The organism is Pseudonocardia sp. Ae150A_Ps1 (assembly GCF_001932315.1).
Taxonomy (GTDB): Bacteria; Actinomycetota; Actinomycetes; order Mycobacteriales; family Pseudonocardiaceae; genus Pseudonocardia.
Genome location: NZ_MCIJ01000001.1, coordinates 2,834,181 through 3,064,866, shown reverse-complemented (window position 1 = coordinate 3,064,866; position 230,686 = coordinate 2,834,181). Strand labels below are relative to the sequence as shown.

Genomic DNA, 230,686 nt, shown 5'->3' with positions numbered 1-230,686 from the left:
GGCGACGGGCCCGCCCGACACGCTGGACGCATGGACACCACAGCGCAGAACGCCACCTCCACCACCCCGCAGGCGGACCCGGCGGGCGAGCCCACGACGACGGTCCCGGCCACGCCCCAGCTCCCGCTCGCCGGCGGCGCACCGCAGGGCACTCCCGCCCCGGGGCTCGCCGACCGCCTCGGCTCGTACCGGATGCGCCGCAGCACCACCGACAAGATGCTCGGCGGCGTCTGCGGCGGCCTGGCCGCCGACCTGGGCATCGACGCAGCCCTGCTCCGCATCCTCGTGCTGGTGCTGACCCTGTTCACCGGCGGCGCGGCCGCACTCGTCTACCTGGCCGTCTGGATCATCGCGCCGGCCGGCTGACCCGCGGCCGCGGGTCCGTGGTCGCAAGGCGGGTGTGGCGCGCGAGGGGGCGCTGCACCCGCTCGGATCAGCGACGCCGGCCCGCCCAGTTGGCGAGCTGCTCGGTCGGCCCGGCGCCGGGTGCCGGGGTGACGACCGGCCCGAACGGGACCGGCCCGCCCCGCGGCTCGGCAGGCAGGAACCGCCGTGCCACCTCGAGCGCCGTCGTCGCGAGTGCGGGATCCGCCTCCACCGGCTGCCCGGTCGCGACGGCGAGGTCCCAGCCGTGGACGAGCGTCTCGTTCACGTACACCCACAGCGCGACCCGGACCGGGACCTCGCCGAAGGGCATCCGGACCGTCCGGTCCAGCAGCTCCACGGCGTCCGCCCCGGACCACGCGCCGTGCAACGCGGCCGCCTCGGCGACGTAGGCCTCCGCGGGTGCGTCCAGCACGTCCTCGCTGACCAGGGGCGCCGCCAGCGGATCGGTCCCGGCGGCAATCGCGGCGGGGCGGCGCACGGTCGTCACGAGGTGCGCGAGCAGCGTGCGCACGTCGAACTCGTCGCACGGGGTCGGGCCGGCCATGCGGTCCTCGGGGACGGCGGCGGCGAGCCCCGACACCCAGTCGAGGGCGGCGAGGTGGGCGGCGCGGGGATCGGTGGCGAGGACATCCGTCGATGTGGTCATGGCAGGCAGCCTGCCCACGAATCACGACATCTCCTGTCGTGATTCTCTGCCATTCTCGAACCCGTGCGCGCGGACCGGTTGCTCTCCCTGGTGCTCCTGCTGCGCCACCGCGGCCGGATGACGGCCGCCGCGATCGCGGTCGAGCTGGAGGTCTCGGAGCGGACGGTGCTGCGGGACGTCGAGGCGCTCTCCGGCGCCGGGATCCCGGTCTACGCCGAGCGCGGACGGCACGGCGGGTTCGCGCTGCTCCCCGGCTTCTCGACCGACCTGACCGGCCTGACGCCGGGCGAGGCGGTGGCCCTGCTGACGTCGGGATCGGCGGTCACCTCCGGGGCACTCGGTCTCGGACCGGATTTCTCGTCGGCGATGCGCAAGATCGTGGCCGCGATGCCCGAGCAGGCCCGCACGCAGGCCACCGGGGCCGCCGGACGGGTGCTCGTCCGCCACGGCGGGCTGCTCCGCGACCCGCAGCACCCCGAGGAGTACCCCGCGCTCGGCGCCGTCCAGCAGGCCGTGTTCGAGGGCACCCGGCTGCTGATCCGCTACCGCGCCGGCGGCGGACCGCGCGGGGCCGCGCCGGTCGAGGCGACCGAGCGGACCGTCGAGCCCGTCGGGCTGGTCCAGGCCTCGGGACGCTGGTACCTGCTCGCGATCCGCGACGGCGAGGACCGCACCTACCGGGTCTCCCGGATCGAGGCGGCCACACCGCTGCCCGAGCCCGCCCGGCGGCCCGACGGCGTCGACCTGGAGGAGCTGTGGCTGCGCCGCAGGGAGGACTTCCGCGCCCGGCACCCGGGCCTGCGGGTCCGGCTGCGGCTCCCGGTGGACCGCCGTCCGGCGCTGTCCGCGATGGCTGTGGAGACGGTCCGGGACGACGGCCGCACCTGTGAGGTGGAGGCGGCGTTCGGCGACCTGTGGCACGCCGAGTCGGTGCTGTGGCCGCTCCTGCCCGGGATCGAGGTGCTGGACCCCCCGGAGCTGCGCGCAGCCCTGCGCACCCGCGCCCACACCACGGCAGCCACCCTGACCTGACCCGCCCACCCCGCCCGCCAACGCAGCCGCTCCCGGGCCCCGGACGCTCACCGGATACGGGTTCGCTCATGCGATCGGGTGAGCGCTGCCGCAACCAGTGAGCGCCGCCCCAAACGGTGAGCGCTGCCGCAACCGTGAGCGCCGCCGCAAACGGTGATCGCCGGCCGCTCGAGTTGGCCCTCGGGGTCGTACTCGGCGTCGAGGGGGGATGGGTGGGTGACCGGGTGCGGCGTCGTTGTGGTGGTCGAGAGGCCCCGGTGTCGGCTCCGCCGAAAGTACGAGACATCCGTTCGCCAATGCCGTCCCGTGGTCCGAGGCGCCGGACGACCACGGACCGGCACAGTCCACGGCAGTCGTCGAGCAACCGGTGAGACGACCAGTGAGTCAAGGATCGAGGAGAACGAGATGACCACGATGAGCCGCCGAATCACCTCGGGTGCCTGCGCCGTCCTCGCGTGCGTCGGCATCGGCCTGGGTGCCGCGACCGCCGCCGTCGCCTCGCTCGCCGAACCCGCCCCCGGGATCGTGGCGCCGGCCGCGGACCCGTCCACGGCGCAGGACCCGACCCCGCTCGTGATCCAGACGCGCGACTATCCGGTGACGATGACGGTGACGGGGGGACCCAAGGCGGGGTACCAGCGCGTGATCGGCCCGCGCGAGCACGAGGTGTTCCCGACGTCGCCGAACGTCGCCAGCAGGATCACCTTCACCTTCGACGAAGCTCCGCACGGCCAGACCTACGAGATCGACCCGAACCGCGCGATGCGCTTCGACATGCAGGGCAATGCGCAGTACCCGGCGGTGACCCTGCGGACCTCCTGACCCGGCCACGACGCGCCGCGGGGGCGGCACCGGCGAACCGGTACCGCCCCCGCGGGACGTGCTGGGTGGGGTGGACTCAGAAGTCCATGCCGCCCATGCCGCCGGTCGGGTCGGCGGGGGCGCCGCCGCCCTTCTCCGGCTTGTCGGCGATGACCGCCTCGGTGGTGAGGAACAGGGCCGCGATCGAGGCCGCGTTCTGCAGCGCCGAGCGGGTCACCTTCGCCGGGTCGATGATGCCCGCGGCGACGAGGTCCTTGTACTCACCGGTGGCGGCGTCGAGGCCCTCACCGGTCGGCAGGTTACGGACCTTCTCCGCCACGACGCCGCCCTCGAGGCCGGCGTTGACGGCGATCTGCTTGAGCGGGGCCTCCAGCGCGACCTTGACGATGTTCGCGCCGGTGGCCTCGTCACCGTCCAGGCCGAGACCCTCGAACAGGCCGGCACCGGCCTGGATCAGGGCGACGCCGCCGCCGGCGACGATGCCCTCCTCGACGGCCGCCTTCGCGTTGCGGACGGCGTCCTCGATGCGGTGCTTGCGCTCCTTGAGCTCGACCTCGGTCGCCGCGCCGGCCTTGATGACGGCGACGCCGCCGGCCAGCTTGGCGAGACGCTCCTGGAGCTTCTCGCGGTCGTAGTCGGAGTCGGTGCGCTCGATCTCGGCGCGGATCTGGTTGACCCGGCCGGCGATCTGCTCGTTGTCACCGGCACCGTCGACGATGGTGGTCTCGTCCTTGGTGACGACGACCTTGCGGGCGGTGCCCAGCAGGGAGACGTCGGCGTTGTCGAGCTTGAGGCCGACCTTCTCCGAGATGACCTCGCCGCCGGTCAGGATCGCGATGTCGGCGAGCATGGCCTCACGACGGTCACCGAAGCCCGGGGCCTTGACGGCGACGGACTTGAAGGTGCCACGGATCTTGTTGACGACCAGGGTGGCCAGGGCCTCGCCCTCGACGTCCTCCGAGATGATCGCCAGCGGCTTGCCCGACTGCATGATCTTCTCGAGCAGCGGCAGCAGGTCCTTGACCGTGGAGATCTTGGACGAGACGAGGAGGATGTACGGGTCCTCGAGCTCGACCTCCATCCGCTCGGCGTCGGTCACGAAGTAGGGCGAGATGTAGCCCTTGTCGAAGCGCATGCCCTCGGTGAGCTCGAGCTCGAGCCCGAAGGTCTGCGACTCCTCGACCGTGATGACGCCTTCCTTGCCGACCTTGTCCATCGCCTCGGCGATGAGCTCGCCGATCTGCTTGTCGGCGGCGGAGATCGACGCGGTGGCCGCGATCTGCTCCTTGGTCTCGACCTCCTTGGCGCTCTTCAGCAGCGCCTGGGAGACGGCCTCGGTGGCCTTCTCGATGCCGCGCTTGAGCGACATCGGGTTCGCGCCGGCGGCCACGTTGCGCAGGCCCTCACGGACCAGCGCCTGGGCCAGCACGGTGGCGGTGGTGGTGCCGTCGCCGGCGATGTCGTCGGTCTTCTTGGCGACCTCCTTCACCAGCTCGGCGCCGATCTTCTCCCAGGAGCCCTCGAGCTCGATCTCCTTGGCGATCGACACACCATCGTTGGTGATGGTGGGCGCGCCCCACTTCTTCTCCAGGACGACGTTGCGGCCGCGCGGGCCGAGCGTCACCTTGACGGCGTCCGCGAGGGTGTTCATCCCTCGCTCGAGGCCGCGGCGGGCCTCCTCGTCGAACGCGATCTGCTTCGCCATGGGGGTGTTGCCCTCCGATAGACAGAGTCGAGTGATCGGATGCGGCGCCCGCGACGGACGCCCGGCTACCCTGCGCCGGACTCGCCGACCCGACCTGGCACTCCACGGACACGAGTGCCAGTGGATGCTGTGCCCGTTTCTAGCACTCGCCCGTGGGGAGTGCAAGCGCGCGGCGGCGGTGTGCGGGCCGCTCGCGGGCGGAGGCAGGATGGGTCCATGAGCACCTGGTCCGAGGCCGGTCCACGCAGCGTCGAGGAGCACGCGGCGGCGGTGGCGGCGCTGCTGCCCCCGACCGGGACGGAGACGGTGCCGCTCGCGGAGGCGAGCGGCCGGGTGCTGGCCGCGGACGTGACCGCGGGCGTGGCGCTGCCGCCGTTCGACAACTCGGCGATGGACGGCTACGCGGTGCGGGCCGCCGAGCTGGCCGGGGCGTCGGACGACGCCCCCCTCGTGTTCCCGGTCGCCGCGGACATCCCCGCCGGTCGCGTCGACGTCCCGCCGCTGGCGCCCGGCACCGTCGCGCGGATCATGACCGGCGCCCCGGTGCCGGAGGGTGCGGACGCGATCGTCCCGGTCGAGCGGACCGACGCGGGCACCGAGCGGGTGCGGGTCTCGGCGGCCCCGGAGGCGGGTGCCTTCGTGCGCCGGGCGGGCGAGGACACCGTCGCCGGTGCCGTGCTGCTGCACGCCGGCACGGTGCTCGGCGCCCCGCAGATCGGCCTGGCCGCCGCGGTCGGGCGCCCCGTGCTCGAGGTACACAGGCGCCCGCACGTGCTGGTGCTCTCGACCGGCTCCGAGCTGGTCGCCCCCGGTGAGCCCCTCGCTCCCGGCCAGATCTACGAGTCCAACGGGACGATGCTCGCCGTCGCGGTGCGGGAGGCCGGTGCGACCGCCGAGCTGCTGTCCTTCGTGCCCGACGACGTCGAGAGGTTCCGTTCCGTCCTCGCGGAGCGGGTGAACGGCGGCGTCGATCTCGTCCTGACCTCGGGCGGGGTCAGCGCAGGCGCCTACGAGGTCGTCAAGGACGCGATGACCGGGCACGGCGTCGAGTTCGGCAAGGTCGCGATGCAGCCCGGCGGCCCGCAGGGCTGCGGCCGGCTCGAGCTGGGCGGGGTGACGGTCGCGGTGGCGACGCTGCCGGGCAACCCGGTCAGCTCGATGGTGTCGTTCGAGGCGTTCGTCCGGCCCGCGCTGCGGGCCGCGGCCGGCCATCCGCAGCCGGCGCGTCCGGTGGTCACCGCCCGCCTGGCGGAGCCGATGTCCTCCATCCCCGGGCGCCGGCAGTTCCGGCGCGGGCTGCTCGACGCGGCGTCCGGCACCGTCTCCGAGGTCGGTGCGTCCGGATCGCACCTCATCGCCGCACTCGCACGGGCCGACTGTCTGATCGATCTCCCCGCGGACGTCGAATCGGTGGGTGGCGGCGAACCGGTCGCGGTGTGGCTGCTCGACGGGTAGCCGGGCGACCCCTCCGCGCGCCGAACGGTCCTGTCCGCGTCCGGTCCGGATGCGCATTGCGACACCGCCACCACCCGCATGTCGCCCTCACTGCGCCATAAGTGTGACCTGTCTCACAGGCAGTCGGGGCAACGATCTCACCCGGCGCAACGTCTTACGGGATGCACGTTCGACCGAACGAGGTAGATCACAGTCGACATCCATCGTGATCTGGACGGCCGGTCGTCGGCGAGGAATACTTTTGCTCACGGAGGGGTAGACCCTTCGTAGCACAGGACCCACCGCCCGTCGCTGGGGAGCGGACGAGCGGTTCCAAGGCCGGGGTCGTCGTCTCGGGGGACGGCGGCCCCGGCCCTTTTACTGTCCGGGGTCGGTGGCGAGGCCCATGGCCTGCTGCCCGCCGTCCCGCGCGCTGCACCGCGCGCGTCGTCGAGCGGTCGATGGTGCCAGGCGCCCGGCCCGCGGAACGGTAGGGGGTCGTCCCGGCGTGTCCGGTCGTCCCGCCGGTCGTGCACGTCCGGTGCCCGCGTAGCGTGGCGATCCCCAACCGGAGCACCAGGAGCCGACGACCCGCCATGGCCGAAGGAACCGGCACCTCGCCGACCCACATCGCCCGACTGGTCCGGGACGCGATCCCGCCGATGCACCCCGGCGGGCGTCCGGTCGTCGCGGGGGTCGCCCTCGCCGCCGCCGGTGTCCGCGCGCTCAGCGGCCGGGGAGCGCTCCCCGGGCTGCTGGCGACCGCGGCCACGGCGCTGTTCTTCCGGGAGCCGGCACGGACCCCGCCGCTGCGCACCGACGCCGTGCTCGCCCCGGCGGACGGCACGGTCGCGACCGTCGCCGAGGTCGTCCCGCCCGCGGAGCTGGACCTGCCGCGCGAGCCGCACACCCGGGTGTCGGTCTTCCTGACCGTGCTCGACGTCCACGTCCAGTGGGTGCCGGTGAACGGGCGCGTCGCCGCCGTCACGTACCTGCCGGGGAAGTTCCTCTCCGCTGACCTGGACAAGGCCAGCGAGGGCAACGAGCGCAACGCGATCACCTTCGTCCGGGCCGACGGCACCGGGGTCGGGGTCGTGCAGATCGCCGGCCTGCTGGCCCGCCGGATCGTCTGCCCGCTGACCGGGGGCGAGGAGGTCGCGGCCGGCGAGCGCTTCGGCCTGATCCGGTTCGGGTCGCGGGTGGACACCTACCTGCCGCCGGGGACCGAGCCGCTCGTCCGGCCCGGCCAGCGCACCGTCGGCGCCGAGACGGTGCTGGGGTACGTGCCGGTGGAGGGCTGAGATGGGGATCGGGCGTCCGGCCAACGGGTATCCCGCCGGGGTCCGGCTCCTGCCCAACGCGGTCACCGTCCTCAACCTGTGCGCGGGCCTCTCGGCCGTCTACTTCGCGCTGGGGAACCGGTTCGACCTGGCCATCGGCGCCGTGCTCGCGGCCGCCCTGTGCGACGCGCTGGACGGCGGGCTGGCCCGGCTGCTCGACGCGTCCAGCCGGATCGGTGCCGAGCTCGACTCGCTGGCCGACCTGGTGTCGTTCGGTGTCGCCCCGGCGCTGGTGATCTACATCTGGGCGTTCGAGGACACCCGGGCCGGGTGGATCGTCGCCCTGGTGTTCGCGGTCTGCATGGCGCTGCGGCTGGCCCGGTTCAACACCCTGATCGACGACGACAGCGCCCCGCCGTTCGCCCGGGAGTTCTTCGTCGGCGTCCCGGCCCCGGCCGCCGCGATGACCGCCGGGATCCCCCTCTACCTCTGGCTCCACTTCGGCGACGGCTGGTGGTCGGCCGAGCCGCTGGTCGCGGGCTGGGCGCTGGTCACCGCCGGGCTCATGGTGAGCCGGATCCCGACCGTCTCGCTGAAGACGGTCAGGGTGCCACCGCGGGCGATCGCCCCGCTGCTGGTCGGGGTGACGGTGATCGTCGCCGTGCTGCTCACGGTGCCGTTCCTGGGCATCACGATCGCCGGCCTCGGCTATCTCCTGCTGCTGCCCTACACGGCCTACCGCTACCGCTGGCTGGCCCGCCACCCCGAGGCGTGGGACGTCCCGGTCCGCCAGCGCCGCGCCGTCGCCCGGGCGGCGCGTTCCGCCCGCCAGCTCGGTCTGCGCCCGCCGCTGCGCCGCCGGGTCGCCGGGCGGGCCGGGGCGGTCGCCCGCGGCGTGCGCCGCCGGCTGGACCCGGAGGGTGCCGCCCGCCGGGAGAACGGCACCGACCGCCGCGCCGCCGCCCGCGGCCCGGGGGTGGCCCCGGCCCCGCGCGGCTCCGGCCGCCGTCTCGGCCTGCGCCGCCGCTGACCCCGCTCCCGCCGGCCGGTGCCCGCCGACGGGATAGCGTGGCGGCGTGGGAGATCCCTCGCTGACCCTGGTCGCCCGCCTGGCCCCCGCGGCCACCGACGCCCGGCGCGGGGTGATCCGGCTGCACCCCGAGGTGCTGGCCGGGCTCGGCCTCCGCTCCTGGGACGCGGTGACGCTCACGGGGTCCCGGGTGACGGCTGCGCTGGCCGTCGCCGGTGACGCCGCATGCCCGCACGGCCAGGCCCGGCTCGACGACGTGACGCTGTCCAACGCCGGACTCACCGACGGGGCCCAGGTCGTCGTCGCCCCGGCCACGGTGACCGCGGCCCGGGAGGTGCGGCTGCTCGGCTCGCGGCTCGCGACCGCCACGGTGAGCCCGGCGACGCTGCGGCTGGCGCTGATGGGGAAGGTCGTGGTCCGTGGCGACGCGGTGTCGTTGCTGCCGCAGGACATCGAGCCGCCGCCCGGGTCCGACGTCGGGTCGGTGCGCCGCGCGCTGGCCGCCGCCGTCGGCGGGGCGTGGACCTCGGAGCTGCTCACCGTGGCCGTCGCCGGCCCGGACGGGGGACCGGTCGTCGTCGTGCCGTCGACCGTCGTCGGCTGGGAGGGCGGCGCCGACACCGGCACCGTGACCGTCTCGCCGGCACCGGGCGCCGCCGTCGGCCGTCCCGCCCTGACGACGGCCGGTGGGCCCACCGCGACCGGGCGGTCCGGCGGGCCGGGCGCGGCCGGGCCCGCCGGCGGGTTCGTGGGCTCCCCCGGCGGACCGGCAGGCGGGACGGGCGACCGTGGCGCCCGCGACGGCGGTGCCGGCGCGGACACAGCGGCCCGGGACGGTGCCGCCCCGGACACAGCGGCCCGGGACGGTGCCGCCCTGGACACCGACCCGACGCCGTCGATCGACGACCTCGCGGCGAACGAGGCGGTCGCGCGGCGGCTGCTGGACTGGCTGGAGCTGATGTTCCGCCGCCCCGAGCTGCTCACCCGGCTCGGCGGGGACGCCCGGCTCGGGGTGCTCGTCTCCGGCCCGGAGGGCTCGGGCAAGGCCACGCTGGTGCGCAGCGCCGCCGCGGCCGCCGGGGCCCGCTGCGTCGAGCTCGTCGGGCCCGCCGTCGCCGCCGTCGAGCCCGCGGCCGCGGCCGAGCGGGTCCGCGCCGCGATCGCCGACGCCCGCAGCACCCCGGACGATCCCGCGGTCCTGCTGGTGCACGACGCACACGCCCTGCTGCCCGCCTCGTCACCACCGCCGCTGGCCACGCTGGTACTCGACGAGCTGCGGGCGGCGACCCGGCCCGGCGGGCCCGCGCTCGTCGTCACCAGCGCGGAGCCGGAGGGGCTCGACCCTCGGCTGCGCGCCCCGGACCTCGTCGACCGCGAGCTCGCCGTCGCGCTCCCGGACACGGCGACGCGGCGGGCGCTGCTGGAACGGCTGCTGTCCGGGGTGCCGCGGGCGGGTGACGTCGACCTGGGCGTGATCGCGGCGCGGACCCCCGGGTTCGTGGTGGCCGACCTGGCGGCCGTCCGGCGGGAGGCCGCCATCGCGGCCGCCCTGCACGGCGGCGCGGACGACGCGGAGGAGGTCCGCCAGCAGGACCTGCTCGACGCCGTCGGCTCGGTCCGGCCGATCTCGCTCTCCGACGGCGGTACGCTGAGCGCGGGGGGTCTGACCCTCGACGACGTCGGCGACATGACCGAGGTGAAGCGGTCCCTGACCGAGGCGGTCCTCTGGCCGCTGCGGCACCCGGACTCGTTCGCCCGGCTCGGTGTCGAGGCCCCGCGCGGTGTGCTCCTCTACGGTCCGCCCGGTGGCGGGAAGACCTTCCTGCTGCGGGCGCTGGCCGGGTCCGGGGATCTCAACGTGTTCGCGGTGAAGGGCGCCGAGCTGCTCGACAAGTACGTCGGCGAGTCCGAGCGGGCGGTCCGGGAGCTGTTCCGGCGGGCCGCGGAGGCTGCTCCGGCGCTGATCTTCCTGGACGAGGTGGACGCGCTCGCGCCGCGCCGTGGCGGGTCCACCGACGCGGGCGTCGCCGACCGGGTGGTGGCGGCGTTGCTCACCGAGCTGGACGGGGCGACGCCGCTGCGGGAGGTCGTCGTCGTGGGGGCGACGAACCGCCCGGAGCTGATCGACCCGGCACTGCTGCGCCCGGGCCGGCTGGAGCGGCTGGTGTTCGTCCCGCCCCCGGACGCCGAGGCGCGGGCCGACATCCTGCGCGCGTCCGGCCGGGACGTCCCGCTGGCCGACGACGTGGACCTGGACGCGCTCGCGTCCGACCTGGACGGCTACTCGGCCGCGGACTGCGCGGCGCTGCTGCGCGAGGCGGCGCTCACCGCGATGCGGGAGTCGCTGGAGGCCGGCGAGGTGACGGCGGCGCACGTCGCGACCGCACGGGAGACCGTCCGGCCGTCGCTGGACCCCGCGCAGGTCGCCGACCTGGAGGCCTACGCCGAGCGCCGCAGCGGCTGACCACACACGACGGTCCCGGACGAGCGACTCGTCCGGGACCGTCCGTGCTGGGGAGCGGAAAGCCGGTGTCAGGCGGCCGAGAAGTCCCGGGTGACGATCACGATCACGCCGGGCGTCGCGTCCTGGATGCCGTCGAAGCGGGGCTCGGTACGCATACCGAACTTCTGCGCGATCTCCTCCGCGGCGGCCTTCTCGCCCGTGCCCTGCCGGTAGTAGACCGTCGTCGTCGGGATGACGCCCTCGGAGTAGTTCTGGACCTGGGCGACGTCCCAGCCGTTGGTCCGGAACTGGCCGGCGGCCTTCTCGGCGAGCCCGCGGATCGTGGAGTTGTTGTAGATCCGCACGGCGGGCCGGGCCGCGGCGGACGATCCCTCGCCGGCCGCGGCGCCACCACCACCGGCGCCGCCGGCGCCACCGGCCGCGGCGGGTGGCGGGGCGACGGCCGGGCCGGGCCCGTCGTAGCCGGGGGAACCCGGCGTGCCGGGAGCGCCCGGGGTGAGCGGCGACGTGCCGCCGGGCGCGCCGGGGGCTCCGGGCCCGCCGGGGGTGCCCGGTGCTCCGGCGCCGGGTGCAGCGCCGTCCTGGCCGGGGGCCGGTGCGCCGCCCTCCTCACCGGGTGCGGGTGCGGCGCCGTCGCCGCCCGGGGCGGGTTCGGCGCTCGCCGACGGCGGCGGGGCGGCCTGAGGGTTCTCCTCGCCACCTCCGCCGAGGCCGAACAGGCCGACCACCCCGGCGACCACACCGACACCGATCAGTGCGATTCCGGCGATCTTCAGCGGCGACTGCCCGCCGGACGCGGGTGCGGTCATGGTGACCTCCGGTCAGTGTCGATCACGGCTGTCGTCTGCGCCGCCGGCTCAGGGCTCGAGGCCGAGACGACGGGCGGCGCGGGTGCGCTGCCGGCTGGAGCGCAGCCGGCGCAGGCGCTTGACCAGCAGCGGGTCGACAGCCAGTGCCTCGGGCTTGTCGACCAGCGCGTTCAGCACCTGGTAGTAGCGGGTGGCGGACATGTCGAAGAGCTCGCGGATCGCCTGCTCCTTGGCTCCCGCGTACTTCCACCACTGGCCCTCGAACGCGAGGATCTCGCGCTCGCGGCGGTCGAGGTCGCGGGAGGGGGCGGCGGGGCGGCGGTGCGCTCCGCGGCTTTCCGGCAGGGACCCAGCGGACTCCATCACGCTCCTCGAGCGGCTGACGAACTCGGTCGGCGACGGCTCTGGAGAGGCGCCACCGGCACGAATGACACGTCTGTCATTCGCGGTCCGGATTGAACCACACGGCACCGACGCCGACCGGTCACGACGCGCCCCGCGGCGCGGAAACCCCCCGGTCGGGTCCACGGCGGGAGCAGGCGCGGAGGGGAGATCGCCGGACCGTACCCTGCGACGGTGACGGTTCTGCGCATCCGCATGGTCGGCGACCCCGTCCTGCACCGGCCCACCCGGCCCGTCGAGCAGGTGGACGACGGGATCCGGACGCTCGTCGACGACATGTTCGAGACGATGGCCGCCGCGAACGGGGTCGGCCTCGCCGCGAACCAGGTCGGGGTGGACCTGCGGCTGTTCGTCTACGACTGCCCGGACGAGGAGACGCGCACGATGCGGCGCGGGCTCGTCGTCAACCCGGTGCTGGAGACCAGCGAGCGCCCGCAGGTCATGCCCGACCCGGACGACGACGAGGAAGGCTGCCTGTCGGTGCCCGGGGAGAGCTACCCGACCGGTCGCGCCGACTGGGCCCGGGTCACCGGCACCGACCTCGACGGCGAGCCGGTCGACGTCGAGGGCCGGGGCTTCTTCGCCCGCTGCCTGCAGCACGAGACGGACCACCTCGACGGCCACCTGTACCTGGACCGGCTGATGGGCCGGAACCAGAAGGCCGCGAAGAAGATGCTCAAGCAGAACGGCTGGGGTTCCCCCGAGGACTCCTGGGATCCCGCGACGACCCCCGCCGAGGACGTGCCGCGCGGCTGAGCGGGGAGCCGGGCCTCCTCCCGTGGTCCGACTCCCGACCTGCGAGAACCGTACCTCCGGCCGATGCCGGGGACGGCGCGACGGGAGCACTGTGGAGCCATGGTGCTGACGATCCTGGCCGTTGCCCCCGTCCTCGCAGTCCTGCTCGTGATGGCGGCCCAGCCGCTGTTCGAACTCCTCGACGCCCGCGCGTCCGAACGCGACCGGGCGGCCGGTCGCACGGCGCGCGAGGCGCCGGCGGCGCTGCCCGAGGACTACCCGCTGCCGCACGCGCCGGTCGCGTTCCCCGAAGCGCTCGGCGACGTCACGCCCGGCGTCCGGATCCCCGCGCAGCGCGGGCTGCTCCCGCGGGTCCACGCCGCCGGGTGAGCGGGGCTCAGCCGACCAGCCGGTTCTCCCAGGCCCACGCGGCGATCTCGACCCGGTTCCGGGCGTCCAGCTTGGACCCGATGTTGGTCAGGTGGGTCTTCACCGTGGACAGCGAGACGAACAGGTCGCCCGCGATCTCGTGGTTGGTCCGGCCGCGGGCGACCGCCCGGACGACGTCGAGCTCCCGCGCCGACAGCGCGACCGCCGGCTCCGCGCGGGGCGGCGGGGGCTCGGTGAGCTGCTCCAGCAGGCGCACCGTGACCGACGGCGACACCAGCGCGTCCCCGGCCGCTGCCGCCCGCACCGCCTCCACGAGCAGGCGCGGCCCGGCGTCCTTCAGCAGGAACCCGCACGCACCGGACCGCAGCGCACCGTAGACGTACTCGTCCAGGTCGAACGTCGTCACCACGACGATGCGCGGCGGTGCCGGGTCCGCGGCGAGCGTCCGGGTGGCCGCGATGCCATCGATGCCGGGCATCCGGATGTCCATCAGGACCACGTCCGGGCGCAGCTCTCGGGCGACCGCGACGGCGTCGTCACCGGTCCCGGCCTCCCCCAGCACCTCGATGTCGCTCTCCGCGGAGAGGATCAGCCGGAACCCGGTGCGCACCATCTCCTGGTCGTCGGCCAGGACGACGCCGATGCTCACCGCGCACCGTCCAGCGGCAGCTCGACCAGCACGGTCCACGCCCCGGGTCCGTCCGGCCCGACCCGCAGCGTCCCGCCCAGCGCCCCGACCCGCTCCGCCATCCCGGCCAGCCCGAAACCGCCGCGTCCGAGCGCCTGCTGCGTGCGGTCGGGGGCGCCGCCGTCGTTGCGGACGGTCACCTCCAGCGACCCGTTCCGTCTCAGCAGCGCGACCCGGACCGACGTCGCGTCCGGCGTGTGCCGGTGCACGTTGGTCAGCGTCTCCTGCACCACCCGGTACGCGGTCGCGCCGACGCCCGGGGGCAGCGCGCCGAGCGCGGCGTCGCGTTCCAGCACGGTGCGCGTGCGGTCCGGGTCGAACCGGTCGACGAGCTCGTCCACGTCGGACGGGCCGTGGGCGACGGTGCGGCCGGCGTCCTCGCCGCCGCGCAGCAGCCCCACCATGCGCCGCATCCCGGCCAGTGCCTCGGCGCCGGCCCGTTCGATCGACTCCAGCGCCGGGCCGGCCTCCTCGGGGCGGGTCCTGGCGACCGTGACGGCGGCCTGCGCGGCCACCACGATGCCGGTGACGTGGTGCGCGACGACGTCGTGCAGCTCGCGGGCCAGTTCCAGCCGTTCCCCGGTGCGGGCCTCGGCCAGCCGGGCCTCGCGCCGTACCCGGACCTCGCGCAGCACGGCGGCGACCGCGACCGTGCTCGCCCAGCCCAGCCCGGTGACCGCCACGCTCATGTTCCAGTCGACACCGTCCGTGGCGAACCGCAGGGCCGGCATGCCGACGATCACCAGGAACGCACCGGCGGCGGTCAGGACGGCCACCCCGCCCGCGGCGACGCGGACCGTCGAGACGGTGACGACCGCCAGCGCGAAGAGCTCGGCCAGCGACACCTCCGGGGGCCCACCGGTGACCACCGCCGCCAGCGAGAGCAGGGCGGAGAGCACCATCGCGACCGCCGCCGCAGCACTCCGCGACCAGCGGTACCGGGAGAGGGCGACGGCGGCCACCAGCGCGCCGGCGACCGGGCCGGAGTACGCGAAGGTCCCGGGGTCCGACAGGCCGGGGGAGGCGAGCACGTCGATCCCGAGCCAGAACAGGTAGGCGAACGCCTCGCACGTGAACAGCAGCGTCCCGGACCGGGCACCGGGCCGGGCCGCGGGCGCCCCGTCCCGCGGGATGACGGCGGTCGGTCCGGACATGGCGCTCACCCTAGGGCGGAGATCGCCGGCCCGCCCTCGGCCGGAAGTACGACGCGCGGACGACCGGAGACCGTCCCGTGGTCCGACGCGCCGGACCCCTCCCGCACGGCACCGTCGTGACCATGCTCGACGTCCTGATGAACACCGCCGCCGTGATCGGCGGCGTCGTCCTGTTCCTGATGCTGCTGACCGTCGCGGCGCTGCCGTTCCTGCAGGAGTGGGGTGAGCAGCGGTGACGGCCCCACGGGCCGCCGCCGCGGCCATCGGCCTGGTCCGCGCCTACGGCGAGGGCCGCGGCGCCGTCCGGGCCCTGGACGGGATCACGATGTGGCTCCCGGCGGGCCGCTTCACCGCGGTGATGGGCCCGTCGGGGTCCGGCAAGTCCACGCTGCTGCACTGCCTCGCCGGCCTCGACCGGCCGAGCGCCGGGCAGGTCCTGCTGGGCGACACCGACCTCGGTGCGCTCGGCGACGCCGCCCTCACCGCCGTGCGGCGGGACCGGATCGGGTTCGTCTTCCAGGACGGCAACCTGCTGCCGCACCTCACCGCCGGGGAGAACATCGATCTCGCGGCGTCGCTGGCCGGTCGTCGCCCGGAGCGCGGGTGGCGGGCGGAGCTGGTGGAGCGGCTCGGGATCGGCGACCGGCTGCGGCACCTGCCCGCGGAGCTGTCCGGCGGGCAGCGGCAGCGCGTCGCGGTCGCGCGGGCCCTGCTCGGACGCCCCGAGCTCGTCGTGGCCGACGAGCCGACCGGCGCGCTGGACGCCACGTCCGGGCGGGAGCTGCTGGGCCTGCTGCGCGGGTGCGTCGACGAGTACGGGCAGACCGTCGTCATGGTCACCCACGATCCGCTCGCCGCGTCGGTGTCGGACCAGGTGCTGCTGCTGCGGGACGGCGACGCGGCCGGACGCATCGACGACCCGACACCGGACGCCGTCCTCACCGCGCTCGGCGGGCTGTCGGCGCCGGCCGGGCCGACCGGGCCGATCCCCCGGACCGGTCCGGCACCGTGGCCGCGCCGCCGGTCCGCGGCGGTGGGGTCGTGACGGCGATCGGGAACCCGGCGACCCGCGCGGCCGTCGCCGGGATCCGCCGCAGTCCACGCCAGGCCCTGCTCACCGGGCTCGCGGTGCTGGTCGCGACGGTGTTCGCGGCCGCGTCGGTGCTGTTCACCGGGACCATGCGGGACGCGCTGCTGGGCGACGCGGTGCAGACCCCGCCCGCGGCGGCGTTCGTCGTCGACCGGCCCGCCGAGCCCGACAAGGGGGCGGCGGCGTTCGTCGACCGGATCGCGGGCGTGCCCGGGGTCACCGGTGTCGTGCCGGTGTACGAGGGGGCGTTGCCGGTGACCACCGGGGCGACGACGGCGCGGTGGCGGGTCGGCACCGACCCTGGCCCCGGCCCGATGTCGGTGCGGCCCGCGCCGGTGCGCGGGCACGTGCCCGGCCCGGGCGAGGTGCTGCTGGGCACCACGACCGCGGACCGGGCGGGGCTCGTCCCCGGTGCCCCGATCACGGTCGGGGACCGGGCGTTCACCGTCGGCGGGATCGCGCCGCTCGGCACGGAGGCGACGGACACCGTCCTGCTCACCCCGGTCGACGCCACCGCGCTCGGTGCCGATCTCGGACTGTCCAGGATCGACGTCGCGGGCACCCCGGACCGGGCCGCGCTGGACGCCGCGGCGGGCGACGCCGCGGTCCTCACCGGCGACGAGGCGCGGGCCGCGGAGAGCGATGCCGCCTCCGCGTCGGTGACCGCCGTACTCGCCGGGCTGTCGGTGTTCGTCGGGATCGCCCTGGTCGCAGCCGTGATCGTGGTCGGTTCGACGTTCCGGATCGTGCTTGGCCGCCGGACCCGGGAGCTGGCGTTGCTGCGCTGCGTCGGGGCCGGGCGCGGGCAGCTGGTCCGCTCGGTGCTGGCCGAGGCCGCGGTGACCGGGCTCGTCGCGGGCCTCGCCGGGACCGCACTCGCCGCCGGGGGCGCCTCCGCGACGCTGGCCGTGCTGCGGGCGTCCGGCACGGAGGTACCGGGGCTCGTGCTGCCGTGGTCACAGCTGGCCGGGTGCGTGCTGCTGGCGGTCGCCGCGACCGTGGTGGCGGCGGTGCCGCCCGCACTCACGGCCGGCCGGGTGCCGCCGGTGGTGGCCCTGGGCGCCGCGGCCAGTACCGAGGCGCACGCGCCGCGCGCCGCGCGCCGGCTGCCCGCGGTGGCGGTGCTCGTCGTGCTCGCCGCGGGTGTCGCGGTGCTTGGCCTGTCCACGGGAGACTCCCTCGGCGCGCTGGCACTGGTCGCGCTGAGCGGGCTGATGCTGTTCGCCGCGCTGGTGGCAGCGGGCCCGTTCCTGGTCGCGGGCGCCGCCGCCGCGGTACGTCCGCTCGCCGGGCGGTCCGGCCCGGCCCGGCTGGCCGTCGCGAACGCCCGCCGCGTGTCACGCCGCACCGCGGCGACGACGACGGTGCTCGCGCTCGGTGTCGGGCTCACGGCCGCGCTGCTGGTCGGTATCGACGGCGCGTCGGCCGACGCTCGTGCCTCGATCGAGCGCAACTTCCCGGCCGAGGTACAGGTGGTGCCCGGCGACGACGGCCGGGACCCCGTGGCGGCCCGGCAGCTCGCCGAGCGGCCGGAGCTGCAGGTTCGCACCGACGGCACCGACGTGCTCGTCGACGGCGCGCCGGGTGCCGCCCCGGAGGCGGTGCGCACCGCGGTCGCCGAGGCCACGGGCGGCACCGGGGCGACGGTGATCTGGGCGGCCGACGTGCGCGCCGAGACCGAGGAGGTGTTCGGGACCGTGCGTGCCGTGGGAGCGGGCCTGGTCGGGGTGACGCTCGTCGTCGCGGTGGTCGGGGTCGGCGTCACGCTCGCGCTGTCGGTCGCCGAGCGGACCCGCGAGATCGCGCTGCAGCGGACGCTGGGCCTGACCCGGTCCGGGGCGCGGCGCACGGTCGCCGCGGAGGCGGCGCTGGCCGGGGCCGTGGGGGCGGTGCTCGGTGTCGCGTTCGGCGCGCTCTACGGGGCGCTCGGCCTGCAGGCCATGGACATGGACATGCCGGTGTCGGCGGTGCCGGCGGGCGAGCTGGCAGGGCTCGCTGCGGGCGTCGTCGCGGTGGCGGTGCTGGCGTCCGCGGCCTCGATGCGCCGCGCCGGACGGGTGGCACCCGCCCACGGCGTCGCCGCGGGCTGACCCCGGGGCCCGGTGGTCCGCCGCCCGGCCCCGCGGGGCCGGCGCGGCTCCGGACCTGTGCGCGCCCGCACGAGGGGGCGGGCGCGCACCGGAGCCGGTGTGCCGGGGATCAGCCCTTCGGCTCGAGCACGAACACCGGGATGACCCGGGAGGTCTTCTCCTGGTACTCGGCGTACGGCGGGTACGCCGCGACGGAGCGGTCCCACCACTCCTGGCGCTCGGTGCCGGACACCTCGCGCGCGACGAACGTCCCGGTCGCGGTGCCGTCCTGCACGGTGACCTCGGGGTTCGCCACCACGTTGTGGTACCAGGCCGGGTGCTCCGGGGTGCCGCCCTTCGAGGCGATCATCGCGTAGGACCCGTCGTGCTCGACGCGCATCACGGGGACGTAGCGCTGCTTCCCGGACTTCGCGCCGGTCGTCGTGACCAGGACGATCGGCCGGTCCATGACCGTCACGCCCTCGGTGGTGCCCTGCTCCAGGATCTTCTGGGTCTGTTCGCGGACCCAGTCGGTCGGGCTCAGCTCGGCATTCTGCGTCATACCGGTGGTGAACCCGGCACCCGTCGTGATCATTCCTCGCGGGCGGGTGAGAAGCGCCCGGGGGCTGGCCTTCCGCGCCGGACGGTGCCTACGGTGCCCGGGCACGATCAACTGAACACGCGGGAGCTCCGTCGCGCGGGGCTGAGAGGGCGACACACCGATCCACGGTCGCCGACCGCAGAACCAGCCGGGTAATGCCGGCGAGGGAGGACTGTCGTTCATGACGGCTGCACCGGAACACGCGCGTCCGCAGGTCACCACCGGCCCGATCACCGGGTCGGCCAAGGCCTGGGTCGAGGGCCCGGACGGGATCTCCGTCCCGGTCCGGCGGATCGCGCTCAGCAACGGCGAGCACCACGACGTCTACGACACCTCCGGCCCCTACACCGATCCGACGGCGGTGATCGACGTCGGCGCGGGACTCCCCGCGCTGCGCGGGCCGTGGATCGGGGGCCGGGAGGACGGCGGGACCCAGCTGTCGTACGCACGGGCGGGGGTGGTCACCGAGGAGATGCGCTGGATCGCGGTCCGCGAGCGGTGTGACGCCGAGCTGGTCCGCTCCGAGGTCGCCCGCGGCCGCGCGGTGATCCCGGCGAACGTGAACCATCCCGAGTCCGAGCCGATGATCATCGGGAAGCGTTTCCTCACGAAGGTCAACGCCAACATCGGCAACTCCGCGGTGTCGTCGTCGATCGCCGACGAGGTGGAGAAGATGGTGTGGGCGACCCGGTGGGGTGCCGACACCGTGATGGACCTGTCCACCGGCCGCGACATCCACACCACCCGCGAGCGGATCCTGCGCAACTCGCCGGTCCCGATCGGCACCGTCCCGATCTACCAGGCGCTGGAGAAGGTCGACTCGGACCCGGCGGAGCTGTCCTGGGAGGTCTACCGGGACACCGTGATCGAGCAGTGCGAGCAGGGCGTCGACTACATGACGGTGCACGCGGGCGTGCTGCTCCGGTACGTGCCGCTGACCGCGAAGCGGGTCACCGGGATCGTCTCCCGCGGGGGTTCGATCATGGCCGCGTGGTGCCTGGCCCACCACCGCGAGTCGTTCCTCTACACGCACTTCTCCGAGCTCTGCGAGATCCTGCGTCGCTACGACGTCACCTTCTCCCTCGGTGACGGCCTGAGCCCCGGCTCGATCGCCGACGCCAACGACACCGCGCAGCTCGCCGAGCTGGAGACCCTGGGCGAGCTGACCCGGATCGCGAAGAGCGACGACGTGCAGGTGATGATCGAGGGCCCCGGACACGTCCCGATGGACAAGATCGTCGAGAACGTGCGGCTGGAGGAGGAGTGGTGCGACGAGGCGCCCTTCTACACGCTCGGCCCGCTGGCCACCGACATCGCGCCCGGCTACGACCACATCACCTCGGCCATCGGCGCCGCCCGGATCGCCGAGGCCGGTACCGCGATGCTCTGCTACGTCACGCCCAAGGAGCACCTGGGCCTGCCGAACCGCGACGACGTCAAGGTCGGGGTGATCAGCTACAAGATCGCCGCGCACGCCGCGGACCTGGCCAAGGGGCACCCGCACGCCCAGGCCCGTGACGACGCCCTGTCCCAGGCCCGGTTCGAGTTCCGCTGGCGCGACCAGTTCGCGCTCTCGCTCGACCCGGACACCGCGCAGGCGTACCACGACGAGACGCTGCCGGCCGAGCCCGCGAAGTCGGCGCACTTCTGCTCGATGTGCGGCCCGAAGTTCTGCTCGATGAAGATCACCCAGGACGTCAGGGACTACGCCGAGGCGCACGGCCTGACCAGCGTCGAGGCGATCGAGGCCGGGATGGAGGAGAAGTCCGGGGAGTTCCGGGACGAGGGCGGCCGGGTGTACCTGCCGATCGCGTCGGCAGGGGACTGAGGAGTGGGTGCCCGGGGGACGGCGACCGTCCCCCGGGCGTCACGACACCCGGCGGGGTGAGCGGCTACCGTCGTCGTCCGAGGAGTACGAGAAGTACGAGCACGACGCGGGAGCTCGCGGTGCGAGCGGGCTGAGAGGGCGGCTGGGTCCGGGACGGGCCGGCGCCGCCGACCGCGGGACCGGCCGGGTAATGCCGGCCAGGGAGGACCACGCCATGCCCGAGCCCACCGTCGGCACCACACCGCCGCGCGCCCTCACGATCGCCGGCACCGACTCCGGCGGCGGTGCCGGGATCGCCGCCGACCTGCGGACCTTCGCCGCGTGCGGGGTGCACGGCTGCCTCGCCGTCTGCGCGGTGACGGTGCAGAACACGGTCGGCGTCACCGGGGTGCACACGATCCCGCTCGACACGATCGCCGGGCAGGTCACCACCGTCGCGTCCGGCATCGGGTTGCAGGCCGCCAAGACCGGGATGCTCGCGAACGCCGAGATCATCGAGGCCGTCGCGGCGGCCTGCGACGGCAACGGCATCGGGGCCGGGCGCGCGACACCGCTGGTCGTCGATCCGGTCGCCGCCTCCATGCACGGCGACCCGCTGCTCGCCGCCGAGGCCCTCGACGCCTACCGGCACACGCTGTTCCCGCGGGCCACGCTGGTCACGCCGAACCTGGACGAGATCCGGCTGCTGGTCGAGCACGACGTGCACGACCGCGACGGCCAGTACGCGGCGGCGAAGGCACTGCACGACCTCGGCCCGCGGGCGGTGCTGGTCAAGGGCGGGCATCTCGCCGGCGATACCGACGGCTGCCTCGACCTGCTCTACGACGGCGAGGTGTTCGTCGAGCTGCCCGGCCCGCGGTTCGACACCGGCGACACGCACGGCGGCGGGGACTCCCTCGCGGCGGCCGTCGCGTCCGGGCTGGCCCGCGGCCACGACGTCGAGGCGGCCGTCCGGTTCGGGAAGCGCTACATCGTCGAGGCGGTCCGGCACTCCTACCCGCTGGGCGCCGGGCACGGCCCGGTCTCGCCACTGTGGACGGTCCGGCCCTGGTGGGACGACCCGGCCTGATCCCCGCGGGGTCGGGCCGCGCCCGGGCGCCGTCCCCGGGACCCGGTCGCAAAAGTCGGGGAGCGACCCGCCGCGGCCGTCGCCGAGTGCCGGACACCGATGATCGGACGCCCGACCGTCGTGGCTCCGCAGATGTGGTGCCGCGCCCGCGCGTCGCTCCGCGAAGGGTACCCTGACCTGCAAAGAATCGGTCTTCGGTGCGTCGCACGCCGGCCCCGTTCCTGTATACGCTCGGCCGCGATGAGCATCTTGGGCACCCGCGTCGTCCGCACCGAGGATCCGGTCTTCCTCACGCGGGGCGCGACCTACACCGACGATCTGATCGACGAGCGGCTGACCGGAGCGTTGCACCTGAGGCTCGTCCGCTCGCCGCTGGCCCACGCGACGATCACGTCGATCGACACCTCGGCGGCGCTCGACTCGCCTGGTGTCGTCGCGGTGATCACCGGCGCGGACCTCGACATCGAGCCGGCGCTGCTGTTCCCGGGCGCGAACAAGGCGATGACCCGCCCGTTCCTCGCGACCGACCGGGTCCGGTTCGTCGGCGAGCCGGTGGCCGCCGTGCTGACCGAGGACTTCTACCAGGGCGAGGACGCCGCCGAGCTGGTCGACGTGGAGTACGAGCCGCTGGACGCGGTGATCGACCCGCTGGCCGCGGTGCAGGACGAGATCCTGCTGTTCCCGGAGGCGGGCACCAACACGGCCGCCGCGTACGGGTACGACTCCGAGCCCGACCCGGACTACTTCGCCGGCTGCGAGGTCGTCGTCACCCGGGACCTGATGAACCAGCGCCTGGCCGCGGCCCCGCTGGAGACCCGGGCCGCCAGCGCGTTCTGGGACGGCGACCGCTGCACGCTCTACATGTCCAACCAGAACGCCCAGGGCGGCCGGGACGAGGTCGCGGGCTGGCTGGGCATGGACAAGGAGAACCTGCGGGTCATCCTGCCCGATGTCGGTGGCGGGTTCGGCGCGGAGATCGGCTCCGACCCCGAGTTCGCGATCGTGGCGTGGCTCGCCCGCCGGCAGGGCCGTCCGGTCCGCTGGAACGAGTCGCGGTCGGAGAACATGACCGGGATGGTGCAGGGCCGCGCCCAGCGCCAGACGATCACGATCGGCGGCACCCGGGCGGGCAAGGTCACCCACTACCGGCTCGACGTCGTGCAGGACCTCGGCGCCTACCCGCGCCTGGGCACCTTCCTGTCGGTGTTCACCCGGATGATGGCGCCGGGCACCTACGACATCGAGAACGTCGACTTGCGCGCCCGCGCCGTCGTCACCAACACCACCTCGATCGCCGCCTACCGCGGCGCAGGCCGCCCCGAGGCGACCGCCGCGATCGAGCGCGCGATGGACCTGTTCGCGGCCGAGATCGGGAAGGACCCGGCGGAGGTCCGCAAGCTCAACGTCGTCGCCCCGGACCGGTTCCCGTTCCAGACCAAGGGCGGGGTCGAGTACGACTCCGGCGAGTACGCCAAGGCGATCGACCTCGCGTTGGAGAAGTCCGGCTACGACCGGCTGCGCGCCGAGCAGAAGGCCCGCCGCGAGCGCGGCGACGCCCGCCAGCTCGGCATCGGCGTCTCGTCCTACGTGGAGATCACCGGTGGTGGTGCGTTCGCCGAGGACGCGTCGGTCGAGGTGCACCCCGACGGCGCCGTGACGGTGCTGACCGGCACGTCGCCGCACGGGCAGGGGCACGCGACGGCCTGGGCGATGCTCGCGTCCGACCAGCTGGGCGTCCCGATCGAGAAGATCACCGTCAAGCACGGCGACACCGACCTCGTCCCGCGCGGTGGCGGCACCATGGGGTCGCGGTCGCTGCAGACCGGTGGCGTCGCGGTGCACCAGGCGTCGGCGGAGCTGATCGACCTCGCCAAGCAGCGGGCCGCGGACCTCCTCGAGGCGAGCGTCGACGACCTGGAGCTCGACCCGGCCAACGCCGCGATCACCGTCCGCGGGGTGCCGTCGGCGAAGAGCGTCACCCTCGCCGAGCTGGCCGCGGCCGAGCAGCTCAAGGTCGACACCACCTGGGACGGCGAGAAGCCGACCTTCCCGTTCGGCGCGCACGTCTGCGTCGTCGAGGTCGACACCGAGTCCGGCAAGGTCACCGTCGAGAAGATCGTCGCGGTGGACGACGCCGGCCCGATCCTCAACCCGCTGCTCTGCGAGGGGCAGCGGCACGGCGGCATCGCGCAGGCGCTGCTGGAGGAGGTCGTCTTCGACGAGGAGGGCCAGCCGCTGACCGGCACCTTCGCCGACTACGGCATCCCCTCGGCCGCCGAGCTGCCGAGCTTCGACCTCGTCGAGATGACCACGCCGACCCCGGTGAACCCGATGGGCTACAAGGGCATCGGCGAGGCCGGGACGATCGGGTCCACCCCCGCGACCCAGAGTGCCGTCATCGACGCGCTGTCCCACCTCGGCGTGACCCACATCGACATGCCCCTGACCCCGCTGCGGGTCTGGGAGGCCGTCCACTCCGCTTCGGAGGGAAGCAAGTGAAGGTAGACATCACCGTCAACGGCGAGTCGACGACCGCCGACGTCGAGCCCCGGCAGCTGCTCGCGCACTACCTGCGCGACACCGTCGGGCTGAAGGCCACCAACATCGGCTGCGACACGACCTCCTGCGGCGCCTGCACGGTGCTGCTCGACGGCGAGGCCGTGAAGTCGTGCACCGTGCTGTCGGTCCAGGCCGACCAGCAGTCCGTCACCACGATGGAGGGCCTCGACGGGGCCTCCGAGGGCCGCCCGGAGCACCCGGTCACCGCCGTTCCGCTCCGAGCACGGCTTGCAGTGCGGGTTCTGCACCCCGGGCATGGTCATGTCCGCGGTGTCGCTGATCAGCCACGACGACGACCTGGACGAGCGCAAGGTGCGGGAGGGGCTGGAGGGCAACCTCTGCCGCTGCACCGGTTACCACAACATCGTCCGTGCGGTGCTCGTCGCGGCCGGCAAGGACCCGGACGCCGAGCAGAAGGCCGAGGCCGAGTCCGACGCGCTGCGCACCGCGCCCGCCTTCTCCCGCGGTGAGGGGGCCGGCGCATGATCCCGCTGCAGTTCGACTACGCCCGCCCCGACACCCTCGACGACGCCATCGCGCTGCTCGCCGAGAAGGGCGAGGACGCCAGCGTCCTCGCCGGCGGCCATTCGCTCATCCCGGTGATGAAGGTCCGGCTCGGCGCCCCCGAGTTCCTGATCGACATCGGCCGGCTGCCCGAGCTGTCCTACATCCGCGTCGAGGGCGACGAGGTCGCGATCGGTGCCGGCACGAAGCACCGCGACGTCGTGGGCTCACCCGAGCTGGCGGCCGAGGTGCCGCTGCTCCCGGCCGTCGCCCGCACCGTCGGGGACCCGCAGATCCGGGCCCGCGGCACCCTCGGCGGCACCCTTGCGCACGGCGACCCGGCGGCCGACCTCCCCGCGGCGGTGCTCGCGCTGGACGGCACGATCGTCCTGCAGGGCCCGCGCGGGCGGCGCACCGTCCCGATCGGCGAGTTCTACACCGGGGTGTTCACCACGGTCCGCGAGCCCGACGAGCTGATCGTCGAGATCCGGATCCCGCGCTGCGGCGACCGGGGCTGGGCGTACGAGAAGTTCACCCGCCGGTCCAACGACTGGGCGATCGTCGCCGTCGCGGTGTCGGGTGACCGGATCGGCCTGGTCAACATGGGCTCGACGTCGCTGCGGGCCACGGCCACGGAGCAGGCGCTGAAGGACGGGAAGCCGATCGCCGAGGCGGCTGCGCTGGCCGCCGAGGGCACCGAGCCCCCGTCGGACACGCACGGCACCCCGGCCTACCGCACCCACCTGGTGCAGGTGCTGGTCCGGCGTGCCCTGGAGACGGCACGCGGGCACTGACCGGGCGCCCCGCGCAGCCGCGGACCGGGCCGGTGCCCACCGGTCCGGTCCGCGACCGGTCATCCGGTCGGGGGCCGGACCCCGACCGTCCGTTCCAGGAACCGCGCGAGCTCGCCACGTCCGAGCTGGGCGTTCACCCCGCCCCAGACGAGGTCGTACGAGTGGTTCGCGAACGGGAGCTCGACCAGCCCGATGTCCGCGCCGCGCGTGCGCCCCGCGCGCTCCAGCTCCCGTGACTGCTCGACCGGGACGATCTGGTCGTGGGTGCCGTGCAGCAGCAGGGTGGGAGGGGCTCCCGCGCGGACGTGGGTGACCGGCGACGCCTCCCGCCACGCCTCCGGCGCGGTGTCGGGTCCGGAGCGCATCAGCTCGTGCAAGGTGTTGTCGGGCACCACCTCCGGGTAGCGCCACCCGTCCGCCCCCGCCAGTGAGGTGAGGTCCGCCGGGGGGTAGAGCGCGACGATCGCGGCCGGTCGCACGGCGTCCCCGCCGCAGGAGGACACGGTGGGCGAGTACCCGGCCAGCAGGCCCAGGTGTCCGCCCGCGGACGAGCCCATCACGACCACCCGCCGGGGATCGAGCCGGTACTCGGCGGCGAGTGTCCGGACCCGGGCGAGCGCGCATCCGACGTCGCCGCTCATCGCCCGCCAGTCCGCATCCGGTGCCAGCCGGTAGTCGACGTCGAGGACGGCCGCCCCGCCCGCGGTCAGCCATTCGTTCCATCGTGGACTCTCCCCCCCGCCCGCCGCTCTCCCACGAGCCGCCGTGCAGGAGGACCACCACCGGGCGCCCGGAGGGCGGCGCCGGTGTCCCGGGGCGCCACAGGTCCCCGCGGAGCTCGGTGCCACCCGCCCGCCCGAGGGTCACGTCGGCGTCCGGGCCGGTGGACGACGCGAGCGACGTCCCGGCCAGATAGGACGTCCACGACACCGGGATGCCGGCCTCCCGGGCCGCGTGCCAGCTGCTCGCCGCCGGGATGCCGCAGGCCAGGAGCAGCGCCGCCGCCACTCCGAGTGCCGGGGTGCGCAGGCCCCCCGGATCGGCACCACGGGTCCGGGCGACGACGACGGCGACCAGCACCACACCGGCCACGACCAGTGTCAGCGACTGCTCGGCGAGTGCGGTCGCTAGCAGCCACAACGCCACTGTCCTGCCCGGCAGGACGGTCTGCAGGGCTAGGGCGAGCAGGCAGGCGAGCGCCACCACCGCGACCACCCGGACGGCGGTGGGGCGGCGCCGGGAGGGCTCCCGGGAATCCGGGGAAGCATCTCCGGCCGAGGTCATCGTGATCCGCATGCGCATCCGGTGAACATCAGCTGTCCTCCGTCGTCGTGGTGTTCCCGGGCCGGCGTGGGGGGTGGTACACAGAGGCGGTCCTGGGGGGATACATGGTCGACAATTTCAGTGCCGGAGTCTGTCGCCGGAGCGACGAGGAACTCGTCCGAGCGCACATCGAGGGGGACCGATCGGCGTTCGCCGAGCTCGCCCGACGGCACCGTCCGGGGATGCGGGTACTCGCGCGACGGCTGACCGGCGATCCCGACGACGCGGGCGACGTCGTGCAGGAGGCATTCCTCCGCGCGATGCGCGGAGCCCGTCGTTTCCGCGGCCGGAGCACGGTCGAGTCGTGGCTGCAGAGGATCGTCGTGAACCTCAGTTTCGATCTGGTACGGCGTACGGCGGACCGGCGCGAGGTGCTGACCGCGAACGTCCCGGACCGCGCGATCGTGCCGGACGCGCATGCCGCCAGCGATCTCTCGGCCGCTGTGGCCGCCGTCCTCGCGAGCCTTCCCGACGACCAGGTGCGGGTCGCGAACCTGGTGCTGCTGCAGGAACGGTCGATCGCGGAGGTCGCCGAGGAGCTGGGGATTCCGGAAGGGACGGTGAAGAGCCGGTGTGCGCGGGTGCGGGAACGGTTGGGCCGGCTCACCGGGATCGTCCCCGCGGGCCGGAGACGGCTGTGCGCACCCCGTGCGGACGGGAGCCCGCCGGTGCCGGGCCCGAGGCGATCTGGGCGACGTGACGGCGGAGGATCTCGCGCACCCGCTCCGGTGGCATCCGCCCCGGCCGGGTGACCGCCATCAGGGAGACGCCGTCGAGCAGCGCGTGCAGGCGGACGGCCTCGAACTCGATCTGCTCGTCGTCCGGCGGGTGGCAGAGGGACGTGACGAGCCGCCGGCACTCGTCGGCCAGCTCGTCGGCGCCGCGGTTCTCGATGGCACGCGCGCGCTCGTCGACGAGGACCCGAGCCAGGAACGCCACCCACAGCTCCGTCGCGACACGCGAGTCGCCGTCCAGGGGGGCGAGCGACTCGAGGATCCCGACCGCGGCGGTGACCGGATCGCCGTCCGCGTGGGCGTCGTCGGCCAGCAGCGGCTCGACCCGCCCGGCGCCGGCGGCGATCGCCGTCTCCATCGCGAACTCCAGCATCTGGTCGCGCGTCGAGAAGTAGTGCTGCACGGTCCCGGGCGACCAGCCTGCCTCCTGGGCGGTGGCCCGGACCGAGACGGCCGCGACGCCCTCCCGCTGCACCACGCGCCACACCGCCCTGGCCAGCTCGGCCCGCCTGGCCTCGTGGTCGACGATCTTCGGCATCGTCGTGCCCCTCTCCTCGCCGGTGCCGCTCGAACGGGGTCCCCGGTGGCCGGATGCCCCTTTTTTTCATACACTCTCATGATAAAGACGTCGAACCGATGGAGGACCGCATGGCGGCACGTTCCGCGGAGCGAGCGGTCCCGGGCCGGACCCGGGTCGGACCGTCCCTCTCCCGGGCCGTCCTGACCGCGGTCGCCGCCGCGTCGGCCATGCAGTGCGCGCTGACGGTCGCCGGGGTCGGGAACACCGTGATGACCGGCCGCGAGGCCGACGACTCGGGGGTCGCCCTGTTCACGGCGACACTGTGCGCCGGGGTGGCGATCCCCGCGGTGCTGTTCCTGCGCCGCCGGGTCGACGGCCGGGACCTGCGGTCGATGGGTCTGGCGCCTGCCGGCCGCGCCCTCCGCGGGATCCTCGGCGGGGTGATCGTGAGGGTGGGTGTCGGTGTCGCGGTGCTCGCGGTGGCGAGCGGCGCGGGGGCGATCACGTGGAACACCCCGGACCCCGTGCAACTGACGTACTTCCTGCTGACCAACGCGGTGATCGCCCTCCTGCTCGAGGCGCTGCCGGAGGAGATCGTCTATCGCGGGTACGTCCTGACGACGCTGTCCGAGACCGGTCGCGTCGTGCTGGCACCGGTCCTCACGACCGTCCTCTTCGCGATCATGCCCGGGTTCGGCACGGTGCTGGACCGCCTGGCACAGATGGCACTGGGCCTGCCCGCCGGCCCGATCGGCTTCGCGCCCCCCGGCCGGCACCCGGTGGACTACCTGATCCTGATGGTGGTGTTCGGCGCCGCCCTCGTGGCCGTGCGTCTGGCCACCGGATCGGTGTGGCCGGGGGTCGGCATCCACATCGGGTTCCTGACGATCAACCGGATCGTCCTGGAAGGCGGATCCCGGGAGGCCGGCCTGGAGGCCCGCTTCACCGATCCCGCCGTCATCCTGCTGATCCCGGCCTACGTGCTGGTGGCGGCGCTCGTCGTCGTCGCGGTGCGGATCGGGCCGCGGTTGCGCGGCCGTACGACGCGTGGGGGTGGCCGGCACGTCCCGGCCCCGCCCGGAGAACGACATGACGAGCGACGACGGAAGGTGTCCGGATGAGTCACGATCTCGAGTTCGCCGGCCGGAACGCGACCTGGGTGTTCGGGTCCGACGGTGTCCGCATCGACTACGCTCAGGGCCGGCTCGACTCGGTGTTGCTCCGTTCCCTCGGCAGCCGGACCGTGCCGCACACGGCCATCGAGGACGTGACGGTCTCCGGTGGCTCGTCCGATCCCGTGCTGACCCTGGTCCCGGCCACCGGGCTGGATCCGCTGACCGAGGTCGCCCGGGGTCAGCTCGAGCCGCACGAGGACCCGTACCGCCTCGTCCTGGACAAGGACCGGGCCGATCTCGCCCGGTACCACCGGGACCGCCTGCTCGACGCCGCGGCCGTGGCTCGGGAGCGGGGACCGGTGCCCGCGGGCTTCCAGCTCGACGCACCCCGGCCACCGCAGCGGATCGACGGCTACGACGGCACGGCGGAGCTCACCGGGACCGACCTGACCGTCACCTGGCGGACCGATGCCGAGCCGACCAAGCTGCGCACCGGTACCCGGACCCACCGGTTGTCCGAGGTCCGGGGCGTGGAGTGGCTCCGGCCGGGGGTGATGTCGGGACGCCTGCGGATCCTGCACGACCGGCCCGCGGCTCCCCGGGGAACCCGCGACGAGGACGACCCGGACGTCCTGCTGTTCGGGATGGGCTACGGCTCGGTGGGGGACACCCTGCCGTTCGCCGCCGCCGTGCTCGCCGCCGCGGAACGGGCGGGCGGAACGTCCGGTGGCCCTGCGTCCGGCGACGCGGACCCCGCCACCGGTGCCGACGACGTGATCCGGCAGATCGAGGCGCTCGGCCGGCTGCGCGACGACGGTGTCCTCGAACCGGCGGAGTTCGAGGCCAAGAAGAAGCAGCTGCTCGACCGGCTGTGACCGCGGACCACGGAGGTACGACATGACCCATGCCGTCTTCTTCCCCGGGCTGGTGCCCACGACCTGGTCGGCGATCGCCGACTACGTCACCGAGGACCCGGCTGCCCGGGACCGGTTCGGCGCGGCCGGTGAGGTCCTCGGGTACGACCTCGCGGCCGCGTACGCGACGGCCGACGTCTACGACTGGGAGGTGTACGAGGCCGGCTTCATGGCGTTGAGCCTGGCCCTCGCCGACTGGTCGGTCCGGGACGGTGGGCTGGCCCCGTCGGTGTGCGGCGGGCAGAGCTTCGGGTCCGTGGTGGGCGCGGTCTTCACCGGTGCGCTGTCCTACGAGGACGGTGTCCGGCTGGTGCGGGACAGCGTCCGGGTCGAACAGGAATGGTTCGAGGCGCAGGAGGAACCGCTGGGGTGCCTGTTCCTGTACCGGCTCTCGGAGCAGGCCGTGGACCGGCTGGTCCAGGAGTCCTGCGCGGCGGGCCGCTGGGCGCAGGTCTCGGTCCACCTGGACAACTCCGTGCACGCGATCTCCGGGTCGATACCCACGCTCGGCCTGATCGAGCAGCGGGTCCGCGAGGAGGGGGGCTACCCCTTCTACACGATGAACCGGGCCGAGCACTGCCCCGCGGTGGAGGGCCTGCGCTTGAGGCTCGCCGACGAGGTCTACGGCCGGCTGACCTGGCACGGAGCGGCGGTCCCCATGCTGTCCGACGTGGACGGCACCCTGCTCACGGGTGGCGCGGAGATCCGCGACGACCTCCTCGCCGGCTGGACGACGCCCGTGCACTGGTCGGTCATCGTCGGCGGCCTGCAGGAGGCGGGCGTCGAACGGGTCCACGTCGTCGGCCCTCGCTCGATGTTCGCCCGGATCACCAACGGTGTCCTCCCGACCGACGTGGTCACGCCGAAGGTGGTGCGGGCGGCGCGCCGCGCGGCGTGACGGCCTCGCGGGACGCGTCCAGCCCGCGCAGCGGGCGGGCCAGCGCCATCCCGGCCACCAGGGCCAGGTAGACCGCACCGAGCGCGACCAGCGTGGTGGACAGGCCGAACCCGGTGACGGCAGCGGCGATCAGCGGTACGGCCAGTGGGGCCGGGGCGGTCACCGTCGCCGTCACGAGCGTGCTGACCCGGCCGAAGGCCTGCGCCGGCACCCGTTCCTGCAGCACGGAGACGTACATGTTGTCCAGTGGCGCCACCACCAGCCCGCAGACGACGAGCAGGCCGAAGGCCACCAGCAGCCCCGGCCCCGCGGCGAGGGCCAGTACCGTCCCGGCCAGCACGAGGTACGCGCCCAGGAAGGTCGCCCTCCGGGGCAGCCGGTGCCCGCGCAGCGCGTAGGCCACCGTGCCGGCGAGTGAGCCGCAGCCGAATCCGCTGATCAACACGCCGAACAGTGCCGGGTCGTCGAGGACGCTCGTCGCATAGTCGGTGAGGACGATCGTCACGAAGCCGATGTCCAGCGCAGCGAAGGCGGCGCTGCCCAGGACGAGCACACGCAGCGTGGCGTCGGCCGCGAGAAGCCGGGCGCCCTCCCGGGCCCGCGCGGCCCACGACGACGGCGGTGCGGGGCCGTCCGGCGTCACCGGTTCGCCCGCGGTGCCGCCCGAGAGGCGGAGGATCACCAGCGCGACCAGCCCGCTCAGCGCGTCGATCGCCAGCACGACCTCGGCGCCCAGCAGCACGATCACACCACCGGCGACCAGCGGGCCGACGAGGTCGCACAGCGCCCGGACGAGCCGGACGGTGCCGTTCGCCCGCTCCAGGGGCACACCGGCCTCGCGGGCCAGCGGTGGGAGCAGCCCGGTCAGCGCCGCCTCTCCCGGCGGGTCCGCCGTCGCACGCAGCAGCGAGATCACCAGCAGCGCGGTGATCGACAGTGCACCGGCGGCGTCGAGGACGACGATGGCGCCGGTGAGCAGCGACCCGGCCAGCAGTGCCAGCTGCGCCGAGCGGCGCAGCCCGAGCCGGTCCACCCACGGACCCACGACGAAGGCCGAGACCAGGGACCCCGCGGTCGCCACCGCGACCAGTACCCCGGTCAGCGTGAGAGAGCCGGTGGTCTGGAGGACGAACAGCGGCAGCGCGATCGTCCCCGCGGCGTCGCCGAGGGTGTTCGCCGCGAAGGCGGTCTGGACCCGCCGCAGGGACCGGGTGGCCCCGCGTCCGCCGGCGGGCCCGCCCGGCGTCACGCCGAGGCGGTCCGCGGCACGAACTGCCGGAAGACCACGTACCCGGTGTCGATCACGAACCCGACCACCCACACCCGGCCCGCCAGGGTCAGCCAGCCCCCGGCGGCCTCGGGGCCGCCGAACAGCTCGACCAGCCAGGAGTAGCCGAACATCGCGAGCAGGGTCTGTCCCACCACGAACAGTGCGACGTGGATCAACCAGGTGCGGCGCAGGTGCCGGGAGTGCTTGCGGTCGGAGGCCATCGTGTCTCTCCTCTTCGGATACCTGTCGGAACGGTCCCGGGCGACGGGCGGTGCCCGGCCCGGATCAGCGCTGGTCGGGGTCGCGGTCGGGGCCCGGGTCGACGGCCGGTCCTGGCAGGAGCGGGAGTGCCCGGACCAGTGCCGGGGCCGCCGCGCCGGAGACGACGAGGACGGCGGCCGCCGCCACACCCGGCAGCAGCGCACCGCCGGCCTCGTACATCAGGCCGGCGCCCGCCGATCCGGCGGTGGCACCGACCAGCTGCGCGGACTCGTAGCGGCTCATCGCCACCCCGAGCCGATCGGGCGACGAGCGCGCCACCAGCGACTGCTCCACCGGCAGCGCGGCGGCGAGCGCCGCGGCGGCGACCGTCCACGCTGCCGAGAGCGGGACGACGCCCGGTCCTGTCGCGAGCACCACGCCGAACGACGCCGCGACGAGCAGCGCGCAGGCCACGACCGGGCCGGGACCGGCACGGCGGCTCAGCCCGGACGCGTACCGGGGGACCACGATGAACGCCAGCAACCCGGGTGCCAGCGCGTAGGCGATCTCGTAGACACCGAGCCGCTCGCCGTTCTGCAGGTGCAACAGCAGGAGCAGCACGACCGCGGTCTCCGCGGCGGCGGTGACGCCGCACAGCACGAGGAAGCGGTTCAGCGGGCCGGACGGCCGTCGGGTGGGCGCGGTCGCGCGCACCTGTGGTCGCGCCGGGGTTTCGCTCCGTGCGGCGACCAGGAGGCCGCCGCCGAGCAGGCACGCGGCTGCTCCGAGGACGTAGATCGGGGGGTAGCCGAGCTGGCCGAGCAGCACGAAGGCCACCACGTAGCCGAGACCGGCCCCCTGGCTCTCGGCGGTCAGCAGGACGCCGTACGCGTCGACGTCGCCCCCGTGCCGGTCGGCCAGCCAGCTGCGGATGCCCACACCCGTGGCGGCCCCGGCGGCGCCACTCAGCGCGGCGACGACGAAGGCCGGACCGATCCCCGCCCCGGTGGCCTCGACGAGGGCGAGCCCGGCCAACGCGACGGCGGCGCCACCCGCTCCGACCGCGGCGAGCACGAGGCGGTCCGCACGGTCGGCGAGGTGCCCCAGCGGATACCGCGCCAGCAGCGCAGCGAGTGCCCCTGTGGCGACCAGGAGCCCGACCTGGGCGGGGCCCGCGCCCAGCACGGAGCCGGCCCACAGCGGCAGCAGGAACTCGAGGACCTCGGCCGGTCCGCCGATCGCGGCCGCGGCATTGAGGACGCGGTTGGTGGGACGGTCGGACTCGACGGATCCGGAGGTCGTCACGGACACGTATTCTCCTTCATGACCGTCGGCCACGCGGTGCGCCGCATGATCCGTGTCGCATCACGGGTCCGCGGCGTGGCGTGGCCGGCGGGTTACGGGGAGGTGCGGCCCCGACGGGTCCGGGGCCGCACCTCGTCATCGTGCGCTGTGGATCAGGCGCACTGTGCGCTGGCGGTGCTGGCGAGCGTCTCGGTCTCGGCGGCCGGGGTGTCGAGCAGCTGCAGGTCGAGAATGGTCATGTCCGTTCACCTCCTCGTCGATGTCGTGAGCGGACGTGCCCCGGGCCGGGACACGGGTCGGTGACCGCCACCTGCGTGGGTGGCGGGGCTCAGGAACGGCAGCACCGCTGGGGCGTCGCCGTCGGCCACGGCGAGAGCCAGCAGGACGCCGGCGTTGCCGGTGGCGAGGTCGGTGGACAGCCGTACCCCGGCCCGTCCGGGCACGGCGAGGCCGTCGTCCAGGCCGACGAGGTGCCAGTCCAGGTGTGACCGGTGCTCCGCGACCGGATCGGTCCCGGGCTCCGGGCGGACGCGGTGGGCCAGCTGGTGTGCGGCGGCGAGCAGTCCGGCCCGGCCGGTGGACAGACCCGCCTCGGCCACGAAGGGACTGCGCACCGCGCGCAGGATGCCGGGGAGCGAGTCACGCACCCGGCCGGCCGGGTCGTGGGTGGACAGATCGTGCCGGAACAGCTGGTCGGCGACGAGCCCGATGCCCGCGGTGCCGACGTCGAGGTAGGGCAGCACGCGCCAGCCGCCGTCGACCTGCAGGCTGCCGTCGCCGCCGGGCACGCAGTGGTCGAGGTCCCGGTGCAGGGCCTCGACGGCCCGGCCGAGCAGCGCGCGCCCGCCGATCTCCTCGTACAGTCGCACCAGGAACAGGGCGACGCCGGTCCAGCCGTACCAGAGGCCTGCCCGCGTTCCCCCGTCCCGCTGCCCGGGCGCCCGGCGTGAGCGGTCGATCCCGTGTGGCGTGCCGTCGTCGAGCGCGTCGCGGAGCCGGTCGGCGATCTCGCGGGTGCCGTCGAGGTGCTCATGGTCGCCGGTGACCTGCCACAGGTCGAGCAGGGCCAGCCCGGCACCGGCGAGGCCCTCCGCGTAGCCGACGGCCGTCAGCCCGGCCGTCGCTCTCCGGCAGCGCCGGGCCAGGTCCGACGCCTCGTCGGGAGCGCCGAGGCCGGCCAGGACGGACATGATCCCGTGGGCACCGTCGAGCAGGCCCGCCTCCGGCGCCGGGGCGGACGCCGCGCCGCGCAGCAGCGTGGTCCAGGCCGGATCGGGGGCCCGCCCGACCTGCTGCAGGGCCCACAGCACCCCGGCCGCCCCGTACCCGAGCCCCGCACCGCCGCGGGTGATCCCGGCGGGGTCGCCCGGGAAGGGGCGCCTCGGGCGCGAGGTGTCGGCGGCGGCGCGGATGCCGCGGATCAGCGGCTCCCGCCGGGCGTCCGGTCCGGCCGTCACCGTGGGACGGGCCGGAGCCGACGTCCGTGACGGACCCGCGGCGATCTCGGCCTCGACCGGGATCGTCCGGCGGACGTGCTCGGCCAGCAGCCCGTCCAGCCCGAACAGGCGGTCCGCCTCGGCCGCGTGGACCAGGAGCATTCCCGGGGCGAGCCCGATCGGCCCGGCGAGCGGCAGATGCATCCACAACCGCAGGACGGCCGCGGCGTGCAGGTCGACGTCGGGCCCGGTCCGGAGGCGCGAGACGAACCCCGCGTACCCGAGGTCGGGTCGGTGACCACGGTCGCCGACCGGGAACGCGAGCTCGAGATCGACCAGCGCGACCTGCGGTACCCCGCCCGGATCCTCCCCGTCGACCAGGATGTTCGCCGGGTGGACGTCGCCGCACACCACTCCCCGCGCGTGCAGCACGCGGAGCAGGTCGAGCACCTGGCGATGGACCTCCTCGACCCGCCGGTGGTGGATCCGCATCGCCTCGGCCGTCCCCCTGCTGTTGACCAGAGGGTGGTTCCGGGCGACCCATGCCTGAAGGGTCTCCCCGCCGAGGTCGTCGACGACGAGGAACCGGTGCTCCCATACCTCGCGCACGTCGTGGACCCGGGAGACGCCCGGGACGTCGTCGAGCTCGCGCAGGGCCCACTCCTCGACCCGCAGGCGGGTCACCGCGTCGCGGAGGCGGCCGTCCAGCCCGGCGTGCGGCCGGGCCTCCTTCACCACCACCCGCCGGCCGTCCTCGGTGATCCCGCGGTACACGCCGCCGCCCGCGGAGAAGTGCAGCGCCGAGGTGATCGTGACGCCCAGGTCCCCGCCGCGGCGGCCACGGTCCTCGATCGTGCCGGCCAGCACCGAGGGAGCCGTGACCCACGGAGGGAGGGCGAAACCGGGTCGCCGGTCGTCGGGGACGAGCTCGCCATCGGGTCGCCGGACGGCCAGCACCCGGTCCCCCGCGTCGTCGGAGCACCACATCCGGTGGAAACCGCCCCACCGCACCGACAGGGGACCGGCGGACCACCGCAGGTCGGTCAGGACATGAGGGCCGGGCCGGCCGCCGACCAGCGCATCGAGCCCGGTCAGGTGTCGTTCGAGATCGTCGGCGGACGGGGGATAGACGGTGAGGACCTTGCCTGCCGCTGCTCGGGAGACGTACTTGCCGTTCATCGCGTGGACGAGGCGGCGCGACCAGAGGAACTTGACGACGAGCCCGTGGGCGGTGCAGTACCGGAGCACGGTGCCGACGGTGTCCTCCGCGGTCTCCGGGGTCGCGGAGACGTGGATCTTCCAGCCCTGCTCGGGGAGGCGCGCCCCCCTCGGGACGCCATTCCTCCCAGATGTCGTCCACCAGGCATGTCCAGCCGGGCGGCGGGCCGTGCCGCGAGTCGGCGAAGCGCGTCCCGGGCTCCCAGCGGGCCGGTGACTCGAAGAACAACGGATCGGCGAGTGTGTGCAGGGCGAGCTCCGCGAGCACGGTCACCTCCTGGCTGGACTGTGTGTCGGTCGGTTCGGTCGTGCGACGGGCCGTCAGACGGCGCGACGGCTCTCGCTGCGGGTGACGAAGGAGTTCCACGAGGTGACGGCCCGGGCGCCTGCCGCGCGATCCAGGTAGTCCGTCATCGCCTTCACCGCCCGGCGCTTGTCGTCGGCCTCGACGGACTCGGTGACCGGATAGAGCGCACGATTGCGCGGATCCGCTGTGTGCGACTCGAACTCGGCACGCAGGATCGACCATATCGTGGCGTCATGGTAATCGCCGTCCAGGAAATGGTGGTCGCGGAGAATTCCCTCGAGCACGAATCCTCCGCGGGTCAGCATTTCGATCATGCCGCGGTTGTACAGGGCCGTCTGGAATTGCACCCGGTGTGCGCACTGTTGGAGGAAGAGATGGTCGACGAGCAGTCCGAATGCCTCGGCGCCGAGTCCTTGTGACCACCGTCCGGGATCGGCGACCGCGCCACCGATGGTGAACGTCCCCGCCCCGCCGACGCGCCGGGAGTTCACTACCCCGACATGACGGCGATCGCCGTCGGTGCCGGTCAGCGGTCGGACCATCCAGAAGTCGATCGACCCGTCGCGGTGGGCGGCGGACAGCCCGTCGGCCGTCACGCGCTCCCGTGAGTCCCCGGTCAGTACGGCGACGGCGGACGTGGGCGCGAGCCACTCCGCGACGGTGATGAAGTCGCACTCGGTAGGTGCCTCGAGCGCGACGAGCCTGCCCAGCATCCGATGGTCTCCCGTCCCCCTGCGGCGGTGCTGATGCGTCCGGCCCGGCCCGGTTCCCCCCGCTCCGGGCCGGAGCGACGGGAGTGACGGTGCCTGTCCTTTCCGGCTCGGAACAGGCTAATATGAAGTAGATCACACTATGGAACCGGAAGCGTTCCGGACCAGTCCATTCTCCTTCCGGTGCCGCGTTGACTGCGCTTGTGTGTGATTTCTACGCTCCTTCCGAGTTGGCTGTGGGGGAGTGTCACGGGCATCTCCGCCGGATGAATTCCGGTTTTCTCGGCAACTGTTCGAGTGCTCATGGGGGGAATTTCCGTGCCGAATCGCTGGAGCACGCTGGCGATGGACGAGGCAGGCGTCCGTGACCTGTCCGGCCTGCCGTCGGAGGCGGTACTGACGCACGCCGACCAGGTGATCGCCGGCAGGCCGGCGCCGCCCGACCTCTACCGGCAGTGGGAGCGGCAGCAGTGGTCCGCCGTCGACGTCGTGCTCGACCAGGACCGTGCGGGCCGGGACCGGCTGCCCGCCCGGATCAGGGAGACCGTCGACGACGCGGTGATCACCTTCATTGTCGGGGAGTACACCGGTCTGGACATGCTCGGACCGATCCTCGCCGGGTCACCGGACGAGACCTACTCCCTGTTCCTCGGGACGCAGATCGCCGACGAGACCCGGCACGCCCACCTCATGTTCCGGCTCGGGGAGGAGCTCCTCGGGCTGGATCCCGATCCGGGCCGGATGCTCGCCCATGCCTGGGAGCGGTCCGCCCCGGCGCACCGGGAGCTCGCCCTGCTCGAGGGCAGGCTCGTCCGCGATCTGCTGACCCGGCCGCTCGACTACGGCAGCTGGCTGCGCTCCTGCGTGCTGTTCCACCTGCTCACCGAGGGTGTCCTGGCCCTGGTCGGGCAGCGTGTCCTGGTGCAGTCGCTGCGCGGGCTCGATGTCCTTCCCGGTGTCCGTGCCGCCTTCACCGCGATGTGCCGGGACGAGTCCCGGCACATCGGTTTCGGGGTGCACGCGCTGCGCACCGGGATACAGGAGGGCTATGGCGACGACATCCGCGACGTCCTGGAACAGGCCGTGCCGCTGACCCTGCAGCTCGACGAGCAGCTCGCCGGGCCGGGCCCGGACTTCCGCAGGATGAGCGTCGACGTCCTGCACAAGCACCTTCGGTCGATCGGGATGGACGAGGGCTTCTCGGGGCACCTGCTCGCGCCCTACCGGGCCGGAGCGGTGGCATGACCGCCCCGACGGTCACCGACCGCCGGGTGCGCGCCGCGGCCGGCGCGCTGCTCTGGCCCGGGGTGCAGGAGAACCCGGGCCGGGCGGCGGCGGTCCTGCACGACCGCGGCCCGGTGCACGTCGTCGGCGACACCGTCCTGGCGACCGGACACACCGCTGCCGCCGCGGCACTCGTCCACCAGGACCTGTGGAGCGAGGATGCCGCCTACCTGGCGGGTGTGTGGCCGACCTGGTCCGAGCATCCGGCCCTGCGCTCGCTGATGCGGGAGATGGTCAACAGCAACGGGGCCGAGCACCGGTCGCGTCGGCGCCGCTTCGCCGGGGCGTTCTCCGTCCGCCGGGTCCGCGCGGCGCGGGGCGCGGTGGCCGTCACCGCCGGGGAGGCGCTGGACCGCACGCGGTCCGCGCTCCTGTCGCAGGACTCCGCCGACCTCGCCGACGCATGCCGGGAACTTCCCGTGCGGGTGATCGGGGACCTGCTCGGCCTGCCCCGCGAGGAAGGGGAATGGTTCCGCGTCCGGGTCGAGACCGTCACCGGTGCGATCGCCGACGACTTCGGCGGCACCACACTGCCGGAGGCGGACCGGGCGACCGAGGAGCTGCACGTCCGGCTCGCCGAGCTCGTCCGGCGACGGCGCGCCGAGCCGGGGGACGACCTCGTGTCGGCGGTCGCCGCGACCGGCGACGTCGGGGACGTCGGGGAGTGCGCCGACCTGCTGGCGAACCTGGTCCTCCTGTGGTCGGCGGGCTACGAGACCACGGCGAACCTGCTGTCCTCGGCCGTGTACGAGCTGCTCGCCGATCCCGGTCTCGCGGCCCGTGCGGCCGCCGTACCCGAGCGGGTGCCGGCGCTGGTCACCGAGCCGCTGCGGCGGGAGACCCCGGTCCAGATGACGACCCGCTGCGCGGCCCGGGACGTCGACCTGGCCGGCCGTCGCATCCCGGCGGGGAGCCGGGTGGTGGTGCACCTGGGCGCCGCGCATCTCGATCCCGGCGTGCATCCGGAGCCCGACGCTCTGGACCTGGACCGCGCCGACACCCGGTTGCTCGCCTTCGGTGCCGGACCGCACCTGTGCCTCGGTGCCGGGCTCGCCCGTATCGAGGCGGAGGAATTCGTCCATCGGTTCCTGGACCTGGCACCCGAGCTCGAACCGGCCGGTGCCGGCGAGCGGACACCCGCCCCGCTGCGCGGCCACCGCTCCGTCCCCGTGCGCCGACGGCGCCACTGACATCGCCCGACACACCGCTCTCGCGGGCCGTGCGCCCGCGCATCCGAGAGGGACACCATGCTCGATCGACCCCGTGCCGCCGCACAGTCCGGTGGCTCAACGCTGGACCGCGCCAGGGTCGCCCGCCGGGCCCGGGCCGCCGCCGCCGATCTTCAGCGGGCGGGAGCCACCACCGGATCCCGTGTCGTGCTCACCGGCGAGAACTCCGAGGAGCTCGTCGTCGGTCTGCTCGGCGCCGCCCATCTCGGCTGTTCGATCGTCCGGGTGGACGGCCGTACCGACCCCGCGACGCTGGCGAGGTCCACCCGGCAGGCCGCCGCCGGGTTCCTGTGGGAGGCGAACGGGGCCCCTCGGGACGGTGGTCCGGAGGTTCGCCTCGGCCCACCCCCGGATCCGGGCCCGGGCGCCCCGGACACCCTCGACCTGTCGGCGTGGGCCGAGCGCGACGACGCCGTGGTCGTCTGGAGCTCGGGCAGTACCGGCGAGCCGAAGGGCGTGGTCCGCTCCGGAGCGTCCGTGCTGGACAACACCCGTCGCTCGGCCGAGCGGATGGGGTACACCGACGCCGACGTCCTCCTGCCGCTGGTGCCGTTCACCCACCAGTACGGGATGTCACTGGTCCTCCTGTGGTGGACGACCGGCGCGGGCATGGTGATCCGCCCGCCACACCGCGGCGACCGGGCCCTCGAGGCGGTGACGGAAGCGAGGGTGACGGTCGTCGACGCCACCCCGCCGACGTTCCACAGTCTCCTGCGACTGATCGACGCCCGGGGCGCCGGCGGTCTGGAGAGGGTCCGTCTGTGGTGCGTGGGCGGTGCTCCGCTCGGGCCGACCCTGGCCGAGCGCTTCGCCCTGCGCATCGGGAGGCCGCTCCTCGACGGCTACGGCGCGAGCGAGACGGGCAACATCGCGCTCGCCGGACCCGACCGTCCAGGCGGCTGCGGCCGCCCGCTGGACGGGGTGCAGGTCCGGATCGTGGACGTGGACGGCGAGCCGGTACCCGTCGGCGAGGAGGGCGAGGTCGTCGTCGACACCCCGGACCTGATGACCGGGCTGCTGGACGCCGACGGCGGGATCCGGCCCGTCCCCCGGGGCCCCTACCGCTCCGGAGACCTGGGCCGGCTGGACCCCGACGGCACCCTGCGCGTCGTGGGGCGTCGCCGAGCGGTCCACCGGCTGGGGCACACCCTCTACCCGGAGTCCCTCGCGGCCAGGGCGGAGCGACAGGGCTGCCCGGTGCGGGTGCTGCCGTTCGACGACGAGCGGACGGGGTGCGACCTGGTCTTCGCGGTCGCCGATCCGTCGGGTCGCGGCCCGCGGTACTGGCGCCGGGTGTTCGCCGAGGTGCTGGCCCCGCACGAGAGCCCCAACCAGATGGTCGTCGTGGACGAGTTCCCGTTGACCTCGAACGGGAAGGTGGACACCTCGACGCTGCGCAGGACGGTGGAGGTCGAGCTCGCCGTCGGTCGCAGGGACACCGGTGCGCCGCCGGCCGCGCCCGAGCCCGGCGAGGCCGCCGCCCTGGCCCGACCCGACCGTCTGGCGCTGGTGCACGCCGCGGCCGCGCTGATCCGGCGACGCCGCCCGGAGATCTCCGAGCTCCTGGAACGGATCTCCCACCACCGCACCGTGCAGGGCGAGATCGACGTGGCGCTGGAGACTCTCGACGGTGCCGCCGGCGAGGTCGGCCGGCACGCCCCGGGCGCGGTCGGGCGCAGCGCCGTGTACATGCCGTCGAACATCCCGCTCTACGCCTACGTGCTGTACCTGCTGGTGCCCTCGCTCTACGTCGGCCATGCGACGTTCCGGCCGTCCCGGCACATCGCGGAGACGACGTCCGCGCTCCATGCGGTGTTCGCCGACGAGCTCGACCTGCCCTTCGAGCTCTGCGACGTCAGCCAGCGCCGGTTCGGTGCCGGCCCGGTCGCCGATGCCGACCTCGTCGTGTTCACCGGCGGGTACGAGAACGCCGAGTCGGTCCGGGGGAGGCTCCGACCAGACCAGCTCTTCGTCTTCTACGGCCAGGGGGCCAACCCGTTCGTCGTCGGACCGGACGCTGATCTGGACGCCGCCGTCGACGCCCTGGTGTCCGTGCGGATGCTCAACTCCGGGCAGGACTGCTTCGGGCCGGACGTGATCGCGGTGGACGATCTCGTCGCGGGGCCCTTCCTCGACCGGCTCGTCGACCGGGCGACCGCGTTGCGGCACGGCGGGTACCGGGACGACGGGTCGGACTACGGGTCCATGTTCTACCGGCAGGCGTTCGCCGACGCGCTCGACTACCTGCAGAGGCACGCCGAGCACATCGTCGCGGGTGGCGAGGTGGACGTCGCCGACCTGCATCTGCGGCCCACCGTCCTGGACCTGCCCCCGCACCCCAAGGGGGTCGCGGAGGAGATGTTCGCGCCGGTGTTCAACGTGGTCCGGTACCGCGACGCCGCGGAGCTGGATCGGCTCCTCTTCTCCCCCTGGTGCGCCGACCGGGCGATGGGGGCGAGCGTCTACGGGGATCTCCCGGACCTCGTCCGCAGGCTCGAACGCCGGCACGAGGTCACGGTCAACTCGACGCTGCTCGACGCCGACGACGGCAACGTGGCGTTCGGTGGGCGCGGCATCGTCGCCGGCTACCTGGCCCGCGGCAAGTGGCGCAGCGCCGAGCCGCTGCTGCTCTCCAAGGCGGTCGCCGAGCACCTCACGGCACCGGCGACGGCGGGAGCGAACAATGGCTGAGGCGGCCGTGACCGGATCGGCAGCCGCCGTCCCGTCCCCGGCGACCACCGTCCACGGTGCCTGGGCGGCGGTCCTGGACGTCCTGCAGGGGGCGGGGGTCCACACCCTGTTCGGCCTCCCGGCCGACGACGTCGCGCTGGTCCGGGCGCTCCGGGGACGACGCACCGGGCCGGTCCTGGTGACCTGCGCCGACCAGCGCTCCGCGGTGTTCATGGCCACCGGGTACGCGACCGCGGCCGGGGGCGTCGGTGTGGCCGTCGTGGGCAAGGGGCCCGCGGTCACCAACACCGCGACCGGCCTGCTGGAGGCGGCTGCGTCGGCCTCGCCGGTGCTGGTGCTCGCCGCCGGTACACCGGCGGCGCGGCGGGACGCCGGCGCGTTCCAGGAGCTGGACCAGCTGGGGGCCGTCCGGGGGCTGGTGTCGTGGGCGGGCCGGGTCGACACCCCGGAACGCCTGGTCCCGCAGCTGGTGCGCGCGATCCGCACGGCGACCGGTCCGGTTCCGGGGCCGGTCTTCCTCGAGATCCCGGACGACCTGCTCGCCGCCGAGGTGCCGGTCCGCACGCTCCTGCCGAGGAGCGGTGATGACGCGGTGGGACCGGCCGACCCGGACGGTGCGGCCTCGCGGACGGTCCGGTCGGCGCGACGTCCGCTGCTCCTGGTGGGCGGCGGGATGCGGAACGCGCCTGCCGGTCGGGCCGAGGCACTGGCGGATGCGCTGGGCGCGCCGATCGTGGTGACCGCGTCGGGCCGGGGCTCGGTCGACGAGGACCATCCGCGGTTCGTCGGGCTGTCCGGTCTGTACGCCCCGCCTGCCACCGCGGAGCTGTGGGCCCGTACCGACTGCGTCGTCGCCCTGGGGTCGCGCCTGGAGGAGACGGCCGTGGAGGGCTGGCCCGCCCGGATCGGCACCGAAGTGCCCGTGGTGCAGGTGAACCGGAGCCCACGGGAGTTCTCGGTGGAGTTCGACGGCCCGGTGGTCGTCGGCGACGCCGCCGCCGTCGCGGAGGGCTGGACGCGGCCGGGGGGTGGGGCCGTGCCGGACTGGCTGGTCCGTGCCGCCGGGGTCCGCGACCGCGCGATCGCGGAGTCCACCGCGGATCGGCGGCCCACGGCGCCGGGGGCGCCCCCGCGGGTGCGTGACGTGCTGGACGCGCTGGCCGCCTGCCTGGACCGCGATGCGGTCCTGGTCCAGGAGAACGGCCTGGCCGACATGTGGACCTACCACTGGCCGGCGTGGTCCTGCGGCTCAGCGGGCGGCTCGGTGGTGCCGTCCGAGCAGACGCCCCTGGGCTGCGGGGCCGCCGCCGCGGCCGGGGTGAAGGCCGCGGTCGGCGACCGGCAGGTCGTGGCGGTCGTCGGTGACGGCGCCCTGGCCATGGTCGACGTCGAGCTCCCGCCGCTGGTGACGGCCGGTCTCGGGGTGCTCTACGTCGTCCTGGACAACGGCGGCTACGGGTGGCTGGAACGCCAGCTCGACGACGTACCCCCGGCGGAACGGGCCGTCTTCGCCCGGCCGGGCGCCGGGGGACCGGTCCACGACCGTGTCGACCACGTGACGGTGTCCGACGTGGCTGGGCTCCGGCCGGCCGTCGAGCGGGCGTTGCGGATCACCGAGGGAGGGCGGCCCGCCGTGGTCCGGGTCCCGGTCGCGCTCGACGACAGCCCGGTCGAGGGCCTCGTGCCGGCCGGTGACGTGCCGGTCCGCCCGGTAGCGGACGTCCACTGCTCCGAGGAGGGGGAACGATCGTGAACGACCGTCGACGAGTGGTGGTGACCGGCTGCGGAGCCGTCACCCCGCTCGGCCACACCGTGGACGAGACCTGGGCGGGCCTGGTGGCCGGCCGCAGCGGGATCGCGACGATCTCCGGATTCGACGCCACGGACCTGCCGACGACGATCGCCGGCGAGGTCCGGGACTTCGATCCCGACCTCCGGATGCGCCGCAGCGTGAGCCGGCGGCTCGACGTCTACGCGCAGTACGCCGTGTACGCGGCCCTGGAGGCGGTCGAGTCGGCGAAGCTGCAGGAGGGCGAGGTCCTGCCGGAACGGCTCGGCGTGCTGGTCGGCAGCGGATACGGTGCCGTGCACTCGATCGAGGCCCAGGCCGTGACGATCCGGGAGCGGGGTCCGGCCCGGATCAGCCCGTACGCGCCGATCACCGGTGCGATCGACAGCGCGGCCGGCGAGATCAGCATGACGGTCGGGGCGCGCGGCCCGAGCCGGGCGATCAGCAGCGCGTGCGCCACCGGGACCGACGCGATCGGCGACGCGACCGCCTGGATCCGCTCCGGCCGGGCGGACGCGGTCATCGCCGGCGGTGCCGAGGACTGCCTGACCCGGATCGACATCGCCGGCAGCGGGAACGCGAAGGCCCTGTCCCGCCGCACCGGGGACCCGACCGCCGCCTCCCGCCCGTTCGACGAGGACCGTGACGGCTTCGTGATGAGCGCGGGCGCCGGGATCGTCGTGCTGGAGGAGCTGGAGCACGCGCTGCGCCGCGGGGCACCGGTGCTCGCCGAGGTGGCGGGCTACGCGGGCACCTCGGACGCCCACCACTGGACCGCCCCGCACCCGGACGGGGTCGGGGTGCGGGCGGCCATGCGGGCCGCGCTGGACGACGCCGGGGTCCGCCCCGACGAGGTGGACCACGTCAACGCGCACGGGACCTCCACCCGGCTCAACGACCGCAACGAGCTGGACTGCCTCCGCGAGGTGCTGGGCGCCCGGCTCGGCGAGATCCCGTTGTGCTCGGTGAAGTCGATGACCGGGCACATGATCGGCGCCGCGGGCGCGGTCGAGGCGATCGCAGCGGTCCGGACGATCGGCACCGGTGTCGTCCCGCCGACGATCAACTGCCACCGGCCGATCGAGGACGACGTGGACTTCGTCGCGCACGAGGCTCGCGAGCACGACGTGGACGTGGTGATGAGCAACTCGTTCGGGTTCGGCGGGCACAACGCCGTCCTGGTTCTCCGGAGGGTGACGGCATGACGGTGACGGTGGGGGAGACGGCGGTCCGCGCGGGGGACCGGACGCTGTGGGTGCGTTCGGCTGCCGCGGACCCGGAGAGCCCGGAGTACACCAACGGCCACGTGCTGGTGCCGTGCGTCGGTGAGCATCCGGTCTACGACGCGCCGATGTACGACGCGATGTCCGGTGACGAGGTCCGCAACCGCGCCTACGCCGAGGCCGTCGCGCGGGTGGCTCCCGGACGGACCGTCGTCGAGATCGGCCCGGGCAAGCACGCACTGTGGTCGATCGCCGCGGTGCGGGCCGGGGCACGGCACGTGTACGCGATCGAGGAGCTGCCCGTCTACGTCGAGCTGGCCCGCGAGGCGATCGCGGCCGCGGGCATGTCCGACCGGATCACCGTGCTCACCGGGCACTCGACCACGGTCGAGTTGCCCGAGCGGGTCGACGTCTGCATCTCGGAGATCATCGGGTGCATCGGCGGCAGCGAGGGGACCGCGTCGGTCCTGGACGACGTGCGCCGGCGGTACCTGAAGCCGGGCGGGACGTCGGTGCCGCTGCGCTGCACGACGACCGTGTCGGCTGCGACCGTCGACGGCCTGCTCCCCGGCGACGCCCCGTGCCTGGCCACGGAGACCGTGCCCTATGTCGAGGCCATGTACGAGGCGCACGGCCGGGCCTTCGACTTCCGGGTGTGTCTCTACGGGGATCTCGGCCCGGTCCTGCTGTCCGGTCCGTCCGAGGTGGAGGACCTGCGCTTCGACACCGGACCGGTGCTCGCGGGCCGCGACCGGGTCACGACGACCGTGAGCCGGCCGGGACTGCTCACCGGGCTGGTCCTGGGGATCCGGCTCCAGACGGCGGACGGTGTCCGGGTGATCGACACCCTCCGGGACGAGACCAGCTGGTTGCCCGTCTACGCGCCGCTCTGGACGGAGGGACGGCAGGTCGCCGCGGGCGACCGGATCGACATCGACTTCGCGTGGGAGCCGTCCGACGACGGTGTGCACCCGGACTACCGGATCACCGCCACGCTGACGACCCCGGATGACGTGCACGTCGGTGAGTGGGTGTCGCCGTACCGCACCGGTGGTCCCGGGGCCTCCGATTTCCATCGTGCCCTCGTGCGGGAGACGGAGACCTGAGGTCGGTGCGGCACCGGGCCCTCCCTCCGAGGCGGTCATGACCTCGCCGACTCCGGTCCGGGGCGGATCGGCGGTGCCGCCGTTCGCCCGCACAGCGGTGGGAGCGGTCGCCGCCGCGGTCGCCGCGGTACATCTGGTGGTCGGTGCCCTGGGGCGCGGCCTCTACTTCGACGAGGCCCTGATGGTGGCCCTCGGCCGGAACCATCTCGCCTGGGGCTCGGCGGACCAGCCGCCGCTCGCGCCGGCGCTCGCCCGGCTCGCGGACCTCGTCGCGCCCGGCGTGAACGGGATGCTGCGGGTGGTGCCGTCGCTCGCGACGGCGGGCGCCGTCGTCGTCGCGGCGCTGATCGCGCGCGAGCTCGGCGGTTCCCGGCGGGCCCAGGTGCTGACCGCCCTCGCACAGGCGACGGGGGTCGTCGCGGCGATGTTCGGCCACTACCTGACCCCGTACTCCCTGGAACCCCTCCAGTGGCTGGTCGTCCTGTGGCTGCCGGCCCGCTGGAACCGGATCCGCGACGACCGGCTGCTGCTGGCCGTCGGCCCGGTCCTCGGGCTGGCGGCGCTCACGAGGTTCCAGGTCGTCCTGCTCGGTGTGGTGCTCGTGCTGGCGTGTGCCGCGGTCGGGCCGCGGGACCTGCTGCGACGCCCGGCCTTCTGGTGCGCGGCGGCGACCGGAGCGGTGATCGCGTCGCCGACCATGGTCTGGCAGGCGGTGCACGGATGGCCACAGCTGGGGATGGGCGCGGTCGTCGCGGAGGAGGCGTTCCTGTTCGGCGGTGCCGGGCCGAGCGCAGCCATGCTGGTGCTGGTGTCGGGTCCTCTCGCGACAGTGTTGATCGTCGTGGGGCTGGTGGCCGCGTTCACCGGGCCCCACCTGCGTCCGCACCGGTATCTCGCGGTCGCCTTCCTGCTCCTGTGGATCTTCTTCGCCGTGACCGTCGGGCGGCCGTACTACCTGTGCGGTGTCCATGCCGTGTGCGCCGCACTCGGCGCCGTCCGGATCCAGCACCTGCTGGGGACCGGGATCCGGTGGCCGTCCCGGGCCGTCCTGCCGGTGGCGGGGCTGGCGGTGCTGCTGGCCGTCGGTGTGCTGCCGGCGGGGTCCGCCTGGTCCGATCCGGGGTACGCGGACCGGGTCACCGCCGAGGTCGCCCGGGCCTACGCCGCGCTTCCCGAGGACCAGCGGGAGCGAGCTGTGGTCTACAGCGGTTCCTACGTCCACTCCGCCTACCTCGACACGGCGGACCCGGCCCTCGATCTTCCGCCCTCCTACGGCGGGAACCGGAGCTACGGGTACTTCGACCCACCGCCGGACGAGCGGGACGCCGTCCTGTTCGTCGGCCGCGATCCCACGACGCTCGCCCCGGCGGGCGTCCGGCTGCGGCCGGTCGCCGAGATCGGGGACGGTGACCGCATCTGGTTCGGCGACGGCATGGACCGTCCCTGGTCGCAGGTCTGGCCGCAGCTGCGGACGCTGGCCGTGAGCTGAGGGCCCGGCGGCGGGCGCGACGGTCAGAGCAGCCCGGCGTCCTGGGCGGCGATGGCGGCCTGGGTGCGGGACCGCAGCCCGAGCTTGGTCAGCACCCGGGACACGTGCGTCTTCGCCGTCGCCTCCGAGATCGTCAGTTCGGCCGACAGCCCGGCGTTCGACAGGCCGCGTCCCAACCCGGCCAGCACGTCGCGCTCCCGTGTGGTCAGCCGCTCCAGACCGGGGACGTCCGAGGAGCGGCGGGACGGGGAGGCGTAGCGGGCGATGACCCTGCGGGTCACCTCCGGCGCGAGCACACCCTGCCCGCGGGCGACGGCACGCACGCCCTCGACCAGCCGGGTCGCGTCGACGGACTTCAGCAGGAACCCGGCGGCGCCGGCCGCCAGCGAACCGTCGACGAACTCGTCGAGGTCGAACGTCGTCAGCACGAGGACCTGGGCCGAGCCGGCCGCCAGGATCCGGCGCGTCGCCTCGACGCCGTCGATCCCGGGCATCCGGACGTCCATCAGCACGACGTCCGGCCGGTACTCGGCTGCCGCGCGCACCGCGGCCGGCCCGTCCCCGCACTCCGCGACGACGTCGATGTCGGGCGCCGACCCGAGGATCATAACCAGCCCGGTGCGCACCGCCTCGTGGTCGTCGACGACCACCACCCGGACCGTCATGCCGGACGGCCCTCGCCGATCGGCAACGCGGCGCGGACCAGCCAGCCGTCGCCGTCCGGGCCCGCGGTGAATGTTCCTCCCACGGCGGCGACCCGCTCACCCAGCCCGGTCAGGCCCGTCCCCCCGTGCAGCCCCGGCCCGTGGGTGGCGTGGCCGGGTCCGTTCCGGACCTCGATGCGCAACGCCGTCGCGGCTCCGGCGACGTCCAGATGCACCGTCACCCGGGAACCGGCGGCGTGCTTGGCCGCGTTCGTCAGGGACTCCTGGACGACCCGGTAGCCCGTGAGCTCGACCGGGGTCGGCAGGAGGCCCGCACAGCGGCCGTCGGTGATCCGGGCGTCGAGGCCCGCGGCCCGTGCCTCCTCGACCAGCTCGTCGACCTCGGACAGCGTGGGTGGCGCGGACGGCTGATCAGCGGTGTCCGGATCGCGGAGCAGGCCGATCATCGTCCGCATCTCGCCGAGGGCGGCGACCCCGGACTCGCGCACGGTCCTCAGCACCCGGCGGGTGAGCTCGGGATCGACGCCGGGCTGGAGGGCCGCCTCGGACTGCAGGGCGATCGCCGACAACCGGCCGGCGACGACGTCGTGCAGGTCGCGTGCCATACGCGCCCGCTCCGCCCGGACCGCCGCGTCCCGCTCCCGGACGGCGGCCCGCGAGGCTTCGGCCGCCCTCGCGCGTTCGGCCTCCGCGATGTCGCTGTGCCGCCGGACCTCGAGTGCCCAGACGAGCGGCACACCGGCGACGAGGAGCAGGTTGACGATGCTGAAGACGGCCGTGCGCCCTCCTCCGAGGACGAGCGCCGCGACAGCGAGACCCGCCACCGTGGCCGCCGTGGCCGCGACGACCAGACGGGTGACCTCCCGCCGTGGGTACCGGACGGCGCAGTAGAGCACGTCGGTGAAGGCCAGCAGCGTGCCGAGCTCGGTCCGCTCTCCCCACAGGGGGCCTGCGAGCACCGCGAGGGCACCGAGGACCAGCCCGGCGGCAGGGAGGATCCGGCGGAACACCGTACCGGCGGAGGCCACGGCGAGCGCGACGACCGAGGCCGGCGTGGGTCCGGCCCCGGCGGAACCCCGCCACTCGACCCGGATGTCGGGCAGGGCCCACGCCAGCAGGAGGCCGACTGCGAACCAGACCGCCCCCACCCCGGCCCCTCGCCACCACGTGACCGCGCCGGTGCGGGTACCGGCCGCTCGTGCGATCACACCGGCCATCACAGCACGGTCCGGTGCGGACCGCGTCCGTCGAACGGTGTACGCCGGGATCGGTCCTGCGAGTGACGACGGGGGTGGGTCGACGGGGCAGGCTCGGGCCATGACGGGATCACTGCTCGGCGAGCCGCTGCTCTGGCTGATCGGCGCGTCCGAGATCGGCTTCTGGCTGTTCCTGCTGGGCGGACTGGTCGCTCGGTACGTGCTCCGCCGCGGGCGGCTCGGTGCGGCCCTGCTGCTCGGAGTCCCGTTGATGGACGTCGTGCTGGTCACGTCCGCGACCGCCGACCTCGCGACGGGTGGCGAACCCACGCGGGTGCACGGGCTGGCCGCCCTCTACCTGGGGGTCACCGTGGCCTTCGGGCACTCGCTGGTCCGGTGGGCCGATGCGCGGTTCGCGCACCGCTTCGCGGGAGGGCCGTCGCCGGCGAAGCCACCGCGCGGCGGACGGGCCCGCATGCGGTACGAGTGGCGGGAGTACGGAAAGGTCGTCGCCGCCTGGGGGCTCACCGCCGTGATCCTCGGGGGTGCTCACCGCAGCCGGGGGAAGGGCGTCCCCGCGCCGACGACGTGGTCCGCCGATCCGATGTGGTCCTGGCTGGGTACCGCCTCGGTGGTCGCGGTCGTCTGGCTGGTCGCCGGTCCCTTGTGGGCCACCGTCTTCCCGAGCAGCGACGGCGGGCGGGACCGGGCGGGAGCCCGGTGAACGGAGTGCCTGCCGGGCCCCGGACGGGACGCTGTCACACCACGACGTCCCCGCGGGCCATGACGAGCCGGACGGATCGGAGGCACCCGAGGTCGGCCGCCGGGTCGCCGTGTACCGCGACGAGGTCTGCCGAGAGCCCGGGGGCGAGCGCTCCGGTGACGGCGTCGATCCCGAGTGCGCGGGCGGCGTCGCCGGTGGCGATGTCCAGGGTCCGCTCGCCGAAGCCGAGCCAGTCGTAGGTCTCCAGTGCCGAGACGTAGTCACCGAACGGTGAGGTCGTCACACCCGCGTTGCTGCCGATCAGGAGCTGGACGCCGAGCCCGTCGAGCCAGGTGTAGCGGGAGTACCAGCGGTCGTACGCGGCCTGCTCGCCGTGCCGCTCGACCATGTGCCGGCGGTTGGAGGCAGAGGGCAGGCAGGCCACGATGCCACGCTCGGCCATCAGCTCGGCGACGTCCGGGTCGCGGCCGAACCGCCCCTCGGCCTCCATCCACACGAGATGGTCGACGACGTCGACGCCGGCGGCGACGGCATGGCGGGCTCCGTCGGCGGCGTAGGTGTGTGCCGAGACCCGCAGCCCGTCCTCGTGGGCCCGGTCGGCGATCAGCGAGCACTGGTCCGGGGTGAAGTGGGTCGTCCAGCCCCTGCGGTGCCACTCGCCGGGGAAATAGCCGCCGCTGTCGTGGTAGGTGACGAACTCGGCCCCGGAGGCGGCCCGCTCGCCGACCGCTTCGCGGAGGGCCTCGTCGCCGTCGACCTCGCCGCCGAGCAGGGCGCCGTCCCCTCCGGGGATCGTGAGCGGCGCGCCCGAGCACAGGATGCGAGGGCCCGCGAGACCGCCGTGCTCGACCTCGCGCCGGTACCGCAGGACGGCTCCGTCGGCCTCGCCCACGTCCCGGACGGTCGTCACGCCGCTCCGGAGGACCTGCTCCGCGTTTGTGGCGACCCGCTCGTGCAGGGTGCCGGCGTGCCGGTCCCGGGGCAGGTCGTCGTAGGGCGTCGGACCGCCCGACAACGACAGGCGTACCGCCCCGTCGATGAGGCCGGGCATGATCGTGCACCCGGGCAGGTCGGTCCGCCGTGCGTCGGTGGACGCCTGCGCGGCGACCTCCGCGGTCGTCCCGACCGCGACGATGTGACCGTCCCGGACGAGCACCGCGCCGTCGCGGATCTCGGGACGGCCGGCACCGGGGCGTACGACGGCACCGGCGACGACGTGGTCGGGACTCGACATGGCTCGTTCACTCCTCGTCACGGGGTCGGGGTGCGCTCACATACCGCTCGTCGTCCGCCCGCACCGTGTCGGCCAGCCGCCGCAGCAGGTCCTGCTCGCCGGGTGACGAACCGTCGGCGCCGTCGGCCGGGACGCCCGGGGCCGGACCGGGGTCGCGGTGCGGTCCCAGGGCCGCCCAGAGTCGCCGGCCACCGAGATGCTCCCGCTCCACCACGTCGATCGCCGTCCGGAGCCGGTCGACGGCGGCGGCATCGTCCGCCGGCCGCCCGTCGGCGGGGGCGGTGGCGCGAGCCACGGCGTCGAGGCACTCCACACGTCGTCGTTGGAGGCGGTAACCGACGGGGCCGGTGCCGGGGAGCACCAGGTCCGGGTACGCGGTACCGCTGAGTGTCCACAGTGGCTCGATCTGGAGGAGCGCGCGTCGGTCGCGCCACCAGGCGCGCAGCGCCGCCAGCCGGTCGGCCAGGAGGGGGAACGACAGACCGACGAAGATCAGGGGGCTGCCGACGGTCGAGGCGACGTAGAGCATCCACCCGGGAGCCGCGGTGACCGGACCACCGAACAGGATCATGATCGGTGGAACCGCGCGCAGCAACGACACCGTGCCGCTGGTCAGGAGCCCGAGACCGGCGACCCGCACCCCCCAGCGCAGGGCGGACCCGACGTCGTCGCTCCGGGTGCGGCGGACGATCCAGACGACGATCAGCAGACGGACCAGGAACAGGTACGGGCCGGTCGTGGCGAAGTAGAGCAGCCCGGGTGTGTGTGCGAAGGCGGCCGGTCCGTAGAGCATGGTGTCGCCACGCACGGTCGCCAGCGTGAACAGGCCGGTCCAGATCGCGAGCAGGGCCGCGCTGGGGACCACGAAGCGGATCGTGCGCGTGTCGGTGGGGCCGTGACCGTCGACGGCGAGCCGGAAGAGGTAGATCGCGACGGTGCCGGCGACGACGATGACGGCACCGTAGAAGCGCGCGGCCCCCGCGTCGACCTCGCCGAACCAGCCGGCTTCGATCATGCGCTGCAGTGCGGGATTCGCGACGGCCGTGATGATGCTGACCAGCAGGGCGGTCTGACCGAATCCTGTCAGCCGCTGCCGGATCCGGTAGCCCTGCCATAGGACGGCGTAGATCGCCAGCGTGACGACGAGCTCGACGGGCACCCGGCTCACCACGCTCCGGGCGCGGAGAGGAACTCGCCGAGGGCTTCCCGGGGACGGGAGGGAACGTGTCCGGTCTGGCCCGGAGCCCATCCCAGCAGGATGGTCGCCAGGATCTCCGCCTCCCGTTCCTCGACGCCGGCGTACAGGCTCCCGGCCGCGGGTGCGGCGGTCGTGTCGCCGGAGCGGCGGCGCCACCGGCGTCGACGGTGCGATCCGGTGTCCGGCCGCTGCTCTCCGCCCGGATCGTCCCGCAGGCCCAGGACCGCGGCGACCGTGGCCGCGTCGATCTCACGGAAGGCGCCCGGCTCGGTGGCGGTGTGCAGGACGGACGACGGTGGGTGGCGCAGCAGCATGTGGGCGAACTCGTGCAGGATGATCAGTTGCTGCTGGGAGGGGGTGGTCCGTCTCTCGTACAGAACGACGTCGATGCCGGGCCTGCTGCCGGTGACGCCGAAGGCCGACCCCATGGGGAGTTCGTCGGTCGGGACCAGTGCGATGGAGCTCCCACGGTCCTGCTCGAGGGCGGTCCGCAGGGCGTCGGTGTCGAGCGGCGGGCTGAGGCCCAGATCGCGCAGGCGGCGTCTGGCGACGTCGTGCAGCTGCGCGTGATCTCGGCCTGTCTCGGTGGCCGGCATCGGCAGGGTCCCTTCGTCGGATGCGCGCGGCGTGACGGGTGGGCTGGTTCCCGGCCGTGGCCCGGGGGGCCTCACCCGGGTCCCGTACCCGGTGGTCCGGCTCGCCGGTCCAGTTCATCGTGAAGACGGCGGTGGATCAAGGCGACGTCCTCCTCCGCGCGCGGACGGGTACGGCACGGCCCGGCGAACCCCGTCCCGCCGCGGGACGCCCGCCGGTCCGCGGTGAGGCGTGCGTGCCACGACTCCGCGGCCGAGGAGTCGCTGAAGTAGTCCTCCGGCACGCCGAGAGCCGACGCCAGCAGCGACAGCGCGCGGAGGTCTCCCGTGACCGGCCGCGGTGACGTGATCGCGCGTTCCGCCGCTGCCACCCACAGGCCGGCGAGCGCCCGTGCGGCTCCGGCCCCCACCCCGGCGAGACGGTCCGCGACCACCGTGAACGCGTCGGACGCCCCTGCGGGGAGCGCCTCGCGCAGCCGGGGACTCTCCCGAACGAGCGCCTCGATCCGCGCCGGCAACGCCGGTCCCGGAGCGTCGGGAGCCACTCCTCGACCACCCCCTCCCCGCGGCGTCCGCCCCCGCCCCGCTCGCGGGACGAGGCAGCAGGCGACGCGACCGTCTCAGTCCTCCGAGTCCGGTGACGGTGGCCGGCTCCGCGCTGCGAGTTCGCGTTCGACCAGGGCCGCCAGGGTTGCCCGTTCGTCCGGATCGAGTTGCGCGGTGCGCGTGGCGAGCTCGACGAGCGACGTGTTCCCGCTGGCGCTGGTGTTGATCTCTTCGATGGTGTCGAGCTCGGCCGAGACGCGCTCGAAGACCTCGGGGTCGGTGAAGTAGCCGGCCGAGACCCCGAAGGCCGCAGCGAGCTGGCGGGCGTGTGCCAGGCTGGGATTGGTCTTCGCCCCGCTGCGCAGTTCGGCGACGTAGGCCGGTGAGATCGAACCTCCCAGTTCGCGCACCCGCGCAGCGATCGCCCTGTCGCTCAGCGCCGGCCGACCGGGGGGATGCAGGACTGCGATCAGGCGTCGTAGCTGGCCTGCGAAGTCCTGGGGCCGGCGATCCCGCCCTTCGGCCGCGTCCAACAGAAGGCCCCTTCCTGTGAGCTCGTCCCCTCGTCGCACCCGGTGGCGGAACGGATGAATGAAATGTTCGCTCCCGGTGACGTGCGAGCGTCACCCGCTCCGGGTGTCCTGTCGACGGTACAGGAACATCAGCGCAGCCCACGGGGTTGACAACGGATCGCCGGTCTCTAGTCTCAATCACAGGTTGTTCGCTACAGCAGACACGCACCCCGAATCGTGTTCGCTGAAGTGAACTACCGGCGAGTGGTGAGCCGCCGAGGCGGGGGCGACGCGGTGAGTCCGGCTCCCGGGTCGTGCCGGGTCGGCGGCGACCCACTCGCAGCGGGAGGGTCACCTGGTCGACGGTGTCGGGGGGGGGCGCGGCCGACCAGGTGACCTCCCCGTCCTGGCCGGACCCGGGGGACACGCGCCGGACCGCCGCGTCGTGGCGGTTCTCCCACGACTGGCCCGTGTCGCGGGCCCCACGGGTCAGAGGTCGATCACCAGCCAGCCGCCGTGGTGCTCCGACACCGTGGACGTGCGGCCGGTGCGCTCCCCGATCCGCTGCAGGACGTCGGTGTCGAAGACCCGGACGTGTCCCCACGCCGGGTTCGGCGCGTCCTCGAACGGGACGGCGACGACCACCCGGCGGCGCGCGAGCCGCAGCATCTCCGCGACCACCTCGTCGCCCTCGGCCTCGGACAGGTGCTCGATGAGGTGCACCGCGAACACCGTGTCGGCGCAGCCGTCGGGCAGCGCGACCGCACGGGCGTCGGCGACGTGCGTCTCGACGTCCGCGCCCAGCTGCGGTGCGACCCGGGTCAGCAGGTCGACGGTCCCGCCGGTCAGGTCGGTGGCGGTCACCCGGTGGCCGTCGCGGGCCAGCTGCAGGGACAGGAACCCGAAGCAGCAGCCCAGCTCCAGGACGTCGTCGCCGACCACCAGCGACCGGGCCCGCGCGTGCACGGGTGCCATCTCCGCGTTCGTCCCGCCCGGCTCCGGCTCGCCGGCCAGCGCGTCGAGGGTGTTGCGGTAGAAGGCGAGCCAGGCGTCGTCCGGGGCCTCGGGATCCTTGGCGGCGCTCGTCACGCAGGCGACGAACGCGTCCTCGAACCGCTCCGGTGGGAGCAGGCCGGGGCGGACGAGGGTGCGGTCCAGCCAGCCGGCGAGGTCGTTGCTGAGCCGGTCGGTTCCGATCATCGGGGCGCTCCAGTGCGGTTCGGGTACCCCCGACGCTAGGCGGCCCCCGCCCGGTCGCACCACGGCCGGTGGTCGGGATCCTGCCCGTCCGGACGGTGGGGCCCGCGTGCCGCGCGGGCGACGCGGGCCGGCGTTAGCGTCGGGCCATGGCTACCGTTCCCGCCGTCGTCGCACCGCGCCCGCTCCCGATCGACGATCCCGGGGCGCTGGTCGACTCGGAGACCGAGGTGGGTGCGCCCGGCCCGCACGACCTGCTCGTGGACGTCCGCGCGGTCTCGGTGAACCCGGTCGACGGCAAGGTGCGGTCGTCGTTCGACCCGTCCGGCGGGCCGAAGGTACTCGGGTTCGACGCCGCCGGCGTCGTGGTCGAGGCCGGACCGCAGGTGGAGGGCTACGCACCCGGCGACGAGGTCTACTACGCCGGCGCGATCGACCGTCCGGGCAGCAACGCGCACCGCCAGCTCGTCGACTCCCGGATCGTGGGCCGCAAGCCGTCCACCCTGGACTTCGCCGCGGCGGCCGCACTGCCGCTGACCTCGCTGACCGCGTGGGAGTGCCTGCACGACCACCTGCGGGTCGGCGACGGTGCGACGGGCACCCTGCTCGTCGTCTCGGCGGCGGGCGGCGTCGGGTCGATGGTGCTGCAGCTGGGCAGGCGGCTCGGCCTCACCCTGGTCGGCACCGCCTCCCGCCCGGAGTCGGCGGACTGGGCCCGGAGCATGGGCGCGCACGAGATCGCCGACCACCACGATCTCGTCGGATCGGTGCGCCGGGTCGCCCCGGACGGCGTGCAGTACGTGTTCTCCCCGGTCTCGGCGGGCAACGTCGAGGCCTACGCCGAGCTGCTGACCCCGCGCGGCGCCGTCGTCGCGATCGACGAGCCGGAGGGGCTGGACACGCTGCCGCTCAAGGCGAAGAGCCAGTCGTGGCACTGGGAGCTGATGTTCACCCGCCCGCTGTCGGAGCCGGGGTCGACCGTGCAGCGGGAGATCCTCGACGAGGTCGCCCGGCTGGTCGACGCCGGTGAGCTCCGGACGACGGAGACCCGGCGCCTGCAGGGCCTGACCGCGGAGTCCGTGCGCGAGGCGCACCGGCTGGTCGAGTCCGGCCGCACCGTCGGGAAGATCGTGGTCGAGCGCTGAGCGGCCGTCCCACCCCGCACCACGGGTGCGGGGTGGGTGCGGGTCAGCGGCCGATGAGCTCGCCGGACATCTCGTTCGTCGTCGTCTCCAGGCCGGACAGGTCCCGGACGACGCGGACCCGGTCGCAGTACTCGGCGTAGGCGGGCAGGTCGCACCGGCCCAGGCCCCACGAGTACCGCGGTTCCGGGGTCAGCCAGATCGTCTCCCTGGCCCGCCGGGTGATCTCGACGAACGCCTCCATGTTCGGGTCGTTCCCGTTGCCGCGGCCGTCGCCGAGGACCAGCACCGTCGTCCGGCGGGTCACGGCGGAGCCGTGGTCCTCCAGGAACTGCCCGAACGCCAGCCCGTAGTGCGAGTTGGCGTCGACGTCGAGCTGGTCGCCGCCGAAGATCAGCCCGAGGGCGTGCTCGACGGGGTGGTCGGCGAACAGGTCGGTCACCTCGACGAGGTCGGCCACGAACGCGAACGAGCGCACCTGGCCGAACAGGTCCTGCAGGCCGTGCACCAGGTGCAGGGTGAACCGGGCGGTGGCCCGCACCGACAGCGAGACGTCGGCCAGCACCACCAGCCGCGGCTTGTCCTCCTGGCGCTGCACGGTGACGGGGGCGAAGGGGACGCCGTCGTAGCGCATGTTCTTGCGCATCGTGCGGGCCGAGTCGATCCGGCCGCGCGGCGACACCCGGCGCCGGTGGGTGAGCGCGCCGTGCAGCGACTTCGCGAGGCGGCGGAGCGAGTCCTCCAGCTGCATCCGCTCGGTCTCGGTCGCCCGGTCGACCTCGGCGGCCTTCTCGGAGTCGTCGTGCCCCTCGACGATCCGCTGCTCGATCTCGAGGAGCTTCTCCAGGTGCGCCTTGAGCAGCTCCGGCAGGTTGTCGAGCACGCCGGTGAGCCGGCGGCGCAGGGCCGCCGCGTCGTCCTCGGTGCCCTGCTCGGCCTCGCTGAGCGCGTCCTCCTCGGAGTTCAGCCAGCCGAGCAGGGCGTCCTGCTGGACGACGGACAGGTCGGCGTCGACCTGCGTCCCCGCCTGCTGGGAGATGCCGCCCGGGATGCCGCCGCCGGAGAACCGGTCGGTCTCGATCTGGACGCGCTGGCCCTCGGTGATGTCGTTCGCCTGCTCCTTGGACAGCACGATCTCGTCCGTCATGGAGGCCATGTCGATCTTGTTGGCCTCCTGGTGCAGGTTGTACTGCTCGGCCAGGTCCTCCGGGTCGAAGAACTCCTTGATGTCGACCGGGGCGCCGTGGTCGTGACCCTCCTGCGGGGTCTCCGAGGGCTCCTCGGACAGCGTGAAGTCGTCCAGCGGCGTGTCGTCGGTCATGTCGCCGTGGCCGTGCCCGTGGCCCGTCTCGCTCTCACCGACCTTGACCAGCGAGAAGAACAGGTCGAAGACCTGGTCGTAGGTCTCCTCGTCGCGCCGGTCCTTGATCAGGGCGACGCGCAGCGCCTCCTTGAGCACCGACTTGTCGGCGAGCACCCCGGGCTGGGCGGCGCAGGCCATGGCGTCCAGTGCCTCGGAGACGGAGATGCGTACCGCCCGGATCCGCAGCAGCCGGACGAAGCGGTGGATGCTGGCTTCCACTCCCGCCCCCGGCTCAGACCGGACGCCTGCGGGACCCGCCGAACGAGCGGGACCCCTGGCCGGAGCTCACGTTCCGGGGCTTCGTGCTGCCACCACCGGAGGTGATGCCGCCGTAGATCGGGTGCCGGCCCGGCTCGTCCTTCGCCGCGCGCTTCGCCCGGCCGTCGACGTCGCCGTCGTCGGGGTCGTCCGACGCGGCGGGACGTGCGGCCGGGGCCGCCGGCGCGTCGTCGTGGGAGTGGTCGCCGTCGTGGCCGTGCCCGTGCCCGTGCCCATGGCCGTGCCCGTGGCCGTGCTCGGGGACCGTCTGGTTCGGGTCGACCAGGCGCGGGATGGCGTCGAGCGCCTTCTTGACGTCCTTGTCGTACTTCACGACGACCGAGACGGTGTCGGAGAGGATCTGCGAGTTGAGCTCGTCCACCCCCAGGACGGCCAGCGTCCGGGCCCAGTCGATCGTCTCCGAGATCGAGGGCGACTTGCGCAGCTCCAGCTCGCGCAGCCCGCGCACCACGTTGACGAGCTCCTCGGCCAGCTGGTCGCCCAGCCCGGTCTTCTTCGACCGGACGATGTCGAGCTCGCGCTGCGCGGAGGGGTAGTCGAGGAACAGGTGCAGGCAGCGGCGCTTCAGGGCTGCGGCCAGGTCGCGGGTGTTGTTCGAGGTCAGGAGCACGTAGGGGCGGTGGTTCGCGGTGAACGTCCCCACCTCGGGCACCGAGATCTGGTACTCGCCCAGGGTCTCCAGGAGCACGGCCTCGAGCGTCTCGTCGGCGCGGTCGACCTCGTCGATCAGCAGCACGCACGGCTGCTCCGAGCGGATCGCCTCGAGCAGCGGGCGCGGGGCGAGGAACCGCTCGGAGAAGAAGACGCTCTCCTGCGACCCGATGCGCTCGACGGCCGAGGCCAGGTCGGGGGCGTCCTCGACGACCTGCCCGATCTTCTCGCGCAGGATCTGGGTGTACATGAGCTGCTTGCCGTAGTCCCACTCGTACAGGGCCTTGGTCTCGTCCTGGCCCTCGTAGCACTGCAGGCGCAGCAGCCGGCGTCCGGTGGCGAGCGCGAGCATCTTCGCGAGCTCGGTCTTGCCGACGCCGGCGGGTCCCTCCAGCAACAGCGGCTTGTCCAGCCGGGTCAGGAGGAAGACGGTGGTCGCCAGCCGGGTGTCGGCGATGTAGCCCTGCTCGCGCAGGGCCTCGACGACCTGGTCGACGGATTCGAACGGGGCGCCTGCGCCGATCGCGGCAGCAGCCTCGGGCGCAGAGGGGACAACAGCCTCGGTCACGTTGGGTTTCTCCTTCGCAGGCCGCACCGGCGGTGGTGCAGCGGGCCCCGCAGCCAGCGGGCCCACCCGTCACGAGTATCACTCGCGCGGCGTGGGCCCGCTGGTGCGAAATTCTCGACGGACTGACCGGACGATCAGGTCAGGAGGTCGTCCAGGTCGCCGTTGATGGAGTGGTCGACGACCGGGCGGACGGTCTCGAAGGTGCACTCCTTGGGGTTGCCCGGGGTGCAGGCGTCACCCAGGACGTGGTTGGTGATCCGGTCGACGTCCGCCGCGTCACCGACGATGGTCGGCGAGTTCTCGTAGAACTTGGTCGGGCCCTGGCCCAGCCGGTTCTTCGAGTAGGTGTCCTGCTTGACGTCGGCGAACTTCTCCGGGATGCCCACGTCGCGCAGCAGCCGGATCGAGGCGGCCAGCGCGGCGTCGGCGGCCTGCGGCTTGGTCATGCCGCGGGTGTCGATGCCCATGGCCTCCGCGATGTCCGCGAAGCGCTCGTAGGTGACCGGCATGTTGAACGCCCACACGCGGGGGAGCGCGATCGCGTTGTTCAGGCCGTGGTGGGTGTCGTAGAACGCCGACACCGCGTGCGAGATCGAGTGGATGATGCCGAGGCCGCCCGAGTTGAACGCCTGGGCCGCGATGTACTGCGCGTACATCATGCCCTCGCGGCCGGGCAGGTCCTGGCCGTTCCACACCGCCGCGCGCAGGTTCTGCGAGGTCAGCTTGATCGCGTGCAGCGCGTTGCCCAGCGACGGCTGGAAGTTCAGCCGCGACACGTAGGGCTCGGAGGCGTGCGCGAGCACGTCGAAGCCGCACTGCGCGGTGTAGTCGACCGGGCAGTCGTAGTAGAGCACCGGGTCGTCGATCGCGAGGGTGGTGACCGACGCGTCGTCGAACGCCACGTACTTGTGCGGGTTGTCCGGGTCGGTCGTGGTGTCGGTGATCACGTACGCCCACGAGGTCTCCGAGCCGGTGCCGGCCGTGGTGGAGACCGCGATGTGCGGCGGGTTGGCCGGGTTCTCGGACTTGTTGAAGCCCTCGAACTCGTTGACGTTGCGGCCGTCGTGGGCGACCGAGATGCGGGCGCCCTTGCAGGCGTCGTGCGAGGACCCGCCGCCGATGGAGACGAAGGAGTCGCAGTTGTTCTCCTGGTACAACGCGACGGCATCCATCGAGTTGTAGTCCTTGGGGTTCGACTCGACCTTGTCGTACACGACGACCTCGAGGCCGTGGTACTTCATCGACTCGACGATCTTGTGGACGATGTCGGTGCCGCGCAGGCCCGACGTCATGACCAGGGTCTTCTTGAAGCCCAGCTTGAGCGCTTCCGGCCCGATCAGCTCGTGGGAGCCGGGACCCATGAGTGCCCGCGGGAACGGGTGGAACTCCTTGATGGGGAACGGCTTGAGCAGCTCGTCTACCTGCATGTCAGCCCTTTCTGAGGCAGGCGGATGGGTCGATTCCGCACGCTAGGGGGGCTGTGGCCGTGAGCACAGGGGTGATCGCGATTACCCGTCGGGCGTCCGGGCAGGACGCCCCTCCGAACGGAGGAGGCAGGGATAGGTCGCCCTGGGGCTCGGGTGGGAGCGGGCGAACGTGTTGCCACTCTATGGCAACAAGCACCGTCCGGCAATGCCTGGCCTGGCCCCGTCCGGATCCCTGATCTATGGTCGGTCCCGCCGACGGTTCGCCGGCGCGGTCCCGGGAGGGGCCGGGCGGGCGAGGCAAGAGGGAACCCGGTGCGACTCCGGGACTGCCCCGCAGCGGTGAGTGGGAACGACCGCCGTCATGAGCACTGGGAGCGATCCCGGGAAGCGACGGCCAGTAGGACGTGCACCCGTGCACGACGCCCGCGAGTCCGAAGACCTGCCGACGGTGCGTGTGCCGGCCGGTGCACGCGATCCGTGGTCCCGAGGGAGGGCCGAGCGGACGACCGGGCATCGCCGTGCCCGCCGGACAGGGTCCGGTGTGGACGGCCGAGCCGTCCCGGTCGTGACGTCGCCCTCCCGCGAGGCCCGGGTCACCCCCACCGCGCTCGCGAGGAGAGAGGGCCGTGACGACTTCGTCCGAATCGGGCACCGCAAGCACCGTTCTGGGATACCCCCGGATCGGGCCGTACCGGGAGCTCAAGCGCGCGACCGAGGCGTTCTGGGCCGGGAGGTCCGGCGCTTCGGCGCTGCACGACGTGGCAGGCGGACTGCGACGGGACACCTGGACCGGATTGCGCGACGCCGGCCTGGGGCAGGTCCCGGGCAACACGTTCTCGTTCTACGACCACGTGCTCGACACCGCGCTCGCCGTCGGGGCCGTGCCGGAACGGTTCGCCGGCATCGAGGATCCGCTGGAGCGGCTGTTCGCGATGGCCCGCGGCCGCACCGGCGCCCCGGCCTGCGAGATGACCAAGTGGTTCGACACGAACTACCACTACCTCGTCCCCGAGATCGGGCCGTCGACGCGACTGGCCCCGGGGAGCCGCAAGGCGCTCGACGAGTTCCGGGAGGCGCTGCGCTCCGACGTCCTGACCCGCCCGGTGCTGGTCGGGCCGGTGACCTTCCTGCTGCTGTCCAAGCCTGCCGAGGGGTCGCCGGAGGACTTCCGGCCGCTGGACCTGCTCGGCCCGCTCGTCGAGGTCTACCGGGATCTGCTCGCCGAGCTCGCCGACGCCGGTGCCGAGTGGGTCCAGCTCGACGAGCCGGCCTTCGCCGCCGACCGCACCGACCCCGAGGTCGCGGCACTGCGGAAGGCCTACGACCGGCTCGCGTCGGCGCCGCGCCGGCCGAAGATCCTGGTCGCGTCGTACTTCGGTGAGCTCGGCCGGGCGCTGCCGGTGCTCGCGTCGACCGCTGTCGAGGGGCTCGCCCTGGACCTCGTCGCGGGCCGGGCGGATCTCGACGGGATCGACTCGGTCGAGGGGCTGGGCCGCAAGCGGGTGCTGGCCGGCGTCGTCGACGGCCGCAACGTCTGGCGCACCGACCTCGACGCCGCGCTGTCCGACGCGACCCGGCTGACCGGCGTCGCGGGGCGGGTGGAGGTCTCGACCTCGTGCTCGCTGCTGCACGTGCCCTACGACCTGGAGGCGGAGACCGCGCTGCCCGCCGACGTCGTCGACATGCTGGCCTTCGCCCGCCAGAAGGTCGACGAGGTCGTGCTGCTCGGGCGTGCGCTGCACGAGGGCCGGGCCGCGGTGGCCGACGCGTTCGACGCCGCGAAGGCCACCCGGGAGCGGGTGGCCGCGGCGTCCCGGCGCGACGAGGGCGTGCGCAGCCGGTTCGCCGAGCTGGGCGCCGACCACTACCGGCGGCCCGCGGGTGACGTGCGGGCCAAGGCGCAGCGCGAGGCGCTCGGCCTGCCCGACGTGCCGACGACGACCATCGGGTCGTTCCCGCAGACCGCGGAGATCCGCAAGGACCGCGCCGCGCACCGGCGCGGCGACATCACCGACGACGAGTACACCGGGCGGATGCGCCGGGAGATCGAGCGCGTGGTGCGGCTCCAGGAGGACATCGGCCTGGACGTGCTCGTGCACGGTGAGCCCGAGCGCAACGACATGGTCCAGTACTTCGCCGAGAACCTCGACGGGTTCGCCACGACCGAGCTCGGCTGGGTGCAGTCCTACGGCTCGCGCTGCGTGCGGCCGCCGATCCTGCACTCGGACGTCTCCCGCGCGGAGCCGATCACCGTCGGCTGGGCGACCTACGCGCAGTCGCTGTCGGACCGGTACGTGAAGGGCATGCTGACCGGGCCCGTCACCATCCTGGCCTGGTCGTTCGTCCGCGACGACCAGCCGCTCGGCGACACCGCCCGGCAGGTCGGGCTGGCGCTGCGCGACGAGGTCGTCGACCTCGAGGCGGCCGGGATCCGGATCATCCAGGTCGATGAGCCCGCGCTGCGCGAGCTGCTGCCGCTGCACGAGCGCGACCGGCAGTCCTATCTGGACTGGGCGGTGGACTCGTTCCGGATGTCCGTCGGCGGGGTCGCGGACACCACGCAGATCCACACGCACCTCTGCTACTCCGAGTTCGGCGAGGTCGTCGGGGCCATCGACGGCCTGGACGCCGACGTCACCACGGTCGAGGCGGCCCGGTCCCGGATGGAGGTCCTCGGCGACCTCGGGCCCGGGGTGCCGCGCGGGCTCGGCCCGGGCGTCTACGACGTCCACTCGCCCGAGGTCCCGGACACCGACGAGCTCGCCGGGCAGCTCACCGCGGCGCTGCACCACATCGGTGCCGAGCGGCTGTGGGCCAACCCGGACTGCGGGCTCAAGACGCGCGGTGAGCCCGAGACCGTCGCCGCCCTGACCAACCTGGTCGCGGCCGCCCGCCGGGTCCGCTCCGGCGGGGTACCGACCACCGGCTGACGCCGGTGCGCTCCCGTGGCGCCGGCCGGTACCGGCCGTCCCGTCCGGCGCCGCGGGGGCATCTCCATCCCTGACCGGGATGGTGATCACGGATCGGGAAGCTGCGCGGCCGGATCCGGCCGCAAGACTTCCGGATCCGTGATCAGAGCTGTTGCTCACGTCCATCTTGTCTGAACAGTTCGTCAGATGTAGCTGTATGTCGTGATCGCACGACGACGTGGCCGGTACGCCCTGGCCGCACTGGCCACCGCGACCGCCCTGCTCCTCGCCGGCTGCGGCGGCGGTACCGGTGGTAGCCCCGATCCCGCCGGTGAGCTGACGGTGGCGCTCCAGTTCCCGCCCCGCTCGGACTACGCCTTCGACGCGGACGACGGGGCCCGCCTCCAGTCCCTCGGCGTCGCCGAGACGCTGACCACGGTGGACGACCAGGCGCAGCCCGCACCGATGCTGGCCACCGCGTGGGAGCAGGAGGGCGACTCCTGGCGGTTCACCCTGCGTCCGGGCGTCACCTTCCACGACGGCACCCCGCTCACGCCGGACGCCGTCGTCACGGCACTGAGCTACGTCGCCGGGGGCGACGCCCCGCCGCGGGCGATCCGCGACATCGGGTTCACGGTCGCGGCGGACGGCCCCGACGCCGTGCGGATCACCACGGCCGAGCCCGACCCGGTCATGCCGCTGCGCATGTCGAGCGGCAACCTCGGGATCCTCGCCCCCGCCGCGTACGCCGGCGGTGGTGCGCCCGCGTACCTGCGGAACGCGACCGGCCCGTTCGTGCTGGACCAGGTGGACGGTGCCCAGTCGGCACAGCTCGTCCGCAACGAGCAGTACTGGGGCGAGAAGGCGGGCGCGGCCCGCATCACCGTCCGCTACGTGGAGGACCCGCAGGCCCGCGCGCTCGCCGTCCAGGCCGGTGACGTGCAGTTCGCCGAGGGCCTCCCGCAGGCCCAGGTCGAGCAGGTCCGCTCGTCGGGCGCCGAGGTCGTCGAGTACCCGAACGCTCGCACGGTCCCGTTGCAGCTCAACCAGTCCCGCGCGCCGTTCGACGACGTCCGGGTGCGGCAGGCCGTGACCGCGGCGATCGACCGCCCGGTGCTGGCGCAGCAGGTGCTCGGCGGCGGTGCGGCCCCGGCCGCGGACCTCTTCGGTGCGGCGGTGCCGTGGGGCGAGACCGATCCGCCGCCCGCGGCCGACCCCGAGCGTGCGAGGCAGCTGCTCGCCGAGGCGGGGTTCGGGCCGGAGAACCCGCTGACCGTGCAGCTGTGGACGTTCCCGAACCGCCCTGAGCTGCCGACGCTCGCGAACGCGCTCCAGGCGATGCTCGCCGAGGCCGGGGTGCGGGTCGAGATCACCGTCGGGAACTACGAGGCGCAGGAGCCCGAGGTCCTCGCCGGGAACTACGACATGTTCCTCAACTCGCGCAGCTACCTCTCCGACTTCCCGGACGCGGCGAGCACGCTCACCTCGGACTACACGTGCGAGGGCAGCTACGCCATCGACCAGTACTGCAGCCCGGCCTACGACGCGGTCGTCGCCCGGCTGAACACGACCGTCGACCCGGCCCAGCGGCAGCAGCTGTTCGCCGAGGCCGCCGGCCTGCTCACCACCGACGCCGTCGGCGTGATGCTGGTGCACCCGCTGAACACCGCCGTGCTGCGCGGCGCGACCGGGTTCACCCCGGACCCGCTGCAGATCGAGCCGATCCTGCCCCAGCTGACGCCGACGGGGTGATCGGGCTGGTCCTGCGCCGGCTGCTGGTCGTCCCGCCGGTCCTGCTCGCCGCGACGGTGCTGGTGTTCGCGCTGCCGCGGCTGGCGGACGTGGACCCGGCCCGGGCGGTACTGCGGGCCCGCTCCGCCGAGGCGGTGCCGGACCCGGCGACCGAGGCGCGGGTGCGGGCGTCGCTCGGGCTGGACGCCTCACCGGTCGAGCAGTACCTGCGCTGGCTCGGCGCGCTGCTGCGCGGTGACCTTGGGTACGGGTACGTCTTGCGGACCCCGGTCCTGGAACAGGTCGGTGGGGCGGCCGCGGTGTCCGGCCTGCTGGCGGTGCTGGCACTCGCGCTCGCCGCGGCCGTCGGGATCCCGGCCGGGGCCTACGCGGCGCGCCGGCCGGGCGGCCGGCTGGACCGGTTCCTCGGGGCGGGGACGATCGCCGGGGTCGCCGTGCCCGAGTTCGTCCTGGCGCCCTGGCTGGTGCTGGTCTTCGCGGTCGGGCTCGGTGCCCTGCCCGCCGTGGGCTGGGGCGGGCCGCAGCACCTGGTGCTGCCGGTGCTGACCCTGGCCGCGTACCCGGGCGCACTCGCCGCCCAGCTCGTCCGCGCGGAGACCGCGATGGTGCTCACCCGGCCGCACGTGCTCGTCGCCCGGGCGAAGGGCCTGGGCGAGCACTCGGTGCTGTGGCGGCACGGCGCCCGGCTCGCGACGACGTCGGTGACGGCGCTCGCCGGACTGTTCGTCGCCGGGCTGCTCGGCGGGTCCGTCGTGGTGGAGGTCGTGTTCGGCATCCCCGGCCTCGGGCGGCTGCTGCACCAGGCCGTGCCCGCCCAGGACCTCCCGGTGATCCAGGCCGGGACGCTGCTCGTGGTGACGGTCGCGGTCGTCGCCGGCGTGCTCGTCGAGATCGTCGCGACGCTGCTCGACCCGGTCCTGCGCTCGGCGGGGGACGCGTGACGGGCGTGCGGGAACGGGCCGGTGCCCGCCCCGGGCCCGTCCGTGCCGGCGCCCCGGTGCGGTGGCGCGCTCCGCGACGCCGGTGGCCGGTCGTGGCCGCCGGGTGTCTCGCCGTCGCGTTCCTCGCGTGCGTCCCGCTGCTGCTGCCCGACCCCGAGCGCGCCGACTTCGCGGGCCTGCTCGCCGGACCGTCGGCGGCGCACCCGCTGGGGACCGACCAGCTGGGCCGGGACCTGCTCTCCCGCACCCTCCACGGCGGACGCCTGACCCTCGGGCTGAGCCTGTTCGCCGTCGCCGTGACCGGGGCGTTCGGGACGGCGGTCGGTGCGGCCGCCGCCGTCACCGGTGCGTTCGGACGGCTGGTGATGCGGCTCGTCGACGTCCTCGCCGCGATCCCGGTCGTCCTCTTCGGACTCGTCGCGGCGGTGACGCTCGGACCGGGGACCACCTCGCTCCTGGTGGCCGTGACGGCGATCGCGTGGACGCCGTTCGCCCGGCAGGCGCACCTGCTGGTGCTCGCCGAGCGGGAGCGCGAGTACGTGACGGCCGCGGTCGCGCTGGGTGCGGGCCCGGTCCGGGTGCTGGTGCGGCACGTGGGCCGGAACCTGGTGCCGCCGCTGGGCGCGCACGCCTGCGTGCGGTTCGCGAGCACCCTGCTGACGATCTCGGGACTGTCGTTCCTCGGGCTGGGCGTGCAGCCGCCGACCGCCGAGTGGGGCGCGATGGTGGCGGAGGGCCGCGAGTACCTGTTCACCGCGCCGCAGGTGGTGCTCGTGCCCTCGGCCGCCGTCGTGCTGACCGCCGGGGTGGCCCTGTGGTGGGGACGGCGGTTCGACCGGGTGGGAGCCCGGTGACCGGCCGCGGCGGGATCCGGCTCGCTGCGCCGCCGGGCACCCGGCCGGTCGCCTACCGCACCCCGGTCGAGCCGGAGGACCACTGGAACCACGCCGTCGCGCTGTGCCTGCCCGCCGCGGACGCCCGGTGCGCGGCCCGGACCACCGTCACCGTGCTCGGGCCGGACCGCGACGCGCTGCGCGACACCGACCGGGCGGACGTCCTCGTCGACCTCGGTCTCGGCACCCCCACGGTCGACGCCTGCGTGCGGACCGGGGACCCGGAGCTGCTCGCCGCGCTGCGGGCGGCCGAGGGGCGCCCGCTCGACGGCGACCTCGTCGCCACCCTGGTCGCGGCCGGACCGCACCGGGTGTTCGTGACGGCCGTCGGACGGGTCGAGGTGTTCGCCGCGATCCCGCCGCCGGACGGCCGCTCGCCCGACGGCCCGCACACCCACCTCCTCCCGCAGCTCCTGCGGGCGGGGCGCACGCACGCCGCGACCGTCCCGGTGCCGGACGGGTACCTGCCGTGCGCCCACCTGTACCCGGCGCACCCGCTGACGGACCTGACGGGACGTCCGCGGCCGTTCGACGCGGACCGCCTGGCCGCGTTCGACCGGCTCCTGGAGAGGTTCGGCGACTCGGCGCAGCGGGACGTCACCGCCGAGGTGCTCCGTGCCGTCGCCGCGGGGGAGCCGCCGGGCGACCGTCCCGCGGCCCCGCCGGGCCGGGCCGCGCAGGCGGTCGCACTGCGGGTGCTCGCCCGGACCGGCACCGCCGATCCCGCCGTGCTCGACGCCTGGCGCGGCCGGGTGGCCCCGGAACCGGACCTGCTCGACCCCGACGGCGACCGCAACAGCGGCTGAGCCGGCGCTCACCGGATCCCGGCGTACCCCTCGCGTCCGGCGGCGCGGCGCAGCTCGACGCCGTCGAGGAGCAGCGCGACCTTGTCCAGCACGTGGTCCCGCGGGCCGGTCATGATGCCCCGGACCTGCTCGCGGACCGCGCCGTCGAGCGAGTCGAGGTAGGCCCGCGCCGGGTCGGACAGGTCGCCGGGGCCGCCACCCGGACCCCGTACCCAGCGGGTCTGGTGCGCGCCGTCGGCGACGACGTCGAGCACCGCGTCGGCGACCCGTACGGCGGCGGTCGGGCCGAACCCGGCGTCGTGCAGCGCGCCGACGATCCTCCGCAGCCGGTCGCCCGCCACCGCGCTGAGGTCGGCGCCGAGGTCCTGGATCAGGCCGGAGTACCGCAGCAGCAGGTCGAACGCGAGCTCCGCCTCCTCCTCCAGGAAGGGGCGCCAGCCGTGCGCCGGGTCGGGGAGCGGGGTGCGCGCGAACACCAGCGCGACCGCCGCCGCGGCGATCTCCTCCAGCCCGTCGACGTAGCGGTAGAGGGTGCCGGGTGCGACGCCCAGACGCTCGGCGACCGCACCGACCGACAGTCGTTCGACGCCCACCTCGACGGCGGCCTCGACGATCTCCTCCCGGGTCAGGCGCGGTTTCGGTCCCGGCCGGTTCCCCGCCCGCACTCCCGGTGTGATCGGCACCGCCGAACCGTACGGCACCCGGGATTGCAAATGCTATTCAGAGATAGCTAAGGTTTGCCTAATCAAGGCGCTGCGCCGCCCGCCCCTGCGATCTCTGTCGGGAGACCCCGTGACCGCTCTCACCGAGGAGGCGACCGCGCCGCCGGTCGCGCCACCGGACCCACGGGCCCGTGCCCGGGCCGAGTCCGCGGCGCTCACCGGGCTGCTGCGCCCGGTCGCCGTCCGGATCCGGGTCGCGCAGGTCCTCGCGGCCGTCGGTGCCGCGGCGGGCCTGGTCCCGTTCGTCGCGCTCGCGCAGCTGGCGGACACACTGCTCGCCCCCGGCCCGGTCGATCCCGGCGCGGTGACGGACACCGTGTGGCTGGTCGTCGCCGGGCTCGGGGCCCGCGGTGGCATCACCGGCCTCGCGCTCGCGATCACCCACTTCGCCGACGTCCGGCTGCAGGCGGTGCTGCGCCGCCGGATGGCCGCCCACCTGGGACGGGTGCCGCTCGGCTGGTTCTCCGAGCGTTCGTCCGGGCTGGTCCGCAAGGCCGCCCAGGACGATGTGCACGAGCTCCACCAGGTCGTCGCGCACCACCCGGTGGAGTGGGTCGCGGCCTGGGTGCTGCCGCTCGCCGGACTCGGCTACCTGACCTGGCTGGACTGGCGGCTCGCCCTCCTCGCGGTGGCCACCGTGCCGTTCTACGCCGCGGCCTACGCGTACATGATGAGCGGCTACACCGAGAAGGTCGACGAGATGCACGCCGGCCACGCCCGGATCAGCGCCGCCGTCGTCGAGTTCGTGTCGGGCATCGCCGTCGTCAAGACGTTCGGCCAGGCGCGGCGCGCGCACCGCGGCTACGCCGAGGCCGCCCGCGACTTCGGCCGGTTCTACGCCGCGTGGGTCCGCCCCATGCTGCGGATCGAGGCCGTCAGCACGATGGCGATCTCGGCGCCGGTGGTGCTCCTCGTGTCGTATGCGGGGGTCGTCTGGTTCACCGGTGCCGGCTGGGTGACCCCGGTCGAGGGGATGACGGGGATCCTCATCGCCCTCGTCGTCCCGACGACGATCACCGCGCTCGGGTTCGGCGCGCAGAACCGGCGCACCGCCGCCGCGGCCGCGTTGCGGATCCACGAGCTGCTGGATACCCCTGTCCTGCCGGTGCCGGACGTGCCGCGGGTGCCCGAGGGGCACCGGGTGGAGCTGTCCGGGGTCCGCTTCGCCTACCCGGGCGGCGCCGAGGTGCTGCGCGGGATCGACCTGGACTGTCCGGAAGGGACGGTCACGGCGCTGGTCGGGCCGTCCGGCGCGGGCAAGAGCACCCTGGCGACCCTGGTGGCCCGGTTCCACGACGTCACCGGCGGCACGGTCCGGATCGGCGGGACCGACGTCCGGGAGGTCGACCCCGAGGTGCTCTACCGGCACGTCGGCTTCGTGCTGCAGGACGTGCAGCTGCTGCACGGGACGGTCGCCGGCAACGTGCGGCTCGGCCGCCCCGGCGCGTCCGACGAGGACCTGCACGCCGCCTGCCGGGCCGCCCGCATCGACGACCGGGTCCGGGCGCTGCCACGTGGCTACGACTCGGTCGTCGGGGAGGACGCGCTGCTCTCCGGCGGTGAGGCGCAGCGGGTGTCGATCGCCCGCGCGCTGCTTGCCGACACCCCGGTCCTGGTGCTCGACGAGGCGACCGCCTTCGCCGATCCTGAGTCGGAGGCCGAGATCCAGGACGCGCTGTCCGAGCTCGCCCGCGGGCGCACCGTGATCGTCGTGGCGCACCGGCTGTCGACGATCACCGGTGCCGACCGGATCGCCGTGGTCGACACCGGCCGGATCGTCGAGTCCGGCACGCACGACGAGCTGGTCGCCCGCGGCGGGCGCTACGCCGCGATGTGGGCCGCCCACCGGGCGGGGGAGGACGTCCGATGATCGCCGACCTGCTGCTGATCCTGGGCCCGGAGCACCGCCGCCGGCTGTTCGCCTACCTGGCCTGGGTCACCGGGTTCGGGGTGCTCCAGGGCGTCGCGACGGTCCTGCTGGTGCCCTTCCTGGAGGCCCTGCTCGCCGGGGACACCGCCGGCGCGCTCGCCTGGACCGGCGTGCTGCTCGTCGCGGCCGCCGGCGCGTGCGTCGTGTACTACGTGCAGGCCATGGCGGGGTTCGGCGTCGCGCTCGTCGTCCTCACGACGATGCACGAGCGGCTCGGTGACCACGTGTCGTCGCTGCCGCTGGGGTGGTTCTCCTCCGAGCGGGTCGGGCGGCTGTCCCGGATCGCCACCGGCGGCACGACGATGGTGGCCGGCCTGTTCGCGCACCTGCTCACCCCGCTGGTCGTGGCGATCGTGACCCCGGCGACGATCGTGCTCGCGATGCTGCTGTTCGACTGGCGGCTCGCGCTGGCGGCCCTGGTCTGCGTCCCGCTGCTGTGGCTCGCGTTCCGGCTCGCCGCGACCTGGGTCGGCCGCGGCGACGCGCTCGACGACGCGGCGGCCGTCGACGCCGGGAACCGGGTCGTCGAGTTCGCGCGGGCCCAGCGTGTGCTCCGGGCGTTCGGCCGCGGCGCGGCCGGGTACCGGCCGCTGGAGGACGCGATCGAGGCCCAGCGGCGCGCCGGGCACCGGTCGGTCTGGCTGGCGACCGGCGGCATCGTCGCCGGCGGGTTCGCCGTCCAGGTCGCGTTCAGCGCGCTGATCCTCACCGGCGCCTACCTGGTGCTCGGTGGCTCGCTCGACGCCGTCCGGATGGTCGCGCTGGTGGCGCTGGCCGCCCGGTTCACCGGGCCGCTCGCCGAGGTCGGGGACTACGCGGGCGTCGTCCGGATCGCCCGCAACGACCTCGCCCGGCTGGTCGCGGTGCTGACCGAGGAACCGCTGCCCGAACCGGAGGTCCCGGCGGGCCGCCCCGAGCGCGGCGCGGTCGAGCTGGACCGGGTGAGCTTCGGCTACGACCCCGCGCACCCGGTCCTGCGGGAGGTGTCGCTGCGGATCCCGCCCCGCTCGACCGTCGCGCTGGTCGGTGCCTCCGGCTCCGGGAAGACGACGGTGACCCGGCTGATCGCTCGGTTCTGGGACACCGGCTCGGGCACCGTCCGGGTCGGCGGGGCCGACGTGCGCGACCAGACCACCGAGGACCTGATGGCCCAGCTGGCGCTGGTCTTCCAGGACGTCTACCTGTTCGACGGGACGCTGGAGGACAACGTCCGGCTCGGACGGCCCGGCGCGAGCGCGGCGGACCTCGCCGAGGCGGCCCGCCTCGCCGGGGTCACCGAGATCGTCGAGCGGCTGCCCGACGGCTGGGCGACCCGGGTCGGGGAGGGCGGCACCTCGCTGTCCGGCGGCGAGCGCCAGCGCGTGTCGATCGCGCGGGCGCTGCTGAAGGACGCCGACGTCGTCCTGCTCGACGAGGCCACGGCCGCGCTGGACCCGGAGAACGAGCGGTTCTTCACCGGGTCGATGCGGGTCCTGGCGGAGCGCAGCACGGTGCTGGTGATCGCCCACCGGCTCCCGACCGTCGTCGCCGCGGACCGGATCGTCGTGCTCCACGACGGCGGCGTCGCCGAGTCGGGGACGCACGCCGAACTGCTCGCCCGCGGTGGCCGCTACGCCGCGTTCTGGGAGTCCCGCCGCCGCGCCCGTGGCTGGCGGCTCGTCTCGACGGAGGAGAACCCGTGACCCAGCCCCTCCCGCCCTACGTGCTCGGCCGCGTGACCGGCGTCGAGCCCCTGACCCCGCGGATGCGGCGCATCACGCTGTCCGCCGACGACTGGCTGGGCGCCCGCGAGGTCGCGCCGGACCAGCAGGTGAAGCTCGGCGGCGTCCCCGAGATCCCCGGAGCCCCGGAGGACGGCAGCGGCGTGGCGGGCTGGTACGCGCGCTACCTCGCCGTCCCCGAGGAGCGGCGGCCCTGGATGCGGTCCTACACGGTGCGCACGCTGGACCCGGAGCACGGCCGATGGTGATCGACTTCGTGCTGCACGACGACGGCACGCACGGTCCGCACGGCACGGACGACGCCGGGCCGGCGAGCCGGTGGGCGGCCCGCGCCGCGATCGGCGACGTCGTCGGGGTGCTCGGACCGGCCGTCGCCGGCTACCGGACGCCGTCGGAGCAGCCGGTCCGGCTGTTCGCCGGGGACGAGACCGCGCTGCCGGCGATCGCGGCCTCGCTGGAGGCGCTGCCCGCGGGTGTGCGCGCGGTCGCCGTCGTCGAGGTCGCCGGCCCGGCCGAGGAACAGCGGCTGGACTCGCCCGCCGAGCTGGCCGTGCACTGGGTGCACCGGCCGTCGTCGCTGCTCGACGCGGTGCGCGCGGCCGAGCTGCCCGACGGCGAGGTCTTCGCCTGGGTGGCGGGGGAGGCGTCGTCGGTGCGGGCGGTGCGCAGGCACCTCGTCGGTGATCGCGGGCTGGACAAGCGGGCGGTCGCCTTCACCGGCTACTGGCGTCGCGACCTCACCCAGGACGACGCCCCGACGGCGCAGGACGTCGCCGACGCGAACGAGCAGATGGGGGAATCGAGTCACCCCGCGTAATGATCGCCAGGTGAGATCCGTCATCAATTCAGATGACGCTATCTCTTGTTAAGGCCAGGCTAACTTCATAAGTTCGTCGCATCAGCGAAGAATGCGAAGGAGGCCCGAAGATGCCGGGTTCATCGACTGCGCGCGCGCTCGCGGCAGCGTCGCTCGCCGTCCTGCTGGGACTGGTGGCGGGATGCGGGTCCGGTGGCGGGGGCGGCGACGCCGAGGCATCCGGGCCCCGGACCATCACGACCGACCGGGGGCCGCTGGAGGTCCCGTCGGCGCCGCAGCGCGTCGTCAACCTCAACGGCGGCCTCGCGAGCTACCTGTACGCGCTCGACGTCCCGCCGGTCGCGACCGACACCCGGGTCCTCGGTGTCACGAACTTCGACGGCGGGTTCCCGCCGGCCTGGGCCGACCGGGCCCGTGAGGCGGGCACCGAGCAGCTGCCCGCCGGGGACTCGCTCAGCATCGAGGCCGTCGCGGCCGCCCAGCCGGACCTGATCATCGGTGGTGGCCAGGGCATCACCGCGGTCCAGGCCATGCAGGCCTACGACCAGCTCGCGGCGATCGCGCCGACCGTGCTGGTGCCGCGCACCCTGACCGGCTGGCAGGACCAGCTGGACGCCGTCGCCGACGCGGTGAACAAGGCGGACGCCGTCCCGGCCCTGCTGGACCAGTACCAGGCCAAGCTGGACGAGGTGAAGGGCCAGGTCACGCCCCCGGCCGGCGAGACCGTCTACATCGGGTCGTTCGCCTCGGAGAAGCTCTACCTGATCCCGTCGACCGCGGCGCTGCCCGCACTCGGCCAGGACCTCGGCGTGACCCCGTCCGACGTCGTCGCGAAGGTGCCGGACGCCCGGCTCGCCAGCACCGGCGACTCGATGGAGGTCAGCCCCGAGCTCCTGAGCGAGGTCGCGAACGCGCCGAACGCCATCGTGGTCGACAGCGGCGGGAGGTCCCTCGACGAGCTGAAACAGGACCCGAACTTCGCCCAGCTGCCCGCATTCCGGTCCGGCAACGTCTGGGAGCTCCCGGCGACCAGCTACCGCCCCGACTTCGACGGCGTGCTGTCCACCCTGGACGAGTTCGGGCAGATCTTCCCGCGGCAGGGCGGCTGACCGTGGCCGCGTCCGCAGCACTCGTGACCGGCGGGGCCCGGGGCATCGGTGCGGCCGTGGCGGCCGCGCTGGCCGCCGACGGACGTCCGGTGGCCCTGCTCGACCGTGATCCCGCGGTGCGGGACACCGCGGCCGGGCTCACCGGCCCGGCCGCGCTCGGCCTGGTCGCCGACGCCGACGCCGGCGCCGTCGACCGCGCCGTCGGCGAGGCGGAGCGCGAGCTCGGCCCGCTCGGCGTGCTGGTCAACGCCGCCGGTGTGCTGCGGACCGGGACGGTGCTCGACGCGGACGCCGACGACCTCGCGACCTGCCTGGCGGTCAACACCACCGGGGTGTGGAACACCGGGCGGGCCGCGGGCCGGCGGATGTACGGCCGCGGGTCCGGGTCGATCGTCACGGTCGCCTCGGACGCGTCCCGTACCCCGCGGACCGGGATGGCCGCCTACGCGGCGTCCAAGGCCGCGTCGGTGTCCCTGACCCGCACCCTGGGTCTCGAGCTGGCGCCGCACGTCCGCTGCAACGTCGTGTGTCCCGGTGCCACGGACACGGCCATGCAGCGGGCCCTCTGGCCGGACCCGTCCGACGACGGCGGGGCCACCGCCGTCGTCGCGGGTGCACCGGAGCGCTACCGCCTCGGCATCCCGCTCGGCCGCATCGCCGACCCCGGCGACGTCGCGGCCGCCGTGCTGTTCCTCGCGGGCGACGGCGCCCGGCACGTCACCATGCAGTCCCTGACCGTCGACGGCGGCGCGAGCCTCGGTCTCTGAGCCACGAGACGGGCCGGTACCCGGCCCCGACGAGACGCCACCCTCCGCCGCCCGGCGACGACCGGAAGGAAACGTCAGTTGTCCAGCCCCGCCCCCGCGCGTCCGCTCCCGGAGCACGACAGCGGTGACCTGCTCGCCGCGTACCTGCCCGGGTCGTTCTTCCACCGGTCACCACGCGGGACCCTGCTCGCCGACGGCGTGCACACCGTCGTCCCGGAGTCCCCGGGCTCCCCCGGGGACGCGGTCGCCGGGACGCTCGCCGCCGTCGCCGACGCCGGTCACCCCGACCCGGTGGTGGTCGGTGCGATCGGGTTCGCCCCCGGCGCGCCGCGCAGCCTCCACGTCCCCGCCCTGGTGCGCCGCGCCGCCCCGTCCCCGGCGGCGTCCGGCCCGGTCCGGGTCCCGGAACCGCCGGGCTCGCGCTGGTCGGTGCGTCACGAACCGGCCCCCGAGACCTACGCCGACGGGGTGCGCCGGGCACTCGGCCTGATCGGGGAGGGCCGGCTGGAGAAGGTCGTCCTGGCGCGGGCGCTGGAGCTGACCTCGCAGACCCCGGTCCCGGTGCGGGACCTGCTCACCCGGCTCGCGCTGGCCGACCCGGCCGCGTTCGCGTTCGCCGCGGACGTCACCGCCCCCGGCGACCCCGCGCTGCGCACGCTCGTCGGGGCGAGCCCGGAGCTGCTGGTGTCCCGCGAGGGCGGCACCGTGGTGACCAACCCGCTCGCCGGGTCGATCCCGCGGTCCGACGACCCGGCCGAGAACGAGGCCCGGATCGCGGCGCTGAAGGTGTCGGAGAAGGACCTCGCCGAGCACGCGCTCGTCGCCGACCGGGTCGTCGCCGTGCTGCGCGGGTTCTGCACCGAGGTCGACGCGCCCACCGAGCCCGAGGTCATCGGCACCGCCACCATGTGGCACCTGTCCAGCCGGATCTCCGGTCGGCTCGCCGACCCGTCGGTGAGCGCGCTGCACCTGGCGCACGCGCTGCACCCGACCCCCGCCGTGTGCGGGGTGCCGGTGCCCGCCGCCCGGGAGGCGATCGGCGAGCTCGAACCGTCGGACCGCGGCTACTACAGCGGGATGACCGGCTGGGTCGACGCCGACGGTGACGGCGAGTGGGTGCTGGCCATCCGCAGTGCCGAGGTGTGCGACCGGACCGTGCGGCTGTACGCCGGGGCGGGCATCGTCGCCGGGTCGGACCCGGACTCCGAGGTCGCCGAGACCCGCGCGAAGTTCCGCATGATGCTGCGGGCCATCGGGGTCGAGGCCGTCGCATGACCGGGCCCGACCACGTCCCCTGGCCGCCGGAGGTCGCCGCGCGCTACCGCGCGGCCGGGTACTGGCACGGCCGCTCGTTCGGGACCTGGCTGTCGCTGCTGGCCGCGGCGCACCCGGAGCGCACCGCCGTCGTCGGGCGGACCGGTGGCACCGAGCACCGCTGGACCTTCGCCGACCTCGACCGCCGCGCGCACCGGCTGGCCGCGGGCCTGCACGGGCTCGGGATCCGGCCCGGCGAGAACGTCGTGCTCCAGCTGCCGAACGTCCCCGAGTTCCTGCCGGTCGTGTTCGCGCTGTTCCGGGTGGGTGCCCGGCCGGTGTTCGCGCTGCCGGCGCACCGGGAGACCGAGCTGCGCCACGTCGCGGAGTGGTCGGAGGCCGCGGCGGTGCTCACCGTCGACGCGCACGCCCGGTACGACCACGGCGCGCTCGCCCGCGCCACTGCCGGCGCCGTCGGCTCCGTCCGCGAGACGATCGTGCTGGACACCGGCGCCGGCGGCACCACGGACGGGACGGTCCCGCTGGCCGGCCTGGACGCCGACCCGGTCGCGCTGCCCGACCCGGCCCCGGAGGGCGTGGCGTTCCTGCAGCTCTCCGGCGGGTCCACCGGGCTGCCGAAACTGATCCCGCGGACCCACGACGACTACCTCCACAGCGTCCGGGAGAGCGCCCGGATCTGCGGTCTGCGGCCGGACAGCGTCTACCTCGCCGCGCTGCCCGCGGCGCACAACTTCCCGCTCAGCTCGCCCGGTGTCCTCGGCGCGCTGCACGCGGGCGCGGCCTCGGTGTTCGCCCCGGCCCCCGATCCGTCGACGGCGTTCGCGCTGGTCGAGCGGGAACGGGTGACGATCACCGGGCTGGTTCCGCCGCTCGCGGCGGCCTGGGCCGACGCGGCCGCCCGCACCGCGCACGACCTGTCCAGCCTGGAGGTCGTCCTCGTCGGCGGGGCGAAGTGCGGGCCGGAGCTGGCAGGACGGATCGGCCCGGCGCTGGGCTGCCGGTTGCAGCAGGTCTTCGGGATGGCCGAGGGCCTGGTCAACTACACCCGCCTCGACGACCCCGACGAGCTCGTCCTGACCACCCAGGGCCGGCCGATCTCGGCCGACGACGAGATCCGGGTCGTCGACCCGGACGACCCGGCGGCGCCGTCGACGGCCGAGGTGGAGCCGGGCCGGGTCGGCGCGCTGCTCACCCGCGGGCCGTACACGATCCGCGGCTACTTCCGCGCCGCCGAGCACAACGCGACCGCCTTCACCGACGACGGTTTCTACCGGACCGGTGACCTGGTCCGCCGCACCCCGACCGGGCACCTGGAGGTCGTGGGCCGGGTGAAGGAGCAGGTCAACCGGGGCGGGGAGAAGGTCGCGCCGACCGAGGTGGAGGACCACCTCATGGCGCACCCCGACGTGCTGGACGCCGCCGTCATCGGCGTCCCGGACGGCTACCTCGGCGAACGGACCTGCGCCTACGTCGTGCCCCGGCCGGGCACCGACGCCCCGGCCGGGTCGGTGCTGCGCCGGTTCGTCCGCGAGCGCGGGGTGGCCGCGTTCAAGGTGCCGGACCTGATCGAGATCGTTCCCGGCTTCCCGGTGACGGGGGTCGGCAAGACCAGCAAGCGCGAGCTGCGCGAGGCGCTGCGCGCACGCGCCGCGGCACCCGCCGCGGCCGACACCGGCGGGGCGGTCCCCTCGTCGGCCGACGAGGAGAGGTGAGCGAGATGTCCCTGCCCCGGATCGAGCCCTACCCGCTGCCGGCCCCGGCCGAGCGCCCGGCCGGACGGGTCGCGTGGCAGCCGGACGCGTCCCGGGCCGCGCTGCTGGTCCACGACATGCAGTGCTACTTCCTGGCGCTCTACGCCGGCTCCCCGGTCCCGGAGGTCGTCGCGAACATCGCGGCCCTGCTGGCCGCCTGCCGGGAGCGCGGCGTGCCGGTGTTCTACACCGCCCAGCCGGGCCGGCAGGACCCCGCCGACCGCGGGCTGCTCACCGACTTCTGGGGTGACGGGATCGGCGCGGTGATCGACGACGACCCGGCCGCCGCCGACGTGGTCGACGAGCTCGCGCCGCAGCCCGGCGACGAGGTCCTCACCAAGTGGCGCTACAGCGCGTTCCAGCGCAGCACGTTCGCCGAGCGCCTCGCCGAGGGCGGCCGGGACCAGCTGCTCGTCACCGGGATCTACGCGCACATCGGCTGCCAGGCGACCGCCGTCGAGGCGTTCATGCGCGACGTCGCCCCGTTCCTGGTGGCCGACGCCGTCGCCGACTTCTCCCGCCGCCACCACGACGCCGCGTGCGAGTACGTCGCCCAGCGCTGTGGCGTGGTGACCGGCACCGCCGACGTCCTCGGGGCGTTCGCCGCCACCCCGGCCGGGGTGGGCGGATGAGCGCGCCGACCGCGGAGCGGATCCGGTCCGACGTCGCCGAGCTGCTGGGCGTCGCGCCGGAGGGGATCGACCCCGAGGAGGACCTCCTCGACCGGGGCCTCGACTCGATGCGGATCATGACGCTCGTCGAGCGCTGGCGCGACGGCGGCGCCCCGGCACTGGAGTTCCCGGACCTGGCCGAGGAGCCCGTACTGAGCCGCTGGATCGAGATCGTCCGGGGTGCGGCGTGAAGCGGGCGGACCGCGGCGACGTCGCCGGGAACCTCGCGACAGCCTACGGCCGGGAGACCGGGGCGACGAAGGTGCCGTACCCGATCCTGCTGCGCGAGCTGGAGGTCCTGCGGACCGCGCCGGTCGGCCCGTCGATGGTGCGGCTCACCCTCGGCGGTCCCGGGCTCGCGGGGTTCCACAGCCACTGCGACGAGGAGCACGTGCGGCTGGTGTTCCCCGGCGAGGACGGCGTGCTGCGCCTGCCCGAGCAGGACGGCGACATGCTGAACTGGCCGCGCCCGCGGCCGGTGTCGCGCGAGTACACCGTGCGCCGGCACGACCCGGACGCCGGTGAGCTGGACATCGACCTGGTGGTGCACGACGGCGGCCTCGCCTCGGACTGGGTGCGCACCGTGGCGCCGGGCGAGCGGATCCCGGTGGCCGGCCCGCCCGGCGGGCTCGCGATCCCGCACGGCTACGACCACTACCTGCTCGCCGGCGACCTGACCGCGCAGCCCGCGATCGCCCGGATCCTCGAACGGCTCCCCGCCGACGCTCGCGGACGGGCGTTCGTCGAGGTCACCGACGCCGCCGATGAGCTCCCGATGTCGGCGCCGGACGGCGTCGAGGTGCGCTGGGTGCACCGCGGCGACGTGCCCGCCGGGACGTCGGACGCCCTGGAGAAGGCGGTGACGGCGGTGCGCCCGCCCGCGGACGCGCGCGTCTTCGCCTGGGTGGCGGGGGAGACGACGGCGATCAAGCCGCTGCGCCGCTTCCTGCGCGACGAGCTGGGCCTCGACGCGGCGGACCGCGACGTCACCGGCTACTGGAAGCGCGGCGTCACCGACTTCGACGACCACGGCGACGACGAGGACGAGCACGGCCACGGCCACTGAGGACCGGCCGCCCGCGCCGCGGGCGCCGGGACACCGCGAGCGAGGGAGATCTGTTGAGCACGGCGACCGTCCGGACCGACGTGGACACGGGGAGCACCGCCGGGGACGGCCTGCTGGAACTCACCGGCGCCCAGCTGGGGATCTGGAACGCCCAGCGCCTGGAGCCGGACTCGCCGTACTACGTGGTCGGCGACGTCCTACAGATCTCCGGTGACACCCCGGTCGACGTCCCGGCACTGGTCGAGGCGGTCCGGGCGACCGTGGAGGAGGCGGAGACGCTGCGCCTGCGGCTGGTGACCACACCGGACGGCCCGCGGCAGTACGTCGACCCGGACCCGGTCCCGCCGCCACCCGTCGTCGACCTGCGGGACGACCCCGACCCGCACGCCGCGGCCCGCGACCTCGTCGCCGCCGAGCGGGCCCGGCTCGCCGCCGGCTGCCGGGACATGACCGGCCGGTCGCTGTTCCGGCCGTCGGTCGCGGTGCTCGGCGACACCGAGGTCCACTACCTGCAACTCGGCCACCACCTGGTGTTCGACGGCTACTCCGCCACCCAGCTCTGCCGCCGGATCGGGGCCCGCTACACCGCCGCCGTCCGCGGGGAGGAGCCGCCGCGGTGCCCGTTCCGGCCGTTCGCGGACCTCGTCGCCGCCGACCTGGAGTACCGGGCGGGCGAGCAGGCCGGGCAGGACCGGGCGTTCTGGCGGGACCTGCTGACCCCGCTGCCCGAGGCCCCGGGCGGCCCGCCGCCCCCGGACGGCCCGGCCGCGGCGACCGTGACCGCGCACCGCGAGCTCGGCCCGGACACGATCGCCCGCCTGAAGGAGGTCGCCGACGGCGCCGGCGTCACCTGGGGTGAGCTGGTCATCGCCGGGTACGCCGCGTTCCTGCACCGGCTGGAGAGCCGCACCGACGTGGTGTTCGCGCTCCCGCTGATGTGCCGTACCGGGTCCGCGGCGCTGCGCACCCCGGCGATGATGGTCAACGTGCTGCCGCTCCGGCTCGCGGTGCGCCCCGGGGACCGGCTCGACGAGCTGGGCCGCCGCACCGCCGCGGCGCTGCGCGACGTCCGCGCGCACCAGCGGTTCCGTGGCGAGGACCTGCCCCGGGAGCTGCCCGGGTCGGGCGAGCTGCTGCACGGGCGCGGGATCAACCTGAAGGCGTCGTTCGACTTCGGTGTCCGGCTGGGCGGGTCGACCGGCGTGCTCGTGAACGTGGCGGGCGGCCCGCCGGAGGACCTCGGCCTGACCGCCACCCCCACCGCGGCCGGCGGCCTGCTCCTCGGCTTCGAGGCCGACGCCCGCACCAACGACGAGCCGGTGCTGCGCCGCCGTCTCGACGCGCTGGCCGACCTGCTCACCGCGCTCGCCGGGCCCGGTCTGCCCCCGGTCGGCACGGTGCGGCTGCTCGCGCCCGACGAGCGGGACCAGGCCCTCGCCGCGCTCGACCGCCCGGCCCCGGCCGGCACGCCGAAGGACCTGCCGGAGCTGCTCGACGACCTCGCCGCGGACCCGGACCGGCCCGCGCTCGTGCACGCGGGCGTCCGCCTCACCGCGGGCGAGCTGGTCGGGCGGGTCCGGGAGCTGTCCGCCGCGCTGCGCGGGCGGGGGCTCGGACCGGGCGACGTGGTCGCGGTGTCGCTGCCCCCGCGAACCCGCGCTCGTCGTGGCACTGCTCGCCGTGCTCGACGCCGGGGCCGCGTTCCTGGTGCTCGATCCGGCACACCCGCCGCAGCGGCGCCGTGACCTGCTCGACGACGCCCGCCCGGACCTGCTGCTGGCCACCCCGGAGACCGTCGCCGACCTGCCGGCGCCCGCCTGCGCCGTCCTCGACCCGACCGGACCGCTCCCGGCCGGGCCCGCGGCGACCGGGCCGCTCGACCCGGACCGCCCGGCCTACGTGCTCTACACGTCCGGCTCCACCGGCCGCCCCAAGGGCGTCCTCGCCCGCGCCGGCGGCCTCGCCGGGCTGGTGCACCACCACCGCGGCACCCTCGTCGCGGAGGCGGAACGCGCGGTAGGGCGTGGCCTGCGCGCCGCGCACACCTACTCGTTCGCCTTCGACGCGGCGCTGGACCAGCTGACCTGGCTGCTGACCGGGCACGAGCTGCACCTCTACGACACCGACCTGGTCCGCGACGGCGAGGCACTCGCAGCGGCGCTGCGTGCCGACCGGATCGACGTCGTCGACACCACGCCGTCGCTGGCGGGGCCGCTGCTCGACGCCGGGCTGCTGGACGGCGAGCACCGCCCCGTGCTGCTGGTCCTCGGCGGCGCGGCCACCCCGGCGCCGCTGTGGCGCCGGGTCGCAGCGTCCGGCATCACCGCCTACAACCTCTACGGCCCGACCGAGGCCACCGTGGACGCGACCCTCGCGCCCGTCACCGGCGAGCACCCGACGATCGGCCTCCCGCTGGCGGGCACCCGTGCCCACCTGCTCGACGCCGCGCTGGAGCCGGTCGCGGTGGGCGAGCCCGGCGAGCTCTACCTGGCCGGTCCGCACCTCGCGCTCGGCTACCTGGACCGGCCCGGCACGACCGCGGAACGGTTCGTCGCGAACCCGTTCGGGCCGGGGCGGATGTACCGCACCGGTGACCGGGCCCGGCTCACCGGCGCGGGCCTGGAGTTCCTCGGCCGCGACGACGGCCAGGTCAAGATCCGCGGCTACCGGGTCGAGCTCGGCGAGGTCGAGGCCGAGCTGGTCGCGGTGCCCGGGGTCGGCGCCGCCGCCGTGACGGTCCGCGCCGACGCCGGCCGTGACCGGCTCGTCGGCTACGTGACCGGCGACCTCACCCCGGACGCCGTGCGCGACGCGCTCGCCGCGCGCCTGCCCGAGCACCTCGTGCCGTCCGCGGTGCTGGTCCTCGACGCCCTCCCGACCACGGTCAACGGCAAGCTCGACCGGGCGGCGCTGCCGGCACCGGCGCCGTCGGCCGCCTCCCGGGCCCCCGCGACCGACGCCGAGCGGTCGCTGCACGACGTCGTCGCCGGGGTGCTGGGCACCGAGCGGGTCGACGTGGACGACGACTTCCTCGCCCTTGGCGGCGACTCGATCTCCGCGATCGCCGTCGGCTCCCGGCTGCGCGAGGCAGGGCTGGAGCTGCGCCCGCGGGACCTGCTGGCCCGGCGCAGCCTGGCGGCACTCGCCGCCATGAGCGGTACCGCCACCCCGGCCGCCACCGGCCCGGACGTGGTCCCGGACGAGCCGACCGGCCCGGTCCCGGCGCCCCCCATCGTCCGCGGGCTGCTCGCCCCGAACCGCGACCCGGCGTCGATCGCCGGGTACGCCCAGTGGACCGCGCTGCGGATCGACGTCCCGGCCCGCACCCCGGACCTGGCCGCCGCCGTCGGCGCGGTGCTGGACCGGCACGACGCGCTGCGCCTGCGCTGCGTGGACGGGGTGCCGGCCGTGCTCCCGGCCGGTGCCGTCGACGCCGCCCGGGCGTTCCGGGAGGCCGCGACCGGGCCGCTCACCGACGACCGGGTCGCCGACCTCGCCGGGCTGCTGGCCGGGGAGCTCGATCCCGCCGCGGCGGACCTGATCCGGGTGCTGCTGGCCCGGACCGGCGAGGGCACCCCGGACCGGCTGCTCGTCGTCGTCCACCATCTCGCCGCCGACGGCGTCTCCTGGCGGGTGCTGCTGCCCGACCTGCACCGCGCGTGGACCGCCGCGGCCCGGGGGGACGATCCCGCGCTGCCCCGCACCGGCGCGTCCTGGCGGCGGCACGCGGGCGTGCTCGCCGAGCAGGGCGAGAGCGGGGCCCGCCGCGACGAGCTGCCGTACTGGCGGTCCGCCGCCGCCGCGACCGTCCGGATCGGGGACCGTCCACTGGACCCGCGGCGCGACACCGTCGCCACCGCACGCCACGACCGGACCGTGCTCGACGCCGGGCAGACCGCCGCGCTGGTCGAGCGGCTGCCGGCCGCCTACCGGGCCGGTGTCGACGAGGTGCTGCTGGCCGCGCTCGCCCTCGCCCTGCGCACCGTCACGGGAACGACCGACGCCGTCACGGTCGGCACCGAGGGCCACGGCCGCGAGTCCGCCGGTCTGGACCTGGCCGGGACGGTCGGCTGGTTCACCGTCGAGCACCCGGTCCGGCTCCCGCTCGGGGAGGTCGCCGGCCCGGACGCGCTGCGCGAGGCGCTCGCCGGCGGGCCCGCCGCCGGCCGCCTGCTGCGCGCGGCGAAGGAGGCCGCCCGCGCCGTCCCCGGTGACGGCTCGGGACACGGCGTGCTCCGGTGGCTCGACCCGCGCACCCGCGCGGAGCTCGGCGCCGACGCCCCGCCGGACGTGCTGGTCAACTACCTGGGACGGTTCGCCGCGTCGCCGCGTCGCCGCGTCGCCGCGTCGCCGCGTCGCCGGGGGCGGGCTGGCGGATGCCGGAGGGCTCGGCGTTCGCGGTGACGGAGCCGCCCGGCAAGGCCCTCGAGCAGCTGCTCGCGCTGAACTGCTTCCTGACCGGCGGAGCCAGCGGTGAGTGCCTCTCCGTCGAGTGGACCGCCGCCGGTGCCGCACTCGGCCCGGACCGGGTCGCGGAGGTGCAGCGCGCCTTCGCCGCCGCCGTCGCCGGGCTGGCCGCGCACGCCGCCGGGCTCGGCACCGGCGACGGCGGGCTCACCCCGTCCGATCTGCCGCTGGTCGAGCTCGACCAGGCCACGATCGACGAGCTCCAGCAGGAGCGCCCGGTCGCCGACGTGCTCCCGGCGACCGCGCTGCAGGCCGGGCTGTCGTTCCACAGCATGGCTCTCGCCGACGGCGACACCGACGTCTACGTGGTGCAGGCCGTCGTCACCCTGGCTGGGGACCTCGACCCGGACCGGATGCGCGCGGCGGCGGCGGAGCTGCTGCGCCGGCACCCGTCGCTGCGGATCCACCTGGCCGCGCTCGACGACGGCCGGGTCGTCCAGGTCGTCCCGGCCGGTGTCGACCTCGACTGGCGGTTCGCCGACCTGACCGGGGACGACGACCCGGCCGCCGCGTTCGCCCGGGTGGCCGCGGCCGAGCAGGCCCGGCCCTTCGACCCGGCCCGCCCGCCGCTGATCCGGTTCCTGCTGGCCCGGTTCGGGCCCGGCGACCACCGGCTGGCGATCACGAACCACCATGCGCTGCTCGACGGCTGGTCGATGCCGCTGGTCGGGAAGGCCCTGATCTCGATCCACGACGAGCTGGGCGGCGGCCCGGCCGTCCCGCCCCCGCCGCCGGTCGCCGACCACTTCGCCTGGCTCGCCGCCCGTGACCACGACGCCGGCCGCCGGGCCTGGCGCGAGCTGCTCGACGGCGTCGACGAGGGCACCCGGATCGCGCCGGGCGCGACCGGCACGACGGTCGCCCGGCCCGAGCGGCACCCCGTCGCGCTCGGCGCGGGGTTCAGCGCGTCGCTGCGCCGGTTCGCCCGGGAGCGCGGCGTCACCCTGACCGCGGTGCTGCACACCGCATGGGGGATCGTCCTCGGCCGGGCGACCGGCCGCCGCGACGTCCTGTTCGGACAGCCGGTCTCCGGTCGCCCGGCCGAGGTCCCCGGCGTCGAGCGGATGGTCGGGCAGCTCGGCAACACCGTCCCGGTGCGGGTCCGCTGGGCACCGGGGGACACGGCGGCCGCGGTGCTCGGGGCGGTGCACGACCGGTCCGTCGCGATGTCCGAGCACCATCACGTGGGGCTGCCGGACGTGCAGCGCGACGCCGGTGCCGGCGACCTGTTCGACACGATGCTGGTGATGGAGAACTTCCCGGCCGCCGAGCGCCGTCCGGCCGCCGGCCCCGGCCCGGGCCCCGTCCTGGCCGGGGTCGAGATCGCCGACGCGACGCACTACCCGCTGACCGTCGTCGTGATCCCGGACGACGAGATCGTGATCGGCCTCGGGTACCAGCCCGCGGCCCTGAGCGGTGGCGCGGTCCGCGCGCTGGGCCACGCCCTGCACACCGTGCTCCACGAGCTGGTCGCCGACCCCGAGCGTCCGGCGACGGCGCTGCCGCTGCTCGATCCCGCGGCCCGCGCCGAGGCCCTCCGCGTCGCCGACGGCGGCCCGGGTGCGACCTTCACCCTCGCCGAACGGTTCGCCGGCTGGGTCGCCTCCCGGCCGGACCACCCGGCGGTGCAGTGCCGGGACCGGGTGCTCACCTACGCCGAGCTGGACGCCCGGGCCGACGCGCTGGCCCGCGAGCTGGTGCGCCGCGGGGTGCGGCCCGAGCAGCCGGTCGCGGTGCTGCTCGACCGGGACGTCGAGATGCCGCTGGCGATCATCGGCATCCTCCGCGCCGGTGCGGTCTACCTGCCGCTCGATCCGGCCTACCCGCAGGCCCGGCTGGAGACGATGGTGTCCGACGCGGCCCCGGTCGCGGCGCTCACCGTCGGTGCCACGACCGGCGGCGACGCGGAACGCCTGCTCGCCGAGCGTGGCGTGCCGCGGATCCGGCTGGACGAGGTGCTCGCGGGCGGCGACGGCCCGCCACTGCCGCCCTACGACCCGGACCGGCTCGCGTACGTCATCTTCACCTCGGGCACGACCGGTCGTCCGAAGCCGGTCGGCGTGCCGCACCGCGGCCTGGCCGCCCTGGTCCTGCTGTCCGAGGGCACCTTCGGGGCCACGCCCGACGACCGCGTGCTGCAGTTCGCCTCCACCAGCTTCGACGTGGCCTTCTTCCAGACGGTGATCGCGCTCGCCTCGGGCGGGACCTCGGTCGTCGCACCGGCCGAGGTCCGTGACTCGGCGGATGCGCTGCTCGACCACATCGCCGCCCAGCGGGTCACGCTGGCGAACCTGCTGCCGTCGTTCCTCGCCGCGATGCCCGACGACCGCACGCTGCCACCGGACATCACCCTGCTCGTCGGGGCGGAGCGGCTCGACCCGGCGCTCGCGCGACGCTGGGGCGCCCGCCGTGGGCTGGTCAACTGCTACGGCCCCACCGAGGTCTCGATCAACGCGGTGGCCTGGGCGTACGACCCGGACGACCCGGGGCCGCTGCCCATCGGCGTGCCCGACCCGGGCATCCGCGCCTACGTGCTCGACGGCGGCCTGCAGCCGGTCGGCCCGGACCGCACCGGCGAGCTGTACCTGGCCGGCGCCGGGCTGGCCCGCGGCTACCTGGGGCGGCCGGGGGAGACCGCGTCGTCGTTCGTCGCGAACCCGTTCGGTGCGCCCGGCGAGCGGATGTACCGCACCGGTGACCTGGTGCACCTGCGGGCGGACGGGCAGATCGCGTTCCTCGGCCGGGCCGACCACCAGGTGAAGATCCGCGGGTTCCGGATCGAGCTCGGCGAGATCGAGACCGTGCTCGGGTCCCAGGACGGTGTCCGCGCCGCCACCGTGGTCGTGCGTGACGACCGGCTGGTCGGCTACGTCGTGCCGGCCGGCGGCGCCGCCCCCGCCGTGGAGGCGCTGCGGGCCGCGCTCGCCGCGGAGCTGCCCGCGCACATGGTGCCCACCCACCTCGTGCTGCTCGACCGGCTGCCGCTGACACCGGCCGGGAAGCTGGACCGCGACGCCCTGCCCGCGCCGGACCGCGTCACGGCCGGGCCGTCCCGGGAGCCCGCGACCGAGGCCGAGCGGATCCTGCTCGGCGTGCTGCGCGACGTCCTCGACGACGACACGATCGGCCCCGACGACGACTTCCTCGCCGCCGGCGGCGACAGCATCGTCTCGCTGCAGGTGATCTCCCGGGCCCGCCGGGCCGGCCGGCTGCTGACCGCCCGCGACGTGTTCGACGGCGGCACGGCGGCCGGGATGGCGATCCGATCGGTCCCCGCCGCCGACACCCCCGCCGACGCCGGACCGCTCACCGGCGACGCGCCGCTCACCCCGGTGATGCGCGACCTGCTCCGCCGGGGCGGCAGCGGCCGGCCCGGTGACCCGTCCGCCGGGTACTGCCAGTGGACGGAGACCGTCGTGCCCGCGGGCGGCGACGTGACGCTCTGGCACGCCGTCCTGGACGCGCTGCTGGTGCGGCACGACGCCCTCCGGGCGCACCTCGCCGTGCCGGACACCGGTGGTGAACCGGTGCTGCGGGTCCCCGGTCCGGGCGCCGTCACCGGCGCCGACGTGCTCGTCCGGACCGCGCTCGCGCCCGGCGACGACGCCAGGGCGGTCGCGGACCGGCGGATCGCCGCCGCACGGGACGGGCTCGACCCGTACCGCGGCCCGCTGCTGCGTGCCGAGTGGCTGGACGTCGGACCGGACCGGCCGGGCCGGCTGGTGCTCCTGGCACACCACCTCGTCGTCGACCCGGTGTCGTGGCGGGTGCTGCTCGACGACCTCGCGCAGGCCCACCGGGCCGTCGCGGCCGGCGCGACGCCCGCGCTGCCACCGGTCGGGCGGACCTGGGTCGGCTGGGCCCGGGCGCTGCACGCGGCCACCGACGCCCGCCGCGCGGAGCTCCCGCACTGGCGGGCGGTGACGGCCGCCGCCGACCCCGGCTGGGGTGAGGTCGCCCTCGACCCCGGTCGCGACACCGCCGCCACCGCGCGGCACCACGAGATCCGGCTCGACCCGGCGACGACGGCGGCCGTGCTGACGACGCTGCCGGTCGCGCACGGCACCGGACCCGACGCGGTGCTGCTCACCGCGCTGGCCCGGGCCGCGCACCGCTGGCGCGGCCGGACCGGCGAGCCGGAGCTGCTCGTGGACCTGCAGGGCCACGGCCGTCCGGCGACGGACCCGGACGGCACCGGCGTGCTCGACCTGTCCCGGACCGTCGGCTGGTTCACCACGGTCACCCCGGCGCTGGTCCGCCCCGGTACCGGGGGGGCCGGCGGCGGTCGGTGCCCAGCTGCGGGCCGCCGGGGACGGCCTCGGCCACGGCCTGCTGTGGGACGCGCCGGACCGGCCGCTCGGCGACGCCGTCCGGCCCCGGGTGACGGTCAACTACCTGGGCCGGTTCACCGCGCCCACCGGTGCGGACGAGCCGTGGCGGGCCCCGGCCGACGCCGGCGCGCTCGGCTCCGGCGACCCGGCCGCGATGCCGTTCCCGCACGAGCTGGCGGTGAACGCGCTCGCGACCGCCGACGGCGGGGACGGCGCGCTCACCCTCGCCGTCCGGTTCACCTGGCCGGAGGCGCTGTTCGGTGCGGACCGGATCGCCGTGTTCGCCGGGCTCCTGCGCGACGAGCTGGTGGCCCTGGCCGGGGAGGGGACCGCCGGATGAGCGGCGCGGCCCCGGAGACCTCGGACCGGATCGACGCGCCGCTGGTGCGGGCCGCGTTCGTGCTGGTCCTGGGCGCGTTCATGGCCACCCTGGACGCGACGATCGTCGCGGTCGGGGTGAGCACCCTGTCCGCCGAGTTCGACGCGACCCTGGTCGAGATCCAGTGGGTGAGCACCGCGTACCTGCTCGCCGTGGTCGCGGCCGTCCCCACGTCGGGCTGGCTGGTCGACCGGTTCGGCGGTCGCCGGACCTGGATCGTGGCCGTGCTCTGCTTCGTCGTGGCGTCGGCGCTGTGCGCGCTGGCCTGGTCGCTGACGTCGCTGGTCGCGTTCCGGATCCTGCAGGGTCTGGCCGGTGGGCTGCTCCCACCGACCGGGCAGGCGGTGCTGGCCCGCCTCGCCGGGCCCCGGCGGATCGGCTGGATGATCGCGATCGTCGGTGTCGTCCCGCTGCTCTCGCCGGTGCTCGGCCCGCTCGCCGGCGGGGCGATCCTCGGCGTCGCGAGCTGGCCGTGGCTGTTCTACGTGAACCTGCCGATCGGCCTGGCCGCGGCGGTGGCGGCCGTGCTGCTGGTGCCGCGCGACTCCGCGGCGGCCCGCGGGACGGCGTTCGACGTCCGCGGTGCGCTGCTGCTCTCACCCGGCCTCGCGGTGTTCGTCCTCGGCCTGACGGAGGTCGAGCGCACCGGCGGCGCGCTGCCCGGGGTGCCGGTGTGTCTCGCCGGGCTGGCCATGCTGGGGCTGTTCGTGCTGCACGGCCTCCGGTTCCGCGGCACCCCGCTGATCGACCCGCGGCTCTTCGCGCGCAGCCCGTTCGGCCCGGCCGCGCTCGCACTGGTGATCCTCGGGCTGTCGGTGTTCGGCGCGACCTTCCTGCTCCCGCTCTACCTGCAGTCCGGCCGCGGGCTCGACGCCTGGGAGACCGGCCTGCTTCTCGCGCCCCAGGGCATCGGGGCGCTCGCCGGGTCGCTGCTGGTCAATCGGCTCGTGGACCGGATCGCGCCGCGGAACCTGGTGCTCGCCGGGATCGCGATGGTCGCGCTGGGGACGGTGGTGTTCACGCAGCTCGACCGTGGCCCGGCCGACGCGCTGGTCGCCGCGTCGCTGCTGGTCCGGGGCGCCGGAGGAGCGCTGATCGGGGCACCGGTGATGGCGCTGGTCTACCGGACCATGGCGAAGGAGATGATCCCGCGCGCGGCGAGCGCGCTGAACCTGCTGAACACGCTCGGCGGGTCGGTCGGCACCGCGCTGGTGGCGGTGATCCTGCAGTCCCGGCTGGCGGCGCTCGGCCCGGGTGCGAGCGCCGCCGCGTTCGGGCAGACGTTCTGGTGGGTGCTCGGGTTCTGCCTGCTCGCCCTGGCGGGCGCGACCCGGCTGCCGGGGGTCAGGCCGTCCCGGTGAGGATCCGGTCGAGCTCGTCGAGGACGGCGAGCCCCTGACCGTAGTGCGAGACGTAGTAGTTCGGCAGGGGGTGCAGGTTCCCGGCCCGCACCGCGCGCAGCGCCCGGAACGTCGGCGCCTGCAGCATCCGCGTGGTGTTGCCGTCGACGCCGCCGCGGGTGTCGGCGAGGTGCAGCAGCACGTCGCAGTCGTCGAGGACACCGATCTCCTCGTAGGACATCCGCTCCGACGCACCCGGCCTGCCCTCGGCGACCGCGGGCAGCCGCGCCCCGATCGCGCCCAGCACCACGCCGCTCCACGACTGCGGCAGGTCGACCAGCGCGGTGCCGGGCGGACCGCCGCGGACCAGGCCGATCCGGATCCTGCCCAGCAGGTCGCGGTGCCGCTCACCGATCTCGCGGGCGCGCTGCTCGTAGCGGCCGCGCAGCGCCTCCGCCTCGGCGCCGCGCCCGACGGCGTCGGCGGCGCGGACGGCCCGCTCCTGCCAGGTCCCGGGGGCGCCGCCGGCGGCGAACAGCAGGGTCGGGGCGACCGCGCCGAGGCGCTCGGGCAGGTCCTCGGCCAGACCCGGCACCATCGTCCCGAGGATCAGGTCCGGGCGCTGCGCCACGATCGCCTCGTACGACAGCTCCTGCGGCTTGCCGACCTTGGGAAGGGCGTCGTAGGCGGACTGCAGGCCCGGCAGCACGCCGCCGACGGTGGCCTCCGCGGTCGCGACGACGGTGAACCCGACGTCGAGCAGGGCGTAGGTCGTGTAGAAGTCCGTCGCCGCCACCCGCTGCGGGGAGACCGGGATCTCGACCGGGCCGGACGCGCCGTCGACCGTGCGGGTCGCCCCGGCGGGCGCCTGCCCGCCGGATCCGCAGGCGGACAGGGTGAGCAGGGCGGCCGAGCCGGCGGCGAGCCCCAGGAGGTCCCGGCGGCTGATCGGCCCGGCGGTGGCGTCGGGTGCGACGAGGAGCGGCATGTCCCGAGTAAAGCGAGCCTAGCCTTGTCGGGCAAGGGTCCGCCTTCGGCGTGATCTTCCGGACTCTGCCCCCGCAGCTCTGGCGCGACCGGACAGTTGTCACATATGAACAACTTGTCATCTTTTATGCGGTTCGCTCGCAGTGGAGGTCCCGTGCGCACCCGACCCGTTCCGCGCCGTCTGGTCCCGGCCGCCCTGCTCTCCGCGGCGGCCCTCGTACTGTCAGGCTGCGGCGGCCCGCCCGCCCCGGAGGCGGCCGACCCGGCGGCGGCCGGGGCCGTCACCGAGACGAACTGCGGCCTTCCCGTCACCGTTCCCGGCCCGCCGGAGCGGATCTACGCCCTCTACCAGCCGGCGATCGAGACCGTCCACGCGCTGGGCCTGTCCGACAGGCTCGTCGGCACCGCCTACCTCGACGCGCAGGTGCTCGAGCCCTACGCCGAGGCCCAGGCCGGGGTGCCCTACGTGCCGGACCTCCCGACCCGCGAGGCCCTGCTGGCGGCGACCCCGGACTTCGTCATGTCCGGCTACAACAACGCGTTCGCGACCTCCGGGACCGAGGGCATCAGCACCCGGGCCGACCTCGCCGGGCTCGGTGTGCAGAGCTGGATCTCGGCGCCGCTGTGTCCCTCCGCGGACGGACTGTCCGACGAGGCGATCGACCCCGACCAGGTGTCGATGGAGACCGTCCACGAGGACCTCCGCGGTCTCGGCCGGGTGTTCGGCGTCGAGGAGCGGGCCGAGGAGCTCGTCGCCGACCTGCAGGCCCGGGCGACGGCCGTCGAGGAGCGGGTGGCGGGCAGGCCGCGCCCGTCGGTCGCGATCCTGCTCAACGACGACGACGGCAGCTACCGGGTCGCCTCCGGGATCGACTTCGGCACCAGGGTGCTGGAGATGGCCGGCGCCGAGAACGCCTTCGCCGACCTCCGCGAGCGGCGCCACGTCGCGGTGTCCAAGGAGGAGCTGATCGCCAGGGACCCGGACGTCATCCTCACCTCGACCTGCTGCGACGCCACGACGACCGTCGCCGACGGCGAGGCCGACGTGCAGAAGGTCCGCGACGACCCCGCGCTGTCCGGCAGCACCGCGGTGCGTGAGGGGAAGGTCTTCCCGTTCCTCTTCGCCGACCGTGCTGCCGGTATCCGCGGTCCGCACGCCGCCGAGCGGGTCGCGGACCTGGTCCACCCCGAGTGACGGCGACCGCCCCCGCTCCGGTGCTCCGGCCCCGGCCGGCCGCTCCGTGGGCGGTGCCGGGCGGGCTGCTCGTGGTCGCCGCCGCCACCGTGCTGTCGATGAAGGTCGGTGCCCGGCCGCTGTCCTGGGCGGAGCTGGCCGACGGGCTCCTGCGGTTCGGCGGCTCGCCGGCCGACATCGTCGTCCGGCACGTGCGGCTGCCGCGGACGCTCGCCGGCCTGATCACCGGCGCCTGCCTCGGGCTGGCGGGTGCCGTGGCACAGGGGATCACCCGCAACCCGCTCGCCGGGCCGGGCACGCTCGGGGTGAACGCCGGTGCGGCCGGGGCGATGATCCTCGTGATGGCGTCGGCGGGCATCGGCTCGCTGGCCGGCCACGTCTGGTTCGGCTTCCTGGGCGGTGCGCTGGCGGCGCTCGCCGTCTACGCGATCGGCGGGTCCGGGCGCGACGGCGCGACCCCGGTGAAACTGGCGCTGGCCGGAGCCGCGGTCAGTGCGCTGATCACGGCGGCGACGTCGGCGGTCGTGCTGCTCGACCGGGAGCTGTTCGCCCGGTTCCGGTACTGGATCGTCGGCTCGCTGGCCCGCGCCGATCTCCTCACGGTCGGGCAGGCCGTGCCGTTCGCCGTCGCCGGGGTGCTGCTCGCGGTCGCGCTGGTCCGGCGCCTCGACGCCGTCGCGCTCGGCGAGGACACCTCCCGCAGCCTCGGTGCCCGGCCCGGCCTCACCCGACTCACCGGGCTGGTGGCGGTCGTCGTCCTGGCCGGGACGGCGACGGCGGTCGCGGGGCCCGTGGCGTTCGTCGGGCTGGTCGCACCGCACGCCGCGCGGGCGCTGGTGGGCACCGCACACCGGTGGGTGCTGCCGGTGCCCGCGCTGCTCGCGGCGGGCCTCGTGCTGCTCGCCGACGTCGCGGGCCGGGTGGTGATCGCACCCGAGGAGGTGCAGATCGGGGTGACCGCGGCCGTGCTCGGCGGCCCGGTGTTCCTGCACCTCGTGCGGACGCGGAAGGTGGCCGCCCTGTGAGCGCGCCGGGGACGCTCGTGTTCCGCCGTGGCCCGGTCTCCGCGCGGGTGGGTGTCCGCGGGCTGCTGCTCGGGGCAGCGGTCTGGCCGGCTGCGGTCGCCGTCGCGCTGTGGGCGACGACGGTCGGCGAGTACCCGATGCCGCTCGCGACCGTGCTCGACACGCTCGCCGGGAACGGCACGCTGCTCACCTACGACGTCGTCGTGAACCACCGGCTGCCCCGCGCGATCACCGGGGTGCTGGTCGGCGCGGCGTTCGGGGTCGCAGGCGCCCTGTTCCAGCGGATCGCGCGCAACCCGCTGGTCAGCCCGGACGTCATCGGGATCAACGCGGGGGCCTCGGCCGGTGCGATCGTGATGATCATCGGGTTCGGGGCCTCCGCCGCCTGGGTGACCGGCGGGGCGCTCGCCGGGGCCGGGGTCGCCGCCGTCGCGGTGTACACGATCGCCTACCGGAACGGGTTCTCCGGCTACCGGCTCGTGCTGGTCGGGATCGGCGTCGCCGCGATCCTCAGCGCGGCGGCGACGTTCCTGCTCGGCCGGGCCGACGTCAATGCCGCCCACCAGGCGGCGATCTGGCTGGTGGGGAGCCTGTCCGGCCGGTCGTGGCCGGACGTCGTGCCGGTCGCGCTGGGCCTGTGCCTGCTGCTGCCACCGGTGCTGGGCCTGACCCGGCGGTTGCAGGTGCTGGAGCTGGGCGACGACCTCGCCCGGTCGCTCTCGCCCCGGATCGGCCGGGCCCGTGCCGTGCTGCTGGCCTGCGCCGTCGGACTGTCGGCGGTCGCGACCGCCTCGGCGGGGCCGGTCGGCTTCGTCGCGCTCGTCGCACCGCAGATCGTGCGACGGGTGCTGGCCGAGCGCAGTCCCGGCCTGCTGGCGTCGGCCGGGACGGGAGCTCTCGTCGTGGTGGCGGCCGACCTGGTGGCCCGCACCGCGTTCCTGCCCCGCGAGCTCCCGGTCGGGGTGCTGACCGCGCTCGTGGGTGCGCCCGTACTCATCGCACTGCTGGTGCGCAGCAACCGGATCGGAGCGAGCGGATGACGCTGACCGGCCAGGACCTCCGCCTCGGCTACACGGCCGCGACGATGGTCGTCGACGGCGAGTCCGTCACGATCCCCGACGGGCGGATCACCGTGATCGTCGGGCCGAACGCGTGCGGCAAGTCGACGCTGCTGCGCGGGCTCGCCGGGCTGATGCGCCCGCACGGCGGCCGGGTACTGCTCGACGGCGCCGAGCTCGCCGGGCTGCCCGCGACCGAGGTGGCCCGGCGGATCGGCGTGCTGCCCCAGCAGCCGGCCACCCCCGACGGGATCACCGTCGCCGATCTCGTCGGGCGCGGGCGGCACCCGCACCAGCGCTGGTTCCGGCAGTGGTCCGCCGACGACGAGCGCGCCGTCGCCGCCGCCCTGGCCGCGACCGGGCTGGACGACCTCGCCGACCGGCCCGTCGCCGAGCTCTCGGGCGGGCAGCGCCAGCGCGCCTGGATCGCGCTGGTGCTCGCCCAGGGCCCGGAGACGATGCTGCTCGACGAGCCGACGACGTTCCTCGATCTCGCCCACCAGCTCGACGTCCTGGAGCTGCTGCGCGGGGTCAACGCCGGGCAGGGGCGGACGGTCGTGATGGTGCTGCACGACCTGGAGCTCGCCGCGCGCTACGCGCACCACCTGATCGCGATGTCGGACGGGCGGATCGTCGCCGAGGGCGCCCCGTCCGACGTCGTCACCTCCGAGCTCGTGTCGTCGGTGTTCGGGGTGGACGCGCTCGTCATGCCGGACCCGCTCACCGGGACACCGCTGGTGCTGCCGTGCCCGCGCTGAGCTCAGCCGGTCGGGTACGGCACGAACGTGCTGCGGTCCTCCTGGATCGACGGGGCGTGGTCCAGCCGCGGGAACGCGCGCTGCGGGCACGCGTCCCGGCTGCACACCCGGCACCCGGCGCCGATCGGGGTGGCCGCGGCGGGGTCGTCGAGATCCAGCCCGGCGGAGTAGACGAGCCGGTGGGCGTGCCGGAGCTCGCAGCCCAGAGCGATCGCGAACGTCTTGCCCGGGCTGCCCCAGCGCCGCCGTGAGCCGTGCACGGTGCGGGCCACCCACAGGTAGCGGGCACCGTCCGGCATGGACGCGACCTGCACGTGGATCTCCCCTGGCGCGGTGAAGGCGTGGTACACGTTCCACAGCGGGCAGGTCCCGCCGCCCCGCGAGAAGTGGAACCCGCTGGCCGACTGGCGTTTCGACATGTTCCCCGCCCGGTCCACCCGCACGAACGAGAAGGGCACGCCCGGCTCGGACGGCCGCTGCAGGGTCGACAGGCGGTGGCAGATCGTCTCGAAACCCTGTCCGAAGTGGTCGGCGAGCCGTTGGACGTCGTACCGGAACTCCTCGGCCGTGGCCCGGAACTCTCCGTAGGGGAGCGTCAGCGCGGAGGCGAAGTAGCGGGCCAGCCCGATCCGGGTGAGGGTGCGGGTCGCCTCGTCGCCGGAGTCCTCGGCGGCGAGCGCGTCGATGACGTGGTCCTGTTCCAGGAAGCCGAGCTGGGTCGCCATCCGGAACGCCTGCTGGCCGGGCCGCAGGGTGGGCGACAGGCGCAGCACCCGGTGCGTGCGGTCGTAGCTGTGCAGCTCGCCGGCGCCCTCGGGATCGGTGTCGTCCAGGCCGGCGATGCTCACCCCGTGTCGGCCGCGCAGGCGCTCGGCCAGCGCCCGGCGGACCTCGCCGCGACGTACACCGATCTCCGCCGCGAGCTCCTCGCCCGCGTCGTCGAGGTCGGCGATGTGGTTGCGCCGCCGGTAGAAGAAGTCGCGCACCTGCTCGTGCGGGGACGCGGACCGGACCCGGTCGCTGCCGTCGCGCGGGGAGTCGGTCGCCGCGGCGAGGTGCTCGTCGGCCCGCCGCCACCGCCGGTACAGCTCCAGCACCGCGTCGGCGGCGGTCGGCATCTCGGCGGCGAGCCGCTCGATCTCGGTCGGCGACACCGCCCCGGCCGGTGTCGTCGTCTCGGCGAACACCTCGTGCAGCTCCGCGACGAGCCGCTCGGGGCGGCGCGCGGCGAAGAACGCGGCGTCGACCCCGAACACCTCGGTGATCCGCAGCAGGACGGGCACCGTGAGCGGGCGGGACCCGTGCTCGATCTGGTTCAGGTAGCTCGGCGAGATCCCCAGCGTGCGGGCGAGCGACGCCTGGCTCATCGACCGCGTCTCCCGCAGGCTTCGGAGCCGGGTTCCCGGGACACCTGTGGCAGCCATGCCCGGATGCTAGCGAAGATCGGTGTTCGCAAGATTCGCAGAATCGCCCCGGAAGATATGCAGAAGTTGGCACGACGCCACCGTCGCTGATCACCGTTCGCACTCCGAAGCTGGTCACACCCCGTTCGAGAGCCGACGCGGCGTCCGGTCACCCCCGGCCGTCACGTGAGGCGACGCACGAACGAGACTTCGCAGAAGGAGCACGACATGACCGGGAGCACCCGGCAGGAGCGGATCGACGAGCTGACCCGGCAGTGGTCTGAGGACCCCCGCTGGGCGGGCATCACCCGCGGTCACACCGCCGAGGACGTGGTGGCGCTGTCCGGCAGCGTCCGCGAGGAGCACACGCTGGCCCGGCTCGGCGCCGAGCGTCTCTGGGACCTGCTGCACGAGCGGGACTACGTGCACGCGCTGGGAGCCCTGACCGGCAACCAGGCGGTGCAGAGCGTCCGGGCGGGCCTGGAGGCGATCTACCTGTCCGGCTGGCAGGTCGCGGCCGACGCCAACCTGGCCGGCCAGACCTATCCGGACCAGAGCCTGTACCCGGCGAACTCGGTGCCGTCGGTGGTGCGCCGCATCAACAACGCGTTGCTGCGGGCCGACGAGATCACCACGCTCGAGCGGCGCGAGGACGTCGACCCGCACTGGCTCGCGCCGATCGTCGCCGACGCCGAGGCGGGCTTCGGCGGTCCGCTGAACGCCTTCGAGCTGATGAAGGGCATGATCGCCGCCGGTGCCGCGGGCGTGCACTGGGAGGACCAGCTCGCGTCGGAGAAGAAGTGCGGCCACCTCGGCGGCAAGGTGCTGGTCCCGACCTCGCAGCACGTCCGCACCCTGAACGCGGCCAGGCTGGCCGCCGACATCGCCGACGTGCCGTCGGTGATCGTGGCCCGGACCGATGCACAGGCCGCCAACCTGATCACCTCCGACGTCGACGAGCGCGACCGGCCGTACCTCACCGGGGAGCGCACCGCGGAGGGCTTCCGCCGGGTGACCGGCGGCATCGACCCGTGCATCACCCGTGGCCTGGCCTACGCCCCGTACTCGGACCTGCTGTGGATGGAGACCTCGGTCCCGGACCTGGACCTGGCCCGCAAGTACGCCGAGGCGATCAAGGGTGAGTTCCCGGACCAGATGCTGGCCTACAACTGCTCGCCGTCGTTCAACTGGCGCAAGCACCTCGCCGACGACACGATCGCCCGCTTCCAGCGCGAGCTGGGCGCGATGGGCTACGCGTTCCAGTTCATCACCCTGGCGGGCTTCCACGCGCTGAACCACTCGATGTTCGACCTGGCCAGTGGCTACGCCGTGAACGGCATGACCTCCTACGTCGAGCTGCAGGAGCGCGAGTTCGCGGCCGAGGCCGACGGCTACACCGCGGTCAAGCACCAGCGCGAGGTCGGGACGGGCTGGTTCGACGCGGTCTCCACCGCGGTCAACCCGGAGTCGTCGACGACGGCGCTGGCAGGGTCGACCGAGGCCGAGCAGTTCACCCACTGACCCCTTCGCCCGCCGGGGGCCGGGGCCAGTGGTCCCCGGCGAGCCCGATCCCACTGCACACGGAGGAGTCGTGAGCGAGATCGAGCGGGTCGGCGTCGTCGGCGCCGGTCAGATGGGCGCGGGCATCGCCGAGGTGTGCGCCCGCGCAGGATGCGATGTCCTGGTGGTCGAACAGGGCAAGGACGCGGCCGATCTCGGCAGGGAGAGGATTCTCGCCTCGCTCGACCGCGCGGTGGCGCGGGGCAGGCTGTCCGCTGCCGAGCGGGACGCGACCGCCGATCGACTGCGTTTCGCGGTCGATCTCGGAGACCTGTCCGACCGGCAACTCGTGATCGAGGCCGTGATCGAGGACGAACTCGTCAAGTGCGATCTGGTCGCCGGGATCGACAAGGCACTCGCCGACCCGTCGGCGATCATCGCCTCGAACACCAGCTCGATCCCGATCATGAAGCTGGCACAGGGCAGCGAGCGTCCTGGCAACGTCGTCGGGCTGCACTTCTTCAACCCGGTCCCGGTCCTGCCGCTGGTGGAGGTGGTCGGTTCGTTGACGACGTCGCCGCGTACCCGGGAGCGGGTCGAGACCTTCGTCGTCGATCGGCTCGGCAAGCAGACGATCTCGGCGGCGGACAGGGCCGGGTTCGTGGTGAATGCACTGCTGGTGCCCTATCTGCTCGCCGCAGTGCGGATGGTCGAGGTCGGCCGGGCCACCCCCGCCGACGTCGACTCCGGGATGAGACTCGGCTGCGCACACCCGATGGGGCCGTTGGAGCTCGCCGACCTGATCGGTCTCGACACCGTCGCCGCGATCGCCGAGTCGATGTATGCCGAGGACCGCGAGCCCCTCTACGCACCACCACCGCTGCTGCGGCGGATGGTTCAGGCCGGGTTGCTCGGACGCAAGACCGGCCGCGGCTTCCACGCCTATCCCAGCCCGGCAGCGGGAGCCCCCTGATGCTGCAGACCGACGTTCCACCGCTCCGCAGGCGGGCCGGGCTACGCGCGGCGCTGCGATGGACCCGGTGCGGCGCAGGGCTGTTGCGATTCCACACCGTGACGACCTCCGCCGCGGCCCCGCGGAGCGCGGCCTGTGGTCTCGACGGGGTCCACCTCTCCTGGGATCTGCTCGCCACGCAGGTCGGCCGGCCGACGACCGCACCGGCCGGTCTGCCGGAGATCGTCGCCAGGACCGCCGAGGTCGTGCAGGCCACATCGCTGCCGGTCCTCGTCGATCTGGGCAACGCGGCCGCAGACGTCCACAGCCGAGCCGCGCTCGCCCACACCGTCCAGGTGCTCGAGGAAGCCGGCGCGACAGGGGTGTATCTGGACGATGTCGTCACCGGCGAACGGTCCTCGGGGCCCGGTCCGGCCGACGCCGACGACGTGACCGCCCGGGTCCGCACCGCCGTACGCGCTCGCCGCGACCCGGACTTCCTGATCGGGGCCCGCACGACCGTCCGTGCCGAGGGTGGGCTCATCGACAGCGTCGATCGTGCCCGCGCCTGTGTCGGCGCGGGGGCGGACCTGATCGTCGTCGAGGCGCCGAACTCGGACACCGCCTACACGGTGTTCCGCGAGGCCCTCTCCGTCCCGCTGCTGGCGACCACGACCACGACCACGACAACGACCACCGTCGCCGGCAGCGACCCGACCTCCGTCCCGCCGCTCACCGTCCCGCAGCTCGCCACCTTCGGCATGGACGTCGTGATCCACCCCGTCACCCCCGCCGCGGGCACCGGGGACCGCCACCGGCCGTGGCGGCCGGGCCCCGCGTGAAGCAGCACCGCGAGTTGTCGCCGATGCGCTCCGGCCCGGAGTCCGTCGCGACGCCGTCGAGGAGCCGGGCCACCGACCCTCCTGAAGGAGAACAGTCCATGACCGAGAACGTTCCTGATACCCGGGTCCGACGTGGCCTGGTGGGCGTCACCGCCGACACTACGTCGATCTCCGACGTCGATCCCTGCCACAACGTGCTGCTCTACCGTGGTTATCCGGCATCCGAGCTCGCTGAAAGCCACACATTCGTCGAGGTCGCCCACCTGCTGTGGACCGGGGAACTCCCGGACCCCGTCGAGCTCGCAGAGCTCGAGCGCCGTGAACGGGCCCAGCGGATGCTCGCCCCGGAACTGGAGCGGCTCCTGCTGGCGCTGCCCACCGACTGCCACCCGATGGATGTACTGCGTACCGCCGTGAGCTGGATCGGCTCCGCCGATCCGGCGACCACGGACCGCTCGGCCGAAGCCAGTGCCGACAAAACGGTGCACCTGCTCGCGGTGCTTCCCACGGTCGTGGCGCTGGACCAGCGGCGCCGCCGTGGGCAGCGGCCGATCGCACCGCGGGAGGACCTGGGGCATGCCGAGAACGTCTTCCACATGACCTTCGGAGCGATTCCCGAGCCTGAGATCGTGCGGGCGTTCGAGGCTGCAATGATCCTCTACGCCGAGCACAGTTTCAGTGCCTCCACCTTCGCCGCCCGGACCGTCACCTCCACCCGGTCGGACCTCTACAGCGCGGTCGTCGCCGCCCTCGGAGCCCTCAAGGGCGAGCTGCACGGCGGCGCGAACGAAGCGGTCATGAACCAGTTCGACGACATCGGCGACCCCGACCGTGTCGACGAGTGGCTGACCGCACGGCTCGAGGCCGGCGACACGGTCATGGGCTTCGGTCACCGGGTGTACAAGCGCGGCGACTCCCGGGTCCCCGCCCTGCACGCCCGCATGCGCCGGGTCGCGGAGATGCGCGACGAGCGGGCACTGATGGCGCACTACGAAGTGCTCGCCGGCGCGATGCTCCGGGAGAAGGGCCTGCGTCCCAACCTCGACTACGCCGCGGGCTCGCTGTTCCACCTCATGGGTTTCGACACCCCGATGTTCACCGCGCTGTTCGCGGTGTCGCGAATCAGCGGCTGGACCGCGCACGTGATCGAGCAGGCGGCCGACAACATTCTGATCCGACCGGTCGCGCGCTACGCAGGAAAGGCGCGGAGGGAGGTGCTGGCTATTCGATGAGACTCTGATTCTCGCGTCGGAAAGACCGGACGGGCAACATGGCCCGCCCGGTCTTTCGCATGTCTTGAATCGCAGTCGAATTCGTGTCATGGAACACATCTCCCCAGTTCGTGGACATAGATGGACGTCCGACTTTATGGTCGTTGACGCCGGTCGGGCGATACTCGGTCACGCCGCACCATGCCGATCGGAGACTGTTTCGTCGTCGTCGAGCAGGGAGACCCATGCCCGAGGTAATCGATCATCTCGTTTCAGGAAAACAGTGGCGCGGTACGTCGACGCGGTTCTCCGATGTCTCCGATCCGAATCGCGGAACCGTTCGTTCCCAGGTCCGGCTCGCCTCCGCAGCCGACGTGGACGAGGTCGTGCGAGTGGCCGTGCAGGCGCAACGGGAGTGGGCGTCGTGGAACCCGTAGCGCCGGGCGCGGGTGTTGCTGCGCTTCCTGCAGCTCGCGGACGCTCACCTCGACGAGCTGGCGGCGCTGCTGTCCGCCGAGCACGGCAAGACGCTGCCCGACGCGCGCGGGGACGTTCAACGTGGCCTGGAGGTCGTCGAGTTCGCCGCCGGTGCGCCGCACCTGCTCAAGGGGGAGTACTCGAGCGATGCCGGTCCGGGGATCGACGTGTACTCGATGCGTCAGCCGCTCGGTGTGGTCGCGGCGATCACGCCGTTCAACTTCCCGGCGATGATCCCGCTCTGGAAGGCGGGGCCGGCACTGGCGTGCGGGAATGCAGTGATCCTCAAGCCGTCCGAGCGCGACCCGTCGGTGCCGGTGCGGATCGCGGAACTGTTCGCCGAGGCCGGGCTCCCGCCGGGCGTGCTGAACGTGCTGCACGGCGACCGGGAGGCGGTCGATGCGCTGCTGGTCCACCCGGACGTCGCTGCCGTCGGGTTCGTCGGATCGACTCCGATCGCGCAGCACGTCTATGCGACGGCCACGGCGCACGGCAAACGTGCGCAGTGCTTCGGCGGGGCCAAGAACCACCTGGTGGTGCTGCCGGACGCGGATCTGGACCAGGCTGCCGACGCGCTCTCGGGTGCGGCGTTCGGTTCGGCCGGCCAGCGGTGCATGGCGATCTCGGTCGCGGTCCCGGTCGGCGAGCAGACCGCGGACCGGCTGGTCGCGAAGCTCGCCGAACGAGCCCGCGGCCTGCAGATCGGCCGCTCCGACTCGGAGACCGCCGATCTCGGGCCACTGGTCGGCGCGGACGCCCTGGAACGGGTGACCGGAGCGATCACCGCGGGCGTGGCGGAGGGCGCCGAGCTGGTCGTCGACGGTCGCGGCGTCGCCGCTCCCGAGGGCGGCGAGGGTGGCTGGTTCGTCGGTGGGACGTTGTTCGACCGCGTCACCACCGACATGGACCTGTACCGCACCGAGATCTTCGGCCCGGTGCTGTCGGTGGTCCGTGCCGCCGACTACGGCGAGGCGCTGCGCATCGCGAACGCGCACGAGTACGGCAACGGCGTCGCGATCTTCACCCGCGACGGCGACGCCGCCCGCGACTTCGCCGCCCGGGTGGAGACCGGCATGGTCGGGGTGAACGTGCCGATCCCGGTACCGATCGCCTACCACACCTTCGGCGGCTGGAAGGCGTCCGGATTCGGCGACCTCAACCAGCACGGCCCGGACGCGTTCCGCTTCTACACCCGCACCAAGACCGTCACCTCGCGCTGGCCCTCCGGGATCAAGGACGGCGCCTCCTTCGTGATCCCGACGATGTCATGACCACGGCCGACACGTCCGACCTGGCCGAGCTCGACGAGATCCAGCAGGCACTCGTCGACACCGCGCAGGAGTTCGCCACCGAGCGGATCGCCCCGCACGCGGTCGACTGGGACCGTGACAAGCACTTCCCGGTCGACGTGCTGCGCGAGGCGGCGAAGCTGGGTATGGCGGCGCTGTACGTCGCCGACGAGCATGGCGGCACCGGACTGTCCCGGCTCGACGCCGTGCTGGTGTTCGAGGCCCTGGCGACCGGCTGCCCGTCGCTGGCGGGCTACCTGTCGATCCACAACATGGTCGCCGGAATGATCGACCGCCACGGTACCGACGAGCAGCGCGAACGCCTGCTGCCCGCGCTGTGCTCGATGGACGAGCTCGGCAGCTACTGCCTCACCGAGCCCGACGCCGGATCCGACGCGGCCGCGCTGCGGACCACCGCCGTGCGCGACGGCGAGGGCTGGGTGCTCGACGGTGTCAAACAGTTCATCTCCGGGGCCGGCACCTCCGATCGTTACCTCGTCTTCGCCCGCACCGGCGCAGCGGGCGCGGGCGGGATCACCGCCTTCGTCGTGCCGAAGGGGGCCGCGGGTCTGGAGTTCGGCCCGAACGAGGACAAGATGGGCTGGAACGCCCAGCCCACCCGGCAGGTGATCCTGCGCGATGTCCGCGTCCCCGACACCGACCGGCTCGGCGAGACCGGCGGCGGCTTCCGGATCGCCATGGGCGGGCTGGACGGCGGGCGGCTCAACATCGCCGCCTGCTCGCTCGGCGGAGCCCGCGCCGCACTGGACAAGGCCGTGGCGCACCTGACGGACCGGCAGGCCTTCGGTGGGCCACTGGCACGGCAGCAAGGCCTGCGGTTCCGCATCGCCGACGCCTACACCGAGCTGGCAGCCGCCCGGCTGCTGCTGCACCGCGCCGCCCGCGCCGCCGACGCCGGTGAACCGGCCGCGACCCGGCTGTGCGCGATGGCCAAACGGCTGGCCACCGACACCGGCCACGAGGTCGCCGACACCGCCCTGCAGCTGCACGGCGGCTACGGCTACCTCGCCGAGTACGGCATCGAGAAGATCGTGCGGGACCTGCGCGTGCACCGGATCCTCGAAGGCACCAACGAGGTGATGCGCGTGATCGTCTCCCGCGGACTGATGGGAGCGGAACGATGAGCGAGGTGGACATCGACCGGGCCGGCGGGATCGGCCGGATCGTCCTGAACCGGCCGGAGGCGATCAACGCCCTCACCCACGACATGGTGCGCGAGATCCACACTGCGCTGCAGGAGTGGATCGACGACGACACCGTCGGCGCCGTGGTGCTGACCGGGGCCGGGGAACGCGGGCTCTGTGCCGGCGGCGACATCCGCGCCATCCACGACGACGCGAAGACCGGTGGGGAAGCCACCCGCGCGTTCTGGCGCGACGAGTACCACCTCAACGCCCTGATCGGGAGTTACCCCAAGCCGTTCGTCGCCGTGATGGACGGGCTCGTCATGGGCGGCGGGGTCGGGCTCAGCGGGCACGCCAGCCACCGGATCGTCACCGAGCGGACCCGCATCGCCATGCCCGAGGTCGGGATCGGCCTGGTCCCCGACGTCGGCGGGACCTGGCTGCTGGCCCGGGCGTCCGGGCAGCTGGGGCTGCACGCCGCGCTGACCGGGACCACGCTCGGCGCCGGAGACGCGCTGGCCATGGGGCTCGCCGACTGGTACGTGCCCACCGACAAGGTCCCCGCCCTGCTCGCCGCCCTCGGCGACGTCCGCGCCACCGGGCCCGACCTGACCGAACTGCTCGGACACCTGCTCCAGGAGCTCGCCGAGCCCGAGCCGGAACCGGCGCTGGGCCCCTCGCGGTGGTGGATCGACCGCTGCTACGCGTCCGGGACCGCCGAGGAGATCGTCGCCGATCTCGCCGCCTCCGGAGTGCCCGACGCCGAGGACACCGCCAAGACGATCGGGCAGAAGTCCCCGACGTGCGTGAAGGTCGCGCTCGCCGGCATCCGCCGCGCCCGCGACCTCACCTCGCTCGAGCAGGCCCTGGACCAGGAGTTCCGAGTTTCGCTGCGGTGTCTGGAAGTCCCTGATCTGGTGGAGGGCATCCGGGCGCAGGTGGTCGACAAGGATCGCACCCCGCGGTGGGCGCCCGCGGTGCTCGAACACGTGGACCACGACCTGGTGCAGGCGTACTTCGCGCCGCTGACCGACACCGCCGAGCTGGGACTGGGGGACGACCGATGAGCAGGATCGCCGTGGTGGGGCTGGGCAACATGGGCGGACCGATGGCCGCCAACCTCGTCGCCGCCGGACACGACGTCACGGGCTACGACCCGGTGCCCGCGGCGCAGGAGGCCGCGGCCGCCGCCGGTGTGTCGGTCGCGGTCTCCGGGCCGGCGGCCGTCGCCGACGCCGCGGTGGTGCTGACGATGCTGCCCACCGGGGAGCACGTCCTCGCCGCCTGGGACCAGCTGCTCCCGGTCGCACCCGCGGCGGCGCTGTTCGTGGACTGCTCGACGATCGACGTCGCCTCGTCCCGGGCCGCGCACCAGCGGGCGGCCGCCTCGTCGCACCCCTCGGTCGATGCCCCGGTCTCGGGCGGGGTGGTCGGCGCCGAGGCCGGGACGCTGACCTTCATGGCCGGCGGCGAGCAGGACGCCCTCGCCGCCGCCGGGCCGGTACTCGACGTGCTCGGCAAGCGCACCGTGCACTGTGGCGGCCCCGGAGCGGGGCAGGTCGCGAAGATGTGCAACAACATGGTGCTGGGTGTGTCCATGATCGCTGTCTCGGAGGCGTTCGTGCTGGCCGAGCGACTCGGGCTGGACCCCCAGGCGCTCTACGACGTCGCCTCCACCTCCTCCGGGCAGTGCTGGGCACTGACCACGAACTGCCCCGTACCCGGGCCCGTTCCTGCCAGCCCCGCCAACCGCGACTTCAGCGGCGGGTTCGCCGCCCAGCTGATGCTCAAGGACCTCCGGCTCGCCGAGGCCGCGGCCGCGGAGGCCGGTGTCGAGCTCGCGCTGGGCAGGCGCGCGACCGAGCGCTACAGCGAGTTCACCGGCCGCGACGACCGCGTCCGGGACTTCTCGGCGATCATCACCGACATCCGGAAGGGCAGCTGATGAGTGACTACACGACGATCCTCGTCGACACCCCGGCGCCGGGCGTGGGCCTGGTCCGGCTCGATCGGCCGAAAGCGCTGAACGCACTCGACGAACAGCTCATGCACGACGTCGTCGCCGCGGTCCGGACGTTCGACGCCGACCCGGCCGTCGGCGCCGTCGTGATCACCGGCTCGGAACGGGCGTTCGCCGCCGGCGCCGACATCGCCGAGATGGCCGGCCTGACCCACGACGAGGTGGTGCGCCGGGACCTGTTCGCCGGCTGGGACGCGATCACCGGCCTGCGCACCCCGCTGATCGCCGCGGTCGCCGGGCACGCCCTCGGCGGCGGCTGCGAGCTGGCGATGCTGTGCGATCTGCTGATCGCCGCCGACACGGCCCGGTTCGGCCAGCCCGAGATCAAGCTCGGGGTGATCCCCGGGATCGGTGGGTCCCAGCGGCTCACCAGGGCCGTCGGCAAGGCCAAGGCCATGGACCTGTGCCTGACCGGCCGGACGATGGACGTCGAGGAGGCGGAACGCGCCGGGCTGGTCAGCCGGATCGTGCCCGCCGACGAGCTGGTCACCCACGCCGTCGAGGTCGCGGCGACGATCGCCGGGATGTCGCGCACCGCGGCCGCGGCGGCCAAGGAGGCCGTGGACGTCGCGTTCGAGTCCAGCCTGGCCGAGGGCGTGCGGTTCGAGCGCCGGACCTTCCACGCCTTGTTCGCCACTTCGGACCAGAAGGAGGGGATGGCGGCGTTCCTGGAGAAGCGCACGCCGGACTACGGCGCCCGCTGAACCGGGCGCCCCCGGTCACGGCGAGAGGACGACCAGGGGACAGTCGGCCGACGGATGCTCCAGCACGGTCGCGGTGACGCCGTAGACGGCGCCGATCCGCTCCGGCGTGAGCACCTCGGCGGGCGTCCCCGTCGCCACCGCCCGGCCGCCGTCGAGCAGGCAGATCCGGTCGCAGTACCGCGCGGCGAGGTTCAGGTCGTGCAACGCGACGAGCGTGGGCAGCCCCAGCTCACCGACCAGCTCCAGGAGTGCGAGCTGGTGCCGGACGTCGAGATGGTTGGTCGGCTCGTCCATCACCAGCAGCGACGGCCGTCCCACCAGCGCCCGCGCCACCAGTGCCCGCTGGCGTTCCCCGCCGGACAGCGTGGCGAGCCGGCGCCCGGCGAGCCGGGTGAGGTCGAGCAGCTCCAGTGCCGCTCCGACCAGGGCGTGGTCGACCGGGTCGTCGGCCTGCAGCGCCCGCTTGTGCGGGGACCGGCCCATCGCGACGATCTCGCGGACCGTCAGCGGGAAGTCGGTCGGCACGTCTTGCATCACCACACCGACCCGGCGGGCCACCCGTCGAGCGGGCCCCTCCTGGACGTCGGTGCCGTCGACCAGCACACGTCCGGACGCGGGCCGGTTGACCCGGTAGACGGTGTGCAGCAGCGAGGACTTGCCGCTGCCGTTCGGTCCGAGCAGCCCGACCGTCTCGCCGGCCCCCACCTCGAGCGACACGCCGTCGACCAGCGTCGCGGCGTAGCAGCCAGACGAAGAACGGTCCGCCGACCAGCGCGGTCACGATCCCGACCGGGATCTCCTCGGGGCTGATCACCGTGCGGGCCACGAGATCGGCGAGCACGGTGAACACCGCGCCGACCAGCACCGCGACCGGCAGCCCGCGGCGATGCCCGGCGCCGACCATGAAGCGCACGACGTGCGGAAGCATCAGCCCCACGAACCCGATCACGCCGCTCACCGCGACGGTCACCCCCACCAGCACCGCGATCACGACGAACATCAGCTGCCGGAACCGGTGCACGTCCAGGCCGAGTGCCCCGGCGCTCTCGTCACCGGCGAGCAGCAGGTCGAGTTCGCGGGCCCGTCCCAGCAGCAGCACCAGGCCCGCGACCAGGACGACCGCGGGGCCGAGCAGCAGCTCCCAGCGGGCCGCGCCGAACCCGCCGAGGGTCCAGAACAGCACCTGCGAGGCGAGGGTGGGACTGGGTGCGGTGAGCACCAGCAGGCTGGTCAGCGCGGACAGCACCGACCCGACCGCGACACCACCGAGGATCAGCCGCAGCACGGTGATCCGGCCGGCCGAGCGGGCGATCGTCAGGACCACGGCCAGCGTCGCCAGTGCCCCGGCGAAGGCCGCGACGTTGAGCGTCAGCGCCCCGGCCCCGAGCAGCCCGAACCGCATCACGACGACGGCGCCGGTCGCGGCGCCCGAGGAGACCCCGATGACGCTCGGACCGGCGAGCGGGTTGCGGACCACCGCCTGCAGGACCATCCCGGCCACCGTGAGTGTCGCCCCGACGAGGGCGGCCAGCAGGACCCGGGGCAGCCGGGTGTCGGCGACGATGAGGTCCTGCGCACGGGACCAGTCCGGGGCGGGGACCAGGGCGGTCCCGCCGAGGCGGTGCGCGAGGATCCGCCAGGTCTGCGACCACGGCACCGCCACCGATCCGGTCGCGAGCGCCGCCCCGGTGACGGCGACGAGCAGCACCGCGAGCCCGGCGACGACCAGGGGCAGCGGGTACCGTCCCGCGGCCCGTGCGACGGGACCGGCGGCGGCGCCGCGCGGGAGGGCGCCGTCGGGCCGCAGGACGGCGACGAGCTCGGCGCGCCGGGTCACCGGAAGCGGTCGGGGTGCAGGTCCCGGGCCAGCTGTTCCACGGCGTCGACGGACCGCGGGCCGGGCTGGGCCTCGGACAGCGCGACGGTCGGGAACGCACCCGTGGCGAGGGCTGGGACCGCCGCGATCGCGAGTGTCGACCGCAGCGTGGCGATCTTCGACTCGACGCTGGGCTCGAGGTAGTCGTAGATCAGGATCACCGCGGGACGCCGCTGCGCGACCTGCTCCCAGGACACCTGGGGCCAGCGCTCGGCGACGTCGTCGAACACGTTGCGCCCGCCGGCCCGTTCGATCATCTCGGTGAGGATCGCCTTGCCGCCCGCGGTCCGCGGTGCGTCGGCGCCGCTGTTGTAGACGAACACCGGCACCGGCTCCACGTCACCCAGCTGCGCGCGCACGCGGTCCAGTCGTCCGCGCAGGTCGCCGACGCTCGCCGCCGCGCGGTCGGGCACGCCGAAGATCGCACCGATCCGGTCCATCTCGCCGAACAGGTCCTCGAAACCGGACCTGCCCTCGCGGCACGACTCGGGATTGAGGTGGGTGTCGATCCCCAGCTCGGCCAGCCGCGGCCGGGTGTGGCCGTTGGACTCGGAGAACCCGTCCGGGTATCCGGAGTAGACGAAGTCCGGCTCGGCGGCGACGAGCTGCTCCAGCGACGGCTGGCCCGGCGCCAGCACCGGGACCCCGGCGTAGGCCTCGGCGTACTTCTCGCCGATCGGCCGGTTCTTCAGGTACGACGTGCCGACCATCGCGTCCTGCAGACCCAGCTCGAGCATCAGCTCGGTGGCGTTCGAGGTGAGGGTGACCGCACGGGCCGGCGGGGCGGTGTAGGTCGTCGTGACACCGCAGTTGTCGTCGGTGACGGGGAAGCCCTCCGCCGTCCCTCCTCCCGGCGCGGGGGCGTCCTGCACGGCGGAGCCGCAGCCGGCAAGCAGCAGCACGGCGGACACGGCGACGGCCACGAGGGCCGGACGGGATCGGATCACCCGGACAATCTATGAAAGATTGATCAGGTGTCGAGGGTGAATTGGGGTGTCCTGACCCACGCTTCCGGCCCGCGGGACTCTGCGGCCGAGCTGTCCGACACCGTCCGGCTGGCCGTGCTCGCCGAGGAGCTGGGCTTCGGCTCGTTCTGGATCGCCCAGCACCATCTCGGTGCACAGCAGGGCCACGCGTCGTCCCCGCTCGTCGTGCTGGCCGCCGTCGCCGCCCGGACCGGGCGGATCCGGCTGGGGACCGCGGTCGTCGTCGGGCCGCTCGAGCAGCCACTACGGCTGGCGGAGGACGCCGCGACGGTGGACGCGCTGAGCGGTGGCCGCCTGGAGCTGGGCGTCGGTGCGGGATCCGACGCGGTGGCGGCGGACGCGTTCGGCGTGCGGCCCGAGGAGCGGCACGCCCGGCTCGCCGAGGTGCTGGACGTGCTGGCCCGCGCGGACGTCGTCCCAGCGGTCCGGGGCCTGCGCGGGCGGACCTGGCTTGCGACGTCGTCCGAGGACGGGGTCGCGGTGGCCGCGGCCCGCGGCCTGGGCCTGCTGTCGGGCAGGCGGTCCGGCCTGTCCGGGCCCGACGACGTCCGCTCCGCCCGGTTGCTCGCCCGCTTCCGCGCGCTGGGCGGGCGGCGGGTCGGGCTCTCCCGCCCCGTCGTGCCGGGTGCGTCCCGGGTGGCCGTACACGACCTGCTCGCGCCGCACGTCGCACGGTGGGGCCGCGATCCGGCGGCGCACCTGCGCGCGGGCAACGTGTACGCGGGGACCGAGCAGGAGGTGGCCGCCGGGCTGGCGGCCGACCCGTGCCTCCCCTACGCGACCGACCTGCTGTGCCACGTCCAGCCCGCCCGGCTGCCGTTCGCCGAACTGGAACCCGTGGTGCGCCGCACGGCCGCGCTGGCAGACCGGGTACCGCCGGTGCCGGCCGGACCTGCCCGTGATCGACGGGCGGGCCCGGCCGGTGGGGGACCGGCTGGTCAGCCGGGGTCCGGGACCTCGCGGCGTGCCGAGCCCTCGTAGGCCGCCAGCGGGCGGATGAGGGAGTTCGCCGCGAGCTGCTCGGTGATGTGCGCGGTCCAGCCGGTGATCCGGGATATCACGAACAGCGGGGTGAACATCGGGATGTCGAACCCCATCAGGTGGTAGAGCGGGCCCGCCGGGTAGTCGAGATTCGGGTGCAGGCCCTTCTCCCGCAGCATCGCGGCGGCCAGCGCCGAGTGCGTCCCGAGCAGCTCCTGGGCTCCACGCAGCGCGACGACCTCCTCCAGCGCCGTCTGCAGGGTCGGCACCCGGGAGTCGCCGCGCTTGTACACCCGGTGCCCGGATCCCATGATCTTCTTCTTGTTCGCCAGCGCGTCGGCCAGCCACGCCTCGGCGGCGTCCGGGCCGTCGATCTCGGCCAGCATGTGCATGACGGCCTCGTTCGCCCCGCCGTGCAGCGGGCCCTTCAGCGCACCGATCCCCGCGACGACGGCGCTGTACAGGTCCGACAACGTCGAGGTCACCACTCGTGCGGTGAACGTCGAGGCGTTGAAGCTGTGCTCGGCGTAGAGGATCATCGAGACCTCGAACGCCCGGACCACCTCGGGCTCGGGGAGCTCGCCGAAGGTCATCTGGAAGAAGTTCGCCGCGTACCCCAGGTCCGGGTCCGGCGCGATCGGGTCCAGCCCGCGGCGACGGCGCTGGTCGAGTGCGACGACGGTGGGCAGTGCGGCGAGCAGCCGCAGCGACTTGGCCTGGTTGGCCCCGGCGTCGTCCTCCTGCGCGTCCTCCGACCCGAGCCAGCTCACGGCGGTGCGCAGGGTGTCCATCGGGTGGCAGCTGTCGGGCGTGGCGAGCAGCAGCGACTGCAGGCTGCGGTGCAGCGGCCGCAGCGCCTTCTCCCGCGCGTCGAGGTCGGCCAGCTGTGCGGCGTCCGGCAGCTCGCCGTGCCAGAGCAGGTGCGCGACCTCGAGGAAGCTCCCGCGCGCGCACAGGTCCTGCACCGGGTAACCGCGGTAGAGCAGCGAGTTGGTGTCGGAGTCCACCTTGGAGATCGCCGTCGTGTCGGCGACGACTCCGGCGAGGCCCTTGTGGATCTGCGGAGGTGCGTCGGTGACGGTCATGCGGGGTCCTCCTCGTCGAGGTGGCCGGCGAGCGTGGCGTCGAACTCGCCGTAGGCGTCGTAGCGGATGAGCTCGTAGAGCCGGGCCCGGGTCTGCATGCGGTCCACCACGCCGGCCTGGGTCCCGGTGCGGCGGATCTCGGCGAGGCCGGCCTCGGCGGCACCCATGGCCAGCCGGAGCAGGGTCACCGGGTAGATGACGACGTTCACGCCGAGCTTCTCGAGGGTCACGGTGTCCAGCAGCGGGCTCCTGCCGAACTCGGTCATGTTCGCCAGCAGCGGGACGTCCAGCGCGTCGCGGAACGCGGCGTACTCGTCCGGCGAGGTCAGCGCCTCGGCGAACACCATGTCCGCCCCGGCCTCGACGTAGGATCGCGCGCGGGCGATCGCCGCATCCAGGCCCTCCACCGCGCGGGCGTCGGTCCGGGCACAGAGGACGAACGCCTCGTCGCGCCTGCCCCGGACCGCGGCGCGGATCCGGGTGCACATGTCGTCGGTGGACACGAGTTCCTTGCCGGACAGGTGGCCGCAGCGCTTCTGGTCGATCTGGTCCTCGAGGTGGCAGCCGGAGACCCCGGCGTCCTCGAACGTCTGGATCGTCCGGGCCACGTTGGCCGGGCCGCCCCAGCCGGTGTCGGCATCGACGAGCGTGGGCAGGCCGGTGGCGCGGGCGATGGTGGCCGCCCGCCCGGCCACCTCGGTGGCGGTGGTCAGGCCGACGTCGGGCCGCCCGAGCTCCGCCGAGAGCATCGCGCCCGAGACGTAGACGCCGTCGAAGCCCTGTTCGGCGATCAGCTGGGCGGACAGCGCGTTGAACGCGCCCGGGAACTGCAGCAGCCGTCCGCTCGCCAGCGCCTCCCGCAGCGCGACCCGCCGCTCGTGCGCCGTCGTGGTCGTGCCGAGCATCAGAAGACCCCGCGGTCGGAATGGGTGGCGAGCGCCGTCGGGACGACCGTCAGCTCGCCCAGCTCGTCCGCGGTGAGCTCGGGCAGCCGCAGCGCGGCGTCGAGGAACCGGTCCTGCTCCACCCGGTCCACCAGGTCGCGGGCCAGGTCGCGGAACTTGCCCAGGTACTCGTCGCGGCCGAACGGGCGGGCGCCCAGTGGGTGCGCGTCGGCGACCGCGATCTCGTCGACGAGCGTCCGGCCGTCGTCCAGGGAGACCTCCACCCGGCCGCCGCACGCCTTCTCGGCCGGGTCCGCCGAGTGGTACCGGCGCGTCCACTCCGGATCCTCCACGGTGGAGACCGCGTGCCAGAGCCGGACGAGCTCGTCGTCGGTCGGGCGGTGCGGCGGGTAGGACCGCTCGTGGTGGAACCCGCCGTCGAGCAGCGCCACGGCGACGATGTAGGGGATCGAGTGGTCCAGGGTCTCCCGCGACGCCTTCGGGTCGTACTTCTGCGGGTCGCCCGAGCCGGAGCCGACCACGTAGTGCGTGTGGTGGCTGGTGTGGATGACGATGCTGCGGACCTGTTCCGGGCCGCCCGCCTCCCGGATGCGGGGCCCGAGACGCCGGGCGAGGTCGATCAGCGCCTGGCTCTGGTACTCCGCGGAGTGCTCCTTGGTGTAGGTCTGCAGGATCGCCCGGGGTGCCTCACCGCGCTCCGGCAGCGGCACCGTGTAGCCGGCGTCCGGACCGTCCAGCAGCCACGCGATCACCCCGTCCTCGCCCTCGTAGATCGGCGACGGCGCGCCCTCGCCGAGCATGGCGCGGTCCGCGGCCTCGATCGCGACCTTGCCGGCGAAGGCGGGTGCGAAGGCCTTCCACGACGAGATCTCGCCCTTGCGGGACTGCCGGGTCGCGGTCGTGGTGTGCAGGGCCTGCTGCACCGCCTGCCAGGTGATCTCGGTCGGCAGGTCGAGCAGCGCGCCGATCCCGGCGGCGACCGACGGGCCGAGGTGCGCCACGTGGTCGATCTTGTGCTGGTGCAGGCATATGCCGGTCACCAGGGCGACCTGGACCTCGTAGGCCACGGCGACGGCACGGGTCAGAGCGGCACCGTCGGCGCCGACGTGTTGGGCGACGGCCAGTAGCGGGGGAATGTTGTCGCCGGGGTGGGAGTAGTCCGCGGCGAGGAACGTGTCGTGGTAGTCCAGCTCGCGCACGGCGACGCCGTTCGCCCACGCGGCCCACTCGGGCGAGACCCGCTCGCGGGTCCCGAACACCACGGAGCCGGCCCGGCCCGCGGCCGGGGCGTGGCGCAGGGCCTGCGCCCGCGCGGCGACGACCGGCCTGCGGTCGAGCGAGGCCACGGCCACGCCCGCGTTGTCGACCAGCCGGTTCACGACCATGTCGGCGACCTCGGCGGGCGGGGCGATCCGGTCCGCCGCGACCTCGGCGATCTTCCAGGCCAGCTGGTCGGGGCGGGCGAGGTCCTCCTCGCTGCGATGGACCCGGACCTTGTGCTCGATTGTCATGCGATCTCCTCGTACGGGAGCGGATAGGCCTTCGAGGGATAGGAGTGGAAGCCGCGTCCGCTCCGCCTGCCGTGCCGGCCGGCCTCGACCATCCGGCGCAGCAGCGCGGGCGTGACGAACTGCGGTTCGCAGTGCTCGGCGTGCATCGAGTCGGCGACCCGGGCGAGTGTGTCGAGGCCGATGAGGTCGGCGAGCTCCAGCGGGCCGGTCGGATGCGCGCAGCCGACACGCATCGCCGCGTCGACGTCCTCCGCGGTCGCCGTGCCGGCCTCGACCAGCCGGATCGCCGCGAGCAGGTACGGCACGATCAGGGTGTGGACGACGAACCCCGCCCGGTCCGGCACCCGCAGGGTCCGCCGCCGCAGGGTGTGGGTGACGAACAGCTCGGCCCGGTCCACGGTCCGCGGCTCGGTGCCGAGTGCCGGGACGATCTCGACCAGCGGCAGCACCGGTGCGGGCGGCAGGAAGTGCAGGCCGACCACGGCACCGGGTCGATCGGTGGCGCCGGCCAGCAGCGTGACGGGCAGCGACGACGTGGTCGTCGCGATCAGCGCGTCGTCCGTCTTGACCACACCGGACACGGTGCCGAGCACGTCGCGCTTCACCGACGCGTCCTCGGTCACCGCTTCGACCACCAGTTCGCGGTCGGTGAGCTCGCCGGGATCGGTCGTGACGCGCAGCCGCCATGCCGCTCGCTCCCGCTCGGCGTCGGAGAGCCTGCCGGTGCGGACGTCGCGGTCGAGCCGGTCGAGCAGACGCATCCGCCCGTGCTCGGCTGCGGAACGCGACCGGTCCACCAGGAGCACGTCACGGTCGGCACGTACGCACGCGCCGGCGACCGCAGTGCCCAGCGCGCCTGCTCCGACGACGCCGACCCGTTCGATCCCCTGCACCCGGCCCTCCCTCCGCCGATGTCGACGGCGGTGAGCCTGCGCCTGTGACGGCGGGGTGCGCGAGGGAACCACGACGGCGGCGAATCCGTGCGTACTTCCGCGGCGTTCCTGCGAAGTCTGCTAAGGCCGGACGAACCGACCGGATCCGCCCGGCCGGCGTCGCCTGCGCATCCGGGGTGGTTCCCCGGATCTCAGCCGTACAAGCGCTCAGCGTTGTCGCGCAACACCATTCGCGCCAGCTCGCCGTCTCCTGTCGCGGCGACGAGCCGGGCGTACTCGCCCTCCCGGTCCCCCCACGGCTCGTCGGAGGCGAACAGCCCCCGGTCCGCGCCGAGGCCCCGCTTCTCGATCTCCGCGGCGAGCCAGCGGGGGGCGAACCCGATCGCCCAGCTGGTGTCGGTGTAGACCTGCTTGCCGCGCTCGATCCAGTCGAAGAAGCGGCCGCCGACCAGTTTGATGTGCCCGCTCATCCCGCCGCCGAGGTGCACCAGGTGCAGCCGGACGTCGTCGGCGTAGCGCTCGACCAGCTCGCCCACCTGGTCGATGTCGGAGTTCCCGCCCGGCGAGGTGTGCACGTGCACGGTGAGGTCGTGCTCGCGGGCCGCCGCGAAGATCGCGTCGAGCTGCGGGGTGCAGGCCGGGTCGGTGGGGCTGCCGCCGAGCAGGAAGCTGGTCTTGATGATCCGCACGCCGGGTTCGCCGGCCAGGGCCAGCGCGTCGGCGGTGCCCGCGGCGTCCTGCGGGCGGGGCGAGACCCAGATCCCGGCGCGGACCCGGTCGTCAGCGGCGGCCGCCTCCAGACACAGCTGGTTGAGGGCGAACGACGGTGCCGGGTCGGGCACCCCGTAGTTCGGCATGACGACGGCGAGCTCGGTGCCCTCGGCATCGAGGTCCCGGCCGAGCTCGGCCACCGTCGCCCGGGCCGAGACGTCCGGGTGCACCGGGGGCCCGCCGTAGAACGGGTAGGCGGGCAGGACACCGATGTGGCGGTGCGCGTCGTGCGGGACCGGGGCGTTCACACCGGTCAGTCTGAGCAGACCGGGCCGCCCACCGGGGGCGGGCGGCCCGGACCGTCACATGCTCTTCACACCGATCTGACCGCGCCGACGCATCCGGTGCCCGCCCACCGGTCCCGGCCGGGCCGCCGCCCCGGGCACGCCGTACGGGTCCGGACGATCCGCGCCGAGATGCGGACCAGCGTCGGGTGGAGATCGTCCGACGACGCTGAGACGCATCTCGGCGGGGCGGCGGGTCAGTCCCACTCCAGGGAGCCGCCGGTGCGGTACTCGGTCACCCGCGTCTCGAAGAAGTTCTTCTCCTTCCGCAGGTCCATCGCCTCGCTCATCCACGGGAACGGGTTGTCGGCCTGGCCGAACAGCGGCGCCAGGCCGATCTGCTCGGCCCGCCGGTCGGTGATGAAACGCAGGTACTGCTCGCACGACTCGGCGGTCAGCCCGAGCATCCCCCGCGGCATGGTGTCGCGGGCGTAGGCGACCTCCAGCTCGCAGGCCTCGTGCAGCATCGCGCGGATCTCGGCGGCGAACTCCGCCGTCCACAGGTGTGGATTCTCGATCTTGATCTGGTTGATGCAGTCGATGCCGAAGTTCAGGTGGATCGACTCGTCGCGCAGGATGTACTGGTACTGCTCGGCGACGCCGACCATCTTGTTCCGGCGGCCCAGAGCGAGGATCTGCGCGAACCCGGTGTAGAACCACATCCCCTCGAACACGACGTAGAACGCGACGAGGTCGCGCAGGAACGCCCGGTCGTTCTCCGGGGTGCCGGTGCAGAAGTCCGGGTCGGACAGCGCCTGGGTGTAACGCAGCGCCCACGCGTCCTTGTCGGTGATCGACGGGACCTGCCGGTAGGCGTTGAATAGCTCGCCCTCGTCGAGCCCGAGCGACTCGCAGACGTACTGGAAGGTGTGCGTGTGCACGGCCTCCTCGAACGACTGCCGCAGCAGGTACTGCCGGCACTCCGGGTTGGTGAGGTGCCGGTAGACGGCGAGCACGACGTTGTTCGCGACCAGCGACTCCGCCGTGGCGAAGAAGCCCAGGTTGCGGGTGAGCATCAGGCGCTCGTCGTCGGTCAGTCCGTCGCGGCTGCGCCACAGCGCGATGTCGGCCTGCATGGCGACCTCGGTTGGCATCCAGTGGTTCGAGCAGCCGGCCAGGTACTTGTCCCACGCCCAGTGGTACTTCAGCGGCAGGAGCTGGTTGACGTCCGCTCGCGCGTTGATCATGCGCTTGTCGTCGGCGTCGATCGGGGCCGCGCCGCGGTCGATCTCGCCGAGGCCGGTCGTGTCGGGGTCGTTCTCCACGGTGGTCACTGGCAGGCCTCGCAGTCGGGGTCGTCGATCGAGCAGGCGGCGGCGGGATCGAGGTCGAGCTCCATCTCCGCGGTCGCGGTGGAGTCCGCCGGGCCGGTGGACGGCGCCCCGGTCGTCACCGGCCGGACCACCGCCGGGCCAGGGGTGGCGGCCGTGCCGGGCACCGGCACGGCGGGGACCGTCGCGGCGGGCGAGGCCGCAGGCCCGGCAGGCCCGGACGTCCCGGTCGGGACCCCGGTCAGCCGCCCGTCGGTGCCCTTGAGGGTGGACTTCTCCACCGACGTCGCCGCCCGCGTCCGCAGGTAGTAGGTGGTCTTGAGGCCGGAGCGCCACGCGAGGCGGTACAGCTCGTCGAGCTTCCGCCCGCTCGGCCCGGCCAGGTACAGGTTCAGCGACTGGGCCTGGTCGAGCCACTTCTGCCGCCGCGACGCGGCCTCGACCAGCCACCGCGGCTCGATCTCGAACGCCGTCGCGTACAGCTCCTTGAGGTCGCCGGGCACCCGGTCGATCTCGGCCAGTGAGCCGTCGAAGTACTTGAGGTCCGAGACCATCACCTCGTCCCACAGGCCGCGCTCCTTGAGGTCGCGGACCAGGTGCGGGTTGACCACGGTGAAGTCGCCGGACATGTTGGACTTCACGTACAGGTTGAGGTGGATCGGCTCGATGGACTGCCCGACCCCGCAGATGTTCGAGATCGTCGCCGTCGGGGCGATGGCGAGCACGTTGGAGTTGCGCATCCCCTGGGTGCGGACGGTCTCCCGCAGCGACGCCCAGTCCAGTGTGGAGGACCGGTCGACCTCCAGCTCGCCCTCGCCGCGGGCGTCGGCCAGCAGGTCGAGCGAGTCGATCGGCAGGACGCCGCGGCTCCACAGCGAGCCCTCGAAGCTCGCGTAGCGACCACGCTCGGCCGCGAGGTCCGACGACGCGGCGATCGCGTGGTAGCTCAGGACCTCCGCGCTGACGTCGGCGAACCCGACCGCGGCCTCGCTGCCGGGCGCGATCCGCTGCAGGAACAGCGCGTCGGAGAAGCCCATCATCCCCAGGCCGACCGGGCGGTGGCGCAGGTTGGACCGGCGGGCCTCCGGGATCGTGTAGAAGTTGATGTCCACGACGTTGTCCAGCATCCGGACCGCCGTGGTCACCGTGCGGCGCAGCTTGTCCGCGTCCAGCCCGTCACGCGTCACGTGCGCGGCCAGGTTGACCGAACCCAGGTTGCAGACGGCGACCTCGCCCCGGTCGTCGTCGTGCCCGGCCCGGGTGTTGAGCGTGATCTCCGTGCACAGGTTCGACGAGTGCACGACGCCGGCGTGCTGCTGCGGGCTGCGCAGGTTGCACGGGTCCTTGAACGTGACCCACGGGTGTCCGGTCTCGAACAGCATGGTCAGCATCCGCCGCCACAGGTCCACCGCACGGACCGTCCGGTGCACCCGCAGCTCGCCCCGCTCGGCGGCGGCCTCGTACGCGCGGTACCGCTCGGCGAACTCGAGGCCGTAGAGATCGTGCAGGTCCGGCACCTCGTCCGGGGAGAACAGCGTCCACGTGGTGTCGGCCTCCACCCGGCGGAGGAACTCGTCGGGCACCCAGTTCGCGGTGTTCATGTCGTGGGTGCGACGGCGGTCGTCGCCGGTGTTCTTGCGGAGGTCGAAGAACTCCTCGATGTCGGCGTGCCACGTCTCCAGGTAGGCGCACGCCGCGCCCTTGCGCTTGCCGCCCTGGTTGACGGCGACGGCGGTGTCCCCGGCGATCTTGAGGAACGGCACGACGCCCTGCGAGACACCGTTGGTGCCGCGGATGTGCGCGCCGAGACCACGGACCGGGGTCCAGTCGTTGCCCAGCCCGCCGGAGTACTTCGCGAGCAGCGCGTTGTTGCGGTAGCCGCCGAAGATCGAGTCGAGGTCGTCGTCGACGGTGGTGAGGAAGCACGACGACAGCTGCGGCCGGGTCGTGCCGGAGTTGAACAGCGTCGGGGTGGAGGCCATGAAGTCGAAGCTCGACAGCAGCTCGTAGAACTCGATCGCGCGGGCCTCGCGGTCGACCTCGCGGACGGCCAGTCCCATCGCGACCCGCAGGAAGAACGCCTGGGGCAGCTCGAACCGGGTGCCGTGCTCGTGCAGGAAGTACCGGTCGTACAGGGTCTGGAGGCCGAGGAAGCCGATCTGCAGGTCGCGCTCGGGGTGCAGCGCCGCCGTGACGCGGTCCAGGTCGAACGTGGCCAGCTCGGCGTCGACCAGGCCGATCGCGATCGCGTGCCGCAGGTAGTCCTTCGTGTAGGACGCGTAGTCCCGGGCCATCGTGGCCTGGTCCGGGGTCTCCCGGGTGCCGGACAGGTGCGAGACCGCCTCGGCGCGCAGCCGGTCCATGAGCAGCCGCGACGCGACGAGCGAGTAGTCCGGCTCCCGCTCGACGAGCGTCCGGGCCGCCATGACGAGGGCCTGCGAGAGCTCGTCGGCGGTGATGCCGTCGTAGACCGTGCGGTCCAGCTCGGCCAGAACGGGGGCGGCCTCGACGTCGTCGATCCCGTCGAGGGCCTCGGCCAGCACGGTCTCGACCCGGCCGCGGTCCAGCGGGGCCCGCGTGCCGTCCGGGCCGGTGACGTGGATCGTCGTGCTCGCTCCGCCGGCGTCGGGGTCGCTCGCACGTGCCTGCGCCTGCTGCTCGCGGTAGAGCACGTAGGAGCGGGCGACCTTGTGGTGCTCGCCGCGCATGAGCGCGAGCTCGACCTGGTCCTGGATCTGCTCGACCTGCACGACCGGCGTCGGGTGCCGGTGCAGCGCCGCGACGACCTGGCCGGTCAGCTCCTGGACGAGCGGGTGCAGCCGGGACGACGACGCCCCGGCGCCGCCCTCGACGGCCAGGAACGCCTTGGTCATCGCCACCGAGATCTTCGAGGCGTCGAAGCTCGTCTCGGAACCGTCGCGCCGGATCACGCGCAGCGCGGCCGGTGCGATGCCGTTCGGTGAGGCAGGGGGAGCGGTGGATGCGGTCACGGGCTCTCTCCTCGCGAGTCGCCGTCGGTCCGTGACCGCGCGCGAGGTGAGGAGACGGCGCCGGGCGCCGCACCCTGGCGCCCTCCCGCGAGGCCCCGGAGCAGCGCACACCGGGCGGTGCGCGCACCGGTGGCAGGTCTTCGGACTCACGGGTATCGGGCGCCTTCGGCGCCCGTGAGTGGTTGTCGCGGCCTGAGCCGACTTTTCCACTCACGAGTGCCGCAGGCGCCCGGCCTACTGGCCGTCGCTTCCCGGGAGGGTCTCCCAGTGCTCGTGACGGCGGTCGTTCCCGTTCACCGCTGCGGGGCAGTCCCGGATTCGCACCGGGTTCCCTCTTGCCTCACCGACCCGGGCGGGCCGGTGAACCACCAGCGCCGCGGACACTACATCTAGGGCTGCGCTCAGTTCGAGACCCCTAGGTGTCCGGATGTCGAGCCGATTCGTCACGTGCGGTGAACGTCGCAGGTCCGGTGCGGTCGGGCGCCTCGACACTCCACCCCGGCGGGTGACCGTCGTCGCGATCGAAGGCGGGTTCCCCTGTGGACGGAGGCCGAATAGCGTCGGGGCGCAGGTGCATCCGCTACGCAGGAGGAGTTCCGTGGTCGTCGCCCCCGATCTCGACGCCGGGCACTGGCTGGCCCGGTGGGACGCCCAGCAGACCCGCTACGTGCCCGACCGCGAGGACCTGTTCGGGCTCGCCCTCGACGTCGTCGCCGGGCTCGACGCCGGCCCGGGGCGGTTGCTCGACCTCGCCTGCGGCCCGGGGTCCCTGGCCTCGCGGGCGGCGGACCGCTTCCCCGGGGCCGAGATCGTCGGCGTGGACGTCGACCCGGTGATGCTCGAGCTCGCCCGCCGTACCACCGGGGACCGGGTCCGCTGGGTCGACGCCGACCTGTCCGGCCCGGAATGGACGGAGCAGGTGGGCGGCCCGTTCGACGCCGCCGTGTCGGCGACCGGATTGCACTGGCTGCAGGAGGGCGCCCTGCCCGCGCTCGCGGCGCAGCTCGCCGGGACCCTGCGACCGGGCGGGGTGTTCGTGAACGTCGACACCCTCCTCGCCGACCCGGCGGCACCGCGCCTCGCCGCACTGACCCGGCGGCTGCGCGAACAGCGGACCGAGCGCGGTCTCGCCACCGGTGAGGACTTCCGCGCCTGGTGGGACGCCCTCGCCGACGAGCCCGCGCTGGCCACGGAGTTCGCCGAGCGCGAGCGCCGGTTCGCCGATCACGTGGCAGGCGGATCGACCCTCCCGGCCTGGGAGGACGCGCTGCGCGGAGCCGGCTTCGCCGAGGTGGGGACCCTGACCCAGACCTTCGACCGCCGGATGCTGGTCGCGATCCGCTGACCCGCCGGGCACCCGATCCGACCGACACAGCCGCACAGGGTGGTGGGCCACCGCACGGGACAGGTCCTGTGCGATTGCGACGCGGTGTGAGCGGCGTGCGCGGACGCTGTGCGGCTGTCGGGCCGGGACTGCGACGGCGCGGACACCGTGCCGCGCGGTCCCCATGCCCGGCAGCCGCACAGGTCGAGGCGCAGCCGCACAGGTCGACGGCCGCCGGTAGCGCTGCCGCACAGGGTGCCGGGCTCCCGCACGAGCTAGGTCCTCTGCGGTTGTCCCGCGAGGTGTGCGGTGAGGACGGATCCTGTGCGGCGACCGTGCCAGGTGCGCGGTGAGCGCGGCGCGCCCGAGGCATGTAGCCGCACAGGGTGCCGGGCTGCCGCACGGGCTCGGCCCTGTGCGGTGATCCCGCAGGATGCGCGACAAGGCCGGAAGCTGTGCGGCTTCGGGAGCAGGGCGGCTCGGGCCCGGGCGCAGGGCCGGGCGGTCGGCTGCGTCGCGTGTCGGGCCGGTGGTCAGGCGAGCCGGGCGCCGGCGAAGTTCGCCCAGGCGAAGGTGTTGGGCCGCGCCGGTTCCAGCCCGGCGACCCCGCCGGACACACCGACGTTCCAGTTCCGCACGCCCCAGACCAGTCCGCCCGAGTCGGCGCGCAGGGTCTGCATGATGCGGCCGAAGCCGTCGGTGCGGGCGGCCTCGTCGTCGGTGCCGATGGCGCCGTAGTAGAGCCGGTCGATCTCCGGGTTGCGGTAGCCGGTGAAGTCGTAGGTGGGGGTGGAGGTGAGCATCCGGCGTCCGACGTAGTCGGGGATCGGCAGCGCACCGGTGCTGTTCTGGGAGAACACGCCCTGCTGCCGGATGGCCTTGAAGTAGTTCTCCGACGGCAGCGCACGGGGCGTCACCCGGAGCCCGATCCCGTCGAGCTGCCGCGCGACGACGGCGGTGGCGGCGTCGAAGTTCGGGTCGGCCCCGCTGGTCTGGAGCTCGACGGCCAGCCCCTGCGCGCCGGCGTCGGCCACGAGGGCCCGGGCGCGATCGACGTCCCGGGTGACCTGGGGGACGTCCGGGTAGTAGCGCAGCCCCTGCCCGAACATGTCGTTCCCGGGCCTGCCGCGCCCGAGCAGCGCGATCCGGACCAGCTCCTCGCGGTCGATGCCGAGCCGGACGGCCTCGCGCAGCCGCGGGTCGTCGAACGGCGGGCGGTCCACCCGGAGCACCAGGAACTGGTTCGCCGACGCAGGGGCCGACAGTGCCGAGGCCCGCGCGTCGCCGTCGAGCCGGGCCGCTCCCGCCGGGGTGAGGTCGTGCGCGTAGTCGATCTGGCCGGAGAGCAGCGCGCCGATCCGGGCCTCCTCGTCGTCGACCGGGAGGAACTCGAGCTCGCCGATCGCCGGCCTGCCGTCCCAGTGGCCGTCGAACGCGGTGTAGAGCGCCGGGCCGCCCGGGGTGAAGGAGGCGAAGCGGAACGGGCCGGTGCCGACGGGGGCGTCGAACGTCGTGGCCCCCTGCTGGACGATCTCGGTGCCGGGTGCGCCCCAGGCCAGCGGGAACACGAAGTTCGGGCGGTTCAGGACGAGCTCCAGCTCCCGCGGCGCCGTCGCCCGTGACGCGGTGAGGTCGAGATCGCGGAACAGCGCGGCGGCGATCCCGGTGGTCGCCGGGTCGGTGATGCGGCGTAGCAAGTACAGGACGTCGTCGGCGGTCAGCGGCCGGTCGTCGTGGAACCGGGCGTCGCGCAGCACGATCCGCCAGCGGGTGCCGGAGGGGTCGCTCTCCCAGGACTCGGCGAGCCGGGGCTCCGGCGTCATGTCCTGCGACCAGCCGGTGAGCGTGTCGAAGCACGCCTTGGCTCGCGCCTGGTCGACGTAGAGGGGCAGGACGTGCGGGTCGAGGGACTCGCGGGATCCGCCCGCGGCGACCGCGGCCCGCAGCCGGTCGGTCCCGGAGCCGGAACCGCCGCCGCAGCCGGCGAGGACGAGCCCGGCGGCGCCGAGTCCCGCGGCGAGGAACCCGCGCCGGGTGAGTTCCGGGGGCCTCATCCCGCCGCCCTCAGACCGGGGGCGAAGACGTGCCCGTCCAGCTCGGCGGGCCGTTCGGCCACGCCCGGCCCGCCCGCGCGCACCCAGCGCGCGAGGGCGTCGGCGGCGTCGTGGTCGAGCACCCGCCGCAGCCAGACCGGCCGGGCGCCGGACCGGCGGGCCGAGGGGACCGGGCCGACCACGACGACGTCGGAGTCGGCGCACGGGCCCAGGCAGTCGCTGGTCCGGAGACGGGCGTGCCCGTCGGTGCCGGCGGTGATCCGGTCGAGGACGGCGGCGTGGTCGACGCCCGGGTGCTTCCGGCCGGAGCCGCAGCAGCACCCCCGGCAGACCGTGACGGCGGGGAGCGCGGACATGGCGGCGACATTACGTCACATATGACGAGGTGTTCAGTAATGAAGGACACGCCGACAGGAGTAGCGCCCGGTCCCACCGGGAATCCCGCCCGGACCACCGAGGAGAGGGATCGCGATGAGCCACCACGTACTGGACGCCGCGGGCGTGACCACGCCGGCGGTCGTCGTCGAGAAGCTGCACGACGCGGAGCGGGCGAGCACGGCGTGCGCGTCCGCGATGGTCGCGGGCGGCGGGATGGAGCGGGAGGTGCTGCTCGCCCTCGACTGCGCGGACCTGTGCTCGGCCGCGGCGCGGGTCCTGGGCCGGCGGGCGGCGGACCGGGCCGTCGCCGAGACCGCGGCCGCCGCGGCACTGCGGGCCTGCGAGGCGAGCGCGGCCGCCTGCGGCGCGCACGCCGACCATCACGAGCACTGCCGGCTGCACGCCGAGACCACCACCGAGACCGCGGCGGTCCTGCGCGAGCACCTCGGTATCTGACCCCTACCTGGTCGTCGCCGGGGCGGGCGTGTCCACGACCCGCCCGTCCGCGAGCGCGAGGACCCGGTCCGCCGCGGCCACGGTGGACGGGTCGTGGCTGATCAGCACGACGGCGAGACCGTCGTCGTGCCGGGCCCGCGCGAGCTCGGCGAGCAGCAGCGCGCGGTGCCGGCCGTCCAGCGCCGAGGTGGCCTCGTCCGCGACGAGCACCGACGGCCGCGCCAGCAGGGCCCTGGCGACCGAGGCCCGCTGCAGCTGGCCGCCGGACAGGCCGCCCGGACGCCGGCCGGTGTCCGCCGGCGCCAGCCCGAGCCGTCCGAGCAGCGCGGTCGCCTCCGCTCGTGCGTCGGCGCGGGGCAGCCCGCGCAGCAGCTCCGCGGGGCGGGCGACCTGGTCGAGCACCGGGCGGTGGTCGAGGAACGCCGACCGGTAGTCCTGGTGCACGTACTGGACGGCCCGGCGGTCCCCGGTCGCGCGGGTGCCCGCCACGAGGATCCCGCCGTCGCTCGGGACCAGCCCGGCCAGCGCCCGTCCCAGGGTGGTCTTGCCCGCCCCCGACGGCCCGACGACGGCGAGGCAGCCACCCCGCTCCACCGCCAGCCCGACGCCCGCGAGCAGCGTGATCCCCCCGGCGGTCCGGACGGACAGGTCCGTCACCTCCAGCAACGGGTCACCGGGCGGCCGCTGCACGGGCCCGGCCTCCGCCACCGGCGGCCCGAGCACCTCCCGGGCGGTGCCGCGCCGGGCGGGCCTGCCGGCGTCGAGCTCGAGCACGTCGTCGGCGAGCCTGCGGGCCGTGTCCAGATCGTGGGTGAGCAGCACCAGCGCGGTCCCGGCGCGGGCGAGCGCGGCCAGCTGCCCGATCACGGCGCCGGTGGTGTCCGGGTCCAGGCCGGTGGTGGGTTCGTCCAGCACGACGACGTCGGGGCCGGTGACCAGCGTCTGCGCCAGCGCCATCCGCTGCTGCTGGCCACCCGAGAGCTGGTGCGGGAACCGGCGGGCGAGCCCGGGCTCGGTGCCGAGCCCGGCCCGCTCGAGGGACTCGGCGACCGCTGCTGCGCGGGCCGCCCGGCGGGCACGCCCGCGTCCGTGCACGGTCGCGGCCAGCTCGTCGAGGACCGGACCGACCCGGCGGACCGGGTCGAGGACGACGCCGGGGTGCTGCGGCAGGTGCCCCACCCGTCCCGCCCTGGCCTGGCGCAGCGCGCCGGGGGAAGGCACGAGGAGTTCGGTGCCGTGCACCCGCACCGAGCCGTCGAGATCCACCCCGGTTGCCGCTTCGCCGAGCAGGGCCAGACCCAGTGTGGACTCCCCGCGCCGGACGGGCCCACCACGGCCAGCACCCGGCCCGGGAGGAGGTCGAGATCGACGCCGTCCAGCAGCACTGTGCCGTCCGCGGTCCGGGCGCCGAGGCCGCACACTGCGAGCGCCGCGGTCATGTCACCGCTCCCGTCCGGTCGGCGATCCGGTCCACCAGCAGGCTCGTCCCCGCGGCCAGCGCGACCAGCAGCGTGGCGGGCACCAGCAGGGCGGCCGGGGCGAGGAACAGCGACGCCGAGTTCTGCTCGATCATCACGGCCCAGTCCACCGTGTCCGGTGGCAGGCCGACCCCGAGGAAGCTCGCACTCGCCAGGAGGCCGAGGATCATCACGCCGCGGGTGCCGGCGTCCACCAGGACCGGCCCGGCGACGAACCGGCCGGTCTCCACCAGGTGGATCCGCCACCACGGCTCGCCGTTCTGCGCCATCGTCTCTAGCGCCACCCGGCGGGACGGCGCCCCGGCCGCGCTGCGGACCAGCCGCACGATCGCGGGAAGCTGCAGCACGGCCGCCGCCACCAGCAGCCAGCCGATGCCGCGCCGCCCGGTCCCGGCCAGGACCAGCAACACCACCAGCGACGGCAGCACGAGCAGCACGTCGAGCACGCGCTGGGTCGCGGTCGCGGCCCACCGGGCCCGGGCCGCGGCGAGGACCAGCCCGAGCGGCATCGCCACGAGGTACGACAGCAGCAGAGCCCCGGCTGTCAGCCCGACGACGGTCGTCCCTCCGGTCAGGGCGAGCGTGAGCACGTCACGGCCGAGCGCGTCGGTGCCCAGCGGATGGCCGGGCCCGGGCGGCAGCAGCGCGCCCGCGCCGTCGTCGGCGGGGAGCAGGGGTGCGAGCAGCGGGCCCAGCAGCGCGCACGCCAGCGGCACACCGGCCAGCGCCAACCCGAGCGTCGCCCGGCTCACGGCGCCTCCTCCCGGACCGGGGTGAGCCGGGCGGTCAGCAGGTCGACCAGCAGGTTCAGCACGATCGTGACGACCGCGGCCAGCACCGCGTAGCCCTGCACCAGCGGCAGGTCACGGCTCTGCACCGCCTCGACGACACCGGCGCCGATCCCGGGCAGGGCGAACAGCGACTCGATCACGACGACGCCGCCCAGGGTGCCCTCGACGATCCGCGCCAGCTGCTGCAGCGACGGCGCCACGCCACCCGGCAGCACGTGCCGCCACAGCACGACCCGCTCCGGCAGCCCGAGCCGGCGCAGGTGCGTGACGTGCGGGGACCGGTCGGTCTGCAGCACGCCCTGCCGGACCTGGCGGGACAGCCAGCCCAGCTGCGACGCGGCCAGCACGGCGACCGGTAGCACCAGGACCGACGGGGTGAGCAGCGCGCCCCCGCCCGCCGTCGCCGGGAGCCAGCCCAGCTGCAACGCGAACACCGCGACCAGCAACAGCCCGAGCGCGAACTGCGGCGCGGCCTGCAGCGCCGAGACCGCCGCGGTGGAGACCCGGTCGGCGGCGCTGCCCGGCCTGCGTCCCGCAGCGGCACCGACCAGCACGGCGAGCGGGACGGTGACGAGCAGCGACAGGCCGGTGAGCAGGACGGTGGAGCCGAGCCGGTCGGCGATCTCGTCGACGACGGCCCGGCCCGTCACCAGCGACGTGCCCAGATCGCCGGTGAGCGCGCCGCCGGCCCAGTCGGCGAAGCGGTCGACGGCCGGCCGGTCCGTCCCGAGCCGGGCGGACAGCTCCCGCACCTGGTCGTCGGTGGCGTCCGGGCCGAGGACGATCTCCGCGGTCTCGCCGGGGAGCATCGTGGTCAGCAGGAAGATCATGACCGTCGCGGCGGCCAGCTGGGCGGCGGCGACCCCGGCCCGGACGGCGACCGGACGGCCCCGGCGGGGCGGTGCGTACGGCGCGACGCTCACCCCGCGGCGGCCCTGTCGAACCGGCCCCACAGGTGGCTGTTCGGCTTGGCGGCCGCGATCCCGGTGACCCCGGCGGCGATGCCCACGTTCCAGTTGCTGGTCGCCCACACCAGCGCTCCCGAGTCGGCGCGGAGCATGGCCTGGATACGCCCGAGGTTCGCCGCGCGGGCGTCCTCGTCGGGATCCGCGACGGCCTCGGCGTAGAGCCGGTCGATCTCGGTACTGCGGTAGCCGGTGTAGTTGCTGTTGTCCGCCGACGACAGCCGGCGGCGCCCGATGAAGTCCGGGATGGGCAGCGTGCCGGTGCGGGTGAACGACGCGACCCCGGACTCGCGCACGGCGGAGAAGTAGGTCGCGGAGTCCAGCACCCGCGGCGTGGCGCGGAGCCCGATCTCGGTGAGCTGCTCGGCGACGAGGTTCGCGGCGGGCTGGAAGTTCGGATCGCTGCCCGAGGTCTGCAGCTCGACGGTGGTGTCGGTGGCGCGCGCCTCGCGCAGCAGGGCGCGGGCCCGCTCGACGTCACGGGTGGTCCGGGGCGCGTCGGAGGGGTAGTACTGCAGGTCCGGCCCGCCGAACAGGTCGTTCCCGACCTGCCCGGTGCCGAGTAGGACGATCCGGACCAGCGCCTCGCGGTCGATCCCGATCCGTACGGCCTCGCGCACCCGCGGATCGGAGAACGGGGGCCGGTCGATCCGCAGGTTCAGGAACTGGCTCGTGGACTGCGGCGCGGTGAGCAGAGTGGCCCGCCCGGCCTGCTGCTCGATCTGGCGGGCGCTCGCCGGGCGTAGGTCGTGGGCGTAGGCCACCTGGCCGGAGAGCAGCGCACCGAGCCGTGCCTGCTCGTCGTCGATCGGGACGAACTCCAGCTCCGGCGACGGGGCCGGGCCGTCCCAGTACGCGTCGTTGCGGACGTAGACGGCCGTCCCGCCCGGTTCGAAGGAGACGAACCGGAACGGCCCGGTACCCACCGGGGCCCCGAAGCCGGTGGTCCCGGCCGGGACGATCTCGGTGCCCGGAGCGCCGAGCCACAACGGGAACGTGAAGTCCGGCGCGCCCAGCACGATCTCGACGTCGCGCGGCCCCGCTGCGCGGCTGGCCGCGAAGTCGATGCCGCCGAAGAGCGACGCGGCCGAGGCCGTGGTCGCGGGATCGGCGATGCGGCGGAAGGTGGACAGGACGTCGTCGGGGGTGAGCGGACGCCCGTCGTGCCAGGTGGCCTCACGCAGCCGGATCCGCCAGCGGGCGCCTGTCGCGTCCGGCTCGACGACCTCGGCGAGCCGGGGCTCGGCGGTCATGCTCTGGGTCCACCCGGTGAGGGTGTCGAAGCAGGCCTTGGCCCTGGCCTGGTCCACGAACTGCGGCACGACGTGCGGATCCAGCGACTCGCGCGAGCCACCGCCGGGAAAGGCGACCCGCAGCCGTTCACCACCGCCGCCGGATCCATCACCGCAGGCAGCCGGCGCGGCGATCGCGGCGAGAGCGGCGGCGCCGAGGAAGGTACGACGAGTCAGCTGCACGGTGAGGTCCTCAGGGAGCGGGGGCGGCACGGGGTTCGAGCCGCCCGGTGCGTTGCATCCAGGTGATGACGGCGCCACCCGCGGCACCGACCCCCAGCAGTACGGCGAAGGGGACCCAGCGGCCGGACCCCTCCGGGAAGCGGTCGAGCAGGTCGCCGACCAGGGTGTTGGTGATCGCGACGACGACCGCGGAGACCAGGTAGTACCAGCCGTAGTAGGTGCCGGCGAGCTGCTCGCTGCCGACCCGGGGCAGCAACGCCAGCGAGAACGGATTGGTCATCGCCATTCCGACGGTGAACACCGCCGTGCCGAGCAGGACCGGTGTCACGGCGAGCGCGCCTGCGGCGGTCCACTGCCCGGGCGGCGCCGTGGCGATGAACGGTGCCGCGACCCCCAGCGGTACGAACCCGGCGCCCATCAGCAGCAGCCCGGCCGCCATCGACCGTCCCTCGCTCCACCGGACCCGGCACCATGCGGTGATCCGGACCTGCCCGGCGATCCCGATGAGGGTCGAGACGACGAACACCGCGCTCACCGCTCCGGCGACGCCGGAGACCCGCTGCGCCTCCACCGGGAGCACCAGGTAGAGCTGGTTGAACAGCGCGAAGTAGCCGGCACCGCCGAGTGCGAACAGCAGGAACCTCCGGTTCCCGACGACCTCGCCCCAGCTGCCCAGCAACCCGCGGTCCTGCGGTTCGACGGGCCGGGCGGGCAGCAGGAACAGCTGCGCCACGGTCAGGACGGTGAACACCGCGCACGCCACGCCGGCGACGAGCCGGAAGTCGACAGCCAGCAACGCGGCCCCCAGCAGGGGGCCTGCCAGAGCACCGACGTGACCGAACACGTTGAACACCGAGAACACCTCGGCGCGACGGTCGCCGGCCTCGTGCATCAGGTAGGCACGCACGGCCGGGTTGAAGAACGCCCCCGCGAGCCCGGTCAGCACAGCGGCGACGATCAGCTCAGGCAGCTCGTCCACCAGCATGAAAAGTCCGAACGCGGCGACCCGCAACGCGCACCCGAGAAGGATCATGGGGCGGCAACCGATACGGTCGGCGGCGGACCCGCCGACCAGGAACATGCCCTGCTGGGACAGCACCCTCAGCGCGAGGACCAGCCCGATCGTCGCGGCCGCGTATCCCAGGTCTCCCATGTAGGTGGCGAGGAACGGGAGCACGAGATAGAAGCCGAGGTTGATCCCCAGCTGGTTGACCACCAGCATCCGGCTGGGGACGGTCAGCTCCCGGAACGCGCGCAGCACGCGGTGACCCCCCTGTCGTCTGATCACTTGAACAGGATCACGGACGGAAGCGGTTTTCAAGAGTGCGGGGAGCCGGGCCGATCCCCGCCACCGCTCAGCCCAGGCGGACGCGGTGGAAGCGGGCCCAGGTCCCGGTGTCCGGCTGGGCGGGCTCGACACCCGTCAGGTCGGCGGAGATGCCGACGTGCTCGTCGCCCACCGACCAGACCGTCGCCGCGTCGCGCACCAGCACCTGGGAGCGGCGCAGGGCGGTGTCGCGGGTGCGCTCGTCGGGTGTCCGGGCGGCGGTGACGAGCAGCTCCGTCACGTCGGCGCGGGCCGTCCCGGGCGTCGGTGCCTCCGGTGCTGCCGGGGCGTCGTCCGCGACCGGAACGGGGATCGGGTCCTGCCCGCCGGCGGCGACCGCGCGCAGGTACAGCGGGACCGGCTGGGCCGGCACCCGGCGGAACCGGATGCCCGGGACCGGCTCGGCACCCGCCGGATCCGGTTCGCGGGGTTCGGCGACCAGCCCGATCGTCTCCAGCTGCTCGGCGACGACCGTCGCGGCCGGGCGGGAGAGCGGATCGAGCGGGTCGAACACCAGCCCGACGGTCGCTCCGTACGCCCCGGCCGCGGTGACGAGCTCCCGGGCCCGGTCGACGTCGCGGGCGACCGGCGGGACGCGGTCGGGATGGTGCGCGAGCCCGGTCCCGAACAGGTCGTCGCCGGGGGAGCCGAGATCGAGCAGGACCTTCCGCACCAGCTCGTCGCGGTCGATGCCGAGCCGCACCGCCTCCCGCAGCCGCGGATCGCCGAACGGGTCGGCGCCCTCCGGTGGCACGGCGAGCGCGGGACCGTCGTCGTCCGGACCGCCGAGATCGGCCCGCCCGGTGGCCCGCGCGGGGCCGGTGCCCAGTTCCAGGAACCGGGTGGCCGAGGCCGGGGTCGAGACGACGCCCGTCCCGGTGCGGCCGAGGATCCGCCGCACGCTGTGCGGGAAGAGATCGTGGGCGTAGGCGACGTACCCGTCGAGCAGCGACTGGTAGCGGTTCTCCTCGTCGTCGTCCACGAGGAACTCGAGCTCGGGGGACAGCGCGGCGCCCAGCCAGTGCCCGTCGTGCCGGAGAAGGACGGCCGGGGTGTCCCCGACCCGGAACGCGCCGGTGCCGACCGGGGTCCCGCCGCGGCCGTCGCGGACGATCCCGGTCCCCGGCGCGCCCAGGACCAGCGGGAACTGGAAGTCCGGGGTCCGCAGGACGAACTCCAGCTCGGTCGGCGAGACCACCCGGCTCGCGGTGAGGTCGACGTTCGCCAGCAGCGGGGCCGCGGTCGCCCCGGTCGCGGGGGCGGCGATCCGGCGGAACGACGCGAGCGCGTCGGCCGCGGTGAGCGGCCTGCCGTCGTGCGCGGTCGCCTCCCGCATCCGGACCCGCCACCGCCTCCCGGTGCGGTCCGGCCCCACCGACGCGGCCAGGTGCGGCTCCGGCCGCATGTCCTGGCCCCACGCCAGCAGCGTGTCCGCCACCGCCGCTGCGCGCGCCCGGTCGACCGGTCGCCACACCTGGTGCGGGTCGGTCACCGGCAGCGGTCCGGTACCGGCGAACGCCACGGTCAGGCGCGGGGCGCCGGCGTCGGCCGGGGCGCCGCACGCGGCGAGGGCGGGGATCCCGGCCAGCGCCGCGGCGGCGCCGGTGGCACGCAGGAACGAGCGTCGGCTCAGGGGCACGGCACCAGGGTGCCGAACGCCCTCGCGGTTAGGGTGCCCGGGATGGACCTCCTGGCGATCTCCGGCAGCCCCTCCACCCCGTCGAAGACGGCTCTGCTCCTCGAGATCGCGGTCGCCCGGGCCGCGGGACACGACGACGTCGACGCCGGCCTGCTGCACCTGCGCGACCACGACGTCGTGTTCTCCGACGGCCGGGACCCCGCCGGCTACACCGGCGACACCCGTGCGGTGATCGACCGCGTCGCCGCCGCGGACGCCCTGGTCGTCGGCACGCCGATGTACCGGGGCGGCTACACGGGCCGGTTGAAGAACCTGTTCGACGTGCTGCCCAACGACGCGCTCGCCGGCAAGCCGGTCGGCCTGGTCGCGACCGGCGGCACCGACCACCACTTCCTCGCGATCGAGCACGAGCTCAAGCCGCTGGTCGGCTTCTTCCGCGCGTGGGCGGCGCCGGGTGCGGTGTACGCCAACAACACCCACTTCGCCGGCGGCGAGCTGACCGACGACGGCGTCCGCGACCGGCTGGCCGAGCTGGCGGACACCGTCGTGACCTTCGCCCGGCGGATGCCCCGCGACGCCGCCGGTGCCACCGGTCCGGACATCCCACGCCGGTCGCTCCGCGACTCGTGAGTGGACAACACGGCCCTGACCCTGTTTTCCACTCACGGGCGCGACAGCGCGTGACCCAGCTCCCCCGCCCCGGCGAGCAGGTCGTCGGCGTCCTTCGCGACCAGCACGTGGTCGACGATCTCCGAGTACTCCTCCATCGCGCACGACGCCTGGTTCCAGTAGCGCCCGGGTTCCGGGGTGATCCAGCCGACCCGGAAGGCGCGCCGCGCCAGTGTCCGCAGCTCCTCGGTGCCCGGGGGCAGGCCGTTGGAGCGGCCGTCGCCGACGAACAGCACGGCGGTGCGGTGGTCGACGGCGTCGGCGAAGTTCTCGTTCAGCTCGGTGAACACCCGGCCGTAGTCGCTGGTGGCGTCCAGGTCGATGCCCGGTGCCGCGAGGACCGCGGCCAGGGCGTGGTCGTCGTGCGCGCGCAGCAGGAGCTCGGTCACCTCGACCGGTGAGTCCACGTAGGCCAGCACCCGGCAGCGGAACGCCTGCCGGTGCAGCGTCCGCGCCAGGCGCAGCACGAACGCGGTGATCGACCGGACCGACAGCGAGACGTCCGCGATCACCAGCAGCCGGACCCGGTCCGGGACCTTCGCACGGTGCAGCAGGTGGAACGGCACGCCGTCGCTGCGCATGCTGCGCCGCACCGTGTGCCGCACGTCGAGCGGGCCGTGGGCGTGCTCGCGCGGGACCCGGCGTGGTGCGCCGCGCATCCGGTGCAGCAGCTCGTGGCAGGCCTGCTGCATGTCGGCGGAGTCCAGCCGGTCGGTGCCGTCGGTGCCGTCGCTCGCGGGGTCGGGCCGTTCGCCCTCGCCGGCTTCGACCCGCTCGGCGAGCTGGGTCACGAACTCGGTGATGGCCTCGACGAGGGTGCCGAGCTGGACCTCCGAGAGCTCCTCGCCCTCGGGGCCGTCGGTGTAGACGGCGTGCGGGTCGTACGCGGCGAGCCAGGCCAGGATCGCCTCCGGGTCGTCGAAGGAGATCTCGCCGGAGACCTGCGTCGTGGCCCCCGACGTCAGCTCCTTGCCGACCGCGGCGCCCGCTCGCTCGAGATCCACGGTGTAGGTCGTCCCGCGGCGGCCCCTGTCCTCCCCGGAGGACACCGAGAGCTCGGAGTCCGACCCGCCCAGCGACACGTCGTCGTCGTCGCGGTGCGGGTTGAAGCCCTTCTCCTGCTCCTCGGCGTCGAGCATGTCCCCGACATCGGCCACGTTCGGGTCGTAGTCGGCGTAGCGGCCGAGCGGGTCGTCGTCCTCGGTGAGGTCCAGGTCGGTGGGCAGTCCCTCGGCGCCCGGCCCGCGGAGTCCGGGCCCGCCGCTCGCGGTCCCGTTGCTGGCGGGTTCGGGGAGCAGACCGAAGAAGGCGTCGAAGGCCCGCTCGAACCCGGCGCGCTCGTAGGAGTACTTGACGGTGACGGCGCGCAGCCCGGCCCGCAGCCGCGCGGTGTCGGTGGCGCCGACCATGGCCAGTACCCGCCGGACCTCGATCGCCTCGGCGGGGGAGACCGCCACCCGCTGGGCCCGCAGTACCCGGGTGAAGGCGGCGGAGAGCACCGAGAGGAGTCTCTCCGCGTGCCCGTCCGCCGTGCTCACCGGCGGCCCCGGCGGTTCCGGTCGGTCGCCGCCCGGCTCCCGGTGGAGGTGGCGCGACCCTTGCCGAACGCGCCGGACGTCGTGTCCGCGGGCCGCGACGAGCGGCTCACCCAGCCCGAGTCGTCGGCCGCCCCCACCTCGTCCGCGACCTCGGCGCCGTCGAGGCGCCGCACGGCCAGCTCGCGGTCGGAGCCGTACTTCAGCAGCGCCGCGAGCAGCGAGGACCGCACCTTCTCCAGCTCACCGCCGGATTCGAGGCCGAGCACGGCGGCGGCGCGGGAGGCGTCGACGACCTCGGAGATCGACGGGGACTTGCGCAGCGGGAACTCGCGCAGCCGCCGGGCCAGCTCGACCACGTCGGTGACGACGTCGGCGGCGACCTCGGGGGCGCGGCGGGACACGATCTCGGTCTCGCGCTCGGGGGTCGGGAAGCCGACCTGGTAGTGCAGGCAGCGTCGTTTCAGGGCGGGCGACAGCTCGCGGGTGTCGTTGGAGGTCAGCACGACCCACGGCGCCGAACGCGCGGTGAAGGTGCCGATCTCGGGGACGGTCACCTGCCGTTCGGCGAGCACCTCCAGCAGCAGCGCCTCCATCGACTCCTCGGTGCGGTCGACCTCGTCGACGAGCAGCACCACGGGCTCGGGGGAGAGCACGGCTTCGAGCAGCGGGCGGGCGGAGAGGAAGTGCTCGGTGTAGAGGCCGGTGTCCTCGGCCTGCAGCCGGGCCGACGCCTCGGCCATCGTCGCGGTGCCCGCGAGCAGCTCGCCGATCCGGTCGCGGAGCATCTGGACGTGCATGAGCTGCTTGCCGTAGTCCCACTCGTAGAGGGCGCGGCCGTCGTCGAGTCCCTCGTAGCACTGCAACCGGATCAGCGTCCGGCCCGCCGCGGCGGCCAGCGACTTGGCCAGCTCGGTCTTGCCGACGCCGGCCGGGCCCTCCAGCAGGAGGGGCCGCTCCAAGGCGGTGGCCAGGTGCACCACCACCGCGAACTCGGGGTCGATGACGTAGTTCTCGCCGGCCAGGGCCTCGGTCAGCGTCTCGGGGCTCTCGAACACCGTTCTCCTCGCTGCACTGCGCAGAAGCGTCTCGTGACGGTCGGGACAGGCCGCCGCCGCGCCCGGGGGCTGATCCGGGCGCGGCGGCGGGTCCGAACCGCGTCCTAGTAGGACTTGTTGAAGGCGTGGTCGACCAGCGGCACCAGCGCGTCGACGGTGCACTCGCGGGGGTTACCCGGCGTGCAGTAGTCGCCCATCATGTGCTCGGCGATGCTGCGGATCGTCTTGTCGTCGGTGGGGATCGTGTCCCCGCGGCCGGCGTACTTGCCGGTGTTCATCCGGTTCTTGTCGTAGCTGTCGGACTGCAGCACGCCGAAGTTGTCCGGGATGCCGACGTCCTTGGACAGCCGGATGGCCTCCTCGACCGCGGCGTCGGCGGCCTGGACGGTGGTCATGTTCCGGGTGTCGACGCCCAGCGCGGTCGCGATCTTGGCGTACCGCTCGTAGCGCGAGGGCAGGTTGTACTCCCACACGCGGGGCAGGGCGATGGCGTTGTTCAGGCCGTGGTGGGTGTCGAAGAACGCCGACACCGCGTGCGACGTGGAGTGCACCAGGCCCAGGCCACCCGAGTTGAACGCCTGTGCGGCGATGTACTGGGCGTGCATCATCTTCGAACGGGCCTGCAGGTTGCGCGGCTCGTAGGTCGCCTCGCGCAGGTACTGGCCGACCAGCTCGATCGAGTACAGCGCGTTGCCCAGCGACGGCTCGAAGTCCAGCCGCGACACGAACGGTTCGGAGCCGTGGGCCAGCACGTCGAACCCGCAGTACGCGGTGAAGTGCTGCGGGCAGCTGTAGTACAGCAGCGGGTCGTCGAGGGCCAGGGTGGTGACGACGGCGTCGTCGAACCCGACCCACTTCTTCGGGTTGTCCATGTCCGACGTGTTCGTGATGACGTACGCCCACGAGGTCTCGGACCCGGTCCCGGCGGTGGTGGAGACCGCGATGTGCGGCGGGTTCTCCATGTTCGTGGACTTCGAGAAACCCTCGAACTCGTTGATGTTCCGCCCGTCGTGCGCGATGACGACGCGCGCACCCTTGGCGGCGTCGTGCGACGAGCCGCCGCCGATCGAGATGATGCCGTCGCATTTCTCGCTCGTGTAGAGCGCGGCGGCGTCCATGCAGTTGTAGTCCTTGGGATTGGACTCGACCTGGTCGTAGACGACGACGTCGACGCCCTGGTACTCGACCTTGCCCTTGAGCTCCTCGATGATCCCGGAGCCGCGCAGCCCGGACGTGACGAACAGGACGCGCGTCATGCCGAGGTTCTTCGCCTCGACACCCAGGATGTCGTGCGCGCCGACCCCCAGGAGCGCCCGCGGGAACGGGTGGAACTCCTTGATCGGGAAGTCCCAGATCTGGTTGAGCTCGATGGCCATTGGCTCTCCTCGACGGCCTCGTTGGCGTTGCGGACGAGCACAACCATGGCTATTGCCAGCAATCTGCAACAGCTACGGATGGGTACCTGACCACCCGGCCGTTCGCCGGGGCAGGAGTCCCCTCCGGACGGAGGGGAGGGCGCCGTCGATCAGGGGATCTCGGGCGCGGTGAACCCGTCCGGCCCCGGCGGGTAGGGCACGACGGCGCGCACCGCGGACGCCGGGACGGCGCCGTACGCGTGCGGGAAGCGCATCGCCTCCGGGTCGCCCGGGACGCCGGGCTCCCACCGGACCTCGATGCCGGCGTCGGCGATCGCGGCGGGGGACAGGACGAGCAGGACGAGATCGGTCCGGCCCGGGAACAGCCGCTGTGCGGGCAGTGCGACCTGGTCGGGAGTGGACAGGTGGACGAAGCCCACCTCGTCGAGCGAGGCCGGGGCGATCTCGCCGACGAGCTCGTAGGAGGTGCGCTCGGCGGGGGTGCAGAGATGCAGCAGGGCAGGGGAGTCAGCGCCGTCGACCGTCATGACCGCCAGCATGCCTCCCCTCCGAACGGACGGGCGTCCGAGGAGGTCCTTGCATTCCGGCACCGGGTGCCAATAGCGTCGATCTCGCTGCCACCGCCGGCCGGCGGGGGCGGTTCGTCACCTCTCTCGCCGAGAGTCGATCCCTGCGGAGGTAGCCCATGAGCGAGCACCAGAACGAGGACGCCCTGGTCGAGGAGACCCTCGTCGAAGAGGTCTCCATCGACGGCATGTGCGGTGTCTACTAAGCCGCTCGACACCGCGGTACCGAGCCCGAGCTCGGACGGGGCCGCGGGGTCGTTCGACCCCGCGGCGCCGTACCGCCTCAGCGAGAGCGTCTCGCTGCGCCCCGAGCCCTTCGGTGCCCTGGTGTACGACTTCACGACCCGCAAGCTGTCGTTCCTGAAGACCGTCCAGCTGGTCGAGGTGGTGCGCGGGCTGGCCGACCAGCCCGACGCCCGGTCCGCCGTCGAGGCGGCCGGCGTGCCCGCCGCCCAGCACGAGGCCTACCTGAAGGCACTCGCCGGGCTGCTGCAGTCCCGGACCATCGTCGCCCGCTAGAGCCCGCCGACCACCACAAAGGGGTGCCCGTGAAGCTGGTCGACCACTTCCAGTACGGCCTCAACTCGCCCATCTGCCTGACGTGGGAGCTCACCTACGCGTGCAACCTCGCGTGTGTGCACTGCCTGTCGAGCTCCGGGCGCCGTGACCCGCGTGAACTGACCACCGCCGAGGCGAAGGCGGTGATCGACGAGCTGCAGCGGATGCAGGTCTTCTACATCAACATCGGCGGCGGCGAGCCGACCGTGCGCCCGGACTTCTGGGAGCTGCTCGACTACGCCATCGCGCACGACGTCGGGGTCAAGTTCTCCACCAACGGCGTCAAGCTCGACAAGGCCCGCGCCGCCCAGCTGGCCGCGACCGACTACGTCGACATCCAGATCTCGATGGACGGCGCGACCGCCGAGGTCAACGACTACGTCCGCGGCCCCGGTTCCTTCGACACCGCGATCACCGCGCTGGAGAACCTCGCCGAGGCGGGCTTCCAGGCGCCGAAGATCTCGGTTGTCATGACCCGGGAGAACGTCGACCAGCTCGACGACTTCAAGGCCATCGCCGACAAGTACGGCGCCCAGCTGCGGATCACCCGGCTGCGCCCGTCCGGCCGCGGTGCCGACGTCTGGGACGAGCTGCACCCGACCCAGGCCCAGCAGAAGCAGCTCTACGACTGGCTGGTCGCGCACGGCGACCAGGTCCTGACCGGCGACTCGTTCTTCCACCTCTCCGCCTACGGCGACGCCCTCCCCGGGCTGAACCTGTGCGGCGCGGGGCGCGTCGTCTGCCTGATCGACCCGGTCGGCGACGTCTACGCCTGCCCGTTCGCGATCCACGAGAACTTCCTGGCGGGCAACGTCCGCGACGAGGGCGGCTTCAAGGAGGTCTGGGAGCACTCGGACCTGTTCACCGAGCTGCGCCAGCCGCAGACCGGCGGGGCCTGCGCGTCGTGCCAGCACTACGACTCGTGCCAGGGCGGCTGCATGGCGGCCAAGTTCTTCACCGGGCTGCCGCTCGACGGCCCGGACCCGGAGTGCGTGCAGGGCTACGGCGAGCAGATGCTCGCGGCGCGCAACTCCGAGACCGTGATCCCGAAGTCCGACGTCGACCACTCCCGGTCGGCGCCGCGGAACTCCCGGGAGCCCAAGCAACCGACGATGCTGTCCCTGGCCCCGCCGCCGCGCCGGCCGGACCGGGCGTGTGACGAGAGCCCGCTCGCCGGGTTCACGCCGACGCCGGAGTCCGAGCCGGCCGCCGCGCCGGTCGCGGGGAGCTGACCACGAGCCTGCTGACGGGGCCCGTCGACCTGCGCGGTCGGCGGGCCCCGTCGCGTGTGCTGTTCGGGCCGCACGAGACGAACCTCGGCAACACCGCCCGGGAGATCACCGACGACCACGTCGCCTACTACGCGGCCCGGGCCGCCGGGGGCGCCGGGCTGATCGTGGTCGAGCCGGCGTCGGTGCACGCCTCGGACCATCCCTACGCCTACGCGCCCGCGGCGTTCCCGGCCCCGGTCCCGGCCGATCCGGTGCCCGGGGCCCGACCGCGCCCTGCGCCGGGTCCCGCGTCGGCGTCCTCGTTCTCGTCCTCGTCCGGGCCGGATCCCGCCGAGATGCAGATCAGCGTCGTCGGCGGGCTGTACGCCGACACCGAGCTGCTTCTCGTCGAGGGTGATCCGGGCACGGACGGTCCGGTGCCCGTCCCGGAGGCGGTGCCGGGCCCCGTAGCGGCGCGGCGAGGCCCGGGCCCGGTAGCGCCGAGTCACGATCCGGTTCGCGCGGGGCGGGGCGCTGTGCCGGCCGGGCCCGGGTGGGCCGCGGTCGTCGCGGCGTGCCGGCCGTACGGGGCGCTGGTGCTCGCCGGACTCGCCCACGCCGGTGGGCAGGGCACCTCCGCGCACTCCGGGCACCCGCTGTGGGCGCCGTCCGCGGTCCCGGACGTCGTGTCCCGGGAGACCCCGGTCGCGATGGACACCCCGGAGATCGACGCGGTCGTCCGCGGGTTCGCCGACGCCGCGCGGGCCGCTGTGGACAGTGGTGTGGACGGTGTGGAGATCTCCGCCGGACAGCACTCGCTGCTCCGCCAGTTCTGCTCCGGGCTCACCGACCACCGCACCGACCGGTACGGCTCCGACCGGTCGTTGCTGCTGCGGGAGGTGCTCGCCGCGGTCCGCGACGCGATGGGGCCCGGACCGCTGCTGGCGCTGCGGCTGTGCGTCGACGAGCTCGCCCCGTGGGCGGGGATCACCCCGGACGACGGCGTCGCGCTCGCCCGTGCCGTCGCGCCGGCGGTGGACCTGCTCGTCCCGGTCGCCGGCAGCGGGCTGTCGCCCGGTGCGACGCGGCCGGACCTGCACACCCCCGAGGCGTTCCTGCGGGACCGGTGCGCCCGGGTGCGCAGAGCTGTCGAGGGGGTGGTGCCGGTCGTGCTGGCGGGGAGCGTCGCGTCGACGGAGCTCGCCGAGGACGTTCTGACCTGCGGTGACGCCGATCTCGTCGAGATGACGAGAGCGAAGATCGCCGATCCCGGGCTCGTCGCACTGGCCCGCGCGGGGACGCCGGAGCGGATCCGGCCGTGCCTGCTCACGAACGCGCTCGCCGCGGCGCGGGACCCGCGCAACCCGGTGGTCGGCGACGAGCTGGAACCCCGGTCCGGCCACGAACGCACCGATCCGGACCCCCGCACCGGCCGAGCCGGGCCCCCGGCGATCGCGACGACCCCGGCGACCCCGGCGATCGCGGCGACTGCGACGGCCCCGGCGACCGGGACGCCTCCCGCGACCGGGACGACCGCGGGCGGCCCGGGGACGGCCGGCGGGCCGGGCGGGAACGGCCCGGCTCCGGGGCCGGAGAGCGAGCCCGCGCGGCGGGTGCTCGTCGTCGGGGGCGGGCCGGCCGGGCTCGAGGCGGCGCGGACCCTCGCGCTGCGCGGGCACCCCGTGACGCTGCACGAGCGGTCGGACCGGCTCGGTGGCCTCCTGCACGCCGCCGCCGCGCTGCCCGGGCGGGAGCGGCTGGCGCTGCCGGTCGCGTGGTGGTCGGACGAGCTGGACCGGCTCGGTGTCCGGGTCGAGCTCCGGTCCGACGTGGACGACGACGCCGTCCGCGCGGCCGAGGCGCGCGGCGCCGCCGTGGTGCTGGCCACCGGCTCCCGCGCGGCGCCGCCGGAGTTCGGCTCCGACGTCCCGGTCGTCGCCGCCGCCGATCTCGCCTCCGGTGCCGTCCTGCCGGTCCCGCGGGACGCGCCGGTCCTGGTGCGCGACCCGCTCGGGGACTGGACCGGACCGGGGGTCGCGGAGCTGCTCGCGGCGGTGGGCCACCCCGTCACCCTGTCCACACCGGACGCCGTCGCGGGGCACCAGCTCGGGCGTTGCGGGGACATGGCCCCGGCGAACGCGCGGCTGGAGCGGGCCGGCGTGACCCGGGCCCTGTTCACCGAGCTCCGGGCCGTCCGTGACGGCGTCGCCGAGCTGGTCGACGTGCACACCGGCGCGGTCACCGCGGTGCCGTGCGCGGCCGTCGTCGACTGCGGGGCGCGGCTGCCGGACCGCACCGTCCCGGCCGCCCCCGGCCGCGCGACCGCCGGCGACCGAGTCGCCCCCCGCACCCTGACGGAGGCGGTCCGGGAGGGCCGCCGCGTCGCGTTCGCACGGAATCGGGGCGCACGTCCCGCCCCCCGCGAGGGCCGGGACGTGCTGATCGACGGGCGTCCGGTCGGGCGGGGCGGGGGAGGTGAGCGGGGTTCCGGGGGGCTCGGTGTGCCGTTGCGGCTCGGGCGGCGCGAGCTGCGGAACCGGATCGTCTTCACCGCCCATCTCACCGGTTTCGCCGAGGACGGGCTGCCGTCCGCCCGGCACGCCGCCTACTACGCGGCCCGGGCCGCGGGCGGCGCCGGACTGGTGATCACCGAGGAGCACGCCGTCCTCCCGGACGACCGGCCCTACGAGCGCCTGATCCGGGGGCACGACCCGTCGGTCCTCCCCGGCTACCGGCGGATCACCGACGCCGTGAAGGCGCACGGCGCGGTCGTGCTCGCCCAGCTCAACCACAACGGCGCGCAGGGCTCGGGGATGTACTCGCGGGAGGCCGTCGTCGGCCCGTCGGCGCTGCCCGACCCGATGTTCCGCGAGGTGCCCCGGGAGCTCGACGCCGCGGGGATCGCCGGGATCGTCGCCGGGTTCGCCGACGTCGCGGCCCGCTGCGTCGCCGGCGGGTTCGACGGCGTCGAGATCCAGTGCTCGCACGCCTCGCTGCTGCGCCTGTTCCTGTCCCCGGCGACGAACCGGCGGACCGACGCGTGGGGCGGCGACCGTGCCCGCCGGGCACGGATCGTGCTCGACGTCGTCGCCGCCGTCCGTGCGGCGATCGGCCCGGACCCGGTGCTGGGCCTGCGGATCGGCGCCGACGAGCGCGTCCCCGGCGGGATCTCCCCCGGCGACGGCGCCGACCTCGCCCGGCGGCTCGTCGCGACCGGCGCGGTCGACCACCTCACCACCTCGGTCGGCGTCGCGACCTCGACGCTGCACCTGATCGAGCCGTCGATGCACACACCGTCCGGGTACGCCGGGCACCTCGCCGCGACGCTGCGCCGCGCCGTCCGCGAGGCGGGGTCGGACGTCCCGGTCGTCGGCGTCGGCCGGTTCACCACCCCCGCCCAGGCCGTGGACGCGGTGGAGCGCGGCGAGTGCGACTTCGTCGGCGTCGCCCGCGGGCAGATCGCTGACCCGGACTTCGCCGCGAAGGCACTGGCCGGACGCCCGGTCCGCCGCTGCGTCGGGTGCAACCAGGACTGCATCGGCCGGGTCGGGCTCAACCTGCCCCTCGGGTGCGCGGTGAACCCCGCGGCCGGACGCGAGGGGGTGCGCCCGCGGCGCGCGAGGAGGGTGGGGGACCCGGCGCGGGTGCTCGTCGTCGGGGCGGGCCCGGCCGGTCTCTCCGCCGCGGGTGCGCTGGCCGGGCGGGGCCACCGTGTCCTGCTGGCCGAGCGCACCGACGCCCCCGGCGGCCGGCTGGCCCTCGCCGCGACCGCCCCCGGCCGCGGCGAGCTGGGCCACGTCGTCACCGACCTGCTCCGGGCGGCCCGGGACGCCGGGGCCGGGTTCCGGTTCGGGACCACCGTGGACGCCGGGTTCGTCGCCGACCGGGGCCCGGACGCCGTCGTCCTCGCGACCGGCTCCCGGCCGTCCGTCCCGGCCTGGGACCCGGAGCGGCTGACCGTCCCGGTCGACGACGTCCTCGCCGGGGCCCGGCTGCCCGGCGGCCCGGTCCTCGTCGTCGACGAGCTGGGCTTCCACCACGCCACCTCGACCGCCGAGCTGCTGGCGGCCCGCGGGCACGACGTCGAGATCGTCACCGCCGCGCTGGTCGTCGGCCAGGACCTCGGGCTCACCCTCGACCGCGAGGGGTTCCGCCGCCGCGCGCACACCGCCGGGATCCGCTGCAGCACCGACCGTGCGGTGCTCGGCGTCTCCGGCGCCGGCGGGGGCGTGGCCGTCGAGCTGCTGCACCACCCGACCGGCCGGACCGAGCAGCGGGAGGTCGCGGCCGTCGTCACGGCGTCGTCGTCGGTGCCGTGTGGGACCCTGTGGACGGCGCTCACCGGCGGGCCCGTGCCGGTGTACCGCATCGGTGACGCCCTGGCCCCGCGGCGGATGGACGCCGCGATCAGGGAGGGAGACGCGGTCTTGACCTGAAGCCAGGTCCAGTTCCTAGCGTCGTCGCCATGCAGACCGATCCACGGACGACCCCCGACCGCGCCGGGCCACGGGAGTGGGTCGGCCTCGCCGTCCTCGCCCTGCCCCTCCTCGTGCTGGCGCTCGACGTCAGCGTCCTCTACCTCGCCGCGCCCGCCCTGACCGCGGACCTGCAGCCCTCGGCCACCCAGCAGCTGTGGATCCTCGACATCTACGGCTTCCTGATCGCCGGGTTCCTCATCACGATGGGCACGCTCGGCGACCGGATCGGCCGCCGCAGGCTGCTGATCGGCGGCGCCGCGTTCGCCGTCGCCTCCGTGCTGGCCGCGTTCGCCCCGACCGCGGAGCTGCTGATCGCCGCCCGGGCCCTGCTGGGCGTCGCCGGGGCGACCCTGATGCCGTCCACCCTCGGGCTGATCTCGACGATGTTCCCCGACCCGGTCCAGCGCCGGTTCGCGGTCGCGGTGTGGATGACGACGTTCTCCGTCGGCGCCGCACTCGGGCCGCTGGTCGGCGGCGCCCTGGTCGAGGCGTTCTGGCGGGGGTCGGTGTTCCTGGTCGGCGTGCCCGCCATGCTGCTGCTGCTCGTGCTGGGGCCGCGCCTGCTGCCGGAGGAGCGCGGCTCCGGGGACGGCCGGATCGACGCCGTCAGCGTCGCGCTCTCGCTCGCGGCGATGTTGCCGCTCGTCCTCGCGGTCAAGAACCTCGCGGCCTACGGGCCGAGTGCGACCGTGCTCGTCGCGGCCGTCGCCGGCACGACGGCGGGGACGGTGTTCGTCCGCCGCCAGCGCCGGCTGGCCGACCCGCTGCTCGACGTCGCGCTGTTCACCCGGCCGGCCTTCACCGCGGCGGTGTCGGTGCTGCTGGTCTCGCTGCTCGCGGTCAACGGGTTGTTCTTCGTGCTCCCGCAGTACCTGCAGCTGGTGGCGGGGGCCTCCCCGCTGGTCGCCGGCGTGTGGATGCTGCCGCTGGCGCTCGCCACGGTGGCCGGGTCGCTGCTGACCCCGGCGCTGACCCGCCGCTTCGGGGTCTCCCCGGTCGTGGCGGCCTCGGCCGGGATCGCCGCCGCCGGTTCGCTGGTCGTCGGGCTGGCCGGTGCGGGCGCCGGCCCGGTCGCGCTCGTCGCGTCCGTCACCGGGACGGTGCTCGGCCTGAGCCCGATCGGGGTGATCGCCACCGACCTGGTGATCGGGTCGGTGCCGAGCGCGCGGGCCGGATCGGCGGCGTCGATCTCGGAGACCGCGGGCGAGCTCGGGGTGGCGCTGGGCGTCGCGGTGACGGGCAGCGTGCTCACCGCCGTCTACACCGGACGCCTGGTGCTCCCCGGCGGGCTGCCGGCGGACGTGGCGGAGCGGGCCGGGGAGGGCATGGCCGGGGCGGTGACGGCCGCCGCGGACCTGCCGCCCGCGGCCGGGGAGGCCCTGCTCGCCGCCGCGCGCACGGCGTTCACCACCGGTGTCGGCGCCGTCGGACTGGTCGGCGCGGGACTGCTGGCGGGTGTCGTCGTGCTGGCACTGACCGCGCTGCGCGGGGCCGGACGCTGACGGGGGACGCTGTCACCATGCTGCTCGCCGACCTGACCTGGACCGAGCTGACCGGCCGGGCGCCCACCGTCGTCGTCCCGGTGGGGTCGGTCGAACAGCACGGGCCGCACCTCCCCCTGGGGACCGACACGCTCTTCGCGTCGGTACTCGCGGCCGCGCTGCACGACGCCGACCCGGAGCTCGTGCTCGCCCCCGCACTGGCCTACGGGGCGGCCGGTGAGCACGAGGGGTTCCCCGGCACGGTGTCGATCGGGGAGGACGCGCTGCGCACCGTGCTGGTCGAGTACGGCCGCTCGGCCTGCCGGTGGGCGTCGCGGCTGGTGCTGGTCAACGGGCACGGCGGGAACGTCGCGGCGCTGCGGTCGGCCGTCACGCTCCTGCGCTACGAGGGCCGCGACGCGGCCTGGCTGCCGTGCTCCGCGCCCGTCCCGGGGGTCCCGCTCGACGCGCACGCCGGCCGGTACGAGACGTCGCTGCTGGAGCACGTCGATCCCGCGCTGGTCCGCCGGGAGCACGCGGCCGCCGGGGACACCCGGCCGCTGCGCGAGGTGATCGGCGAGCTGCGCGCGGGCGGCGTGGCCGCGGTCAGCCCGAACGGGGTGCTGGGCGACCCGTCGGGCGCGTCGGCCGCCGAGGGCGGGCGGGTGCTCACCGCGATCGTCGACGCGGCGTCGGCCGCGATCGACGCCTGGGACCCGGACCCGGAGACCGGGCGCCTGCGCGTCCCCGCCCGGTAGGCCCCGCGGTCAGGAATGCACGAGCAGCGGGACCAGCTGCTCGTCCGCGGTGAAGGACCCGTGCTGTCCGGGGAACGACGACAGGTACGGCTCGGCCTCCGAGCGCACCACCGCGGCCGTCCCGCGCAACGCCACGACGACGTCCCCGATCCGGTCCCGCACCCGCTCGCCGACCGGGCCGAACCAGCCCTCGGCGACCGCCTCGTCCCGGGACGCCACCCACGCGTCCTCGCCGAGGACCGCCCGCCAGGCGGCCAGCACGTCGCCGGCGGCGCCCGGCTCGGTGTAGACGTGCCGGGCCCGGGGATCACCCCCGAGCAGGGCGACGCCCGACCGCAGCTCGGGCCGCTCGTCGGCGTCGACGAGCCGGTCCACGGTGACCATCCCGTGGTCGCCGGTGACGGCCAGCAGCGTCCCGGCGGGCAACGCCTCGACCAGCATCCCGAGCAGCGCGTCGATCTGGCGGAGCTGCCAGCGCCAGGCCGGGGCGCCCGGGCCGTACACGTGCCCGAGGGCGTCGAGATCGGCGTGGTAGCCGTAGACCAGCCGCGGGCCCGGCCCGGCCGCGCCGTCCACGATCTCCGCGGCGAGGTCGCCCAGCGCCGCCACCCCGCGGTACTCCCCGCCGCGCAGCCCGGACCGGGTCAGCCCGGACGTGCGGAACGCCCGTGGCGACACCGTCCGCACCGCGACGCCCGCCGCCGCGGCCCGCTCCAGCGCGGTCGGCTCCGGCTGCACCCGCTCGGGGACGAGGTCGTCGCGGCGGTCCTTCCGGGCGACCGACCAGCCCAGCGCGTCGAGCAGCTCGCCGCCGACCCGGAACGACAGCCCCAGCGTCCCGTGCGCGCCCGGGGGCAGGCCGGTCCCGAGCGAGGTGAGGCTGATCGGGGTGGTCGACGGGAACCCCACGGTCAAGGGTCCCGCGTCGGCGAGGCCGGCGAGGACCGGGGCGTCGGCGGCGTGCGCGCGGAGCAGCTCGTGGCCCAGCCCGTCGACCAGCAGCAGGACGGCTGCCCGTGCGGGTGGCAGCGCGAACGCCGGCGGCCGTTCGTCGAGCGGCGAGCCGATCGCGTGCAGCAGGGCGGGGAGGACGTCGGCCAGCGTCGCGGTGCCGTAGCGGGGCAGGAGATCCGGCATGACGACGAGTGTGCCGCCCGGACGGGACCACGGTCCGGGGAGTATCGACTCGGTGGCGGCGGGGATGGCACGCTCGGCCGGTGACCACCGCGGCCCGCTCCGAGACCACGCCCCCCGGTGCCCCCGCCGAGGGAGGCGGGCCCGCGGACCGGCGTCTCCCGGACGGGTTCCGGGTGCTGCTCGACCGGCGGACCCGGCGGATCGACGGCGGCGCGGCGCTGCTCGGCGGCGCCCCGCCCCGGCTGGTGCACCTGTCGGCGCGGGCCCGGGAGCTGCTGCCCCCGCCGGGCGGGATCCTGGAGGTCGCCTCGCCGACGCACCGGGCGCTCGCCCGGACCCTGCTCGACGCGGGTCTCGCCCACCCCGTCGCCGGGGCCGGCCCGGCGTCCGGGGGGCACACGGCGGCCGCGGTGACCGTCGTCGTCCCCGTGAAGGACCGGCCGCTGGACCGGTTGCTCGCCGCGCTCGGTCCGGTCGGTGCAGGTCCGGGGGCACCCGGCGGGCTGGTCGTCGTCGACGACGGGTCGACGGAGCCCGGTCCGCTGCGGCGCGACGCCGAGGCCGCGGGCGGGCGGGTCGTCCGGCACGCCACGCCGCAGGGCCCCGCCGCCGCCCGCAACGCCGGCCTCGCGGCGGCCCGCACCCCGTTCGTCGTGTTCGTCGACTCCGACGTCGTCCCCGAGCCGGGCTGGCTGGAACCGCTGCTCGCGCACCTGGCCGATCCCGCGGTCGGGCTCGTCGCCCCGCGGATCGTCGCGCTCGACCCCGAGCGCGGCTCCGGCCTGCGCGGGACGGTCGGGCGCTACGAGGCCGTCCGGTCGTCGCTGGACCTGGGGCCGGACCCGGCGCTGGTCGTGCCCCGCTCGCGGGTCGCCTACGTGCCGAGCGCGGCGATGCTCGTGCGGGCCGAGGCGGTCGCAGGTGCCGGTGGGGCGTTCGATCCGGACATGCACGTCGCCGAGGACGTCGACCTGGTGCTGCGGCTGCACCGCGCGGGCTGGGCGATGCGCTTCGAACCGCAGTCACGGGTCGCCCACGACCACCGCACGCGTCCGGGGGAGTGGCTGCGCCGCAAGGCCTTCTACGGCACCGGAGCGGCCCCGCTGGCGCAGCGGCACCCGGGCGCGGTCCCGCCGGTGGTGCTCTCGCCCTGGACGGCCGCGGTGTGCCTGCTGCTGCTCGCCCAGCGTCGCGGGGCGACGGCCGTCGCGGGCGTCGTGACGATGCTGGCCACCGAGCGGCTGTCCCGGAAGCTGACCCGGCTGGACCGCCCGCGGCGCAGCGCCGCCCGGCTCACCGGGCTCGGGCTGTGGGGGGCGCTGGCGCAGACGGCGTCGGCGCTGACCCGGCACTTCTGGCCGGTCGCCGCGCTCGCGCTGCCGTTCTCGGCGCGCGCCCGCCGGGCCGTGGCGGTGGCGGCACTGGCGGAGGGCGTGGCGGACTGGTGGACGCACCGTGACCGCGACCCGCGCGTGCGGGTGCCGTTCGCCCTGCACCTGGTCGCACACCGGCTCGACGACCTGGCCTACGGGGCCGGTCTCTGGTGGGGCGCGTGGCGCAGGCGGACCACCGCTCCGCTGCGCCCGGCGGGCCCCGGATCCCGCCGGTGAGGCCCCGACTCCCGGGCCGGTGACCTAGGTTAGGCTGACCTGACTCGTCAAGATCGGACCACTCCGTCCGGGTTGGTCTGAACGAGTGATTTGTGTTGTGTCACGGATCCGTGTCTGCGGTCCGTTCCGATGATCCACCCCGCGGTTGCGGGCAGCGCCTCCGAGTGGCCCCGGTCACGCACCCGACACGCCGCACGGCCGGCCGTCGGGCCCGCTCCGTTCTTCTTGCCACCCAGGAAGATCGGGAGTGTGATGTGGGCGCTGCCACACGACACGGTGTCGGCAGCCAGGCGCGCCACCGTCGGTCGCGACCGCAGCGGCGCAACTCGAACGAAGTCCCCGGTAGACCCCGCGCGGCCCAGTGCGGGTCGCGTACGAGGAGTGAGAGTTCATGACAGAGGTCCGGGTCACCGTCGACGGCGTGAACTACGCCGACGACGTCGAGCCCCGCATGTTGCTCGCGCAGTACCTGAGGGAGACGCTGGGCAAGACGGGGACGCTGATCGGCTGCGACACCAGCAACTGTGGTGCCTGCACCGTCCATCTGAACGGGCAGAGCGTGAAGTCCTGTTCGGTCCTCGCCGTCCAGGCCGACGGCAGCGAGGTCACCACCATCGAGGGCCTCGCCCGGGACGGGAACCTGCACCCGGTGCAGGAGGCGTTCCGCGAGTGCCACGGCCTGCAGTGCGGCTACTGCACGCCGGGAATGATCATGGCCGCGGTGGACCTGCTCGGGGACAACCCCGACCCGTCCGAGGACGAGGTCCGTGAGGGCATCGAGGGCAACCTCTGCCGCTGCACGGGCTACCAGAACATCGTGCGGGCGGTGCAGAGCGCGGCGCAGACCATGAAGCCGGGCGCCGCGCAGCCGGCCGGCCAGAGCGCCGCCCCGGTCGCGGGAGGGAACTGAGTTGACGACGACCGCCGAACCCACCACCACCGGCGAGATCGGCAGGGCCCGGGTCCGCAAGGAGGACCAGCGCCTGATCACCGGCCGGTCCCGCTACACCGACTCGATCACCCCGCCGGGGACCGTGCACATCGCCGTCGTCCGCTCGACGATCGCGCGCGCCACGATCACCTCCATCGACAAGTCCGAGGCCGAGAAGGCCCCGGGCGTCTTCGGCGTCTACACCGCGGCCGACCTGGGTGCCGAGGAGGTCGGCATGCCCTGCGCATGGCCGATCACCCCGGACCAGAAGGCCCCGCAGCGTCCCGTGCTCGCCGTCGGGCGGGTCAACTTCTCGGGTGAGGGCGTGGCCGTCGTCGTCGCACGGTCGGCCGCCGCGGCACGGGACGCCGCCGAGCTCGTCGAGATCGACTACGAGCCGCTCGACCCGGTCCTCGACATGGAGGCCGCCGCCCAGGACGGCGCGGAGCTGGTGCACCCGGACCTCGGCACGAACGTCTCCGCCACCTGGGTCTTCGACTCCGGCGAGGTCGGCACCGGTGCGAGCGTCACCGATGCGATCACGACCGCCGAGGCCGACGACGACCAGATCGTCGTCCGCCGCCGGTTCCGCCAGCAGCGGCTCATCCCGGCGTTCATGGAGCCCCGCTCCTGCGTCGTGGACCCGACCGGCGAGCAGCTGACCATCTGGGCCGCGACCCAGGTACCGCACATCCTCCGCACCATGACCACGGTGACCCTCGGGGTCCCCGAGTCGAAGCTGCGCGTGATCGCCCCGGACGTCGGCGGCGGTTTCGGCGGCAAGATCGGTGTGCTGCCCGAGGAGATGCTCTGCGTGCTGCTCGCGCAGAAGCTGAACAAGCCGGTCAAGTGGACCGAGACCCGCAGCGAGTGCATGCTCACCGCGCACCACGCCCGGGACCAGATCCAGGACCTGGTGATGACCGCCAAGAAGGACGGCACCATCACCGGCTTCGACGTCCACCTCTACGCCGACATGGGCGCCTACCTGGGCCTGGTCGGGCCCGGTGTGCCGATCCTCGGCGCGTTCATGTTCAACGCGATCTACAAGATCCCGGCGCTGCGCTTCACCTGCTCCAACGTCTTCACCAACAAGACGCTCACCGACGCCTACCGCGGCGCCGGCCGTCCGGAGGCCACCTTCGGCATCGAGCGGATGATGGACGAGCTCGCCGTCGAGCTCGGCCGGGACCCGATGGAGCTCCGCGAGCAGAACTGGATCAAGCACGAGGAGTTCCCGTTCGACACCGTCGTGGGCCTGACCTACGACACCGGCAACTACGAGCAGGCCACGCAGCGCGCGATGGAGCTGTTCGACTACGCCGGTCTGCGCCGTGAGCAGGAGGAGCGGCGCAAGTCGGGCGACCCGGTGCAGCTGGGCATCGGCATCTCGACCTTCACCGAGATGTGCGGCCTCGCGCCGTCGCGCGTGCTCGGCTCGCTGGACTACGGCGCCGGCGGCTGGGAGGCCGCGAGCATCCGGATGCTGGCCACCGGCAAGGTCGAGGTCACCACCGGTGCCTCCGCCCACGGCCAGGGCCACGAGACGGCGTTCTCCCAGATCGTCGCGGACAAGCTGGGCGTCGGGTTCGACGACGTCGAGATCCTGCACGGGGACACCCAGGTCGCGCCGAAGGGCCTCGACACCTACGGCTCGCGCTCGCTGGTCGTCGGCGGTGTCGCGATCGTCAACGCGGCCGACAAGGTCATCGAGAAGGCCCGGAAGATCGCCGCGCACCTGCTCGAGGCGTCCGAGGACGACCTCGAGTTCGCGAACGGCCAGTTCACGGTCAAGGGCACCGACAAGGGCAAGGCCATCCAGGAGATCGCGTTCGCCACCTTCATGGCGCACGACTACCCGGAGGGCATGGAGCCGTCGCTGGACTCGGACGCCGTGTTCGACCCGGAGAACTTCTCCTTCCCGCACGGCACGCACCTGTGCGCCATGGAGGTCGACACCGACACCGGCCGGGTCACCCTGCGCAAGTACGTCTGCGTCGACGACATCGGGAACGTCATCAACCCGCTGATCGTCGAGGGCCAGGTGCACGGCGGCCTCGCCCAGGGCATCGCGCAGGCGCTGTTCGAGGAGGCGAACTACGACGACCAGGGCACCCTGGTGAACGCCACGTTCGTCGACTACACGCTGCCGTCGGCGGCGGACCTGCCGAGCTTCACCACCGAGACGGTGTCGACCCCGTCGACCACCAACCCGCTCGGGGTGAAGGGCGTCGGGGAGGCGGGCACCATCGCCTCCACCCCAGCGATCGTCAACGGCGTGCTCGACGCGATCCGGCACCTCGGTGTGGACGAGATCGAGATGCCGACGACGTCGCAGCGGGTCTGGCGCGCGCTGCAGGTCGCGAAGGGCCACGCGGCCCAGGAGACCCCGAGCGACACCCACTCGCCGGGTGCCGGCCTGGGTTCGATCGACCCGAACAACCCCAAGGGAGAGGTCCAGTGATCCCGGCGAAGTTCGACTACGTCCGGCCCGGCTCCGTCGAGGAGGCCGTGACCGCGCTGCAGCAGGCCGGCGAGGACGCCAAGATCCTGGCCGGCGGGCAGAGCCTGCTGCCGGTCCTGCGGCTGCGGATGGCGGCGCCGTCCACGGTCGTCGACCTCGGCGGGATCCCCGAGCTCAAGCGGATCGGCGAGGACGACCAGTACGTCATGGTCGGCGCGATGGCCACGCACCACGAGGTCATGCGCAACGACCTGGTCAAGAAGCACGTCGAGCTGATCTCGCAGGCCACCGAGACGGTCGCGGACCCGCAGGTCCGGCACCGCGGCACGCTGGGCGGCGCGCTCGCGCACGCCGACCCGGCGGGTGACCTGGGTGCCGCGGCGCTCGCCCTGGACGCCGAGTTCGTCATCCTCGGGCAGGGCGGGACCCGGCTGGTGCCTGCCACGGAGTTCTTCCAGGACTACTTCACCACCGCGATCGGCGAGGGCGAGATCCTCACCATGATCCGGTTCCCGAAGTACACCGGCTGGAAGACGCACTACGAGAAGTTCAACCGGGTCGCGCAGGCGTGGTCGATGGTGGCCGTCGCCGTCGCGCTCAAGGTGGACGGCGGCACCATCTCGGAGGCCCGGGTGGGTCTGACGAACATGGGCAACGTCCCGATCCGGGCGACCGGTGTCGAGCGGGCGCTGGTGGGGCAGGCGGCAGGTCCGGACGTCGCGAAGGCGGCAGCCGGACACGCCACCGAGGGCACCTCCGCTCCGAGTGACGCGGACGCCGCGGCCGACTACCGTGAACACCTGGCGAAGGTGCTCACCGGGCGGGCCGTGCTGGCCGCCGCCGGCTGAGGACCGACGAAGCTCGGGAAGGGGCGCCTGTCCGGGACCTCCCGGACAGGCGCCCCTGTCGTTTCCCGCCTGGCTGGAGGCAGTGAGAGAAGATGCAGCTGGAGAACAAGTTCACGATCGCGGCGCCGATCGAGGACGCCTGGAAGGCGCTCAACGACCCGGAGCTCATCGCGCCGTGCTTCCCGGGGGCCACCCTCACCGAGTACGAGGGTGACTCGTTCCAGGGCACGGTGAAGGTCAAGCTCGGCCCGATCTCGTTGACCTACAAGGGCAAGGGCACCTACGTCGAGCGCGACGACGCCAACCACAAGGTCGTCATCGACGCGTCCGGCCGCGACGCCCGCGGCAACGGCACCGCGAAGGCGATCGTGACCGGGACGATGGTCGCCGACGGCCCGGACAAGACCTCGGTCACGATGGTCACCGACATGACCGTCACCGGCCGGCCGGCGCAGTTCGGCCGCGGGGTCATCTCCGACGTCGCCGACAAGATCATCGGTCAGTTCTCGTCGTGCGTGGCGGACAAGCTGACCGGCGGCGGCGCGTCGTCGAACGGCGCGGGGCAGAAGCACGCGGCCGACGAGACCGGCCCGATCCCGGCCGTCCCGCCGGGCCCGGGTGAGCAGGCGAAGGCGGCCACGCCGGCGCCCGTGGCTCGCCCGCAGAGCAACCCGGTCGAGGCCATCGACCTGCTCGACTCGGCAGGCGCCCCGGTGCTCAAGCGGCTCGCGCCGGTGCTGGGCGGGCTCGGCCTGCTCGCGCTGATCTTCCTGATCGTCCGGCGGGCCCGTAGCGGCGGCTCGGAGGACTGAGTCCTCGCACGCCTCCGACGACGCACGCGGGCCGGTTCCCCCACGGGGACCGGCCCGCGCTGCGTCGGTACCCGGGTGTGCGGCTGCGCGGGGCCGGGTGTCCGGGGAGGATGGTGCGGTGCGCGCGGGAACGGGCAACGGACTGACCGACGTGACCGGGCTGCGGGTCGGGCACGCCTCCCTGGCCGGCCCGGGCGCCCGGAGCGGCAGCACCGTGGTGCTCGCGCCACCGGGCGGGGCGGTGGCCGGGGCGGACGTCCGCGGGGCCGCGCCCGGGACGCGCGAGACCGACCTGCTGCTGCCGACCGCCATCGTGCAGCGGGTGCACGCGATCACGTTGTCCGGTGGGAGCGCGTTCGGCCTCGACGCGGCGTCCGGTGTGATGGCCCGCCTGGAACGCGACGGCGAGGGCTTCCCGGTGCCGGGCGCGGTGGTCCCGATCGTCCCGGCGGCGGTGGTCTTCGACCTCGGACGCGGTGGTGACCCGGCCGCCCGGCCGCCCGCGGAGACCGGCGCGGCCGCCTACGACGCCGCCCACGACGGCCCGGTCGGGCAGGGCTCGGTCGGTGCCGGGACGGGGGCCGTGGCGGGTGGCCTGCGCGGCGGGATCGGCACGGCGTCCGCGGTCCTCGGCTCCGGCGCGACCGTCGCCGCGCTGGTGGTGCTGAACTCGGCGGGGACGGCGGTGGACCCGGTGACCGGCGTCCCGTTCGGTGCCCGCTACGGGCTGCCCGGCGAGTTCCCCGGGGCCCCGGCCCCCGCGGACCGCGTCGCCGAGCTGTACGAGGGGCACGTCAACCCGCTCGGCACGGCGACCACGCTGGTGGTGCTCGCGACCGACGCCGCACTGGACAAGCCGGGCTGCACCCGGCTCGCGACGATGGCGCACGACGGTCTCGCCCGCTCCATCCATCCCGTGCACACCCTCCGGGACGGCGACTGCGCGTTCGGCCTGGCGACCGGCACCGGCCCGGCACCCGACGTGGCCGGGACCTTCGAGCTGCAGGCCGCGGCGGCCGACGTCACGGCCCGGGCCGTCGTGCACGCCCTGCTCGCGGCGGAGGCGGCACCGGACCGGCCGTCGTACTCGTCGCTGGTGGCCGGATGAGCGAGCCGAACCCCTGGCTGGGACGGCCGCGCCCGGCCCGCCCGGAGCCGGTGCCCGACCCGGACGAGGTCCGGCTGGTGGGCCCGCGTCGCCGGACGGCGGTGGCGCGGGCGGTGAACGACGTCGTCCGCGGGGTGCACGTGCGGGCGTTCGACCACGGCTGGACGGTGTCGACCGTCAGCGGCCACATCACGCTGTGCCACACGCTCGCCGAGCTGCTCGACGTCGTCGCGGCACCGGAGGACCGGGTGATGCTGCGGGCGACCGCGCTGGCCGCCGCCGACCGGACCGCCGGGGCGTCCTGACGGTCCGCCCCGGCCACGTGCCGGATCAGTCGTCGTGCCGGTCGTCGCGGTCGTCGTCGCGGTCGTCGTCGGCGCGGTCGAACTCGACGTCGGTGACCCGGCCCGCCCCGGCGGCGTCGAGGGCGATGCGCTCCGCGGCCGCGCGGTCGACGGCGGCGCCGGCCGGGGCCCGCTCCGCGGCGGGGACGGGGAGCTCGGGCGGGACGACACCCGTCGTCGGGGCGGGACCACCGGACGACGCCGGGGCGACCGCGGCGACCGGCTGCGCGGTGAGCTCGGTGGGTCCGCCGTGCCCGAGCGCGAGGGCGGTGCCCCCGCCGACGAGCAGCAGACCGGTGGCGGCGACGGCGGCGACGGTGAGCGGGGTACGCATCGTGGATCTTCCTCCGGGACGTTCTCGCTGGTCCGGGGCGGTGTGCCCCGGTGACTGGTGAGAACTCTGCCGACCGGCGCACCAAGAGCGCGCTGTGCGATCCCTAAGGCGTCGTTAGGGATCTGCGGGTCCGAACTACAGTCGTCCGGGTGTCGACCATCAGCTCGGACGAGGGAGTGGCGCGCCGGCTGAAGGCCCTGGCCTGCACGGCGCCGCTGCACGACCTCGACGCCCGCAAGGGCCGCCTCGAGTGGGACGCCGTCGGCTACCAGATGGCGGAGATCGGGCTGCAGGCGATCGACCAGGTCACGCTGGCCATGGACTTTGACCACGGCGCCGACCACTCGGAGGTCGTGCGGCGGCTGCTGCCGTTCGTCGCCGCCCAGGTGCCGGACGCGCCGCGGTCCGAGCACGCCAGGGTCGCGCAGTGGGTGATCGACAACCTGGTCAACGTCGGCAGCATCGACCGCGGGTTCGCCGTGGAGTACGGCGCCACCGACGCCGACGGCCGCTACGTGCGCCGCAGGTTCGACTTCAAGCTGCTCGTCGAGGTCGCAGCGCCGGACGGCGGGGTGTACCTGCGCGCGTCCGACGAGGCGATCAACGTGCTGGTCGGGGCGCTGGACACCGACGTGGAGTCCGCCCAGGAGGCGGCCGAGACCAAGCTGGAGACGCTGATCGTCCGGGGCAGGCTCGGCGACGCGCGCCTCGCTGCGGAGCAGGCCCGCTACCGCACCGTGCAGTACGCGGAGTCGCTGCGGCGCAAGCTCGAGGCCACCCGCCGCGACGTACGCTCGGTGGACTGGCTGGACGCCGTCCCGCAGCTGCTGAACGAGGCACTGACCCACATCGAGGCCCGGTACCGCGCCGAGACGGTGATCAAGGCGAACATCGCCGACGCCCGCGACGAGGCGGCCGAGCCGGAGCGGCGCCGCCAGGCCGCGGAGCTCGTCGCGGTCGTGGACGACTGCATCCAGCGCCACACCCAGTTGCAGGCGAGGCTGCAGGAGGCGGGCGCCGCCTTCCGGGCCGAGCAGGACCGCCAGCAGTTCTCCGGGAAACCGAAGCGGGCCTCGGTCGACGTGTTCGGGCAGCTGCTGCGCCCGTCGCTGGGGCTCACCGTCGGCGCCGCGCACGATCCGGCGACCGCGTGGTTCACCGCGGGCACCGGGGTGCGGAACCCGTCGGTGCCGAGCCTCGGCGGGCTGGTCGAGACGTTGCTGACGCCGCCGACCGACCGCGACCCGTTCGGTTCCGAGGTCCCCGCGCCGGAGCTCGCGCCGCAGCCGCGGGAACGGTTCGGCGTGGACACCTGGGCCGGCACCGACGCCGTCCTGCCGCAGGAGGCCGAGCACCCGGTGCGGCTGTCCGAGGCGCTGGCCAGGGCCCGCGCCGCGGGGCCCGACCTGCCGCAGCTCGTCGCGCTGCGCGCGGTGCACGCGCTGGGCACGGCGATCGGCACCGCCCGCACCCAGGGCGACCCGTCCGTGCTGATCGCGGTCGACGACGGGACCGTGCTGGACGACCCGGAGTTCGGCGGCGCGGACCTGCTGCTGGCCGTGGCCGGCGTCGAGGGGGAGAAGCGATGAGCGACGTCGAGACGGCCGCCCGGCTCGTCGCGTTCGGGATGCGGCCCAAGGCGCTGCCCGGCCGCGACCCCGACTACGCCGACCTGGTCCGCCGCTACCGCGAGGACGACGACTTCCGCACCACCGTGCAGCGGGTCGCGTCCGGGCTGGGGCTGGTCGTGCTGACCGTCGACGCCGCGCCGGGCATCGTCCTCGCCGCGACCGAGGGCTCGGTCTTCGAGATCCGGATGGACGAGTACGCGCGCCGCACCGCGCTGGCGAACCGGCAGGCGGACAAGGTGCTGCACGGCATCGCGCACCTCGCCGTCGCCGCGCTGGCCTTCCCCCGGCCCGACGACCTCGGCGACGACTCCTACGTCGGCCGCGTCTCGGTGGAGCTGGTCGACGGCGCCGTCCGCGAGGCGTGCCGGGCGCTGAACGAGCGGGCCGCGGGCCCGGCCGACCCCGAGTCGGACGCGCCGCAGCTCGAGGAGGTCTGGCGGGTGTGGCTGCGCCGTCCCGAGGCGACGGCGACGAAGGACGGCCGGGCCGGCGAGTCCACCACCCGCGGGATCGTCGGGAAGGCGCTCCGGTTCCTCGCCGACCAGGGCTTCCTGGTGCCGGTCGGTGCCGAGGGCGCGTTCCGGACGACGCCGCGCTACCAGGTGCAGGTCCGTGAGCTGGCCGCGCAGCGCGCGTTCGACGAGCTGCTGTCGCTCGGGGTGCTCCCGGCCGGTGCAGCGGCGGGGACTCTGGTGGCGGAGCCGGCCGGGAACGGTGTGGTCGACGGGCCGGGTGCCGGTTCCGGTGAGGTCGCTGCCTGGGGAAGCGATTCCGCGGAGGGTGAGGCGGGTGGCGCTGCGGTGTCGGGCCCGTCGGGTGTCGGTTCCGGCGACATCGCTGCCTGGGGAAGCGATTCCGCAGAAGGCGATGCGGGCGGTGCCCCGGCGTCCGGCCCGCCGGACACCGGTTCCGGGGACGAGCCGGCGGACCGGCCGGAGGAGCGCCATGTATGAGCTGACCCGCGTCCGTCTCTTCTCGGTCGGCCCCACCGCCGCCCGCTACCAGGACGTCTCGCTCGACCTGCGCGGCGTCGGGCGCCCGGTGAAGGTGGCGGTGCAGGAGGACCTGTTCGCGCCGGACGCGCTCGACCGCACGACCCCGCGGCGGCCGTCGGCGGCGTCGGTGCTGTTCCTGGAGAACGGCGGCGGCAAGTCCGTCCTGCTCAAGCTGATCTTCTCGGTGCTGCTGCCGGGGCGCCGCCAGGTCGTGGGCACGACGAGCACGACGGTCCTGGAGAACTTCGTGCTCGCCGAGGACGTCGCGCACGTCGTCTGCGAGTGGATGCACGTCGGGACCGGCGCGCTGCTGGTCACCGGCAAGGCGTCGGAGTGGCGCGGGCACGTGGCGTCGTCGGACCCGGAGAAGCTGGCCGACGCCTGGTACGCGTTCCGTCCCGCGCCCGGGTTCGGTCTCGACGACCTGCCCTTCACCCACGACCGGAAGCGGATCACCCTCGCGTCGTTCCGGGAGCGGCTGCACGCCGCCCACCGCGACCATCCCGGCATCGAGCTGGCCTGGGAGACCGGGCACCGGGACTGGACCCGGCACCTCGTCGAGATCGGGCTGGACCCCGAGCTGTTCCGCTACCAGCGGGCGATGAACGCCGGCGAGGGCGAGGCCGCGGAGGCGTTCTCGTTCTCCAGCGACGAGGCGTTCGTCGACTTCCTGCTCCGTGCGGTGCTGGACCCGGAGGAACCGCAGAACGTCGCCGAGCTCGTCGCCGGCTACGCCGACCGGCTGGCGCAGCGGGAGGAGCTGGAGTCGGAGCGCGAGTTCGTCGACGGCACGCTGTCCCGGCTGGAGCCGATGGTGGAGGCGGAGGAGACGGCGGCGGCCGCGCGGTCGGCGGAGGACACGGCCCGCGCTGCGCTGCGCACGACGGCCGAGGGCATCGCCGCCCGGCGGGTCGCGGAGTCGACCCGCGCGGAGACGACCCGGACCACCGTCACGGAGGCCGTCGCGGCCGAGCAGGAGGCCGCGGCCTCGTCGGAACGGTTGCAGGACACCGTCGGCGAGCTGCGCCGGCTGACCGCGGAGCTCGCGGTGCGGGCCGCGGAGGAGACCGCCGCGACGGCGACGCGGGAGCGTGACGAGGCCGCGTCCGTGTCGTCGGCCCGCGACGCCGTCGAGCCGGTGCTCGCCCACCGCGTCGCCGCGGCCGAGGCCGCCCGGCTGCGCAGCCGCGTCGACGAGGAGGAGCAGAAGGCACGCCCAGCCCTGCAGGCCCGCCAGGACGCCGCCCGCGAGCTGTCCGCCGCGCTGCTGCGGACCGCCGGTGAGGCCGACGCCGCAGCGGAGGCGGCGGAGGAGACCCGGTCGGCCGCCGACGACCGGGCCACCGAGGCCCGCTCCGAGCAGGTCGGCCGCGCGGCCGACGCCGCACGCGCCGAGAGCACGGTCTCGCAGGCCGAGGAGTCCCTCGCCGACCTGGACCGGCGGGTCGCCGCCGCCGTGAAGGCCGGTCACCTGAAGGCCGGGTCCGGGCCCGACGACGTCGAGCACGAGGCCCCCGCCGCGGAGCGGGACGCCGCGGCGACCGCGACGGCGCTGGCCGACGTCGACACCGCCGCCTCCGGGATCCGCGACGAGCGCCGGGCCGCCGAGGCGCGCCGCACCGCCGCCCAGGACGCCGCGGCCACCGCCCGGGCCGCCGCGGCGTCGGCGGAGACCGCGCGGGCCGGCGCCGCAGCCGAGAGCGACGACCTGGCGGGCGAGCCCCGCCCGGCCGAGCTGCTCGGTGTCGAGACGGTCCGGGCCGCCGCGGATGCCGGCCTCGTCGTCGAGACGATCACCGCCGCCGTCCGGGGCGCGGAGCGCGAGCGGACCTCGCTGCTCGGCGACCAGCGCCGGGACGAGCGCGCACTGCACGCGCTCGGCGACGGCGGGCTGCTGCCGGACCCACAGGAGATCGAGTCGGTGCTGGAGGTGCTGGAGAAGGCCGGCATCACCGCGTGGTCCGGTCGCCGGTACCTCGCGACGCTCCCGCCCGCGGACCGCACGACCGTGCTGGAGCGGCTGCCGCACCTGGCCGGCGGGATCCTCCTCAACGACGCCGCCGACGCCCCGCGAGCCCGCACCGAGCTCGACGAGGCCCGGCTGCTCCCGGCGTCGCTGGTCGCCGTGGGGTCCACCGCCGCGGTGGACGCCGGGACGGACGCGGCACCGGGGATCGAGCTCGTCGTCCCGCCCAACCCGGCGCTGCACGACGAGGACGCCGCCGAGGAGGTCCGGCTCCGGCTGGTCGCCGAGACCACCGACCGGTCCGCGCGGATCGCCGCGCTCGAGGAGACGCTCGACTCGGACCGCCGGCTGCGGGACCGGTTCGCGGCGCTGCGGGACCGCCGTCCCACCCTCGACGAGCTGACCGACGCGGCGGCAGGCGTCGAGCGGGAGCGGGACGAGGCCGTCCGCGCCTACCAGGAGACCGTCGCCGAGGTGGCCGCGCTGGACGAGCGCGCCGACCGGCTGACCACCGACCGGCCCGGCCTGGAGCGCACCGCCGCCGACGCCCGTCGCCGTGCCGAGGCGCTCGCCGCGCTCCGTGACGAGCTCGCCCGGCGGCCCGGTGTGGAGGAACGCCGCCGGACCGGGACCGCGGACGCGGCCCGGTTGCGCGACGAGGCGGAGACCGCGGGCGAGAGCGCGACCCGGGCCGGACGCGAGGCGGCGGCCGCGCAGCAGACCCGGGACCGGCAGAAGAGCATCGCGGCGAACGCGCGGGACGAGGCCGCGGGCCTGCCGCTGGAGGAGGCCCCCGACCCGGCCGGTGCGCCGGACACCTCGCTGGCCGAGCTGCGGGACGTCTTCCAGCGCGCCCGCGACGCCTACGCCTCGGCCGCCGTCGACACCGACCTGCGTGGGTCGCTGGAGCGGGCCGAGGCCGACGCCGCGTCGAAGCGGGTCACCGTCGACGGGCTGCCGCGCTCGGTGGTGGAGGCCGCGACGGCGTTCCTGCACACCCCCGACGGCGCCGCCGCGGCGAGCCGCCGGGCCGCCGCCGAGCAGGCCCGGGAGGCCTACGAGCAGGCCGAGGAGCGCAGGCAGAAGGCCAACACCGAGGTCGAGGTGCTCCGCCGCGAGCTGGCATCGCAGCCCGCCGGCGAGCGGCCGATCGACCCGTACGAGCCGCCCCGCGACGTCGAGCACGGCCGCGAGCTGGTGGCCCGGGCGTCGGCGGAGCTCGACGCGGCCGGCACCGAGCTGGAGCGGACCCGGCGGGCCCGGCAGGCCGCCGAGGAGACCCACCGCGACGCCGAGGACGCGTCCCGCGGGTTCGCCCGGATCGTCGAGGGTCTGGAGGAGACGCCGGAGGCGGGCGGGCTCCCGTTCGAGGGCGACGTCGACGAGGCCGTCGCCACCCTGAAGCGGCACCAGGCCCGGGTGCGCGACGCGGTCGCCGAGCGCGGCCGCGCCGACTGCCGGGTGCGCGAGGGCGTCGACGCCGTCGCCCGCTTCGCCCAGGACCCGCGGTTCGCGACGCTGTCGTCGCCGGTGCACCGCCACATCGGCGGGGTGGACCGCGCCGAGATGCCCGGTCTGGCCCGGGAGTGGATCGACGCGCTGCGCCCGCGGCTGCGCTCGCTCGACGACGATCTCGGCAACATCGAGCGGCACCGCTCCGGCATCGTGACGCGGCTGTCCGGGATGGTCGGCGAGGCGCTGCGGATGGTGCGGCTCGCGCAGAAGGTCTCGCAGCTCCCGGACGGCCTCGGTGACTGGTCCGGCCAGCAGTTCCTGCGGATCCGGTTCGAGGAGCTCCCCGACACCGCGCTGCGGCACGAGCTGGGGATCGTCGTCGACCGGACGGCGGAGGCGGCGGCGGCCAAGTCGGGCCGCCCGGCCCGTGAGCGGCGCGACGGCATGTCGATGCTGCTGCGCGGGGTGCGGGCGGCGATGCCGAAGGGCGTCCGGGTGGAGATGCTCAAGCCGGACGCCGTGCTCCGCACCGAGCGGCTGCGGGTCTCCGCGATCAAGGACGTCTTCTCCGGCGGGCAGCAGCTGACGGCCGCGATCGTCCTGTACTGCACGATGGCCGCGCTCCGGGCGCACCAGCGCGGGCACGGGCGTCGTGCGCACGCCGGGGTGCTGTTCCTGGACAACCCGATCGGACGGGCGTCAGCGGGATACCTGCTGGAGCTGCAGTTCGGTGTCGCGCAGGCGCTGGGGGTGCAGCTCGTCTACACCACAGGCCTGTTCGACGCGGGCGCCCTGTCCGGGTTCCCGCTGCTCATCCGGCTCCGCAACGACGCCGACCTGCGCGCGGGCCGGAAGTACCTCTCGGTCGACGAGCGGGTGACGCGGTCGGTGCCGGACGGCGACGAGGGCGGCGGCCGGATCAGCGCGGCCCGCGTCTACCGGCGCGCCGACGCGCCCACCGATCCGGATACGGAGACGGTCCCGGCCACGGGCTCCGAGCCGGGTGAGGACGCCGGGCCGCGGACCGGCAGCGGAGCCGGCCCGGACGGCGTCGCCGCGGCGGGGCCCGCCGGGTCCCCGGGAGCGGGCGACCGGCCCGGCACGGGCGACGACACCGGCCCGGGCCAGAAGTGACCGGTCCCGTCGCGGCGCGGCTGGCGGAGCTGCTGCGGGCCACCGGACGGACCCGGCTCCCGCGGGCGGCGGTCCAGCGCGCCCACCTCGAGGCGGACCCGTCGGTGGCGCCGGCCGACTCGCGTCGAGGCCTGGCTGCGGCACTCGACGAGCTGGCGGCCGCCGGTGTGCTGGTCCCGACCCGGGAGACCGACGACGGCGTCCCGCCGCTGCCGAAGTCGGTGAAACTGCTCCGGCCCGGCGCAGTGGGCCCGGTGGCCGCGGGACCGGGCGGGCGCGGCGTCCCGTGGCACGCCGAGCTCGCCTGGGCCGCGGACCTCCCGCACCCGCCGCCGGTGCTGCGCCGGGTCAGCGACTGGCTCTTCGCCGGTGGGACCCGGGCGGTGGAGGTCCCGCTCCGCGAACGCGCGCTGGAGATCACCGGTGACGAGAAGGCGTTCGACGGGAGGCTGCCCGGCCGGCTCGACCTGGCGACGCTGCGCGCCCGGCGGGTGGTCCCGCCGCTGCACGTCGAGTCGCTGCCCGCCGGGGGCACGGTGCTGCTGGTGGTCGAGAACGCCGACACCGCGGACTCGCTGGTCCGGGCCCTACGTGACGATCCCGGCCCGGTCGCCGGTGTCGCGTGGGGGGCGGGGAACGCGTTCACGGCGTCGGTGCTGCGTCTGCGCGACGACCCGCCGGCGGCGATCCGGTACTTCGGCGACCTCGATCCCGCCGGTCTGCGGATCCCGCGCCGGGCCTCCGAGCTCGCCGTGGCGGAGGGGCTGCCGGAGGTGCGTCCGGCGACCGGGCTGTACCGGGCGCTGCTGGAACACGGGGTGCCCGCACCGTCCGCGCGGATCGACCACTCCGACGTGGACTGGCTCGATCCCGGTCTGCGCGGCCCGGTCCGGGAGCTGTTCGCGTCCGGGATGCGGCTGGCCCAGGAGGCGGTCGGGCACCGTGTCCTGTCCGCAGGCCGGGACTGGCGCACCGGCCTCCCCCCGACCTGACCGCCCCGTCCCGCCCCGCCCCGCCCGGACCCGAGTTCGCACGGGTTCGCTCTCTTCACACGGGATCGGACCCCGTGCGAGGAGAGGGATCCCGTGCGAACCGGGGACGGGGAAGGGGACGGACCGATCAGTCGTCGTCGCGGTCGTCGGTGGAGTCGTCGGTGTCGCCGTCGACGTCGTGGTCGAGGATCTCCCCGGTGGCGGCGTCGACGTCGATGTCGTGCTCCGTGCCGCCGTTGCGGACCTCGATCTCCCAGTGGTCCCGGTCGTCGCGGCCGTCCCGGTCGTCGGCGTCGTCGCGGTCGTCGTCGGCCCGGTCGAACTCGACCTCGGTCACCTGCCCGCCACCGGCCCGCTCCAGGGCGATGCGCTCGGCGGCGGCGCGGTCGACGGCCGGTGCCGCGGCGCCCGCGGGCGGGGCCCCGGTGACCGAGGACAGGGCGACGGGGGCGATCGCGGCGTCCCCCGGGGCGAGGGCCAGCGCGGTCCCTCCGCCGACGAGGAACAGGCCGGCGGCGAGGGCTGCAACGGTGGTCCTGGTACGCATCTCTGATCGTCCTCCGTGTCGTGTCCGCTGGTCGACCGGTGTGTCCCGGTGACAGGGAGAACGATGCCGCCCCGGAGGACAAGGCCGCGCTGTGCGAGTCCTAAGGCGACCTCAAGACCGTCGGGAAGGGATCACTCCGCCGGTGCGGCGAGCTCCAGCTCGACCTGCAGGCCCCCGCCGGGCGGGGAGTGCAGGGCGAGCCGGCCGCCCCCGGAGTCGGCCGTGCGGCGGGCGATGTCGAGGCCGAGCCCGGTCGAGCCCCCGCCGCTGACCCCCCGCGACGTCGGGTCGGAGCCCGGGGGCAGCCCGGGCCCGTGGTCGGTGACGACGAGCCGGGCCCCGCCGCGGGACCGGCCGGTGAGCTCGATCCCGAACGCCGTCCCGTCCGGGGTGTGGGCGAACACGTTGCCCAGCAGCGCGTCCACGCAGGCCTCGAGGTCGCCGCGGGCGCAGCCGACCGGCAGCGGGCCCTCGGCGAGGTCCAGGGTGACGGCGCGGTCGGTGTCCTCGGCGAGCACCTGCCAGAACTCCACCCGTTCCCGGACGACGGCGGCGGCGTCGGCGGACCGGCTCTCCCCGCCCCGGCGCCGGGCCTGCTCGATCGCCCCGGTGACCGCCCGCTGTACACCGTCCACACCGGACGAGATGCGGGCCGACTCGTCGGGGTCCCGCAGCGCCTCGGCGTCGAGCCGCAGCGCGGTGAGCGGGGTCCGGACCCGGTGGGCCAGGTCGGCGACGTTCTCCCGCTCCTCCTTGAGCAGCTCCGAGATCCGGCCCGCCAGCCCGTTCAGCGCCCCGGCGACGACGCCCAGCTCGGCGGGGGCCTCCGGATCGGCGCGGGCCGACAGGTCACCGCGGGCGAGCCGCTCCGAGACCTCGGACAGGTTGGTGGTCGCGTCGACGAGGGTGCGGGCCAGCCGGTCGGCGACGAGCAGGCCACCGGCGAGGAGGACGACCGACAGCCCGGCGAGCAGCAGCCAGGACCGGACGACGCCGCGGTACAGCTCGTCGTCGGGCACGAAGACCCGGATCGCGGCGTTCCCGGCGGGCGTGCCCTGCACGGCGAAGACCATCTCCCGGCCGCCGGGCGCGTCGGTCGACGCGCTCTGCCCGAGCAGGCCGAGCTCCACCAGCCGGCTGCGCGGTGCGGGCGCGCCGACGATGTCGCCGCCGGGCAGGAACACCGAGACGTCGGTGACGTCCGCGGCGTCGGCGCCCTGCACGACGGGCTGCATCGCGGCGCGGTCCCCGGTCGCGACGGTCGGGGTCAGCGACCGGGCCTGCGAGGTGGCCCCCGACAGTGCGGAGTCCTCCGCGACGGAACGGATGAGCGTGGCCAGCGGGATCGCGAACGCGACCAGCACCAGCAGCACCGTCGCACCGACCAGGACGAGGATCCGGCGGCGCATCAGGCGTCACCGGTGGGTGCGGAGAGCCGGACCCCGACCCCGCGCACCGAGTGGAGGTAGCGCGCGGCCTGCGCGGTCTCCCCGAGCTTGCGCCGCAACCACGACAGGTGGACGTCGACGGTCTTGTCCGCGCCGCCGTAGGGCTGCTGCCACACCTCGGTGACCAGCTCCCGCTTGCTGACGACCTGGTCCGCCCGGGCGGCGAGGTAGTGCAGCAGGTCGAACTCGCGCGGGGTGAGCTCCAGCTCGCCGCCGTCGAGGTGCGCGCGGCGCGACCGCGGGTCCACCGACAACCCCCCGACGACGACCGTCGGGTCCGGCGTCCCGTCGCCGAGCCGCCGCAGGACGGCCCGGATGCGGGCGTCGAGCTGCGCGGCGGCGAACGGCTTGACCAGGTAGTCGTCCGCGCCGGCGTCGAGGACGGCGACGATCTCGGACTCGTCGTCCCTGGCGGTCGCGACGATCACCGGGACCGAGCTGGCGCCGCGCAGCATCCGCAGCATCGTGGTGCCGTCCATGCCGGGCAGCCCGAGGTCGAGCACCACCAGGTCGGGCCGGGTGCCGACGGCGGACTCGAGGCCGGCCATCGCGGTGGGGGCGGAGTCGACGGCGTGCCCGCGCTCGGAGAGGCCCCGGATCAGGGCTCCGCGGATGCCGGGGTCGTCCTCGACGATCAGGATCTGGGCCACGGGGACCGAACCTATCCGCCGCGACGGGCGGGACGGGACGTCCTGGGTGTCGTTTGTGTCCCTATTAGGGATGCGTTAACCCGGGGCCGGGGCATGCTGTCGGCATGGACCGATCGACGAAGCGCACCGCGCGGCCCGGGCTCCAGGTCGGGCTCTGGATCGCGGCGGCCGTCGGCGCGCTGGTGCTCGGGATGACGGCGGTCGGGACGATCGGTTCCGGCCTCGGTGGCGACAGCGGGACGCAGCCGCTCGCGGCCGAGGAGATCGAGGCACGGCTCGCGCGGCAGGTGGCCGCGGAGCCCGGGGCGGGGGCGGCACCGCCCGCACCGCAGCAGCCCGCCGCGCCACAGCCCGCGGCGCAGCAGCCCGCGGGGAAGCCCCCGCCCGCCGTCGTGCCCGCCGGACCGGGCGGGACGATCCTCGCCCGCTGTGCCGGCACCACCCCGGAGGTGGTGTCGGTGAACCCGGCCCAGGGCTTCGAGCGCGACGACGAGGATGACGCCGGCCCGGGCCGGGTGGGCCTCGACGGCGACGACGTCGACGTCGTCGTGGCCCTGAGCTGCGCGGACGGTGTCCCCTCCGGTCAGGTGACGGTCCTCGCCGAGGACTGATCCCGCCGCGGCGTCACCCGTGCCTGCTCCGTTCGTGGAAGAAGTCCTCGACCACGGCGAGCTCGCCGGTCCGGGCGATCTCGTCGTGCACGAACCGGCCGACCGCGAGGTCGAGCACGCCCAGCCCGAACGGGGAGAACACCACCGTCCGGTCGGCGGGCACCCGGACCCGGCCGGACATGACGTCGTCGAGCGTCCCGTCGAGGAAGTCCCGGTTCCCGGTCGCCTGCTCCACCAGGTGCGGTGAGGTGTCCGCCTTCAGGCAGTGCTCGACGTCGTCGACGACGTTCGCGGACGCGAGCAGGACCTCCGGCGCGAGATCGCGCAGCGACACGTTGAGCACCAGCGGGGCGTGCGAGAACCAACCGGGATCGTCGACGTACGGGCGGGCCGCGACGGTGGCGAACACGACCAGGTCGCTGCCGCGGACGAGCGACCCGGCGTCGTCGTGCACCGTGATCCGGCCGCCCGCCCCGGACCGCTCCAGGTAGCCGCGGAACCCGGCCGCGCTGTCGGCGGACAGGTCGTGCACGCCGATCTCGTCGAACTCCCAGCCGGTCCCGGCCAGGAAGGTGTGGATGTAGCGGGCGATCAGCCCGGTCCCGACGAACCCGACCCTCAGCGGCCGGTCCCGGTCACGGGACAGCCGGTCGGCGGCCAGCGCCGCGGACGCCGCGGTGCGGGTGGCGCTGATGATCGAGCTCTCCAGCACCGCGAACGGGTAGCCGGTCGCCGGGTCGTTGAGGATCAGCACGGCGGAGGCCCGCGGGAGTCCGGAGGCGACGTTGCCCGGGAAGCTGGAGATCCACTTCAGGCCGTCCACCCGGGACGGGCCCCCGATCGACGCGGGCAGCGCGATGATCCGCGAGGCCGGCCGGTCCGGGAACCGCAGGAAGTGCGACGGCGGGTTCACCGAGTCCCCGGCCCCGTGCAACCGGTAGGTGTCCGCCACGAGGTCGACGATCTCGCGCTCGCGGCCCTGGAGCACCCGGCGGACCTGGCCGCCGGAGATCACCGAGAACGGCGGCGGGTCGAGCGTCTCCCCGGCCCCGGCGGCGGCGTTCTCCTGCACGTCGGTCATCGCAGGTCACCCGCCCGCACCGGGTCGCCGAGGCCGACGAGGATCTCGCGGGGGCCGTCGAACGGGTCGCGTCCGTGTGCGGTCCGGATGTTGTCGACGAGCAGCATGTCGCCGGCCTGCCAGGGTTCGCGCAGGGTGTGCTGCTCGTAGGTGCCGGTGAGCAGCTCGACGACGTCCCGGTCGATCGGGTCGCCGTTGCCGAACCGGGTGGTGAACGGCAGCCCGTCCGGCCCGTAGACGTCGACCAGGTAGTCGCGCACCTCGGGCTCCATCGTCCACTCGTTGAGGAAGGCGATCTGGTTGAACCAGCACCGCCGCCCGGTGACGGGGTGCGTCAGTACGGCGCGGCGGTGCTGCCGGGTGCGCAGGCCACCGCCGGGCTGCCAGGCGAACTCGATCCCGGCGGCCCGGCAGTACGCCTCGACGGCGGCCGGGTCGCCGGTGCCGAACGAGTCGGCCACCGAGGCCCCGATCTCGTCGTTGTAGGTGCGGACCAGCTGCCAGCCCTCCCGCTCGAAGCGGCCGACGAGGTCCGGTGGCAGCGCCTCCAGCACCGCCGACGAGTCCGCGACCCCGGTCGTGCCGCCGGAGGCCGGGGCGACCAGGCAGGCGAACAGCATCATGGAGGGGAACTCGGCGGCGTAGCTCAGCTCGTGGTGCATGCACATCTGCTGGCCGGCGGGCCACGGCGTGGCCGAGTAGACGCCATCGGCGTACACGGTGCGGGCGGCGAACGCCTCCCGCTCGGGCATGAGGGCGTCGGACAGCCCGCGGAAGACGCCCTCGACGTCGGCGGTGCCGGCCAGCCCGAAGCCGCGGACCAGCACCGCGCCGTGCTCGGTCACCAGCCCGCGCAGGGCGGCCCGGAAGTCCTCCCAGGCCATGCCGCGGACGGCGTCGGCGGGCAACAGCGGTGGCCGGCCCGGGCGCAGTTCGACCTCGAGCCGGGCTGAGGGGACGGAGGAGGTGGACATCGGTTCTCCCTTCGGTCGGTGGGTCAGGACGCCGGGTGGGCGGTGACGGCCCGGGCCGCGTCGGCCGGACGGGTGCGCAGGAAGTGGTGGCCCCCGCCGGGGAGCTCGACCAGCTCGACCGGGCCGGCGAGCGCCGCCCAGCCGTCGTAGAGGTCCGGGTAGCCGGTGGTGCTGGGGTCGTCCGCGGCGACGACGACCGTCACCGGCGCGGCCACCGGCCCGGCGGGCGGGTCCTCCAGCAGCTCGGCGAGCAGCAGGTTGGCCGAGCGGTGGTCGTGCCGGTAGGCGGCGCCGACCCGGGCCGCCCGCGGCGCGTCCAGCCCGCCGAGGCCGGGGTGCCCGCCCGCGGCGACCGGGCCCGCGGCGACCTCGACGTCGTCCAGCGAGGTCAGCGCCGCGACCGCGGCCCGACGGGCCGCGGGGGACCCGGGCAGCTGCGCGCCGGCGAACACCCGGTCGACGGCCGTCCCGCGCGTCTCCAGCGCCCGGGTGGTCTCCAGTGCGAACGCGGCACCCGCCGAGTGCCCCCAGAGCAGGACCCGGCCCGGCGCGAGCGCGACGATCTCGTCGGCGACCCGGGCCGCGACGTCGCCGAGCTCGGCGAACGGCCGGGGCTCGGCCGCGTCGAGGTCGTGCCCGGGCAGCTCCACGGCGTGCACCGCGAGACCGCTGCCGCGCAGCTCCGCCGCCATCGGCCGGTAGCTCACCGCGTTGCCACCGGCGTAGGGGAAGCACACCAGCAGCCCGGTCGCGGACGGGTCGTCCAGCAGCGGGAGCAGCAGCCCGGTGGGTGCCTCCACCCGGCCGTCGACGACCGCGGCCAGGTCGGCGAGCACGGGGTGGCGGGTGATGTCGGCCAGCGACACCACGCGGTCCAGCCCGATCACGACCTTCACCGCGGACAGCGACGTCCCGCCGAGGTCGAAGAAGTGGTCCCGGCGGTCGATCCCGTCGGGCGGCAGGTCCAGCACCCGGGCGACGACGCCGGCGATCCGCTGCTCGGTGGGGCCCTGCGGGGGCTCGTGACCGTCGCCGGGCCCCGCGGTGTCCCCGGCATCCGTCTCCGCGGCGATCGCGGCGAGCGCCTTCGTGTCGACCTTGCTGTTGGCGGTCAGCGGCAGCGCGTCGCGGTGGTGGAACACCGACGGGACCATGTAGCCGGGCAGCGACGCCGCCAGCCGTTCGCGGAGCAGGACGTCCTCGATCGGGGCGCCGGACGCGTAGAACGCCACCAGGTGCTTGTTCCCGCCGGCCCGCTCGGCGACGACGACCGCCGCGTCCCGCACGCCGGGGACGCGGGCGAGGGTGTTCTCGATCTCGCCGATCTCGATGCGGAACCCGCGGATCTTCACCTGGGTGTCGCGGCGGCCGAGGAACTCCAGGGTGCCGTCCGGGAGCCACCGGCCGTGGTCGCCGCTGCGGTAGAGCCGCTGCCCGGGCCGGTACGGGTCGGTGGTGAAGACCTGCCGGGTCCGTTCGGGATCACCGACGTAGCCGCGCCCGACGCACACCCCGGAGCAGACGATCTCGCCGGGCGCGCCGAGCGGGACCGGCACCAGGTCGTCGTCGACGACCCGGACGGCGGTGTTGCGCACCGGCAGGCCCAGCGGGACGCGGCCGTGCGCCGGCAGCCGGTCGAGGACGGCGTGGGTGATGTCGTCCGAGGTCTCGGTCAGGCCGTAGGCGTTGGCGATCCGGACGCCCGGCCGGGCCGCGAACCAACGTGCCGCGAGCTCGGGCTTGAGCGCCTCCCCGGTCGTCGACACGGTGTGCAGGTCCGGCAGGTCGCGCGGGTTCGCGTCCAGGTAGGACAGTACGACCTCCAGGTAGGAGGGCACGACCTGCACGACGTCGACCCGGGCGTCCGCGAGCCGGTCGGTGTACCGGGCGACGTCGAGGATCAGCTCCTGCTCGACGATCACGGTCCGCCCGCCGACGAGCAGCGCCGCCATCAGCTGCCACAGCGAGATGTCGAAGCACTGCGGCGCGGTCTGGGCGACCGCCTGCCCCTCCCCGACACCGAGGTCCTCGATCTTCGCGAACAGGTGGTTGAGCATCCCGGCGTGCTCGCACATGGCGCCCTTCGGGACTCCGGTCGAGCCGGAGGTGAAGTACAGGTACGCGAGCCGGTCCGGACCGATCTCCAGGCCGGGGTCGGTGCCGGGGAGCGCGTCGAGGGCGGGGTCGTCGATGTCGACGGTGCCGACGGTGCCGCTGCCGGGCAGTGTCGCCAGCGCCCCGTCGAGGTTCGTCGTGCTCCCCCGTTCGGTGAGCACCAGCCGGCAGCCGGCGCGGGACAGCGTCGTCGCGATCCGCTCGGACGGGAAGTGCGGCTCGATCGGGAGGTAGGCGCCACCGGCCTTGAACACCGCGAGGACCGACGCCATCCAGCCGAGGTTCCGTTCGGTCACCACCGCGACCGGGTCCTCCGGCGCGAGCCCGCGGTCCAGCAGGGCCCTGGCCAGCCGGTTCGCCCGGGTGTTGAGTTCGCGGTAGGTCCACCGCACGTCCCCGAGCTCCGCGGCGACGGCGTCCGGGTGGGCCGCGACCCGCCGCTCGACGAGCTCGTGGAACCGGGCGTCCGGCAGCTCGCGGTCGGGACCGTCCCGCTCGGTGAGCTGGTGGTGCAGCTCGTCGTCGGCGAGCAGGGAGCGCCGGGCGGGGGCGGCGTCCGGCTCCGCGGTGAGCGCGGCCAGCGCAGTGAGGTGGTAGCCGGCGATCCGCGCGGCGAACCCGGCGTCGGCGACGTCGGTGCGGAAGCGCAGCCGCAGCAGCGGCCCGTCGGAGCCGGTCACCACGCCGACGGTCAGCACGACGTCGCCGGTGGGGTCGCCCGGGTCGCCGTACGGGTCGAGGACGGTCTCGAACCCGGCGTCCTCCGGGACCGTGGGGTTCTCCCCGGCCGCCTCCACCAGGTCCCGCCAGGATCCTGCGGTGGTGTCGAGCCGCCGGGCCACGGGCGCCGCGCCCGCCGCGCCGCGGACACCGGTCACGATCCCCGTCTCACCGGACAGCGCCGCGAGGACCCGGGCGTGCGCGGCGAGCAGGGCGGCCGGCCCGACCGGCCCGTCGGTGGGCAGCGCGACGTCGGCGACGCCGGTGCCGGGGACCGGATCGGTCGTCCAGCGGGGGATCCGGGTGGCGGGTGCCCGCGTCCCGGACGGAGGTGACGGGGGCGCGGCAGGGCCGGGCCCGTCCGGCGTGGCGGCCGGCGGGACCGGGAGCGCGGACGCCGGCGGTGCGGTGCCCGGTATGACGGGAGGCGCGGGCCGGCCCGGCGGGGTCGGCAGAGCGGGCCGGGTGGTCATCGGATCGTCCTCTCGGGAGGTGGGATCGGGTGGGGCCGGCGCATCAGGGGGCCTGCCGGACCGGTGGCGCGGGCGGTACCGCACCGGCGGGGGCGGGGCGCCCGGAGCGGATCTCGCCCGCCGGGTTGCCGCCCCAGCACGCCCTGGCGGGCACCTCCTCGCCCTTCATCAGGAAGGAGTCGGCGGCGATCTCCGCGTCCGCGCCGATCCGCACGCCGTAGTGGACGAACGCGGCGACCCCGAGGGTCACACCGGAGTCGAGGACGGTCCGGTCGGACTTGAACGCGCCGTCCTCCTGCGAGTGGCACTGGACGATGCTCCCGGCGTTCAGCGTGCAGCCGTCGCCGATCGCGGTGAAGGAGCGCTCGGTGAGGAAGCAGCCGTCGTCGAACACGCGACGGCCGATCCGGACGCCCAGGAGCCGCCAGAGCACGGCCTTGAACGGGGTGCCGTCGAAGGTCGGGAAGTACGACTCGGACGGGATCTTCCAGGCGCGCTCGTGCCGCCAGAACGTGAGGTCGTAGATCGAGCAGCCGTCCGGGGCGCGGGTCTGCATGTGCTCGGTCGCCCGCTCGACCAGGACGAAGAACGCGACGGTGAACAGCAGCGTCGCCGCCGGCAGCGGCAGGAACGCCCACACCCCGGCGGTGCGGGACAGCTCCCACGCCGCGGTGGCCAGCAGGAGCACCCCGGTCAGGTGCAGCCAGCGGGTCAGCAGGCGCAACAGGATGCTCACCTCGTTGTGCGCGTCCTTCTCGGCCAGCTGCCGGTGCAGCTCGTCGGGCGGCAGCTCCAGGCCGGTGTCCCGCTCCACCGAGCGGGGGATCTCGAAGCACGGCGAGCCGAGCAGGCCGACACCCTCCCGGACCGGCCCGTCGATCGGGACCATCACCTTCGTCGCGAGCAGGCAGTTGTCGCCGGTGCGGCCCTGCGGCGGGTAGGCGATGTTGTTGCCGAGGAAGTTGTCGGCGCCGATCGACACCCGCGACACCCGGAACGACGACGCCGAGTAGCCGGTGGTGATCATCGACAGCCCGTCCGCGACGACCGTGCCCCGCCCGACCGAGCAGTGGTACGGGGACCCGTGCCGGGCCGCCATCCCGAAGTTCGAGCCGGTCTGGACGACCGGGGTGAGCCGGTACCCCAGCCAGCGCAGGTAGCCCACGACGAACGACGAGTCGCCGAACAGCTCGGTGAAGAACTTCCGGTTGGTGCTCCCCGACACCAGACCGTGCAGCCAGTGGTGGACGCCGTGCAGCCGGTACACGCGGTCCGGGCGCACCAGGAGCGCCGGCAGCCGCGGGACGGTGCCCACCGCCAGCAGCGCGAGGAGGGTGCCCCCGGCGAACATCAGCGTCGAGGCCAGCAGCACCTCGGCGTACCACCCGGGTGCGGTGAACGCCGGGGTGCCGGTGTCGGCGAGCGCGCCGACCGGGGTGAGGGTGAGCAGCAGGGCCGCCCCGCCGAGGACCAGCGGCATGCCCACGAGGAGCGGGACCAGTAGCTGCATCCCGGCGAACAGCGCCCGGCGCAGCGCGGAGCAGGGCAGCGCCGGGACGACGCGGTAGTCGGTGTCCGTCCGGCGGGCCGGCGACCCGTGCCAGCGTTCCCCGGCCGGGACCACCTGCCCGGTGTGCAGCGACGAGGTGTGCCCGAGCTGGCCGCCGTCGCCGATCGCCGTGCCGATGTCGAGCACCGTCTTCTCCCCGACGACCACGTCCCGGCCCAGCGTGACGGGCCCGATCTGGACGACCCCGTCGCGCGCCCGGTAGCCGGACAGGAACGAGTCCTTGCGGACGACGGTGTCCCGCCCGATCGAGAGGAGGTCGGTGCACACCGGCACCTGCCGGGTCAGCACCGTGACCCCGCCGCCGATCCGCGCCCCCAGCGCGCGGAGGTGGAACACGTAGACCGGCGAGCCCACGAAGAGCGCGAGCGGGCTGGACCGGATCAGCGACCGGACGAACCAGAACCGCAGGTAGGCCATGCTCCAGACGCGGATCTGCTGGGGCCGCCACCGGCCCACCAGCAGCCACTTGGCCGCGATCGGCACGGCGCACAGCAGCACGAACGTCGCTCCGGCGAAGGCCACCACCCGCAGGTAGACCTCGACCGGCCCGGTGCCCGCCAGCGCCCACTCGAGGCCCCGGTAGGTCATCAGCATCGGCAGCGCCGGGTAGAGCAGGAACACCAGCGCCTGCAGGGTGCCGCAGAGCGCGTGCCGCGGCGTGCCGACCGGGTCGGGCAGCGCGATCTCGCCGTCCGGGGCCTGCTGCGCCGGCTCACCGCCGCCGGACCCGGGACCGGCCAGGCCCAGCCCGGCCGCGAGCTCGCGCACGGTGCCGTACCGGTACACGTCCTTGATCGAGACCGGGGGCAGGCCCACCCGCTTGCGCAGGACCGCGCAGAACCGGGCCATCGTCATGGAGTCGGCGCCGAGGTCGTCGAAGAAGTGCTGGTCGGGCCCCACCGGGACGCCCAGCACCCCGGCCAGCGCCTCCAGCAGGCTCCGCTGGGCCGGGCTGGACCCGTCGTCGGCGACGGCCGCGGCCAGCGCCCGGGCCGTCGGGTACCGGTAGACGTCCTTCATCGAGACCGGCGGCAGGTCGTCGCGGCCGCGCAGCGTCGCGCAGAACCGGGCCATCGTCATGGAGTCGGCGCCGAGGTCGTCGAAGAAGTGCTGGTCGGGACCCACCGGGGCGCCCAGGACACCGGACAGCACCTCGGCCAGCGTCGTCGTCGGACCGGCGGCCGGCGTGCTCTCCGGGACCGGGGCGGGTGCGGCGGCGGCCACGGTGGCCGGAGCCGGGTCGAGCGCGGTCCGCGGCCCGTAGCGGTCCCGGTCCCGGTCCCGCCCGCTGACCCGGCCGAGGTACTCCAGCTCACCGGCGGCGTTGACCCGGCCCAGGTCCCCGGTCCGGTAGATGCGCCCCGACGGGTTGCCGGGGATCTCCAGGAAGTCCCGGACGAAGACCTGCTCGGTCAGGTCGTCGTGGTTGAGGTAGCCGCAGGCCAGCCCGATCCCGGCGATCCCGATCTCGCCCGCCTGCCCGTGCGGCAGCGCCCGGTGCGGGTCCGCGACGTCGAGGACGACGGTGCTGTAGGTCGGCAGCGGGAGCCCGATCGTCACCGGGCCGACCGGACGCACCTCGGCCCAGGTCGCCGTCACGGTCGCCTCGGTCGGGCCGTAGACGTTCAGCAGCCGTCGGCCCGGCCGGCACCAGCGGCGCAGCTGGTCGGGGCCGGCGTCCTTGCCGCAGACCAGCAGGAAGCGCAGGCCCGGCAGGTCCGCGTCGAGGGTGGCGAGGACCTCCGGGACGGTGCACAGCGCGCTGACCCGGTGCTCGGTGAGGAATGCGGTGAGCGCGGGGCCGAGCAGCGGGGGACCGGGCGGGCGCGGCACCAGTGTCGCCCCGCACGTCCACGGGACCCAGATCTCCTCGACGGCGAAGTCGAACGCGAGGGGCATCCCCTGGTGGACGCGGTCCTCGGTGCGGATGCCGTAGGTCTCCGCGGCGACCTTCACGAAGTTGCCGATGCTCGCGTGGTCGATCGCCACGCCCTCCGGCCTGCCCGACACCGACGCGTAGCTGATGTAGGCGAGCGGGTTGTCGAGGACGCCGCGTTCGGCGTCGATCAGGCGGCGACCGTCGAGCTCGTCGACCAGCGGTGCGACCGCGTCGAGGTGCACGAGCTCCGCACCGCTCGCGGTCAGCAGCTCGATCCGGTCCACCCGCTGCGCCAGGTGCGACAGCGACAGCACGACGGAGGCCCGTGCGTCCTCGACGATGTAGACCAGCCGCCCCGTCGACGCGGTGACGTCCAGGGCGACGTAGGTGGCGCCGATCTTGAGGACGGCGAGCATCGCGACGTGCGCGTGCACCGGCACGTCGATGAGGAGCGCGACCCTGTCCCCGCAGCGCACGCCCCGCATTCGCAGGTAGCGGGCCAGGCGGTTCGCCCGGGCGTCGAGCTCGTCGTAGGTCAGCGACAGCTCGGGGGAGTCCACGGCGAGCCGGTCCGGACGGCCGTAGCTCCGGTTCCAGTCGCACCGCTGCTCGAACAGGTGGTCCAGCCGCTCGTCCCGGCGCACGCGGCGTCCCTGGGGCCGGTCGGTGTCGACCAGCACCAGCTCGGAGATCCGCGGTCCGGGTCCCGGAACCGGTGATCCGGCGTGCTGCGGCACCTGGCCTCCCCCGGGCGACGGGAGGGCACCGGCCGGTTGCCCCCGGTCACTGACGCAGCTCGGAAGGCTGGCACCGGCGTCCGGGCGGGTCAACGGCTGTACGGCGTGCGCGGGGCCCGTATAGCCACTTCTGACGACGGGCGGGCCCGGGACGGTCGGTGCGGACATGGCGCTCCTCGCCGGTGGGGATCGCGGTGACCGGCCTGCCGGGGCCGGACGCGTCGAGCATCCGCCGCCCGCGGCTCCGGCGGAGCCGGGCGGACCCCCCGTGGGGCGGTGCCCGCACGCGGGTGCTGACCCCACCACGGAACGGGGGGCGCCTCCGGCGGAGCGGGTGTGCACACGATCGAGCGGGAGGCCCCGTGCCGCGACCGTTGACGGCAGTCGCAACGAGCGGAAACGAGGCGAATCCCATGACCGTCATCACCGGCCCCCAGCAGTTCAACCAGGACGACCTGTACGTCGACCTCCGGTCGGTCGTCGGGCACGCCCTGTACCTCAAGTGCGAGGGCTTCAACTTCGCCGGCTCGGTGAAGCTGAAGGCCGCGACCGCGATGATCGAGGCCGCCGAGCGGGACGGGATCCTGCGGCCGGGCTCGTTCCTGGTCGAGTCCTCGTCCGGCAACCTCGGGGTGGCGCTCAGCATGATCGCCGCCAACCGCGGCTACCGGTTCGTGTGCGTGACCGACTCCCGCTGCAACCTGGCGACCCGACGGCTGATGGAGTCGCTGGGCACCGAGGTGCACGTGATCACCGAGCCGGACCCCGAAGGCGGTCTGCTCGGCGCCCGCAAGAACCACGTCCGGGAGCTGTGCGAGTCCGACGAGCGTTTCGTCTGGCTGAACCAGTACGAGAACCCGAACGCCTGGATGGCGCACCACGCCACTACCGGCCCGGCGATCGCCCGCGAGTTCCCGGACGTCGACGTCGTCTTCGTCGGTGCGGGCACCTGCGGCACGCTGATGGGTGTCGCCCGGTTCTTCCGCGAGTGGAACCCGGACGTCCGCATCGTCGCCGTCGACAGCGTCGGCTCGGTGACGTTCGGCGGTCCGGCGTCGCGCCGGATGATCCCGGGCCTGGGCAGCGGTGAGCGTCCGCCGCAGCTCGACGAGTCCTACGTCGACGACGTCGTGCTGGTCGAGGAGGCCGACACGGTCCGCACCTGCCACCGCCTGGCCCGCACCGGCTACCTGTTCGGCGGCTCCACCGGCACCGTCGTCAGCGGCGCCGAGGCGTGGCTGGCCGAGCACGGCACGCCGGACACGACCTGCGTCGCGCTGGCGCCGGACCTGGGCGAGCGCTACCTCGACACGATCTACCAGCCGCACTGGGTCGAGGACCTCTACGGCGCCGACGCCCTGGCCGACGACTCGGCCCTCGCCGCCGCGTGAGACACCGCGCCGGGTCAGCCGGGACGGTCGGCGAGCAGCCGCTCGCAGGTCCGGACCAGCACCGGCGCGGCGTCCCGCACGGTTCCGGTGGCACTCGGGTGCGCCGCCAGCCGCTGCCAGCGGGCCAGTTCGAGCTCGGCCGCGCGGCGGACCTCGTCGGCGACGGCGTCGGCCGGGAGCCCCAGCCGGGTCCGCGGCGCCACCCCCAGCATCCCCAGCAGCCGCTCGGCGGACGCGCGCAGCTCACCCGGCAGCACCGGGCCGGGCCCGCGCAGGGCCCCGGCCAGCTCCGCCTCCACCAGCTCGTGGGCCTCGGCCCGCAGCCGCTCGACGAGGTAGCGCAGCCGGTCGGCACCCCGCGGCACCGGCCGGACGGTCCCCAGCACCTCCTCCAGCGCGGCCAGCGCGGCGCGCGCGCCCCGCATCCGGGCCACGCGGTCGTCCGCCGGGACCCGGCCGAGCGCGTCCGCCGTCGCCCCGAGCGCCGCCGCGTGCGGGGTGCCGGCGTAGACCCCGGCTCCGGTCCGGAGCAGCTCCCCGACCTCGGCCGGGAACCCGTCCGGCGCGCGCCCGGCCCGCCCGTCGGCCCCGTGCTCCGGGAGCTCCGGCTCCTCCGGGTCCACGACGCCCTCGCGGTCCGGGGGCAGCGGCAACGACCACAGGACGGTCGTCCCGGCGCCGGGCGCGGACCGCACCGCGACCGTCCCGCCGACCGCCACCAGCCGCACCGTGAGGTTCCGCAGGCCGCGGCCCTGTCCGCGGGGGGAGCCCGGCCCCGGGTCCGGGACGAAGCCCGGGCCCTCGTCGCGCACCGCCATCCGCAGCGTCGAGTCCCGCTCCGCGATGGTCACGGTCACCGGAGCCCCCGGTGCGTGCTTGCGCGCGTTGTTCACCGCCTCCAGGCAGCAGAAGTACGCGGTGTCGCCGATCCCGTCCGGGTAGCGCCGCCCCGCGGGCACGCCGTCGTGCTCGACGGTCACCGGCGGCAAGGACCCGGCCAGGGTGTCCCGCAGCACGGCGACCAGTCCCTGCCCGGCCAGCACGGCGGAGGAGACCCCGCCGACGGTCTCGGCCAGGACCGCGTCCGCCGCGTCGACCCGCTCCAGCAGCTCGTCCAGACCGGCGCGGGCCTGCTCCGGCCGCCCGGCCGACACCAGGTGCTCGACCAGGCCGAGGCTCAGGCCGAGGCTGACGAGGTGGTGCTGGGCGCCGTCGTGCAGGTCGCGCTCGATCCGGCGCCGCTCGGCGTCCATCGCGGCGACGGCGTCCCGGCGGGCCGCGGCGATCCGCTCGCCGTGCGCCAGCGCCGCCCGCAGCTGGCGCTCCAGCTCGACCGCCGAGCGGTTCGCGTGCACCGCCACCGCGAGTCCGTCGGCGATGTCGGCCAGCAGGGTCGCCCACTCGCCGCGCAGCGCCCGCGCCGCGGCACGGTCCACGGCCAGCTCCCCGAGCTCCTCCTCGCCCAGCCGCACCGGCACCCGGACGAGGGCGTCACCGGTCGCCGCGACGGTGCCCGCCGCCGTCCAGGTGTAGGCGCGGTCCCGCAGCCCGCTCCGGTGGACGGTCAGCCGGCAGGTGGTGGCCCCGACACCGCGGGCGACGGCCTCGGCCGCCCCGGCGAGGTCGGGGGTGTCCGCGGGCGCGGACCGGGACAGCGCGGTCACCCCGGCCAGCACGCCGTAGGGCGTCGGCCGGTCGCCGCGGACCGCACGGTCGACCAGGCGCCGGGCGGCCGTGTACAGCGGCAGGAAACCGGCGGCGACCGGTACGGCGGCGACCACGGCCGCCACCGGGAGCGTCAGCCCGGCGCCGACCAGCACGGCGTGCACCCCCGCGAGGACACCGCCCGCGACGGCCGTCACCAGCACGACCGTCAGCCCGCCGACGAGGACGCGCTCGCCCGGCCGGCCGCGGGGCCCGGTCACGGGAACACCCCGCGGGCCGGTTCGACCAGCGGTTCGAGCCGCTCCGGCAGCCAGGCCCGCACGACGACCGCGCCCGTCCCCGCACCGGTGACGTCGACGGTCCCGCCGAGCGCGTCGAGCCGCTCGGCGTCGATCGCGAGCGCCTCGCCGAGTCCCGCGGTGCCGCCGGTGCCGGGGTCGTCGACCCGGACCGTCAGCCGTCCACCGGCCCGGTCGAACTCCACCGACAGCTCCGGGTCGGGGCGGGCCGCCAGGTGCTGCATCGCCGCCGCGGCCAGGTAGTAGATCCCCGACTCGATCTCCCAGTCGAGCCGCCGGTCGGGTGCCGGTCCCACCCGCACGACCCGCGGGAGGTCGGCGGCCAGCTCCTCCAGAGCCGCCGCCGGGCCCTGGTCGCGCAGCACCGACGGGTAGACGCCGCGGGCGATCGCGCGGAAGCGTTCGAGCAGCTCCTCGAGGCCCTCCCGGGTGCGGGCCAGTCCGGCCCGGACGTCGTCGGGCGGGGCACCGGCGGCCAGCTCGCCGCGGGCGCCCTTCAATCCGTCGCGCAGCGCGACGAACCGGCCGGCGGTGGCGTGCGAGAGCTCGCCGACCAGCCGGCGCCGCTCGACGTCGCGGGCCCGGCCGAGACGCTCCCGGGACCGCTGCAGCTCGTCGGCCAGCTCGTCCGCCCGGCGGACTCGCGCCTCCAGCTCGACGCCGTGCTGCACCTCGCGCAGCAGCGCACCGGCACCGTTCGCGAGGTCGCGCAGCAGCCGCCGGTCGTCCGCGGTGACCGGGGCGCCGGCCTTGCCGATCGCCAGTGCCGCCCGGAGCTGCCCGCCGTCCAGCACCGGCACGACGTGGTCGGTGCCCGGCCGAGCGAGGAGCACGGCGAGCCCCGGCACGGAGACCTCGCCGGTGCCGTCCTCACCGGAGCCGGCCCCGTCCGCGCCGCCCGGCGGGTGCACCGCGGCGGCGACCAGCCGGTCCTCGACGGTCAGCCACACCACGGCCCGCTCGGCGCCGGTGCCCTCGGCGACGGCCCCGGCCAGCCCGGGCAGCGCGGCGGGGAGGCTCCCGGACCGGATCCCGGCGGTGGCGCGGGCGAGGGCCGAGTACGGGGTGGCGGCGCGGCGCGGGTCCAGCCGGCGGGCCCACCGGTCGAGCAGCGGCAGCACCGCGGTGGTGCCGACGGCGGCGAGGGCGGCGGCCACGAACGCGGTGACGACGCCCCGCGCGCCCGGCCCCGCCCACGGCCCCGTGCCGACGACCGGCACGACCACCGCGAGGACACCGGCCCCGACGACGAACGGGGGCACCAGACGTGCTGCCGCGGCCCGTCCCATCCCCACCACCCGCTCCCGGATACGAGCAGCGCAACGCTAGGCCTGGCCGATGCCGCCGGCCAAGGACCGGGCGGCTCAGCCGCCGTCCTGCGAACGGAGGTAGGTGAGCACCGCGAGCACCCGCCGGTGCTGCTCGGCGGTCTCCGCGGTCAGGCCGAGCTTGCCGAAGATGTTCGCGATGTGCTTCTCCACGGCCTTCGGGGTCACGTAGAGCTGCCCGGCGATGCCGGCGTTCGAGCGGCCCTCGGCCATCAGCCGCAGCACGTCGAGCTCCCGCTCGGTCAGCCCGGACAGGGCGTCGCGGCGGTCCCCCCGGGGTCGTTCGACCAGGCGTTTCGCCAGCACCGGCTCGATCACGATCTCTCCGTCCCGGATCCGGTCCAGGGTGTCGGTGAGGACCTCGACGCTGCCCACCTTCTCCTTGAGCCGGTAGCCGATCGCGTCGGTGCCGATGTCGAGGATCCGCATCAGGTAGTGCGACTCGGCGTAGTGCGACAGGAACAGCAGGCCCATGTCCGGATAGAGGGCACGGAGCCGCTCGGCGGTGACCAGCCCGCCGTCGGGCTCCGGGGGCATGCGGATGTCGAGCAGCGCGACGTCGGCCCGCTCCCGGGTGAGGATCGCGACCAGCTCGTCGCCGCCCGCCGCACACCCGACGACCTCGTGCCCGGCCGCCCGCAGCAGCATCAGCAGACCCTCCCGGAACAACGCCCCGTCCTCGGCCAGCGCTACCCGCACGGGAACCTCGCAGTGATCGTGACGGTGCCGGGTCCGGCGCCCACGGCCGGCCCGACCGACCCGCCGAGGATCCCGGCGGTGTCCCGGACCCGGGCGGCACCGGCCGGCCGGAGGCCGTCCAGCCGCAGCAGCAGGTCGTGGTGGTCCCGGCGGACGGTCACGACGAGCCGTTCCGCGTGGCACGGGTCCAGCGTCGCGACGACGGCGAAGTAGGCGGCACCCTCGGCGGACGGTCCGAACCGGTCGTCGGGCACCTCGACGGTCACCGGCAGGCCGCGCCGCGCCGACTCCTCGCGCAGCGCCGGGCCGAGCCCGGCCTCGTCGAGCAGCGGCGGGTACAGCTCGGCGGCGATCCCGCGCAGCTCCTGGAGGACCGCGTGCAGCTCGCCCTGGAGGTCGTCGACGGCCCCGTGCAGCTCGACGTCGTCGTCGGGCAGCCGGTGGCGGACCAGCCCGAGCTGCAGCGCGAGCGCCGAGAGCCGCAGCGCGGCGCCGTCGTGGAGCCGGCGTTCCAGCCCACGCCGCTGCGACCACTGGGTCCACCCGGCCGCGGTCCCGCCGTCCGGTGGACCCGCGCCCGTGTCCCGGCACGCGGGATCGACGGTCATGCGCCGAGCGTGCCCCGCCCGGGGTGGTGGAAGCGTGCGGACCCCACCCGGAGGTAGGGACAGCCCCCTTGCGCGTCCCCCGTAACGCCGCGCGCTCTGTGGCGAGTGTCACGGGTCGGAACGGGAGGTGCGACGGTGTCCTACAGCCTGGGGGTCGACCTCGGCACGACGTTCGTCGCCGCGGCTGTCGCGCACGCGTCCCAGGTGGAGATGTTCACCCTCGGGGACCGCAGTGTCGTGTCGCCGGCCGCGGTGTACGCGCGCGAGGACGGCGTGCTGGTCAGCGGCGAGGCCGCGGTCCGGCGCGCCGTGAGCAGGCCGGACCGGGTCTCGCGGGAGTTCAAGCGGCGCCTCGGCGACCCGACCCCGGTGTTCCTGGGCGGGTCCGAGTTCCCGGTGTCGATGCTGCTCGGCGCGGTGCTGCGCGACGTCGTCGATCGGGTGGGCGGCACCGAGGGCGTTCCGCCCGAACGCCTGGTGCTCACCCACCCGGCGAACTGGGGGCCGTACCGGCGGGAGCTCTTCGACGAGGTCCCGGAGTCGGCCGGGCTGCACGGCGGCCCGACGACGGTGCTGCGGGCCGTCACCGAGCCGGAGGCCGCCGCCGCGCACTACGCGGCGGCGCGCCGCCTGGCCGAGGACGACACCGTGGCCGTCTACGACCTGGGCGGCGGGACGTTCGACGCGACGGTGCTGCGCAAGAAGGGCGACGGCATCGAGATCCTCGGTACCCCGGAGGGGATCGAGCGGCTCGGCGGCGTCGACTTCGACGAGGCGATCCTGTCCTACGTCAACTACCAGTCCGGCAATGCGCTGACCGAGCTCGACCTGGGCGACCTGCAGACGTCGGTGGCGATGGCCCGGCTCCGCCAGGACTGCGTGCTGGCGAAGGAGGCGCTGTCGGTCGACACCGAGACGACGATCCCGGTGTTCCTGCCGCAGCGGCACTTCGACGTGCGGCTCACCCTGGGCGACTTCGAGGGCATGATCCGGGCCCAGGTGGAGTCGACGATCGGGGCACTGACCCGCACCCTCCACTCGGCCGGGGTCGCGCCCGCCGAGCTCGGCTCGGTGCTCCTGGTCGGTGGTTCCTCCCGGATCCCGCTGGTCGCGCGGATGCTGTCCGAGGAGCTCGGACGGCCGATCGTGGTCGACGCACACCCCAAGTACGCCGTCGCCCTCGGTGCGGCGGAGCTCGCGCGCGGGGACCTCTCGGCGTCCGGTGCCGGTGGTGCCGCGGCCCGGGTGGAGACGGTGCCGCCGCCGGAGCGGCGGTCCGCGGCGCCGGGCGCCGTGGGAGCCGCCGGGGCGGTGGCCGCCGCGGGAGCCGCCGGTGCCGCCGTCGGCCGGGGTGCCTCGGGTGACGCGCAGGAACCCGGGGGCGCAGCGTCCCGACCGCGCCGCTGCCGGGGCGCAGACCTCCGCCGGGCCGGCCGGGATGCCCCGGCCCGCCGAGGGCGGTGTGCCCCGCCCCGCCGAGCACGCGGCGGGGACCCCGCGTCCCGCGGAACCCTCCGGGACGCCGGGCCTCGCGGAGTCCGCCGGGTTGCCGCGTCCGGGGGAGGCGGCGGGGACACCGCGCCCGGGGGAGACCGCCGGGATGCCGCGCCCCGGGGGGACCGCGGGGATGCCGTGCCCGGGGGAGTCCGCGGGGATGCCGCGCCCGGGGGAGTCCGCGGGGATCCCGCGCCCCGCGGAGACCGCCGGGACGCCGCGCGCCGCGGAGTCCGCGGCGGGGATGCCGCGGCCCGGCACCTGGCCGCCGCCGGCATCGGCCGCCGCGGCCCCGGCGTCGTCCGCCCCGGCCGGATCCGGGCTGCCGTCCGCCGCCCCACCACCCGCGAACGGCTACGCGTACGGGACGTCCACCAACGGCTCCGGCGGACCACCCGGTACCGGTGGTCCCGTCACCGCTCCGCAGCCGGACCCGCGGGCCCCGGGTGGCGGGACGGCACCCCCACCGGGCCCGCCGACGACCGTCGGCGACCCGGCCCCGCTCCCGGAGGAGCGTCCCCGCCGCCGGAGCAGGCTCCTCGCCGTCGCGGTCGTGGCGGTGCTCGTCCTCGCTGCCGGGGCGGTCTACCTCGGCCCCGGCGGGTTCGGGCTCCTGCTCGGTGACAGCACCGCGACCGAACCGGCGGCACCCGAGGGCGTCGCCGTCGCGGTCCCGATCCCGACCCTCGGCGGAACCGTCCCGGCCGGGCCGACGTCGGGCTTCGTCGTGGTGTCCCCGAACGGACGGCTGGCCTACGTCGCCAACCGGGCGGCGGGCGTCGTCACGGTGATCGACACGTCGGTGAACCGGGAGATCGCCACCATCGAGGTGCCCGAGGGCCCGCCGCAGTACCTCGCGTTCGCACCGGACGGACGGCACGTCTACGTGAGCGTGTTCGACGAGGCACGCACGATCGCCACGGTCGCCGTGCTCGACACGACTACGAACTCGGTCGTCGCGACGGTCCCCGTGCAGACCCGGCCGTTCGCGCTCGCCGTCACCCCCGACGGCAGCAAGGTCTACGTGCCCAACCACGACTCCGGGACGGTCTCGGTGATCGACACCGCGACGAACCGGGTCGCGAGCGAGATCAAGGTCGCCCCGAACCCGCACTGGGTCGCGATCACCCCGGACGACACGCGCTTCTGGACCGCCAACCACGAGTCGAACCTGATCAGCGCGCTCGACACGTCGGACGACGCCGTCGTCGCCGAGGTGCCGGTGGAACGGAGCCCGCACAGCGTCGCCGTCAACCCGGTCCGGCCGATGGTCGCCAACGTCAACTACGACTCGGCGTCGGTGTCCTTCACCGACACCGGGAGCAACACCGTGCTCGCCACCGTGCCGGTGCGGACGAACCCGCAGGCCATCGCCTGGTCGCGGGACGGCCGGTTCGCCTACACCGCGAACGTCACCGACAACACGGTGTCGGTGATCAGCGCCGACACCTTCACGGTCACCGCGACGCTGCCCGTCGGCAACGGCCCGACCAGCATCGCGGTGCTGCCGAACGGGAAGAAGGCCTACGTCAGCAACCTCAAGGACGGGACGCTGACGATCCTGGACCTGGCGGCGGGCTGAGCCCGGCGGGTCAGCCCCCGGCGAACGGCGGCAGCACGTCGAGTGCGGCCGCCCCGCCGAGCGCCACCGACCGGTCCCGGACGGCGACCTCGTCGAGCAGGAAGCTGCACCGTTGCAGGACGTGGGCCAGTTCCGGGCCGTGCGCGGCCCGCAGCGTGGCGACGGCGTCGGCGACGGTCGCGCCGGCGGGCAGTTCGACGGTCTCCTCGGGCGTGCCGGCGGCGGCCTTGGCGGCCGCGAAGTAGCGGACCGTGAGGGTCCGGGTCGCGAGGTCCGGGGTGACGCTCGTGGTCATGCTCATCCTCCGATAGCGCTCATCGGGCGCGCGGGCTGCAGGAACCCGGGGTCGTCGATGCCGTGGCCGGCCTTCTTGCCCCACATGGCGTCGCGCCAGGTGGCGGCGATGTCGGCGTCGGACGCGCCGCCGCGCAGCATCGCCCGCAGGTCGGTCTCGCCGGTGGCGAACAGGCAGGTGCGGACCTGGCCGTCGGCGGTGAGCCGGGTCCGGTCGCAGGCGCCGCAGAACGGCCGCGTCACCGAGGCGATCACCCCGACGGTGGCGGGGCCCCCGTTGACGACGAACTTCTCGGCCGGCGCGCCCCCACGGTCCTCGTCCGACTCCGTCAGGACGAACCGCTGCTCCAGGCGCTCCAGGATCTCCTCGGCCGTGATCATCTCCGAGCGGCGCCACCCGTGCTGGGCGTCGAGCGGCATCTGCTCGATGAACCGCAGCTGGTAGCCGTGGGCCAGCGCGAACTCCAGGAGATCGGCCGCCTCGTCGTCGTTCACGCCGCGGAGCAGCACCGTGTTGATCTTGACGGGCGACAGCCCGGCGGCCTGCGCGGCGGCCATGCCGTCGAGGACGTCCTGCAGCCGGTCCCGCCGGGTGATCTCGGCGAACCGCTCCGGGCGCAGGGTGTCCAGCGAGACGTTGAGCCGGTTCACCCCGGCCGCCGCGAGCGACTCCGCGCGCCGGGCCAGCCCGATCCCGTTCGTGGTCAGCGACATGTCGGGCCGCGGCCGCAGCGACGACGCCGCGGACAACACGTTCTCCAGGCCCTTGCGCAGGAGCGGCTCGCCGCCGGTGAAGCGGAGCTCCTCGACGCCGAGCTCGTGCACGGCGACGGCGATGAGCCGGTTGAGCTCGTCGTCGGTCAGCTGCTCGTCGCGCGGCATCCAGTCGAGGCTCTCGGCGGGCATGCAGTAGGTGCAGCGCAGGTTGCAGCGGTCCGTGAGCGAGATCCGGAGATCGGTCGCCACCCGTCCGAACCCGTCGATCAGCCGCGGATCGTCGGGCCGGGCGGGGTCCCGCGACGGGCCGCCCCGCAGCGCCGGAAGTCCGAGCTCGGTGGTCATGTCCCCGAGGCTAACCGTGTCCCCCGGCGGTCGCCCAGGGCGGGTTTCCGCAGCTCAACCACATGATCCGCAGCCGCGGGAGTGGCTCGGGCCACACGCACGCAGATGCGGAACTAGTCACCGTGTACCTAGTCGAACGGGCAGGGCCGGTGCGACTACTCGGGCCGCGGGTGGGCCTTGAGCTCCTGGCGGGCCACCGAGCGGATGTGCACCTCGTCCGGGCCGTCGGCGAAGCGCAGCGCGCGCGCCCAGGCGTAGAAGTAGGCCAGCGGGGTGTCGTCGCTCATCGCCGCACCGCCGTGCACCTGCATCGCCCGGTCGATCACGGCGCAGGCCGTCCGCGGCACCACGACCTTGATCGCGGCGATCTCGGTGGCCGCGCCCTTGGCGTCGTGCTCGTCGATCAGCCACGCCGTCTTCAGCGTCAGGAGCCGGGCCTGCTCGATCTCCATCCGGGACAGCGCGATCTGCTCCCGGACGACGCCCTGGTCGGCCAGCGGCCGCCCGAACGCGACCCGGGACTGCGCCCGCTCGGTCATCAGCGACAGCGCCCGCTCGGCCATCCCGATCAGCCGCATGCAGTGGTGGATGCGCCCCGGGCCGAGCCGGGCCTGGGCGATCGCGAAGCCGCCGCCCTCCTCGCCGAGCAGGTTCGACGCCGGCACCCGCACGCCGTCGAACCGCAGCTCGGAGTGGCCGTGCTGGTCCTGGTAGCCGAAGGTCGGCAGGTGCCGGACGATCTCCAGCCCGGGGGCGTCGCGCGGGACCAGGATCATCGACTGCTGGTGGTGGGTCGATGCCTCGGGATCGGTCTTGCCCATCACGATGAAGACCCGGCAGCGCTCGTCGGCGGCGCCGGAGATCCACCACTTCCGCCCGTCGATGACGTAGTCGTCGCCGTCGCGGCGGATGCGGGTCTCGATGTTGGTGGCGTCGGAGGACGCCACGTCCGGCTCGGTCATCGCGAACGCGGACCGGATCTCGCCCGCGAGCAGCGGCTCCAGCCACTGCTCCTTCTGCTCGTCGGTGCCGAACAGGTGCAGCGTCTCCATGTTTCCGGTGTCCGGGGCCTGGCAGTTGATCGCCTCCGGGGCGATCACCGGCGACCAGCCCGAGACCTCGGCGACCGGCGCGTACTCCAGGTTCGACAGGCCGGACAGGGCGGGCAGGAACAGGTTCCACAGACCGCGCCCGCGGGCGTCGGTCTTCAGGTCCTCCACGACCGGCGGGAGGTCCCACTCCGCCGCCGTGCCGCGCCGCTCGGCGCGGAAGGCGTCGTACTCCGCCTCGGCGGGCAGGACCTTCTCGTCGAGGAAGGCGCGCATGCGCGCGGTGTAGTCGGTCGCCACGGCACTGGGTGCGAAGTCCACGCCGCGATCACATCACACGCCCCCGCGGACCGGCACGCGACGAGGGTGGGGAGTTGCGTGCTCTCCCGCCGTGGCACCGCCGCAGCGGCGGACCCTAGTATCCGGTCCGTGCCGCACTTCAGGATCTCCGAGGCCGCCCGCCTGCTCGGCGTCAGCGACGACACCGTCCGCCGGTGGGTGGAGGCGGGGACGCTGCCGGTGCAGAACGACGCGTCGAACCGCAAGGTGATCGACGGCGCCGCGCTGGCCGAGTTCGCGCGTGACCACGCGTCGGCGCCGCCGGACCCGTCGGTGGTCCAGCGCTCGGCCCGCAACCGCATGGTCGGGCTCGTCACCTCGGTCATCGCCGACACCGTGATGGCCCAGGTGGAGATGCAGTGCGGGCCGCACCGCGTCGTGTCGCTGATGAGCAGCGAGGCCGTCCGTGACCTCGGGCTCGAGCCGGGCGCGCTGGCGGTGGCGGTGATCAAGTCGACGAACGTCGTGGTGGAGACACCCGGCGGGCACCTGTGACGGTGGCGGCCCCGGAGTGTCCACGCCGCCGGGAGGGCGCGGCCGACCGGCACGGCACCGGCGTCGGGCTGCCGGCGTGGATGTGGGTCCCGGCCGGCATCGGCTTCCTGCTCATCGCGCTGCCCGTCGCCGGGCTGCTGTGGGAGGCCGACTGGGCGGAGATGCCCAGCCTGCTGACCAGCACCGCCGCCCTGTCGGCGCTGCGCCTGTCGCTGGTCACGGCCGCGGTGTCGACGACGCTGTGCCTGCTGCTGGGCGGGCCGCTCGCCGTCGTCCTCGCCCGGGGCCGCATCAACCGGCTGCCCCGGCTGATGCGGGGGATCCGCTCGGTCGTGCTGCTGCCCCTGGTGCTGCCGCCGGTCGTCGGCGGTCTCTCGCTGCTGTTCCTGCTCGGGGCGAACGGCCTGGTCGGCGACGGCCTGGACGCCGCCTTCGGGATCTTCATCCCCTTCACCACGGTCGCGGTGGTGCTGGCCCAGACGTTCGTCGCGATGCCGTTCCTGATCGTCTCCCTGGAGGGCGCGCTGCGGACCGCGGGCGAGCGGTACGAGGCGACCGCCGCGACCCTCGGCGCGTCCCCGGGGCTGGCGTTCCGCCGGGTGACGGTGCCGCTGGTGCTGCCCGGGCTGGCCTCCGGGCTGGTGCTCGCCTTCGCGCGGTGCATGGGCGAGTTCGGCGCGACGATCGCGTTCGCCGGCAGCCTGGAGGGCACCACCCGGACCCTGCCGCTGCTGGTCTACCTGCAGGGCGAGACCGACGTCGCCGGCGCGGTCGCGCTGTCGCTGCTGCTCGTGGTGGTGTCGCTCGTCGTGATCGTGGTCGGCCGGCCGCGCGGGATGGACGGCCGCGGATGAGCGGCGTCGAGCTCGCCGCCCGTCTGGAGCGGGACGGCTTCGCCCTCGACCTGGAGCTGAGCGTTGCCGAGGGGGAGGTCCTCGCCGTCCTCGGGCCGAACGGGGCCGGGAAGTCGACGATGCTCGGCGTCGTGTCCGGGCTCCTCCGGCCGGACAGCGGGCACCTGCGGGTCGGCGGGCGCACCCTGCTCGACACCGCGACCGGCGCGTTCGTCCCGGCGCACCGGCGGGGCGTGGGGCTGCTCGCCCAGGAGGCGCTGCTGTTCCCGCACCTGTCCGCGCTGGCCAATGTGGCCTTCGGCCCGCGGGCGCAGGGCACCCCGCGGGCCGAGGCCGACGAGCGTGCCCGCGGCCTGCTGGGCGACGTCGGCGTCGGCGAGCTCGCCGCCCGTCGCCCGGCCCAGCTCTCCGGCGGGCAGCAGCAGCGCGTCGCGCTCGCCCGCGCGCTCGCCCCGCGGCCCGGGCTGCTCCTGCTCGACGAGCCGCTCGCCGCACTCGACGTCGACGCCACGCCCGCCATGCGGACCCTCCTCCGGCGGGTGATCGCCGACGCCAAGCAGACCGCGTTGCTGGTCACCCACGACGCGCTGGACGCCCTCGTGCTCGCCGACCGGGTGGTCGTCCTGGACCGCGGGCGGATCGTCGAGCAGGGACCGGCACGCGACGTGCTGGCCCGCCCGCGCAGCCCGTTCTCGGCCCGGATCGCCGGCCTCGACCTGGTGCCCGGCACCGCGGACGGCGACGGGATCCGCACCGCCGACGGCGTCGAGCTGTACGGCCGGGCGGTCGAGGTCGCCTACGGCGAGCCCGCCGTGGCGGTGTTCCCGCCGTCGGCGGTCTCGGTGCACGTCGACCGGCCCGACGGCAGCCCGCGCAACGTGTTTCGGGTGCGGGTGGCGGCGCTCGAACCGCGGGGCGACGCCGTGCGGCTCCGGGCCGCGGCGCCGGCCGGCGGCCCCGCCTGGACGGACGGCCTCGCCGCGGACGTCACGCCGGCCGCCGTCGCCGATCTGGGTGTCGAACCCGGTCACGACGTGTGGTTCGCCGTGAAGGCGACCGAGGTGGCGGTGCACGGCCGCCTCTCGTGACCGGTCGCAGGCCGGAGCGGGGTACCTGGGCCCCGTCCACACCCGAAACCTCGTTCACCCCACCGGTACCGCCGTTCACCCGAGACACCATCGTGTCTCTCGCGCCATCCGTCACAGGCGAATAGCGTCGCTGTCCGTGAGCCTCCTGCGTTCCAGTGCCGCCCGCTCGGTCACTGCCGGTGTCCTGGCGGTGGCTCTCGGTGTTCCCCTCGCGACCCAGGCGTCCGCCGCCGAGACCGCGCCGGGGGCGCCGACCGGCTACCTGGTGCAGACCGCCTCGGCCGGCCAGACCCGGGCCGCCGCCGAGTCGGTCGGCGCCCGGCCGAGCGTCACCTTCGACACCGTCGTGCACGGCTTCGCCGCGCAGCTCGACGCGACGCAGGCCGCCGAGCTGCGCGGGCGGCCGGGCGTGGTCGGCGTCGAGGAGGACCGGACGATCAGTGCGGTCGACCCGCAGGGCACCCACCAGGACGCACCGGCCGACCCGGCGCAGGACGAGCAGGCCCCCGGCAACTGGGGTCTCGACCGGATCGACCAGCCGGACCTCCCGCTCGACGGGCGGTACCGGCACACCGCGGACGGCTCCGGTGTGGACGTGTTCGTGCTCGACACCGGTGTGGACGCGAACCACCCGCAGTTCGGCGGCCGGGCGAAGCTGGAGACCAACACGATCGACCAGCGCAACGAGGACTGCGACGGGCACGGCACCGTCGTCGGCGGGATCGCCGCCGCGAAGGACTACGGCGTCGCGCCCGGCGCGAACGTCCGCGCCGTGAAGGTCCTGGACTGCAACGGCACCGGCACGCTGTCGTCGCTCCTGGCCGGGATCGACTGGGTCGTGCAGAACAAGCGCGGCCCGTCGGTGGCGGTCATGTCCTGGAGCTACGGCAACTCGCCGATGCTGGAGCAGGCCGTGAAGCGGATGATCGGTGCCGGGGTGTTCTCGGCGTCCTCGGCGGGCAACACCGGCGGCGACGACTGCACCGCGCTGCCCCGGGCCGTCGACGGCGTGCTCGTCGTCGCGAACTCCACCATCGAGGACCGCCGGGCCTCCAACTCCTCCACCGGGCGCTGCGTGTCGCTCTACGCGCCGGGATCCCGGATCGTCGCCCCGGTGCCGGGCGGGGGCACCGCCTCCTACACCGGGACGTCGATGGCGGCCCCGTTCGCCGCCGGCGTCGCGGCCCTCTACAAGCAGGCCCGCGGCGACCAGCCCGCGGCGACGGTGCGGTCGTGGATGCTCGACAACGCCGTCGGCGGGAAGATCAGCGGCGGCGAGACCGGGGGCACGCCGAACCGGCTGCTGCAGACCGGCGGGCTGTGACCCACGGAGAGACCGGCGGATAGCGTCGGCGCATGCCCGGCCCGTCGCTCGACGATCTCGTCTCCCGCTACCTCGTTCCCGGGACCCCGGAGTCCCCGACGTTCCGCGAGGACACCGAGTGGCACCCGATCGTCGACGGTGTCACCTACTTCGCCGACCTGCGTGGGCTCCTGGACCGGGCAGGCGCCGGGGACTCCGTGCTGATCACCGGGCTCAACATGGAACCGGACATGGACCTGACCGGGCGGGAACCCGGCGACGACGGCTACGAGCCCCTCGCCGACCGGCTGGCCCGGCTCGTCGCCGCCGGTGTGGACGTCCGCGTGCTGCTGACCGGGGCCTTGTTCTCCGGCTCGGTGCCGGGGGTGGCGATCGGGCCGTTCCGGGCGAACGCGTTCGCCGCGCTGGAGCTGCGGCGCCGCCCGGAGCTGCGCGGCCGTGTGCTGCTGGACTGGTCCGGTTCCGGGATCGGCTGCCACCACCAGAAGATCGTGCTCGCACACGTGGGCGGGGAGCTGACCGCCTTCGTCGGCGGGCTCGACCTGTCGGCGAACCGGTTCGACGCCGAGCCGCACGACCGGCTCTCGATCGGTGCGGAGCGGTGGGGCTGGCACGACGGCGCCGTCCGGCTCCGCGGTCCGGCCGCGGCCCGGGTCTGGGAGGTCTACCGGGCCCGCTGGACCGAGGCGGTGACGCTCCCGCCGCGCAGGTTCATGGTGAACCCGGTCGACTGGGAGGCGATCAACCCCGAGCCGGTTGCGCCGCTCCTCCCGCCGTCGCCGCCGGCGCCGCCGCGCGACGAGCCGGGTACCGCGGTGCAGGTGCTCCGCTTGTTCCGGCCGTGGAAGATCGACCACTTCGGGATGCTCCACCGGCGGCACTGGACGGTGCTGCCGCGCGACGGCGTCCAGGAGGTCTTCCACGCGCTGAGCGCCGCGATCCGCGCCGCCCGGCACTACGTGTATACCTGGAGGACCAGTACTTCTTCGAGGTCCCCGGCGGCCGGCGCGCGTTCCGGCTCTACGGCCTGCTCCGCGACGCCGCCGCACGCGGGGTGAAGATCGTGCTCGTCTGCTCCGGCCGGCGGGACCCGGTGGACGCCGGCGTGAACAAGTTCCGTCGCCGGGTCACCGGCGACGTGCAGCGTGGCGTCGTCGACCAGCTGGACCCCGCCGACCGCGGCAACGTGATGATGCACCGCATCGAGGACCTCACGGTCCACACCAAACTGATGCTCGTCGACGACGTGTTCGCCGCCGTCGGGTCGGCCAACTTCTTCTCGCGGTCGATGCGCGGCACCGACACCGAGCTGAGCACCGCACTCGTCACGACCGGCGACCAGGTCCGTGACCTGCGGGTACGGCTGTGGGCCGAGCACCTGCGCACGGACCTCACCGAGGAACTGCGACCGTCGCTGGAGGACCTGGCACTGGCCCTGGGGATGTAGCGCCCGGAGTGGCTGCCGCCGGACGCACCGGCCGGCACCTGGCGGGTCCCCGGCTACCCGGCCGGGTTCGCCCCGGCCGAACGGGTGCTCGTCCCGGTCGGTCCGTGGCCCGAGCCGTCGCCGAAGCCGCTGCAGCGGGCCGCCCGCGGAGCCCGGCGCGGGGCGACGCGGGTCGCCGAGTCGGGCAGGCGGGCCGGGCGCAGGCTGTCGTCGTAGCCCTCTCCCGAGGGGGTGTTGGCACCGGCCTGCTCAAGGACGAGGATGTGTCGCAGATCGCTCTGCCGCGCACCGTCGAGGAGAACAACGTCGTGACCTCCCCCGCCGCCGGACACCCCGTCGTCCCGTCGTACGCATCCGGGATCTCGGACACACCGCTGCTCGGTGACACCATCGGCGACAACTTCGACCGCACCGCCGCCGCGTTCGGTGACAACGACGCGCTGGTCGAGGTGGCCACCGGGCGTCGCTGGACCTACACGCAGCTGCGCGAGGACGTCGACCGGCTCGCCTGCGGCCTGCTCGCCGCCGGCGTCGCGACCGGGGACCGGCTGGGCATCTGGGCCCCGAACATGGCGGAGTGGACGCTGACCCAGTACGCCACGGCGAAGCTCGGCGTCGTCCTGGTCAACATCAACCCGTCGTACCGGACGCACGAGCTGGAGTTCGTGCTGAAGCAGGCCGGGATCTCCACCCTGGTCGCGGCGCGCGAGTTCAAGACCTCGAACTACGAGAAGATGATCGCCGAGGTCCGCGGCAACTGCCCGGACCTGCTGCGCGTCGTCATCGCCGGGTCGGACGAGTGGGCGGCCCTGGCCGCCGGCGGCGCCGCCGCGGACCGGGTCCGGCTCGCCGAGATCCAGGCGTCGCTGACCGCCGACGACCCGATCAACATCCAGTACACGTCCGGGACCACGGGGTTCCCGAAGGGCGCGACGCTGTCGCACCACAACATCCTCAACAACGGCTACTACGTCGGGAAGCTCTGCGGCTACACCGAGGCGGACCGGGTCTGCATCCCGGTGCCCTTCTACCACTGCTTCGGCATGGTCATGGGCAACCTCGGGTGCACCACCAACGGCGCGACGATGGTCATCCCGGCCGAGGGCTTCGACCCGAAGGCGACGCTGAAGGCCGTCGAGCAGGAGCGCTGCACCTCGCTCTACGGCGTCCCGACGATGTTCATCGCCGAGCTCAACGACCCGGACTTCGCGTCGTACGACCTGTCCAGCCTGCGCACCGGGATCATGGCCGGCTCGCCGTGCCCGGTCGAGGTGATGAAGCAGGTCGTCGAGCGGATGGGCATGACCGAGGTGACGATCTGCTACGGCATGACCGAGACCAGCCCGGTGTCCACCCAGACCCGCGCCGACGACTCGCTGGACCTGAGGGTCTCCACCGTGGGCCGGGTGCACCCGCACCTGGAGGTCAAGGTCGTCGACCCGGAGACCGGGAAGACCCTGCCCCGGGGCGAGGCCGGTGAGCTCTGCACCCGCGGCTACTCGGTCATGCTCGGGTACTGGGACCAGCCGGAGAAGACCGCGGAGGTGATCGACCGGGCTCGCTGGATGCACACCGGGGACATCGCCGTCATGGACGACGAGGGCTACGTCAACATCACCGGCCGGATCAAGGACATGGTCATCCGGGGCGGGGAGAACGTGTATCCGCGCGAGATCGAGGAGTTCCTCTACACCCACCCCGACGTCCTCGACGCGCAGGTCATCGGGGTCCCCGACGCCCGCTACGGCGAGGAGCTCTGCGCCTGGGTGGTCCTCCGCGAGGGTGCGGCGGCGATGACCCCGGAGTCCCTGAAGGAGTTCGCGACCGGACGGCTGGCGCACTACAAGATCCCGCGCTACGTCCTGGTCGTCGACGAGTTCCCGATGACGGTCACCGGCAAGGTCCGCAAGGTCGAGATGCGCGAGAAGTCGGTCGGCCTGCTCGATCTCGGTGAGGCGGCGGGCGCCCGAAACGCCTGACCCCGGCACTTACCACGCGGTACGATGAGGCGACGCGTCCGGAAGCCACCGGCTTCCCCGGGCGCGTTCGTCGTGCAGGCAGGAACGCAGGGAATCGAGGAGCACGGTGCCCACCGGCAGGGTGAAGTGGTACGACGCGGAGAAGGGCTTCGGCTTCCTCTCCCAGGACGGCGGCGAGGACGTCTACGTCCGCAAGGCGGCACTGCCGTCCGGGACCGAGGCGCTCAAGTCCGGTCAGCGGGTCGAGTTCGGCATGGCCGAGGGACGGCGGGGCCCGCAGGCGCTGTCGGTCCGCGTGGTCGAGAAGCAGGCGTCGGCCGTGGAGAACACGCGCCGCCCGGCCGAGGAGCTGCACGGCCTGATCGAGGACATGATGGGCCTGCTGGAGAACAAGATCCAGCCGGCGCTGCGGCACGGCCGGTACCCCGACCGGAAGACGTGCAAGCTGGCCGCCGAGGTCGTCCGCGCGGTCGCCCGGGACCTCGACGGCTGAGCGCCGCGGACCGAGCGCGGTACGCCGGGGACCCTCGAGCCCGGGCGCGGCGGTGTGGGCGGCCCTGGCGGGCCCGAGAGGCGGGCGTCGCAGCGCCCTCGGTGGCGGGGCCTGGCCCCGGAGCGCTGTGCCCGGCGTGCCTCTTTCTGTGAAATCGCTTCCCCAGGCAGCGATCTCCGCCCGGTGAGACGGCGGCCGGTCCGGGTGTGACGGCGCCCCGTGCCGGCGGGTCGGATTCCGTGCGAGGCGAGCGATCCCGTGCGAAACCGGATCGGCGGTGGCGGTGGCGCGAGGGGGCCCGTGTGGGTGGGGGCGGGCCCGGCACGGGCAGGCGAAATGTCCGGGCCGTGGCTCGCGTTGCACCGGGCGTGCGCCTGTCGTTGCTGGACCGATCCCGGACCCGGGCGGGGGAACCCGACTCGGCGGCGTTGCGGCACACCGTCGACCGGGCCCGGCGGGCGGAGCGGTCGGGCTACCACCGGTTCTGGGTCGCGGAGCACCACGCGGTGCCGGGGATCGCGTCCGGGAGCCCGCCGGTCCTGATGGCGGCCGTGGCCGCGGCGACGGAGCGGATCCGGGTCGGTTCCGGCGGGATCATGCTGCCCAACCACCAGCCGCTCGTCGTCGCCGAGCAGGCCGCGACGCTCGCGGCGCTGTACCCGGGCCGGATCGACGTGGGGCTCGGGCGCTCGCCGGGGTTCACCGAGCCGGTCCGCCGGGCGCTGCGTGCGGCGGACGCCGGCGACGACGCGTTCCGCGCCGGCGTCACCGAGCTCCTGGCCTACCTCGACGGATACCGCGAGCGGGCCGGGGCGGCCGCCCATCTCGTGGTCTCGGCGGACGTCCTGGTGGGGCCGCCGGAGCTGGCGTGGCCGGAGGCGTGGGCGCTCGCCGCCGCCCGGACGACGGGGGAGTTCCCGCCGCTGGAGCCGCCCGCACGGGACCGCCGGTCGACCGGCAGGCAGCGGGAGCTCGTCGCGTCGGCGCTGAGCCGCACCGTCGCCGGCGACGAGGACACCGTCGCCGAGCACCTCGACGATCTCGTGGAGCGCACCGGTGCCGACGAGCTGCTGGTCAGCTCGTCGACCTGGGACCGGGACGCGCTCGCGGAGTCCGACGCGGCCCTGGCCAGGCTGCTGGGTGCGACCCGCGCCGCGCCCGGCGCCCGTCGGTGACCCCGGCGCTCAGGACGCCGGCTGCTGCTCGCCCACCAGCACCCAGGTGGCACGCACCGGGAACTGCATCTGCAGGGTCTCCTGGTCGATCGCCGGAGCGGGTCCGAACAGCTGCACCTGCGCGGTGAGGAGCCGGTCGGTCGGCTGCGGGAGCTCCAGGGTGAACTCGGTGCGGCTCCCGGCCGGCGCGATGTCGCTGCGCTGCTGGATCGGTTGCGGCGAGCCGTCGCGGGTGAAGGCGTAGGCGACCTGCCACGGTCCGGAGGACACCTCGTCCGGCACGGTGATCCGGACCGCGGTGCCGGGCGGGACGTCGGCGGTGACCCGGGCGTTCGGGTCGTCGGTGCAGTCCTCCATGCGGTTGTCGCAGAACTGCGTGGGCGCGGCGGTCAGCGCGTTCCCGGCGACGTCGAAGGTCACGGTCGGGGACGAGCCGCCGCATCCGGCGAGCAGGACCGCGACGACGGCGAGGAGCCCGGCGAGCGTGCGCGCGGACCGTCGGGGACGGGTGATCACACCGACCACCCTACGGATCAGCGGAGCCCGCCCTGGGCGACCGGGGCGGCCCGGACGCCCAGCCCCGGCACCAGCGTGCCGCCGCGCCGGATCAGCGCGGTCTGCAGCCCGAACACCGCCACCACACCGGCGACGATCAGGAACCCGGTCCGGAACGTGTCGTGCGGGGCCAGCACCCCGATCGCGCCGCCCAGCACCCACGCCGTCTGCAGCACCGTCTCCGACCGTCCGAACGCCGACGCCCTGGCGTGCTCGGGCAGGTCCCGCTGGATCACCGCGTCCAGGCAGACCTTCGCCAGCGCGCTCGCCGACGACGCCACCAGCGCCGCGACCACCGCCGCCGGGACCCCGGGCAGAAGTGCGACCCCGACGGCGGCGAGCAGCGCCGCGGCCGCCGCCGCCAGGACGACCGGCTCCACCCGGCCGAACCGGCTGCGCGCACCGACGGCGTTGCCGAGGAACAGCCCGGCACCGGCGGCCGCGCCGACCATGCCGATCACGAACAGCTGTCCCGCCGGGTCCCCGGCGGGGGCCTGCTCGGCACCGGCCTTCACCACGAACGCGACGAACAGCGTGAGGAACCCGGTCAGCACCCGGACGGCACTGGTGCCCCACAGCGCGACGAGCACCGCGCGCGTCGCCGGCACCCTGGCCCGTGCCGGACCCGGCCTCCCGGCGGGGACCGCGGCGGAGACCTCGCCCGCCGTCGACTCGACCCAGCGGGGGATGCGCAGGCACAGGACGGCCCCGGCGACGCCGAGCGCCGCCGTCCACCACAGCGCACCGGGGGATCCCAGCAGCGCCGCCGCGCCCGCGGCGACCGCACCGGCCACCCCGCCCGCGGCCATGCCGAACGTCGTCAGCCGCGAGTTCGTCGTCGCCAGCGTGATCGAGGACGGCAGCACCCGTGGCGTCACGGCGGCCTTGAGCACCAGGAACGACTTGCTCAGCACCATGATCCCGAGGGCCGCCGGGTACAGCAGCCAGGTGTCGAGCTGGAACACCAGCACCACGGCGAGCACGGCCCGCCCGGCGCAGGACACCGCCATCGCGATCCGCCTGCCCCGCTGCAGCCGGTCCAGCGCCGGCCCGATCACCGGCGCGACCAGCGCGAACGGGGCGACGGTGATCGCCAGGTAGAGCGCGACGTTCGCCTTCGACTCGGCCGTCGCGGCCGCGAAGAACAGCGTGTTCGCCAAGGCGACGGCCACCGCGGCGTCGAGCGCGTAGGTCAGCATCGTGGCGTAGGTGAGCGCCGTGAGCCCGGAGCGGTCCGCGCCGTCGGCGGTCGCGGCCCGGCGGAACAGGCCGACCGCGCGCCCGGACAGCTCCCGGGTGCGGTGCACCGCCACCCGGGTGACGGTCAGCTTCCGCGGCCCGGACGCACCGGCCCGGGGTGGTTCCGCGGTCGCGGTCGAGGACCGGGTCGTGTCGGACCGCGCGGAGCCGTCCGCCTCCGTGCCCGGGTACCGGAGCGTCGAGTCCGAGCTGATCGGCGTCGTCCGCGGGTCGGTGCGCGGCGCACGGGACGGCGGGCCCGCCGCCGTGCGTGCACGACGGCGCCGGAACGGGTTCCCTGCCACGCCCCCATTGTGCCGAGAGGGACCGACGGTTTCGCCGCGTCCCGGGGGATCGGGCGCGCCGTCACCCGTGCGGCGCAGCGGCCGGCGGTCAGGCGTCCGGCACCGGCAGCCGCACCCGGAACGTCGACGGCCAGAGCTTCCCGGTCAGCAGGTACTCGTCGCCGGAGACGTGCGCGATGCCGTTCAGCACGTCGGCACCGGCCCGCCGCCCGGGAGGCAGGAGGCCCGCGGCGTCGACGACGGCGTCGACCACACCGGTCGCCGGGTCGATCCGGACGAGCCGGTCGGTCTGCCAGACGTTCGCCCACACCCGGTCGCCGACGCACTCCAGCTCGTTCAGCTCGGACACCGGCGCACCGTCCAGGGTGACGGCGACCGACCCGGTCTCCGCCAGGTCGGCAGGATCGTGGAAGCGCAGCCGGTCGGTGCCGTCGGAGCGGACGACCCGGGCCCCGCCACCGTCCGTCCCGCCGGACAGGCACAGTCCCCAGCCCTCGCCGTCGACCGGCACCTCGCGGCGCGGTCGCAGGGTCGCGCGGTCCCACTCGATCGCGACGCCGTCGGTCCAGGTCAGCTGCCAGATCCGGTCCCCGGCGACGGTGATCCCCTCGCCGAAGTAGGAACCGGGCAGCGGGCTCGACGCCCGGACCGCACCGGTGCCCGGGTCGAGGGCCCGGATCTCGGACTCGCCCACCAGGCCGGTCCCCTCGTAGAGGGTCCCGTCGCGCAGCTCCAGGCCCTGGGTGAACGCGTCCGTGTCGTGCGGGATCTCCGCCAGCACCTCCGGCCGGACGACCGGGACGTCGCCGGTGCGGGACACGACGGCGGGCGTCGCGGACCCGGCGGCGCCGCAGGCGGACAGCACCAGGGAGCCGCAGAGGGTCAGGAGGAGAGCCGACCGGCGGATCCGGGGGAGCGGCGGGGCGGTGCGCCGGCGCGGCGCCGTGCGGTCGTGCGCGGGCCGGTCGGCGGGACGGGTGGGCACCGCACCAGCATGCCCGGGACCGGGTGGCACACTGGTGAGGTGACTGCAGGTGAGGACCAGGCCACTGTCGAGGTGCCGGGCACGCCCGTGCCCGAGGTGACCCCCGCGCCCGCCGGGCCACGGCCCGCGCCGCCCCAGCTGTTCGACGCCGTCGAGGCCGCCCGGTCGGCCGCCGTCGACGAGGCCGCCGACGAGCTCGGCGCCGTCGGTGCGGCCGCCGCCGTGGGGACGCACCTGGGGACGGACGTGGAGGACGACGGCGCCGTGACCCACTCCTTCGTCGCCGATATCCCCGGCTACCGCGGCTGGCGGTGGGCGGTCACGATCGCGAGCGCGGGGGAGGGCGAGTCCGTCACCGTCTCCGAGACGGTGCTGCTGCCCGGCGACACGGCGCTCGTCGCCCCCGACTGGGTCCCGTGGGACCAGCGGATCCGCCCGGACGACCTGAAGCCGGGCGACCTCCTGCCGGTCTCGCCGGACGACCCGCGCCTGGTCCCCGGCTACCTCGACTCCGGCGACCCCGCCGTCGACGACCTGGCCCGCGAGGCCGGGCTCGGCCGCGAGCGCGTGCTGTCCCCGCTGGGGCGCTCCGACGCCGCCGAGCGCTGGACCGACGGCGAGCACGGCCCGTCCGCCGATCTCGCCCGCTCCGCCCCGGCGTCCTGCGGGACCTGCGGGTTCCTGGTGCCGCTGGCCGGCGCGCTGCACGGCTCGTTCGGGGCGTGCGCCAACGCGTCGTCCCCGGCCGACGGGCAGGTCGTCGCGGTCGGGTTCGGCTGCGGCGCGCACTCGTCGGTCGCGGAGACCTCCGGCGCGCCGGTGTACGTCTCCGCGCTGGTCTACGACGACGGCGTGGACCTCGAACCGGTCGGTCCGGGGTCCTGAGCACCGACCCGTTCGGCACTGCCGCGCTCCGGGAGGGCGTGCTCGCGGCGTGGGCGTCGTCGCCGACCCGGTTCCGCGAGGACGTCAACGCCGAGGACGACCTGCGCCGTGGCGGCTACGCCGACACCTGGGTCGCCGAGCTCCTGCAGAACGCGGCCGACGCCGCCGTCGCGGCCGGGGTGCCCGGGCACGTCCGCGCGACGGTCGCCGGGGACGAGCTGCGGATCGCGAACACCGGCGCGCCGCTCGACGCCGCCGGGGTCGCCGCCCTGGCCGCGCTCCGGGCGTCGGCGAAGCGGGACGCCGCGGGCGCGACCGGCCGCTTCGGCGTCGGGTTCGCCGCGGTGCTCGCCGTCTGCTCGCGGCCCCGCCTGGTGACGGCCGGCGGCGGGGTCGCGTTCTCCGCGTCCCGGACCGCGGACGAGGTCCGCGCGCTCGGTGGTGCGGCGGAGGCGGAGCTGGCACGCGACCCGCGGGTACCCGCGCTGCGGCTGGTCTGGCCGTCGGACGAGGACCCGCCGCCCGAGGGGTACGCCACCGAGGTCCGGCTGCGTCCCGACCACGGTGACCCGGCGGCGCTGCTCGACGAGCTCGCCCGGTCCTGCCCCGACCTGCTGCTCGCGCTGCCCGCTCTCGAGCGGGTGGAGGCGGGCACCGAGGTGCTCACCCGCATCCCGTCCGGCGACGGCGCCGTGCGGGTCGGCGACCGGGAGTTCCTCCTCGCGGGTGACGGCGCGGTGCGCTGGGCACTGCCCTGCGAGGACGGCCGGCCGAGGCCGCTGCCCGTCGACGCCGGGGAGGTGCTGCACGCGCCCACCCCGAGCCTGGAGCAGCTGTCTCTCCCCGCCCGGCTGCTCGCCCCGTTCCCGCTCGACCCGGACCGGCGACGGATCCGGGCCGACGACCCGGCCACGGCCGAGCTGGTCGACGCGGCCGCGACGGCCTACGTCGCGCTCGTCCGGTCGGTGCCCGCCGCGGACCGGGCGGCGCTGGTGCCCGAGCCGGCCTTCCCCCGGTCCCCGCTCGACGGCCGGCTGCGCGAGGCGGTCGGGGCGGCGCTGGCCCGTGCCCCGTGGCTGCCCGCCGCCGGCGAGCACGGCACCTCCGGGCTCCTCGCCCCCGACCGTGCCGAGTGGCTCGACCTGGGCGGACCGGCCGAGGGCCTGCCGGAGCTGCTCGCCGCCGCCGACCCGGCGTTCGAGCGGCTCGTCGCGTCCGGTGTCGTCCCGCCCGCGGGTCTGGACACCGACCGGGTCGGCGCGGCGGCGCTGGCCGAGCGGCTCACCGGCGTCGAGGCGGGACCGGCGTGGTGGCGGTCGCTCTACGCGCTGCTCGCCCCGGCCGTCGACACGGTCCCCGGTCTCGCCGCCGAGCTGGGTGCGTTGCCCGTCCCGCTCGCCGACGGGCGCCTGGTCCCCGGCCCGGCCTCCGTGCTGACCGCCGAGACCGGCACCCCGGCCGTCCCGGAGCTGCGGATCGCGCACCCGGACGCCGTCCACCCGCTCCTGCGCCGCCTCGGCGCCGCGGACGCCGACCGCGCGGCCCTGCTCGCCGCCCCGGCCCTGCACGCGGCCGTCGAACGCTCCCTCGACGACGCCGAGGCCGGTCTCGACACCGCACCGCTCGCCCGCGCGGTGCTGGCGCTGCTCGACACCCCGTCGGCGGAGCGGGACGGCCGGTTCGGGGCCCTCGCCCTCACCGACGACCGGGGTCGTCCGGCGCGCGCCGACGAGCTCGTCCTGCCCGGTGCCGCGGTGCGCGACCTCCTCGACCCGGACGCCCCCGTCGGCACCGTCGGTGCCGGGTGGCTCGACGCCGGGGCCGACGCGCTGGTCGCGGCCGGGGTGCTGGACGGCTTCGTGGTCGCCGCGTTCGACCCGGACGTGCTGCACGACGCGGACGCCTACGACGCGGACGACCACGACCACGACGGTGAGCACGAGCCACCGGCCGTCCGGGACCTGGACCTCGTCGCCGACGACGCCTGGCCGGAGGCGCTCGCCCTGCTCGCCGGGGGCCGCGAGACGCGCGCCGCGATGCTCACCGGGTACACCGCCTGGTGGCTGGGCAGGCACGTGCGGATCGGCGGGCGGCTGCCGTCGACCTGGCGGCTGCGGTCGGCGTCGTCGGTGGCCGGGCTCTACGACCCGGTGCCGGAGCTCCCCGGCGTCGACGACGCCGTGCTCGCGGCGGTCGGCGTCCGCGACGGGGTCACGATCGGGGCGGCGGACGAGGCCGTCGAGCTGCTCGACCGGCTGGCCGACCCGGACCGGCAGATCGCCGGGGACGTCGCGGGCACCGTGCACTCCGCGCTGACCGCCGCCTACGCCGCGGGCGTCGTCGAGCTCGACGACGTCGACCCGCCCGGGCACGTCCGCACGGTGACGGGCGCGGTGGCGGGATCGGACCGCGCCGTCGTCCTCGACGCGCCGTGGGTGCTGCCCGCACTCGGTGACGAGCCTGCCGTCCCGGGCGGTGACGACCCGGTCGCCCTCGCCGAGCTGCTCGATCTCCCGCTGGCGTCGGACCGGGTCACCGGCACCGTCCGCGGGGCCGGACGGCCGGTGGCGTGGACCACGCTCCCGGAGATCGTCCCGGCCTGTCTCGCGGTCGGCGCCGAGCCGCCCGACGGCGAGCTGCGGGTGCACGACGAGCTGGTCGTCGACCTCGACGACGGCCGCGTGGTGACCGTCCCGGCCTGGCCGGGCACGGCCGGTGAGTGGCACGCGTCGGACCCGCTGCGGGCGCTGGTGGCCGCGCTGGCCCTGCGACGCTGTGTCAGGATGACCCCGTGACGATCGACGACTCGAGGGCGCTGCCGCGCCGGGTCGCGGTGCTCTCCGTGCACACCTCCCCGACCGAACAGCCCGGTACCGGCGACGCCGGCGGGATGAACGTCTACGTGGCGCAGACCGCGATCCGGATGGCCCGTCGTGGCGTCGAGGTGGAGATCTTCACCGGCGCCACGTCGTCCGAGCAGCCGCCGACGGTGGAGCTCGCGCCGGGTGCGACGGTCCGGTTCGTCGCGGCCGGTCCGTTCGAGGGGCTCGGCAAGGACGACCTGCCCAGCCAGCTGTGCGCCTTCACCGCGGGCGTGCTGCGCGCCGAGGCCCGGCACGAACCCGGCTGGTACGACGTCGTCCACTCGCACTACTGGCTCTCCGGCCAGGTCGGGTGGCTGGCCCGGGACCGCTGGGGTGTGCCGCTGGTGCACTCCGCGCACACCCTCGCCAAGGTCAAGAACGCCGCGCTGGCGGCCGGGGACACCCCGGAACCGCGGGCCCGGGTGATCGGCGAGGACCAGGTCGTCGCCGAGGCGGACCGGCTCGTCGCGAACACCGAGATCGAGTCCAAACAGCTGCTCGACCTCTACGACGCCGACCCGCGCCGCACCGTCACCATCCCGCCCGGGGTCGACACCGACCGGTTCCGGCCCGGCGACCGGGCCGCGGCCCGCGCGGAGCTGGACCTCCCGGCCGACGCCGTCGTGCTCGCCTTCGTCGGCCGCATCCAGCGGCTCAAGGCCCCGGACGTGCTGCTGCGCGCCGCCGCCGAGCTGCTCGCCCGGACGCCGTCGCTGCGCGAGCGGCTGGTCGTGCTGATCGCGGGCGGGCCGTCCGGGTCGGGGCTGGCCGAGCCGACCTCGCTGCACGAGCTGGCCGCCGAGCTGGGCATCACCGACGTCGTGCGGTTCCTCCCGCCCCGCGGCGGCGACGACCTGGTGACCGTCTACCGGGTGGCCGACGTGGTCGCCGTCCCCAGCCACAACGAGTCGTTCGGTCTGGTCGCGCTGGAGGCCCAGGCCTGCGGCACCCCGGTCGTCGCGACCCGGGTGGGCGGGCTGCCGGTGGCCGTCGCCGAGGGCCGGTCCGGGCTGCTCGTGACCGGGCACGACATCTCCGACTGGGCGGACGCGCTGGGCGAGCTGGCGCTGGACCCGGCCCGCCGGGAGCGGATGGCCGGTGTCGCGGCCGGGCACGCGCGCCGGTTCTCCTGGGACCGCACGACCGACGCCCTGCTGGGCGCCTACGACGAGGCCCGCGCCGAGTTCCGCGCGCGGGTGCTGGGACGGGTATGAGCGACGACGATCTCGACACGGCGATCGGCGACGCGCTCGCCGACATGGAGGTCGACCACGTCCACCGGGGTGCGGGCCAGTGGCTCGTCACGCTGCCGGGGGAGGCCCGCCTGCAGACCCAGACCTGGCTGCTGGTCCGCGAGCAGACCCTCGCGGTGCAGGCGTTCGTGTGCCGCAGGCCGGACGAGAACTTCGAGGGTGTCTACCGGTTCATGCTGCTGCGCAACGCCAAGCTCTACGGCGTGCACTACTGCCTGGACCGGGTCGGTGACATCCACCTGGTGGGCCGGGTCCCCCGGCACGCGGTGACCGCCGACGAGGTCGACCGGCTCCTCGGCTCGGTGCTGGAGACCGCGGACGGCGACTTCAACACCTTCCTGGAGCTCGGTTTCGCCTCGTCGATCCGGCGCGAGTACGCGTGGCGGACCGCACACGGCGAGTCGACGGCGAACCTGAAGGCGTTCGAGCACCTCGTCGAGTGAGCCGGCCCGCCGGTGACCCGCGGGTAACTTTTCACGGCGCACCCGGCGCGGGGGATCACCGTGCCCTTAGCATGTGCCGCGACCCCGGGCGGCCGAGCCGGCGCCCGGCCCCCGAGATGGACCTCGCGAAGGAGCGAAGCCTTGTCGATGCGCAGCCCGTACCCGGATGTCGACATCCCCGACGTCTCGCTGACCGAGTTCCTGTTCGCCGACGGGTTCGGTGATCGGGCGGACGCGCCCGCGATCCTGGACGGCACGAACGGCAGCCAGCTGACCTACACCGAGTTCCACGACCTCGTCGAGAAGATCGCGGGCGGGCTCGCCGCCCGCGGCATCGTGCAGGGCGACGTCGTCGCCCTGTTCGCGCCGAACCTCCCGCAGTGGGCGGCGCTGTTCCACGGCATCCTGCGTGCGAACGGCATCGTGACCAGCGCGAACTCGATGTACACCGCCGGGGAGCTGGCGCACCAGCTGCGCGACTCCGGCGCGAAGATGGTCATCACCGTCTCGCCGTTCCTGGACCGGGCCGTGCCCGGCGCCAAGGAGGCGGGGCTCTCCGAGGACGTCGTGCTGACGATCGACGCGACCGAGGGTCACGACTCGCTGGCCGATCTCGTCTCGTCCGGCGCGCCGGCCCCCGAGCTCGCGACGAGCTCGACCGACACCGCGGTGCTGCCCTACTCGTCGGGCACCACCGGCCTCGCCAAGGGCGTGATCCTCACCCACCGCAACCTGGTCGCGAACCTGCTCCAGGTGCAGGCGATGGGGGACGTCACCGACCAGACGAAGATCATGGCGTTCCTGCCGTTCTTCCACATCTACGGCATGACCGTGATGATGAACCAGGGCCTGCACGCCCGGGCCACGGTCGTCACGATGCCGAAGTTCGATCTCGAGCAGTTCCTCGGGATCGTGCACGAGTACCGCGTCGACCGGCTCTACATCGCCCCGCCGGTCGCCGTCGCGCTGGCCAAGCACCCGGTCGTCGACTCCTACGACCTGTCCTGCGTGAAGACGATCTTCTCCGGCGCCGCGCCGCTGGACGGCGAGCTCGGCCGGGCCGTCGCCAGGCGGCTCGACTGCACCGTGCTCCAGGGCTACGGCATGACCGAGCTGTCCCCGGTCAGCCACTGCATGCCCGACGACCGCGGCGACCTCGACCTGAACTCGTCCGGCTTCGCGCTGCCGAACATCGAGTGCAAGCTGGTCGACCCCGAGTCCGGCCAGGAGGTCGGCGTCGGCGAGCGCGGCGAGCTGTGGGTGAAGGGCCCGAACGCGATGGTCGGGTACCGCAACAACACCGACGCCACCGACGCCACCAAGGACGCCGAGGGCTTCCTGCACACCGGTGACATCGCCGTCGTCGACGACGAGGGCGTCTACTCGATCGTCGACCGGGTCAAGGAGCTCATCAAGTACAAGGGCTACCAGGTGCCGCCCGCCGAGCTGGAGGCCCTGCTCCTGACCCACGAGAAGATCGCCGACACCGCGGTGATCGGGGTCAAGGACGCCGAGGGCGAGGAGGTCCCGAAGGCGTTCGTGGTGAAGCAGGCCTCGGGTGCGGACCTGACCGAGGACGAGGTCATGTCGTTCGTCGCCGGGAAGGTCGCCCCGCACAAGAAGGTGCGGGTGGTCGAGTTCATCGACCAGATCCCGAAGTCGGCGTCGGGCAAGATCCTGCGCAAGGACCTGCGGGCCCGGGAGACGTCGAACGCCTGATCCTCCCGTCCGGCCGACCGGGACGGCGTCGTGACCTGCGGAACCGCAGGGACGGCGCCGTCTTGGGGTTCATGGGCGGAGGTCACGCCGATCGGCGGAGGGCGCACGGCCCCGGGAGCATTGCCCCGGAGGGACGACCGGGCCACGCTGGCAGGCACCGGAACCGCGTATCGAGGTGCGACAGCGATGGACGAGGTCAGACGGTCCGAGACCGACCACGACGATCCTCGTGAGGAGGCGCGTAACCGCCGGGCGGCACAGGCCGACCACGACGCGGACGCGCGCGACCGCGGCGCCGAGCGTCTGGCACGTGCCGCGAAGGAGCGCGACGACCACGCGGCGGACCGGGACCGGGCGGCAGCGGCCCGGCAGGCCGCACTCCTCGCCGGCGCGCTCCCGGCCGACCACGAGGGTCACGTCGTCGGCGCCCCGGACGCCGACGGCCCGGCCTCGGGTGGACGGGAGCAGGCCGAGGTCGACCGCGAGGTCGACCGGAGCATGCTCGACGCCGCGAGGCCGGAGTTCGCCCACCTGATCCGCCAGGTGGAGGAACACTACATCCGGCGGACGGAGCTCCTCCACGAGCTACGGCTGCTGGTGGCCGACCGCGCCGCCGCCGCCGAGGACCGGCGCAGAGCCGCCGCGGACCGCGAAGCCGCCGGCCGGGACCGGGTGACCGGTGCGGCAGACCGTGCCCGCGGCGCCGCCGACCGCGACCAGCGCGAGATCGAGCAGGCGCAACGCGACCCGTGATCCGGACGGCGACGGGGCGTCCGGACCGTCAGCCCGGCCGGTCCCGCTGCGCCGTACGCGGCCGGTCGCGCAGGGTCTCGGAGGGCGCGCGACCGAGGACCTTCCGGTACTCCACGGAGAACCTGCCCGCGTGCCCGAAGCCCCAGCGTGCGGCGATCGCGCCGACCGTGTCCCCGTAGGTGGGATCGGCCGCCAGGAGGTCGGCGTGTGCGCGGGCGAGCCGCACCCGGCGGAGCTCCTCCAGCGGCGTGCGGCCACGGTGCCTGCGGAACAGGTGCTGCAGTCCGCGCACCCCGATCCGGGCCGCGCGGGCGATGTCGGCGACACCGATGTCCTCGCCCGCGTGCTCGTCGACGTAGTCCAGCGCCCGCCGCAGGACCGCCGGGCCCGACCAGCCGTCGCGGGCACGGTCGTCGAACCGCGTGCGGGCCGAGTTCGGGAAGGCCACCAGCGCGGCCGTCGCCAGCGACCGGGCGGCCTCGGCCAGGACCAGCGGGCTCGACGCCACCTCGTCGTCGGCAAGGATCGCGTCCCGGACGTGGGCGACGACGCCGTTCCAGTACCGGGCCGACTCCGGTGAGGCCGCGGTCCGCGACGGGAACACCGGCCCGGGCCCGTCGACCTCGAACAGCGACTCGGCGGCACGTTCCACGGTGGTGCGGTCCAGCACGACCGCGTCCACCTGGACGGCGGCCATCTCGAAGTCCCAGCCCGCCCCGTCGGTGGGCATCAGTACGGGCTCGCCCGGGGAGACCCGCAGCACGTCCGGCCCGTCGCTCAGTGCCAGCCGCCCGGTCGCCACGGTGTCGATCACCAGGTCCTGCGGGGACGCCCCCGACCGGAGCCGGGCAGCCATGGCGTACTCGAAGCGGACCGTCATGAACTGCGGCGCCACCACGCCGGTGTGGGCGAACTCGAAGTCCTCGGTGGACCCGAGGAACCGGACCTCGTGGTCGAAGTACGCCTCGCGGATCACCTCGTGGGCGAACTCGGGATCGCGCGACCGCACGTCGAACCGGTCCAGGGGCGCCTCCCCCGTCATCGACCTCACCCCCTGTCACCGACGCCTTCTGGCGACTGCATATCGCATAGTGGCCAGGAAGTCGGTCGCTGTCCACTGCCGGAGCGTGAGCAGGCGTTCCGGCCAGGGGGGCGGGGGTACGCCGACGGGTCAGGCGGGTCCGGGGTCGCCCCCGGAGGAGATCTCCCGCAGCGCGAGGATGTGCGTCCCGACCTGCTCGCGGCCCTCCGTCGTGAGCCGGAGCCAGGTGCGCCGCGCGGCGCCTGACGGCTCACGGCGGGAGGTGACGATGCCGGCTCCGGTGAGGGCCTTCACCTGTTTCGACAGCGCCGAGTCGGACAGGCCGACACGGTCGCGGACGAAGCCGAACTCGACCTCGCCCGCCGCGACGAGGGTGGCGGCGATCCGCAGGCGGGTCGGGTCGAGCAGCAGCGGGACCAGGCGGGAGTCGGCGGCGGGCTCAGGCACGGCCGTCCGCCCGCGGCAGCATGCGCAGTGTGACCAGCGTCCCGGCGGGCCTGGTGACGGCGAGCAGCAGGCCCGCGACCGTGTTCGGCCTGGTCAGGCTGCTGCGCCGGAGCAGGTGCACGGCCAGCCGCTCGGCGGCGTACCAGCCCAGGCCGACCGCGGCGAGCCGCGCGCCCCGTGCGGGCTCCGGCCCGGTCGCGACGGCGTACGGGTTCACCTGGCCGGCCCGGGCGTCGAGCAGGCCGATCCCGGCGATCGCGGTCTGGATCAGCACGGTCGCGGCGGCGCGCCGGCGGGGGCCGGCGATCTCGTCCTTCACGGCGAAGTCGAGGAAGGTCAGCACGGACGTCGCGGCGAGGACGACCGGCAGGCCCCGGTGCGTGGCGGCGCCGACCGCGCCCCGGGCGGCGTCGACCTCGGCGACTGCGACCGCGGCGTCGTCGGGGGTGGGGGTGGTCATGGGGGACCCTCCTTGCTCGGCAGGTGCGCCGTCCATCCTACTTTCCTGCTGAGCAAGTAGTGTCAGCGCCGCGCCGTCCGTTCGGGGGTCTCCCCGTACTCGCGGGTGTAGGTGATCCGGAAGCGGTCCGGGCGGGCGAAGCCCCAGCGCGCCGCGACCCGGTCGACGAGGTCCGGGATCAGGACGGGGTCACCGGCGACGAGGTCACGGCGGGCGCCGTCGAGCCGGCTCCGCCAGAGCACCGCGGCCGGATCGGCGCCCGCCCGGCGCAGTCCGGCCGCCGCGTCGCGCGCCGGAACGCCGGTCATGCGGACGAGATCGAGCGGACCGACGGGGGAACCGGCGTGGGTGCGCAGGTACTCGACGGTCTCCCGGGTGACGCGGGCCGGGGGTGCGGCGACCGAGGTCCGGTTGCGGCGGGCGGCGTCGGTGAGCACCGTGCTCGGGAACGTCACCAGGAACGCGCCGACCAGCATCCGGAGCGCGGCGTCGAGCAGGATCGGGCTCTCGACCAGCATCGGGTTGCCGAGCAGCCGGTCACGGACGTGCACCACGGTCCGGTCCCAGTCGCGGGCGTGGCCGGGGGAGACGGGCAGCAGACCGGTCAGCCGGAACCGTTCGGCGGGGACACCGTGGACCTGCTCGGCGAGTTCGGCGACGATCCGGGCATCGAGCGCCGCGACGTCGAGGTCCGCCTCCTCGACGCGGTCGTGGAACCGGCCCGACGGCGGCATCACCGCGATGTCCCCGGGGCCCAGCCGCAGCGTGCCGAACGCCTCGGTCTCCCACAGCATCCGGCCGGCACGCACGTGGTCGACGACGTAGTGCTCGTCGACCGGGTCCACCAGTGCGTCGAGCCCGAGGGAGAGCCACATCTCGCTGAGCGAGAACCCGGGAGCGGCGAGGGTCTCGTGCCCGAGCTCGAACCCGCGTCCGCCCGGGATGTCCCGGACCGAGGTCGCCGCGTAGTGCTCGGCGGCGAACCGCTCGACCTCGGCGGCCGTGCCGGACCGGAAGCTGATCCGGGCGACGGCGCTCCGGGGCAGGTGCTCGGTCACGTTCGCCTCCAGGCACGTCGACCGGTCGTACGTGGCGCGAACGTACCCGCGTCGGCGCGATCCATGCGAGCGGTTCAGCGGGTCTCTCCCACCACCCAGGACAGGTACCCGGTGCTGCCCCCGGTGACCGGCATCGCGATGATCTCCGGCTCGTCGTAGGTGTGACGCTCCACCAGGTGCGCGGTCAGCGCGTCGACGCGGTCCCCGGCTGTCTTGATCTCGACCCGCCACTCCGCCTCCGTCTGCACCGCACCGTCCCAGCGGAAGACGCTGGTCACCGGCCCGAGAACCTGGGCACAGGCCCCGAGCCGTGCTTCCACGGCACCGGCGGCCAGCTCTCGCGCGGCGGCCTCGCTGTCGGTCGTGGTGAGGACGACGACATGTTCGCTCATGCCCGGGATTGTCGTCCCACACACTGTGTGCGGGGGTGACGGCCGATCGTGGACGGAACCATCCACATGTGGATCGCCTGTGGACGGAGGGTCACGACACCCGGGCGCCGGACGGCTCAGGCCGGCTCGGCGAGGGCGGCGACGTCGTCGGCGCAGCCCCAGGACAGCGTGATCCCGGAGCCCCCGTGGCCGTAGTCGTGGATCACCCGCGGGGTGTCCCCGGTCGCGTCCTCGGCCTCCAGCCGCACCTCCGGGCGGGCCGGACGCAGGCCGGCGACGTGCTCGAGGACCTCGGCGCCGCGCAGCGCCGGGGCGATGTCCGCGCAGCGTCCGACGATCGCCGCGCCGACCGCGGGGTCCGGGGTGGCGTCCCAGACACTCTCGTCGAGGGTGCCGCCGAGGATGCAGTCGTGCTCGCGCGGGTGGACGTACGCCCGGCCGCCGGGATGCTGCTCGTCGCGCACCGAGAGGGCGAGACCGGGATTGGCGACCCGCACGATCTGCCCGCGCACCGGGGTCACCGAGGTGTCGCCGACCAGCGTGCGCGCCCCCAGCCCGGAACAGTTCACGACGAGGTCCGCCCCGCCGCCCGCCTCCGCGAGCGACGCGACGCGACGGCGTTCGAGGACGATCCCGCGACGCTGCGCCTCGCCGGCCAGCCACGGCAGGTGCACCGGCATCTCCACCAGCGGCACCGCGAACCGCAGCCCGTGCCGATAGCCGGGCGGGAGCTCGTCGGGCCGCGCGGGGCGGACCCCGTCGACGGCCGCGGCCCACCACTGCGGCTCCGGCTCCGCGCGGTACAGCGTCAGCGACTCCCGCATGACGACGCCCGGCACGCCGGCACGGGCCTGTGCGGCGAGCGCGTCGAACGTCCGCCGGCCCCAGTCGAGCACCTTGTCGCGGGGCCCGGCGCGAGTCGGGAACCAGACCGCCGCCGCGAGGTGCGAGGTGGACCCCTCCACCGGGACGTCGGCCAGCACCCGTACCGACCAGCCCCGCTCACGCAGCCGGATCGCGCAGCTCAGCCCCGCGATCCCGGCACCCACCACCACGGCCCGCCGACAGTCCCCCACACCCCCGACCCTGCCACCGACCCCCGCCGTGCCGCGCGGGGGCGTGCGGTTCCCCCATGATCGGGGAGGCATCAGCTATAAGGGGTAGCGATGCCAGAGGTACGGAAGCGATACGACCGGGAGTTCCGTGACGGGGCGGTCCGGATCGTCGAGGAGACGGGCAAGCCGATCGCCCAGGTCGCCAGAGACCTGGGGGTCAACGAGGGCACGCTGGGCAACTGGGTGGCCCGCGCCCGTGAGGCCCGTGAGGAGACCGAGGGCCTGTCCCGCGGGGACGTCGAGGAGCTCAAGCGGTTGCGTGCGGAGAACGCCGAGCTGCGGATGGAGCGTGATGTCCTCAAGCGATCCGTGGTCCTGTGGGTCAAGGAGGCGACGAGGTGAGCGTGGCCCGTTTCATCGCCGACCAGAGGACCTTCCACCGGGTGCCGCACACGCTGGCCTGTGCCCTGCTCGGGGTGTCGATCTCGTGGCTGTACAAGTGGCTGCAGCGCGCCGGCAGCCCCGACGGTGGCACGACCGCGACCGAGCAGCGGCGGACCCGGCTCGACGCCGCGGTGGGCGTGGCGTTCGACGCTGCCCAGCGGTTGCACGGCTCGCCGAGGTTGCACGCGGACCTGCGTGAGGCCGGCTGGCAGGTCTCGGAGAAGACTGTGGCGGACTCGATGCGTCGCCAGGGCCTGGTCGCGCGCCGGATCAAGAGACGCAACGGGCTGGCCCGTCAGGACCGCGCAGCGCCGAAGTTCCCCGACCTGCTCAGACGCGACTTCACCGCGGCCGAGCCGAACCGCCGCTGGGTCGGGGACATGACCGAGATCCCCACCGCGGCCGGGAAGCTGTATCTGGCCACGGTGATCGACCTGTACTCGCGGCGGTTGCTCGGCGCGGCCACCGGACTGCACCCGAACGCCGAGCTGGCGTGTGAGGCCATCCGGATGGCCACCGCGGCCCGCGGTGGGGCGGGCTAGATCCGAGGAGTGATCTTTCACACCGACCGCGGGTCGACCTACACCGCCGGGGCGTTCACCGCGCTGTGTCGGCGGCTGGAGATCCGCCAGTCGATGGGTCGGGTCGGGTCGTGTTTCGACAACGCCGCGGCGGAGGCGTTCTTCTCCAGCCTGGAGTGGGAAGTATTGTCCCGCAACGACTTCGACACCACCAGCAGGGCGCGGGCGGTGGTCATCGACTGGTGCTACGGCTTCTACAACCACCGCCGGCGACACAGCGCCGCGGGCGGGCTCTCACCGATCAACTACGAGAACGCCGCTCTCACCCGAGACGCGGCATAGGGAACCCTCCACGATCTTGGGGGAACCACAGACCACCCAAATGATCACTTTATCCCGATCGGGGCAGTAGGACGACCCCCTCAGCGCTCGAACATCTTCCCCTCCAGGTAGATGGCCCAGTCCTCGTCCTCCAGGCCGTGTCCGCCAGACCTCAGGTGATAGCTCATGCCCGAGCTTCGGAAGGTCTGTCCGGCCTTTGGTGGCCAGGTCCCGTTCGCGAGGCCTGTGTCACCCAGGCCGTAGAGGTCGTACACGGGCGCCGCCGCCATGAACGACAGGTATTCCCCTTCCGGGTCGGCGTTCCCGTCTTCGCTGGCGCTGCCGACTACGACCCTGCCCGGGGCGATCAGGGCGAGTAGCTCGTGCTGGTCGACTGGCAAAGAAGTTGGCTGATCATTGTAGGCCTTGTACGTCTCGGGGAACCAGTGCGGAAACTGGCTGTTGATCGCCGCGATGGACTCCCCCGCGTCGTCCCGCCGCGCGAGCTTCGCTCCGGTGGAGCCGGAGTTGTTGGACACCACCACGGGGAAGCGGGTGTCTTGTGCGCCGGCCCAGAGCGCTGCTTTGGCCCCGCGCGAGTGGCCGATCACTGCCACCTTCGACGGGTCAATAGCGCTATCCGTTTCGAGGTAGTCCATGGCCCGGCTCGCTCCCCAAGCCCATGCGCTGATGGTTCGGCCGGCGTCGTCGGGCAAGTCCCTGCCGGACGGGTAAAAGGCGTTGATCACGCCGTCGCGATAGCTGCTGCTGTCATCGGGGGCGACCTCTTCGGCGTTGAGCGCGGCGACCGCGTATCCCGCGTCGAGGATCTTCGACACTGGCGCGTAGCCAGACGAGTCGGGATCGTCTCCCACTGAGCCGCGGTGGTCGATCAGCAGGAACGTGCCTTCCGGCTTGCCGCTACTGCTAGGCACAAACACTCGCAGGGTGAAGCTTGCCGATCCTTCCGGGCCGGTCACGTTGATGGTGACCTTCCTGGGGCCGCCGGACCCACTCTCCTCGTCGAATGACATGTCGGTGGGCGCTGGAAGCGTTTGCCCATAGACCTGCTCACGGAACGCAGCGAGCAGTTCGGGGCGCCGCTGCTTCTCCCAGACCTGCACACTCTCGACCTGTTCGCCACTGTCCAGCACTAGCGGGTCAGGGATGTCCTCCTCGGCCCTTGCGACCGGCTCAACGGGCCTTGCGACCGCCGTCTCGGCGGACCCGGCGGGTACAAGTGCGGGTGAGGTAGGGACGTCCTCGCGAGCCGCTGGGAGCGCGAGCAGGGAAACCGCTGCAATCGCAGCCGACGAACCCCTCATCAGCCTGTCGGCCAGCCGGTAGCCGGACACCAGGCCCACCACCCCTCCGCATGTTGTGCCCCAGCTGCAACCGGGCGCCGTCCGTGCGTGCAGCATCATTCCGCATCTCTTCTGATGCTGCTAGTGCCACCGAGCACCGCGTCCGGCGGCGAGCCCGGGGCCCGGGGACCGCCTCGACCACGACCCCCGGGCCACCGACTACTGCGCCATGCGGCACGGCATCAGCAGATGCCGATACTCGGCCCCGCTAGAAAGCCCCTCCGCGGACCCCGCGAGCAAGATCGGACGCGTCGATCGAGCAAGCTGCTGGACGCCGATTGCGACGTCCCCGCCGAAGGTCTTCAACGCCTCGGCAAGGTACCCACCGTTCACACAGAACAGCAGGCCGTCGGTGTCACCACCCGCCGGAACCGCAGCACCACGGACGCCGCCGTCGGGCCGGTCTCCGCTGTACGGGGCTACCCGGACCGCAGCACCGTCACCGGTCACCGACACCACTCCAGTGCGATCACCCAGACCGGCAGCCTTGGTCACCACCTTGCTCAGCCGCTGACCGTCCACGGTCACAATGTGCGGGCTACCAGCGGGCAACAGGGCCCGAAACCGCGGGAACTGCACGTCCTCCAATAGCCGGGCGGTGGCGACTGTCCCGCCCCCGCCGACCCGGACTGTGCTCCCCGTCCCGTCCACCTCGACCGTGATCTCGCCAGCCGGAATCTGCTTCGCGAGCGCCACGAACGGCCCGCGGGGGAAGAGCAACTCGACGTCCTGCCCGTCGCCGCCCGGCAGAGGCCCAGCCGAGACCGTCTCTAGGAGGTCGAATGCGCTCAGGCGCACTGCGCCGTCATCGCCGACATCGACCACTACTGCACCGAGAATCGGATGCGGTGGGCGTGCCGGTGCAGCCGGGGCGATGCGGTCGAGTGCGTTGCGCAGGTCGGCGAGGTTGGCGCGGAACGCGGGCGAAGGTACGGCGGTCATCGGACTGTCCCTTCCGGTGGCAACTGCGGAACGTCCACAACTTTGACTGGTTCACGTGTTCACGTCAAGACGTGAACCTGTGGCGCACAACTTCCCCGCTTCACGCCTTAACGTCTTGTCGTTGCGTCATTAACCGGCTATAGCTCTGGACATGTCGATGCCGCAGAACACCACCGGACACACCGTCGCTGGCTGGGAGCTGCGCGCCCAGGTTGCCCAGGCGGAGTTCAATCGGCAGTTCCCTGTCGGGACCTGGCTGCCCTACGTCCACCAGGCATTCCAGACCCTGCCCGAGCGCGTCGCCAACCTCGTCGCCAGCGGGCGCCCCCGGGAAGCCGACTACTGGCTGCTCAGCGCTGAGCGGATCAGTGGAGTCATCACGCCGAAGCAGTTCCAGCACCGCGTTGTCGCACTCGGGCCCGACCTCGAACTCCGGTGGACGGCAGCCCGGCCCGAGCAGTGGACGCGTCGCGCGGCACGTAGGAGTCGCGCCCGTCGCCTTCGGCCGGTCCAGTTGCGAAGATCGCGGCATGTGGACTGCAGTGTTCGGCCTCATCGGCACGCTCACGGGGGCGATCGTCACCTGGTTGGGCCAGCGAACGCTTCTGCGGTGGCAGGAGCGGCGGCGCCTCCTGGACCTGCAACGCACGGCGGCCACTGAGTTTCTGGCGGCGACCGACCTGTTCATCGCGGAGGCCGACTCTTTGAAGTACGCGGTGGAAGTGCGGATGACGGACGAGCGGGTGCAGGCCGTCTATGGCCGCTACTACGAGCAGTGGTCTGTGCTTCAACGGTCCCGCGCCTCCGTGGCGCTCACCTCGATCGAACCCATCCGGGCAGCAGCCTCGCCGGTCGTGCAGGTAGTCGAGAACCTCGTTCGCGCCGCGGACAACATTTACCTGCACCGCACGATGCCGCGAGGGGCGAACGGTTGGGGCCAGATGTACGCCGAGGCCCGTGAGACGCGCGACGGGTTTGCCGAGCTTGTACGCAACGAGCTGGGTGTTCCCGACGCTTTTCTCACGGCTCCTCGCATGCGTCGAGCTGATCGTCGGCTCCTCGATCAGCCATCCGCACCTTCATGAGTGGATCCGCGTCAGGGTGCACCAGTGCGGTGTGGCGTTGCGACTGTTCGGGTCCACGAGGCCGTCTAGCTGGAGCTCTGTCCCGGCGAGGATGTACCCGCCCGTCATCACCTGTCCGTCCTGGGCGATGAGGATGATCTGCTCGCCTTCGGCCACGGTGACCCGTCCGTGAGTCGCCGTGCTCGCTCCGGTCGCTTGCTGCACATACGACTCGTCATCGTTGAACTCGATCGAGAACGGCCGGCCCGTGAAGGTCTGCGTTGCGGAGTCCGAGCAGGTGCCACTCCAAAGTCCGACCAGGTCTGTCTCCTCGCTGCCACAGGCACTGGCGGTCAGTCCCACCAGCGCGGCCACGCTGGTCGCAGCTACGACCTGCTGCAGAGACGGTTGTCTAGGCATGGCGCTCCCTTGCCCTCAGATGCGAACCGCGACGGGTGGAGCGCCCATTAGATCATCACAACAGGAACACGTCTTCACGTTTTGACGTTACAGCGTCGCGACCACACTAGGTCTAGACATAGCGCGAGCCCGAGACCCCACCGTCCGACGGGAACTTCTCGGGCTCACTTCCAAATGCACCGCAATGCACTGGCTCAATTTCGATGGTGCCACGATCGACACCCTCCGAGCAAGCGGCTGCGCAGCACAACTAGCGGCGCTCGGGAGTGACTCGCGAGAGGGACAGGCCCCGTTCGTAGGGTGGCACTCATGGTCGGGTCGGTGGCGTACGTGGACGAGTCGTTCCACGAGCACCCGACCGATGGCTTCTACGTCTTGGCCGCAGCGGTGTTCTCCGCGGAGGCCGAGGAGGCTCGTCAGACGATGCTCCGGCTCCGGGGTCGGCGGCGCGTGGACAAGCTGCATTGGAACGAGATGGACTCGCGCCAGCAGACGGGGGCCGCTCAGGCCGTTGCGGGCCTGCCGGGGATGTATCTGGTCACCGTCGGCACCCCGGTGCCTCAGAGGCGGCAGGAGCGAGCACGTAGGGCCAGCCTGCGGAGGCTGGTCTACGAACTTCACAGCCGGGACGTCACCCAGATCCTGATGGAGGCCCGGCAGGCCAAGCTCGACCGAGCCGACGTGGAGCTGGTCGCGTCGACTCGGTACGACCTGCCGAAGGGGACCGTCCTACGCGTGGATCACCAGCGGGGGGCGACCGAGCCGTTGTTCTGGGTGGCCGACATCGTCGCTGGTGCAGTGCGCGCCGACCGCGAGGGCGAAGCGGTTTATAGGAGGATCTTGGAGCCTCTTGTGCAGGTGTTCGAGGTGCCCTGCTGAGCAGAGGGTCCAGATATGCGTAAGGCCGTGCTCCCGGTCTGCCCCAGGTCACACGGCCTTGCGACTCGCGCAGCACCCACGGTGCCACGCTACGTGCAGTCTAGCAGCCGTTCTCGAATCGCCACGACCGAAACGACCACAGCAGCGTCGCAAAGCGGCTCAATCGCCATGCCGCTTGCTGTCCTCGCGGCGTCGGCCTAGACCGCCAGGTCCCGATCGTGGGCTCAGTCGGGACTCTTCAAGCCACTCATCTGCGAGCTCCAAGTCTCCGACGACGCCACGCTTCGCGATCATCCACGACTCGGATGCCTGGGTGGCGCGCTCCTCGGAGACCCCCGCCGCGAGGTAAGCGTCCCGCACACGGTGGATGCAGGCAGTCTTCTCATCGGCGTGCAGCCCGTCCATCGCAGCCTTCACCGACGGGTCCCGAGCGATGATCTCCGCCCATCCGGCTCGGGCCTCATCCGACGCGACCTGAATGGTTGCCACCTGCGCCGCCGTCAGGTCCAGCGCGTGCGGGCCCTCACCACTCACGAACATCAACCTCCCGGCTTCGTGTCCGGCGATCGACCGGCCGGCCCCGACCTTATGCAGGATCGCGCGCTGCTGCGGCGCGAGAACTGTGCCGCCAACCTCGCCGATCGCGTGCCATTCCAGCATCCGCTCTCGGTCCGGCGGTGCTGTCGTGCTCGGCGATGTGCGGCACAGGCTCGTCCTTCGGCTCGTCATGGGCTGGCCCACCGTCCCGGCCGGGTCGCATCACGGCCGGGACGGCGAGTTCTTCCCGCGGGGGAGAGGTCGTCGAAACGCGGGCGGCTGTTGGTCTGCCCGCTTCCTACTGACGTCCATAACATTAACGTTTTAGCGTCAAGACGTGATGCGCTGCCTCGCGGACACTGAGAGGCGCTCCGTCGTCAGCACGGACAGCGCCGCAGCCCACTCAGGTCCTCTGGTCCCGCAGAGCCGCGGAGCGAGCCGCGCTCCGCGTCCGCGACCGACGCACCCTGCGGTCGCGGTGCGCTCCTGCCGGGCCAGAACGGCGCCTGGCCTGCTCCGGTCGCTCCGGCCTGGTCGGTGTCGCCATCGTTGCCCCCTGTTCCGTAGCGCAAGCAGCGCCACGACGGGCGGGTGGCGTGCCTACTCGATTCCTGTCAGCACTCGGGCCGCGCACTCGGCAGCGTTGAGCACCCCCTGCTCGGTCGCCAGGGCATCGGCGGCGCGACGACCGGCCTTCCAGTCGACGACCTCACCGGTCCACTGATCGATCACGTCCCATCCGGCGGCGGCAGCGCCTTTCCTGGATGAGTTGGTCACGGTGTAGCGGGCACCGGCCGCGACCCGCAGGGCTTCCCACAGGCCGCCGAGGTAGCTGGGGTCGCGCCCCTCGTCAAGCGGTCGCGGTGCGCCGGTCAGCTCCTCTCGGATTCGTGCGGCGATCGCATCGACCGCGGGGCACGTTGCTGTTCGAGACGCGACGACCGGCGCGCGCACTGAGGTCATGGCGAGGGTTCCTCCCTTCGGCCTGGGCTCATTACGTCCACAACGTTAGCCATTTGACGTTTTCACGTCAAGACGTGATCACGAGCCCCTGCACTGGACAGCAAGAGAGCCCGGCCCCACGGGGGTCGGGCTCTATGCCGTTCAGGAGGTGATCACTCTGCGCTGCGTTCGTGGTAGGCACTGAGGACCTCGGCAGGAATCCGGCCACGGTCGGAAATCTTCATGCCGCGGGCGCGTGCCCACCCGCGGATTGCTTGGTTCTGTTCCCGGTCGACAGTGGGCTGCTGACCGCCTCGACCGCGCCGCCGCGTCGCGGCTCCAGCCTGCCGGCGGGCCGCGGCCACGTACTCGGCCAGGGCGTCCCGCAGCTTGGACGCGTTCCCCGCGGCCAGCTCAATCTCGTAGCTTCGGCCGTCGAGACCGAACTCCACGGTCTCGTCCGCCGGAGCCCCGGTCAGATCGTCGATGAGCTGGACCGTCTTCACCTGCGCCACCATTGCCTCCTTCACCCTGCGATTCCGCTGCTGCGTTTCAGCTTAACCGCACATCCGCGTCGGAGGACAATTCTGAGCGGTTCCTCAGGCGTTCCGATACTTCAGGGCCAGGTCGTCGACCCGCTTGGCCAGTCGCTGGTCATAGCGGTATAGGGCCATGAAGGCTCGAAATCGGCTGTTGTCGTCGAGGTCGTCGTCAACCGTTCTCGCGCGAAGCAGACGCTTGTCGTCCTTGTGCAGGTAGAGGCTGATCCGTGCGGCCTCGGCCGTCGACGGCGGCTTGAGTACCTTCGGACCCTCCGCCTGAGCAGGCTTCTCCTCGGCCTGGGGCTCCGTCTTTTCGGCCGACCTAGTCGGTCCGGGCCGGCGGGTTGCCTTCCGCGCAGCCGGTGTCCGCCGAGTTGTGCTGCGCCCCTTCGGCCGCTGCTCAGGCCCCTCCTCCGCCTTCGGCTCCACGGCCGGCGGCTCAGCTTTGGTCTCCGGCGACTCCCCCTGATCCTCTTCCGTCAGCGAGTCAAGGATCGACTTCTTTCGGGCCATCAGTGGTTCCCCTTCGTCGGCTCGGTCATGGAATCGGGCTGCGACCACTGCAATCCGAGGAGGCCGCCAAACACCTCGCGCGCGAGGGAGCGGTACTCTCGCTCCGCTGCGCGGGCAGTCGAATGGGAACCACCGGGCATGTCCGTGATCGGCTTGTTCTCCCTGACCGCATCGGCGTGCACCGACAGGTCGCGGATGATCGTTCGGGCGACGCTGATGCCGGAGGCGGCCAGATCTGCAAGATCGGTGTTGGCCTGCGGAACGCTGGGCGTCTTCACCAGTGTTCCGACCAGTAGATAGGGCACACCCGATTTGCTGACCGGTCCCGCGAGTGCTCGCGCGACCGGCCGCAGGTCCATGGCCCGAACCCCGGAGGGGACCACGATGGCGTCGAACACCGGCTTGCCGTCCGACCCGTTGAGCAAGACCCTCCACGCCTCGGATTCTTCGGCGCCCGGCAGGTCGACAACCACCAGGTCGTAGTCGCGCAGCTCCCGTAGGCGCCCCAGAACGCGCGGGCCAACCTCGCGCAGGTCTTCGACGTCGAACTTCACGCGCTCCCCGGAGCGGGTGGCCCAGTCGGCTGCTGATCGGTTGGCGTCGGCGTCGGCGAGGAACACCCGGTAACCCTCCAGCGAGGCGAGGTGCGCCAGCGTCACCGCGGTCTGCGTCTTGCCGACGCCCCCCTTCGGGGAGCTGATGGCGAGCACCTTCGGTTGCCGTCGTTTCTGGTCAGCGGGCATGCGGGAAACGATAGCGTCTTGACGTGTTCGCGTGAAGTGTGTATGGCGCAATCACGTGATATCGAACGACCCGTAGTCGTCGATCTCCAGCACTTCGCCGAAGCCGTTGCCGCCGTAGCCGTCCATCACTGCGTCGCTGATGGCGGCCTGCACCTCATCCTCCGAGGCGCCCTGCTCCAACAGGTCGGCGGCGATGTTGAAGTCCGCCCCGACGGTCCCGACGTTCCGGCCGCCGTCGGGGGCACCGCTGCTCCGCGAGATCACCGACACCGCTCCGACCGACACCGTGCGCGCGCTACGGAGGGCGTTCACCCGGACCTGCTGCGCGTCGGCGAGTCCAGTGACGCGCTGGCTGTCCCGCGGGGCCTGGGTTCCCTTCCGCCACCGCTGGACTGTGCGCATGCTGACGCCGAGTTCCTCTGCCAGCCATCGGGTGGTGCCTCGCCCGTGCTCGGCAACGAGGGATTCGATCGCCTCGCGAGGGTTCATCGCGCGGCCCAGCGACCGCAGCACCGACTTCGCGTTCGGCATCAGTGGCTCCCGTCGTCAGTGGATTCGGTTTGGGCCGACCGGATCAGGCCGTGTAGGAACCGCTCGGCCGACCCCTTCCGGTAGGCCTCCAGCATCTCGGCGGTCAGCGGACCTGACCGGCCCGGCTCGACGCGCCACTTGCCGGGCTGGTCGGAGACCACCAACCCCGCTGGCTCGATGAGCTCGTGCTCGGCGGGCGCGAGGAACCATGCGGAATCGCGCCGGACTCCGAGCAGCTGACACCGCTCGTCAGTGACTTTGTCGAGGGCACGCCACATGTTCGCGTTTGCCAGGGTGACGACCTGGTCCGACCAGTCCGGTCGCATGGTCCCTGTCTTGTTCCGCTTCTCGCTGCGCAGCATGCCGCCCAGGAACGCGGTGTAGATCGCTTTGACCACCATGAGCGCGTAGGCGCTGCCGGGGTCGGAGACGGCGGCCGGGGCCAGTCGTTCCCTGGCTGTGCGCATCTGCCGGGACCAGGCGCTCAACCGGCGACCTCGGCTGTTGCTCTCCCAGACGACAGCGTTGCTGACGGGCAGGTCGAGGTCGCGGTTACCGGCGAGATACTTCGCGGACTGGGTCGTGATCCACTCGCCCTTCTTCAGCCTGCCGAAGGCACTGTGGCCGGTGTCGGTGGCGCGGGCCAGCTCAAAGTAGCCGGGCAGCTTCATCAGGCCATCGATGCTGCGCGGAGTCTCAATGGTCGTCGGGTCACCGTCGCCGAGTTCCACGGATCCGGAGGCGGCTAGGAACTGGGCGTTGACGTCACAGCCGGTGACTCGGTAGTCGACTCCGTCCGTGAGGCCGGCGCCACCGACCAGGTGATCGCGGAACAGCCGCAGCTTGCTGCTGATCTCGTCGACCTTGGGTGTCTCGCACTGGACGGGGACCTTCATCGCGGCATGCTTGCCGACGAGGCGGGCGTAGAGCGCGACGCCAACCTCCCCCGGGTAGGACACCATTCGCAGGCCGTCAGTGGCCTCGTGGAAGCGCTGAAGCCCGCGCTGCACGTCCTCGGGGTCCGGCTCGACGCCGCGGTTCCGCAGTGCGGAGGCGAAGTGCCGTAGTTCGTCCTCGTGGGAGACGTCTGCGAAGTCGTCGTCACCACCCCGTTCCCGGATGGCCCGTGCCGGCCGGTCCGCGTCGCGGGCGGGTTCCGGCAGGGCGATCGGCGTGGGCGGCTCGACCTGTGCGTCCGGGTCTGGCTCCGGGGCGGGGGCCGGGTCGGGCGCGTTACCCCCACCCCTGCAGTCGCCGTGGCGGGGTGCGCCGCACGACGAGCGGACTACCGTCGGTGCGCCGCACAGGACGCACGGTTCGGCATCGTTGCCGATGCCGCCAGGCCCGCAGAACGGGCCGTGCTCGGTGCAGGTCGTGCACGCGGCGGCCGGTGCGGGGGGGTGCGTCGGCCGGGGCCGGCAGGTTCAGCAGCGGCTCGCTGTCCTCTTCCCGCGGGGAAGGGGTCAGGTCCGCCTCGACGGTCGGGTCGACGGCGCCCGGGGTGTCGGTCACGGTGATCCGCCAGGTGCGCTTCTTGCTGCTGCGCGAGAGCTTGCTGACGTCGATTCCGGCCTCGCGGAGCGGGGCGACGACGGTCGAGAGGCGCTTGCCGAAGCTGACCGGGGTCTCCGGCCAGAACCGGGACCGGTGCAGGGTCGCGCGGTTGAGCTTGCCGTGCAGCTCTGTCGAGGTGCCCTCCCAGGTGCCCTCTCCGTTGCGCTCCCGGCTCCGCATCCAGGCGATCAGGGCCGCGGAGACCTCGTCCTCGTCGGCGATCGCTTCCGCCTGCTGACCCAGCAGACGCAGGTAGTCGTTGTATCGGTCGGTCCCATCACCGTCGACGAGATCAAGGGCCTTGCACACTCGGGCGAAGTCGGAGAGGCGGGGAAGGTCGAGATCCAGTTCGTCGACCTGCGGCAGCGTCGCCATCACCGCGGCCACGCGATCGAGGAGAGCGCCCAGTACACGGGGCCGCAGCTCGTCCCTCCGCGCCTTCAGCGCCTGCTCGGACAGCCGCTGTCCGCGGGAGAACCGCTCCAGCTCGACCGGCAGCATCCGGGTGCTCAGGTCGGCCTTCTGCGAGCCGATGTCGATGGCGGTCAGAGTGATGCACTGCTGGCCGCCGAAGCTGACCAGGCCGCCGTCGGTGAACAGCGCGCGGAACTGGGTGGTGCCGCCGGTGACGCTCATGCACAGGGCGTCGGACTGCCACTGCTGGAGGTTCGCCACGTTGTCGAGGACCAGGGAATGTGCTTGCCCGATCTGCACCGCCCAGTCCTTCTGGTCGGTGGGCAGGCTGATCACAGGGGCGGGGGAGGGGTCGACGAGCATTGTCAGCGTCTCGGCAGCCGACGTCTTGCCTGTTCCCGCCTCCCCGGACAGGGCCAGCAGCGGGTGCGACATGTTCGGGAAGTAGCGGCCGACTAGTTCGGCCTCGGCCAGCGCGCGGTCGGCCTTGCGGACGTTCACCAGCTCCCACAGCTCGGAGAGGGCGCCGCCGCGCTCGGGGACCGGCAGAATCCCGGTGCGCGCTGTCCTGCCGAACAGCACCGGGCTCTCCGGCAGGACAGTCCATCCGGCGGGGCTCACCTCGACGACGCGCCCCGACTCGTCGCCCAGGTCCAGCAGGGTCGACTCCCCGTGGCGCGCGACGCGGTTCCCCAGCTCGATCGGCTCTGTGCGTTCGGCGTAGCCACGCAGCATCAGCAGCACGTTGCTGCGGTGGCTGCTCTCGGCGATCTCGCCGGTGCGGTCGTGGAAGTTGGTGCACAGCTCGGCGATGAACGAGCGGCGGCCCTCGGTGAGGCGGCGCGCGACGCGGGGACCGGTGCGCGGGATCAGGTAGTGCTCCCCGGTGGTGGCCCAGACGGGCTCGTACTCCTCCATGGCCATCGCGAGCAGGCGTCCCCCGCGGTTGCCGCCCCCGCCGTCGTCGCCTTTGCTCTTCTTCTTGCCGCGACCGCCCTGGTCGCCGTCGTCGTTGTGGCGGCGTGCCCGCTCGGCGAGGCTGGTCACGCTGGCACCGCTCTGGTCGGCCGGTGCGGGGGCAGAGGCGTGCGCAGTCAGACCACCGTCGTCGGCCCACGTTGCGGGCGAGCCGGGCTCGAGGTCGTCCAGCGGTAGTCCGGCGGCCAAGTGGTCGGAGACGTCGGCACCGGGCTGGTCGATCGGGGTCCGGACCACGCGCACAGTGCAACCAGTGGTGCTCAGGGTGGCAGCGACGCGGGCCGCGTAGTCGTAGCCCGGCTTGTCGCGGTCGGCGACGATGGTCACGGTGGCGCCGGTGAGGGCCGCTGTGTGCTCCGGGCTCCACGCGCCCTTGGAGCCGTCAGGGGCGGTGGTTGCGACCTCTGCTGCGGGCAGGTGCTCGGCGAGGTCGTCGGCGTTCTTGCCGCCCTCGCACAGCCAGATCCTCTGACCGGCGGCGACCGCGGCCAGGACGGCGGGCAGGCGGTAGAGCTGCACGGTCGGCTTGTCGCCATGCTCGCAGGACGGGCAGACCCGGCGGACCCCGCAGTCGGGGCAGGACGTCATCTCAGCCGGGTTGAACGACGCCTTGCAACGGCGGCAGTAGCCCTTGCACTCTTTCCCCAGCCACCAGGCAGTCTCACCCGGTCCGTGGTGCTCCCACTTGAACTCCTTGCGCCCCTCCGCCGCCCGCGGCCCGGTCGGGTCAAATCGGGTCAGCCGGTAGCGCTCGGTGCCGTCTGCCTCGGTGAACAGCCGGACCGTGCTCGTCGTCGGGATCCGGGGCGGGGCGGCGCTTTTGTCGACCGGGATCGACGCGGCACGGCGGCGCGGCGGCTCCGCGGTACGTGCCCGCGGGGAAGAGGAGTGGGCGGGCCGATCGTCGAAGAGGTCGGTCCCGCGCAGGCCCAGCTCGTTGAGGATCTCGTCGGTCCGCTCCTGCCCGCACCGGTGGCACTTCAGCAGCATCCGACCCGGCCGTCGGCTGTCCGCCGGCTTCCAGTCCGCCGAGCCGGAGGCGTCGGTATCGGGATGGTCGGGCAGTGGGCATCGGAAGTCGACGTGATCGCCCCGGACGCGGTGCCAGATTCCGGCCTCGGTCAAGGCGTTCAGGAACCGCTCCAGCGACACGCGGTCGCCGTAGCCGTCCGGAGGAGTGTGCGCGGGAGCGCTCAACGGGTAACCTCGCCCTTGCAGTCGAAAGCCTCGGCCCGCGGAGACATTGTCTCTACAAGCTGGGGGACCTCGGGTGTGACGAGTGGACTAAGGCCGCCAAACCAAGACTCACTCGCTGCACCGCTGTCAGAGCCCGCCCCTTCGGGGGCGGGCTTTCTGCTGTTAGGAGGCCATCACGCCGCCCCCTCCAACTGGAGCTGGTCGCCGCGCTCGACGGTGGGCGGGGTTGCCCAGTCGGGCGGGCAAAGCCGGTGCTGGCGGGCCAGCACCCAGTTGACGTAGGCGTTGAAGTCGAGTCCGGCTTCCTTCGCCGCGGCCTCGTACTGCTGGTAGAAGCCGTCCGGGAACCGCATCGTCTTCTGGACCCGATCGCCGTTGTCGGGGCGACCGGGCCGGGCACGCCGTGATGTTCGGGCCATGCTGGACACCCTGCCGGATTCCTGATTCTGAAACCAGCGACACGCCGCATGTCAGGCACAGGCTGACTCGATCGCATGAACGCGGGCCGGGCTGACCGTCAGCTCCCACTGTGCCGCGACCTCCGCGAAGGATCGGGCGTAGGAGCAGCGACCGGCCTCGGGCATCCACTCCTCGGGGCCCTTGTCGCCCTTGGCCCGGTTCGGGCCGGCCGCGACGGCGCGCAGGTTCGCCGGGTCGTTGGCGAAGGCTTCCCGGCGGTGGCTGGACCAGTCGGCCGCGCCGGTGCGCCACGCCAGCGCCAACGGCACCACGTGGTCGACGTCGATCCTGCGGCTCGGGCCGGTGCTGGTCTGTCCGCTGTAGGGGTCGTGCAGCGTGCCGGCGGTGACGTCGTAGCCGTCCTCGACGGTGGTGTCGGTCAGGTCGCGGGCGAGCACTGCGTCGCGGGTGTCGCAGCCGGGGCCGACCGCGGAGGCCCAGCCGTCGCCGAATTCCGCTCGTTCGTACCCAGTCTCGGGGCCGTCCTCGGCGACTCGCAGGGGCGGCAGCTGCGTCGCCTGCGCCGGCGTTTCCAGCGCTCCAGCCGGGTCCGGGAGCTGCGCGGTCGTTCCGGCGGCCATCCCGGCGCCGATGGCGGCGACGGCGGCCATCCCCGCCATCCATGTCCGAAGCGTGATCATTAGAGATCGCCTCCCAGCAGCAGCCAGTCCGGGGTGGGCGAGATGGCGCCGGGGCGGGTGCCGAGCGCCTCGGCCAGCCGCATGTGTCGGTACCCGTCGTCGAGCGCGGCTTTCCGGGCTCCGGCGTGGGCGCAGGCCTCCAGGTCGTGGTGGTCGCAGACGATCGGCTCGATCGGGCGCGGCGCGGCCGCCTCTCCAGCCATGGTCAGGTGCGGTCCGGGCGCAGGCGGGGGGCCCTCGCGGGCAGGCACCAGCTCGGTCCAGCAGCCGGTGTCGATGATGTGGCCGGGCCGAGCGGACAGCAGCCGTGTCGTGAAGTTGTGGTGCTGGTCGTCGGCCAGGGCGTGCACCGACGGCGTGACGCGGACGACGTGGATCGCGGCGGCGGCGTAGTGGGCCAGCTTCTCGCTCGCCACCGGCCCGGCGCCGTCCTCGACGATGACGAGGGGACGGAAGAACCGACGCGGGCCGTCTTCGATCTCGGCTCGGTGCTCGATCTGCGCGGCCCGCATGATTTCGAACCGCCGCATCGCCTCGGCCCGCACCAGCGTGGCCAGATCTTCCGCGTCGGCGGCCTCGGGCTCGCGCACGTGGGTGTTGGACCAACCGGCGAGCGTGCCGTAGGTCTGACAGACGGCGTGTCCGGTGATGATGGCTCCCCAGCCTGCGGCGAGCAGATAGGCCGCCAGCCCTCGGGCGGTGGCCGTCTTGCCGCTGCCGGGAGGGCCGGCGACCAGGACGTGCGGGTCGTGGTTGAGGTCGGCGGTCGCGAGGCCGGCCTCGGTGTAGCCGAGCGGGATCACGTGCTCGTCGATGTTGTCCGCTACGGCCGGGGTGATCCTGAGCCGGCCGGGCTCGTACAGGTGGTGGGTCGTCATCGCGTTCTCCGTTCGTCGTGGTGGGGCACAGCGGCCCGCGGGGGAGAGGTCAGGCGGCCGGCAGGGCGGCGGCCTGACGGTCGGCGTCGACCCAGGCGCTCTCAGCGCCCGCGCCCACCAGTGAGTAGGCGCGTCCGAGGAACGCCGTGAGGGGCGCCGCCCGGGTGTAGGCGACCGTTGAGCCGTGCGTGATCCGGACCGACTCACCGGCGCCGGCTGGCTCGATCTGTATGTGCTCGCGGCAGCCGACCCGCTCGATGAGGCCCGCGGCGAGCAGGTCGCGCGAGATCGTCCAGTAGCAGCCCGGCGCCAGCGGGGTGGTCGGTCCGGTTGACAGGCCGCCGGCGGCGTGCAGCTTCACCGACCACGGGTCGGTGTGGGGCTCGAAGCGGGCGACCGTCCAGACGCGCATCGACAGTGGCCGGACGATCCGCAGCAGCAGGGTCTCGGTGCAGCGCCGGGCGAGGTCTGTGTCAGCCATTTCCGTTGCCTTTCGTCGAGTCGCCGAAGAGGTTTCCGCGCCAGTAGGCCCGACCGAAGAGGTGAATCCGGTCGACCCCGGTGCGGCTGTTCCGTGACCAACGGCCGCAGTGCCAGGTGTGGGAGGTGTAGCGCCAACGGAGAAAGCCGCTCCAGGCCCCGTTGATGGTGACGACCCCCAGGCGCCAGCGGGTGGGCGCTCGAACACCTCGGAGCAGTCTCTGAATAACCGTCATGCGGCCTCTCCCTCCTCTTTCGCATCAGCCTCCCGGTAGAGGCTGCCCCACTCCCGGAGCTGGATTCGCGGCCACGCCTTCGCGCGACCCTCGGTCGTCTCACCCGGAATGGCTCGCCCTTCGGCTCGCATCCGCTTTCGGCGCTTGTTGAACGTGTCCTCCTTGATCCCGAGGAATGCGGCAACGGCCCCCGCGCCGACGATCAGATCAGCCGATCCTCCCGGTGTGTTGTTCGAACCGTCGTTCGAGGTCTCCTCGGTGGCGACAGGGACGTTCTCCGACGCGTTCTGCTGATCACTGTTTAGCGGGTTCACGTGAACCTCGTCGGCGCCCTCCACAATGGCGCCAGAGTCCTGACCTGCCGATTCTTCGGCGGGCTGAGCCACCATCGCCAGAGGTCGGGACGCGGACGGCGTCGGGGTGTCCCCCCTGTCGAGCTGTCCCGGGACACCGGAGTCGATCTCCGCAGGCCCGTCCACCCACAGGGGACGGGGGGACGGGGGGGGGG

At 74.3% G+C, this 230,686-nt stretch carries 192 protein-coding genes, 4 pseudogenes and 2 riboswitches; of the genes and pseudogenes, 105 read left to right on the top strand and 91 right to left on the bottom strand.

Features of this window, described 5'->3' with window-relative positions; genetic code table 11:
• Positions 1 to 30: 30 nt before the first annotated feature.
• Entirely contained in the window at positions 31 to 366 is a 336-nt protein-coding gene (locus Ae150APs1_RS33600) for a PspC domain-containing protein (RefSeq protein WP_249266339.1), read from the top strand.
• Positions 367 to 433: 67 nt separating this feature from the next.
• Here Ae150APs1_RS33600 and Ae150APs1_RS14120 read toward each other — a convergent pair whose 3' ends face one another.
• Complete coding sequence (locus tag Ae150APs1_RS14120) at positions 434 to 1,033, bottom strand: TIGR03086 family metal-binding protein (RefSeq protein ID WP_060574674.1); 600 nt, start codon at positions 1,031 to 1,033, stop codon at positions 434 to 436.
• A 63-nt stretch (positions 1,034 to 1,096) separates the two neighbouring features.
• On the opposite strand from Ae150APs1_RS14120, the gene Ae150APs1_RS14115 reads away from it, so the two are divergent.
• Both Ae150APs1_RS14115 and Ae150APs1_RS14110 read left to right on the top strand, forming a co-directional pair.
• Positions 1,097 to 2,065 carry a WYL domain-containing protein gene (locus Ae150APs1_RS14115; RefSeq protein ID WP_075298058.1) on the top strand — a complete coding sequence of 323 codons (969 nt, stop codon included), beginning with the start codon at positions 1,097 to 1,099 and terminating at the stop codon, positions 2,063 to 2,065.
• Positions 2,066 to 2,470: 405 nt separating this feature from the next.
• Complete coding sequence (locus Ae150APs1_RS14110; protein WP_075298056.1) at positions 2,471 to 2,887, top strand: hypothetical protein; 417 nt, start codon at positions 2,471 to 2,473, stop codon at positions 2,885 to 2,887.
• 76 nt (positions 2,888 to 2,963) lie between these two features.
• Here the strand turns inward: Ae150APs1_RS14110 and groL are convergent, their stop codons facing one another.
• On the bottom strand, positions 2,964 to 4,592 hold the full coding sequence (gene groL / locus Ae150APs1_RS14105) for a chaperonin GroEL (protein ID WP_075298054.1): 1,629 nt from the start codon (positions 4,590 to 4,592) through the stop codon (positions 2,964 to 2,966).
• Positions 4,593 to 4,808: 216 nt separating this feature from the next.
• Here groL and glp point away from each other — a divergent pair, with 216 nt between their 5' ends.
• The 4 genes from glp to Ae150APs1_RS14085 all read left to right on the top strand — a co-directional run bounded on the left by glp (position 4,809) and on the right by Ae150APs1_RS14085 (position 10,800).
• Positions 4,809 to 6,047 (top strand): gephyrin-like molybdotransferase Glp, encoded by a 1,239-nt coding sequence (glp, locus tag Ae150APs1_RS14100; protein WP_075298052.1) that lies wholly within the window; start codon positions 4,809 to 4,811, stop codon positions 6,045 to 6,047.
• Positions 6,048 to 6,622: 575 nt separating this feature from the next.
• Positions 6,623 to 7,327, top strand: a complete 705-nt coding sequence (locus Ae150APs1_RS14095) for a phosphatidylserine decarboxylase (RefSeq protein WP_075298050.1) — start codon at positions 6,623 to 6,625, stop codon at positions 7,325 to 7,327.
• Position 7,328: 1 nt separating this feature from the next.
• Positions 7,329 to 8,336: a CDP-diacylglycerol--serine O-phosphatidyltransferase gene (gene pssA, locus Ae150APs1_RS14090; RefSeq protein WP_060574679.1), complete on the top strand. Its 1,008-nt coding sequence runs from the start codon at positions 7,329 to 7,331 to the stop codon at positions 8,334 to 8,336.
• 46 nt (positions 8,337 to 8,382) lie between these two features.
• Complete coding sequence (locus tag Ae150APs1_RS14085) at positions 8,383 to 10,800, top strand: AAA family ATPase (protein ID WP_075298048.1); 2,418 nt, start codon at positions 8,383 to 8,385, stop codon at positions 10,798 to 10,800.
• A 68-nt stretch (positions 10,801 to 10,868) separates the two neighbouring features.
• Here the strand turns inward: Ae150APs1_RS14085 and Ae150APs1_RS14080 are convergent, their stop codons facing one another.
• Entirely contained in the window at positions 10,869 to 11,609 is a 741-nt protein-coding gene (locus tag Ae150APs1_RS14080) for a LytR C-terminal domain-containing protein (RefSeq protein ID WP_075298046.1), read from the bottom strand.
• 48 nt (positions 11,610 to 11,657) lie between these two features.
• On the bottom strand, positions 11,658 to 11,972 hold the full coding sequence (locus Ae150APs1_RS14075; RefSeq protein ID WP_010224083.1) for a DUF3263 domain-containing protein: 315 nt from the start codon (positions 11,970 to 11,972) through the stop codon (positions 11,658 to 11,660).
• Positions 11,973 to 12,185: 213 nt separating this feature from the next.
• On the opposite strand from Ae150APs1_RS14075, the gene Ae150APs1_RS14070 reads away from it, so the two are divergent.
• On the top strand, positions 12,186 to 12,767 hold the full coding sequence (locus Ae150APs1_RS14070; RefSeq protein ID WP_075298044.1) for a peptide deformylase: 582 nt from the start codon (positions 12,186 to 12,188) through the stop codon (positions 12,765 to 12,767).
• A gap of 99 nt (positions 12,768 to 12,866) precedes the next feature.
• Positions 12,867 to 13,136 (top strand): hypothetical protein, encoded by a 270-nt coding sequence (locus Ae150APs1_RS14065; RefSeq protein WP_075298042.1) that lies wholly within the window; start codon positions 12,867 to 12,869, stop codon positions 13,134 to 13,136.
• Positions 13,137 to 13,143: 7 nt separating this feature from the next.
• Here the strand turns inward: Ae150APs1_RS14065 and Ae150APs1_RS14060 are convergent, their stop codons facing one another.
• Entirely contained in the window at positions 13,144 to 13,785 is a 642-nt protein-coding gene (locus Ae150APs1_RS14060) for a response regulator transcription factor (protein WP_010224077.1), read from the bottom strand.
• Positions 13,782 to 14,978: a histidine kinase gene (locus Ae150APs1_RS14055; RefSeq protein WP_139316908.1), complete on the bottom strand. Its 1,197-nt coding sequence runs from the start codon at positions 14,976 to 14,978 to the stop codon at positions 13,782 to 13,784. Before Ae150APs1_RS14055 ends, Ae150APs1_RS14060 begins: the two co-directional genes overlap by 4 nt.
• A 232-nt stretch (positions 14,979 to 15,210) precedes the next feature.
• Between Ae150APs1_RS14055 and Ae150APs1_RS14050 the strand changes: the two genes are divergently transcribed.
• On the top strand, positions 15,211 to 16,023 hold the full coding sequence (locus Ae150APs1_RS14050) for an ABC transporter ATP-binding protein (protein ID WP_075298040.1): 813 nt from the start codon (positions 15,211 to 15,213) through the stop codon (positions 16,021 to 16,023).
• Positions 16,020 to 18,158, top strand: a complete 2,139-nt coding sequence (locus tag Ae150APs1_RS14045; protein ID WP_139316907.1) for an FtsX-like permease family protein — start codon at positions 16,020 to 16,022, stop codon at positions 18,156 to 18,158. Before Ae150APs1_RS14050 ends, Ae150APs1_RS14045 begins: the two co-directional genes overlap by 4 nt.
• A gap of 109 nt (positions 18,159 to 18,267) precedes the next feature.
• Here Ae150APs1_RS14045 and Ae150APs1_RS14040 read toward each other — a convergent pair whose 3' ends face one another.
• Complete coding sequence (locus Ae150APs1_RS14040) at positions 18,268 to 18,699, bottom strand: nitroreductase family deazaflavin-dependent oxidoreductase (protein WP_060576426.1); 432 nt, start codon at positions 18,697 to 18,699, stop codon at positions 18,268 to 18,270.
• A gap of 220 nt (positions 18,700 to 18,919) precedes the next feature.
• Between Ae150APs1_RS14040 and thiC the strand changes: the two genes are divergently transcribed.
• From thiC to Ae150APs1_RS14015, 5 genes and pseudogenes are all read left to right on the top strand, one after another.
• Complete coding sequence (thiC, locus tag Ae150APs1_RS14035; protein WP_075298036.1) at positions 18,920 to 20,566, top strand: phosphomethylpyrimidine synthase ThiC; 1,647 nt, start codon at positions 18,920 to 18,922, stop codon at positions 20,564 to 20,566.
• Positions 20,567 to 20,780: 214 nt separating this feature from the next.
• Positions 20,781 to 21,635 (top strand): bifunctional hydroxymethylpyrimidine kinase/phosphomethylpyrimidine kinase, encoded by an 855-nt coding sequence (thiD, locus tag Ae150APs1_RS14030; RefSeq protein WP_075298034.1) that lies wholly within the window; start codon positions 20,781 to 20,783, stop codon positions 21,633 to 21,635.
• A gap of 240 nt (positions 21,636 to 21,875) precedes the next feature.
• A complete protein-coding gene (locus tag Ae150APs1_RS14025) occupies positions 21,876 to 24,134 on the top strand; it encodes a xanthine dehydrogenase family protein molybdopterin-binding subunit (protein WP_075298032.1) in 2,259 nt (752 codons plus the stop codon).
• A pseudogene (locus Ae150APs1_RS14020) lies at positions 24,131 to 24,680 on the top strand ((2Fe-2S)-binding protein). Before Ae150APs1_RS14025 ends, Ae150APs1_RS14020 begins: the two are co-directional and overlap by 4 nt.
• The gene (locus Ae150APs1_RS14015) at positions 24,677 to 25,492 is read left to right on the top strand and encodes a xanthine dehydrogenase family protein subunit M (protein ID WP_075298030.1); all 816 of its coding nucleotides are present in this window, start codon (positions 24,677 to 24,679) and stop codon (positions 25,490 to 25,492) included. The pseudogene Ae150APs1_RS14020 and the gene Ae150APs1_RS14015 overlap by 4 nt, the downstream one beginning before the upstream one ends.
• 59 nt (positions 25,493 to 25,551) lie before the next feature.
• Here the strand turns inward: Ae150APs1_RS14015 and Ae150APs1_RS14010 are convergent, their stop codons facing one another.
• A complete protein-coding gene (locus Ae150APs1_RS14010; RefSeq protein WP_075298028.1) occupies positions 25,552 to 26,340 on the bottom strand; it encodes an alpha/beta hydrolase in 789 nt (262 codons plus the stop codon).
• Between the two features lie 1,078 nt (positions 26,341 to 27,418).
• Positions 27,419 to 28,087, bottom strand: a complete 669-nt coding sequence (locus Ae150APs1_RS13995; protein ID WP_075298022.1) for a TetR/AcrR family transcriptional regulator — start codon at positions 28,085 to 28,087, stop codon at positions 27,419 to 27,421.
• A gap of 110 nt (positions 28,088 to 28,197) precedes the next feature.
• Between Ae150APs1_RS13995 and Ae150APs1_RS13990 the strand changes: the two genes are divergently transcribed.
• Genes Ae150APs1_RS13990 through Ae150APs1_RS13980 form a run of 3 tightly spaced genes read left to right on the top strand, consistent with a single transcriptional unit; the run spans position 28,198 to position 30,996 of the window.
• Positions 28,198 to 29,190: a CPBP family intramembrane glutamic endopeptidase gene (locus Ae150APs1_RS13990; RefSeq protein ID WP_170918089.1), complete on the top strand. Its 993-nt coding sequence runs from the start codon at positions 28,198 to 28,200 to the stop codon at positions 29,188 to 29,190.
• Complete coding sequence (locus Ae150APs1_RS13985) at positions 29,187 to 30,059, top strand: DUF4429 domain-containing protein (protein WP_075298017.1); 873 nt, start codon at positions 29,187 to 29,189, stop codon at positions 30,057 to 30,059. The genes Ae150APs1_RS13990 and Ae150APs1_RS13985 overlap by 4 nt, the downstream gene beginning before the upstream one ends.
• Before the next feature lie 22 nt (positions 30,060 to 30,081).
• On the top strand, positions 30,082 to 30,996 hold the full coding sequence (locus Ae150APs1_RS13980; protein ID WP_075298015.1) for a hypothetical protein: 915 nt from the start codon (positions 30,082 to 30,084) through the stop codon (positions 30,994 to 30,996).
• Here the strand turns inward: Ae150APs1_RS13980 and Ae150APs1_RS13975 are convergent.
• The 5 genes from Ae150APs1_RS13975 to Ae150APs1_RS13955 form a co-directional block, all read right to left on the bottom strand.
• A complete protein-coding gene (locus Ae150APs1_RS13975; RefSeq protein ID WP_075298013.1) occupies positions 30,956 to 32,245 on the bottom strand; it encodes an MFS transporter in 1,290 nt (429 codons plus the stop codon). The two genes, Ae150APs1_RS13980 and Ae150APs1_RS13975, sit on opposite strands and share 41 nt — an antisense overlap.
• Positions 32,242 to 32,487: a hypothetical protein gene (locus tag Ae150APs1_RS32055; protein ID WP_075298011.1), complete on the bottom strand. Its 246-nt coding sequence runs from the start codon at positions 32,485 to 32,487 to the stop codon at positions 32,242 to 32,244. The genes Ae150APs1_RS13975 and Ae150APs1_RS32055 overlap by 4 nt, the downstream gene beginning before the upstream one ends.
• Before the next feature lie 64 nt (positions 32,488 to 32,551).
• Entirely contained in the window at positions 32,552 to 33,778 is a 1,227-nt protein-coding gene (locus tag Ae150APs1_RS13965; protein ID WP_075298009.1) for an MFS transporter, read from the bottom strand.
• Positions 33,779 to 34,017: 239 nt separating this feature from the next.
• The gene (gene lanKC / locus Ae150APs1_RS13960) at positions 34,018 to 36,660 is read right to left on the bottom strand and encodes a class III lanthionine synthetase LanKC (RefSeq protein ID WP_212567303.1); all 2,643 of its coding nucleotides are present in this window, start codon (positions 36,658 to 36,660) and stop codon (positions 34,018 to 34,020) included.
• Between the two features lie 87 nt (positions 36,661 to 36,747).
• Positions 36,748 to 37,446, bottom strand: coding sequence for a GNAT family protein (locus tag Ae150APs1_RS13955; protein ID WP_075298005.1), 699 nt, complete (start codon positions 37,444 to 37,446; stop codon positions 36,748 to 36,750).
• Between the two features lie 315 nt (positions 37,447 to 37,761).
• Between Ae150APs1_RS13955 and Ae150APs1_RS13950 the strand changes: the two genes are divergently transcribed.
• The 7 genes from Ae150APs1_RS13950 to Ae150APs1_RS13920 are packed head-to-tail and all read left to right on the top strand — an operon-like array spanning position 37,762 to position 48,254.
• Entirely contained in the window at positions 37,762 to 38,688 is a 927-nt protein-coding gene (locus tag Ae150APs1_RS13950; RefSeq protein WP_212567209.1) for a hypothetical protein, read from the top strand.
• Positions 38,685 to 39,917: a cytochrome P450 gene (locus Ae150APs1_RS13945; RefSeq protein WP_075298003.1), complete on the top strand. Its 1,233-nt coding sequence runs from the start codon at positions 38,685 to 38,687 to the stop codon at positions 39,915 to 39,917. Before Ae150APs1_RS13950 ends, Ae150APs1_RS13945 begins: the two co-directional genes overlap by 4 nt.
• A 57-nt stretch (positions 39,918 to 39,974) precedes the next feature.
• Positions 39,975 to 42,647: an aldehyde dehydrogenase family protein gene (locus Ae150APs1_RS13940; protein WP_075298001.1), complete on the top strand. Its 2,673-nt coding sequence runs from the start codon at positions 39,975 to 39,977 to the stop codon at positions 42,645 to 42,647.
• 7 nt (positions 42,648 to 42,654) lie between these two features.
• On the top strand, positions 42,655 to 44,400 hold the full coding sequence (locus Ae150APs1_RS13935; RefSeq protein WP_075302095.1) for a thiamine pyrophosphate-binding protein: 1,746 nt from the start codon (positions 42,655 to 42,657) through the stop codon (positions 44,398 to 44,400).
• The gene (fabF, locus tag Ae150APs1_RS13930) at positions 44,397 to 45,641 is read left to right on the top strand and encodes a beta-ketoacyl-ACP synthase II (RefSeq protein WP_075297999.1); all 1,245 of its coding nucleotides are present in this window, start codon (positions 44,397 to 44,399) and stop codon (positions 45,639 to 45,641) included. Before Ae150APs1_RS13935 ends, fabF begins: the two co-directional genes overlap by 4 nt.
• Positions 45,638 to 46,765, top strand: a complete 1,128-nt coding sequence (locus tag Ae150APs1_RS13925) for a 50S ribosomal protein L11 methyltransferase (RefSeq protein ID WP_075297997.1) — start codon at positions 45,638 to 45,640, stop codon at positions 46,763 to 46,765. Before fabF ends, Ae150APs1_RS13925 begins: the two co-directional genes overlap by 4 nt.
• Positions 46,766 to 46,802: 37 nt before the next feature.
• On the top strand, positions 46,803 to 48,254 hold the full coding sequence (locus Ae150APs1_RS13920; protein ID WP_075297995.1) for a glycosyltransferase family 39 protein: 1,452 nt from the start codon (positions 46,803 to 46,805) through the stop codon (positions 48,252 to 48,254).
• Between the two features lie 23 nt (positions 48,255 to 48,277).
• Here the strand turns inward: Ae150APs1_RS13920 and Ae150APs1_RS13915 are convergent, their stop codons facing one another.
• Entirely contained in the window at positions 48,278 to 48,919 is a 642-nt protein-coding gene (locus tag Ae150APs1_RS13915; protein WP_075297993.1) for a response regulator transcription factor, read from the bottom strand.
• Complete coding sequence (locus Ae150APs1_RS13910) at positions 48,916 to 50,136, bottom strand: histidine kinase (protein ID WP_083703222.1); 1,221 nt, start codon at positions 50,134 to 50,136, stop codon at positions 48,916 to 48,918. The genes Ae150APs1_RS13915 and Ae150APs1_RS13910 overlap by 4 nt, the downstream gene beginning before the upstream one ends.
• Before the next feature lie 100 nt (positions 50,137 to 50,236).
• Between Ae150APs1_RS13910 and Ae150APs1_RS13905 the strand changes: the two genes are divergently transcribed.
• Complete coding sequence (locus Ae150APs1_RS13905) at positions 50,237 to 50,839, top strand: hypothetical protein (RefSeq protein WP_075297992.1); 603 nt, start codon at positions 50,237 to 50,239, stop codon at positions 50,837 to 50,839.
• A 34-nt stretch (positions 50,840 to 50,873) separates the two neighbouring features.
• Here Ae150APs1_RS13905 and Ae150APs1_RS13900 read toward each other — a convergent pair whose 3' ends face one another.
• The 6 genes from Ae150APs1_RS13900 to mftM all read right to left on the bottom strand — a co-directional run bounded on the left by Ae150APs1_RS13900 (position 50,874) and on the right by mftM (position 56,122).
• Positions 50,874 to 52,073 carry an amidohydrolase family protein gene (locus tag Ae150APs1_RS13900; RefSeq protein ID WP_075297991.1) on the bottom strand — a complete coding sequence of 400 codons (1,200 nt, stop codon included), beginning with the start codon at positions 52,071 to 52,073 and terminating at the stop codon, positions 50,874 to 50,876.
• 7 nt (positions 52,074 to 52,080) lie between these two features.
• Complete coding sequence (locus tag Ae150APs1_RS13895; RefSeq protein WP_075297990.1) at positions 52,081 to 53,241, bottom strand: MAB_1171c family putative transporter; 1,161 nt, start codon at positions 53,239 to 53,241, stop codon at positions 52,081 to 52,083.
• Positions 53,238 to 53,867 (bottom strand): hypothetical protein, encoded by a 630-nt coding sequence (locus Ae150APs1_RS13890; RefSeq protein WP_075297989.1) that lies wholly within the window; start codon positions 53,865 to 53,867, stop codon positions 53,238 to 53,240. Before Ae150APs1_RS13890 ends, Ae150APs1_RS13895 begins: the two co-directional genes overlap by 4 nt.
• Before the next feature lie 71 nt (positions 53,868 to 53,938).
• Positions 53,939 to 54,409, bottom strand: coding sequence for a hypothetical protein (locus tag Ae150APs1_RS13885; protein WP_139316905.1), 471 nt, complete (start codon positions 54,407 to 54,409; stop codon positions 53,939 to 53,941).
• Between the two features lie 75 nt (positions 54,410 to 54,484).
• A complete protein-coding gene (locus tag Ae150APs1_RS31210; protein ID WP_170918088.1) occupies positions 54,485 to 54,943 on the bottom strand; it encodes a helix-turn-helix transcriptional regulator in 459 nt (152 codons plus the stop codon).
• A gap of 468 nt (positions 54,944 to 55,411) precedes the next feature.
• A complete protein-coding gene (gene mftM / locus Ae150APs1_RS13875; RefSeq protein ID WP_075297986.1) occupies positions 55,412 to 56,122 on the bottom strand; it encodes a mycofactocin oligosaccharide methyltransferase MftM in 711 nt (236 codons plus the stop codon).
• Positions 56,123 to 56,268: 146 nt separating this feature from the next.
• Here mftM and Ae150APs1_RS13870 point away from each other — a divergent pair, with 146 nt between their 5' ends.
• Positions 56,269 to 57,264: a zinc-binding alcohol dehydrogenase family protein gene (locus Ae150APs1_RS13870; protein WP_075297985.1), complete on the top strand. Its 996-nt coding sequence runs from the start codon at positions 56,269 to 56,271 to the stop codon at positions 57,262 to 57,264.
• Between the two features lie 43 nt (positions 57,265 to 57,307).
• Here the strand turns inward: Ae150APs1_RS13870 and Ae150APs1_RS13865 are convergent, their stop codons facing one another.
• The 3 genes from Ae150APs1_RS13865 to mdo (Ae150APs1_RS13855) all read right to left on the bottom strand — a co-directional run bounded on the left by Ae150APs1_RS13865 (position 57,308) and on the right by mdo (Ae150APs1_RS13855) (position 61,549).
• The gene (locus Ae150APs1_RS13865; RefSeq protein WP_075297984.1) at positions 57,308 to 58,843 is read right to left on the bottom strand and encodes a VWA domain-containing protein; all 1,536 of its coding nucleotides are present in this window, start codon (positions 58,841 to 58,843) and stop codon (positions 57,308 to 57,310) included.
• A 13-nt stretch (positions 58,844 to 58,856) separates the two neighbouring features.
• The gene (locus tag Ae150APs1_RS13860; protein WP_083680121.1) at positions 58,857 to 60,122 is read right to left on the bottom strand and encodes a MoxR family ATPase; all 1,266 of its coding nucleotides are present in this window, start codon (positions 60,120 to 60,122) and stop codon (positions 58,857 to 58,859) included.
• Between the two features lie 134 nt (positions 60,123 to 60,256).
• Complete coding sequence (gene mdo, locus Ae150APs1_RS13855) at positions 60,257 to 61,549, bottom strand: NDMA-dependent methanol dehydrogenase (protein ID WP_075297983.1); 1,293 nt, start codon at positions 61,547 to 61,549, stop codon at positions 60,257 to 60,259.
• 299 nt (positions 61,550 to 61,848) lie between these two features.
• A riboswitch (cobalamin riboswitch) is annotated at positions 61,849 to 61,990 on the top strand.
• Between the two features lie 185 nt (positions 61,991 to 62,175).
• On the opposite strand from mdo (Ae150APs1_RS13855), the gene metE reads away from it, so the two are divergent.
• From metE to Ae150APs1_RS13830, 5 genes are all read left to right on the top strand, one after another.
• Positions 62,176 to 64,479 carry a 5-methyltetrahydropteroyltriglutamate--homocysteine S-methyltransferase gene (gene metE, locus Ae150APs1_RS13850; RefSeq protein WP_075297981.1) on the top strand — a complete coding sequence of 768 codons (2,304 nt, stop codon included), beginning with the start codon at positions 62,176 to 62,178 and terminating at the stop codon, positions 64,477 to 64,479.
• 201 nt (positions 64,480 to 64,680) lie between these two features.
• Positions 64,681 to 66,210, top strand: a complete 1,530-nt coding sequence (locus tag Ae150APs1_RS13845) for an ABC transporter substrate-binding protein (protein ID WP_075297979.1) — start codon at positions 64,681 to 64,683, stop codon at positions 66,208 to 66,210.
• On the top strand, positions 66,207 to 67,151 hold the full coding sequence (locus tag Ae150APs1_RS13840; RefSeq protein WP_075297977.1) for an ABC transporter permease: 945 nt from the start codon (positions 66,207 to 66,209) through the stop codon (positions 67,149 to 67,151). The genes Ae150APs1_RS13845 and Ae150APs1_RS13840 overlap by 4 nt, the downstream gene beginning before the upstream one ends.
• A gap of 92 nt (positions 67,152 to 67,243) precedes the next feature.
• The gene (locus Ae150APs1_RS13835; RefSeq protein WP_075297975.1) at positions 67,244 to 68,005 is read left to right on the top strand and encodes an ABC transporter permease; all 762 of its coding nucleotides are present in this window, start codon (positions 67,244 to 67,246) and stop codon (positions 68,003 to 68,005) included.
• Positions 68,002 to 68,850 (top strand): hypothetical protein, encoded by an 849-nt coding sequence (locus Ae150APs1_RS13830; protein ID WP_075297973.1) that lies wholly within the window; start codon positions 68,002 to 68,004, stop codon positions 68,848 to 68,850. Before Ae150APs1_RS13835 ends, Ae150APs1_RS13830 begins: the two co-directional genes overlap by 4 nt.
• An 8-nt stretch (positions 68,851 to 68,858) precedes the next feature.
• Here Ae150APs1_RS13830 and Ae150APs1_RS13825 read toward each other — a convergent pair whose 3' ends face one another.
• Positions 68,859 to 69,533, bottom strand: a complete 675-nt coding sequence (locus Ae150APs1_RS13825) for a TetR/AcrR family transcriptional regulator (RefSeq protein WP_162097263.1) — start codon at positions 69,531 to 69,533, stop codon at positions 68,859 to 68,861.
• Between the two features lie 109 nt (positions 69,534 to 69,642).
• Between Ae150APs1_RS13825 and Ae150APs1_RS13820 the strand changes: the two genes are divergently transcribed.
• From Ae150APs1_RS13820 to Ae150APs1_RS33580, 14 genes are all read left to right on the top strand, one after another.
• Positions 69,643 to 71,442, top strand: coding sequence for an ABC transporter ATP-binding protein (locus Ae150APs1_RS13820; protein WP_075297971.1), 1,800 nt, complete (start codon positions 69,643 to 69,645; stop codon positions 71,440 to 71,442).
• Positions 71,439 to 73,184 carry an ABC transporter ATP-binding protein gene (locus tag Ae150APs1_RS13815; RefSeq protein WP_075297969.1) on the top strand — a complete coding sequence of 582 codons (1,746 nt, stop codon included), beginning with the start codon at positions 71,439 to 71,441 and terminating at the stop codon, positions 73,182 to 73,184. The genes Ae150APs1_RS13820 and Ae150APs1_RS13815 overlap by 4 nt, the downstream gene beginning before the upstream one ends.
• Entirely contained in the window at positions 73,181 to 73,471 is a 291-nt protein-coding gene (locus tag Ae150APs1_RS33595) for a siderophore-interacting protein (protein WP_249266336.1), read from the top strand. The genes Ae150APs1_RS13815 and Ae150APs1_RS33595 overlap by 4 nt, the downstream gene beginning before the upstream one ends.
• Entirely contained in the window at positions 73,465 to 74,040 is a 576-nt protein-coding gene (locus tag Ae150APs1_RS13810; RefSeq protein WP_249266335.1) for a siderophore-interacting protein, read from the top strand. Before Ae150APs1_RS33595 ends, Ae150APs1_RS13810 begins: the two co-directional genes overlap by 7 nt.
• Before the next feature lie 110 nt (positions 74,041 to 74,150).
• On the top strand, positions 74,151 to 75,149 hold the full coding sequence (locus tag Ae150APs1_RS13805; RefSeq protein ID WP_075297967.1) for an ABC transporter substrate-binding protein: 999 nt from the start codon (positions 74,151 to 74,153) through the stop codon (positions 75,147 to 75,149).
• 2 nt (positions 75,150 to 75,151) lie between these two features.
• Positions 75,152 to 75,916, top strand: a complete 765-nt coding sequence (locus Ae150APs1_RS13800; RefSeq protein WP_249266333.1) for an SDR family NAD(P)-dependent oxidoreductase — start codon at positions 75,152 to 75,154, stop codon at positions 75,914 to 75,916.
• 78 nt (positions 75,917 to 75,994) lie between these two features.
• Complete coding sequence (locus Ae150APs1_RS13795; RefSeq protein ID WP_075297963.1) at positions 75,995 to 77,191, top strand: isochorismate synthase; 1,197 nt, start codon at positions 75,995 to 75,997, stop codon at positions 77,189 to 77,191.
• On the top strand, positions 77,188 to 78,903 hold the full coding sequence (locus Ae150APs1_RS13790; RefSeq protein WP_075297961.1) for an AMP-binding protein: 1,716 nt from the start codon (positions 77,188 to 77,190) through the stop codon (positions 78,901 to 78,903). The genes Ae150APs1_RS13795 and Ae150APs1_RS13790 overlap by 4 nt, the downstream gene beginning before the upstream one ends.
• A gap of 5 nt (positions 78,904 to 78,908) precedes the next feature.
• Positions 78,909 to 79,574, top strand: coding sequence for an isochorismatase family protein (locus Ae150APs1_RS13785; RefSeq protein ID WP_075302089.1), 666 nt, complete (start codon positions 78,909 to 78,911; stop codon positions 79,572 to 79,574).
• Positions 79,571 to 79,804 carry a phosphopantetheine-binding protein gene (locus Ae150APs1_RS13780; RefSeq protein ID WP_010231489.1) on the top strand — a complete coding sequence of 78 codons (234 nt, stop codon included), beginning with the start codon at positions 79,571 to 79,573 and terminating at the stop codon, positions 79,802 to 79,804. Before Ae150APs1_RS13785 ends, Ae150APs1_RS13780 begins: the two co-directional genes overlap by 4 nt.
• A complete protein-coding gene (locus Ae150APs1_RS13775; protein ID WP_010231486.1) occupies positions 79,801 to 80,679 on the top strand; it encodes a siderophore-interacting protein in 879 nt (292 codons plus the stop codon). Before Ae150APs1_RS13780 ends, Ae150APs1_RS13775 begins: the two co-directional genes overlap by 4 nt.
• 53 nt (positions 80,680 to 80,732) lie before the next feature.
• Positions 80,733 to 82,424, top strand: coding sequence for a condensation domain-containing protein (locus Ae150APs1_RS33590; RefSeq protein WP_075297959.1), 1,692 nt, complete (start codon positions 80,733 to 80,735; stop codon positions 82,422 to 82,424).
• A complete protein-coding gene (locus tag Ae150APs1_RS33585) occupies positions 82,345 to 85,083 on the top strand; it encodes an AMP-binding protein (protein ID WP_075297957.1) in 2,739 nt (912 codons plus the stop codon). The genes Ae150APs1_RS33590 and Ae150APs1_RS33585 overlap by 80 nt, the downstream gene beginning before the upstream one ends.
• A complete protein-coding gene (locus tag Ae150APs1_RS33580) occupies positions 85,056 to 91,217 on the top strand; it encodes a non-ribosomal peptide synthetase (protein ID WP_075297955.1) in 6,162 nt (2,053 codons plus the stop codon). Before Ae150APs1_RS33585 ends, Ae150APs1_RS33580 begins: the two co-directional genes overlap by 28 nt.
• Here the strand turns inward: Ae150APs1_RS33580 and Ae150APs1_RS13755 are convergent.
• On the bottom strand, positions 91,201 to 92,184 hold the full coding sequence (locus Ae150APs1_RS13755) for an ABC transporter substrate-binding protein (RefSeq protein ID WP_075297953.1): 984 nt from the start codon (positions 92,182 to 92,184) through the stop codon (positions 91,201 to 91,203). The genes Ae150APs1_RS33580 and Ae150APs1_RS13755 overlap by 17 nt on opposite strands.
• A 153-nt stretch (positions 92,185 to 92,337) precedes the next feature.
• Here Ae150APs1_RS13755 and Ae150APs1_RS13750 point away from each other — a divergent pair, with 153 nt between their 5' ends.
• From Ae150APs1_RS13750 to Ae150APs1_RS13735, 4 genes are read left to right on the top strand one after another with little or no spacing between them, the layout of a single operon-like run.
• A complete protein-coding gene (locus Ae150APs1_RS13750) occupies positions 92,338 to 93,378 on the top strand; it encodes an ABC transporter substrate-binding protein (protein ID WP_010226770.1) in 1,041 nt (346 codons plus the stop codon).
• Positions 93,375 to 94,403, top strand: a complete 1,029-nt coding sequence (locus Ae150APs1_RS13745; RefSeq protein ID WP_075297951.1) for an iron ABC transporter permease — start codon at positions 93,375 to 93,377, stop codon at positions 94,401 to 94,403. Before Ae150APs1_RS13750 ends, Ae150APs1_RS13745 begins: the two co-directional genes overlap by 4 nt.
• A complete protein-coding gene (locus Ae150APs1_RS13740; RefSeq protein ID WP_075297949.1) occupies positions 94,400 to 95,443 on the top strand; it encodes an iron chelate uptake ABC transporter family permease subunit in 1,044 nt (347 codons plus the stop codon). Before Ae150APs1_RS13745 ends, Ae150APs1_RS13740 begins: the two co-directional genes overlap by 4 nt.
• On the top strand, positions 95,440 to 96,219 hold the full coding sequence (locus Ae150APs1_RS13735) for an ABC transporter ATP-binding protein (RefSeq protein WP_075297947.1): 780 nt from the start codon (positions 95,440 to 95,442) through the stop codon (positions 96,217 to 96,219). Before Ae150APs1_RS13740 ends, Ae150APs1_RS13735 begins: the two co-directional genes overlap by 4 nt.
• A 2-nt stretch (positions 96,220 to 96,221) precedes the next feature.
• On the opposite strand, the gene Ae150APs1_RS13730 is transcribed toward Ae150APs1_RS13735, so the two are convergent.
• Positions 96,222 to 97,643 (bottom strand): short-chain fatty acyl-CoA regulator family protein, encoded by a 1,422-nt coding sequence (locus Ae150APs1_RS13730; RefSeq protein WP_029239335.1) that lies wholly within the window; start codon positions 97,641 to 97,643, stop codon positions 96,222 to 96,224.
• 207 nt (positions 97,644 to 97,850) lie between these two features.
• Here Ae150APs1_RS13730 and aceA point away from each other — a divergent pair, with 207 nt between their 5' ends.
• From aceA to Ae150APs1_RS13685, 9 genes and pseudogenes are all read left to right on the top strand, one after another.
• On the top strand, positions 97,851 to 99,143 hold the full coding sequence (gene aceA / locus Ae150APs1_RS13725) for an isocitrate lyase (protein WP_075297945.1): 1,293 nt from the start codon (positions 97,851 to 97,853) through the stop codon (positions 99,141 to 99,143).
• A gap of 70 nt (positions 99,144 to 99,213) precedes the next feature.
• Positions 99,214 to 100,095 (top strand): 3-hydroxybutyryl-CoA dehydrogenase, encoded by an 882-nt coding sequence (locus Ae150APs1_RS13720; RefSeq protein WP_075297943.1) that lies wholly within the window; start codon positions 99,214 to 99,216, stop codon positions 100,093 to 100,095.
• A 98-nt stretch (positions 100,096 to 100,193) separates the two neighbouring features.
• Positions 100,194 to 100,916 (top strand): isocitrate lyase/phosphoenolpyruvate mutase family protein, encoded by a 723-nt coding sequence (locus Ae150APs1_RS13715; protein ID WP_075297941.1) that lies wholly within the window; start codon positions 100,194 to 100,196, stop codon positions 100,914 to 100,916.
• Between the two features lie 98 nt (positions 100,917 to 101,014).
• Positions 101,015 to 102,148, top strand: coding sequence for a bifunctional 2-methylcitrate synthase/citrate synthase (locus Ae150APs1_RS13710; RefSeq protein ID WP_075297939.1), 1,134 nt, complete (start codon positions 101,015 to 101,017; stop codon positions 102,146 to 102,148).
• 224 nt (positions 102,149 to 102,372) lie between these two features.
• Positions 102,373 to 103,875, top strand: a pseudogene (locus tag Ae150APs1_RS13705) (CoA-acylating methylmalonate-semialdehyde dehydrogenase).
• The gene (locus tag Ae150APs1_RS13700; RefSeq protein WP_075297937.1) at positions 103,872 to 105,038 is read left to right on the top strand and encodes an acyl-CoA dehydrogenase family protein; all 1,167 of its coding nucleotides are present in this window, start codon (positions 103,872 to 103,874) and stop codon (positions 105,036 to 105,038) included. The pseudogene Ae150APs1_RS13705 and the gene Ae150APs1_RS13700 overlap by 4 nt, the downstream one beginning before the upstream one ends.
• Positions 105,035 to 106,105 (top strand): enoyl-CoA hydratase/isomerase family protein, encoded by a 1,071-nt coding sequence (locus tag Ae150APs1_RS13695; RefSeq protein ID WP_075297935.1) that lies wholly within the window; start codon positions 105,035 to 105,037, stop codon positions 106,103 to 106,105. The genes Ae150APs1_RS13700 and Ae150APs1_RS13695 overlap by 4 nt, the downstream gene beginning before the upstream one ends.
• Positions 106,102 to 106,983, top strand: coding sequence for a 3-hydroxyisobutyrate dehydrogenase (mmsB, locus tag Ae150APs1_RS13690; protein ID WP_075297933.1), 882 nt, complete (start codon positions 106,102 to 106,104; stop codon positions 106,981 to 106,983). The genes Ae150APs1_RS13695 and mmsB overlap by 4 nt, the downstream gene beginning before the upstream one ends.
• Positions 106,983 to 107,762: an enoyl-CoA hydratase gene (locus Ae150APs1_RS13685; protein ID WP_075297931.1), complete on the top strand. Its 780-nt coding sequence runs from the start codon at positions 106,983 to 106,985 to the stop codon at positions 107,760 to 107,762. Before mmsB ends, Ae150APs1_RS13685 begins: the two co-directional genes overlap by 1 nt.
• A 15-nt stretch (positions 107,763 to 107,777) precedes the next feature.
• Here the strand turns inward: Ae150APs1_RS13685 and Ae150APs1_RS13680 are convergent, their stop codons facing one another.
• The 3 genes and pseudogenes from Ae150APs1_RS13680 to Ae150APs1_RS13670 form a co-directional block, all read right to left on the bottom strand.
• A complete protein-coding gene (locus Ae150APs1_RS13680) occupies positions 107,778 to 108,479 on the bottom strand; it encodes an ABC transporter ATP-binding protein (protein ID WP_249266332.1) in 702 nt (233 codons plus the stop codon).
• 76 nt (positions 108,480 to 108,555) lie between these two features.
• Positions 108,556 to 109,419, bottom strand: a pseudogene (locus tag Ae150APs1_RS13675) (iron ABC transporter permease); the annotation flags it as partial.
• Between the two features lie 176 nt (positions 109,420 to 109,595).
• Positions 109,596 to 110,585, bottom strand: a complete 990-nt coding sequence (locus Ae150APs1_RS13670; RefSeq protein WP_075297927.1) for an ABC transporter substrate-binding protein — start codon at positions 110,583 to 110,585, stop codon at positions 109,596 to 109,598.
• 27 nt (positions 110,586 to 110,612) lie between these two features.
• Here Ae150APs1_RS13670 and Ae150APs1_RS13665 point away from each other — a divergent pair, with 27 nt between their 5' ends.
• A complete protein-coding gene (locus tag Ae150APs1_RS13665) occupies positions 110,613 to 111,605 on the top strand; it encodes an LLM class flavin-dependent oxidoreductase (protein WP_249266331.1) in 993 nt (330 codons plus the stop codon).
• On the opposite strand, the gene Ae150APs1_RS13660 is transcribed toward Ae150APs1_RS13665, so the two are convergent.
• The 7 genes from Ae150APs1_RS13660 to Ae150APs1_RS13630 all read right to left on the bottom strand — a co-directional run bounded on the left by Ae150APs1_RS13660 (position 111,563) and on the right by Ae150APs1_RS13630 (position 121,315).
• Positions 111,563 to 112,690, bottom strand: a complete 1,128-nt coding sequence (locus Ae150APs1_RS13660) for a bifunctional 2-methylcitrate synthase/citrate synthase (RefSeq protein ID WP_075297923.1) — start codon at positions 112,688 to 112,690, stop codon at positions 111,563 to 111,565. The two genes, Ae150APs1_RS13665 and Ae150APs1_RS13660, sit on opposite strands and share 43 nt — an antisense overlap.
• Positions 112,687 to 113,595 (bottom strand): methylisocitrate lyase, encoded by a 909-nt coding sequence (gene prpB, locus Ae150APs1_RS13655; protein WP_075297921.1) that lies wholly within the window; start codon positions 113,593 to 113,595, stop codon positions 112,687 to 112,689. The genes Ae150APs1_RS13660 and prpB overlap by 4 nt, the downstream gene beginning before the upstream one ends.
• Positions 113,595 to 115,106, bottom strand: coding sequence for an MmgE/PrpD family protein (locus tag Ae150APs1_RS13650; protein WP_075297919.1), 1,512 nt, complete (start codon positions 115,104 to 115,106; stop codon positions 113,595 to 113,597). Before Ae150APs1_RS13650 ends, prpB begins: the two co-directional genes overlap by 1 nt.
• Positions 115,103 to 115,999 carry a 3-hydroxybutyryl-CoA dehydrogenase gene (locus Ae150APs1_RS13645; RefSeq protein ID WP_075297917.1) on the bottom strand — a complete coding sequence of 299 codons (897 nt, stop codon included), beginning with the start codon at positions 115,997 to 115,999 and terminating at the stop codon, positions 115,103 to 115,105. Before Ae150APs1_RS13645 ends, Ae150APs1_RS13650 begins: the two co-directional genes overlap by 4 nt.
• Before the next feature lie 191 nt (positions 116,000 to 116,190).
• Positions 116,191 to 117,018 (bottom strand): amidohydrolase family protein, encoded by an 828-nt coding sequence (locus Ae150APs1_RS13640; RefSeq protein WP_075297915.1) that lies wholly within the window; start codon positions 117,016 to 117,018, stop codon positions 116,191 to 116,193.
• Between the two features lie 233 nt (positions 117,019 to 117,251).
• Positions 117,252 to 118,328: a ribonucleotide-diphosphate reductase subunit beta gene (locus Ae150APs1_RS13635; RefSeq protein WP_075297913.1), complete on the bottom strand. Its 1,077-nt coding sequence runs from the start codon at positions 118,326 to 118,328 to the stop codon at positions 117,252 to 117,254.
• Positions 118,325 to 121,315, bottom strand: coding sequence for a ribonucleoside-diphosphate reductase subunit alpha (locus Ae150APs1_RS13630; RefSeq protein WP_083680116.1), 2,991 nt, complete (start codon positions 121,313 to 121,315; stop codon positions 118,325 to 118,327). Before Ae150APs1_RS13630 ends, Ae150APs1_RS13635 begins: the two co-directional genes overlap by 4 nt.
• Positions 121,316 to 121,428: 113 nt before the next feature.
• Positions 121,429 to 121,700: riboswitch (cobalamin riboswitch) on the bottom strand.
• A 213-nt stretch (positions 121,701 to 121,913) separates the two neighbouring features.
• On the opposite strand from Ae150APs1_RS13630, the gene Ae150APs1_RS13625 reads away from it, so the two are divergent.
• Complete coding sequence (locus Ae150APs1_RS13625; protein WP_075297911.1) at positions 121,914 to 122,660, top strand: class I SAM-dependent methyltransferase; 747 nt, start codon at positions 121,914 to 121,916, stop codon at positions 122,658 to 122,660.
• Positions 122,661 to 123,172: 512 nt separating this feature from the next.
• Here Ae150APs1_RS13625 and Ae150APs1_RS13620 read toward each other — a convergent pair.
• Positions 123,173 to 124,693, bottom strand: coding sequence for an ABC transporter substrate-binding protein (locus Ae150APs1_RS13620; protein WP_075297909.1), 1,521 nt, complete (start codon positions 124,691 to 124,693; stop codon positions 123,173 to 123,175).
• Positions 124,690 to 125,049 carry a hypothetical protein gene (locus Ae150APs1_RS13615; RefSeq protein WP_010234641.1) on the bottom strand — a complete coding sequence of 120 codons (360 nt, stop codon included), beginning with the start codon at positions 125,047 to 125,049 and terminating at the stop codon, positions 124,690 to 124,692. Before Ae150APs1_RS13615 ends, Ae150APs1_RS13620 begins: the two co-directional genes overlap by 4 nt.
• A 115-nt stretch (positions 125,050 to 125,164) precedes the next feature.
• On the opposite strand from Ae150APs1_RS13615, the gene Ae150APs1_RS13610 reads away from it, so the two are divergent.
• The gene (locus Ae150APs1_RS13610; protein ID WP_075297908.1) at positions 125,165 to 125,527 is read left to right on the top strand and encodes a hypothetical protein; all 363 of its coding nucleotides are present in this window, start codon (positions 125,165 to 125,167) and stop codon (positions 125,525 to 125,527) included.
• 3 nt (positions 125,528 to 125,530) lie between these two features.
• Here Ae150APs1_RS13610 and Ae150APs1_RS13605 read toward each other — a convergent pair whose 3' ends face one another.
• The 6 genes from Ae150APs1_RS13605 to Ae150APs1_RS13580 all read right to left on the bottom strand — a co-directional run bounded on the left by Ae150APs1_RS13605 (position 125,531) and on the right by Ae150APs1_RS13580 (position 133,202).
• A complete protein-coding gene (locus Ae150APs1_RS13605) occupies positions 125,531 to 126,793 on the bottom strand; it encodes an ATP-binding cassette domain-containing protein (RefSeq protein ID WP_249266330.1) in 1,263 nt (420 codons plus the stop codon).
• A 169-nt stretch (positions 126,794 to 126,962) separates the two neighbouring features.
• On the bottom strand, positions 126,963 to 127,757 hold the full coding sequence (locus tag Ae150APs1_RS13600; protein ID WP_075297907.1) for an ABC transporter permease subunit: 795 nt from the start codon (positions 127,755 to 127,757) through the stop codon (positions 126,963 to 126,965).
• Positions 127,754 to 128,719 carry an ABC transporter permease gene (locus tag Ae150APs1_RS13595; RefSeq protein WP_010227895.1) on the bottom strand — a complete coding sequence of 322 codons (966 nt, stop codon included), beginning with the start codon at positions 128,717 to 128,719 and terminating at the stop codon, positions 127,754 to 127,756. Before Ae150APs1_RS13595 ends, Ae150APs1_RS13600 begins: the two co-directional genes overlap by 4 nt.
• Positions 128,716 to 130,236 (bottom strand): ABC transporter substrate-binding protein, encoded by a 1,521-nt coding sequence (locus Ae150APs1_RS13590; protein ID WP_075302085.1) that lies wholly within the window; start codon positions 130,234 to 130,236, stop codon positions 128,716 to 128,718. The genes Ae150APs1_RS13595 and Ae150APs1_RS13590 overlap by 4 nt, the downstream gene beginning before the upstream one ends.
• Positions 130,237 to 130,246: 10 nt before the next feature.
• Positions 130,247 to 131,497: an MFS transporter gene (locus Ae150APs1_RS13585; RefSeq protein ID WP_212567208.1), complete on the bottom strand. Its 1,251-nt coding sequence runs from the start codon at positions 131,495 to 131,497 to the stop codon at positions 130,247 to 130,249.
• 94 nt (positions 131,498 to 131,591) lie between these two features.
• A complete protein-coding gene (locus tag Ae150APs1_RS13580; RefSeq protein WP_075297905.1) occupies positions 131,592 to 133,202 on the bottom strand; it encodes an ABC transporter substrate-binding protein in 1,611 nt (536 codons plus the stop codon).
• A gap of 42 nt (positions 133,203 to 133,244) precedes the next feature.
• Here Ae150APs1_RS13580 and Ae150APs1_RS13575 point away from each other — a divergent pair, with 42 nt between their 5' ends.
• Complete coding sequence (locus Ae150APs1_RS13575) at positions 133,245 to 133,832, top strand: NADPH-dependent FMN reductase (RefSeq protein WP_075297903.1); 588 nt, start codon at positions 133,245 to 133,247, stop codon at positions 133,830 to 133,832.
• A gap of 32 nt (positions 133,833 to 133,864) precedes the next feature.
• Here Ae150APs1_RS13575 and Ae150APs1_RS13570 read toward each other — a convergent pair whose 3' ends face one another.
• From Ae150APs1_RS13570 to Ae150APs1_RS13555, 4 genes are all read right to left on the bottom strand, one after another.
• Positions 133,865 to 135,409 (bottom strand): VWA domain-containing protein, encoded by a 1,545-nt coding sequence (locus Ae150APs1_RS13570; RefSeq protein WP_075297901.1) that lies wholly within the window; start codon positions 135,407 to 135,409, stop codon positions 133,865 to 133,867.
• Positions 135,406 to 136,464, bottom strand: a complete 1,059-nt coding sequence (locus Ae150APs1_RS13565) for a MoxR family ATPase (protein ID WP_075297899.1) — start codon at positions 136,462 to 136,464, stop codon at positions 135,406 to 135,408. The genes Ae150APs1_RS13570 and Ae150APs1_RS13565 overlap by 4 nt, the downstream gene beginning before the upstream one ends.
• A gap of 104 nt (positions 136,465 to 136,568) precedes the next feature.
• Positions 136,569 to 137,840: an NDMA-dependent methanol dehydrogenase gene (gene mdo, locus Ae150APs1_RS13560; RefSeq protein WP_010229649.1), complete on the bottom strand. Its 1,272-nt coding sequence runs from the start codon at positions 137,838 to 137,840 to the stop codon at positions 136,569 to 136,571.
• Positions 137,841 to 137,989: 149 nt separating this feature from the next.
• Positions 137,990 to 138,367 (bottom strand): DUF952 domain-containing protein, encoded by a 378-nt coding sequence (locus Ae150APs1_RS13555; RefSeq protein ID WP_029239511.1) that lies wholly within the window; start codon positions 138,365 to 138,367, stop codon positions 137,990 to 137,992.
• A gap of 158 nt (positions 138,368 to 138,525) precedes the next feature.
• Between Ae150APs1_RS13555 and mftA the strand changes: the two genes are divergently transcribed.
• Genes mftA through mftE form a run of 6 tightly spaced genes read left to right on the top strand, consistent with a single transcriptional unit; the run spans position 138,526 to position 146,892 of the window.
• Entirely contained in the window at positions 138,526 to 138,612 is an 87-nt protein-coding gene (gene mftA, locus Ae150APs1_RS13550) for a mycofactocin precursor MftA (protein ID WP_060574731.1), read from the top strand.
• Positions 138,602 to 138,925 (top strand): mycofactocin biosynthesis chaperone MftB, encoded by a 324-nt coding sequence (gene mftB, locus Ae150APs1_RS13545; RefSeq protein WP_010229645.1) that lies wholly within the window; start codon positions 138,602 to 138,604, stop codon positions 138,923 to 138,925. The genes mftA and mftB overlap by 11 nt, the downstream gene beginning before the upstream one ends.
• A 29-nt stretch (positions 138,926 to 138,954) precedes the next feature.
• Positions 138,955 to 140,196, top strand: a complete 1,242-nt coding sequence (gene mftC / locus Ae150APs1_RS13540) for a mycofactocin radical SAM maturase (protein WP_010229643.1) — start codon at positions 138,955 to 138,957, stop codon at positions 140,194 to 140,196.
• Between the two features lie 56 nt (positions 140,197 to 140,252).
• Entirely contained in the window at positions 140,253 to 144,611 is a 4,359-nt protein-coding gene (locus tag Ae150APs1_RS32795; RefSeq protein ID WP_212567207.1) for a mycofactocin system FadH/OYE family oxidoreductase 2, read from the top strand.
• 29 nt (positions 144,612 to 144,640) lie between these two features.
• Positions 144,641 to 146,155, top strand: a complete 1,515-nt coding sequence (locus Ae150APs1_RS13520) for an MFS transporter (RefSeq protein ID WP_075297895.1) — start codon at positions 144,641 to 144,643, stop codon at positions 146,153 to 146,155.
• Between the two features lie 17 nt (positions 146,156 to 146,172).
• The gene (mftE, locus tag Ae150APs1_RS13515; RefSeq protein WP_075297893.1) at positions 146,173 to 146,892 is read left to right on the top strand and encodes a mycofactocin biosynthesis peptidyl-dipeptidase MftE; all 720 of its coding nucleotides are present in this window, start codon (positions 146,173 to 146,175) and stop codon (positions 146,890 to 146,892) included.
• A gap of 9 nt (positions 146,893 to 146,901) precedes the next feature.
• Here the strand turns inward: mftE and Ae150APs1_RS13510 are convergent, their stop codons facing one another.
• Entirely contained in the window at positions 146,902 to 148,029 is a 1,128-nt protein-coding gene (locus tag Ae150APs1_RS13510) for a nucleotide pyrophosphatase/phosphodiesterase family protein (protein ID WP_075297891.1), read from the bottom strand.
• Between the two features lie 80 nt (positions 148,030 to 148,109).
• On the opposite strand from Ae150APs1_RS13510, the gene mftF reads away from it, so the two are divergent.
• The 7 genes from mftF to Ae150APs1_RS32035 all read left to right on the top strand — a co-directional run bounded on the left by mftF (position 148,110) and on the right by Ae150APs1_RS32035 (position 156,107).
• On the top strand, positions 148,110 to 149,639 hold the full coding sequence (mftF, locus tag Ae150APs1_RS13505) for a mycofactocin biosynthesis glycosyltransferase MftF (protein WP_075297889.1): 1,530 nt from the start codon (positions 148,110 to 148,112) through the stop codon (positions 149,637 to 149,639).
• Positions 149,640 to 150,030: 391 nt separating this feature from the next.
• Positions 150,031 to 150,549: a (2Fe-2S)-binding protein gene (locus Ae150APs1_RS13500; RefSeq protein WP_010232655.1), complete on the top strand. Its 519-nt coding sequence runs from the start codon at positions 150,031 to 150,033 to the stop codon at positions 150,547 to 150,549.
• Position 150,550: 1 nt separating this feature from the next.
• The gene (locus tag Ae150APs1_RS13495; protein ID WP_075297887.1) at positions 150,551 to 153,034 is read left to right on the top strand and encodes a xanthine dehydrogenase family protein molybdopterin-binding subunit; all 2,484 of its coding nucleotides are present in this window, start codon (positions 150,551 to 150,553) and stop codon (positions 153,032 to 153,034) included.
• Positions 153,031 to 153,882 carry a xanthine dehydrogenase family protein subunit M gene (locus tag Ae150APs1_RS13490; protein WP_010232657.1) on the top strand — a complete coding sequence of 284 codons (852 nt, stop codon included), beginning with the start codon at positions 153,031 to 153,033 and terminating at the stop codon, positions 153,880 to 153,882. The genes Ae150APs1_RS13495 and Ae150APs1_RS13490 overlap by 4 nt, the downstream gene beginning before the upstream one ends.
• Before the next feature lie 92 nt (positions 153,883 to 153,974).
• On the top strand, positions 153,975 to 154,694 hold the full coding sequence (locus Ae150APs1_RS13485; RefSeq protein WP_075297885.1) for an SRPBCC family protein: 720 nt from the start codon (positions 153,975 to 153,977) through the stop codon (positions 154,692 to 154,694).
• Between the two features lie 118 nt (positions 154,695 to 154,812).
• Positions 154,813 to 155,802 carry a P1 family peptidase gene (locus tag Ae150APs1_RS13480; protein ID WP_083680114.1) on the top strand — a complete coding sequence of 330 codons (990 nt, stop codon included), beginning with the start codon at positions 154,813 to 154,815 and terminating at the stop codon, positions 155,800 to 155,802.
• Positions 155,799 to 156,107 carry a hypothetical protein gene (locus Ae150APs1_RS32035; RefSeq protein ID WP_075297881.1) on the top strand — a complete coding sequence of 103 codons (309 nt, stop codon included), beginning with the start codon at positions 155,799 to 155,801 and terminating at the stop codon, positions 156,105 to 156,107. The genes Ae150APs1_RS13480 and Ae150APs1_RS32035 overlap by 4 nt, the downstream gene beginning before the upstream one ends.
• Before the next feature lie 25 nt (positions 156,108 to 156,132).
• Here the strand turns inward: Ae150APs1_RS32035 and Ae150APs1_RS13470 are convergent, their stop codons facing one another.
• Positions 156,133 to 156,480: a hypothetical protein gene (locus Ae150APs1_RS13470; protein ID WP_075297879.1), complete on the bottom strand. Its 348-nt coding sequence runs from the start codon at positions 156,478 to 156,480 to the stop codon at positions 156,133 to 156,135.
• A 149-nt stretch (positions 156,481 to 156,629) separates the two neighbouring features.
• Between Ae150APs1_RS13470 and Ae150APs1_RS13465 the strand changes: the two genes are divergently transcribed.
• The 4 genes and pseudogenes from Ae150APs1_RS13465 to Ae150APs1_RS13450 all read left to right on the top strand — a co-directional run bounded on the left by Ae150APs1_RS13465 (position 156,630) and on the right by Ae150APs1_RS13450 (position 164,653).
• Positions 156,630 to 158,069: a hypothetical protein gene (locus tag Ae150APs1_RS13465; protein ID WP_139316902.1), complete on the top strand. Its 1,440-nt coding sequence runs from the start codon at positions 156,630 to 156,632 to the stop codon at positions 158,067 to 158,069.
• Positions 158,066 to 158,776: pseudogene (locus tag Ae150APs1_RS13460) on the top strand (hypothetical protein); the annotation flags it as partial. The gene Ae150APs1_RS13465 and the pseudogene Ae150APs1_RS13460, both read left to right, overlap by 4 nt.
• 280 nt (positions 158,777 to 159,056) lie before the next feature.
• Positions 159,057 to 163,661: a hypothetical protein gene (locus tag Ae150APs1_RS13455; RefSeq protein ID WP_075297873.1), complete on the top strand. Its 4,605-nt coding sequence runs from the start codon at positions 159,057 to 159,059 to the stop codon at positions 163,659 to 163,661.
• Entirely contained in the window at positions 163,658 to 164,653 is a 996-nt protein-coding gene (locus tag Ae150APs1_RS13450; RefSeq protein ID WP_083680113.1) for a DUF2399 domain-containing protein, read from the top strand. The genes Ae150APs1_RS13455 and Ae150APs1_RS13450 overlap by 4 nt, the downstream gene beginning before the upstream one ends.
• A 127-nt stretch (positions 164,654 to 164,780) precedes the next feature.
• On the opposite strand, the gene Ae150APs1_RS13445 is transcribed toward Ae150APs1_RS13450, so the two are convergent.
• The 3 genes from Ae150APs1_RS13445 to Ae150APs1_RS13435 all read right to left on the bottom strand — a co-directional run bounded on the left by Ae150APs1_RS13445 (position 164,781) and on the right by Ae150APs1_RS13435 (position 167,298).
• Positions 164,781 to 165,200, bottom strand: coding sequence for a PepSY domain-containing protein (locus tag Ae150APs1_RS13445; RefSeq protein WP_075297871.1), 420 nt, complete (start codon positions 165,198 to 165,200; stop codon positions 164,781 to 164,783).
• Positions 165,201 to 165,331: 131 nt separating this feature from the next.
• A complete protein-coding gene (locus Ae150APs1_RS13440) occupies positions 165,332 to 166,609 on the bottom strand; it encodes an ATP-binding protein (protein WP_075297869.1) in 1,278 nt (425 codons plus the stop codon).
• Positions 166,609 to 167,298, bottom strand: coding sequence for a response regulator transcription factor (locus Ae150APs1_RS13435; RefSeq protein ID WP_075297867.1), 690 nt, complete (start codon positions 167,296 to 167,298; stop codon positions 166,609 to 166,611). The genes Ae150APs1_RS13440 and Ae150APs1_RS13435 overlap by 1 nt, the downstream gene beginning before the upstream one ends.
• 104 nt (positions 167,299 to 167,402) lie before the next feature.
• On the opposite strand from Ae150APs1_RS13435, the gene Ae150APs1_RS13430 reads away from it, so the two are divergent.
• Positions 167,403 to 167,909: a hypothetical protein gene (locus Ae150APs1_RS13430; protein WP_075297865.1), complete on the top strand. Its 507-nt coding sequence runs from the start codon at positions 167,403 to 167,405 to the stop codon at positions 167,907 to 167,909.
• A gap of 13 nt (positions 167,910 to 167,922) precedes the next feature.
• Here the strand turns inward: Ae150APs1_RS13430 and sbnB are convergent, their stop codons facing one another.
• From sbnB to Ae150APs1_RS13410, 4 genes are read right to left on the bottom strand one after another with little or no spacing between them, the layout of a single operon-like run.
• Positions 167,923 to 168,990: a 2,3-diaminopropionate biosynthesis protein SbnB gene (gene sbnB / locus Ae150APs1_RS13425; RefSeq protein ID WP_075297863.1), complete on the bottom strand. Its 1,068-nt coding sequence runs from the start codon at positions 168,988 to 168,990 to the stop codon at positions 167,923 to 167,925.
• Positions 168,987 to 169,964 carry a TauD/TfdA family dioxygenase gene (locus tag Ae150APs1_RS13420; RefSeq protein WP_010229490.1) on the bottom strand — a complete coding sequence of 326 codons (978 nt, stop codon included), beginning with the start codon at positions 169,962 to 169,964 and terminating at the stop codon, positions 168,987 to 168,989. The genes sbnB and Ae150APs1_RS13420 overlap by 4 nt, the downstream gene beginning before the upstream one ends.
• 23 nt (positions 169,965 to 169,987) lie before the next feature.
• Positions 169,988 to 173,272: an amino acid adenylation domain-containing protein gene (locus tag Ae150APs1_RS13415; protein ID WP_083680112.1), complete on the bottom strand. Its 3,285-nt coding sequence runs from the start codon at positions 173,270 to 173,272 to the stop codon at positions 169,988 to 169,990.
• Positions 173,273 to 173,315: 43 nt separating this feature from the next.
• Positions 173,316 to 177,458 carry a Pls/PosA family non-ribosomal peptide synthetase gene (locus Ae150APs1_RS13410; protein WP_212567206.1) on the bottom strand — a complete coding sequence of 1,381 codons (4,143 nt, stop codon included), beginning with the start codon at positions 177,456 to 177,458 and terminating at the stop codon, positions 173,316 to 173,318.
• 413 nt (positions 177,459 to 177,871) lie between these two features.
• On the opposite strand from Ae150APs1_RS13410, the gene sbnA reads away from it, so the two are divergent.
• Positions 177,872 to 178,849 (top strand): 2,3-diaminopropionate biosynthesis protein SbnA, encoded by a 978-nt coding sequence (gene sbnA, locus Ae150APs1_RS13405; protein WP_060574747.1) that lies wholly within the window; start codon positions 177,872 to 177,874, stop codon positions 178,847 to 178,849.
• A gap of 14 nt (positions 178,850 to 178,863) precedes the next feature.
• Here the strand turns inward: sbnA and Ae150APs1_RS13400 are convergent, their stop codons facing one another.
• The 4 genes from Ae150APs1_RS13400 to Ae150APs1_RS13385 all read right to left on the bottom strand — a co-directional run bounded on the left by Ae150APs1_RS13400 (position 178,864) and on the right by Ae150APs1_RS13385 (position 183,448).
• A complete protein-coding gene (locus tag Ae150APs1_RS13400) occupies positions 178,864 to 180,774 on the bottom strand; it encodes an ATP-binding protein (protein ID WP_075297861.1) in 1,911 nt (636 codons plus the stop codon).
• The gene (locus Ae150APs1_RS13395; protein ID WP_139316901.1) at positions 180,771 to 182,102 is read right to left on the bottom strand and encodes a HAMP domain-containing histidine kinase; all 1,332 of its coding nucleotides are present in this window, start codon (positions 182,100 to 182,102) and stop codon (positions 180,771 to 180,773) included. Before Ae150APs1_RS13395 ends, Ae150APs1_RS13400 begins: the two co-directional genes overlap by 4 nt.
• Positions 182,103 to 182,177: 75 nt before the next feature.
• The gene (locus tag Ae150APs1_RS13390) at positions 182,178 to 182,840 is read right to left on the bottom strand and encodes a response regulator transcription factor (RefSeq protein WP_075297857.1); all 663 of its coding nucleotides are present in this window, start codon (positions 182,838 to 182,840) and stop codon (positions 182,178 to 182,180) included.
• Positions 182,831 to 183,448: a histidine kinase gene (locus tag Ae150APs1_RS13385; protein WP_075297855.1), complete on the bottom strand. Its 618-nt coding sequence runs from the start codon at positions 183,446 to 183,448 to the stop codon at positions 182,831 to 182,833. The genes Ae150APs1_RS13390 and Ae150APs1_RS13385 overlap by 10 nt, the downstream gene beginning before the upstream one ends.
• Positions 183,449 to 183,583: 135 nt before the next feature.
• Here Ae150APs1_RS13385 and Ae150APs1_RS32790 point away from each other — a divergent pair, with 135 nt between their 5' ends.
• Together Ae150APs1_RS32790 and Ae150APs1_RS31190 are read left to right on the top strand one after the other, a co-directional pair.
• A complete protein-coding gene (locus Ae150APs1_RS32790; protein ID WP_075297853.1) occupies positions 183,584 to 185,566 on the top strand; it encodes an Hsp70 family protein in 1,983 nt (660 codons plus the stop codon).
• Entirely contained in the window at positions 185,496 to 186,524 is a 1,029-nt protein-coding gene (locus Ae150APs1_RS31190; protein WP_075297851.1) for a YncE family protein, read from the top strand. Before Ae150APs1_RS32790 ends, Ae150APs1_RS31190 begins: the two co-directional genes overlap by 71 nt.
• Before the next feature lie 10 nt (positions 186,525 to 186,534).
• Here Ae150APs1_RS31190 and Ae150APs1_RS13370 read toward each other — a convergent pair whose 3' ends face one another.
• The 3 genes from Ae150APs1_RS13370 to Ae150APs1_RS13360 all read right to left on the bottom strand — a co-directional run bounded on the left by Ae150APs1_RS13370 (position 186,535) and on the right by Ae150APs1_RS13360 (position 189,250).
• The gene (locus Ae150APs1_RS13370; RefSeq protein WP_010234420.1) at positions 186,535 to 186,819 is read right to left on the bottom strand and encodes a MoaD/ThiS family protein; all 285 of its coding nucleotides are present in this window, start codon (positions 186,817 to 186,819) and stop codon (positions 186,535 to 186,537) included.
• Positions 186,820 to 186,821: 2 nt separating this feature from the next.
• The gene (gene moaA / locus Ae150APs1_RS13365; protein ID WP_075297849.1) at positions 186,822 to 187,880 is read right to left on the bottom strand and encodes a GTP 3',8-cyclase MoaA; all 1,059 of its coding nucleotides are present in this window, start codon (positions 187,878 to 187,880) and stop codon (positions 186,822 to 186,824) included.
• Positions 187,881 to 188,035: 155 nt separating this feature from the next.
• Positions 188,036 to 189,250 carry an acyl-CoA dehydrogenase family protein gene (locus Ae150APs1_RS13360; RefSeq protein ID WP_075297847.1) on the bottom strand — a complete coding sequence of 405 codons (1,215 nt, stop codon included), beginning with the start codon at positions 189,248 to 189,250 and terminating at the stop codon, positions 188,036 to 188,038.
• 108 nt (positions 189,251 to 189,358) lie between these two features.
• On the opposite strand from Ae150APs1_RS13360, the gene Ae150APs1_RS13355 reads away from it, so the two are divergent.
• From Ae150APs1_RS13355 to Ae150APs1_RS13320, 9 genes are all read left to right on the top strand, one after another.
• Positions 189,359 to 189,763: a helix-turn-helix transcriptional regulator gene (locus Ae150APs1_RS13355; RefSeq protein WP_010234411.1), complete on the top strand. Its 405-nt coding sequence runs from the start codon at positions 189,359 to 189,361 to the stop codon at positions 189,761 to 189,763.
• Positions 189,760 to 190,617: an ABC transporter permease gene (locus Ae150APs1_RS13350; RefSeq protein ID WP_170918087.1), complete on the top strand. Its 858-nt coding sequence runs from the start codon at positions 189,760 to 189,762 to the stop codon at positions 190,615 to 190,617. The genes Ae150APs1_RS13355 and Ae150APs1_RS13350 overlap by 4 nt, the downstream gene beginning before the upstream one ends.
• Positions 190,614 to 191,705 carry an ABC transporter ATP-binding protein gene (locus Ae150APs1_RS13345; RefSeq protein WP_075297845.1) on the top strand — a complete coding sequence of 364 codons (1,092 nt, stop codon included), beginning with the start codon at positions 190,614 to 190,616 and terminating at the stop codon, positions 191,703 to 191,705. Before Ae150APs1_RS13350 ends, Ae150APs1_RS13345 begins: the two co-directional genes overlap by 4 nt.
• A gap of 136 nt (positions 191,706 to 191,841) precedes the next feature.
• Complete coding sequence (locus tag Ae150APs1_RS13340) at positions 191,842 to 193,029, top strand: S8 family peptidase (RefSeq protein WP_083680109.1); 1,188 nt, start codon at positions 191,842 to 191,844, stop codon at positions 193,027 to 193,029.
• A gap of 32 nt (positions 193,030 to 193,061) precedes the next feature.
• The gene (locus Ae150APs1_RS30435; protein WP_170918086.1) at positions 193,062 to 194,087 is read left to right on the top strand and encodes a hypothetical protein; all 1,026 of its coding nucleotides are present in this window, start codon (positions 193,062 to 193,064) and stop codon (positions 194,085 to 194,087) included.
• Between the two features lie 5 nt (positions 194,088 to 194,092).
• On the top strand, positions 194,093 to 194,476 hold the full coding sequence (locus tag Ae150APs1_RS32030) for a hypothetical protein (protein ID WP_249266329.1): 384 nt from the start codon (positions 194,093 to 194,095) through the stop codon (positions 194,474 to 194,476).
• A gap of 308 nt (positions 194,477 to 194,784) precedes the next feature.
• Positions 194,785 to 196,455, top strand: coding sequence for an AMP-binding protein (locus tag Ae150APs1_RS13330; RefSeq protein ID WP_075302075.1), 1,671 nt, complete (start codon positions 194,785 to 194,787; stop codon positions 196,453 to 196,455).
• 106 nt (positions 196,456 to 196,561) lie between these two features.
• A complete protein-coding gene (locus Ae150APs1_RS13325) occupies positions 196,562 to 196,948 on the top strand; it encodes a cold-shock protein (protein WP_010224442.1) in 387 nt (128 codons plus the stop codon).
• A gap of 347 nt (positions 196,949 to 197,295) precedes the next feature.
• The gene (locus tag Ae150APs1_RS13320; RefSeq protein ID WP_249266328.1) at positions 197,296 to 198,123 is read left to right on the top strand and encodes an MsnO8 family LLM class oxidoreductase; all 828 of its coding nucleotides are present in this window, start codon (positions 197,296 to 197,298) and stop codon (positions 198,121 to 198,123) included.
• 9 nt (positions 198,124 to 198,132) lie between these two features.
• On the opposite strand, the gene Ae150APs1_RS13315 is transcribed toward Ae150APs1_RS13320, so the two are convergent.
• The 3 genes from Ae150APs1_RS13315 to Ae150APs1_RS13305 all read right to left on the bottom strand — a co-directional run bounded on the left by Ae150APs1_RS13315 (position 198,133) and on the right by Ae150APs1_RS13305 (position 201,207).
• The gene (locus Ae150APs1_RS13315) at positions 198,133 to 198,639 is read right to left on the bottom strand and encodes a DUF2771 family protein (protein ID WP_170918084.1); all 507 of its coding nucleotides are present in this window, start codon (positions 198,637 to 198,639) and stop codon (positions 198,133 to 198,135) included.
• A 17-nt stretch (positions 198,640 to 198,656) separates the two neighbouring features.
• On the bottom strand, positions 198,657 to 200,222 hold the full coding sequence (locus Ae150APs1_RS32025; protein ID WP_060574755.1) for a hypothetical protein: 1,566 nt from the start codon (positions 200,220 to 200,222) through the stop codon (positions 198,657 to 198,659).
• 88 nt (positions 200,223 to 200,310) lie between these two features.
• Entirely contained in the window at positions 200,311 to 201,207 is an 897-nt protein-coding gene (locus tag Ae150APs1_RS13305; RefSeq protein ID WP_212567205.1) for a glutaminyl-peptide cyclotransferase, read from the bottom strand.
• A 39-nt stretch (positions 201,208 to 201,246) separates the two neighbouring features.
• Between Ae150APs1_RS13305 and Ae150APs1_RS13300 the strand changes: the two genes are divergently transcribed.
• The 6 genes from Ae150APs1_RS13300 to Ae150APs1_RS13275 all read left to right on the top strand — a co-directional run bounded on the left by Ae150APs1_RS13300 (position 201,247) and on the right by Ae150APs1_RS13275 (position 209,124).
• A complete protein-coding gene (locus Ae150APs1_RS13300) occupies positions 201,247 to 202,092 on the top strand; it encodes a DUF3027 domain-containing protein (protein ID WP_249266327.1) in 846 nt (281 codons plus the stop codon).
• Between the two features lie 38 nt (positions 202,093 to 202,130).
• A complete protein-coding gene (locus Ae150APs1_RS13295) occupies positions 202,131 to 204,887 on the top strand; it encodes a molecular chaperone Hsp90 (protein WP_249266326.1) in 2,757 nt (918 codons plus the stop codon).
• Positions 204,884 to 206,170 carry a D-inositol-3-phosphate glycosyltransferase gene (mshA, locus tag Ae150APs1_RS13290; protein WP_075297833.1) on the top strand — a complete coding sequence of 429 codons (1,287 nt, stop codon included), beginning with the start codon at positions 204,884 to 204,886 and terminating at the stop codon, positions 206,168 to 206,170. The genes Ae150APs1_RS13295 and mshA overlap by 4 nt, the downstream gene beginning before the upstream one ends.
• The gene (locus Ae150APs1_RS13285) at positions 206,167 to 206,652 is read left to right on the top strand and encodes a YbjN domain-containing protein (RefSeq protein WP_075297831.1); all 486 of its coding nucleotides are present in this window, start codon (positions 206,167 to 206,169) and stop codon (positions 206,650 to 206,652) included. Before mshA ends, Ae150APs1_RS13285 begins: the two co-directional genes overlap by 4 nt.
• A 147-nt stretch (positions 206,653 to 206,799) precedes the next feature.
• Positions 206,800 to 208,371, top strand: a complete 1,572-nt coding sequence (locus Ae150APs1_RS13280) for an AMP-binding protein (RefSeq protein ID WP_212567204.1) — start codon at positions 206,800 to 206,802, stop codon at positions 208,369 to 208,371.
• Between the two features lie 186 nt (positions 208,372 to 208,557).
• On the top strand, positions 208,558 to 209,124 hold the full coding sequence (locus tag Ae150APs1_RS13275) for a hypothetical protein (protein WP_075297827.1): 567 nt from the start codon (positions 208,558 to 208,560) through the stop codon (positions 209,122 to 209,124).
• A 28-nt stretch (positions 209,125 to 209,152) separates the two neighbouring features.
• On the opposite strand, the gene Ae150APs1_RS13270 is transcribed toward Ae150APs1_RS13275, so the two are convergent.
• From Ae150APs1_RS13270 to Ae150APs1_RS13245, 6 genes are all read right to left on the bottom strand, one after another.
• On the bottom strand, positions 209,153 to 210,166 hold the full coding sequence (locus Ae150APs1_RS13270) for a helix-turn-helix transcriptional regulator (RefSeq protein ID WP_075297825.1): 1,014 nt from the start codon (positions 210,164 to 210,166) through the stop codon (positions 209,153 to 209,155).
• Between the two features lie 129 nt (positions 210,167 to 210,295).
• Complete coding sequence (locus Ae150APs1_RS13265) at positions 210,296 to 210,613, bottom strand: transcriptional regulator (protein WP_010232282.1); 318 nt, start codon at positions 210,611 to 210,613, stop codon at positions 210,296 to 210,298.
• Positions 210,606 to 211,073: a hypothetical protein gene (locus tag Ae150APs1_RS13260; protein WP_075297823.1), complete on the bottom strand. Its 468-nt coding sequence runs from the start codon at positions 211,071 to 211,073 to the stop codon at positions 210,606 to 210,608. Before Ae150APs1_RS13260 ends, Ae150APs1_RS13265 begins: the two co-directional genes overlap by 8 nt.
• A 62-nt stretch (positions 211,074 to 211,135) precedes the next feature.
• Positions 211,136 to 212,131: a helix-turn-helix domain-containing protein gene (locus Ae150APs1_RS13255; RefSeq protein WP_075297821.1), complete on the bottom strand. Its 996-nt coding sequence runs from the start codon at positions 212,129 to 212,131 to the stop codon at positions 211,136 to 211,138.
• Positions 212,132 to 212,205: 74 nt separating this feature from the next.
• A complete protein-coding gene (gene cutA / locus Ae150APs1_RS13250; protein WP_010232276.1) occupies positions 212,206 to 212,523 on the bottom strand; it encodes a divalent-cation tolerance protein CutA in 318 nt (105 codons plus the stop codon).
• Positions 212,524 to 212,639: 116 nt separating this feature from the next.
• The gene (locus tag Ae150APs1_RS13245; protein WP_249266325.1) at positions 212,640 to 213,599 is read right to left on the bottom strand and encodes an FAD-dependent oxidoreductase; all 960 of its coding nucleotides are present in this window, start codon (positions 213,597 to 213,599) and stop codon (positions 212,640 to 212,642) included.
• A 90-nt stretch (positions 213,600 to 213,689) separates the two neighbouring features.
• Between Ae150APs1_RS13245 and Ae150APs1_RS13240 the strand changes: the two genes are divergently transcribed.
• Genes Ae150APs1_RS13240 through Ae150APs1_RS32780 form a run of 3 tightly spaced genes read left to right on the top strand, consistent with a single transcriptional unit; the run spans position 213,690 to position 214,885 of the window.
• A complete protein-coding gene (locus Ae150APs1_RS13240) occupies positions 213,690 to 213,980 on the top strand; it encodes a transposase (RefSeq protein WP_075295029.1) in 291 nt (96 codons plus the stop codon).
• Positions 213,977 to 214,564, top strand: a complete 588-nt coding sequence (locus tag Ae150APs1_RS32785; protein ID WP_212567130.1) for a DDE-type integrase/transposase/recombinase — start codon at positions 213,977 to 213,979, stop codon at positions 214,562 to 214,564. The genes Ae150APs1_RS13240 and Ae150APs1_RS32785 overlap by 4 nt, the downstream gene beginning before the upstream one ends.
• 9 nt (positions 214,565 to 214,573) lie before the next feature.
• Positions 214,574 to 214,885, top strand: a complete 312-nt coding sequence (locus Ae150APs1_RS32780; protein ID WP_212567129.1) for an integrase core domain-containing protein — start codon at positions 214,574 to 214,576, stop codon at positions 214,883 to 214,885.
• An 80-nt stretch (positions 214,886 to 214,965) separates the two neighbouring features.
• On the opposite strand, the gene Ae150APs1_RS13230 is transcribed toward Ae150APs1_RS32780, so the two are convergent.
• Together Ae150APs1_RS13230 and Ae150APs1_RS13225 are read right to left on the bottom strand one after the other, a co-directional pair.
• Entirely contained in the window at positions 214,966 to 216,231 is a 1,266-nt protein-coding gene (locus Ae150APs1_RS13230; protein WP_249266324.1) for an acetylxylan esterase, read from the bottom strand.
• Between the two features lie 156 nt (positions 216,232 to 216,387).
• The gene (locus tag Ae150APs1_RS13225) at positions 216,388 to 217,170 is read right to left on the bottom strand and encodes a hypothetical protein (protein WP_139316900.1); all 783 of its coding nucleotides are present in this window, start codon (positions 217,168 to 217,170) and stop codon (positions 216,388 to 216,390) included.
• Between the two features lie 530 nt (positions 217,171 to 217,700).
• Between Ae150APs1_RS13225 and Ae150APs1_RS13220 the strand changes: the two genes are divergently transcribed.
• Positions 217,701 to 218,255, top strand: coding sequence for a hypothetical protein (locus tag Ae150APs1_RS13220; protein WP_139316899.1), 555 nt, complete (start codon positions 217,701 to 217,703; stop codon positions 218,253 to 218,255).
• Here Ae150APs1_RS13220 and Ae150APs1_RS13215 read toward each other — a convergent pair.
• On the bottom strand, positions 218,250 to 218,609 hold the full coding sequence (locus tag Ae150APs1_RS13215) for a hypothetical protein (RefSeq protein ID WP_075297813.1): 360 nt from the start codon (positions 218,607 to 218,609) through the stop codon (positions 218,250 to 218,252). The genes Ae150APs1_RS13220 and Ae150APs1_RS13215 overlap by 6 nt on opposite strands.
• Positions 218,610 to 218,975: 366 nt before the next feature.
• On the opposite strand from Ae150APs1_RS13215, the gene Ae150APs1_RS13210 reads away from it, so the two are divergent.
• Positions 218,976 to 219,533: a DUF3800 domain-containing protein gene (locus Ae150APs1_RS13210; protein ID WP_249266323.1), complete on the top strand. Its 558-nt coding sequence runs from the start codon at positions 218,976 to 218,978 to the stop codon at positions 219,531 to 219,533.
• A gap of 159 nt (positions 219,534 to 219,692) precedes the next feature.
• Here the strand turns inward: Ae150APs1_RS13210 and Ae150APs1_RS13205 are convergent, their stop codons facing one another.
• The 13 genes from Ae150APs1_RS13205 to Ae150APs1_RS13150 form a co-directional block, all read right to left on the bottom strand.
• The gene (locus Ae150APs1_RS13205) at positions 219,693 to 220,193 is read right to left on the bottom strand and encodes a hypothetical protein (RefSeq protein ID WP_075297811.1); all 501 of its coding nucleotides are present in this window, start codon (positions 220,191 to 220,193) and stop codon (positions 219,693 to 219,695) included.
• A gap of 477 nt (positions 220,194 to 220,670) precedes the next feature.
• Complete coding sequence (locus Ae150APs1_RS31185) at positions 220,671 to 221,033, bottom strand: hypothetical protein (protein ID WP_139316898.1); 363 nt, start codon at positions 221,031 to 221,033, stop codon at positions 220,671 to 220,673.
• 152 nt (positions 221,034 to 221,185) lie between these two features.
• On the bottom strand, positions 221,186 to 221,527 hold the full coding sequence (locus Ae150APs1_RS13200; protein ID WP_075302065.1) for an Lsr2 family protein: 342 nt from the start codon (positions 221,525 to 221,527) through the stop codon (positions 221,186 to 221,188).
• An 84-nt stretch (positions 221,528 to 221,611) separates the two neighbouring features.
• Complete coding sequence (locus Ae150APs1_RS13195) at positions 221,612 to 222,067, bottom strand: hypothetical protein (RefSeq protein WP_075297809.1); 456 nt, start codon at positions 222,065 to 222,067, stop codon at positions 221,612 to 221,614.
• Positions 222,067 to 222,810 carry a ParA family protein gene (locus Ae150APs1_RS13190; RefSeq protein WP_083680105.1) on the bottom strand — a complete coding sequence of 248 codons (744 nt, stop codon included), beginning with the start codon at positions 222,808 to 222,810 and terminating at the stop codon, positions 222,067 to 222,069. The genes Ae150APs1_RS13195 and Ae150APs1_RS13190 overlap by 1 nt, the downstream gene beginning before the upstream one ends.
• 51 nt (positions 222,811 to 222,861) lie before the next feature.
• Positions 222,862 to 223,341, bottom strand: a complete 480-nt coding sequence (locus Ae150APs1_RS13185) for a hypothetical protein (RefSeq protein WP_075297805.1) — start codon at positions 223,339 to 223,341, stop codon at positions 222,862 to 222,864.
• Complete coding sequence (locus Ae150APs1_RS13180; protein WP_075297803.1) at positions 223,341 to 224,351, bottom strand: hypothetical protein; 1,011 nt, start codon at positions 224,349 to 224,351, stop codon at positions 223,341 to 223,343. Before Ae150APs1_RS13180 ends, Ae150APs1_RS13185 begins: the two co-directional genes overlap by 1 nt.
• A 223-nt stretch (positions 224,352 to 224,574) precedes the next feature.
• Complete coding sequence (locus tag Ae150APs1_RS13175; RefSeq protein ID WP_139316897.1) at positions 224,575 to 227,484, bottom strand: hypothetical protein; 2,910 nt, start codon at positions 227,482 to 227,484, stop codon at positions 224,575 to 224,577.
• A gap of 173 nt (positions 227,485 to 227,657) precedes the next feature.
• Positions 227,658 to 227,903 (bottom strand): hypothetical protein, encoded by a 246-nt coding sequence (locus Ae150APs1_RS13170; RefSeq protein ID WP_139316896.1) that lies wholly within the window; start codon positions 227,901 to 227,903, stop codon positions 227,658 to 227,660.
• Positions 227,904 to 227,954: 51 nt separating this feature from the next.
• The gene (locus tag Ae150APs1_RS13165; RefSeq protein ID WP_175581336.1) at positions 227,955 to 228,554 is read right to left on the bottom strand and encodes an HNH endonuclease family protein; all 600 of its coding nucleotides are present in this window, start codon (positions 228,552 to 228,554) and stop codon (positions 227,955 to 227,957) included.
• Positions 228,555 to 228,583: 29 nt separating this feature from the next.
• Positions 228,584 to 229,462 (bottom strand): ATP-binding protein, encoded by an 879-nt coding sequence (locus Ae150APs1_RS13160; protein ID WP_075297795.1) that lies wholly within the window; start codon positions 229,460 to 229,462, stop codon positions 228,584 to 228,586.
• Positions 229,463 to 229,511: 49 nt separating this feature from the next.
• On the bottom strand, positions 229,512 to 229,943 hold the full coding sequence (locus tag Ae150APs1_RS13155; RefSeq protein WP_075297793.1) for an SsgA family sporulation/cell division regulator: 432 nt from the start codon (positions 229,941 to 229,943) through the stop codon (positions 229,512 to 229,514).
• A gap of 231 nt (positions 229,944 to 230,174) precedes the next feature.
• Entirely contained in the window at positions 230,175 to 230,567 is a 393-nt protein-coding gene (locus tag Ae150APs1_RS13150; RefSeq protein WP_139316895.1) for a hypothetical protein, read from the bottom strand.
• Between the last annotated feature and the right edge of the window lie 119 nt (positions 230,568 to 230,686).

Excerpts from the sequence above, each read along its gene's own strand:
- Ae150APs1_RS33600 (WP_249266339.1), top strand. The coding sequence starts at position 31 with ATGGACACCACAGCGCAGAACGCCACCTCCACCACCCCGCAGGCGGAC.
- Ae150APs1_RS14120 (WP_060574674.1), bottom strand. The coding sequence starts at position 1,033 with ATGACCACATCGACGGATGTCCTCGCCACCGATCCCCGCGCCGCCCAC.
- Ae150APs1_RS14110 (WP_075298056.1), top strand. The coding sequence starts at position 2,471 with ATGACCACGATGAGCCGCCGAATCACCTCGGGTGCCTGCGCCGTCCTC.
- groL (WP_075298054.1), bottom strand. The coding sequence starts at position 4,592 with ATGGCGAAGCAGATCGCGTTCGACGAGGAGGCCCGCCGCGGCCTCGAG.
- glp (WP_075298052.1), top strand. The coding sequence starts at position 4,809 with ATGAGCACCTGGTCCGAGGCCGGTCCACGCAGCGTCGAGGAGCACGCG.
- Ae150APs1_RS14095 (WP_075298050.1), top strand. The coding sequence starts at position 6,623 with ATGGCCGAAGGAACCGGCACCTCGCCGACCCACATCGCCCGACTGGTC.
- pssA (WP_060574679.1), top strand. The coding sequence starts at position 7,329 with ATGGGGATCGGGCGTCCGGCCAACGGGTATCCCGCCGGGGTCCGGCTC.
- Ae150APs1_RS14080 (WP_075298046.1), bottom strand. The coding sequence starts at position 11,609 with ATGACCGCACCCGCGTCCGGCGGGCAGTCGCCGCTGAAGATCGCCGGA.
- Ae150APs1_RS14075 (WP_010224083.1), bottom strand. The coding sequence starts at position 11,972 with ATGGAGTCCGCTGGGTCCCTGCCGGAAAGCCGCGGAGCGCACCGCCGC.
- Ae150APs1_RS14065 (WP_075298042.1), top strand. The coding sequence starts at position 12,867 with ATGGTGCTGACGATCCTGGCCGTTGCCCCCGTCCTCGCAGTCCTGCTC.
- Ae150APs1_RS14055 (WP_139316908.1), bottom strand. The coding sequence starts at position 14,978 with ATGTCCGGACCGACCGCCGTCATCCCGCGGGACGGGGCGCCCGCGGCC.
- Ae150APs1_RS14040 (WP_060576426.1), bottom strand. The coding sequence starts at position 18,699 with ATGACGCAGAATGCCGAGCTGAGCCCGACCGACTGGGTCCGCGAACAG.
- thiC (WP_075298036.1), top strand. The coding sequence starts at position 18,920 with ATGACGGCTGCACCGGAACACGCGCGTCCGCAGGTCACCACCGGCCCG.
- thiD (WP_075298034.1), top strand. The coding sequence starts at position 20,781 with ATGCCCGAGCCCACCGTCGGCACCACACCGCCGCGCGCCCTCACGATC.
- Ae150APs1_RS14025 (WP_075298032.1), top strand. The coding sequence starts at position 21,876 with ATGAGCATCTTGGGCACCCGCGTCGTCCGCACCGAGGATCCGGTCTTC.
- Ae150APs1_RS14015 (WP_075298030.1), top strand. The coding sequence starts at position 24,677 with ATGATCCCGCTGCAGTTCGACTACGCCCGCCCCGACACCCTCGACGAC.
- Ae150APs1_RS13995 (WP_075298022.1), bottom strand. The coding sequence starts at position 28,087 with ATGCCGAAGATCGTCGACCACGAGGCCAGGCGGGCCGAGCTGGCCAGG.
- Ae150APs1_RS13990 (WP_170918089.1), top strand. The coding sequence starts at position 28,198 with ATGGCGGCACGTTCCGCGGAGCGAGCGGTCCCGGGCCGGACCCGGGTC.
- Ae150APs1_RS13985 (WP_075298017.1), top strand. The coding sequence starts at position 29,187 with ATGAGTCACGATCTCGAGTTCGCCGGCCGGAACGCGACCTGGGTGTTC.
- Ae150APs1_RS13980 (WP_075298015.1), top strand. The coding sequence starts at position 30,082 with ATGACCCATGCCGTCTTCTTCCCCGGGCTGGTGCCCACGACCTGGTCG.
- Ae150APs1_RS32055 (WP_075298011.1), bottom strand. The coding sequence starts at position 32,487 with ATGGCCTCCGACCGCAAGCACTCCCGGCACCTGCGCCGCACCTGGTTG.
- Ae150APs1_RS13955 (WP_075298005.1), bottom strand. The coding sequence starts at position 37,446 with ATGCTGGGCAGGCTCGTCGCGCTCGAGGCACCTACCGAGTGCGACTTC.
- Ae150APs1_RS13945 (WP_075298003.1), top strand. The coding sequence starts at position 38,685 with ATGACCGCCCCGACGGTCACCGACCGCCGGGTGCGCGCCGCGGCCGGC.
- Ae150APs1_RS13940 (WP_075298001.1), top strand. The coding sequence starts at position 39,975 with ATGCTCGATCGACCCCGTGCCGCCGCACAGTCCGGTGGCTCAACGCTG.
- Ae150APs1_RS13925 (WP_075297997.1), top strand. The coding sequence starts at position 45,638 with ATGACGGTGACGGTGGGGGAGACGGCGGTCCGCGCGGGGGACCGGACG.
- Ae150APs1_RS13920 (WP_075297995.1), top strand. The coding sequence starts at position 46,803 with ATGACCTCGCCGACTCCGGTCCGGGGCGGATCGGCGGTGCCGCCGTTC.
- Ae150APs1_RS13915 (WP_075297993.1), bottom strand. The coding sequence starts at position 48,919 with ATGACGGTCCGGGTGGTGGTCGTCGACGACCACGAGGCGGTGCGCACC.
- Ae150APs1_RS13910 (WP_083703222.1), bottom strand. The coding sequence starts at position 50,136 with ATGGCCGGTGTGATCGCACGAGCGGCCGGTACCCGCACCGGCGCGGTC.
- Ae150APs1_RS13905 (WP_075297992.1), top strand. The coding sequence starts at position 50,237 with ATGACGGGATCACTGCTCGGCGAGCCGCTGCTCTGGCTGATCGGCGCG.
- Ae150APs1_RS13900 (WP_075297991.1), bottom strand. The coding sequence starts at position 52,073 with ATGTCGAGTCCCGACCACGTCGTCGCCGGTGCCGTCGTACGCCCCGGT.
- Ae150APs1_RS13890 (WP_075297989.1), bottom strand. The coding sequence starts at position 53,867 with ATGCCGGCCACCGAGACAGGCCGAGATCACGCGCAGCTGCACGACGTC.
- mftM (WP_075297986.1), bottom strand. The coding sequence starts at position 56,122 with ATGATCGGAACCGACCGGCTCAGCAACGACCTCGCCGGCTGGCTGGAC.
- Ae150APs1_RS13870 (WP_075297985.1), top strand. The coding sequence starts at position 56,269 with ATGGCTACCGTTCCCGCCGTCGTCGCACCGCGCCCGCTCCCGATCGAC.
- mdo (WP_075297983.1), bottom strand. The coding sequence starts at position 61,549 with ATGCAGGTAGACGAGCTGCTCAAGCCGTTCCCCATCAAGGAGTTCCAC.
- Ae150APs1_RS13815 (WP_075297969.1), top strand. The coding sequence starts at position 71,439 with ATGATCGCCGACCTGCTGCTGATCCTGGGCCCGGAGCACCGCCGCCGG.
- Ae150APs1_RS13810 (WP_249266335.1), top strand. The coding sequence starts at position 73,465 with ATGGTGATCGACTTCGTGCTGCACGACGACGGCACGCACGGTCCGCAC.
- Ae150APs1_RS13805 (WP_075297967.1), top strand. The coding sequence starts at position 74,151 with ATGCCGGGTTCATCGACTGCGCGCGCGCTCGCGGCAGCGTCGCTCGCC.
- Ae150APs1_RS13790 (WP_075297961.1), top strand. The coding sequence starts at position 77,188 with ATGACCGGGCCCGACCACGTCCCCTGGCCGCCGGAGGTCGCCGCGCGC.
- Ae150APs1_RS13785 (WP_075302089.1), top strand. The coding sequence starts at position 78,909 with ATGTCCCTGCCCCGGATCGAGCCCTACCCGCTGCCGGCCCCGGCCGAG.
- Ae150APs1_RS13780 (WP_010231489.1), top strand. The coding sequence starts at position 79,571 with ATGAGCGCGCCGACCGCGGAGCGGATCCGGTCCGACGTCGCCGAGCTG.
- Ae150APs1_RS33580 (WP_075297955.1), top strand. The coding sequence starts at position 85,056 with ATGCCGGAGGGCTCGGCGTTCGCGGTGACGGAGCCGCCCGGCAAGGCC.
- Ae150APs1_RS13755 (WP_075297953.1), bottom strand. The coding sequence starts at position 92,184 with ATGCCGCTCCTCGTCGCACCCGACGCCACCGCCGGGCCGATCAGCCGC.
- Ae150APs1_RS13735 (WP_075297947.1), top strand. The coding sequence starts at position 95,440 with ATGACGCTGACCGGCCAGGACCTCCGCCTCGGCTACACGGCCGCGACG.
- Ae150APs1_RS13730 (WP_029239335.1), bottom strand. The coding sequence starts at position 97,643 with ATGGCTGCCACAGGTGTCCCGGGAACCCGGCTCCGAAGCCTGCGGGAG.
- aceA (WP_075297945.1), top strand. The coding sequence starts at position 97,851 with ATGACCGGGAGCACCCGGCAGGAGCGGATCGACGAGCTGACCCGGCAG.
- Ae150APs1_RS13710 (WP_075297939.1), top strand. The coding sequence starts at position 101,015 with ATGACCGAGAACGTTCCTGATACCCGGGTCCGACGTGGCCTGGTGGGC.
- Ae150APs1_RS13700 (WP_075297937.1), top strand. The coding sequence starts at position 103,872 with ATGACCACGGCCGACACGTCCGACCTGGCCGAGCTCGACGAGATCCAG.
- Ae150APs1_RS13695 (WP_075297935.1), top strand. The coding sequence starts at position 105,035 with ATGAGCGAGGTGGACATCGACCGGGCCGGCGGGATCGGCCGGATCGTC.
- mmsB (WP_075297933.1), top strand. The coding sequence starts at position 106,102 with ATGAGCAGGATCGCCGTGGTGGGGCTGGGCAACATGGGCGGACCGATG.
- Ae150APs1_RS13685 (WP_075297931.1), top strand. The coding sequence starts at position 106,983 with ATGAGTGACTACACGACGATCCTCGTCGACACCCCGGCGCCGGGCGTG.
- Ae150APs1_RS13660 (WP_075297923.1), bottom strand. The coding sequence starts at position 112,690 with ATGACCGTCACCGACGCACCTCCGCAGATCCACAAGGGCCTCGCCGGA.
- prpB (WP_075297921.1), bottom strand. The coding sequence starts at position 113,595 with ATGCTCGGCACGACCACGACGGCGCACGAGCGGCGGGTCGCGCTGCGG.
- Ae150APs1_RS13650 (WP_075297919.1), bottom strand. The coding sequence starts at position 115,106 with ATGACAATCGAGCACAAGGTCCGGGTCCATCGCAGCGAGGAGGACCTC.
- Ae150APs1_RS13620 (WP_075297909.1), bottom strand. The coding sequence starts at position 124,693 with ATGAGGCCCCCGGAACTCACCCGGCGCGGGTTCCTCGCCGCGGGACTC.
- Ae150APs1_RS13615 (WP_010234641.1), bottom strand. The coding sequence starts at position 125,049 with ATGTCCGCGCTCCCCGCCGTCACGGTCTGCCGGGGGTGCTGCTGCGGC.
- Ae150APs1_RS13610 (WP_075297908.1), top strand. The coding sequence starts at position 125,165 with ATGAGCCACCACGTACTGGACGCCGCGGGCGTGACCACGCCGGCGGTC.
- Ae150APs1_RS13575 (WP_075297903.1), top strand. The coding sequence starts at position 133,245 with ATGGACCTCCTGGCGATCTCCGGCAGCCCCTCCACCCCGTCGAAGACG.
- mdo (WP_010229649.1), bottom strand. The coding sequence starts at position 137,840 with ATGGCCATCGAGCTCAACCAGATCTGGGACTTCCCGATCAAGGAGTTC.
- Ae150APs1_RS13555 (WP_029239511.1), bottom strand. The coding sequence starts at position 138,367 with ATGACGGTCGACGGCGCTGACTCCCCTGCCCTGCTGCATCTCTGCACC.
- mftA (WP_060574731.1), top strand. The coding sequence starts at position 138,526 with ATGAGCGAGCACCAGAACGAGGACGCCCTGGTCGAGGAGACCCTCGTC.
- Ae150APs1_RS13520 (WP_075297895.1), top strand. The coding sequence starts at position 144,641 with ATGCAGACCGATCCACGGACGACCCCCGACCGCGCCGGGCCACGGGAG.
- mftE (WP_075297893.1), top strand. The coding sequence starts at position 146,173 with ATGCTGCTCGCCGACCTGACCTGGACCGAGCTGACCGGCCGGGCGCCC.
- Ae150APs1_RS13510 (WP_075297891.1), bottom strand. The coding sequence starts at position 148,029 with ATGCCGGATCTCCTGCCCCGCTACGGCACCGCGACGCTGGCCGACGTC.
- Ae150APs1_RS13500 (WP_010232655.1), top strand. The coding sequence starts at position 150,031 with ATGACAGAGGTCCGGGTCACCGTCGACGGCGTGAACTACGCCGACGAC.
- Ae150APs1_RS13485 (WP_075297885.1), top strand. The coding sequence starts at position 153,975 with ATGCAGCTGGAGAACAAGTTCACGATCGCGGCGCCGATCGAGGACGCC.
- Ae150APs1_RS32035 (WP_075297881.1), top strand. The coding sequence starts at position 155,799 with ATGAGCGAGCCGAACCCCTGGCTGGGACGGCCGCGCCCGGCCCGCCCG.
- Ae150APs1_RS13470 (WP_075297879.1), bottom strand. The coding sequence starts at position 156,480 with ATGCGTACCCCGCTCACCGTCGCCGCCGTCGCCGCCACCGGTCTGCTG.
- Ae150APs1_RS13455 (WP_075297873.1), top strand. The coding sequence starts at position 159,057 with ATGTATGAGCTGACCCGCGTCCGTCTCTTCTCGGTCGGCCCCACCGCC.
- Ae150APs1_RS13445 (WP_075297871.1), bottom strand. The coding sequence starts at position 165,200 with ATGCGTACCAGGACCACCGTTGCAGCCCTCGCCGCCGGCCTGTTCCTC.
- Ae150APs1_RS13440 (WP_075297869.1), bottom strand. The coding sequence starts at position 166,609 with ATGCGCCGCCGGATCCTCGTCCTGGTCGGTGCGACGGTGCTGCTGGTG.
- Ae150APs1_RS13430 (WP_075297865.1), top strand. The coding sequence starts at position 167,403 with ATGGACCGATCGACGAAGCGCACCGCGCGGCCCGGGCTCCAGGTCGGG.
- sbnB (WP_075297863.1), bottom strand. The coding sequence starts at position 168,990 with ATGACCGACGTGCAGGAGAACGCCGCCGCCGGGGCCGGGGAGACGCTC.
- Ae150APs1_RS13420 (WP_010229490.1), bottom strand. The coding sequence starts at position 169,964 with ATGTCCACCTCCTCCGTCCCCTCAGCCCGGCTCGAGGTCGAACTGCGC.
- Ae150APs1_RS13415 (WP_083680112.1), bottom strand. The coding sequence starts at position 173,272 with ATGACCACCCGGCCCGCTCTGCCGACCCCGCCGGGCCGGCCCGCGCCT.
- sbnA (WP_060574747.1), top strand. The coding sequence starts at position 177,872 with ATGACCGTCATCACCGGCCCCCAGCAGTTCAACCAGGACGACCTGTAC.
- Ae150APs1_RS13395 (WP_139316901.1), bottom strand. The coding sequence starts at position 182,102 with ATGGGACGGGCCGCGGCAGCACGTCTGGTGCCCCCGTTCGTCGTCGGG.
- Ae150APs1_RS13385 (WP_075297855.1), bottom strand. The coding sequence starts at position 183,448 with ATGACCGTCGATCCCGCGTGCCGGGACACGGGCGCGGGTCCACCGGAC.
- Ae150APs1_RS13370 (WP_010234420.1), bottom strand. The coding sequence starts at position 186,819 with ATGACCACGAGCGTCACCCCGGACCTCGCGACCCGGACCCTCACGGTC.
- moaA (WP_075297849.1), bottom strand. The coding sequence starts at position 187,880 with ATGACCACCGAGCTCGGACTTCCGGCGCTGCGGGGCGGCCCGTCGCGG.
- Ae150APs1_RS13345 (WP_075297845.1), top strand. The coding sequence starts at position 190,614 with ATGAGCGGCGTCGAGCTCGCCGCCCGTCTGGAGCGGGACGGCTTCGCC.
- Ae150APs1_RS30435 (WP_170918086.1), top strand. The coding sequence starts at position 193,062 with ATGCCCGGCCCGTCGCTCGACGATCTCGTCTCCCGCTACCTCGTTCCC.
- Ae150APs1_RS13285 (WP_075297831.1), top strand. The coding sequence starts at position 206,167 with ATGAGCGACGACGATCTCGACACGGCGATCGGCGACGCGCTCGCCGAC.
- Ae150APs1_RS13280 (WP_212567204.1), top strand. The coding sequence starts at position 206,800 with ATGCGCAGCCCGTACCCGGATGTCGACATCCCCGACGTCTCGCTGACC.
- Ae150APs1_RS13275 (WP_075297827.1), top strand. The coding sequence starts at position 208,558 with ATGGACGAGGTCAGACGGTCCGAGACCGACCACGACGATCCTCGTGAG.
- Ae150APs1_RS13270 (WP_075297825.1), bottom strand. The coding sequence starts at position 210,166 with ATGACGGGGGAGGCGCCCCTGGACCGGTTCGACGTGCGGTCGCGCGAT.
- Ae150APs1_RS13260 (WP_075297823.1), bottom strand. The coding sequence starts at position 211,073 with ATGACCACCCCCACCCCCGACGACGCCGCGGTCGCAGTCGCCGAGGTC.
- cutA (WP_010232276.1), bottom strand. The coding sequence starts at position 212,523 with ATGAGCGAACATGTCGTCGTCCTCACCACGACCGACAGCGAGGCCGCC.
- Ae150APs1_RS13240 (WP_075295029.1), top strand. The coding sequence starts at position 213,690 with ATGCCAGAGGTACGGAAGCGATACGACCGGGAGTTCCGTGACGGGGCG.
- Ae150APs1_RS13225 (WP_139316900.1), bottom strand. The coding sequence starts at position 217,170 with ATGACCGCCGTACCTTCGCCCGCGTTCCGCGCCAACCTCGCCGACCTG.
- Ae150APs1_RS13220 (WP_139316899.1), top strand. The coding sequence starts at position 217,701 with ATGTGGACTGCAGTGTTCGGCCTCATCGGCACGCTCACGGGGGCGATC.
- Ae150APs1_RS13205 (WP_075297811.1), bottom strand. The coding sequence starts at position 220,193 with ATGCTGGAATGGCACGCGATCGGCGAGGTTGGCGGCACAGTTCTCGCG.
- Ae150APs1_RS31185 (WP_139316898.1), bottom strand. The coding sequence starts at position 221,033 with ATGACCTCAGTGCGCGCGCCGGTCGTCGCGTCTCGAACAGCAACGTGC.
- Ae150APs1_RS13195 (WP_075297809.1), bottom strand. The coding sequence starts at position 222,067 with ATGGCCCGAAAGAAGTCGATCCTTGACTCGCTGACGGAAGAGGATCAG.
- Ae150APs1_RS13190 (WP_083680105.1), bottom strand. The coding sequence starts at position 222,810 with ATGCCCGCTGACCAGAAACGACGGCAACCGAAGGTGCTCGCCATCAGC.
- Ae150APs1_RS13185 (WP_075297805.1), bottom strand. The coding sequence starts at position 223,341 with ATGCCGAACGCGAAGTCGGTGCTGCGGTCGCTGGGCCGCGCGATGAAC.
- Ae150APs1_RS13170 (WP_139316896.1), bottom strand. The coding sequence starts at position 227,903 with ATGGCCCGAACATCACGGCGTGCCCGGCCCGGTCGCCCCGACAACGGC.
- Ae150APs1_RS13165 (WP_175581336.1), bottom strand. The coding sequence starts at position 228,554 with ATGGCCGCCGTCGCCGCCATCGGCGCCGGGATGGCCGCCGGAACGACC.
- Ae150APs1_RS13160 (WP_075297795.1), bottom strand. The coding sequence starts at position 229,462 with ATGACGACCCACCACCTGTACGAGCCCGGCCGGCTCAGGATCACCCCG.
- Ae150APs1_RS13155 (WP_075297793.1), bottom strand. The coding sequence starts at position 229,943 with ATGGCTGACACAGACCTCGCCCGGCGCTGCACCGAGACCCTGCTGCTG.
- Ae150APs1_RS13150 (WP_139316895.1), bottom strand. The coding sequence starts at position 230,567 with ATGGTGGCTCAGCCCGCCGAAGAATCGGCAGGTCAGGACTCTGGCGCC.